This is a genomic window from Paenibacillus sp. MY03, from assembly GCF_002165585.1.
Lineage (GTDB): Bacteria > Bacillota > Bacilli > Paenibacillales > Paenibacillaceae > Pristimantibacillus > Pristimantibacillus agaridevorans.
On sequence record NZ_MXQD01000002.1, the window covers coordinates 1 to 213,248 of the forward strand.

165 protein-coding genes, 2 pseudogenes and 1 riboswitch are annotated in these 213,248 nt (G+C 51.9%); of the genes and pseudogenes, 129 read left to right on the top strand and 38 right to left on the bottom strand.

Annotation, left to right across the window (positions count from 1 at the left end; all coding sequences use genetic code 11):
* The 5 genes from B1748_RS36675 to B1748_RS01730 form a co-directional block, all read left to right on the top strand.
* Positions 1–265: hypothetical protein (locus B1748_RS36675; protein WP_179215318.1), on the top strand; the 265-nt coding region annotated here is incomplete at its 5' end.
* A gap of 289 nt (positions 266–554) precedes the next feature.
* Complete coding sequence (locus tag B1748_RS01720; RefSeq protein WP_179215319.1) at positions 555–1,568, top strand: M14 family zinc carboxypeptidase; 1,014 nt, start codon at positions 555–557, stop codon at positions 1,566–1,568.
* 140 nt (positions 1,569–1,708) lie between these two features.
* Positions 1,709–1,879 (top strand): hypothetical protein, encoded by a 171-nt coding sequence (locus B1748_RS36680; RefSeq protein WP_179215320.1) that lies wholly within the window; start codon positions 1,709–1,711, stop codon positions 1,877–1,879.
* On the top strand, positions 1,854–2,267 hold the full coding sequence (locus B1748_RS36685; RefSeq protein WP_087566151.1) for a hypothetical protein: 414 nt from the start codon (positions 1,854–1,856) through the stop codon (positions 2,265–2,267). The genes B1748_RS36680 and B1748_RS36685 overlap by 26 nt, the downstream gene beginning before the upstream one ends.
* Before the next feature lie 187 nt (positions 2,268–2,454).
* A complete protein-coding gene (locus tag B1748_RS01730) occupies positions 2,455–3,687 on the top strand; it encodes an IS110 family RNA-guided transposase (protein WP_087566152.1) in 1,233 nt (410 codons plus the stop codon).
* A gap of 790 nt (positions 3,688–4,477) precedes the next feature.
* Here B1748_RS01730 and B1748_RS01735 read toward each other — a convergent pair.
* Complete coding sequence (locus B1748_RS01735; protein WP_087566153.1) at positions 4,478–5,758, bottom strand: methyl-accepting chemotaxis protein; 1,281 nt, start codon at positions 5,756–5,758, stop codon at positions 4,478–4,480.
* A gap of 190 nt (positions 5,759–5,948) precedes the next feature.
* On the opposite strand from B1748_RS01735, the gene B1748_RS01740 reads away from it, so the two are divergent.
* The 9 genes from B1748_RS01740 (at position 5,949) to B1748_RS01780 (ending at position 11,644) form a co-directional block, all read left to right on the top strand.
* Positions 5,949–6,428: a PH domain-containing protein gene (locus tag B1748_RS01740; protein ID WP_087566154.1), complete on the top strand. Its 480-nt coding sequence runs from the start codon at positions 5,949–5,951 to the stop codon at positions 6,426–6,428.
* Positions 6,421–8,061: a PH domain-containing protein gene (locus B1748_RS01745; RefSeq protein ID WP_087566155.1), complete on the top strand. Its 1,641-nt coding sequence runs from the start codon at positions 6,421–6,423 to the stop codon at positions 8,059–8,061. Before B1748_RS01740 ends, B1748_RS01745 begins: the two co-directional genes overlap by 8 nt.
* Before the next feature lie 139 nt (positions 8,062–8,200).
* Complete coding sequence (gene sigY / locus B1748_RS01750) at positions 8,201–8,731, top strand: RNA polymerase sigma factor SigY (RefSeq protein ID WP_087566156.1); 531 nt, start codon at positions 8,201–8,203, stop codon at positions 8,729–8,731.
* Positions 8,721–9,065, top strand: coding sequence for a YxlC family protein (locus B1748_RS01755; RefSeq protein WP_087566157.1), 345 nt, complete (start codon positions 8,721–8,723; stop codon positions 9,063–9,065). The genes sigY and B1748_RS01755 overlap by 11 nt, the downstream gene beginning before the upstream one ends.
* Positions 9,050–9,292 (top strand): sigmaY antisigma factor component, encoded by a 243-nt coding sequence (locus B1748_RS01760; RefSeq protein WP_143810217.1) that lies wholly within the window; start codon positions 9,050–9,052, stop codon positions 9,290–9,292. Before B1748_RS01755 ends, B1748_RS01760 begins: the two co-directional genes overlap by 16 nt.
* Positions 9,285–9,494, top strand: a complete 210-nt coding sequence (locus tag B1748_RS01765) for a PLD nuclease N-terminal domain-containing protein (RefSeq protein ID WP_087566159.1) — start codon at positions 9,285–9,287, stop codon at positions 9,492–9,494. Before B1748_RS01760 ends, B1748_RS01765 begins: the two co-directional genes overlap by 8 nt.
* Positions 9,491–10,435: an ABC transporter ATP-binding protein gene (locus tag B1748_RS01770; protein WP_087566160.1), complete on the top strand. Its 945-nt coding sequence runs from the start codon at positions 9,491–9,493 to the stop codon at positions 10,433–10,435. The genes B1748_RS01765 and B1748_RS01770 overlap by 4 nt, the downstream gene beginning before the upstream one ends.
* The gene (locus B1748_RS01775) at positions 10,432–11,241 is read left to right on the top strand and encodes an ABC transporter permease subunit (RefSeq protein WP_087566161.1); all 810 of its coding nucleotides are present in this window, start codon (positions 10,432–10,434) and stop codon (positions 11,239–11,241) included. The genes B1748_RS01770 and B1748_RS01775 overlap by 4 nt, the downstream gene beginning before the upstream one ends.
* Before the next feature lie 115 nt (positions 11,242–11,356).
* Positions 11,357–11,644 carry a HesB/YadR/YfhF family protein gene (locus B1748_RS01780; RefSeq protein ID WP_087566162.1) on the top strand — a complete coding sequence of 96 codons (288 nt, stop codon included), beginning with the start codon at positions 11,357–11,359 and terminating at the stop codon, positions 11,642–11,644.
* A gap of 413 nt (positions 11,645–12,057) precedes the next feature.
* Here the strand turns inward: B1748_RS01780 and B1748_RS37315 are convergent, their stop codons facing one another.
* Together B1748_RS37315 and B1748_RS01785 are read right to left on the bottom strand one after the other, a co-directional pair.
* Complete coding sequence (locus tag B1748_RS37315; protein ID WP_222622747.1) at positions 12,058–12,183, bottom strand: DUF6254 family protein; 126 nt, start codon at positions 12,181–12,183, stop codon at positions 12,058–12,060.
* A gap of 125 nt (positions 12,184–12,308) precedes the next feature.
* Entirely contained in the window at positions 12,309–13,154 is an 846-nt protein-coding gene (locus tag B1748_RS01785; protein ID WP_087566163.1) for an AraC family transcriptional regulator, read from the bottom strand.
* 160 nt (positions 13,155–13,314) lie between these two features.
* Here B1748_RS01785 and B1748_RS01790 point away from each other — a divergent pair, with 160 nt between their 5' ends.
* From B1748_RS01790 to B1748_RS01810, 5 genes are all read left to right on the top strand, one after another.
* Positions 13,315–14,805 carry a tagaturonate epimerase family protein gene (locus tag B1748_RS01790; protein ID WP_087566164.1) on the top strand — a complete coding sequence of 497 codons (1,491 nt, stop codon included), beginning with the start codon at positions 13,315–13,317 and terminating at the stop codon, positions 14,803–14,805.
* Positions 14,806–14,879: 74 nt separating this feature from the next.
* Positions 14,880–15,344 (top strand): divergent PAP2 family protein, encoded by a 465-nt coding sequence (locus B1748_RS01795; RefSeq protein WP_087566165.1) that lies wholly within the window; start codon positions 14,880–14,882, stop codon positions 15,342–15,344.
* Positions 15,345–15,786: 442 nt separating this feature from the next.
* Complete coding sequence (locus tag B1748_RS01800) at positions 15,787–16,263, top strand: glutathione peroxidase (RefSeq protein ID WP_087566166.1); 477 nt, start codon at positions 15,787–15,789, stop codon at positions 16,261–16,263.
* A gap of 325 nt (positions 16,264–16,588) precedes the next feature.
* Positions 16,589–17,260, top strand: coding sequence for a response regulator transcription factor (locus tag B1748_RS01805; RefSeq protein ID WP_087566167.1), 672 nt, complete (start codon positions 16,589–16,591; stop codon positions 17,258–17,260).
* On the top strand, positions 17,257–18,273 hold the full coding sequence (locus tag B1748_RS01810) for a sensor histidine kinase (protein WP_087566168.1): 1,017 nt from the start codon (positions 17,257–17,259) through the stop codon (positions 18,271–18,273). The genes B1748_RS01805 and B1748_RS01810 overlap by 4 nt, the downstream gene beginning before the upstream one ends.
* Here B1748_RS01810 and B1748_RS01815 read toward each other — a convergent pair.
* Entirely contained in the window at positions 18,270–20,246 is a 1,977-nt protein-coding gene (locus B1748_RS01815) for an ABC transporter permease (RefSeq protein ID WP_087566169.1), read from the bottom strand. The two genes, B1748_RS01810 and B1748_RS01815, sit on opposite strands and share 4 nt — an antisense overlap.
* On the bottom strand, positions 20,243–20,992 hold the full coding sequence (locus tag B1748_RS01820; RefSeq protein ID WP_087566170.1) for an ABC transporter ATP-binding protein: 750 nt from the start codon (positions 20,990–20,992) through the stop codon (positions 20,243–20,245). Before B1748_RS01820 ends, B1748_RS01815 begins: the two co-directional genes overlap by 4 nt.
* Before the next feature lie 189 nt (positions 20,993–21,181).
* On the opposite strand from B1748_RS01820, the gene B1748_RS01825 reads away from it, so the two are divergent.
* From B1748_RS01825 to B1748_RS01835, 3 genes are all read left to right on the top strand, one after another.
* Positions 21,182–22,948, top strand: a complete 1,767-nt coding sequence (locus B1748_RS01825; RefSeq protein ID WP_087566292.1) for an ABC transporter ATP-binding protein — start codon at positions 21,182–21,184, stop codon at positions 22,946–22,948.
* Complete coding sequence (locus B1748_RS01830) at positions 22,935–24,740, top strand: ABC transporter ATP-binding protein (RefSeq protein ID WP_087566293.1); 1,806 nt, start codon at positions 22,935–22,937, stop codon at positions 24,738–24,740. Before B1748_RS01825 ends, B1748_RS01830 begins: the two co-directional genes overlap by 14 nt.
* Before the next feature lie 191 nt (positions 24,741–24,931).
* On the top strand, positions 24,932–25,801 hold the full coding sequence (locus tag B1748_RS01835; RefSeq protein ID WP_087566171.1) for a YitT family protein: 870 nt from the start codon (positions 24,932–24,934) through the stop codon (positions 25,799–25,801).
* A 69-nt stretch (positions 25,802–25,870) separates the two neighbouring features.
* Here B1748_RS01835 and B1748_RS01840 read toward each other — a convergent pair whose 3' ends face one another.
* A complete protein-coding gene (locus tag B1748_RS01840; protein ID WP_087566172.1) occupies positions 25,871–27,088 on the bottom strand; it encodes an MFS transporter in 1,218 nt (405 codons plus the stop codon).
* 2 nt (positions 27,089–27,090) lie between these two features.
* Positions 27,091–27,825, bottom strand: coding sequence for a glycerophosphodiester phosphodiesterase (locus B1748_RS01845; RefSeq protein ID WP_087566173.1), 735 nt, complete (start codon positions 27,823–27,825; stop codon positions 27,091–27,093).
* 278 nt (positions 27,826–28,103) lie between these two features.
* Between B1748_RS01845 and B1748_RS01850 the strand changes: the two genes are divergently transcribed.
* Both B1748_RS01850 and B1748_RS01855 read left to right on the top strand, forming a co-directional pair.
* Positions 28,104–28,304, top strand: coding sequence for a copper ion binding protein (locus B1748_RS01850; protein WP_087566174.1), 201 nt, complete (start codon positions 28,104–28,106; stop codon positions 28,302–28,304).
* Positions 28,305–28,805: 501 nt separating this feature from the next.
* Positions 28,806–29,657, top strand: a complete 852-nt coding sequence (locus tag B1748_RS01855; protein WP_087566175.1) for a DUF421 domain-containing protein — start codon at positions 28,806–28,808, stop codon at positions 29,655–29,657.
* A 75-nt stretch (positions 29,658–29,732) separates the two neighbouring features.
* Here B1748_RS01855 and B1748_RS01860 read toward each other — a convergent pair whose 3' ends face one another.
* Positions 29,733–30,479 carry a hypothetical protein gene (locus B1748_RS01860; protein ID WP_087566176.1) on the bottom strand — a complete coding sequence of 249 codons (747 nt, stop codon included), beginning with the start codon at positions 30,477–30,479 and terminating at the stop codon, positions 29,733–29,735.
* Between the two features lie 366 nt (positions 30,480–30,845).
* On the opposite strand from B1748_RS01860, the gene coxB reads away from it, so the two are divergent.
* The 13 genes from coxB to B1748_RS01925 all read left to right on the top strand — a co-directional run bounded on the left by coxB (position 30,846) and on the right by B1748_RS01925 (position 42,420).
* The gene (coxB, locus tag B1748_RS01865; RefSeq protein ID WP_087566177.1) at positions 30,846–31,901 is read left to right on the top strand and encodes a cytochrome c oxidase subunit II; all 1,056 of its coding nucleotides are present in this window, start codon (positions 30,846–30,848) and stop codon (positions 31,899–31,901) included.
* 11 nt (positions 31,902–31,912) lie between these two features.
* Entirely contained in the window at positions 31,913–33,814 is a 1,902-nt protein-coding gene (gene ctaD, locus B1748_RS01870; RefSeq protein ID WP_087566178.1) for a cytochrome c oxidase subunit I, read from the top strand.
* Complete coding sequence (locus B1748_RS01875; protein ID WP_087566179.1) at positions 33,811–34,428, top strand: cytochrome (ubi)quinol oxidase subunit III; 618 nt, start codon at positions 33,811–33,813, stop codon at positions 34,426–34,428. Before ctaD ends, B1748_RS01875 begins: the two co-directional genes overlap by 4 nt.
* A 4-nt stretch (positions 34,429–34,432) precedes the next feature.
* Positions 34,433–34,750 (top strand): cytochrome C oxidase subunit IV family protein, encoded by a 318-nt coding sequence (locus B1748_RS01880; protein ID WP_087566180.1) that lies wholly within the window; start codon positions 34,433–34,435, stop codon positions 34,748–34,750.
* A gap of 125 nt (positions 34,751–34,875) precedes the next feature.
* A complete protein-coding gene (gene ctaG, locus B1748_RS01885; protein ID WP_087566181.1) occupies positions 34,876–35,784 on the top strand; it encodes a cytochrome c oxidase assembly factor CtaG in 909 nt (302 codons plus the stop codon).
* Between the two features lie 62 nt (positions 35,785–35,846).
* A complete protein-coding gene (locus B1748_RS01890; RefSeq protein WP_179215321.1) occupies positions 35,847–36,308 on the top strand; it encodes a DUF420 domain-containing protein in 462 nt (153 codons plus the stop codon).
* A 6-nt stretch (positions 36,309–36,314) separates the two neighbouring features.
* On the top strand, positions 36,315–37,373 hold the full coding sequence (locus B1748_RS01895; RefSeq protein WP_087566182.1) for an acyltransferase: 1,059 nt from the start codon (positions 36,315–36,317) through the stop codon (positions 37,371–37,373).
* Positions 37,374–37,587: 214 nt separating this feature from the next.
* Positions 37,588–38,310: a hypothetical protein gene (locus tag B1748_RS01900; RefSeq protein WP_087566183.1), complete on the top strand. Its 723-nt coding sequence runs from the start codon at positions 37,588–37,590 to the stop codon at positions 38,308–38,310.
* Positions 38,311–38,333: 23 nt separating this feature from the next.
* A complete protein-coding gene (locus B1748_RS01905; protein ID WP_087566184.1) occupies positions 38,334–38,738 on the top strand; it encodes a GntR family transcriptional regulator in 405 nt (134 codons plus the stop codon).
* Entirely contained in the window at positions 38,735–39,679 is a 945-nt protein-coding gene (locus B1748_RS01910) for an ABC transporter ATP-binding protein (RefSeq protein WP_087566185.1), read from the top strand. The genes B1748_RS01905 and B1748_RS01910 overlap by 4 nt, the downstream gene beginning before the upstream one ends.
* Positions 39,676–40,578 (top strand): ABC transporter ATP-binding protein, encoded by a 903-nt coding sequence (locus B1748_RS01915; RefSeq protein WP_087566186.1) that lies wholly within the window; start codon positions 39,676–39,678, stop codon positions 40,576–40,578. Before B1748_RS01910 ends, B1748_RS01915 begins: the two co-directional genes overlap by 4 nt.
* On the top strand, positions 40,571–41,878 hold the full coding sequence (locus tag B1748_RS01920) for an ABC transporter permease (RefSeq protein WP_087566187.1): 1,308 nt from the start codon (positions 40,571–40,573) through the stop codon (positions 41,876–41,878). Before B1748_RS01915 ends, B1748_RS01920 begins: the two co-directional genes overlap by 8 nt.
* A gap of 59 nt (positions 41,879–41,937) precedes the next feature.
* Positions 41,938–42,420 (top strand): small multi-drug export protein, encoded by a 483-nt coding sequence (locus B1748_RS01925; RefSeq protein ID WP_087566188.1) that lies wholly within the window; start codon positions 41,938–41,940, stop codon positions 42,418–42,420.
* Between the two features lie 191 nt (positions 42,421–42,611).
* Here B1748_RS01925 and B1748_RS37895 read toward each other — a convergent pair whose 3' ends face one another.
* The 3 genes from B1748_RS37895 to B1748_RS01940 all read right to left on the bottom strand — a co-directional run bounded on the left by B1748_RS37895 (position 42,612) and on the right by B1748_RS01940 (position 44,970).
* A complete protein-coding gene (locus tag B1748_RS37895; RefSeq protein WP_373271245.1) occupies positions 42,612–42,854 on the bottom strand; it encodes an IS3 family transposase in 243 nt (80 codons plus the stop codon).
* A 709-nt stretch (positions 42,855–43,563) separates the two neighbouring features.
* Positions 43,564–43,743 (bottom strand): hypothetical protein, encoded by a 180-nt coding sequence (locus B1748_RS36270; protein WP_143810219.1) that lies wholly within the window; start codon positions 43,741–43,743, stop codon positions 43,564–43,566.
* Between the two features lie 270 nt (positions 43,744–44,013).
* Positions 44,014–44,970: a hypothetical protein gene (locus B1748_RS01940; RefSeq protein ID WP_087566190.1), complete on the bottom strand. Its 957-nt coding sequence runs from the start codon at positions 44,968–44,970 to the stop codon at positions 44,014–44,016.
* A 189-nt stretch (positions 44,971–45,159) separates the two neighbouring features.
* Between B1748_RS01940 and B1748_RS01945 the strand changes: the two genes are divergently transcribed.
* The 12 genes from B1748_RS01945 (at position 45,160) to B1748_RS02000 (ending at position 66,796) form a co-directional block, all read left to right on the top strand.
* Positions 45,160–48,420, top strand: coding sequence for a serine/threonine-protein kinase (locus B1748_RS01945; RefSeq protein ID WP_087566191.1), 3,261 nt, complete (start codon positions 45,160–45,162; stop codon positions 48,418–48,420).
* The gene (locus B1748_RS01950; protein ID WP_087566192.1) at positions 48,407–49,795 is read left to right on the top strand and encodes a hypothetical protein; all 1,389 of its coding nucleotides are present in this window, start codon (positions 48,407–48,409) and stop codon (positions 49,793–49,795) included. Before B1748_RS01945 ends, B1748_RS01950 begins: the two co-directional genes overlap by 14 nt.
* A gap of 697 nt (positions 49,796–50,492) precedes the next feature.
* Positions 50,493–50,738 (top strand): hypothetical protein, encoded by a 246-nt coding sequence (locus B1748_RS01955; RefSeq protein ID WP_087566193.1) that lies wholly within the window; start codon positions 50,493–50,495, stop codon positions 50,736–50,738.
* A gap of 184 nt (positions 50,739–50,922) precedes the next feature.
* A complete protein-coding gene (locus B1748_RS01960; RefSeq protein ID WP_179215323.1) occupies positions 50,923–51,936 on the top strand; it encodes a LacI family DNA-binding transcriptional regulator in 1,014 nt (337 codons plus the stop codon).
* Between the two features lie 120 nt (positions 51,937–52,056).
* Complete coding sequence (locus B1748_RS01965) at positions 52,057–53,415, top strand: FAD-dependent oxidoreductase (RefSeq protein ID WP_087566195.1); 1,359 nt, start codon at positions 52,057–52,059, stop codon at positions 53,413–53,415.
* Between the two features lie 130 nt (positions 53,416–53,545).
* Complete coding sequence (locus B1748_RS01970) at positions 53,546–58,531, top strand: S-layer homology domain-containing protein (protein ID WP_087566196.1); 4,986 nt, start codon at positions 53,546–53,548, stop codon at positions 58,529–58,531.
* Between the two features lie 178 nt (positions 58,532–58,709).
* Positions 58,710–60,416 carry a hypothetical protein gene (locus B1748_RS01975; RefSeq protein ID WP_087566197.1) on the top strand — a complete coding sequence of 569 codons (1,707 nt, stop codon included), beginning with the start codon at positions 58,710–58,712 and terminating at the stop codon, positions 60,414–60,416.
* A gap of 254 nt (positions 60,417–60,670) precedes the next feature.
* Positions 60,671–62,317, top strand: a complete 1,647-nt coding sequence (locus tag B1748_RS01980; protein WP_087566198.1) for an extracellular solute-binding protein — start codon at positions 60,671–60,673, stop codon at positions 62,315–62,317.
* Between the two features lie 91 nt (positions 62,318–62,408).
* The gene (locus B1748_RS01985) at positions 62,409–63,377 is read left to right on the top strand and encodes an ABC transporter permease (RefSeq protein WP_087566199.1); all 969 of its coding nucleotides are present in this window, start codon (positions 62,409–62,411) and stop codon (positions 63,375–63,377) included.
* A 12-nt stretch (positions 63,378–63,389) separates the two neighbouring features.
* Positions 63,390–64,271 (top strand): carbohydrate ABC transporter permease, encoded by an 882-nt coding sequence (locus B1748_RS01990; RefSeq protein ID WP_087566200.1) that lies wholly within the window; start codon positions 63,390–63,392, stop codon positions 64,269–64,271.
* Complete coding sequence (locus B1748_RS01995) at positions 64,271–65,320, top strand: zinc-dependent alcohol dehydrogenase (RefSeq protein WP_256975477.1); 1,050 nt, start codon at positions 64,271–64,273, stop codon at positions 65,318–65,320. The genes B1748_RS01990 and B1748_RS01995 overlap by 1 nt, the downstream gene beginning before the upstream one ends.
* 78 nt (positions 65,321–65,398) lie before the next feature.
* Positions 65,399–66,796: an extracellular solute-binding protein gene (locus B1748_RS02000; protein WP_179215324.1), complete on the top strand. Its 1,398-nt coding sequence runs from the start codon at positions 65,399–65,401 to the stop codon at positions 66,794–66,796.
* 138 nt (positions 66,797–66,934) lie between these two features.
* Here B1748_RS02000 and B1748_RS02005 read toward each other — a convergent pair whose 3' ends face one another.
* Positions 66,935–67,768: an MBL fold metallo-hydrolase gene (locus tag B1748_RS02005; RefSeq protein ID WP_087566296.1), complete on the bottom strand. Its 834-nt coding sequence runs from the start codon at positions 67,766–67,768 to the stop codon at positions 66,935–66,937.
* Between the two features lie 198 nt (positions 67,769–67,966).
* Between B1748_RS02005 and B1748_RS02010 the strand changes: the two genes are divergently transcribed.
* Positions 67,967–68,593, top strand: coding sequence for a LysE family translocator (locus tag B1748_RS02010; protein WP_087566202.1), 627 nt, complete (start codon positions 67,967–67,969; stop codon positions 68,591–68,593).
* Here B1748_RS02010 and B1748_RS02015 read toward each other — a convergent pair.
* Positions 68,582–69,934 (bottom strand): amino acid permease, encoded by a 1,353-nt coding sequence (locus B1748_RS02015; RefSeq protein ID WP_087566203.1) that lies wholly within the window; start codon positions 69,932–69,934, stop codon positions 68,582–68,584. The genes B1748_RS02010 and B1748_RS02015 overlap by 12 nt on opposite strands.
* 229 nt (positions 69,935–70,163) lie before the next feature.
* On the opposite strand from B1748_RS02015, the gene serA reads away from it, so the two are divergent.
* Together serA and B1748_RS02025 are read left to right on the top strand one after the other, a co-directional pair.
* Complete coding sequence (gene serA, locus B1748_RS02020) at positions 70,164–71,756, top strand: phosphoglycerate dehydrogenase (protein WP_087566204.1); 1,593 nt, start codon at positions 70,164–70,166, stop codon at positions 71,754–71,756.
* Positions 71,757–71,779: 23 nt separating this feature from the next.
* Entirely contained in the window at positions 71,780–72,523 is a 744-nt protein-coding gene (locus B1748_RS02025; protein ID WP_087566205.1) for a YggS family pyridoxal phosphate-dependent enzyme, read from the top strand.
* A gap of 19 nt (positions 72,524–72,542) precedes the next feature.
* On the opposite strand, the gene pdxR is transcribed toward B1748_RS02025, so the two are convergent.
* The 4 genes from pdxR to B1748_RS02045 all read right to left on the bottom strand — a co-directional run bounded on the left by pdxR (position 72,543) and on the right by B1748_RS02045 (position 76,282).
* Complete coding sequence (gene pdxR, locus B1748_RS02030; RefSeq protein ID WP_087566297.1) at positions 72,543–73,976, bottom strand: MocR-like pyridoxine biosynthesis transcription factor PdxR; 1,434 nt, start codon at positions 73,974–73,976, stop codon at positions 72,543–72,545.
* 168 nt (positions 73,977–74,144) lie between these two features.
* Entirely contained in the window at positions 74,145–74,792 is a 648-nt protein-coding gene (locus B1748_RS02035; protein ID WP_087566206.1) for a glycosyltransferase, read from the bottom strand.
* A gap of 81 nt (positions 74,793–74,873) precedes the next feature.
* Positions 74,874–75,113, bottom strand: coding sequence for a translation initiation factor 2 (locus tag B1748_RS02040; RefSeq protein WP_256975478.1), 240 nt, complete (start codon positions 75,111–75,113; stop codon positions 74,874–74,876).
* Between the two features lie 206 nt (positions 75,114–75,319).
* A complete protein-coding gene (locus tag B1748_RS02045) occupies positions 75,320–76,282 on the bottom strand; it encodes a metallophosphoesterase family protein (RefSeq protein WP_256975490.1) in 963 nt (320 codons plus the stop codon).
* A 148-nt stretch (positions 76,283–76,430) separates the two neighbouring features.
* Between B1748_RS02045 and B1748_RS02050 the strand changes: the two genes are divergently transcribed.
* Complete coding sequence (locus B1748_RS02050) at positions 76,431–77,534, top strand: hypothetical protein (protein ID WP_087566209.1); 1,104 nt, start codon at positions 76,431–76,433, stop codon at positions 77,532–77,534.
* Here the strand turns inward: B1748_RS02050 and B1748_RS02055 are convergent.
* Positions 77,523–78,386 (bottom strand): AraC family transcriptional regulator, encoded by an 864-nt coding sequence (locus tag B1748_RS02055; RefSeq protein WP_179215326.1) that lies wholly within the window; start codon positions 78,384–78,386, stop codon positions 77,523–77,525. The genes B1748_RS02050 and B1748_RS02055 overlap by 12 nt on opposite strands.
* Before the next feature lie 151 nt (positions 78,387–78,537).
* Between B1748_RS02055 and B1748_RS02060 the strand changes: the two genes are divergently transcribed.
* The gene (locus tag B1748_RS02060) at positions 78,538–81,015 is read left to right on the top strand and encodes a glycosylhydrolase-like jelly roll fold domain-containing protein (RefSeq protein ID WP_373271243.1); all 2,478 of its coding nucleotides are present in this window, start codon (positions 78,538–78,540) and stop codon (positions 81,013–81,015) included.
* A 129-nt stretch (positions 81,016–81,144) separates the two neighbouring features.
* Here B1748_RS02060 and B1748_RS02065 read toward each other — a convergent pair whose 3' ends face one another.
* Positions 81,145–82,014 carry an AraC family transcriptional regulator gene (locus B1748_RS02065; protein WP_087566212.1) on the bottom strand — a complete coding sequence of 290 codons (870 nt, stop codon included), beginning with the start codon at positions 82,012–82,014 and terminating at the stop codon, positions 81,145–81,147.
* Between the two features lie 200 nt (positions 82,015–82,214).
* Between B1748_RS02065 and B1748_RS02070 the strand changes: the two genes are divergently transcribed.
* From B1748_RS02070 to B1748_RS02120, 11 genes are all read left to right on the top strand, one after another.
* Complete coding sequence (locus B1748_RS02070) at positions 82,215–83,372, top strand: Gfo/Idh/MocA family protein (RefSeq protein WP_087566213.1); 1,158 nt, start codon at positions 82,215–82,217, stop codon at positions 83,370–83,372.
* Between the two features lie 816 nt (positions 83,373–84,188).
* A complete protein-coding gene (locus B1748_RS02075; RefSeq protein ID WP_256975491.1) occupies positions 84,189–85,379 on the top strand; it encodes a sensor histidine kinase in 1,191 nt (396 codons plus the stop codon).
* Between the two features lie 2 nt (positions 85,380–85,381).
* Positions 85,382–87,064 (top strand): response regulator transcription factor, encoded by a 1,683-nt coding sequence (locus B1748_RS02080; protein ID WP_087566215.1) that lies wholly within the window; start codon positions 85,382–85,384, stop codon positions 87,062–87,064.
* Positions 87,065–87,192: 128 nt separating this feature from the next.
* A complete protein-coding gene (locus B1748_RS02085) occupies positions 87,193–88,962 on the top strand; it encodes an extracellular solute-binding protein (RefSeq protein ID WP_087566216.1) in 1,770 nt (589 codons plus the stop codon).
* A 56-nt stretch (positions 88,963–89,018) separates the two neighbouring features.
* Positions 89,019–89,930 (top strand): ABC transporter permease, encoded by a 912-nt coding sequence (locus tag B1748_RS02090; protein ID WP_256975479.1) that lies wholly within the window; start codon positions 89,019–89,021, stop codon positions 89,928–89,930.
* A gap of 19 nt (positions 89,931–89,949) precedes the next feature.
* Positions 89,950–90,840: a carbohydrate ABC transporter permease gene (locus B1748_RS02095; RefSeq protein ID WP_087566217.1), complete on the top strand. Its 891-nt coding sequence runs from the start codon at positions 89,950–89,952 to the stop codon at positions 90,838–90,840.
* Positions 90,837–92,513 (top strand): right-handed parallel beta-helix repeat-containing protein, encoded by a 1,677-nt coding sequence (locus tag B1748_RS02100; protein ID WP_087566218.1) that lies wholly within the window; start codon positions 90,837–90,839, stop codon positions 92,511–92,513. Before B1748_RS02095 ends, B1748_RS02100 begins: the two co-directional genes overlap by 4 nt.
* Complete coding sequence (locus B1748_RS02105) at positions 92,510–93,688, top strand: SGNH/GDSL hydrolase family protein (RefSeq protein WP_087566219.1); 1,179 nt, start codon at positions 92,510–92,512, stop codon at positions 93,686–93,688. Before B1748_RS02100 ends, B1748_RS02105 begins: the two co-directional genes overlap by 4 nt.
* 8 nt (positions 93,689–93,696) lie before the next feature.
* Positions 93,697–96,117, top strand: coding sequence for a GH116 family glycosyl hydrolase (locus B1748_RS02110; RefSeq protein ID WP_087566220.1), 2,421 nt, complete (start codon positions 93,697–93,699; stop codon positions 96,115–96,117).
* Between the two features lie 23 nt (positions 96,118–96,140).
* A complete protein-coding gene (locus B1748_RS02115) occupies positions 96,141–99,521 on the top strand; it encodes an alpha-galactosidase (protein WP_087566221.1) in 3,381 nt (1,126 codons plus the stop codon).
* A gap of 66 nt (positions 99,522–99,587) precedes the next feature.
* Positions 99,588–101,468, top strand: coding sequence for a glycoside hydrolase family 15 protein (locus B1748_RS02120; RefSeq protein ID WP_087566222.1), 1,881 nt, complete (start codon positions 99,588–99,590; stop codon positions 101,466–101,468).
* Positions 101,469–101,570: 102 nt separating this feature from the next.
* On the opposite strand, the pseudogene catA reads toward B1748_RS02120, so the two are convergent.
* A pseudogene (catA, locus tag B1748_RS02125) lies at positions 101,571–102,222 on the bottom strand (type A chloramphenicol O-acetyltransferase); the annotation flags it as partial.
* A 236-nt stretch (positions 102,223–102,458) separates the two neighbouring features.
* Between catA and B1748_RS02130 the strand changes: the two are divergent.
* The 14 genes from B1748_RS02130 (at position 102,459) to B1748_RS02195 (ending at position 120,437) form a co-directional block, all read left to right on the top strand.
* On the top strand, positions 102,459–103,058 hold the full coding sequence (locus B1748_RS02130; RefSeq protein ID WP_087566224.1) for a TetR/AcrR family transcriptional regulator: 600 nt from the start codon (positions 102,459–102,461) through the stop codon (positions 103,056–103,058).
* 71 nt (positions 103,059–103,129) lie between these two features.
* Positions 103,130–104,344, top strand: a complete 1,215-nt coding sequence (locus tag B1748_RS02135; protein WP_087566225.1) for an MFS transporter — start codon at positions 103,130–103,132, stop codon at positions 104,342–104,344.
* 278 nt (positions 104,345–104,622) lie between these two features.
* Entirely contained in the window at positions 104,623–104,988 is a 366-nt protein-coding gene (locus B1748_RS02140; RefSeq protein ID WP_087566226.1) for a hypothetical protein, read from the top strand.
* Between the two features lie 504 nt (positions 104,989–105,492).
* Entirely contained in the window at positions 105,493–106,371 is an 879-nt protein-coding gene (locus B1748_RS02145) for an ABC transporter permease (protein WP_256975492.1), read from the top strand.
* The gene (locus tag B1748_RS02150; protein ID WP_087566228.1) at positions 106,371–107,240 is read left to right on the top strand and encodes a carbohydrate ABC transporter permease; all 870 of its coding nucleotides are present in this window, start codon (positions 106,371–106,373) and stop codon (positions 107,238–107,240) included. Before B1748_RS02145 ends, B1748_RS02150 begins: the two co-directional genes overlap by 1 nt.
* Before the next feature lie 45 nt (positions 107,241–107,285).
* The gene (locus B1748_RS02155) at positions 107,286–108,827 is read left to right on the top strand and encodes an extracellular solute-binding protein (protein ID WP_087566229.1); all 1,542 of its coding nucleotides are present in this window, start codon (positions 107,286–107,288) and stop codon (positions 108,825–108,827) included.
* A 103-nt stretch (positions 108,828–108,930) separates the two neighbouring features.
* Positions 108,931–110,262 carry a Gfo/Idh/MocA family protein gene (locus B1748_RS02160; protein ID WP_087566230.1) on the top strand — a complete coding sequence of 444 codons (1,332 nt, stop codon included), beginning with the start codon at positions 108,931–108,933 and terminating at the stop codon, positions 110,260–110,262.
* Complete coding sequence (locus tag B1748_RS02165) at positions 110,259–110,507, top strand: RNA-binding protein (protein ID WP_087566231.1); 249 nt, start codon at positions 110,259–110,261, stop codon at positions 110,505–110,507. Before B1748_RS02160 ends, B1748_RS02165 begins: the two co-directional genes overlap by 4 nt.
* Complete coding sequence (locus B1748_RS02170) at positions 110,494–110,964, top strand: glycoside hydrolase family 88 protein (RefSeq protein WP_256975481.1); 471 nt, start codon at positions 110,494–110,496, stop codon at positions 110,962–110,964. The genes B1748_RS02165 and B1748_RS02170 overlap by 14 nt, the downstream gene beginning before the upstream one ends.
* Positions 110,965–111,035: 71 nt before the next feature.
* Positions 111,036–113,321 (top strand): helix-turn-helix domain-containing protein, encoded by a 2,286-nt coding sequence (locus B1748_RS02175; RefSeq protein ID WP_087566233.1) that lies wholly within the window; start codon positions 111,036–111,038, stop codon positions 113,319–113,321.
* A 68-nt stretch (positions 113,322–113,389) separates the two neighbouring features.
* Positions 113,390–115,444: a glycoside hydrolase family 65 gene (locus tag B1748_RS02180; protein WP_087566299.1), complete on the top strand. Its 2,055-nt coding sequence runs from the start codon at positions 113,390–113,392 to the stop codon at positions 115,442–115,444.
* A 38-nt stretch (positions 115,445–115,482) separates the two neighbouring features.
* Positions 115,483–116,640, top strand: coding sequence for an oligogalacturonate lyase family protein (locus B1748_RS02185; RefSeq protein WP_087566234.1), 1,158 nt, complete (start codon positions 115,483–115,485; stop codon positions 116,638–116,640).
* 19 nt (positions 116,641–116,659) lie between these two features.
* A complete protein-coding gene (locus tag B1748_RS02190; protein WP_179215328.1) occupies positions 116,660–117,814 on the top strand; it encodes a glycoside hydrolase family 88/105 protein in 1,155 nt (384 codons plus the stop codon).
* Complete coding sequence (locus B1748_RS02195) at positions 117,807–120,437, top strand: glycosyl hydrolase family 95 catalytic domain-containing protein (protein ID WP_306299307.1); 2,631 nt, start codon at positions 117,807–117,809, stop codon at positions 120,435–120,437. Before B1748_RS02190 ends, B1748_RS02195 begins: the two co-directional genes overlap by 8 nt.
* A 472-nt stretch (positions 120,438–120,909) precedes the next feature.
* On the opposite strand, the pseudogene B1748_RS38160 reads toward B1748_RS02195, so the two are convergent.
* Positions 120,910–121,052: pseudogene (locus B1748_RS38160) on the bottom strand (IS4 family transposase); the annotation flags it as partial.
* Positions 121,053–121,270: 218 nt separating this feature from the next.
* Between B1748_RS38160 and B1748_RS37320 the strand changes: the two are divergent.
* The 8 genes from B1748_RS37320 to B1748_RS02230 all read left to right on the top strand — a co-directional run bounded on the left by B1748_RS37320 (position 121,271) and on the right by B1748_RS02230 (position 133,686).
* Positions 121,271–121,396 (top strand): hypothetical protein, encoded by a 126-nt coding sequence (locus B1748_RS37320; RefSeq protein WP_256975482.1) that lies wholly within the window; start codon positions 121,271–121,273, stop codon positions 121,394–121,396.
* 214 nt (positions 121,397–121,610) lie between these two features.
* Positions 121,611–122,567: an ABC transporter permease gene (locus tag B1748_RS02200; protein WP_087566235.1), complete on the top strand. Its 957-nt coding sequence runs from the start codon at positions 121,611–121,613 to the stop codon at positions 122,565–122,567.
* A 16-nt stretch (positions 122,568–122,583) separates the two neighbouring features.
* Positions 122,584–123,456 carry a carbohydrate ABC transporter permease gene (locus B1748_RS02205; RefSeq protein WP_256975483.1) on the top strand — a complete coding sequence of 291 codons (873 nt, stop codon included), beginning with the start codon at positions 122,584–122,586 and terminating at the stop codon, positions 123,454–123,456.
* Positions 123,457–123,497: 41 nt separating this feature from the next.
* Positions 123,498–125,135 carry an extracellular solute-binding protein gene (locus B1748_RS02210; RefSeq protein ID WP_087566236.1) on the top strand — a complete coding sequence of 546 codons (1,638 nt, stop codon included), beginning with the start codon at positions 123,498–123,500 and terminating at the stop codon, positions 125,133–125,135.
* A 103-nt stretch (positions 125,136–125,238) separates the two neighbouring features.
* Positions 125,239–126,357, top strand: coding sequence for a glycoside hydrolase family 88/105 protein (locus B1748_RS02215; protein ID WP_087566237.1), 1,119 nt, complete (start codon positions 125,239–125,241; stop codon positions 126,355–126,357).
* Positions 126,358–126,369: 12 nt separating this feature from the next.
* Positions 126,370–128,208 carry a cache domain-containing sensor histidine kinase gene (locus B1748_RS02220; protein WP_087566238.1) on the top strand — a complete coding sequence of 613 codons (1,839 nt, stop codon included), beginning with the start codon at positions 126,370–126,372 and terminating at the stop codon, positions 128,206–128,208.
* Positions 128,205–129,740, top strand: a complete 1,536-nt coding sequence (locus B1748_RS02225) for a response regulator transcription factor (RefSeq protein WP_087566239.1) — start codon at positions 128,205–128,207, stop codon at positions 129,738–129,740. Before B1748_RS02220 ends, B1748_RS02225 begins: the two co-directional genes overlap by 4 nt.
* Before the next feature lie 64 nt (positions 129,741–129,804).
* The gene (locus B1748_RS02230; protein WP_087566240.1) at positions 129,805–133,686 is read left to right on the top strand and encodes a family 43 glycosylhydrolase; all 3,882 of its coding nucleotides are present in this window, start codon (positions 129,805–129,807) and stop codon (positions 133,684–133,686) included.
* A 208-nt stretch (positions 133,687–133,894) separates the two neighbouring features.
* Here B1748_RS02230 and B1748_RS37325 read toward each other — a convergent pair whose 3' ends face one another.
* Both B1748_RS37325 and B1748_RS37330 read right to left on the bottom strand, forming a co-directional pair.
* Positions 133,895–134,305, bottom strand: coding sequence for a ketopantoate reductase family protein (locus B1748_RS37325; RefSeq protein ID WP_256975484.1), 411 nt, complete (start codon positions 134,303–134,305; stop codon positions 133,895–133,897).
* A 66-nt stretch (positions 134,306–134,371) separates the two neighbouring features.
* Positions 134,372–134,704 (bottom strand): DUF1995 family protein, encoded by a 333-nt coding sequence (locus tag B1748_RS37330; protein WP_256975485.1) that lies wholly within the window; start codon positions 134,702–134,704, stop codon positions 134,372–134,374.
* A 39-nt stretch (positions 134,705–134,743) separates the two neighbouring features.
* Here B1748_RS37330 and B1748_RS02240 point away from each other — a divergent pair, with 39 nt between their 5' ends.
* Positions 134,744–136,009, top strand: a complete 1,266-nt coding sequence (locus tag B1748_RS02240) for a type 2 periplasmic-binding domain-containing protein (RefSeq protein ID WP_143810222.1) — start codon at positions 134,744–134,746, stop codon at positions 136,007–136,009.
* A 121-nt stretch (positions 136,010–136,130) separates the two neighbouring features.
* Positions 136,131–136,838: an iron-sulfur cluster repair di-iron protein gene (gene ric, locus B1748_RS02245; protein WP_087566242.1), complete on the top strand. Its 708-nt coding sequence runs from the start codon at positions 136,131–136,133 to the stop codon at positions 136,836–136,838.
* A gap of 153 nt (positions 136,839–136,991) precedes the next feature.
* Here the strand turns inward: ric and B1748_RS02250 are convergent, their stop codons facing one another.
* Together B1748_RS02250 and B1748_RS02255 are read right to left on the bottom strand one after the other, a co-directional pair.
* Positions 136,992–138,050 carry a Gfo/Idh/MocA family protein gene (locus B1748_RS02250; RefSeq protein WP_087566243.1) on the bottom strand — a complete coding sequence of 353 codons (1,059 nt, stop codon included), beginning with the start codon at positions 138,048–138,050 and terminating at the stop codon, positions 136,992–136,994.
* A 184-nt stretch (positions 138,051–138,234) separates the two neighbouring features.
* Complete coding sequence (locus B1748_RS02255) at positions 138,235–139,095, bottom strand: AraC family transcriptional regulator (RefSeq protein ID WP_087566244.1); 861 nt, start codon at positions 139,093–139,095, stop codon at positions 138,235–138,237.
* A 129-nt stretch (positions 139,096–139,224) separates the two neighbouring features.
* Here B1748_RS02255 and B1748_RS02260 point away from each other — a divergent pair, with 129 nt between their 5' ends.
* The 5 genes from B1748_RS02260 (at position 139,225) to B1748_RS02280 (ending at position 148,137) form a co-directional block, all read left to right on the top strand.
* Positions 139,225–141,291 carry a beta-galactosidase gene (locus B1748_RS02260; RefSeq protein WP_087566245.1) on the top strand — a complete coding sequence of 689 codons (2,067 nt, stop codon included), beginning with the start codon at positions 139,225–139,227 and terminating at the stop codon, positions 141,289–141,291.
* A 1,252-nt stretch (positions 141,292–142,543) separates the two neighbouring features.
* Entirely contained in the window at positions 142,544–143,590 is a 1,047-nt protein-coding gene (locus B1748_RS02265) for an ABC transporter substrate-binding protein (RefSeq protein WP_087566246.1), read from the top strand.
* Positions 143,591–143,601: 11 nt separating this feature from the next.
* Entirely contained in the window at positions 143,602–144,651 is a 1,050-nt protein-coding gene (locus B1748_RS02270) for a FecCD family ABC transporter permease (RefSeq protein WP_087566247.1), read from the top strand.
* Positions 144,638–145,717 (top strand): FecCD family ABC transporter permease, encoded by a 1,080-nt coding sequence (locus tag B1748_RS02275; RefSeq protein ID WP_087566248.1) that lies wholly within the window; start codon positions 144,638–144,640, stop codon positions 145,715–145,717. Before B1748_RS02270 ends, B1748_RS02275 begins: the two co-directional genes overlap by 14 nt.
* A gap of 237 nt (positions 145,718–145,954) precedes the next feature.
* A riboswitch (cyclic di-AMP (ydaO/yuaA leader) is annotated at positions 145,955–146,123 on the top strand.
* Between the two features lie 187 nt (positions 146,124–146,310).
* Entirely contained in the window at positions 146,311–148,137 is a 1,827-nt protein-coding gene (locus B1748_RS02280) for an APC family permease (RefSeq protein ID WP_087566249.1), read from the top strand.
* A gap of 85 nt (positions 148,138–148,222) precedes the next feature.
* On the opposite strand, the gene B1748_RS02285 is transcribed toward B1748_RS02280, so the two are convergent.
* Positions 148,223–149,236, bottom strand: a complete 1,014-nt coding sequence (locus B1748_RS02285) for a LacI family DNA-binding transcriptional regulator (RefSeq protein ID WP_087566250.1) — start codon at positions 149,234–149,236, stop codon at positions 148,223–148,225.
* Between the two features lie 490 nt (positions 149,237–149,726).
* Here B1748_RS02285 and B1748_RS02290 point away from each other — a divergent pair, with 490 nt between their 5' ends.
* The 15 genes from B1748_RS02290 to B1748_RS02360 all read left to right on the top strand — a co-directional run bounded on the left by B1748_RS02290 (position 149,727) and on the right by B1748_RS02360 (position 172,058).
* On the top strand, positions 149,727–152,306 hold the full coding sequence (locus tag B1748_RS02290) for a beta-mannosidase (protein WP_087566251.1): 2,580 nt from the start codon (positions 149,727–149,729) through the stop codon (positions 152,304–152,306).
* Positions 152,307–152,910: 604 nt separating this feature from the next.
* Positions 152,911–154,692 (top strand): sensor histidine kinase, encoded by a 1,782-nt coding sequence (locus tag B1748_RS02295; RefSeq protein ID WP_087566252.1) that lies wholly within the window; start codon positions 152,911–152,913, stop codon positions 154,690–154,692.
* The gene (locus B1748_RS02300) at positions 154,667–156,019 is read left to right on the top strand and encodes a response regulator (protein ID WP_179215330.1); all 1,353 of its coding nucleotides are present in this window, start codon (positions 154,667–154,669) and stop codon (positions 156,017–156,019) included. The genes B1748_RS02295 and B1748_RS02300 overlap by 26 nt, the downstream gene beginning before the upstream one ends.
* 93 nt (positions 156,020–156,112) lie before the next feature.
* Positions 156,113–157,813, top strand: a complete 1,701-nt coding sequence (locus tag B1748_RS02305; protein WP_087566254.1) for an extracellular solute-binding protein — start codon at positions 156,113–156,115, stop codon at positions 157,811–157,813.
* A 19-nt stretch (positions 157,814–157,832) separates the two neighbouring features.
* A complete protein-coding gene (locus B1748_RS02310; protein ID WP_087566255.1) occupies positions 157,833–158,933 on the top strand; it encodes a phosphotriesterase family protein in 1,101 nt (366 codons plus the stop codon).
* On the top strand, positions 158,920–159,705 hold the full coding sequence (locus B1748_RS02315) for an amidohydrolase family protein (RefSeq protein WP_087566256.1): 786 nt from the start codon (positions 158,920–158,922) through the stop codon (positions 159,703–159,705). The genes B1748_RS02310 and B1748_RS02315 overlap by 14 nt, the downstream gene beginning before the upstream one ends.
* On the top strand, positions 159,702–160,550 hold the full coding sequence (locus B1748_RS02320) for an amidohydrolase family protein (RefSeq protein ID WP_087566257.1): 849 nt from the start codon (positions 159,702–159,704) through the stop codon (positions 160,548–160,550). Before B1748_RS02315 ends, B1748_RS02320 begins: the two co-directional genes overlap by 4 nt.
* Before the next feature lie 5 nt (positions 160,551–160,555).
* Positions 160,556–162,058: a hypothetical protein gene (locus tag B1748_RS02325; protein ID WP_179215331.1), complete on the top strand. Its 1,503-nt coding sequence runs from the start codon at positions 160,556–160,558 to the stop codon at positions 162,056–162,058.
* A complete protein-coding gene (locus tag B1748_RS02330; protein ID WP_087566259.1) occupies positions 162,055–163,278 on the top strand; it encodes a M24 family metallopeptidase in 1,224 nt (407 codons plus the stop codon). Before B1748_RS02325 ends, B1748_RS02330 begins: the two co-directional genes overlap by 4 nt.
* A 15-nt stretch (positions 163,279–163,293) precedes the next feature.
* Positions 163,294–163,671, top strand: coding sequence for a sensory rhodopsin transducer (locus B1748_RS02335; RefSeq protein ID WP_087566260.1), 378 nt, complete (start codon positions 163,294–163,296; stop codon positions 163,669–163,671).
* A complete protein-coding gene (locus B1748_RS02340; protein WP_087566261.1) occupies positions 163,668–164,570 on the top strand; it encodes an ABC transporter permease in 903 nt (300 codons plus the stop codon). The genes B1748_RS02335 and B1748_RS02340 overlap by 4 nt, the downstream gene beginning before the upstream one ends.
* 16 nt (positions 164,571–164,586) lie before the next feature.
* Complete coding sequence (locus B1748_RS02345) at positions 164,587–165,468, top strand: carbohydrate ABC transporter permease (RefSeq protein ID WP_087566262.1); 882 nt, start codon at positions 164,587–164,589, stop codon at positions 165,466–165,468.
* Between the two features lie 26 nt (positions 165,469–165,494).
* Positions 165,495–167,504: a hypothetical protein gene (locus B1748_RS02350; protein ID WP_087566263.1), complete on the top strand. Its 2,010-nt coding sequence runs from the start codon at positions 165,495–165,497 to the stop codon at positions 167,502–167,504.
* A gap of 12 nt (positions 167,505–167,516) precedes the next feature.
* Positions 167,517–169,307 carry a hypothetical protein gene (locus tag B1748_RS02355; RefSeq protein ID WP_087566264.1) on the top strand — a complete coding sequence of 597 codons (1,791 nt, stop codon included), beginning with the start codon at positions 167,517–167,519 and terminating at the stop codon, positions 169,305–169,307.
* A 30-nt stretch (positions 169,308–169,337) separates the two neighbouring features.
* On the top strand, positions 169,338–172,058 hold the full coding sequence (locus tag B1748_RS02360; protein WP_179215332.1) for an S-layer homology domain-containing protein: 2,721 nt from the start codon (positions 169,338–169,340) through the stop codon (positions 172,056–172,058).
* Between the two features lie 974 nt (positions 172,059–173,032).
* Here the strand turns inward: B1748_RS02360 and B1748_RS36275 are convergent.
* Positions 173,033–173,419, bottom strand: coding sequence for a hypothetical protein (locus B1748_RS36275; RefSeq protein WP_143810223.1), 387 nt, complete (start codon positions 173,417–173,419; stop codon positions 173,033–173,035).
* A 746-nt stretch (positions 173,420–174,165) separates the two neighbouring features.
* Here B1748_RS36275 and B1748_RS02370 point away from each other — a divergent pair.
* From B1748_RS02370 to prpB, 7 genes are all read left to right on the top strand, one after another.
* Positions 174,166–175,350 (top strand): acetyl-CoA C-acetyltransferase, encoded by a 1,185-nt coding sequence (locus tag B1748_RS02370; protein WP_087566266.1) that lies wholly within the window; start codon positions 174,166–174,168, stop codon positions 175,348–175,350.
* 52 nt (positions 175,351–175,402) lie between these two features.
* Entirely contained in the window at positions 175,403–176,263 is an 861-nt protein-coding gene (locus B1748_RS02375; RefSeq protein ID WP_087566267.1) for a 3-hydroxyacyl-CoA dehydrogenase family protein, read from the top strand.
* A gap of 72 nt (positions 176,264–176,335) precedes the next feature.
* Entirely contained in the window at positions 176,336–177,484 is a 1,149-nt protein-coding gene (locus tag B1748_RS02380; RefSeq protein WP_143810224.1) for an acyl-CoA dehydrogenase, read from the top strand.
* A gap of 15 nt (positions 177,485–177,499) precedes the next feature.
* Positions 177,500–181,114 (top strand): methylmalonyl-CoA mutase family protein, encoded by a 3,615-nt coding sequence (locus tag B1748_RS37335; RefSeq protein WP_256975486.1) that lies wholly within the window; start codon positions 177,500–177,502, stop codon positions 181,112–181,114.
* Between the two features lie 125 nt (positions 181,115–181,239).
* The gene (gene mmgD, locus B1748_RS02390; protein ID WP_087566268.1) at positions 181,240–182,355 is read left to right on the top strand and encodes a citrate synthase; all 1,116 of its coding nucleotides are present in this window, start codon (positions 181,240–181,242) and stop codon (positions 182,353–182,355) included.
* 1,070 nt (positions 182,356–183,425) lie between these two features.
* Entirely contained in the window at positions 183,426–184,841 is a 1,416-nt protein-coding gene (locus tag B1748_RS02395) for a bifunctional 2-methylcitrate dehydratase/aconitate hydratase (protein WP_087566269.1), read from the top strand.
* A gap of 56 nt (positions 184,842–184,897) precedes the next feature.
* Complete coding sequence (gene prpB / locus B1748_RS02400; protein ID WP_087566270.1) at positions 184,898–185,803, top strand: methylisocitrate lyase; 906 nt, start codon at positions 184,898–184,900, stop codon at positions 185,801–185,803.
* A gap of 28 nt (positions 185,804–185,831) precedes the next feature.
* Here prpB and B1748_RS02405 read toward each other — a convergent pair whose 3' ends face one another.
* Positions 185,832–186,608, bottom strand: coding sequence for a helix-turn-helix domain-containing protein (locus tag B1748_RS02405; protein WP_179215333.1), 777 nt, complete (start codon positions 186,606–186,608; stop codon positions 185,832–185,834).
* A 137-nt stretch (positions 186,609–186,745) separates the two neighbouring features.
* On the opposite strand from B1748_RS02405, the gene B1748_RS02410 reads away from it, so the two are divergent.
* The 3 genes from B1748_RS02410 to B1748_RS02420 all read left to right on the top strand — a co-directional run bounded on the left by B1748_RS02410 (position 186,746) and on the right by B1748_RS02420 (position 188,891).
* Positions 186,746–187,513 carry a phytanoyl-CoA dioxygenase family protein gene (locus tag B1748_RS02410; protein ID WP_179215334.1) on the top strand — a complete coding sequence of 256 codons (768 nt, stop codon included), beginning with the start codon at positions 186,746–186,748 and terminating at the stop codon, positions 187,511–187,513.
* A gap of 152 nt (positions 187,514–187,665) precedes the next feature.
* Entirely contained in the window at positions 187,666–188,067 is a 402-nt protein-coding gene (locus tag B1748_RS02415; protein ID WP_087566273.1) for a MerR family transcriptional regulator, read from the top strand.
* Positions 188,064–188,891: an NmrA family NAD(P)-binding protein gene (locus tag B1748_RS02420; RefSeq protein WP_087566274.1), complete on the top strand. Its 828-nt coding sequence runs from the start codon at positions 188,064–188,066 to the stop codon at positions 188,889–188,891. The genes B1748_RS02415 and B1748_RS02420 overlap by 4 nt, the downstream gene beginning before the upstream one ends.
* A gap of 514 nt (positions 188,892–189,405) precedes the next feature.
* On the opposite strand, the gene B1748_RS02425 is transcribed toward B1748_RS02420, so the two are convergent.
* Positions 189,406–190,395: a LacI family DNA-binding transcriptional regulator gene (locus B1748_RS02425; RefSeq protein WP_087566275.1), complete on the bottom strand. Its 990-nt coding sequence runs from the start codon at positions 190,393–190,395 to the stop codon at positions 189,406–189,408.
* A gap of 909 nt (positions 190,396–191,304) precedes the next feature.
* Between B1748_RS02425 and B1748_RS02430 the strand changes: the two genes are divergently transcribed.
* The 9 genes from B1748_RS02430 to B1748_RS02470 all read left to right on the top strand — a co-directional run bounded on the left by B1748_RS02430 (position 191,305) and on the right by B1748_RS02470 (position 201,059).
* Entirely contained in the window at positions 191,305–192,066 is a 762-nt protein-coding gene (locus B1748_RS02430) for an SDR family oxidoreductase (RefSeq protein ID WP_256975487.1), read from the top strand.
* Entirely contained in the window at positions 192,063–193,340 is a 1,278-nt protein-coding gene (locus B1748_RS02435; protein ID WP_087566277.1) for a nickel pincer cofactor-dependent isomerase, group 22, read from the top strand. Before B1748_RS02430 ends, B1748_RS02435 begins: the two co-directional genes overlap by 4 nt.
* Entirely contained in the window at positions 193,337–194,839 is a 1,503-nt protein-coding gene (locus B1748_RS02440; RefSeq protein ID WP_087566278.1) for a gluconokinase, read from the top strand. The genes B1748_RS02435 and B1748_RS02440 overlap by 4 nt, the downstream gene beginning before the upstream one ends.
* A gap of 165 nt (positions 194,840–195,004) precedes the next feature.
* Positions 195,005–195,820 carry an ATP-dependent sacrificial sulfur transferase LarE gene (gene larE / locus B1748_RS02445; protein WP_087566279.1) on the top strand — a complete coding sequence of 272 codons (816 nt, stop codon included), beginning with the start codon at positions 195,005–195,007 and terminating at the stop codon, positions 195,818–195,820.
* On the top strand, positions 195,820–196,500 hold the full coding sequence (gene larB, locus B1748_RS02450; protein ID WP_087566280.1) for a nickel pincer cofactor biosynthesis protein LarB: 681 nt from the start codon (positions 195,820–195,822) through the stop codon (positions 196,498–196,500). The genes larE and larB overlap by 1 nt, the downstream gene beginning before the upstream one ends.
* Entirely contained in the window at positions 196,497–198,032 is a 1,536-nt protein-coding gene (gene larC / locus B1748_RS02455; RefSeq protein ID WP_087566281.1) for a nickel pincer cofactor biosynthesis protein LarC, read from the top strand. The genes larB and larC overlap by 4 nt, the downstream gene beginning before the upstream one ends.
* 15 nt (positions 198,033–198,047) lie before the next feature.
* The gene (locus B1748_RS02460; protein ID WP_087566282.1) at positions 198,048–199,298 is read left to right on the top strand and encodes a glucuronate isomerase; all 1,251 of its coding nucleotides are present in this window, start codon (positions 198,048–198,050) and stop codon (positions 199,296–199,298) included.
* 190 nt (positions 199,299–199,488) lie between these two features.
* Positions 199,489–200,670, top strand: a complete 1,182-nt coding sequence (locus B1748_RS02465; RefSeq protein ID WP_087566283.1) for a MalY/PatB family protein — start codon at positions 199,489–199,491, stop codon at positions 200,668–200,670.
* 14 nt (positions 200,671–200,684) lie between these two features.
* The gene (locus B1748_RS02470; protein WP_256975488.1) at positions 200,685–201,059 is read left to right on the top strand and encodes an MmcQ/YjbR family DNA-binding protein; all 375 of its coding nucleotides are present in this window, start codon (positions 200,685–200,687) and stop codon (positions 201,057–201,059) included.
* A 107-nt stretch (positions 201,060–201,166) separates the two neighbouring features.
* Here the strand turns inward: B1748_RS02470 and B1748_RS02475 are convergent, their stop codons facing one another.
* From B1748_RS02475 to B1748_RS02495, 5 genes are all read right to left on the bottom strand, one after another.
* Positions 201,167–203,314: an ABC transporter transmembrane domain-containing protein gene (locus B1748_RS02475; protein ID WP_087566284.1), complete on the bottom strand. Its 2,148-nt coding sequence runs from the start codon at positions 203,312–203,314 to the stop codon at positions 201,167–201,169.
* A gap of 73 nt (positions 203,315–203,387) precedes the next feature.
* A complete protein-coding gene (locus tag B1748_RS02480; RefSeq protein WP_087566285.1) occupies positions 203,388–207,314 on the bottom strand; it encodes an endo-1,4-beta-xylanase in 3,927 nt (1,308 codons plus the stop codon).
* 190 nt (positions 207,315–207,504) lie between these two features.
* Entirely contained in the window at positions 207,505–208,320 is an 816-nt protein-coding gene (locus B1748_RS02485; RefSeq protein ID WP_087566286.1) for an SPL family radical SAM protein, read from the bottom strand.
* On the bottom strand, positions 208,317–208,898 hold the full coding sequence (locus tag B1748_RS02490; RefSeq protein ID WP_373271244.1) for a methylated-DNA--[protein]-cysteine S-methyltransferase: 582 nt from the start codon (positions 208,896–208,898) through the stop codon (positions 208,317–208,319). The genes B1748_RS02485 and B1748_RS02490 overlap by 4 nt, the downstream gene beginning before the upstream one ends.
* Positions 208,882–209,484, bottom strand: a complete 603-nt coding sequence (locus tag B1748_RS02495) for a bifunctional transcriptional activator/DNA repair enzyme AdaA (RefSeq protein WP_087566288.1) — start codon at positions 209,482–209,484, stop codon at positions 208,882–208,884. Before B1748_RS02495 ends, B1748_RS02490 begins: the two co-directional genes overlap by 17 nt.
* Before the next feature lie 294 nt (positions 209,485–209,778).
* On the opposite strand from B1748_RS02495, the gene B1748_RS02500 reads away from it, so the two are divergent.
* The gene (locus B1748_RS02500) at positions 209,779–210,564 is read left to right on the top strand and encodes an excinuclease ABC subunit UvrA (RefSeq protein WP_087566289.1); all 786 of its coding nucleotides are present in this window, start codon (positions 209,779–209,781) and stop codon (positions 210,562–210,564) included.
* An 89-nt stretch (positions 210,565–210,653) separates the two neighbouring features.
* Here the strand turns inward: B1748_RS02500 and B1748_RS36695 are convergent, their stop codons facing one another.
* From B1748_RS36695 to B1748_RS02520, 4 genes are all read right to left on the bottom strand, one after another.
* Entirely contained in the window at positions 210,654–210,959 is a 306-nt protein-coding gene (locus B1748_RS36695; protein WP_179215335.1) for a calponin homology domain-containing protein, read from the bottom strand.
* Positions 210,960–211,068: 109 nt separating this feature from the next.
* Positions 211,069–212,097, bottom strand: a complete 1,029-nt coding sequence (locus tag B1748_RS02510) for a hypothetical protein (RefSeq protein ID WP_087566290.1) — start codon at positions 212,095–212,097, stop codon at positions 211,069–211,071.
* Positions 212,090–212,593, bottom strand: coding sequence for an RNA polymerase sigma factor (locus B1748_RS02515; RefSeq protein WP_087566291.1), 504 nt, complete (start codon positions 212,591–212,593; stop codon positions 212,090–212,092). The genes B1748_RS02510 and B1748_RS02515 overlap by 8 nt, the downstream gene beginning before the upstream one ends.
* A gap of 144 nt (positions 212,594–212,737) precedes the next feature.
* A partial coding sequence (locus tag B1748_RS02520; RefSeq protein WP_143810225.1) for a lipid II flippase family protein occupies positions 212,738–213,248 on the bottom strand: 511 nt, incomplete at its 5' end.

The following is a 213,248-nucleotide window of genomic DNA, read 5'->3' on the forward strand; positions in this document are numbered from 1 at the left end:
TACTCAGGCTCAAGTCAATCAAGCCGTCACGACGCTGGATGAGGCAGTGTCTGTCTTCGCCGGCAAGATCGTAACTCTGGTGCCTGGCGCTACATCGGTTTCAATCAGGGATTTGACCATCGCCGCACGTTACTATGGCGTCACTCAAGGGGATGCGAGCTGGAGTGAAATTGAGAAAGCGGATGTGCTGGATCATGGTGAAATTACAATTGAAACGCTAGCCGCGCTTGCCCAGATGATTCTGGACGATTGGCTGCTGGAGTAGGAGTAGTTTAGAAGGCTGTGTAAACCAGTTTATTCGGGGAGAAGATGCGAAGTCTTCTTCCCTCTTGATTTTATAAGCTTCCTATGATCTCGGGAGGCGAAGGCTTCCATTGCAGCAGTCGGCCATGACGGTGGAGGAAATTGCGCTGCGGTGCGGTTTCACAAGCCGCGAGTCCGGTAGAGTTTATTAATTTTCGAGTATACATCATAACTATAAGCCATACCAGCTCGCATTTTTCTAGGAGTATGCTTAATCATAAATACATACTTTCCAGGAGGTGCCAATCTCATTGGCTGAACAAACAGGAAGGCCCGAATTTTGGAGAACGACCTTGGATGAGTTGGAGCAGCAAATCAACACGTTGAAGAAGGGGAAGGCCACGATTGCCGGAAGCTCTGCAGGTGGCCGGCCTATTTATCAGGTCACGTATGGAGAGAAAGAAAATTTCCATCGGCAAGCTAATTACAGTTCAGCCTGCGGTGCGCGCAATCCCAATTATTATGCGGATAAATCGAACGGCGCGAAGCCTGTCCTCTATATCATCGGCGGTGTACATGGCGGCGAGCTTGAGGGCATTGCAGGGGTCCTAAATTTGATCCGCGTATTGGAGACCGGCGAAGATTATCGCGGTCAACGTTGGGACGCTTTGTATACGAAACAGGAGCGATTCCGGATCATTCTTATTCCATGCGCCAACCCGGACGGCCGGGCTCGCGTCCCAGTCGACACCATGGTGGGACAAAGCTACGAGATGTTCAGGCGTTTTGTTCAAGGCACTTGGAAGGATGGTACATTATGTGATTGGCCTGGCTGCAAGAGCGTCCACCCGATTAAGGAGCATGTGGAACTGTTAGGAGGTTATTTCAATGACGATGGCGTTAATATCGTACACGATCGGTTCTATGATCCTATGGCCGAGGAGACCAAGCTGCTGCTTCGGATTGCTGAGCTTGAGGCGGCAGACTTCTGTCTGCATCTCCATGGCGGCGATAACTGCATCAATCATATTCTTAAAACCGCGTATGTCAATCGTGGGGTTCGAGAGGGTCAGAATCGATTTAACCGGATGGTTCAGGAGGCTTGCGAGTTAAGAGAACTGGAGTATTACGTTAATGATACGGAATCCCGTCCAGAAGACGGAGACCGCCCCGCTGCATTCTGCATCGATTCCGCCATGCATCATGTTTGCGGGGGGATCAGTTGCACATACGAGACGAATATGGGATTGGATTACAGTCGATTAAGATGCACGCATGACGAAATATTGGATCATCATTTTTCTATTATTCGAAACATTGTTTAGATTTTATGACGAATGATCCAAGGAGAAGCATGGAAAAAGGTAAGCGGTTACAGGGAAAGGGGAGGATGCTTAGAGGTCAGGTGGCCAGAATGGACTGAGATTTGTGCCGTATTTGAAAAGTCGAGGGGAGTGTTCATCTCATGTGGCTTAAGTGCAAGAAGCTATTCAAGCTGGTTAACATGTCGCTTTGTCTGATGGTAGCGTTTGTGTGTATAGTCGCAGGCGGCATTCCGAATTCGTCCTTTGCGGAGACAAGCTACGTGCTGTACTCAGAAGAATTGCAGCTTGCAGATATTCCTGGTACGGAATGAATTATTCCGGCGCTTGGTCAATGAATGCGCTAATCCAGATCCGGCGTGGATTTTCTGTGATGATTTCGAAGAGAATCGCAGTACTCAGTATTTCGAAGGCGCAGCGTTAGTCAGTAACAATCGGACAGCCGATGCAGGCTGGGACGGCTCGACTGCTGTGAAAGGAGCTTTCAAGAAAGGTGTTGTGGGGGCAGGAGGCACGAAAGTCGCATTCGGTAAGACGCCACCTCTACCCTCGGCCTTTCGAAGACGTGCGACCTCCAGCTTTGCAAAGCAAAGCCGCTTCGGAAGCATGAGGTGGGTTTTATCGCCAATAAGAAAAGGAGCTGTCTCAAACTACCATGGCCTTACGGCCACCACCATTAATGAAAATGAACTTGGCCTGTGACACTGTTTGTTCCATACTGGAACTGCAGGTCACAGGCCGTTACTTTATTGGTAGGCCACACTCTGGGTCTCAAACCGGCCGACTGTATCCCACGAGCACCGCCGATTGTGCCAAGAGCACGTGTATAAAAATTCTTTTTCTCTGAGGATACATGGCCTGCATAAATCCTACGGATGAGGTGATGGGGATGGAGGCGATTTTAGAACGCTGTGCAGGACTGGATGTTCATCAGGAGACCGTTGTCGCTTGTGTTCTTTACGGTGAATTAGAGCGCAAGCCAAAGCAAGAAATCCGTACCTTTTCTACAACCACAAAGGGATTACTTGCGCTTAATGACTGGTTGAATGAATGGGAATGTACGCATATCGCCATGGAAAGCACAGGAGTGTATTGGAAGCCGGTTTGGAACATTTTGGAGGGCGCGTTCACACTCATACTTGCAAATGCCAGAAGGATTAAGAATGTGCCTGGGCGTAAGACGGACGTTGCCGACGCTTTCTGGATTGCTCAACTCCTTCGCTCAGGACTCATTTCTCCTAGCTTTGTACCTCCCGTGGATATACGGAATCTCCGGGACCTGACGCGCTATCGCCGAAAATTACTTGGCCATGCAACAGCTGAGAAAAATCGAGTGCATAAGATTTTACAGGATGCAAATGTGAAGCTCACGACGTATATTAGCGATATATTTGGCGTATCAGGTCGTGCACTTTTAGAATCCATCATTAATGGAGAAGTTTTGGATGCTGATGAGGTCCGAGAAAAGGTAAAGACTTCCCTAAAACGCAAAGTCCCTGAGCTACTTGAGGCGTTAGATGGACGAATGAACAAACATCATCGTATGATGCTGGGAATGCACATTGACCACTTGTCCTACATCGAGAGGCAATTGGAGAAAGTGGAGTCGGAAATTGATCAGTTACTTAAGCCTTACTTGTCATCAATGGAGCTGTTGATCACGATTCCTGGTATTCAGAAGGATGCGGCGGCGGTCATCTTAGCTGAGATCGGGAACGATATGACTTGTTTTGGAGGCGATCCACAACTAGCAGCTTGGGCCGGGTTAAGTCCAGGCAATAACGAAAGTGCTGGAAAAAAGAAAAGCTCGCGAATTGCTAAAGGAAACAAAAGTCTGAAAGCTGTACTTTGCCAAGCAGCCTGGGCAGCAAGCAAATCCAAGGGCACGCGACTAGCATCTTTCTTTTACCGAATACAGAAACGACGAGGGCAGAGGAAGGCAACCATAGCGACAGCACATCTTATTCTAAGAATCATCTACCGAATGCTCAAAGACAGAGTAGCGTACCGTGAAATAGGCTGGGACTATCTAACCTCTTCAACACCATCTGTGGAATACTGGATAAAAAAAATCGAGGCCCAGGGATTCAATGTTAAAGTAGAATCCGCCGAAGCCTCTTAAAAAATTTTGACATTCTTGTTTCAGCGGAGAGTGTCTTTTTGCGCTTTTTTGAGGGGGCTATTTTCGTATAAAAAGTATGATCGCTCGCTTGATGAAATAGCTCACTTGTTGAATCAAACGTCAAAAACGAAGAAATGGCGGTGCTAGGGTAGGGCGTTACCCCTGCACCGCCATTTCTGGCTTTGGTCTATTGCGCCTCAGTGAGCAAATTGTGAGCGAGCGAAAGCCACCCGACCTCAAGGCTTACCTTCGGCAGCCTCGAAGCAGGAACGTCGTTATCGTTGCGGTTACGAGCTCCATAGTCGTTATTAACGCCTATGGAATGTAATTGTTGCTGTTACGAGCTCCGTAGTCGTTATTAACGCCTATGGAATGTAATTGTTGCTGTTGCGAGCTCCATAGTCGTTATTAACGCCTATGGAATGTAATTGTTGCTGTTACGAGCTCCATAGTCGTTAATAACGTCTATGGAATGTATTTGTTGCTGTTACGAGCTCCATAGTCGTTAACAACGCCTATGGGATGTATTTGTTGCGGTTACGAGCCCCATAGTCGTTAACAACGCCTATGGGATGTATTTGTTGCGGTTACGAGCCCCATAGTCGTTAATAACGCCTATGGGATGTATTTGTTGCGGTTACGAGCCCCATAGTCGTTAATAACGCCTATGGGATGTATTGTTGCGGTTACGAGCTCCATAGTCGTTAACAACACCTATGGGATGTATTTGTTGCAGTTTTAGCGTTCAGGGAACTAAGAGTTGCTCCAAACTACGGATAATGGCCAATTCTCATACACGGAACCGCTCCACCTGGCGCCTAAGATCGGCGGATTGCTCCCGCATCGTCTCGGTGGATGCGGCAATCTCTTGCATGGCGGCAATCTGTTCCTGAGTGGAAGCTGCCGCATCTTGGGCGTTTTGGCGGATAAGTTCCGCAATATCGGCGACCTGCCGGGCTTCTTGCAGCGTCGATCGTACGACTTCGCTTTGGCTTGAGACGTAAGAGGCTACATCCTCCACGATTCGGGAGACGGCGCCGGTATCTCCGACGATGGCTTGCAGCGCAGCTGCCGCCTCCTGGCTATTGCCGGCTTCCCGGTCGGCTAACGAAGACTGATCCGCGATGGCCGACGCCGTATGGCGGACTTCCTCCCGCATTTGACCGATCAGCCTGTTAATGTCATGAACCGCATTCGCGCTGTTGGCGGCAAGCTTCTTTACTTCGCCGGCAACGACCGCAAAGCCCTGTCCGTGTTCTCCCGCATGCGCGGCCTCGATGGAAGCGTTAAGCGCCAGCAGATGCGTCTGATCCGCCAGCTCTCCGACGAGACCGGAGATCGTATCGATCTCTTCTGCCCAGCGCTCCAGCTCGCGAACGGAGCGAAGCGAATCCCTGCTGGAAGCGGCAAGCTTGCGCATGCCTTCGACCGATAAACGGATAGACTCGGCGTTGCTGCCGATCGCTACTGCCATCCTCGCCGTTGTTTCAACGGCTTCGTCGGCCTGGCGGCTAATATCGTCCGTCGCTTGTACGACCCGTTCGACGGAGGTGAGCATGGCTTCCGCGCCCTGCGCCTGACGATCGACTCTCTTGGCGATATCGTCCATCGTGCCGGCGATCCGCTCGGCATGCTGCGCGGCTTCGCCCGCAGATGCCCGAAGCTGTTCGGAGTTGGCATCGGCCACCTTTGAGCCGTCGGAAATGCCGCTGATCATGCCCCGCAAGCTGTCGATCATGCGGGAGAAGGACAGTCCGAGCTCCCGCATCTCGTCGTCGGAGCGTACATGGTTGATCTGGACATGCAGATCGCCTGCCGCGGCTTCGTTGGCTGCGCGAGTTAACACGATCAGAGGCCGAACCAGCCATCTCGCCGCCAGCCATCCCAGCAAGCCTGTCCAGAATATGCCGAGCGCGAGCGTCAAGCCGACGAAGATCCAGCCGGAGACTTGATCCCTCAACGCGGGCTGAACGACCAGCAGGCAGAATGCGCTGGTTCCGTAAGTGACGATGGATACGGCTACAATACCCGTCACCATTTTGGCTACAATACCGAATTTTTTCCCGGTCATAGATGTCGTCTCCTTTGGGCAGTTTGTCTATATTGTATCAGTTTGGGAGATGCTGGTGTGTGACGATGATCACTATCGGCCCGGATTCGACATATTTCGGCAGGTACCCTAAATTGAAGAACAGGGTAGTTATTGACTCTGCCTTGGAAAATTGATGTAATAGGAGGGAATGACAGAGAGGAGCAGGTACATGAACAGGGAGCTGAAAAGAAGGCTTCATCGTGATTATTTAAAGGTTTATCGCATATCGGAGCTTATTTCCAACGGCGTATTTTTAGCCGTTATTTTGACTTACCTCGGGCTGGCGCTTGCGTTCGACTGGACGCTGCTGCCCGTTTGGATCTGTGCGGGGCTGCTGGTCCTGTCGGTGATCGTATTTACCTGGATCGTGCCCGGGGTGAAGTATAAGCGATTCCACTACGAGTTGTTCGAGGAGGAGCTGGAGATCGAGTCCGGCATCATTTTTATCAGCAACGTGCTGGTGCCCATGGTTCGCGTCCAGCATGTCGAGCTAGGCAGCGGTCCGCTCATGCGCAAATTCGAGCTGGCCTCCATCTCGGTTGTTACTGCCGCTACGACCCATAAAATCAGCGGATTGAAGCGGGACGACGCGGAGCAACTAAAGAGAAGCATAGGCAAGCTTGCCAAGGTGGACGAAGGCGATGAATGAACGTCGATCCCTTCATCCGTTGTATATTGCGTATGGGTTTCTCAGCGTTATTAAAGGTTTGCTGCCGCTAATAATAATCATGCTGCTTAGAGGCGTAAATTGGGATAAAGTGCTGCAATGGTATTGGATTGCAGGAGCCGCGGGACTGTTTGCGCTGATGCTGGTCTTAAGCTATTTGCAATGGAAGCGGTTCGGCTTTTGGCTGGAGAACGATCGGATCGTGATCCGATCAGGTCTTTTGTTTCGCGAAGAGAAGACGATCTACTATTCCCGAATTCATTCCGTCAACGTCGAGCAGCCGCTCATCCAACGATTACTCCGAACCGCGCAGCTTAAGATAGAGACGCCAGGCGGCGGCCAGAAGTCGGATGGCATCCTGCATGTGCTATCCGTTGCCGAAGCGAATCGGATCAAGGAGCAGCTTAGGGCGCATGCCGAAGGAACGGCTGCCACGACTGCGACGGCTTCCGCGGGAGCCAGGCGGGAGCTTGCGGATCCGAATGGCGATGCTGCAGAAACGCGTGAGGAGGCCCTTTTGCTTGATGATGCACTTTTGTCTGATGAAGCGGGAGAGAAAACTAGTGCGACTACATCTAGTGAAGGGCAAGTTCGACAGCTGCAAACTCCTGCTGGAAGCAATGGTGCCTTACGCCAAGCGGAAGACTCCGTCAGGCTGGATACGGGACAATTGTTTAAGGCGGCCGCTACGTCGCTGAACTTTGGACTTGCGATCGCGTTTATCGGCGGCTTGTATTCGTTCGCCGACGATTTTCTGGAGCTGCTGCTGCCCGATGGTTTTTTTGAGCATCTGATCGAGGATACCCAAAGCTTGATGTCTAGCGTCCTGTTTATTGTTGGTATAGCCGTATTCGTCATCTTGTTTGCATGGGTGTTGTCCATCGGGTTATTCATACTGAAGTTTAGCGGCTTTACCATGGGCAGAGCGGGTCAACAGGTGAGCATCTCCTACGGATTGCTGGAGAAGAAGTCGTACGTGTTCGATCCGAAGAACGTGCAGGCCGTCATTATTAACGAAAGTATTTTGCGTCAATGGATCGGATTCGCGGAGGTGAGGCTGCAGATCGTCTCGTCCGACAAGCAGGAGCAGCTGATGCTGCATCCATTCGTCGCTTTCCGGGATATTGACTCGCTGCTGGCGCGTTTCGTACCGGGCATGCGCGTATTCGATCCCAAGGAGCTGTCGGCCGCTCCTGCCAAAGCGCTGCTTTATTACCTCCGTGTGCCTTATATCATCGCCGTAATGATTAGCGCGGCTTGCATCGGATTTTTCGGCGTGGCCGGAATCTGGTCGGTGTTCCTGTTTCCTTTGGTCTATGCCTGGAGGAAAAGCTGTCATCGCGCAGCGGGAGGACTGCTCAAAGAGGGGCAGCTCACGCTGAGACATCGGCTACTGCACAGAACGACTTATCTCGTGCGCAGACCCCGTATCGTTGCCCTTAAGGCGAAAAGCACGGCAGCTCAGCGTCGTAAAGGATTGTCATCGGTAGCTGTCCATGCGCTTGGCAGCGGCACGGCTTTTGGCGTGACGTGTCTGGATCGCAACCAAGTCGAAGAAGTGTGGCAATGGTATAGTCGGCATCCTGCGGCAAAAGAAGAGAAACGGAATTCTTGATTTTTTTTCGGCCATTGGCATCGGTGTATGGGACCTTCCCGTTCGCCGATGTTTTTTTTGTCAACGAATGAACGAAATAGGCACTCTACTCGTCATAGAGTGGAATTGATTATTTGTCGAAGGGAGCAGCGCCAAAAACGTGGAAGACGAACCGAAGCTTGTGCAACTTGCCATTCGTGGCGATACGGGGGCTCTATCCGAGCTGCTGCGGCGAAATTACGTATTCCTTTATCAATACGCGCTCAAGCTGACAATGGACAGAAACAGAGCGGAAGATATCGTACAAGAGACGGCGCTCAAAGCAATCGAGCATATTGCCCTGTTCCAGGGCGGCTCGAAGTTCTCTACTTGGCTAATCACGATCGCTTCCCGACTTGTCATCGACAAGGCGAGACGAAGCAAAAGAGAGCGAAGATGGCTGACAGAGGAGCGCTACACGAGAGGATTCCGATTCGAAGTGACGAGCAGGCTCGATGAGTGGCCGGATGCCGTTGAGGCGCTTGCGGAGCTGCCGGAGCATCATCGCGTCCCCATTTTGTTGAAGTATTATTACGGTTATTCGCAGGAGGAAATTTCCGAGATGCTGAAGGTGCCGACAGGGACGATCAAATCCAGGCTGCATGCCGGCATCAGGCGTTTAAGAGAGGAGTTGAGAGGACATGAGCAATGAAGATAAGCGGAACCAGCAATGGTTCGATGAGCGGATCGGAACCACGCTGAGACGGTTGGACGAGGCGTTCGAGCCTCAGGCTCCTGAGTTGCAGACGATGGAAGTTTTCGTAGCGGAAGGGAAAAAAGCGCTAAGAGAAAAAATGCGGAGAGATATGCTGATCTTTGTATTGCTGGCCGCAATCGTAGTCGCAGTCATGGCTTGGACGATCAACCGCAACTTGGCATTGTTTGTTGCGCTTCAGGCGCTCACAGCGTTGTCTGTAGCCGGATGGATGGCGCTCCACCTCTTTCGTCTCGCCTGGAAAGGGAGAACGCAATGGAAGAGAAACTAATGCAATCCGTATGGTTCTGGCTTCTGATTGCGGCAATGCTGATTCCTCAGTCGACCTGGTTGTTCGTGGACGCGCGCAAGCGCGATAGCGGCCCCTGGTTCTGGGGGCTATGGGGATTAATTCAATTTCCGCTGCCGCTTGTCGCGTATTGGCTTCTCGTGCGCCGAGGATGGTGGAAGCATATCAAACATGAATTACAATCAAGAGGGAGGAATCAAGATGAATGAAGAGCTGGCAATCTCAAAGCTAATTCCCATAATAGCTCCGTTCCTGGTTATTCAATTGATTTTGATGGTTATTGCAATAACGTTATGCATCAAGGCAGAAGCTACGAGAGGACCTAAGCCGATGTGGATTCTGATCATTATATTCGTAAACATTGTTGGTCCTGTCGCCTTTCTTATCGCAGGAAGGAAGAATGAGCGATGAGCATACTGCTGGAGGTATCCGGACTATCAAGAAGCTTCGGCTCGGTTCAAGCCGTAAAAGGAATCGAGTTTTCCGTCGGAGAAGGTCGCTGCGTCGCGCTTCTGGGACCGAACGGCGCGGGCAAAACGACGACGATTCGCATGCTCGCAGGATTATTGAAGCCGACTAGCGGAGCCATTAAATACGCAGGACAATCCGAGCGCGCCGATGTCAGAGAAGGGATTGGCTATCTGCCGCAGTCCCCTGCATTCTATCCATGGATGACGGGGCTGGAGTTCGCGGTTTATGCAGGCAAGTTGTGCGGATTGAGCGGCAAGGAGGCTGGACGGAGCGCAGGCGAATGGCTGGAGCGAGTCGGACTGAAGGATGCGGCCAAACGAAGGATAGGGGGTTATTCCGGGGGAATGAAGCAGCGCCTGGGGCTCGCACAAGCCCTTATTCATCGTCCTAAGCTGCTCATCATGGATGAACCCGTATCGGCGCTGGATCCTGTCGGCAGACGCGAGGTGCTGGAGCTGATTCGCGAATTGAAGCGGGAGACGACGGTATTGTTCTCCACTCATGTGCTTCATGATGCGGAAGAGCTATGCGAAGATATCATCATTATTAACAAAGGCGATATTGCGCTGCAAGGATCGCTTGAGGGCATACGCAACTCTTATCGGAAGCCGATCATCGAGCTTACGTTGGAACCGGACGAAGGATCGAGCAGATGGGCAAAGGAACTGGTCGCATCCGTTGCCGCCGGGCAGGGAGGAAACAATCCCCTTTTGGCAGATGCCGTGTTGCAGGGAAACGAGTTGCGTTTGAGCGTACGGGAGATGGAGGAGGCAAGGTCGCATTTGCTGCGATCGATCGTAGACAACGAGGTCAAGCTTGTTCGTCTCCAAGCGGGATATTCGACGCTGGAAGATCTTTTTATGAAGGTGGTTAGAATATGAGCAAGGGAGGCAAAAAGGGAGGCACATCCCGCTATGGAGCGCTGCTGGGCAAGGAGATGCTGGAGCTTGCGAGAAGCATGAAGCTGGTATGGGTACCGATTGTGTTTGTCGCGTTAGGCATCATGCAGCCTGTCTCTATCTATTATATGCCGCTTATTCTGGAGCACGGAGGCAATCTTCCGGAAGGCACGGTGATCGAAATGCCGATGCCGGTCTCTTCGGAAGTAATGGCGGGCACATTGTCACAATTCGGCGTGATTGGCATACTTGTTCTAGTGCTGGTCTATATGGGCGTCGTATCGGGCGAGCGCAGCAGCGGCACGGCTTCCCTTATTTTGGTCAAGCCTGTATCAATCATGGCCTACTTGGGAGCCAAGCTGACGGCAATGCTGCTTCTTGCCCTGTTGTCACTGCTATGCGGGTATTTAGCCGCATGGTACTATACGGATCTGTTGATAGGAAAATTTGCTTTTGGTGAGTTTTTGGGCAGCTTTCTCTTATATGGATTGTGGCTTGCCTTCGCCATGGCTGCAACGCTGCTGTTTAGCACGATACTTCGCAGCTCCGCAGGAGCAGCGGCATGCGTGCTTGTGCTACTAGCTTTGTTATCCATTGCCGCCAACCTTGCACCCCATTATGCGGGCTGGTTGCCAGGCGCATTAAACAGCTATGCCGCGCAAGCGGCGAATTCGACGATAGAATACACGGACGTATTCGTCTGGGTCATCGTTTGCACCGTGCTGCTGATTGCAGGTGCGTATGCGCTCTCGTGCTCGCTGCTCCGCAATTCGGCGACAATTGACTAAGCTTATCGGACAAGCATTTCCAAATATATGAAGTCAAACGGTTAGGCCGGGGGTTGGAGCGTCGGCGATTGAGAGGTATAATGAAAGTAATTAGAACCTCAAGGAGCTGACAGCGATGAAGTTAGTGGTGGAGCAAGCGGCAGCGCGTTGGTATAAGGAGCAGATGGATTTGTCGAACGGCGATGCGTTAAGAATATTCATCCGGCTGGGAGGCGACGGGAGCGTTCACCCCGGGATGTCCTTGGGCATAACGAAGGATAGTCCGCGAAGCGAAGGGCTTCGGCACGAGATTGAGGGTATTTTGTTCTTTATGGAAGAAGACAATTTGTGGTATCTGGAAGAAAAAGAACTTCGCATTTCATTCGATGACCGGTACGAGGAAATTTTGATGAAGGTTGTTTGACGCAGAATAGAGCGGGAAGCTGCAGCCCGAGAATTGTAACCCGAGAAAATCGGGTTACAGGGCGCACCAGAGTAACTTAGGGGGATGATTCGCGAATTGGCTGGAATAATGGCGCCTAGTTCCCGCAAGCAAGGGCTTCAAAATCGTTGCTTTGGCGAAAATAGTGTTGCTCAGTTCCGCGCACACCTGTTTACATCAGTCAAGCCCGTTGTCCATACTCGAACTCAAAAAACCGTCAGGATGTTTTTATCCCTGACGGTTTTTCTTACCCAATAATCGTATAAACTTCCGAGCCTTATCAGAAATCTTAAATTCTTATTGCCGATAAAACCTGCCTCATGCTCCCAAAGCAGATTTGCTTTGCAAAGCTAGAGGAGCCTCATCATCGAGAGGCCGCGTCAGCGGTTTTCTTCTTAGCCCTTATTGTCTTGCGTTCCCTCGCTCAGTTCCTCAAACGACTTCACTTTGCCGTGCGTCGGCTTTTGATTGTGCTTGCGTTGATGCCAGGCGTTCTCCCGGCGGTTCTTGGATGATGACATAAATGAAGCACCTCCTTCCATGTCATTAGAATGGCATTCAGCTTCCTTCCGCATTCGTGGCAAAATGGACTAATCTCAGCTGACGTGGCCGACAATAATCGAGCTGCGGCGTTCCAAGCGGGGGCCTATTTTCTGGAAGATTGCCGGTATCGCAGAGGGGTATTATTGGCAATTTGGCGGAAGGCCCTGCCGAATTGCACGAGCGAGCCGAAGCCGACTTGCTCCGCGATCGTAATGACCTTGGCGTTTGTCTCCTGCAGAAGCCGCTGCGCCTCCTGGATACGAACAAGATGGACGTAGGTCACAAGCGGGAAGCCGGTCACTTCCTTGAACATTCGGCTCAGATAAGCCGGACTGATCTCGAATCGTCTTGCCAGCTCCTCGAGCGAGACTTCATCCGCATAATGGGCGTTGATGTGACGCACGATAGAGGAGATTTTGCGATGAAGCGGGCTGACATGGTCGGGCACCGTCACGGAATTTGTTTTAATAAACCGCGAAGCGAACAACAGCAGCTCGATCAAATAATGACGAATGGCGAAAGTTTGGCCAAGAACCGGCTCCCGGGCCTCGTCCGTCATGGAACCCAGGATACGCTGCACCATTCTGCGGCTTTGCAGATCAAGACGAAGCACGGGCGAGCCGATTGAAAGCGCATCGAGCAAGTAAGGGGCTTCCTCCAATGCGCTGCCCAGGAAGGAATCGCTAAAGTTGATAACGACGCGGGCATGGCCGAAGTCGCCGGAATCCGATGTCGCATGCAGCTCGCGCCGATTGATGAGCACCAGGTCGCCAGGCAAGATCAAGAAGGAGCGATCGCGAATAAAGTACATTCGCTCTCCTTCGTACAAGTAATAAAGCTCGTACATGTCATGCATATGCTGCGTACGTTCGAATGGCCCGGAACGGCGGATATATTGAAGGTAGATCGGACCCTTCTCTTCATTGCCGTAGGTGACTGTATCGGACATGCTGGTCAGGTCTCCTTGTTTGTCTCCAATTAGATAACAATCCTATTAATCGTATCACGAGGCGCAAAATATGAACAGTTTTAATCGGAAATAAGAATAAATGATAAGAAAATTTTCTATAATTGCGATACGATGGAGAAAAGCTAAAGGAGGCAATTCCATGAAACAATTGGCTGAAGTATTGCAATCGGGCAATATATCCGAGTTCGTATCTTCCGAATATACCGTATATCCAAAATCGATTGCCAAAGCAGGCGGCACTACGATCGCGATCGTCAAGACGGCTGAGGGCAAAAAGTTGTTCGCTGTTGGCGACGATGATCTGTACGATGCTTTGGTTGGCGAACCTGCTCAAGGCGGAGAAGGCAAGTTATGCGCGCTGTCGCATGCCAATCGTCTGACCATCAACAACTTCTTCCCTTATACAGCTCCTCGCGCATTCGGCACGAAGGTGGCAACGATGGGGCTCGGCGACCGACTTGGCATTGCCAGTCCTGGTCATATTGAGACGATTCGAGGCAAGGACATTCGTCCGGTACTGGCGCAACAAAGCATTCGCGAGCTTGCGTTGACGGGCCGCACTTACGAAGACGTGCTCGACGCAGCCGCTTACGCCGTCCTTCAGGAAGGTTATACAGACGGTTATGGTGCGGACGGCGACCATCTCAAGAAAATCGAAGACATCGAATATGGATTGCGTCTGGGCTTTACGATGCTGACGTTGGACTGCTCGGAGAATATAGACAACAGTATCGCCGGCGCCTCCGATGAGGAGCTCGCGGCGAAATACGAAGCGCTTCCTGCAAGCCTGCGCGAACAATACGAATCCCGTTACTTGGGCGAGGCTGCAGCCGTTCCGGGTGCAACGCTTGCTTTTACAAAGGAATCGCTTGTGAAAGACGTTCTTATTTACCATGAGGCGATTAACTTCATGGAAGAAATTTATAATCGTTACATTGCAAAACTGGATCGCGAGGTCGACTTCGAAATTTCGATCGACGAAACAGAGACGCCAACTTCGCCGGAGGCGCATTACCTGGTAGCCAACGAACTGCGTCATCGCGGCGTATCCATTTTCAGCATGGCTCCGCGGTTCTGCGGAGAATTCCAGAAGGGCATCGACTATATCGGCGACATCGCGCAATTTGAGCGAGAGCTGGCCAGCCATGCGGCAATCGCGGTACACTTTGGTTACAAGCTGAGCATTCATTCCGGCAGCGATAAGTTCAGTGTGTTCCCGCTCATCGGCCAGTATACGAAGGGGCTGTTCCACCTAAAGACGGCTGGCACGAACTGGCTGGAAGCCGTACGCGTAGTGGCAAGCGAGAATCCTTCCCTCTACCGTCGCATGCATCAATATGCGCTGGATCACTTCGAGGAGGCTACTGCTTACTATCATGTAACGACGGATTTGTCGGCGATAGCTCCGCTGGAAAGCGTGACGGACGAGCAGTTGCCAGACTACATGAATGAAAACAACGCTCGCCAGTTGCTGCATATTACGTATGGTTTGTTGCTGCAAGCGAAGAACGAGGATGGCAGCCTGACGTTTGCGGACGAGTTCTTCCAGACACTCTACGATCGTGAGGACGTATTTGTCGAAGGCTTGAAACGCCACATCGGAAAACATTTGGAGCTGCTGGGCAAATAAGTTAATCCTATTTTGGCATGCTGGGAGGAACCTGCGGGAACACTGACGAGGATAGAAGTCAGGAGGGGATCCGTATGGCCAACCGAGGATTGGGAACGGCGCTTGCCGCAGTGGGGGCCGCGCAGTTGCTGAAGATTCCAATGCATGCGTGGCGGACAGGGGAGTGGAGATTGGGCAAAGTTGTCGGCTCGGGCGGCATGCCCAGCTCTCACTCCAGCGGCGTAACGGCGCTTGCCGCCTACACGGCGGTCAAATACGGCGTGAAAACGCCGGAATTCGCTATCGCGGGCATGCTTGGCATCATCGTCATGTATGATGCGATGAACATTCGCAGGCATGCAGGAGAGATCGCGATCCAGGTAAACGATCTGGATGCGGACGTCGAGCGTCTGGCCGGCCATCATCCAGGCATCTACCACAAGCGGCGCGAGGAGAAGCTGAAGGAGTCGCTGGGCCATCAGCCGGGCGAGGTTTTAGCTGGTGCAATTCTTGGCGCAGCGGTAGGTGTTTTGGGCGCTATGACGGTTCGAGCTCGATAGTAACTTGCGACGGCGGAGCGCTGCTGTCACAGTTCGACTTTAAAGTAACAATGTATAAGACGTCTCGTGGATATCGATGCCATGAGACGTCTTTTTAGTGTTTTTGTAGGTAAGGGACAGCCTCTGTCCCCCCGCCAGCGTCACATTGTGCTCGGTTTTTCATACACATTAGCCCTCGTGCCCTCGCCAACGACGCATTGTGCGCGGTTTTTCATACACATATGCCCTCGTGCCCCGCCAGCGTCGCGTTGTACTCGGTATTTCATACACATTAGCCTTCGTGCCGCCGCCAACGTCGCATTGTACTCGGTTTTTCATACACATATGCCTCTGTCCCCCCGCCAGCGTCACATTGTACCCGGTTTTTCATAATCGCTTGACTCCCAAATATAAATTGTATAAAATTTAATTAATAAAAATATAAATGAAGGGCGTGGATGATATGTCCATTTACAATATTCCGGTAAAGAACATTAAAGGAGATCAAGGAACCCTTGCACCATATCAGGGCGACGTTATGCTTATCGTCAATACAGCGACTGGCTGCGGTTTCGCGCCTCAGTTCAAGGGGCTGCAGAAGCTGCATGACGATTATTCGGACCAGGGCTTTGCCGTGTTGGGTTTTCCGTGCGCGCAATTCGCGAATCAAGAAAAGGGCGATGACAAAGAGATTGAGCAAGCCTGCGAATTGAACTTCGGCGTAAACTTCCCCTTGTATTCCCGAATAGACGTAAAGGGGAAGGACGCACATCCGCTGTTCCGGCATCTGACGGACGAAGCAAGGGGCGTGCTTGGCACCAAGTCGATCAAGTGGAACTTCACGAAGTTTCTCATCGACCGTCAAGGCCGCGTTGTCAAGCGGTTCGCTCCGACAGATGAGCCAGCCAAGATCGAGTCTCATATCCGCGAGCTGCTGTAAAACGACCAAGATAGTCTGGAAGATACTCGCAAGAAGCTATACATCGCTGGTACGACCGACTAACAACGCCGCGAACAACGCAACAAGCAACGCGGCGAACAACACAAAACCTCCGAGGGAGCTAACCCACGGAGGTTTTATTGTGCGCGCATACCGACCAGGGACGGGGGTGTCCGGCAAGGCAGGTGTGATATACTGGCTCAATAAGCCTATTCATTCTAAATAAGTTGTATGTACGTACTACATAAGCTATGCACACTACATAAAGCTTTGCATTTTACATAAGCTGGGAACCGAAGCGGCAGCGCGGGAAGGAGCAATCGGCGTGTTTAAAATTATGGTTGTAGAGGACGACGAAAAAATACGGGCGATCGTGGCGGAGAGTTTGAGAAAGTGGCAGTACGAAGTGCTCGAAGTAACGGCATTCGACGGGATCGAAGAACAGTTCCGCAGGCACGAGCCCCATCTTGTGCTGCTCGACATTAACCTTCCCGTCTTCGACGGCTACTATTGGTGTCAGCGCATAAGGGCCATTTCGAAGGTGCCCATCCTATTCCTGTCGTCGAGAAGTCAAAATATGGACATTATCATGGCCATCAATATGGGGGGCGACGATTATGTGCAGAAGCCGTTCGACTTATCGGTACTCGTGGCAAAAGTAAGCGCTCTGCTAAGGCGCAACTATACCTACCAGGACGAGGCGCTGGAACTGCGTCATCGCGGTTTGTCCTTCCACCTATCCAACTCCTCCGTCGAAGCGGAAGGCCAAACAGCGGAGCTGTCGCGCAATGAATTTATTATTTTACAGGCGCTCATGCGAAATATTGGGAAGATCGTATCGCGGGACGAGTTGATGCATGCGTTATGGAAGGACGAACAATTCGTTGATGACAATACGCTCACCGTCAACGTCAATCGGCTGAGGCGCAGAATCGCGGAGCTCGGCCATGATGATTTCATCTCCACCCGCAAAGGAATGGGGTACATAGTGGAATGAAGCTGAAGCCGGTATGGAAGTTTATCCGCTACCAACGATCGTATATCATTATGTGTTTCGCTTGTTATTCTCTTGCGATGGCCGTCAGCTACGCCGATCCCGGGATCCATTACAAATGGGACACGTACTTGTACGGATTGGGGTTATTGGCGTTGTTAATTACGGCTTTTTTTGCCTATCGGTATGTCCGGGAGACCCGAAGCATAGCCCTTCTCCGCGAAGAAGAGGGCGAGCCGATGACGCTTGAGGGCGAGGCTTGCCAAGACGAGCTGCACAGAATGGAGACGGAGCATATCCGCAAGCTGAACGAGGTAAACGATAGAGGACTGGAGTCGTATCGGTTTATGGTGTCGTGGTTCCATGAGATCAAAACGCCGATCGCCGTGCTCAGGCTGATCCAACAGACCGATCCCCGCGCAGCCGATATGGACGAGGAGTTGTCCAGAATCGAGCATTACGTGGACCAGGCGCTCTATCACGCCAAGCTGGACAGCTTTCATCAGGATTACGACATCGTCTCCTGCGATTTGAAGCAGCTCGTCAAGAATATGGTGAAGCAGCATGCCAAGACGTTTATCGCGAAAAAAATCAAGCTCGCCCTGCAAATTGAATCCGCTGCCGTACAGAGCGATCCCAAATGGCTGTCGTTCGTTCTTCAGCAATTGATCACGAACAGCTTGAAATATACCGATACGGGAGGCGAAATGAGCGTCACGGCTTCCGAGACGGCTTCGGAGATCCGGCTAACGGTTCGCGATAACGGAGCGGGTATCGATCCGAAGGATCTGCCTCGCATCTTCAATCGAGGTTTCACGGGCGAGAACGGAAGAGTGTACGGGAAATCGACGGGGATGGGGCTGTATTTGGCACAGGAGCTGTGCGCGAAGCTGGGTCATTATTTGACATGTCAATCGGAGAAGGGGAGTTATACGGAAATGACGATTCATTTTCCGCGCAACCATGATCCTTATCTGGATGCCATGCGCATTCGTGGGAAAAGCCGGGAGCATTAGAGCTTCCGGCTGACGATGCGTTCGTACACGCTGGCGGAGGAAAAGTACAGCATAACGTAGATCACGAAGTACACGGCCATGGAGCCGATCACGATGGACGTGAGCTGCGGGTAATCCTGCAGCGTCGAGAGCATGTAGGAATCTATGATGAGCCAGCTGTTCAACAGGCCGAGCACCAGCGGCGGGGCGAAGACGAACAGCAGCTGCTTGCGAATGACTGCTTTCACTTGACCGCTGCGAATGCCGAGCTTGCGCAGCGTATCGAATTGCGTCATGGCGTCCGTCGCTTCCCGCAGCTGACGAAAGTAGATGACGCTCGCCAGCGCGAACAGCGCGATAACTGCCAGGAACGCCCCGGAGAACAACAGGAGCGAGGAGCTCTCGATCTGCTTGGAGTAGACGTCGGCGAAGGAGGAGTAGTACCCTTCCGGCGCCGCGGAATAGAATAGCAGTTGCACTTGCCGGGACAACTCTTCCGCATTCCCTGCATCTTCGATGGTATAGATTTGAAACGTCTGCTCCCCGGCGGATGGCCGCAACGAAGCATAGGCATCATCGGCGATGACGAGAACGGCTGCCTTGCTGCTCATGGAATCGTCGATCGTCGTTCTCCATCCCAGCAGCGAGTAGTCGAGCTGTTCCTTGATGGATAGAGTTAGAGGAGCTGAGCCAACCTGGATCTGGAAGACGGGCTGCGAGCCTGCCGGATGAACGAGCGGAATATCGATGCCGGCGGATAACGCGATAGTCTCATTGCCGCTTAGCTCGTTAGGCTCGGGATGTCCCCTTAGCTGCTCGAACTCCTTGAAGGTGCTCCAAGGCACCAGCAGCAGGCCTTCAAGAAACTGCTCCTCGCCTTGGAAGGCGATCTCCCTGTCGGAGACGGCATCGGCCTTTAAGGTGTGCAAGACGCGATAGTCGAGCACGGGATGCTCTTTTTCGAAGCCGCGAATCAGGGCGTCCAGCTTGGAGTCGGTTTCCCCATCCAACGTTTCGAAAGCAATGTCGTTGGGAAGATTTTTTTCCGTTGCGCTGAATTGAACGCTATAATTGATGGCGACGAAGCTGGTCAGCAGGATGAGGGCCGAGCTGAACAAGGTGATAAACGTGAGATTGAGCGCATTGCTTCTGGCCTGGAAACGAAGCGAGGAAGTCCATAGCACCGTGTTCCCCTCATGATAACGGGGCAGCTTGCCCAGCCTCGCCAGGATCCAGCCGGTGAACTGGCGGAAGAACAGCCATGTTCCCGCAATGATTCCCACAGAAACGGCGGTCATGGAAAACAGGCCGTACTCCTTCCAGACGATGGATTCACGCCCCAACACGATCAGCACGTAAGCTTGAATCAGCAGAATAATGGCAAGAAGGGCGGGAATCGCCGATGTTCGAATCGGTTTCTCCATGATCGACCGGGCGTGGAACAGCTCAACAAGCTGAACGCGGTGGACCGTGATGAGATTCTGCAACCAGATGATAAGGATGATGGCGGCAACTACGGCTGCCGTCGTACCGACAGCGCCAGCTTTGAACGACAAGGAAACGCTTTGGTCGTATTGCATCAGTTTCATGAGCAGCATGCCGAACCACTTCGACAGCAAGCCCCCGAGCAGAATGCCCGACACGAGAGAGAGGACGCTTAATATAACCGTCTCATAGAATAACATCCGCGTCACTTGCCTCTCGCTCATGCCAAGCAGCAAGTACATGCCAATCTCTTTTTTGCGTTGCCTCATGAAGAAGGAATTGGCGTACAGGATAAACAAGATAATGAATAGACTGATCGCGATGGAAGCAATGGTTACCCCTTGGCGAAACATATCGCTGTTCCGGAGTACGTTCAGAATATCTTCATTATACATAAGCGACGAAAAGGTGAAATGAATAACGACGCCTGCGATCATCGCGAACAGATAGATGGCATATAACCGAATATTGCGATTGGCGCCGCGAAGCGTCAGTTGGAGCAGGCTCATACCCGTCCACCCCCGAGCAGGCTTTGCGATTCCAGAATGCGATCGAAGAACGACTTGCGGGATTGGTCGCCCGCATACAGCTCGTTCACAATGGCGCCGTCGCGCAAAAAGATGACGCGATTGCAATAGCTCGCCGCATAAGGATCATGCGTCACCATCAGGATCGTCGTGCCGAATCGGCCATTCATGCCGGCCATCTCTTCCAGCAGCTCTGTCGCGGATCTGGAATCCAGAGCTCCGGTAGGCTCGTCCGCGAAGACGACGGCGGGATTGGTGATAAGCGCGCGGGCGGATGCGGTCCGCTGCTTTTGTCCGCCGGAGATGCCAGCCGGATACCTGTCGAGAATAGCCCCGAGCTGCAGCGCCTCGACAAGCGGATGGAGCCGCTTCTTCATCTCGTCGATCTTAAAGCCCCTCAGCGATAGAGGCAGCAAAATATTTTCCTGGACGGTGAGCGTGTCGAGCAGATTATAATCCTGAAAGATAAAGCCCATCCGCTCCTGACGGAAACGGCGAAGCTCCTTTTTGCCCAGAGATAGCAGCGACTGCTGTCCCAGCCATACTTCTCCGCCGGTTACCCGGTCAATCGTCGACAGTACGTTCATAAGCGTCGACTTGCCGGAGCCCGACGGCCCCATGATGGCTGTAAACTCTCCTTCGTTAACCGTAAGGTCGATATTGCGAAGCACGGGCGTCTTGCCATAACTTTTGGATACATTACGGGCACGAATAATAGGCGTTTGCATAAGGTTTCTCCTCTCTGTTTCTTGTCTCTGTCCTCACTATACCGTCCAGCCGCTTCCCGTTCCATCGATTCTACGGAATGCAAAGTGACACTTCTGTCACATACAGTTTTAATCGTTTTTTACTGTTGTAGGATGGCAAAATTACAGGTAATATTATACAATCGAATGCCGGAAAGCGAGGGAGTTCCTTTGACTTTTTTAAAGCGATTGGATTGGTTTTTTAAGCAAAGATGGCGCAGTTACGCGATCGCGATTACGTTAATGACGATTGTCAGTCTGCTCTCGTCCATACCTCCGAGATGGATTGGCAATGCGGTTGACGCCATTAGCACAGGCGAGTTGACTAGAGATGACTTGGGCAGGAAGGTTATGCTTCTGGTTGGCCTGGCTCTGCTCACTTATGGACTTGTCTACGTATGGATCACCACTTTATTCGGCAATTCGGTACTGGTAGAGAAGCTGCTCCGCGGCAGACTGCTGGCGCATTTGACGGTACTGAGGCCGTCCTTTTTCCACAAAAACAGCACGGGCGGATTAATGGCTCTTGCCACCAACGATGTGCTTGCCATCGGGAATACGGCGGGGTACGGCGTTATGACGCTGGTCAATACGCTCGTCGGGGCATCCGTCGTCATCGTCATGATGGTGACCTTCGTCTCTTTCAAGCTGATGCTTGCAGCCTTGCTGCCATTGCCGCTGCTCGCCTTTGTCATTATAAAGCTGGGCGGGAAGGTGCGCATCCGCTTTATGGCGGCGCAAGCTGCATTTGGCAATATGAACGATCATGCGCTGGAGTCCATCTCCGGCATTCGCGTCATCCGCTCCTATGTGCAAGAAAACGCCGATCTGGCCGCCTTTGGCCGCGTGACGGAAGATGTCATGAACAAAAATCGTCAGGTGTCGCTTCTTAATGCCATGTTCCATCCCCTGATCTCTATTATTGTCGGCATCAGTTATACGATCAGCATCGGCTTTGGCTCCTATCTGGTGATCGAGAACGAAATTATGATCGGACAATTGCTGACGTTTAATATTTATCTCGGCATGTTGATCTGGCCTATGATTTCCTTCGGCGAATTCATCAACGTGCTGCAGCGTGGAACCGCTTCAGCCGACCGGCTGGAAAAAGCGTTTGACGAGCGGCCAGATGTAACGGAGCCCGATAACCCTCTATCCGTGGACATTCCTGCAAGCGTCTCGTTCAATCGTCTCAGCTTCACCTATCCCGGCGCGGCTGCGCCAAGCTTGTCGGGGATTAGCTTCCGCTTGGAGAGAGGAGAAACGTTGGGGATCGTAGGCAAGACCGGCAGCGGAAAGAGCACGCTGCTGAAGCAGCTGCTGCGGCAATATCCCGTGCAGCCAAATGCAGCGTACATCTCGGATGCCCCGATTGAACGGATTCCGCTGGAGCGGATGCGAGAGTGGATCGCTTATGTACCGCAGGAGCATCTGCTGCTGTCGAAGTCGATCCGCGACAATATCGCGCTCGGCAAGCCGGATGCTACGGATGCGGAAATGGATAAGGCGGTTGCGATGGCCTCCTTCGACACGGATATCGCGGGCATGCCGGAAGGACTGGCGACGATCGTCGGAGAAAACGGCGTCATGTTGTCCGGAGGACAGAAGCAACGCCTTGCGATTGCACGCGCTCTTCTCGTCGATTCCGAGATGCTGCTGTTCGACGATTCGTTGTCCGCCGTGGATGCCCGTACGGAAAGCCGCATTCTGAAGGCGATCCGCAGGGAGCGGGCCGGCAAAACGACATTTATTACAACGCATCGTCTATCCGCTGTCAGTCACGCGGACTGGATTCTGGTGCTGGAAGGCGGCAAAGTGCTGGAAGAAGGCACGCATGAGCAATTGATGCTGCTGGGCGGCTGGTACAAGCAACAATGGGAGCGACAGCAGATGGAAGCCAGCCTGGAGGAGCAGGGGGATGAGCATGGAGATGCATAACGAAGGCAAAAAGGCTGGAGCAGCTACCATTAAAAAGCTTCTGGCCTATGCGCTGACCTACAAGTTCAGAATTATTGGCGCAATTTTGATCCTGTGCTGCGCGGTAGGGGCAGAGCTGGCCGGCCCATTCATCGTAAAAACCATAATTGACGATCATCTTAGCACAGGAGGAGATGGCGGAATGGCGCCGGTCCTTACGTTGCTGGCGATCTATGTCGGGCTGCTGGTTGCCGCGGGCGGACTACACTTTCTGCAATCCTACCTGCTGCAGGCGACAGCGCTGCGAATTATTCGCAATATGCGGGTGGATCTCATGCGCCAAATTCATCGGATTCCGCTCCGTTACTTCGACAACACGCCGATCGGGGCTATCGTGTCTCGTATTGCGAACGATACGGAGGCGATCCGCGAGCTGTTTATGAGCTTTATGGCGACGTTCGTAGTCAGCTTTGTGCAACTGGCCGGCATTTATACGGCTCTTTTCTTGCTCGACGTTAAGCTGGCTCTGCTTTGTTTGCTGCTGCTGCCTTTATTCTCCGTCATCATGGTTGTGCATCTCAAATTCTCGAAGCGGTACATAGCCATCATGCGCGCGCGTCTCAGCGATATGAACGCGATGATCAACGAATCTATTAACGTGATGCCTATTATTCAAGCCTTTCGCAGGGAGAAGCGCACCATCGAGGAATTCGAAGAACTGAATCATGACAGATACGTAAATCAGGTTAAGCAATTCCGCGTGTTCTCGTTATCATCCCGGAATATCGTCGGCACGATCGGGGCGCTTTTAACGGCGTTCGTTCTCTGGTATTTCGGCGGTCAGGCGTTGTCCGGCGTCATTCTGTTCGGCGTTCTGTACGCGTTCATCGATTACCTGGGCCGAATTTTTCAACCTATAATCGGCATATTCGACCAACTGACGAATGCCCAACGGGCATATGTAGCGGCGGAGAAGGTGTTTGCGATTATGGACATGGAAGGCAGAGATGTCGAGGAGACGCCTTCCCGCATTAGACAGGATACGCGAGGCGATATCGCATTCCGCGACGTAAGCTTCTCCTACAAGAAAGGAGAACAAGTGCTGCGCAATATTTCGTTCGAGGTCAAGCGGGGGCAAACACTGGCGCTGGTCGGCCACACGGGATCCGGCAAGAGCTCCATCATGAATCTGCTGCTTGGCTTCTATGAGCCGGATCAAGGAACCATAACGATCGACGGCAAAGACATCGGCACGATGTCCAAACAGGAGCTTCGCAAGCCGATGGGGATCGTCCTTCAGGATCCTTATCTCTTTGCGGGCGATATCTCCTTTAACGTCAGCATGTATCAGGAAGGCATTACGCAAGAACGTGTGGAGGCCGCGTTGCGGGAGGTAGGGGCTTCATCCTTTATCGATTCTCTGCCGGGCGGCGTTCATGAGCCTGTCGTTGAACGGGGAAGCACTTTCTCTGCTGGGCAGCGTCAACTGATCTCGTTCGCGCGTGCGCTAGCCTACGATCCCGCTATCCTTATTCTGGACGAAGCGACGGCCAGTGTCGACAGCGAAACGGAGCATGTCATTCAGCGCGCGCTAAAGGTCGTCAGCGAAGGCCGCACCACGCTGGTTATCGCCCATCGGCTGTCGACGATTCGGGAGGCGGATCAGATTCTGGTACTGCATCGGGGCGAGATCGTCGAGCGGGGGAATCATGATTCGTTAATGGCGATGGAGGGCAGATACTACCGGATGTACCGGCTGCAGATGGGGGAATCCTCCGGAGAAGCGCAGCCTGCCGCCGCTTCCAAACCATAAGCATGGCCTATCATATAGCTCTGCCGCTCTAAGAAAGCGGCGGAGCTTGTAATTTTTCAAGGAGTATTTGCATCATAGTTCCGATTTGGGGCATTAAACAAGTCTTCATTGATCTCAAATAGATATTGATGCATGTTTGAACAAAAAAGTTTATAATGAGAATCAGCAATCTTCAATGAGGGGGAACTTGTTTGCCGCATAGAGAACATAAAAAGCTTTCCAGTCTCGAAATCATCAAGCGTTTTGTATTCCTTACGATCGGTTCTGTCCTGATGGGCGTGGCCCTGGAGCTTTTTCTTGTACCGTTCCAGATTATCGACGGCGGTATTGCCGGTATATCCATAATGTTGTCCGAGCTTACTCCTCTTCCTCTTAGCGTCTACTTATTTCTTGCTAACGTTCCGTTCCTTATCCTCGGCTACAAGCAATTAGGCAAAACTTTCGCTTTGTCTACTCTCTACGGCATTACGATTATGTCCATTACGACGGCATTTCTGCATCATGTAGGCGCCTTTCCGGAGGATAAGCTTCTGGCTGTCCTGTTCGGCGGTATGATTTTGGGGGCCGGCGTAGGTCTTGTCATCCGTTATGGAGGCGCCCTCGACGGCATCGAAGTGGTATCTATCCTGATCTCCAAAAAGCTGCGCGTTGCGGTAGGACAAGTCATTATGGTCTTTAATCTCGTCATCTTCCTGATTGCGGGTTTCGTTTTCGAATGGACCTCCGCCATGTATTCCATACTGGCCTATTACATAGCGATCAAGGTAATCGATATTGTTGTCGAAGGATTGGAGGAATCCAAGTCGGTGACGATTATTTCGAAGGAACATGTCGACATTTCCCAGGCAATTATCGATCGGCTAGGCCGAAGCACGACGCTGCTGCAAGCCCGAGGGGGGTTCTCCGGCGATGATCTTCAAGTGGTCTATTGCGTAGTTTCGCGGCTCGAACTTGCGAAGCTGAAATCGATCGTGCACGAATACGATGAGAAGGCGTTTATCGCGATCGAACATGTCTCCGACGTGCTGGGCGGCAATTTCAGCAAAAACAGCATCCATTAAATATTTAAATGGCGATGCCATGGACGGAGGTCCTGACATCGCCATTGTTGTTTAACGCTGAATTAAACGCTACATAGTAACAGGCGGCTGTACGGGAAGAGACTTGCCCTGATCGCGAACGCCTAGCAGAAATAACAACGCAATGACCATCCCGGCGGCTGCGATATAGAACAGCATGGCGTATCCCATCCAATCGATAATGACGCCCATCAATGGCGGAGAGGAGATGGCGGCGATGGATGAGGCAATATAATAGATGCCGGTACGCGTGCCGATACTGCTCTCTTCGCCCAACTGGACGATGAACGGATAAGAGTTAATGTTGATGCACGCCCAGAAAACTCCTCCTATGAGCAGCATGATCCGCAAGAGCAGCACCGATTCGATCAGCGAGACCAACGAAAAGACGACGATAAGGCCGATTATGCCAAGCAGAATGATCTTTTTTTTGCCGAATCGATTGCCTAGCATTCCACAAGGGATGGCCGCGATGACAAAAGAGAGCGAAAAAAAGGCGAGCGAAAATGCCGCAGCGCTGTCCGTCATGCCCAGCCGATTCGTTCCATAGAGCGTAAACAAGGCTTCGACTCCTTGGTAGGAGAAAAACCAAAAGAAAATCGCCCCTAACAGAAACAGCGTAGGCTTATTCCATTCTTTTCGGTAGTCGCCAGGCTGCGCTTCCGCTTTGCGTTCCAAGACGAAGCTGGCGGCATGCGGTTCCCGAATGACGAAAAACAATACCGTCAAACAAAGCAGCGTAAGTACGGATGAGGTTAGAAAGGGCAGCGACGTATGCCAGTCGTTTAAATAAGCGCCTCCGGCAAAAGCAAGGATGGAGCCTACGCCTCCCATGAAATTAATGATGCCGTTAGCCTGCGTTCGCTTCCCCGGCGGTGTCAAATCCGGCATCAGAGCTACGGCAGGCGATCGGTATAGGCTCATGGAGAGATTCATAAGCACCATAAACAGAATCAACGTCACGATTCCGTTATGCCATGGAATTAACGCTCCGAACACGGCGGCCAGCGGCATGCCGATGAGCAGGAAGGGCATCCGTTTGCCGAACTTTGTGCGGGTCCGGTCACTCTTGCGTCCGATCCAGGGCTGGAGGAACATCGCAAAGTAATTGTCGATCGTCATCATGAAGCCGATAAGCCCCACGTTCTTAATAAAATGCTCCAAATAGAGCGGCACATAAGCGTTGTACAAAGCCCATGTAATGCTGATGCTAAAGAAGCCGAGACCAAGCAGCCAAATTTTTCGCGGGGCGTAGGCTATGGCAGTCATCGCTACCTCCTGCTCTGAATGAGCTTGTGCAGCCGGTCGGGATAATCCGTAATGATGCCGGCAACACCTGCTTCGATAAGACGGAGCATCTCTGCTTCTTCATTAACGGTGAAGGGGTGATAGACGATGCCGGCTTCTTCCGCTTCCTTCACCCATTCGGGGAGGACGGCAAAATGATACGCGTGCAAGGCATCCGCATTCAGCGTCGCGGCATATTCCCAAGGCCGATATAAGCCTTCCATATATAAAATGCCCGTGCGAATGTCCGGGGCCAGCGACTTGCAGAGCGCCAGCGAATAATGATTGAAGCTGGACAGGACGACGCGATCGGCCAAGCCTGCCTGGCGTACGGCCGAGATAACTTCGGCTTCCATTCCCGGATATTGGACGGCTCCGTTCTTCAGTTCCAGATTAAGAATAAGCTCTGATTCCGCGGCCAATGCCAGCAGCTGATCCAAGGTCGGAATACGTTCGCCGGCAAACGACGCGTCGAACCAACTGCCGGCATCGAGCTGGCAAATGGCTTCGTAATCGGTGTCAACGACGAGCCGCGCCGTGCCGGCCGTTCGTTGCAGCGACTCGTCGTGAATACAGACGAGCACGCCATCCTTCGTTCGTTGAATGTCTGTCTCAATGCCGGTTGCGCCTAGCTCCAGAGCACGGGCGAATGCGGCCATCGTATTCTCGGGACAATAAGCGCTGGCACCTCGATGGGCGAAGTTGATCATGGATTTCATGGGGACACATCCTTTTTCCTTTTTAATTAGAAGTATACCGCTGTTATGTTCGAACCATGTTAAACGCGGGAGTTGATTTTATTCAAAAAAACGCTTACAAGATGATCGTAGCATATACGAAGTAAGATGAATAGGGGAGACGAAAGAACGAAAGACTGGTCAATTACCGAGGAATAAAATGCGACTTTACATACCCTTGGGGGGTATGATAACATAAGGGTTAGAAAGGCATACCCCGGGGTGGTATTAACTAAAAACCAGAATGGAGGATGATAACAATGGCAAACGTTGTATTAAAAGTAGAAGGCATGAGCTGCGGTCATTGCGTGAGTTCGGTAGAGAAAGCGGTAAGCGAAGTTGGCGCGAGCGGTCAGGTCAGCCTGGCGGACAAGAAAGTAACGGTGGAGTATGATGAAGCTAAAGTAAGTCTGGATGCCATTAAAGCGGCAATCGAGGAACAAGGATACGATGTGGGGTAATCGGAAAGGGTAAATAAAATAATAGCCGAGAATTGGACAGGGCTGCCCTGTCGGCGACAATCGTCGCCGGCCAGGCAGCCCTTATTGCATATATTTAACCTGCCATGTCCTTAATCAGGACGGCATATTATCCCCGCAGCTTATCGTAAACAGCATGTGCATCACAGTTGTTTGTGCGTCTTATTTTTCCCAAAACAACGAAAGCCCTACCTCTCTTCCGTCCTTGCGGCTCCATTGACCGCGCCAGTGTGAATCAGAAAAACAGTTGAAACATGAGCCTAGATTCGTTAGTCAAGATGATCAAATACAGAGGGTATAGTTGATTCTTACTGGGGATCTATAGGGGTTAAATATTACATTCTTATTATCATATCATCATAAGTAGAATAATGCAAGTATAATTTGTCTCCCAATTCGTCAAAAATACGGCGAGAGAAGCTGCCCCGGGAATGACATTGGTTTTGTTGGACATCATAGGATGATAAGGGAGGGATTCTTGAAATGCCGGAGTGGATCGAGATTGTCATTCGAACGCTGGCTGCCATGGCAGTTCTGTTCATTCTGACGAAAGTGCTTGGCAAACGCCAAATATCGGAGTTGTCGCTTTTCGAATACATTACGGGCATCTCCATCGGTAACATTGCCGCTTACGTATCGTTGGATCTGGACAACTTATGGTACCTCGGAATCGTATCGCTGCTGGTGTGGGTTAGCGTATCGGTAGGCATCGAATATTGGACCGTTAAGAATAGAAAGGTCAGGGATCTTGTTGACGGAAAAGGCAGGGTGCTCATCAAGGACGGCAAATTGTTGAAGGAGCAACTGAAGAAGGAAAGGCTGACCCTGGACGAGCTTTTGGAGCAGCTTAGAAGCAAGGATGCCTATCGCGTGGCGGATGTCGAATTCGCCGTGATGGAGTCAAGCGGAGAGCTTAATGTATTAATGAAGAAACAGTATCAGCCCATCACCCCGGATATGCTGGGATGGAAGATGGCGGAGGAGAAGCCGCCGCATACGCTTGTCATGGATGGCATCGTATTAGAGAAGGAATTGGAGCTTTCGGGCGTAACGAGGGATTGGCTGCGTCATAAGCTGAGTCAGCAGAAGCTGAAGCTTGAGGATGTATTGCTGGCACAGTTGGACAGCGACGGCATAACGCTTCATATTCAAATGGCCGATGGACGAAGTTTTCCTCAAAAGAAAGCGGACAAACCTGCCGATCGAATACGCCAAATGACCGCTCAGCTTGAGGACGAACTGAAGCGGCTGGAGCAAGCAGCCCGCAACGAAGCGGACAGGCAAGCCTATCGCTCCGCTCTCGACCGTCTTCAAACGGGCTTGAAGGGGAAATAACTGCCGCAAAAAGCATGCGAGGAGCTCCCATGCCATGGTAAGCTCCTCGTGTTTCTTCTATAATAAATGTTACGATTAGCGTCTGTTGAACTTGCGCAGCTGCCAATCCTGCGGCGAGTAGTGACCGGGTTCCGTAATGGGGGCGGGACGTTCCGCAGCCCCGTCGAATTCGTATTGAACAACTTTGTTGAAGGTGTCGACCAAAGGCGTTAACGATCGGCCGGCCCAGGCTTCCGAAGCGAAACGAACAAAATAATTGTTGAACTCCATATTGGCGGAAATATGAACCTCCTGGATCATAGGGGATTCTTCGCGAATGCGCTTCGCAATCGTCTGTTTCAATTCATTGGACAAGTTCTGGTGGTCCATAACGGTAAAGAAGGAATTATACGGAGTCACGATAGTGTAAGGATTGCTGTAAGGCGAACCGGAATCGGCATTGAATACGCCGCCGTTGGAGCCGGTATTATTTTGCTCGTCCGTACCGCCCTTCGCTTTCGTACCCGCTGCAGACCAATCCAATAAAATCGCTACATAAGCGTTTTTGTCCGTCAGCATAACAATCCCATTCGCTACGCCATTGAGCGAGCCGATCTTGTTCGACAGCATGGAGCTGTATTCGAAAAAGGCATTGTCATGCTGCCCCGCGTCGGTATTCGTGGACCCATACGCCTTCAGTCCCTGCATCTTGGGATCTCCGGGCTTCCTGCTTCCATAGTCCGAGTCGGAATGCTGCATAGACTTCTTGTAGCCGCAAGCCGAAACGGCAATGACCAAGAGCAAGGACAACAGGATGATACCGGCCCGTCGCATCATCGTCATTGGCTTACCTCCAATCCTAATTGGGATGATGTTAGTGTCCGTTCCCGCGAGGTAAAACATACGCCTTAGGAAAGCATACATAAATGACCATGGGTTTGGTGCACAATGAAAGGTAAACGAAGCTTTAAAGCACGGCTGCAAATACCGCCGCAATAGCCCGAAAGAGCGCTAAAATATCCGTTTTTGACAGCTTTGAGAACAATTTGTGAACTCTCTGTGGAACATTGACAAAAGAGAGCGTCAACTTTATATTTAATAAAGTGTTTAAAGTTGCACGAGATGTAACAACAGCTGTGAAACACGCAGCAGGCCGCTTGCCACGTGAAAAAATGGCCGCTGCGAAAACGTCAAAAGTGGGGTTGATTAATGATGAATCGGTGGCAATTTGTAAGACGGCTGGCACCGCTGATGGCCATGATGGCATTGGTGCTTGCGGCATGCGGACGAGAAGACTTGTCTACGCTGAATCCTCAAGGGCCGGTAGCGGAAGAGCAATTCGGATTGATGAAGACGGCGATTATCATTATGGGCATCGTTGTTGTTGTCGTATTCGCCCTTGCTTTGTATGTCATTATCCGGTTCCGCAGACGTTCGGGAGACAAGACCATTCCTAAGCAGGTAGAGGGTAGCCACAAACTTGAGGTTATCTGGACCGTCATTCCGATCATCTTGCTCGTGATCCTGGCCGTTCCTACTTTGCAATCGGTGTTTAACTTGTCCAAGGATTACAGCAATGACCCTGATGCAGTTAAAGTCATCGTGACTTCTCATCAGTACTGGTGGGAGTTCGAGTATCCGGAGTTAGGCATCAAGACTGCGCAGGAGCTGGTCATTCCAACCGGCAAGACGATCGCGATCGAAGCGAAGACGGCTGACGTGATTCACTCCTTCTGGGTTCCGTCGCTGGCAGGCAAGATCGACACGAATCCAAGCGGCAATGAGAACCATATGTATTTCTCCGCGCCGAAAGAAGGCGTTTACTTGGGTAAATGCGCCGAATTGTGCGGACCGTCCCATGGCCTGATGGATTTTAAAGTAAAATCCGTCGATGGCGCAGCGTTCGACCGCTGGGCAGCAGCGATCAAAGAGCCCGTTGCTCTTCCATCCGACCCGGCAATAGCAGAAGTGTTCCAAAGCAAATGCCTGGTATGCCATGCAATTGGCGACTTGGGCGTACAAGCTTATCCGAACCTGTCTGGCATTGCAAGCCGCAATAGCGTCGGTGGTATTCTTGTCAACGTAGAAGCTGATGATAAGCAATACAAACACGAAGATACTGTATATAACAATCTCTATAATTGGATCAAGGATCCAGAGGCGGTTAAGCCCGGCAATCTGATGTCGAACCGATACGAATTGACCGAGGACGAGCTGGAAGGGATTGCACAATACTTGTCTGAGTTAACGTTAGATTACGAATAATATCATCAGCGATGAAGGAGGCGCCTACCTTGGCTCATGCACATGCAGTCAAACGTTACAGCGGTCTTATGGACTGGCTTACAACGGTTGACCATAAGAAAATCGGTATTTTGTATTTGATAGCAGGGGGATTCTTTTTTCTCGTCGGCGGACTTGAAGCGATCCTGATCCGGATTCAGCTATGGGCTCCGCAAAATGATTTCGTTGGAGCGGATACATACAACGAATTGATTACGATGCACGGCACAACCATGATCTTCCTTGCGGCAATGCCGCTCCTGTTCGCCTTTATGAACGCGGTCGTGCCGCTTCAGATCGGCGCGCGGGACGTCGCATTTCCGTTCGTGAATTCATTAGGTTTTTGGACATTTTTCTTCGGCGGCTTGCTGCTTAATGTCAGCTGGATCGTCGGCGATGTGCCAGACGCAGGTTGGACGGCGTATGCGCCGCTGGCAGGAACCACCTATAGTAATGATCATGGTATGGATTATTACGTATTGGGCCTGCAGATTGCCGGTATTGGTACTTTGATCGGCGGTATCAACTTTCTTGTAACGATTATCAACATGCGTGCACCTGGCATGACATTTATGCGGATGCCATTGTTCACTTGGACGGCATTTATCACGTCCGCATTGATCCTGTTCGCATTCCCAGCGCTTACTGTCGGGCTTGCGGCCTTGATGTTCGATCGGTTGTTCAGCGCGAATTTCTTCGATCCTACCGCAGGCGGCAACGCAGTATTGTGGGAGCATATTTTCTGGATTTTCGGGCATCCTGAGGTATACATCCTCATTCTGCCGGCCTTCGGTATTATCTCCGAGGTTATCAGTACGTTTTCGCGCAAGCGTCTGTTCGGCTACAGCTCCATGGTATTCGCGACGATTTTGATCGGATTCCTGGGCTTCATGGTATGGGCGCATCATATGTTTACAACAGGTCTTGGTCCCGTTGCGAACGCATTGTTCTCTATTGCAACAATGTTGATTGCCGTTCCAACAGGCATCAAAATCTTTAACTGGCTGTTTACCATGTGGGGCGGTTCGATCAAATTTACATCCGCCAACCTGTATGCGGTCGGATTCGTACCAACTTTCGTTATGGGCGGCGTTACAGGCGTCATGCTGGCATCGGCCCCCGCCGACTTCCAGTATCATGATACCTACTTCGTCGTAGCGCATTTCCACTACGTTATCGTAGGCGGTCTGGTATTGGGTATTTTTGCAGGCTTGCATTACTGGTGGCCTAAGATGTTCGGACGGGTGTTAAACGAGACGCTCGGCAAGATCACATTCTGGACATTCTTTATCGGCTTCCACTTGACATTCTTCATTCAGCACTTCTTGGGCTTGCTCGGGATGCCGCGTCGGATCTGGCAGTACCTGGATGGCATCGGCTTTAACGAGATGAACATGATTAGTACGGTCGGCGCTTTGCTGATGGGCGTAGGCACAATCTTGTTCCTGATGAACGTTGTAGTAACAATGGCTAAACCTAAAAATGCGCCAGCAGATCCTTGGGAAGACGGACGTACGCTGGAGTGGACGATTCCATCGCCTCCGCCAGAGTACAACTTCGCGCAAACTCCGCTTGTTCGCGGTTATGACGCGTATTGGAAAGAGAAGATGGAAGGCCACAAAGGCATGACGCCTGCGGAGCCGATCGGTCCGATTCATATGCCGTCTCCATCGATTCTGCCATTCTTTATGGGTGTTGGCTTGTTCGTTGCAGGCTTCGGGTTTATGTACGCTCCGGATTGGGGTCACATTGGAGCGCTTAAGACGGGACACTTCATCGGAATTATCGGCCTTGCCACTACATTGTTGTGTATGGTGCTCCGGTCCATGATCGATGACCACGGCTTCCATATCGAAGAAGACGAAATTCTGAAGGACTTGGGGGGGAAAGCATGAGTGCACATACGCATGTAGAAGGGCAATTGCCCCATGAGCCGGAGAAGGCTACCCTCGAGGGACGCAATAAAGTATTAGGTTTCTGGTTATTCCTCGGCGGCGAGACCGTTCTATTCGGTACTTTGTTCGCGGCGTACCTGTCGCTTCGGGATCAAGTGCTCGAAGGACCTACCGCCAATCATTTGTTCGATCTCATGCTGGTTGCTATCGCGACTGCGATCCTGCTTACATCCAGCTTGACAAGCGTGTTCGCGATTCAAGCGATGCATCAGAAAAATGTAAAAAGCCTGATTGGCTGGTTGATCGTTACGGTAGTCTTGGGAGCTTCATTCCTGGGGCTTGAGATTTACGAGTTCTACCACTATGTTCACGAAGGTCACGGCTTCACGACAAGCGCGTTCAGCTCTTCGTTCTACACGCTGGTCGGCTTCCACGGCGCGCACGTGTTGTTCGGTATTGTATGGATCACGCTTCTGATCATCCAATTGTCCCGCAAGGGACTAAATGTTGTAACGGCGCCTAAGGTATACGTAGCCGGGATGTACTGGCACTTTATCGACGTTGTGTGGGTATTCATCTTCACGGTTGTTTACCTGATGGGAAAGGTGGTTTAACGGTATGGCAAGCAATCACGGAGCCGCTGAGCAACGCACCAAACATCACAAGGTTGAAGGTCCCAAAAAACATGTCGTTGCGTTTATCTTCTCGATTCTGCTGACTTTCATCGCATTTGCGACTGTGATAAGCGGAGAAATTAATAAAGACTTTATCTATGTTATTTTAATGGGTACGGCTTTCCTTCAAGTTTTTGTACAGATGGCATTTTGGATGCACATGAAGGATCGCGGTCACACATTCGCGATTATCGGAATTCTGTTCGGTGTAGTCATCGTCTTTACAGCTGTGATCATGGCAGAATATTGGGTTTGGTGGTAATCGTAACTCCGGACCGATAAGAATTGAAGAGAGGAGGGTCCCAGTCAGCGGGTCCCTCTTCTTTCCGTAAGATTGGCATTTCTTGCCGTTCGGGTATGCTGTACAGGAGAAAGGAGCCTTCCAAGATGTTTGGCTTAAACGAATACTTCACTTTTGAGCAATTATGGTCGCCCATGTTTCTATTCGGAGTTATTGCGGTGGTCATTCTGTATTTCTATTTGATAGGACCATGGAGAGAGAAACATTTTCCGCAGGAGCCGACTGCGACGACGCTTCAGAAGATGCTGTTTATCGGAGCCGCGTTATTATTTTATTTGGCGCAGGGCGGTCCTCTTAGCCTAATGGGTCACTTGACGTTTACCTATCATATGGTGAATATGGCCATTTCGTATTTGATCGTTCCCCCGATGGTCCTGCTTGCGCTGCCGGCTTTTTTATGGAGGAGAATGTTTGGAGCCCCTTTCTGGAAGAAGCTCTCCTTCTTGATGCATCCGATCTCCACTCTCGTTTTGTTTAATATGTTATTCTCGCTGTACCATGTGCCGCTGATCCATGATTATGTGATGACGAACTTCACGGTTCATCGTCTATATTACGCAGCTCTGTTCATTACATCCTTTATGATGTGGTGGCAAGTCGCTTGTCCTGTTCCGGAGTGGTCGAAATTAACCGATCTCAAGCGAATGGCCTACGTATTCGCCAATGGCGTATTGCTTACGCCAGCATGCGCGCTTATTATCTTCTCGCCTGGTGACTTGTACGCAACGTACAACGATCCAGAAGTGTGGGTAAAGGCGATGGGGTATTGTATCTCCGGCGATACGAGTTACTTGTTGACTCAATATGGCGGTCCGGAATTTTTTAACCTGGTTGGTTCCGAAAATGACCAGCAATTGGGCGGGATTGTCATGAAGCTTGTTCAAGAGCTGATGTACGGCCTTATTTTGGCGTATATCTTTAAGCAATGGTTCAAGCGCGAGCATACGGAAGACGATGATTTGCCGAATCCTAATCCGAATCCAGGCGCGGTTTAAGGGCCTCCCCGGAGATCCCATTATCAAATCCTATTGACTATTGACGCATGGAGTGGATGACAGTGGACTTGAATATTTTAATGCCGACCGTCAGCACCTTTTTTATCGTCTTGAGTGCGACGCTCGTGGCATTTGGTTGGCGGCTTGCGGTTAAGCGCAAGCTTGAGCAGCATCAAAAGATGATGGTGAGTGCAGCGATCGCGGCCATTTTGTTTTTTATTATTTATGCCTCGAGAACCTTTATTATTGGCAGTACGCCATATAACGGACCCGATGGCCTCAAGCCTTATTATCTGGTATTTTTGTTGTTCCATATCACGCTGGCAACAGTGGCCGCCGTATTCGGCATAACGACGATCGTACTCGGCTACAAAAAGAAGTTTGCGAGACATCGTAAGCTGGGCCGATTTACTTCGATCATCTGGTTTATTACGGCCATTACAGGAACAGCTGTCTATTCGATTCTGTACGTGCTTTACCCGGCGGCCGATGCCAAGCCGTTGTTCGAAGCGATCTTCGGTTAAAGGGCTATGTCAAACAAAAAAGCCAATATTGTCGAGATTCATATCGTGCGCGCCATTGCTATCATTGCCGTTGTATTGATCCACGCGACAGCCACGCCCCGTACGGAGGTGCCATGGGGCAGCTTGTCGGCCCCTTTCTATTATGTTGCGAATAGTTTAAGCATGTTCGCCGTACCGCTGTTTCTCATGCTGAGCGGCCTGGTGCTCTTTTATCGATATCATGACGACTGGAGTATGGGGCAGGCGCTGGCCTTCTATAAGAAACGGCTAAAGTTTGTCGTGATTCCTTATTTGGTGTGGTCGGTGCTCTATTATTTCTTTAATCGGATTGCCTATCACCAGCCGCTCGAATTCGATCCCGAGCTGTTCCTCAAGATGTTGTTGTGGGGGGACGCGAGCTATCACTTGTATTTCATGTCGATTATCATCCAGTTGTACTTGATTTTCCCCTTGCTGATGGGGATCGTACATTGGCTAAAGCTAAAGGCATGGCATATGGCGGTGCTGGCGATCCTGATCCAAAGTGTGTTCCTGTACATCCATCATGAAGTGTATTTGTTCGAACATAAGGCGACATTGATTTGGAATTATTTCGCTGTATTCGGCATCGGAGCCGCAATTGGAATGCGCTACGGCAAGTTCGCCGAACGCTGGAGACATGTGGCATGGACTGGACCGCTGGCCATACTGGTCGGGTTCATGTATTTGTTATTCGTGTTCTCGTCGCAAGCCGGAGCGATCTACCCGACGTCTGTTTACGCGATTACGTACAGCCTTTATACTGTGTTAATCGGGATCAGTCTTATCTGGGGCGGCAAAATAATGGTGGAGCAAAAGGTCCGAATTCTCCCCTGGATGATGGCCTTGGGATCAGCCTCATTCGGTATCTACTTCATTCATCCGGCGATCCAGACGGTCATGGGCAAGCTGTTTAAACAGGAGCTTGGCAGTGCCTACTACCATGTATATGTCATCTCGCTTCTTGTCACGATGCTTGGACTATCGTTTGCCATTGTCCATCTCACAAAAAAAATCAAGCTGTCCTGGCTGCTTTGGGGCAAATAAAGATGCCGCTATAACCTTTATTTTGGTCGTTGCAAACGACTGGAGTAGAGGTTTTTTGCTGTGTACAAAGAATTTTATTTTTTCGTTCCAGCGCTTGACATCCACTATACCTGTGAATATACTGTGTATATAGATATATACAGTATATAAACACAGTCGCTTGAGCGGCATTGTAGCAGCGATAATGATGTTATGTTCGGGAGGCAAGAAAAACATGGGGAAATGGAAGGGCGCTTGGTTCTTGGTAAGAAGCGAGTTGATGTGGGCAAGATGGAAGTTCATCATGCCGGTGCTGTTCGTTGGAGTGATGCTATTGTTCATGGTACCGTTCTTCAGCGACGGGCTGAACGGGGAAGCAGAAGTTTTCTCCTACTTGGGAATCGACTTGTATGCGCTGCTGTTGTTTCCCTGTCTGGGAATGATGGGGACGCAGGCTAACTTTTACTGGAAGACGGATATGTATACGAAGAAGCTTGAAGTATGGAGGACATTGCCGATTTCGCTGGGGCAGATCGCGCTCGGCAAGTTCTTGCTTTACCTGACGGTGTCGCTGCCTTGCATGATCCTGTTTTTTACCGGCTTTTATTTCAGCGTTCATTTCATGAATCCCAGCTTCGAGTTTCAAGCGTTCCTGCAATTTGCGATCTTTTGGATATTCTACACATTGGTTGCGGGATTCCTGTACTTGTACGTAGAGATCGGCTACAAAGGGAACACGTACTTCTGGTATTGCATGCTCCTTGCTTTCGGAGCGCTCGGAGCGTTGATCGGCATTACGATATGGACGAAGGAAAGCTTGTTGGTCAACAGCTACAATACGGTGCTTAACGGCGGGTGGTGGCTGCCGATCGGGGCAATCGCGTTCTCGGCCGTCTGCATTCCGCTAGGACTCCGCCGCATCGAGAAGAGATTAAGAAAGCGCGACTTATCCAAGTGAAGGAAAAAGGCGGGTGAAATCAAGTGAGGCTGCCCATCCAAATTAACGAACAAAGCGCGGAACCGCTGTATCATCAAATAAAAGTCCAGCTTAGGGCGCTTATTGTTAGCGGCCAGCTTGAAGAAGACACCTTGCTGCCTTCCATCCGGGAACTGGCCCAGACCGTCAAGTGCAGCGTCATTACCGTCAAGCGGGTGTACAGCGATCTGGAGACGGAGGGACTGCTCCGAACGCGGCAAGGCACCGGCACTTATGTGGCAAAGGTCGGCGATCAGGAGCGCGACAAACATCGGTTATCCGTAGTAATCGAAGCGCTGGACCAAGCCGTCGGAGCCGGCAAGCGGGTGCAATGCACGGAAGAGGAGCTCGAAGGTCTGTTCCGCGAAGCGGTACGCAAACATTACGATCCGGGAGGAGAACAACCATGAGCGATTGGAAGGCGGAAACCGCGATTTCATTCGAGAACGTATCGGTGCGGAAATCGGATTTCGTGCTGGGTCCGACAACGCTGGACATTCCAGGCGGCTACATTACCGCCATCGTCGGACCGAATGGGAGCGGAAAAAGCACATTGTTCCGCATGGCGCTGGATCTGGCGAAGCCCGATTATGGCAAAGTGACGGTGCTTGGCCAAGAAATCGGCAGCGGCGATGATGACGAGCTCAAGCAGCATATCGGTTATGTCCCCGAGGAGCCCTACGCTCATGAGTCGAGGCTCAAGGGCAGCGACAAAGCGAAGATTAACGGGTTCTGGTACAAGGGATGGGATCTGTTCCGCTATCAAGAGCTGCTTCATATTCTTCAGGTTAATGATCATCAGCTGCTGGGCAAGATGTCCAAGGGCATGCGAAGAAAGACGGAGCTGGCGCTCGCGCTGGCTCATAACCCGGAGCTGCTGCTGCTCGACGAACCTTCTTCCGGACTTGATCCGCTGGCCTGGAAGATAATGATCGATCTGCTGCACCGCCATATGGATCAAGGCGACCGCACCATATTAATGACGAGCCATATCGTGGACGAAGTGAAACGGCTGGCGGATTTCATCGTATTTATGGCGCAAGGCAAGGTGCTGGGCTTCTACGAGAAAGACGAATTATTTAGCAGTTGGTTCACTTATTATGTCAGCGGCGAAGGGATCGAAGCCAGGGATCTGGCCGATATGCCTGGTCAAACCGGCATTGAGTTCGCAGGATTGAACACGTTTCGCGTAACGACAGGCAAAGCGCAGGATGCCGAAGCCTGGTGTGCGGATGCCGGACTTACTGTCGTTAGCAAATCCGCGATGGAACTGGATGAAATTATGGCGGCTCTGCTTCACGGCATTGGGCTGGAAACAAAAGCAAACGAAGCGAGGGGATTGAGAAGATGAAGCCATTGGTGGTCGAAAACGTAACGAAGCAATACGCGGACAAAACGGCGGTAAACAACAACTCATTCGAAGTGGGCGAAGGCGAAATCTACGGCTTGCTAGGCGCAAACGGCGCCGGCAAAACGACGACGATGCGGATGGTGCTGGGGCTGATCTTTCCCGACGAAGGAAAGATATTGTACAACGGCAAACCGTACAGCAATGAACAACTTAGCAAGCTCGGATATTTGCCCGAGGAGCGAGGTCTCTATCCCAAGGTTAAGGTAAGCGACCAGATCATTTATTTGTCACAGCTTCGCGGCATGTCGAAAGGAGATGCCGATCGCAATCTCAAGTACTGGCTTGAGAAGTTCGAGGTTCCCGAATACTACAACAAGAAGGTCGAGGAGCTGTCCAAAGGGAACCAGCAAAAAATCCAGTTCATCGCGGCGGTAAATCATAAGCCTCAGATCGTTATTATGGACGAGGCGTTCAGCGGACTTGACCCTGTTAACGTAGAGCTGTTGAAATCGACCGTCAAGGAGCTTCGCGATTCCGGTACGAGCATCTTGTTCTCGACGCACCGCATGGAGCATGTCGAGGAGCTGTGCCGCAATATTACGATTCTTCATCGCTCAAACACGGTGTTGAAGGGCAGTCTGAAGGAAATCAAAAAGCGGTTTCCGAGAGAACGGGTAATATTGGGCACGGATCATGCAATCGGCGGCATTGAAAGAATAGCCGGCGTTACCGGCGTCACGAGGACAGAGCAAGGCTACGATATCCAGATCTCGATGGAGTCGGCAGGAGCGGAAATTTTGAAGCTGGCGATGGAGCAAGCAAACGTGAACCATTTTGAAATCAAGGAACCGACGTTAAACGAAATCTTTATCCGAACGGTGGGTGATCGTCATGAATAGTTTCTGGACGGTAGTAGGGTTTACGATCCGCAATAAGGTCAAAGGCAAAGCATTTGTTATTACAACGCTTATTATCGCGCTAGTTATCAGTATCGGCATTAATCTTCCTTATATCATCGAACAGTTCGACAAAGGCGATAAAGCAACAAATGTGGGCTACGTCCAGATGGCGGGCGAGGATAACCAGTCCACGGGCGACAGCTTGAAGGCTTTCTACGAGGCTCAAGAGAATCCGAGCATTGTTATGGTGCCGTTCGAGGACAAAGGCGATGCCGCAGCTAACGAAACCATGCTGAAGAAAGCCATCGAGGATGGCGAAATCAAAGGATATCTGGAATTCGGCACCGAGCTGACGGAAAACGGATTCCCGGTTATGACTTACAAATCCGAGAAGCTGATGGAATTCAGCATGACGGAATCGCTTCAAGGCTCGTTGATCCTCATTCGCCAGGCGAACATTCTTAAGGATGCGGGACTGTCGGACGAACAGATGGCGCAGCTGTCTGCGCCGATCAAAATTGATACGGTCCAAATCTATACGGGCGAAGGCGGCTATGAAGGCTCCGGTCGAACGCCTCAGGAGCAAGGCGTAAATATGGGCGTCGTCTACGTGATGATCATCTTCCTGTTTATGGCCATTATGACCTCCGGCAACATGATCGCTTCGGAAATTACGGCGGAGAAGAGCTCCCGCGTTATGGAAATTCTGATTACGAGCGTCTCGCCGCTCAAGCAGATGTTCGGCAAAATCTTCGGCATGTTCGTCGTCGTCATCATCCAGGTCGCCTTCTACATCGCGGTTATCCTGGGCAACGCGTCCATGCCGCATAACAAAGGCGCGCTTGGCAATCTCGACATCGATCTGTCGCTTGTCGATCCGCTTCTGATCATCTATGCCGTACTGTTCTTCTTTACAGGTTTCTTCCTGTTCGCGACACTGTACGCAGCAGTAGGTTCCATCGTCAGCCGGACGGAGGATCTCGGCCAAGCGGTAATGCCAATGACCTTTATCTCGCTTGCCGGCTTCTACATTGCGATTTTCAGCATCAGCACGCCGGACAGCATGCTTGTCACCGTCACATCGTACATCCCGCTGTTCTCGCCGTTTACGATGCTGCTCCGTCTGGGATTGACGGAAGTCGCGATGTGGGAGACGCTGCTATCCTTCGGCATCCTGCTCGTCTCGATCTACGTGTCGGTATACGTCTCGGCTAAAATCTACCGCACGGGCGTGCTGATGTACGGCAAACGTCCTTCGTGGAAAGAGATTCGCAAAGCTATGAAGGCTTATAAGATTTAAACATCACACATTGTAATCGATGGCAGTAAGGTTATGACTTGGAAAAGGATGATGACAAGTTGGAACAGTTTTTGCAGCAGCTGCAAGATTCAAATCCGATATTACAGTTCTTTGGGGTTATGATTGTGGGAATGATCCCATTTATCGAAGGATACTTTGCAGTACCTGTGGGGATTGCGATCGGGTTCCCTGCAGTGTTGACGATAGTAGCAGCAATCGCCGGAAACTGGATTTCGGTTATGGTTGTTATCTTGGCTAGTGATCGCGTTAAGCAGTGGCTGCAAAGAAGAAAAACGTCCGAACGTAAACAAGAAAAGCAAAATAAACGTCTAGAACGCGGACAGAAACTATTCCATAAGTACGGTGTTCCCGGAGTCTCGCTTCTAGGTCCGTTGTTGATCGGAGACCATATCGCGGCTTTAGTTTGTATCGCCTCGGGTGCATCGAAACGCTATGTGATGATTTGGCAAACGATTGCCATAGTAGTATGGGCTGTCGGAATGGGGATTCTGGTGTTGTTAGGAATTAATGTTGTAAGGTAGTTCTGCTCCGGCGTCCTGCTGTATGCAAGCCGCCGACGTGGCAGGAGCTGAGCAAGGCGATGATGGCGTTCAATGTGTAGGCAGGGATCAAGAGATTTATTGTGAATAACGGTTATCATTGAGACAGAAGTAAGTAATAACTGAGAGAATACATCATGGTCAAGACCCCATTTCTCGGGCATTGAAAAAAACTAGGCTGCAAGCTGGCGTCGGTACTCTACCGGCGTCAGCTTGTTTAGCTTACGTTGTGGGCGGCGGAAGTTGTAAAATTCGATATAATCCTCAATTCGCCCTTTGTGCCTCTTCCAGACTTCGGATATCATAGGGTTAGAGTCCTTCAAATTTGAGATGAGAGAAGAAGCTCTCCATGGAAGCATTGTCATAACAGTTGCCTCTGTGCGACATGCTGATTTGGGTGCCAATTGTTGCAGCATGTCGTGGTAATCGTGAGACTGGAAGCCTTGATCGCTTATCCAGTCACGTCTTTTGTCTTCTTGATGGCTTTCCTGAACGCCTCTAGAACAAGTACCTTGTCGTTGTGTAAGCTCAGGTGGTAGGCAACCCGTCTCAATGTTGAAGAGATATTTGATGACGGAGAGGTACACCCACGTATCCAAGACGCGGTACTGGCTCACATCGGTAACCCATCTTTGGTGCGGCTCATCGTCTTCGAAATCGCGCTTCAATACGATTTTATGTGACACGATCGCCTACAGAGGCAGCGTAGTTACAGCGGTGTTTAAGGCGAGTCTTCGCTTCTATTTGCAGAGCATCTTAACCTCATATTCCACTGCTAATTTCCTGCTTGCTGCATATTTCTTTGCTACACCTCCTGCATCCAGATTTTCGAATACTTTTTTAAACGGCATTACGCTAATGCTCCTAAAATCAATGTTTCCGGGAGAAAAGGATCAATTATTTATATCGACTTTAGGAGTTTTTCAGTTTCTCCGATCCAGCAGTCCGATATATTCGAATTGTGGGACATGGAAATACGCAAAACAATTTTTCTAGTCTTGCGGATGTGAGCATATTCGGTAAAAACTTGATTGCGAATGCTGGTTATGAAACGAGATTGGAGTGCTTTCGGAGGTATGCAACCATTTTCAGCGGTACTCCGATTGTCAAAATCGATTTCTCAGTCTACAGAGAAGGAACCAAGTCTCTGGAAATCAGCGCCGGCTTCGCCAGCAAAACGTCAGTCAGCAGAAATTCCAGCAATATTACGGCCGGGAAAACATATCGGCTAATCCAGTGTATCAAACCGGATGGCATCACATCGAACGTTTTCGTCCGGTTGAAGGTTTTTGACAGCAGCGGCACGCAGCTTTCCGTCTTGGAGAACCCTATGTTATCGGGAACGAATAATTTGACGTTGGTTGAAAAGGAGCTTCAGGCTCCAGCCAGCGCAGTAAAGATGGAATGGATAGTTTTTTTGATACGGGCACCGGAACCGCTTGGTTTGAAGACGGAACTTTGTATAAATTAAGTTAGTATGGTCTATTACGAGCATCGCGTTAGATTGGTGTGATAATACTGGGAAGGGTCGGCAGAGTGTCCGACTCGTTCTGTCATAAGGCGTCAGAGTTTATTTTAGCTTGGTAATGATTTAGAATTGCTTCCAAAGAATTTATTTCTTATTAAATCGACTACTACAGCAAGAGCGATAAGTTCGTATATTTTGGCAATGACGATATGTCCAAATTGTATGAACTTCAAAGTGTGATTGTTGCTAATGAGTTTTAAAGCACTACTAGTATATGTTGTACCGTCTATAATCGGCATTGAATAGTGCAAACTAAACGCGAAGTAAAAGGATTGAAAAAACTCAAGAAGTTCTAAAAGGACGCCCTGTTTATCTGAATGCATTTGTATTTGATAATTATAGAAGGTTGAATAGAGTAAGTCCGGTAATATAACTAAGACCAGTACAGATACAGTAGGTGCAACAACTTTAACTGAAACAGAACTGTAGGTTGTACTATTCAGCCAGGCTCGTAATATCATAAAGACACGAAATAAAGCATAGGCAGTGAGCCCGTGGAGCATCATGACGACAAAAAAAGATCGCACTTCAGATAAGCTAATTATTTTTGAAAATGTACTATCAGGAAAGAACGTAGCAATAACCGCTGAAAAAATTGTGACAGCAAAATAAGTAGATAGCAGAACCCCTACTCCCCATGTAAAAACCTTAACAAACAACATATAAAGCTGGAAAGGGACTTCTTCGCTTCGCTTAAGAAAATAGTCTTCCAGAAGCCCACCTAATTTAAAAGCATAATAAGTCCAAAAGAAGCAAAATAGAAGAACACATATAGCGAAATTAATGTTAAGTATGATTTTTGGAAAGAATGGGGCCAGTCCCAAAAATAAATATACCAATATAGAAGGGAGCTTTGTAAGGCAAGAATAGACGATATCACCAACAATTTTAATGAATAGGAACAACATCAGAATGATATTAATCTCTATCTTGGTGGAAGCAACAGAAGCAATTACCGTGGCAAACATATAAGCAACTATTTGCAATGATCTTCTCATTTCCATTTTAAGTATCCCAACCCTAACGATTTCTTAATGAAAGTATTTTTCCGATTTCGAAAATATAGTATTTCGGGACTAGACTGGAGACCCAATGTACTATTAAGACTAACACGACTAGAACCTCTATGCCACTACATTTATGGTAAAATTATGATATAATATGAGGAAAATAAAAGAAAATGAGGTCGAGATATGTCGTCAAATACAAGGTTCATGGAGAAAATTGCTGAAACAGAAATTTCAATTGTCTCTAAGTATTTTGACACGGTTAGAGAGCGCTATTTTGTTATTAAGGAAGTAAAGAATTTAGATCATTATGCTAAGATTTTCTTCGAAAGAGAAGTAAGTGCTCTTAGAAGGTTGAATCATAAAAACATCGTTAAGATGGATGAGTATGAAATAACACCTCCCCTTGATGGTAAAGTTTCCGGAAAGATTTATTTGGAACATATCCCTGGTGAAGAGCTTTTAACTATAAACCGATCACTTATTGAACCCAGTGATAAAATAAAAATCATTATTCAATTAGTGGATGCAGTAGAGGCGGCTCATAGTCAATCTATTATACATAGAGATATTAAGCCTTCAAATATAATGATTATTGATTATAGACAGCTTAAACTAATCGATTTTGGGCTCTCAAAAATAAAAGGAATGATTACGGGTGATACCATCTATAAATATGGATCTAACTCCTATTCTGCTCCTGAAGTGGGATATCATCCTGAAAATGCCTCGTATCAAAGTGACATCTACTCTGTTGGTGCAACAATTTACTTTCTATTAACGGGGAAAGAACCTGATCTCCCAGAATACTTGATGAGTTCTATTGAACAAAACTCGGACGTCACTCCACGTCTTAAGCGATTGCTACTAAAGGCGGTAGAACCTGACTTAAAAAAACGATATGAAACAATTACTGACTTTAAAAGAGACTTAAATACGATAATGGTGGAGCTATTATCCGAATCAAGCTTTGCGATTGGATTTCCCTTAGAGTTACTTAACAAGGCGAAACTTCAAAAATATGTACCTTCTAACTTAAATATTCATGAATTTATAAGTAATTATCTAGATAAATGGTTCGGACAAGAAGTCTATGGTTTTATAGACTCAAAGCTGGAAAGTGCAACGCTACAAAATGGGGAGACCGTATCCTTTTATTGTCCTCACGGTTACCTCTTAGAATGTATTTATAAAGAAGAGGACGAACGCTTTATTATCAGTGCACTTAAGTACATTCAACCCAAATATAGAAACGTTATTCAGAAAAAGTATCTGCGAATAAACGGGAAACCGGTCTTCTTTCATTCCATGGGATATCAACAGAGGGAACAATTTAAAACCTATGAGATTGTGAATGAGTTAGTTGATCATAGGATGGATTATCAATCTGATGAAAGCAAGCAGACCGAATTTGAACGTTTTTTTGGACTCTGGTCCGATTATCTTGATAAAGAAAAGGAATTAATTATTTCGGCTGCTGAAAGCGTGGAGTACACAGACTTCAATTATAGTCACTCAGATAAAACTATGGAGTTCGAATTGATTGATTCTAATGTTGAAAATTTGGGTTTTACCAATGAAACGACTATTGTTTATGATCCAGACTTTATGGAGCCCGAAAGGGGCAAAAGGTCAAAACCCGTAGTTATCGGAAAATTTAAAGAAATTGTATTTTATGATGAAAAGATTTACTTGATCGTGAAAGTAACAAACCGAGTACAAAATATCCCTCAAAAAGGTATTCTTGTGGAAGATTATCGTGTTAAGTTCGGATTAATTGATAAACAAAAAAGAGCCATTCGTGCTTTAAGCAACGATGAAGCGTTATGTAATGAGAATTTAAAGGACATTATTCTTGGTTTTGAAACACCTAAGTCTCTGGATAGTTTTAATTCAATTGAGTTTTTTAATCAACGAATAGATTCTAACCAGAAAGAAGCTGTAAAAGTAGCTCTAAATACATCTTCAATTGCACTTATTCAAGGACCACCGGGAACCGGTAAGACAACAGTGATTAGAGAAGTTGTAAATCAAATATTGAACCGTAATGATTTAAATATCTCACAAGAAAAATATAAAACCTTAATTGTTTCTCAGTCACATACCGCAGTAGATAATGTGATAGAAGGACTTCATTTCCCACAAAATCTTAACACAAAAATCATCCGCATCGGTGCAGACGAAAACATCTTACCGGCAATTCGGGATAGATATAGCGTCAATAATGCCAGGAATGTTTGGGAAAGAGAAACCAAAGAAGCATCTTGTCAAAAAATGAAACAACTTGCAGTACATTATGGAATTGATTTCTTGGAATTAGTTAAGTATGTTGATTTGAAGTCAAAGTTGCAAAAAACTGATGAAGAACTATTGATTGTTCAACAAATTGAAGCGATGTATAATGATGACCTCGAAAAAGCACGTATTTTAAGAACTGCAATGATTCAGAATGATTGGATAACTAGATTGGGACTGGCAAAAGATTCAGAAGCACGATTAATAGAAAACGCAACTATTGTAGCAGGTACTTGCACAGGGTTTAATTCCAATCCATCTACAAAAAATATGAGATTTGACTATGTAATCGTGGATGAAGGTGCTAAAGCGAGTGTACCTGAACTATTAATACCACTATTAAAAGGAAGTCGGTTGATATTAGTAGGTGATCATAAACAGTTGCCCCCTGTTTTAAACATCGAAGCAATTAAGCGAAGTACATTAGGTAAAAGGGAAGACTTTGAGAACGGAATGTTTAAGCATTTGTACGATAATTTCCCTGATACGAATCGAATCCGCTTGACTACTCAATATAGAATGCATCGAATAATTGGTAATATGATAAGTAAGGTTTTTTATGGCAACGAAATTCAAACGGGAATTGATGATTCTGAACGTTTGCATTCGTTGAACTTATTCAAGGGAAAACAACTATTATGGGTTAGTACAAGCAAGCTTTACAATCGCAGAGAAACCTATAATTCCAAAAATAAAGCATTTAAAAACCACAAGGAGATTCAAATAATAAAAAAGATGCTATTGGATCTTGACAGAGAAGAGTGTACTCAAGGATATGAAATAGCAGTAATTACGGGATACAATTTGCAAAAAACAATTATCAAGGATTTTGTTAACAGAACAGGATTTAAAAATATCAGGAATATAGAAGTCAATACAGTAGATTCATATCAAGGGAAAGATAAAGATATTGTCATCTATAGTACCGTCCGGAGTAACACATTCAGAGATATTGGATTCCAGAAATCTGAGAATAGAATTAATGTAGCTTTATCAAGAGCAAGAAAACTGCTTGTTATTGTAGGTGACAAAGATCACTTTATGAATAATGCAGAACCCACCAATAGACTTCCCGATATTATTCGATATATCTCTCAAACAGAGGGATGTGAAATCATCGATTGTAAGGAGCAGGCACATGCGAGAAAATGATCATATATTAGACTTGAGAGCAAAAATGCCGCCTCAATTAGAGGGGAATCGTTTCATTAAGTCAATTACGATTGGTTTACCTTTTGTACGGATGAAGTTGAATATCACTACACGAAGGGAGTATCATGTGCCTCTGGCACATGAAGCCGTTCTACGTTTAATAGAAGAAAAATGGAATAGCTACGATCAGATCCGAGAGATTTTAGGTATAGATCAGGATTATTTTGACAATATTCTTTTAGAACTTGGCGAATCTGATTATATTACTCACCTAGGTAGAAAACTAGCGTTATCGGATATAGGAAGAAAGGTTCTCACGGAACTAAAGTCGATTCGGATTGAACCAGATTTTATGGAAAATGTGCATGTGAACATGCTTACAGGTGAAATTATTAAAGAAGAGAGTGAATATTTTTTTAAGTATAGAGAAAGGGCAAAGTGTGAGGTTTATCTTAATAACAAGATAGATCTTTCAGGTAATTTTCTTGTCAACCATGAGCAAGAGATCAGGGAACTTTATAATGTAAGAATCGGTGAGGATAGAAGTAAATCGATGAGTGATGACACTGTGGGAGAAGATGAATTGTATCGTGTCATTAATATTGAAGACTATATTGTTGTTTATGAAGAGCTCCTTGCACATGTATATTATTCACATGAAACACAGAGACTCAATTATTACTTGACAAATGAAGATGATGTGAACAATGAATTGCATTATAGCTGCCTAAAAGATCAATTACGGGATCATCCGAAATCTTTCGATGGAGTATACAGTACTCTAATGTACAAAAAGCATAAAGATTCCAACTTGTTTAACTGGTACTCTGGCGAAAAATATTCTTTACCAGCTTTACAGCATAATAGAGAAGGGTTAGCATTGCTTTTATCAAATACAGACATTCAACTTGAGCAAATTAGCAGCCGTTACTATACGGACAGATTGTTGATGTATCGTGAATATCAAGAAATACTCAAAGCGCTCACTACAAAAACACCTTATGAACTTGTAATTATTACCGATCAGTTTTATGATTTGCAAAATAGTGAATATAACTTACTGACACTTATAGAAACCTTATCACAAAAATCTAAAATATATTTTGGTTATAGTTCTTCGTCGAGAACTGTTATATCTAAGATCAAAAAAAAGAATGTAAAAGAAGTACACTTTAAAGAGTTTTCAGATATTCGGGGCACTAGAATAATAATTAATAACGAGTATATGATTGCAATTCATCTAGATCCTTTCCGGGTAGGAAGCGAGTATATTATTGAGGAGATTGGAATACTGACGTATGATCAGGAACAGATCTCGATTGTCAAAGATCTTTTTCAAGAACTTTTTCCGGCACCAGTGACCGAGAAAACCTAATTTAGTCGATCCTTGTACATTTAGAGGAGGATTTAATGAACTAACAAAGTATATCATTTTTTTTATCGATAATCTAATGCATTGGTGGCATTTTAAAGAGAGCCTATTAATAAGCAAATATTATTAGGAGGCTAATATGAAAATCGAACTAAAATAAACGTCTAGAATGTGGACAAAAGCTATTCCATATGTTCGGTGTTCCCAGAGTGTCCTTCTAGGTCCATTGTTGATCGGAAACCATATCACGGCTTAAGTTTGTATCGCCTCGGGTGCATTGAAACGATACGTGATGATTTGGCAAACTATTTTCATAGTAGTATGGGCTGTCGGAGTGGGGATTTTGGTGTAGTTAGGAATTAATGTTGTAAAGTAGTTCCGCTTTTTTTTGTTCCTGGCTGGCCGCCAGGCTGTACCGCGCCGACGTCCTGCTGTCTGGCAAACCGCCGACATGGTAGGAGCTGCGCAAGGCGATGATGGCGTTCGATTTTAACTGAGACGAATGGCAATACATGTTTGAGACATAAAAGACCCTTGATATATCAAAAAAAGTTGATGTATCAAGGTTTTTTTATTTCTTTACGGAACAGTTTGAACAAACGGTGGATCGAAAGTAGGGTTCTGCAGCGACAAACTTTCTGTGATTATAACTGAGATAAACCTTAAAATGAGGGCGTCTATCAAGAGGCGAAGTTGCTTTATGAAGCAGATTCAGTCTAATAGCAATAATAAAAACAAGAAGTCCAAAGTAAATTCTGGTTTTGTAATAGGAATTGGTGCTGGCGTTGCTATAGGGGGTGCATTGGATAATATTGCGATCAGTATCGAGATAGGTGTGGCTCTTGGCGTAAGGTTTGGAGCAGCAACTGCTAAAAGTAGTTATGAAGAAATAAGCCATGGTATTGGATTGTCTAGATTTTATATACTTTGTTTGAAAACTGCATAAGGAAGGGTGATTTCAGCTCGATTCCGTAGGAATTATAGTTGACAAACAAGACCGAGATAAAGGATACTAGGAATATAAATCAATTTGGAGCGCTCCCAATTTTGGGGCGCCACTATAGAACCTTCTTTACGAATGGCAATTGGGCAGCTTGTTAGCAAGAAGGATATGGTGTATGGAGGTTGCAGTGAAGCATACATTAGAATCCATCGCCGCTCTCGCGGGAGTTTCCAGAGGCACCGTATCTCGGGTCATTAATAATCAGCCGAGCGTAAAGCCGGAAGTGCGGCAGAAGGTGCTGGCTATTATCGCCGAGAAGGGATATACGCCGCATCCCCAGGCGCGCAGTCTGGCTGGCGGTAAAACCGGGAATATCGGCGTTATCGTATTTGGCGCCAAGCTGGACTTTTTGACGCATCATATTTTCTATGAAGTGCTTCAAGGCATTCAGCTTATAACGGCTATGAACAGCTATGATTTGCTGCTGTTTTCCAATCGAAGCGATTATGATCACGAGTATTGGAAAAAAATCGCGATCAGCCGCAAAATCGACGGGCTCATTATTATGGGCGAAAACATCCGCGAGGAGTATTTGCAATTTTACAGAGACCAGTGCATTCCGTTCGTGCTCATTGGAAAACGCATCTACGATGGGCTGCCGCTTGCCTGCGTAACCTCCGATTATCGCCAGGGGACGTACGATGCAACGAAATATTTGATCGGCCAGGGCAAACGCTCGATCGTATATATTCAAGGCTTGATCGGCACTCCGCATGAGGAGGAGCGTTATGCCGGCTACAGGCGGGCTTTGCATGACGCGGGCATTGCGTTCAGGCTGGAATTGGTGGCCGTCGGCAAAGCCGAGCAGGAGGAAGCGCGGAAGCAGATGGATCGGCTGATTGCGGAAGGGCTTGCATTCGATGCAGTGTTTGCCGCCAACGACCTGATGGCGCTGGGCGCCATTGAATCTTTAACGATGCATAACTATCGCGTTCCGCAGGATATCGCCGTTATTGGTTATGACGATATTCAAGCCGCAGCCTTTATGAACCCGCCGTTGACCACGGTCAGACAGCATAAGCAAAAGCTTGGGCAACATGCCGTGGAACTGCTGCTGGACATGCTGCGGGGCGAGTTGGACTGGCACGCGTCCAAGGATGTCGTTATTGAAAGCGATTTGATTATTAGAGGAACAGCCTGACGAGGAACATGACGGGGACACGGCTGACGGCCGATGTCCTATCTTTACAATAAAAAAATGGAGCGCTCCCAATGTCAAAATTGGGAGCGCTCCAAAAACAAGAGCTGGAGTTGATTTTCTATGCACGACTTGGAAAAATACGATGTGGCGGTTTTGGGAGGCGGCCCGGCAGGCATAACCGCAGCGATCAGCGCTGCCCGTTCCGGCGCCAAAACCATTGTGATAGAGCGTTACGGCTTTCTCGGCGGCATGTCCACGGCGGCGATGGTCTACCCGTGGATGACCTTTCACGCGGCTTCCGGAGAGCAAGTGATTAAAGGGCTGGCCCAGGAAATTGTGGACCGGCTGATGGCGCTCGGGGCTTCGCCGGGTCATCTGCGGGATACGATCGGCTTCACCCATACGTTAACTCCTTATAATCCCGAGGTATACAAGGTATTGGCTTGCGATATGCTCGCGGAAGCTGGCGCGGATATTTTGCTTCATACTTCCGTTATCGAGGTAGAGACCGAAGGAGATCGCATCGGCGCCATTAAGTTATATGGAAAAAACGGCATCAGAGACTTGAAAGCCAAGGTATACGTGGACGCGACAGGAGACGGCGATGTCGCCTATATGGCCGGCGCTCCATGGGAGAAAGGCAACGATAATGGGAAGCTACAGCCGATGACGATGAAGTTCCGCATGCGCGGCGTAGATTTGCAGGCAATCAAACAATATATGAAAAGTAACCCCTCGGAATTTTATGAGAAGTCGTTGATTTCCGAGCTGGACCGTTTGCCGCTAACCGGAATTATGGGGTTTTATAGCAAGTGGAGAGAGGCGCGGTTGCCTATCCTGCGGGACGGATTATTGTTTTTCAGCGGCCCCGGCGAGGATGAGGTGCTGATCAATACATCCCGCGTGTCGGGACTGGATCCTACCAATAGCGAGGATTTGACAAAGGCGGAGATTGAAGGGCGCAAACAGGTGCTGGAGCTGGAAGCTTTTTTGCAGCAAAACATTCCCGGCTTTGAGCGCGCTTCCGTGTCCGCCGTCGGCACCCAAATAGGCGTCAGGGAGACTCGGAGAATGATCGGGCAGTATGTGCTCAGCGGCCAGGATGTGCTGAGCGCTCGCAAATTTGCGGATGTTATTGCGCGCAGCGGCTATCCGATCGATATTCATAATCCGGAAGGAAAGGGAGTGACCGCCAACTTTATCCGGGAGGGCGGTGCCTACGATATTCCTTACCGAAGCATCGTTCCGCTCCAAACGGCTAATCTGCTGCTTGCGGGCCGCTGTATTTCCACCTCTCACGAGGCCCAGGCGACAACGCGTCTGACGCCTAGCTGCATGGCGATCGGGCAAGCGGCCGGTACGGCGGCGGCGTTGGCCGCGGAGCTTCGTTGCGCTACCGGTGACGTGCCTATAGATCTCCTGCAAAAGCTGCTGCTAGCAGGTAATGCGGAACTTGGCATAACCGGAGCCGCAGTATGACGGCGAAGGGCGCAAGCTGCCAATGATAGAGGGTTCTTACTAATCCGGGGAGGTGAATGCATGATTCATTTTTAAAGCTCTTTGCCTGGTACATGGGAATACCAAACTTCAATTAACGGGGTGCGTTCTAATGAAGAAAGGTTTAATGAAACGGTGGTTCTGCGTCATTCTTTCGTTCTCGCTGGTTTTCTCTATGTCATCCATGCAGGCGTTTGCCGAATCCGCAGAGGATGCGAATCCGGTCATCGTCAATCCCGGCTTCGAAACGGGGGATGGGTCCGGCAACATTACCGGCTGGCGGCTGATCACGACAAATACAATCAGCACTGTGGCCCCCAGCACCGACTTTGCGCATTCCGGTCACACAAGCATGCATTTCAATAATCCGACCAATCAGGAACAATTGCAGGTTGCAAGCGAGAAAATAGATGTCGTGCCCGGCGGCGAATATAACGCCAAGGCGTGGGCGTACGTGGTCAACCAATCGCATAGCGTTGGATACGAAATCCATTTCTTCACTGCCGACAATAAGCCGGTTACGCCGGCGACCTTCAAAAATTTTGCGAAGGGCACATTGACGCTTAACGACTGGAACGAGCTTGTTGTTCCGTTCACGGTGCCGGACAATGCGGCCAAGGTCGAGCTAAGGTTCAATTCCGGCAAAACGGCTACACATACAGAAGCTTATTTCGACGATGTGTCGATAGAGGCGGTCAGCTTGCCCGGCCAACCGGAGGAGCCGGAACAGCCGGAGGGACCCGGCGAACCTGTGCGGAATCTGGACTTTGAGATGGAGCCGGCGTCCGGCGTCATTCCCGGATGGAGCCTGAAGGCGCCGACGGTAGGGGTGCTGGAGCTTGCGACCAGTCCGGTTCGCGGCGGCAAATACAGTCTTTATTTCGCCGATCAGTCCAACGTCGCGCGCACTCAAGCCTATAGCGACCCTCTGGACGTGAACGAGGGGGACGAATATGTGGCAGGCGCTTATGCTTACGTCATAAGCCAAACCCACAGCATAGGCCTTGAAGTTCATTTCGAGAATGATCTGGGGACGGCGGTGGGCAGCCCGACTTTCCTTAACTTTACCGCAGCCCAGCTGCCGGTCAAGCAATGGTCCTTAATGGAGGTGCCATTCACCGTGCCTGCCGGCGCAACCAAAGCGCGGCTTCTCATCAATTCCGGCGTTCCAAGCTTGACGGAGGCATACTTTGACGACCTGTTCATGACGGAAGCGGGCGGCGGGACGCCGGTTGACTTGCCGAATGAAATTCAGAACCCTGGGTTGGAGCTTCCGTCCGATACCGGCGGGATTCCGCATTGGAGCGTCGGAGCCGGTACGGTGGGTGTCCTCGAACTTAGCACGGAACGCGTTAGAAGCGGCTCGAACAGCCTTTATTTTGCCGATCGCGATTCGGGGCAGGGCTTGCGGGCCATTAGCGATCCTTTCCGGATAGAAGGCGGGGAGACCTATATTGCGAGCGCTTATGTAAACGTCATCAGTCAATCCCATAATATTGTGTTGGAAGCGTATTATTTTGATGCCAACGATGTTCAAGTCGGCGTGAAGACGGAGCTGTTCAGCTCCAACTCGCTGGGAACGAATCAATGGTCGCGCATGAGCACGCAGACGGACGTCCCTCAGCATGCTGCTTATGCCAGAGTGGCGTTATACTCGGGAGGAGTGAGTATCACGGAGGCATACTTTGACGATATTTCATTTGAAATCCTGCCCAAAGAAGAGCCACTGGACCGCGTCTATCAGGAGTCGGTTCGTCTTGGCGACATGGTAAGCGTCAATCTGGGCCAGGCGGGGCAAATTCAGACGAACAGTCTGGGAGAGAATGAAGTTTATTTCCATTCCAACGGTTTGCCGGGTCCATTTTCGGTCCTGGATGCCGAGACGGGCGAATTGAAGTTTTCGCAGCTGATTCCGAATTCGGAAGCGATGTGGGCTATGACGATCGGTTCGGATAAAAACGTTTATTTTGCCGCAACCGGAGACGGACTGCTGTATCGTTATCTTCCCGCGGAGAAGCGGATTGAATCGCTAGGGGTCAATCCTGCCGACAGCTGGGTCTGGGATTTGGAAGCATCCTCCGACGGCAAAATTTATGGAGCGACCTTCCAGGATAAAGGGATAGGCAAAGTGTTCGAATATGACATTGCCTCCGGTACGTTCAGAAACTACGGAGGCGTCATGAGCGGCATGGACTACGTCCGGGGCATTGCGGTGCACGGCGATTATATTTATGCCGCGCTGGGCGCCAATGTCCATCTGTTCAAGATCCATCGCGTAACAGGGGAGAAAACCGAGATTCCGATTGCGGGGTACAGCGGCACCGTTGGCACGATGGCCGATGTTTTCGTGGTCGGAAATAAGCTGTTCGCGTCGGTCAGCACGATGAATATGGTCGTTATGGACTTGGACACCTATGAGGTTCTCGGAGGTTTCCAATACAGCAACATGCTGGCGGAACCGAATCCGCATAACGAAAACGGGATTTATTACAAGAACGGCAGCGAGCTGTTCAAATACGATTTGGCGCAAAATAAATCGGTCAAGATTGCGCTTCCGTTCCCTCTGCCGGACACGCTGCGCGTTAAGGATATGACATGGATTACGCTCAAGGAAGGCGCGGGAGCTGGAGAAACGGTGCTGGCCATGATCACGCAGTACGGCGAGTATTGGTACTATAATCCGAAGGACAACTCCATTAAATTCGTTGATTTGGATATTGCGTCTCAATATGTAAGGATTCAGGCTCTCGAAAGCGGTCCGATGGACGGGCGCATTTATATGGGAGGCTATCAGCGGGGGATGAGCGTCTACAACCCGTTCACCGACGAGATGGATGTCAATATAGCGGCGTTCGCTCAACCCGAAGGAATCGGGTTTTTGAACGATCATGTTTATTACGGCACGTATGTCGGAGCGGTTATGTACAAATACGATCCGCGGAAGCCGGCCGAAATTGGCAGCAATCCGGTGCTGTCTTATGACATCGGACATCATCAGGACCGACCTTTCGCGATTGCATCGGGCGGAGGCAAGCTGTATGTCGGCACGGTTGCCGACTACGGCATGCTCGGCGGCGTGCTTGCCGTCTACGACGAGCGGCAGGACAAATGGACGCAATACGACGATGTGGTCGAAGATCAGGCGATTATCGGGCTGGCTTACAAGGACGGCCTGTTGTACGGGGGCACTACCGTATGGGGCGGCCTCGGTATCTCGCCGACGCAACAGGCAGCCAAAATCTTTGTGTGGGATGTGGCCAAGGGCCGGAAAGTAGCCGAATTTACGCCTGACATTCCGGGCATCGACGAAACGCCGAAGATGATCGGCGATATTTCATTCGGGCCGGACGGCCTGTTATGGGGCGCGGTCGACGGCACGATCTTTGCGATGGATGTAGAAACGAAGGAAGTCGTGAAGAGCAAGATGATCCGTCCAAGCCTTTACAACTCCAGCAAATGGAAGCCATATCATTTGAGATGGAGCCCGGACGGCATGCTGTATACTACATTGTCCCGCCAACTGACCGTCATTGATCCGGAGACTTTGCAATACAAGGTGATCGACGGCACGTTTACGAACGATATGACGATCGGTCTTGACGGCACCATCTATTATGCGCCGGATGCTGGAACGGCATTAGTGAAAATCCCGGTGCCCGAGACGGATGCGACCTTGCGTTCCGTAACCATAGACGGCAAGCCGTTCGCGGAATTCTCGACCGGCGTCACCAGCTATGTGAAAGAACTGACGGCGGATTCGACGATTGAGGCCATCCCGTCGAAGCAAGGCGCGACAATTGCGGTTGAAGCGATGAACTCCAACGAAAAAACGCTGATCAAGGTAACGGGCGCTGACGGCAAATCCAGGCTGGATTATACGTTGTATTGGAATGAAGCCGCGCGCCAGAAGGACAGACCGGGCGCAGGGGATCCGAATCCTCCCCTTAACCCAGGTCCACCGGGGCCATCCGCGCCTGTTGAACCGGAGACAGAAGGAAGACAGATTGTATCCGAGAACGAGCTTGGTCCGAACGCAAAGGGCGAGGTTGCAGTCAAGCTGGACCCTAGCGCGGACCACGCGCTGCTGCCTATTAACGCGGGCGAATTGGCCGGCAATCGGTCGATCATGCTGGACGGCGGGAATTATGCCGTCGACGTTCCGGCGGAAGTGCTGGAGCAATTGAAGCAGATGGCGGAAGGCATGGCGAAAGCTCGGATCAAAGTGACCTTCGAACGGGCCAGCGGGCAAGACGGGGAGACGCTTGCTCAGGCCGCATCGGCAAGGTACTCGGCGGACGTTGCTGCGCGAAGCGATATTCGCAGCATCCTTCTGTCCGTTGTCGGACCAGAAGGCGACGAGAAGAAGCTCGGGCAATTTGCAGAGCCGATGACGCTCGTCTTTGATTGGAAAGGCGATATCGATCCGGATGCAACCGGCGTCTATCGCATAGACGATAACGGAACTCTGTTTTACATCGGCGGAGCGATCAAGAACGGCCGCATGGTTGCGGAAGCGACGACATCCGGTCGTTATGCAGTTATGCAATTCGACAAGACGTATTCGGATGTGCCTTCCGGCCACTGGGCCTCCCGAGCGATCAAAAAAATGACGGCTATGCTGATGGCCCAAGGCGTAAGCGAGGATCGCTTTGCGCCCGAGAAAGTGACGACAAGGGCGGAATTTGTGGCGTTCGTCGTTCGGGCCTTGGGAATGGAAACGGCGGAAGCGGGTTCGGGCAGCTTCGCCGACGTAGCGTCCGACAGCTGGTACGCGGCGGAGATAGAGGCGGCGTTCCGGGCGGGCATCGTGAACGGAACAAGCGGCAATACCTTTGCTCCGGGAGCTGCGGTTACAAGAGAGCAAATGGCTGTTATTCTCTACCGGGTCTACGAGTACAAGCGCGGCAACGGCGCGGTTTCCGGCGCGGGCGGCAGCTTCGCGGATCAGGATGCCGTCAGCCCGTGGGCTGCCGACGCCGTATCGGCCGCTCAAACCTTAGGCCTGGTGCGCGGACGCGGCAACGATAAATTTGCGCCGCAAGCGAATTTGACGAGGGCGGAAGCCGTGCAAGGGGTATTGAATTTGTTTGACAAATAAAAAATTGCGGGTGATGCGGGCATTGCCCCGCATTACCCTATTCTATGGAACTATGGAGCACCTTTTGGGATAGAAGGAGAGAAGCGGTCATGGCCGATATACTGGTTAAGGGAATGTTGAGATAGCGGGTCGATTTCATTCGACTCGTCTTTATCGTCGCGATAGGGAGGGATACAAGATGGGGAAACTTGCGATCAGACAGCTGAGAGCGCATCCGGTATTAAGCTTTGCAAGCGAAGAGCTGCAAGCGATCAGCGAGGTCTATGCGGGAGCAACGGCTGTCTGCGCCAAGCAGTGGATTATCGGAACCTGGAGCGATTGCGAGCGGCATTTGTCGGCTGCCCCGTTAGACCCGGTAGCGGCAAAGCCGGCATGGCCTTGGCAAAAGGAAGCGGAAGGCGGTCAGGAACGCGCGGGAGATGAGTACCCGGAGGACGCCTACGTCATTCTGTGCCGGGAGGACGTTGTTATTCTTGCCGGCCGCTGCGAAAGGGCGGCTTTGTATGCGGTGTACGCCTATTGCAAAGAGGAATTCCGGATCGAATGGGTTTATCCGGGAGAAGCGGCCGTTCGCGTCTCGCGGCAGGCAGACGGCCCGGAGCGGGAGCAGACTCGCGCGCATGACGCGGATAGGCCGGCCGTTCAAGTTCCGTCCATGCGGCGCAGAGGGTTTGTATACGAGAATTTGAGGGACGAGCCGTATTTGCTGGCGGTGATCGATTGGCTGGCCAAAAACCGCATCAACGAGCTGTTTATGACGTTCATGCTATGGGATGAGCTAGGTTCGGCGCTGGCCCCCGAGTTGGCAAAACGCGACATCGCATTGACGCTCGGCGGCCATAGCATGAAGTTTTTCATGCCGGAATTAATGGAGAAAAATCAGTTGGATTATTCCGACCTGAGCTGGCAGGACGGCGTTATTGCCGGTATCGTGCAATATTGCGGAAAGGTTCCGTCCTCATTGACCCGAATATCGCTATGGCCGGAGGATTCCGCGATCGCCGATAACGAGGCGGAGAAAAAACGGTTTTTATCCGGCTATATCCGGTTTACGGAACGAATAAAAGAGGCTTTGAGCGCAGCCGGCATAGAAATTGCAGTCGAGCATATCGCCTATAATGCGGGCTTGTCCTGGGATATGCTGGAGTTGCTTGACGGAGTGGAGGCGTTGGAGCGCAACGATGTCCTGTTTGCCTATTGGGGCAGGGACTATAGCCGGCCATGGTCTTTCTCGGATAGCCGTGCCGAGGACGCTAGAGCCGCAAGAGCTTTGGAACGATGGGCTGCAAAGGCGGCCGATAAAAACAGGAATATATGCGTGTTTGAATATTACAGCGACCACTTTATGTTAAGTTCGTTATTCCCCGCTCTTCCGGAGCGCGTCTATGACGACCTGGAGCTGTTTAAACAGCTCGGCATCGACTCCGTCACGAATCTGGTTGTTCCATGCACTCACGCCGGCACTGAATATTCCTGGAAGTGGGCGCAAGGCTATAACAGCTATTTGTTCGCGAGATGCGTTTGGGGCGATAGCGCCGAAGCGGCTTTAGCCGATTATTGGCAATATGCGCCGGCAAGCGAGCGCGCATTCCTCAGGGCGGCGGTAGACCGGGTGGGGAGCAAGCTGGCCCGCCTGACCCGCTACAACTTTCCATTGTTCCCCGCAAGAGTGGTGGATGTAAAGAAAATGACGGCGCCTGTTGCGGAAGCAGGCGATATTCGGGCTGAATTGAAGCAGCTTGAAGCGGAAGTCCAAACGACCTTGGCTCATTTGCTGGGCGGCGAGGGCGCTGGGCTGGAGCCGTTTAGAACGTATTTCAATCATCTTGGAGAGACGATAGGGGAATTGAGCCGAGACTGGGCCGAAAATGAAGTGCTCGGATAACCGGTTCTCCTTTATTTGCAACCACATGCGCAAACGGAAAGTCTAGGTCACGAGCTAGTGTACTTCTCGCATTTAAAAAAGGGTTGACACTTGGGGTTACGGGTTATATTATTTGAATATGCACTAGATATAAACTAAATTGATTTATGGAAACCGTTATCATATCAGGAAATGACATCAAAACAATGGTTTTCAATTCGTTAACTGGTCGTCTAGTGTATTTGTAGTACAAATCATGATTGGGGGAACGGAATATGACAAGCAATAAGCTAAAAGAAACAGCTTCCAAGATGGCGCTTGCACTGGCGCTTGTAATGGTGGTTACCGCCTGTTCGGGGAAATCGAATAGTCCGGCGGCGTCGCCTAGCGCGTCGCCATCGCCAACATCAAGCAACGAGGGGAATGAAGGCAAGCCCGAAGCCGGAGCGCTGCCGATCGTGGCGGATAAGCTGACATTGGATACATGGGTTGTATCGGACGGCAACTTCCGCGGCCAGAATTATAACGAAAAAAATTCTTTTATCAAGATGGAAGGGCTTACAAACATTAATATCAACTGGATTCAGGGCAGCGGCGCTGACGGCGTCGAGGCGTTCAATCTACTTATGGCAGGCGGCCAAATTCCCGATCTTGTCGCTTACAGCAACATGGTGACGGAAGGTCCAAAGTACGGACAGCAAGGGGCATTCGTCGAGCTTACCCCTTACATTGAGCAGCATGCCCCTAATTTCAAAAAAATTCTGGACAATAATCCAGAGCTGAGAAAGCTGCTGACGACGGCCGACGGCGAAATTTATCAGTTCCCCCAATTGAACTTGCATGAATACAATCTGGTTCAGATGTATCCGCAAATTCGCCAGGATTGGCTGGAAAAGCTGAAGCTTGAGGAGCCGAAAACAATCGACGACTGGTATACCGTTCTTAAGGCTATCAAGGAAGGGGACCCGAACGGAAACGGCATTGCGGACGAGATTCCTTATGTAGCTGTGAACTTGCAGCATATCATCCGCACTTTCGGACCTGCGTTCAATACCGATTGGGAGTTCTACGTGGATAACGGAAAAGTGAAATTCGCGCCGTACGAGGCGGAATACAAGGAATTGCTGCAATGGCTGAACAAGCTGTACAGCGAAGGGCTGCTTGATCAGAACTATCTTGTAGATACTGACTTTAAATTTTTGACCGAGAAGGTAACAACGGATCGCGCCGGGGCATGGGCAGGCTGGTCCGGATCGTATATGCGATCGTTCACTGATTTGATGACAGATCATCCAACGTTCAAGCTGGTTGGCACGGAGCCGCCGGTTGGACCGAAGGGCGAGCAAAGATTCGGCTTCCACGCATGGCCGCTTGGAACAGTAGGCGTAGCGATCTCCGCCAAGAGCAAACATATTGAAGAAGCGGTCAAATGGCTTGACTTCCAATATTCAGAGGAAGGCATTATGCTGAACAACTTTGGCGAAGAGGGCGTATCGTACGAGATGGTTGACGGTTATCCGAAGTTTACCGATGCCGTGTTCAACAACCCGGAGGGGCTCAATTCCACGGAATCATTGCTCAGCTACACCATTGGCGGCGGAATGTGGTCGACGGTTGCAGACGAGCGTTACCTGGAGCAATATGACATGGAAGAAGCGATTGAAGCTAAGCAAAAAGTAGGGAAATACATCAATTTTGACAAGGCGTTCCCGCCAATTACGCTGACTACACAGCAAAACGATAAAGTCGCATCGCTGCTGGCGGATATTCGCACCTACCGCGATGAATATGCCAACGGTTTCGTGATGGGCAACCGTTCGTTTGATGAATACGATCGCTTTGTACAGCAACTGAAGCAAATGAAAATCGAAGAAATCATTGCCGTCTATCAGGAAGCTTACGACAACTACCTCGGCAAGTAACGGCATGCAAGGCAGGCGCGCCCCTTAAGCTTTTGGGGCCGCCTTTTTAACCAAATGAGCATTAACGGGCTTCCCGGAAAGGAACGGGCATATGAACGCTAACGCGGCTAAATCGAATAACAAAGTTCCGGATCGTTTGAAAAAAGGCGTCCGGCGAGCGACATTCCGAGGAGTTATTAAAAACCGATCGCTTTATATCATGCTGATTCCCGTTGTTTTATATTTTATTGTCTTCCATTACAAGCCGATGTACGGGGCGATTATTGCTTTTAAAGACTTCAAGCCCTTCCTCGGCATTGGAGACAGTCCTTGGGTCGGCTTCAAGCATTTTCAGCAATTTTTCGAAAGCTATTTTTTCGTCCGCATATTGCGGAATACGATTGTGATCAGTCTGTATCAGCTTATATTCGGATTCCCGGCGGCCATTATATTGGCGTTGCTGCTTAATGAACTCAAAAATCAAATCTTTAAACGATTTGTGCAATCGATTTCGTATTTGCCGCATTTCATATCGCTAGTCGTCGTATGCGGCATGCTGATTGACTTCCTGCAGCCGGACGGCATCATTAACCGTTCCTTGCTGGCAATAGGCGTGATCGGCGAACCGATCAATTTTATGATTCTGCCGGAATGGTTCCGGATCATCTTTGTCGGGTCGGGCATATGGCAAAGCGTAGGCTGGAGCTCCATCATTTTCCTCGCTGCGCTATCGGGAATCAATCCTTCTCTTTATGAAGCGGCGGCAGTCGACGGGGCGGGACGGTGGAGACAGATGCTGAGCATCACATTGCCGGGCATCATGCCGACCATCATTATTCTGCTTATTATTAATATCGGAAATTTCATGGTTGTCGGTTTTGACAAAATCATTTTGTTATATAACTCTGCAACGTATGAGACGGCGGATGTGATCGGAAGCTTTGTTTTCCGCAGAGGCATTACCGAAGCCAACTACAGCTTTACCGCTGCCGTAGGCCTGTTCAACTCAGTGATTAACTTTACGCTGCTTGTACTGGTGAATCAATTGGCCAAGAAGAAGGCGGAAAGCAGCTTATGGTAGGGGGAAACGCAGATGACTTACAATAAGTCGATTGGGGAGCGCCTGTTTGACGCTTTCAATATAGTATTGCTCGTGGTTGGATCGTTTCTATTTCTGTATCCGCTTTGGTTTGTCATCGTGTCCTCGGTCAGCGATGCGGCATCCATTGCTTCCGGCGCCGTTTCATTATGGCCCAAAGGATTTAATCTGGAGGCTTATGAACGGGTATTCAACGACTCTCGCGTATGGCTCACGTACCGCAATACGATCTTCTATGTCCTTGCGGGCACGCTGATCAACCTCGTCCTGACGACCTTGGGCGCCTATCCGTTGTCGCGCAGAGATTTGTACGGCCGCAATGGCGTTATGCTTTTTATTGTATTTACGATGTTTTTCAGCGGCGGACTTATCCCGATGTATTTGAACGTGCGCGATCTTGGCTTGTTCGACACGCGTTGGGCTCTGCTGCTGCCGGGCGCAATCAGTGCCTATAATCTGATCGTGATGCGAACCTTCTTTCAATCCACCATACCCGACGGACTTATCGAATCGGCCAAAATGGAAGGAGCGAGCGAATACCGGATACTGTGGAGTATTGTGCTTCCGCTCTCCATGCCGGTTGTCGCCGTCATGACGTTATTTTACGCCGTCTATCATTGGAACAGCTGGTTTGACGCCATGATTTATTTGCAGGATCGTTCGTTGCATCCGCTTCAATTGCTGCTTAGGGAGATTCTCGTTTCCTCGCAGACCAACGATATGCTCGGCGGGGTCGGAAGCGGCGACGTAGTCGGCGTATCCGAGACGATCAAATATGCGACGACAGTCATAGCGACGTTGCCTATTCTCGTCATCTATCCGTTTCTGCAAAAATATTTTGCCAAAGGCGTTATGCTTGGAGGAGTAAAAGAATAATGATAAATCCATTGCAGATAAGCGAAACGAAAAAGCTCGACAGTCCTATGAAGACAATATTCAGCTACAAAGGCAAGGCGATTGTGCAACAGGTACCTGTCCCCGAGGTGAAGGCTCACTCCGTACTTGTTCGGACCGTATATTCCGGCGTAAGCAACGGTACAGAGCGGTTGATGCTGATGTCCAATCATCAGCAACCCGCTGCGCTGGGCTATAGCGCATGCGGCATTGTAAGCGCGGTGGGGGAGGGCGTCCATCACGTCAAACCGGGCGATCGCGTAGCCTGCTACGGCGCGCCTTATGTCCGTCATGCCGAATATATGCTGGTGCCCAAGCATCTTGCAACGCCTGTGCCGGATGATGTGGATATGAAGGAAGCCGCATTTGCCGGACTCGGCGCTATCGCCATACATGCGCTGCGGCAGGCCAGGCTGGAGTTTGGCCAATCGGTCGTTATTGTGGGGATGGGCATTATCGGCCAGATTACGGCCCAAATTGCCAGCGCGGCGGCTTATGATACGATTGTTTACGATTTGCAGGCGGAGCGCTGCGCCTTGTTCGAATCGCTCAGCAAAGGCAGAACCGCCCAATCGCTAGAAGAGCTTGAAGCCGTCATTCATCAGGCGACGGAGGGTTGCGGAGTGGATGCGGTGCTGCTCGCGGCCAATGGCAAAAACAACGGGTTGATTGACGGAAGCCTGGACTGGATACGGGACCGGGGCAACATCGTCATTGTCGGCGATCTCGAAATGAATTTTTCGAGAGAGAAAATGTTCCGGAAAGAGGCGGAAATTCGCATATCGCGAGCCGGCGGTCCCGGACGTTACGACAGCAACTACGAAGCCGACGGTCAGGACTATCCGCTGGGTTATGTACGCTGGACGGAAGGCAGAAATATGAGCGAATATATTCGGCTCTTGCGGGAGAAGCGCATCTCGATCAACCCTCTGGTGAATCAGAGCGTGCATATTGACGAGATTCCCAGCATGTACGAGGGTTTATTTATGTCGGTTTCGCCTGCTTTAGGCACATTGATAACATATGAATAGTGATATATACTACCAAGTATATAAGGTACCGAAATTTTGCAAGATATGTCCGGTATTATACGAAGGGTAGTGCATTGTATGGAAAAGCCAAGCAGAACCACGTTTCGAGTGCGGCTCGAGACGATGGTTCATCAGCTTAGAGAAGATATACTTAGCGGGACCCTGGCTCCGGGGAGTTATTTGCCGTCGGAGGACGTGCTGGGCGAACAGTTTCAATTGAGCAAAAAATCGGTTCGCAAAGGGTTGGAGGAGCTCGTAAACGAAGGGCTTATCGTCAAAAAACCGAAAATCGGCAATATGGTGCTGAAGCCGGGCGAAGGAAGCGGCAGGACGAGCATTCGGTTCTGCTATTACCCTGAAGTAGACCAGGAGATCGACATGGCGGCTTTGCTGGATATGTTCGAGCGGAAGCATCCGCGTATTCAGGTTAAGCGCATGACGATGCATACGGATCATTACGCCGATCAAGCCATTGAGTTTATGGAAGAGCAAATGCTGGATGTCGTTTTGTTGAACTTTTACGATTTTAAGCATTTTCATGAAACATCCCGCTTGCAAATGCTGATGGAGCAGCCGATTGACGAAGCCATCTATCCGTTTCTCAATCGCGCGTTCACGATTGAAGGCCGGAGTTATGTCAAGCCGTTTTCTTTTTCGCCGGTTATTCTTTGTTACAATAGAAGACACTTTCAAGAAGCCGGGCTGGCGGAGCCGGACAGCAGCTGGACCTGGAGCGACTTTTACAGAGCCGCTGAAGTATTGTCCAAGAACGGGGAAGAGCATAAGCGACTGGGTTTCTTTTTTTATCCTTATTCCAACAATCGATGGCCGCTTTGGCTGCTGCAGCATGATTTTCAGTTGCAAAGGGACGAGGCGGGCCAGTTTAATTTTCGAAGCGAGCCGTTCACCAAAAGCATTCACACGTTAAAAGAGCTGTTTACGAACGAATACACGGCGCCATCCCTTGTATTCGAGAACTCGCAGGATCCGGAGCGTTTATTTTCGGAAGAACGAACATCGATGATTGTCACCACTTATTTCAGATTGAATCAACTAAAGCAGGCGTCGTTCGAATACGATATCTCGCCTGTTCCTTATGTAGAGACGCCAAAAACGCTGCTTCTGAACGTAGGCATCGGCATCAGCAGTCAGTCGGCCCATAAGGAGGCGGCGAAATTGCTGGTTGATTTTTTGACATCGAGAGAAGCGCAGATGTTTATGAGAAATCAGACGTTGTCCATCCCTAGCGTTAAAGAAGCGGCCCAGTCGGAGCGGCAGAACAAACAGGGCGAGCCCAAACGATATCAAATGTTCCGTGAAATTATGCCAAGCTACCGATACTACTCCGACATGAATATGAAGCGCTCCCAGCTGACAGCTATGGTTCATCATCTCAAGTTGTATTGGGCGGGGCTTGAAACAGCCTCGAATGCAATTGCAAGCATAGAGCAGGCTCTTAATCAAGAGCTTGAATAGTATGCGTCTTGAAGCTTACCCACACTATGCTTTCCACGAAGCCCGCTGCCATTAGCGGGCTTTATTTGTTTGTGTTGCTAAAGCGACTGGGCAGAAAGGATTTGCTGCGTGTATATGGCGGTTGCACCTGCTTTGCGTTTAATGGTTTAGAGGCATGGCGATGCGGTCGAAATGATCGCATAAATGCCGAAGACCGGCCGTTAATATATCGCCTTCGACCGGTTTGCCGTGACCGGTAATCGCCAATGCGGGGTTCAGTTTGGCCAGCTTGCCTACCGAGGCTTTGGCCGCGTGCCAATCCGGGGTAAAGTATTTGGGCGGACCGTTGATTTCGAGTTCTTGCAGAATAACGTTATAGATCGACTCCTGCTTCACCGTCACGAAAGCATCCCCTGCGACAAGCGCCCTTGCGCTCTCCTGAAACAACGAGATATGCCCGGGGGAATGCCCGGCGGTGAGCAGCCATTGCCATTGAGGGAGGTGCGGCACCGTGCCGTCGGAAGGGAGCGCATGGACGCGGCTGCCGAGTTGAATGGGCTCGTTCGGGAACCAAGGCGACATTTTGGCGACTAGTCCGGAATCAGCGGTCGGATCGGGAGGCATGTAGGCTTGTTTGCCGGTCAAATATGGAAGTTCCGCTTTATGAGCCCAGACGTCTACGTTCCAATGCTCGATACATTCGATAATGGAGCCGACATGATCAAAGTGGCCATGTGTCAACACAATGGCTTGCGGCGGGTTGCCGCTTCCGAAACGCTCCTCCGCCGCTTCGATGATATCGTTCGCTCGATTCGGCATCCCGGCATCCACCAACACCCAGTCTCCGTGTTCCGGATTGCCGATAAAAGCAACGTTAACGATTTGGACCGTCAATTGGAACAAGTCCGGACTTACTTCTACGCCTTCGCCGCTTCGAACGGACGTAACAGGTAGAAAATGGTAATCGTTTCCGTACGACATTTCCATATTCATTGCACCTCCGTTTCTTGAAATCGCCATTTTCGCGCCTTCTGGATCCGCTTTACTAAAATGTGTTTCACCGTCGTTTATTATCCATGTCGCATGCATTATTTTCGCTTTGTCCTATCCCCTGCATTTCCAGGTTCTAGTGCAGACAAGTCCCCAATAGGATGTACAAGTACAGTTATCTCTGTAGAATGGGGTATGCGCATGAACATTTTTTTAAGTTACGTTTTGCTTGGTTTTTCTTTGGCGGCGCCTATCGGTCCGGTTAATGCGGCGCAGCTTGAGAAGGGCATCAAACATGGCTTCTGGCACGCTTGGCTGATCGGTCTTGGCGCGATGGCCGCGGACGCGGTATTTATGCTGCTCATTTATTTCGGATTGGCTCATTTCCTGGAAACGCCGTTTGCCAAAACATTTTTGTGGCTGTTCGGCGGGTTTATTCTTATTTATACAGGCGTAGAAAGCTTCAAAAAAAACGATAGGTTATCCTTATCGGAGCAGCGTTCCAATGAATCGCATACAAAATCCTTTTACGCCGGTTTTCTTATGACCTTTTCCAATCCGGTCAGCATTTTATTCTGGCTTGGCATTTACGGCTCGATTTTGGCTACGACCGCCCAGAGGTACGGCACGTTGGAATTGCTGCTATACAGCTCGGGCATATTTATCGGACTCATGCTGTGGGATGTCGCCATGGCTTCCATCTCCAGCGTATTCCAAAAGTTTCTGCATGAAGGCGTGCTTGTGTTTATTTCGCGAGCGGCGGGCGTTTGCTTGCTGGGCTTCGGCTTCTATTTTGAGTGGCAAGCGATCCAGGCCTTATTTTTCTGATTCGGCCCATCGTTTGCGCATAAAAAAGGTGACGATGCCGATGGCGCTAATGAATCCCAGACTAATAAAAAAACCGGGTCTGGTTGATCCGTCAAACCATGTACCGACTACCGCGGCAAGCAATAATGCAATTGCGACATAGCTTTGCGCGCGTCCCCACGCATTCGGCTTCAAAAGCTTGTACGAAGCGAACAATATATAGAGCCACGTGTATAACAACATAAGTCCGCCGGCTGTTGTAATAAATTCGTATACACGATTGGGAAGCAGCAAAGCAACCGTGATGGATACCGCCATTCCCCCTAACGTCAACAGGAGAGAGCCGTAGGGGAATTTTCGTTTGCGGGTTTTTTTGGAAAAAAACTTCGGCGCATCGCCTTCGTCCGCTATCATCGACATCACGAGAGTAACGGAATAGAGGGATGCGACGAGGCCCGAAAATCCGGCGATGATCAGGACACCGTTGAAAATATGGACGAGCACTTCATAATGCAGATCCTTTAATGCCGTTACGAAGGGGCTTTCTTGCGTAGTGATTTGATCAATGGGCGTTACAAAGAGCACCAGTCCGATGGAAACAACAAAAAGGAACGTAATGATGGCAATCATCAAACGCCCCGATTTCGGCGCCTCCTTGGGTTCTTTTAATTCCGCTGCCATAATACCCATCACTTCAATGCCCGAAAAGCAGAAGAAAACGTAAATCAAGCTTGTCCAAACGCCCATCGCACCGCCTTTGAAGATGCCTTGAAACGAATTTGGCGCATGCGTATGCGCATTCTCCGAACCCAGAAAACCGGGAATGACGAGGCAGGCCAATAGGATAAACATTACGATTGCCGCTACTTTGACAATAGCCAGCACATTGACGGTTTTCTCGAACCAAGCCGTACCGAGCAAGACAACTCCGACTCCTAATACGGCATAACCGCTGGTTAGCATCCACAGCGGGAGATTCGGAAACCAGAATCGCGTGAATAAACCGATGGCGGTCAATTGGCTTCCGAGAATAAGCATCTCGGAGGACCAGTATACCCAGCCGTGACTGAAGCCCGCCCAATGTCCGAATGCTTGCTTGGAATACGTTCGAAACGACCCTTTTTCGGAGTGCTGGGCAATCATTTTCGCCAGTGCCTGAAATACGATAAAGGTACCGACGGCTGCCAGCAAAAAGTTGAGAATGACGGAGAAACCGCCTTTTTCAATGGCCAGGCTGGAGCCCAGCAGAAATCCTGTTCCAGTGGTTGTCCCCAAACCGAACAAGGCCAATTGCCACCAGGACATATTGCCTTGTTTGTCGTCTGACTTCGATGCGTGACGCTTCGATGCGGAATCGCTCATGGACATGGGCTCCTCGATTGACTTAATGGGCGGGCTACATTATTTTAACAAACTGGACTCGTTGTTATTCCAAGTCGTTTCAAGTCGTCTCAAAACCATGATTTTTGAGACGATTTTTTTATGGGCTTTTTCATTTTTTATTTGGACTGCTCGTTTTTGATTTTATGGATATGTATATCCAATCCATCGGCTGATATACTGGCATGGTATTCTACGAGGAGGGGATCGTATGTTTAAAGTTCTGGTCACGGATCCTATTAGCGATTTTGGATTACAGCAATTGATAGGCGCTGAGGATGTAGCGCTGTCTCAAATTACAGGACTTTGCGAAGAGGAGCTTATATCCATTATTTCATCCTATGATGCGCTGTTGGTTCGTTCTCAAACCAAAGTTACCCGCCGCGTCATGGAGGCTGGAAGTCGTTTAAAAGTAATAGCCAGAGCAGGAGTAGGAGTAGACAATATTGATTTGGAAGCAGCCACAAGCAGGGGAATTATTGTGGTCAATGCGCCTGACGGCAATACGGTTACGACATGCGAGCATACTTTTGCGATGATGATGGCACTGGCAAGACATATTCCGCAAGCTTATGCCAAAACCATTGCCGGCCATTGGGATCGCAAATCATTTCTCGGCGTCGAATTACGAAATAAGGTGCTCGGCGTGCTGGGGCTTGGCCGCATTGGCATAGAATTGTCCAAACGCGCTGCGGCGTTTGGAATGGATATTGTTGGTTATGATCCCTATCTAACAAAAGAGAGAGCTGACAAATTGGGCATCAAACTTTTGACAATGGACGAAATCATCAGGACTGCAGATTTTTTGTCCGTACATACGCCATTAACAAAAGAGACGCATCATTTGATTGCCAGACCTCAATTCAATGTTATGAAGCGGGGGATGAGAATTGTTAACTGCGCTCGCGGAGGCATTATTGACGAAGTTTCGCTTATGGAGGCGCTGGACAAGGGAATTGTTGCCGGCGCTGCTTTCGATGTATTTGAAAATGAGCCTCCAATGGCAGAACACCCCTTCTTAAAACATCCCAAAATCATTGTTACTCCGCATTTAGGCGCGTCTACCTTGGAAGCTCAAGAGAATGTAGCTCTAGATGTGTCCGAGCAAGTTATTCATATATTGCGAAATGAACCGTTTAAAAATGCGGTCAATATGCCCGTTGTTCCAAAAGAACTTCTGAACAAATTGCAACCCTACTTCGCATTGTGCGAGCAACTTGGAAAATCACTGGCCCAGATGACCGACGGAGCGGTGCGTGAAGTTGCGGTAGAATGCGAAGGGAACCTTGCCGATCTGGATACATCGCTGCTGATTCCCTATGTGCTTAAGGGATTGCTTTCCCATCATCTCGGTTCGGAGCGGGTCAATGTCGTCAATGCCGTTCACTTGGCAAAATCGCGGGATATTCATTTGCTGATACGAAAATCAGTCTTGGCCCAAAGTTCTACAAGCGAAATTACGATTCGATTAAAGACAACGATTGAGGAGAGATGGGTATCGGGTTCTGCTTTACCTGGCGCTCAGGGAAGGATTACTCGAATCGGGCCATATCCGGTCGACATTACTCCCGAAGGGTATGTTTTGTTAATTTCACAAAATGATAAACCAGGCATCATTGGACGCGTTGGAAATTTGCTAGGCAATAACGGTATTAATATCGCAACGATGCAAGTGGGGCGCAATGAAATAGGCGGTTCCGCGGTCATGATCCTGAAAATGGATCATAAGGCATCCGCGAATGTCATAGAAGCATTGCTGGAAATTCCCGAAATCAAACGTGTAAGAGAGATCATCTTTGACTGACGCGATTAAGGAGGGGAGAAAACATGGATCAGTTTGTGGAGGAAAACTTAAAAACAATTAAGCAGGAGATGGAGTCGGCTTGCCGCGCTTCCGGTCGTCGCATAGAAGATGTGAAATTGTTACTGGCAACCAAAACCGTTCCGCTAGAAAAATTGAACAGAGCTATGCAGGCGGGAGAAACGTTATTTGGTGAAAATAAAGCGCAAGAACTGCGGGACAAGTTCCCGCTTATGCAGCAGCATCAACAGGTGGAATGGCATTTTATCGGACATTTGCAAACGAACAAAGTGAAGGATGTTGTGAAATATGTGACACTCATTCACTCTGTGGATCGTTTAAAGCTGGGGCTGGCCCTGCACCAACAGCTTACAAAAATGAACAAAACCATGGATATTCTAGTGCAAGTCAACACGTCTTATGAGGCTAGCAAATTCGGAGTCCCACCGGAAAAAGCGCAGGATTTGATCGAACAATTATCCCAATTCGAAACACTAAACATAAGGGGTTTGATGACAATTGGTAAATTAAATGCCACAAACGAAGAAACACGGCATTGTTTTCGATTGTTAAAAAACATTCAAGCGCAAATGGAAGAGAAAAAATATCCCGGCGTAAAATTGGACATTCTCTCGATGGGGATGTCCGGTGATTTCAAAGCGGCTATTGAAGAAGGAGCCACCATTATCCGGATAGGGACAAGTGTATTTGGCCAACGCTACTTGCCGGATCGATATTACTGGAACGAAAACAAACGCGGGAATGATTAGGAAAAACTGGCAAGGATACTTATTGTAACAGTATCCTTGCCAGACGCTCAATACCTTGCTCGATGGCGGCTTCATCTACTTTAGCAAATCCAAGCACCCATCCTTTACGGTCGCTTTCGATACAATATTTGCTTAGCGGGTAGATACGAATGCCCTCTTTATACGCCAATTTTGTCACTGCTTTTTCGTCAAACGAACGAGCAGCCTCAAGAAGCATATGTAAACCGGTCTCGACGCCGCTTAGCGTAAAGCGTTCGCTCAACCCAGCCGCGGCAATGGCCTTCGTCATGGCTTCATGCCTGCGTCTATACACATTTCGCACTCGCCTCATATGGCGCATAAAATGACCTTGTTCAATAAAATGTGCAAGCGTTAATTGTTCCATAATGGGAAGATGGCGATAAGTCAATTCATGGACCTGGGTAAGCCGATCAATGGCTTTATGTGGCCCGATAATGGCTGAGATCCGAATTCCCGGTGCGACCATCTTGGAAAAACTCATCATATACAATGTATTTTGAGGCCGCTGACTAAACAAGGTAGGAAGCGGGTCCCCGCGATAACGAAATTCGCTGTCGTAATCATCTTCTACAATCCAAAACTGAGATTGAGCAGCCATCTGCACTAATTGTTGTCGGCGTGGTTCTGACAAAATGACACCTACCGCACACTGATGGGATGGCGTAACAAACACAAGCTTGGTTTGCGGGTCAATCTCGTCAACGCAAAGGCCAAATTCATCAACTGGCGCGGGTGTAACATGCATTTTTCGATAACGCATCGCCATCCATGCAGCGGGGAATCCTGGATCTTCAACGGTGACGGCATCCCCTTCTTGCAAAAGGGCTTGGGCAATCAAATCGATGCTATGCTGAGCGCCAGATGTCAATAGAATTTGATCGACGTGAACATGAATGCCTCGTTCAAATGACAGGTATCGTTGAATCTGTTCCCGCAGGGGCAGATAACCTTTGGCATCGCCGTAAGCCCAAATATTCAAATCAGTTCTCGTTGAAGCTTGTAAATAGGACTGTCTCCAATTCCTTTGAAATTGTTCATCTAAATAAGGCTCATGGGGACTGAAATCAATTTCGGGATTAACCCTTTCTTTATTGCCAAACCAACTATGTAAATGGCCTATGGAAACATGAAGGAATGGCAAATCTGGTAGATCGGGTCCTTTGATTTCCCCATCCTCTAATGGAGATACGGCACGGATCCGCTGATTAACTCTTGTTCCTCCCCTACGGGAAGTTACTGTGTATCCACGGCTGAATAACTCTTCGTAGACAATCTGAACAGTAGAACGGGAAACGCCAAGCTGTAACGCGAACTCGCGAGAGGGGAGCAGCAATTCGCCTGGTTTCCATTTTCCGGTCGTTATATGATGGATCGCTTGATCCAGAAGCTGCTGCCAGATGGGACGGGCATCTTCACGGTCTACTTTTAGTATTGTTTTCACCACCAAAGTTTTGGTTGATATATTATCATAGCAATCCTTTGTTTTGCAACTCTATATATAAACAGACCCACTCAAAAAATCTCCCTCCTCTAAACTTCCGAACGGACGAAAGTGAGCGTAGAGGAGGGAGATGAATCGAGTAGTTCGCTACCCTATTCTTTAGAATTTTTCCGGAAACTGTTTGACAATTCCCTCTGTAAGCATATTGGCAAAGTGAATCATATGTATTTCATTCTGATCTGTTGCTGCAATTGCGGCTTTCCAATCCCCTTTGAGATAACTCAGTACGACTTCCGTTATAAATTGGAGATGTTTGTACAGCATGTCCTGTAGTTCTTTAAACGTCCAATTTGGATTTGCCGAGCTTAGAAACTTAGCTATTTCATCCGCATTTTTATGCCAAGCAGCCTCCAACTTCTTTACCTCTGCCTGATTGTTAGCTTTTGCTGCAGTAATTATTTTTCCTGCGATAAGAATATGTTCCCGGAGAAGCTCTGCCAATTTATTGCCAGCAGCGTTACCGTAATAAGGCTTAATAAGATCGCCTATGTCTTGTTGGTTCCGTAGGAGCCGTTCCAAAACATCCGCTTGATCTTTTAGACCGGATATTGCGCTGACAATATAACTTTTCGTCCAGATGGTATGATTGATCCATACTTTCTGCATATCGCTCTTCAGCTTCATGATCTCCGGGCTAATGCATTCCGTTTTCTTTTCCTCACTTGCAGAAACAGAATTAACTACCGGCGTTACAGTGAAAACAAGCGCAGTGCTCAGCGCTATAGCAACAATCCGTCTTAATATCATGATTATGGGCTCCTTTTGCGTTTTTACTATTATGTGACTGGAAACCCAATTTATACAGATGGATTTAGCGTTCTGATCCACTTATCCCACTGTATTCCTGATTTTAATCAGCTCGTTAATAAAGTGATCAAGCTGTCGTTGCGTTGATCCGCCATCCAGAAGATTACGACTACGATTTTGGCCTTGAAAATCTTGCTCTAATGCATCTAACGCCAATCCGGCTGCAAGAGCGGCAATCCCATCGCCTAATGTGGCTATGGAGGCCCCTAAAAATGCAAGCCGGGCGATTTCGATATCACGCAGTACCTTTTCGGTGTCCAAATTAATCCCCTCCCGGTTCACGCTTATTTAATGTATGTGCGCTAAGCCCGGAGTGACACTTTGATGAGGGGGATTTAGGTAACAGACACTCGTTAATGCTTACTTGTACAACTTACTTCGCTTATCCACTCTAACGATTGAGCAAACGTAGCATTTATGATTTTTTCCTTTAACCTGCTGCACATTTTCGCAATAGACGCATCTCATCACGGATTCACCTCCGAGGATATTGTATCCAGTGGAGGTACCTGGCTATTCCGCAAATCGATAATCGTATGCGGCAATATCCATCGTCTTTTTAGATGTTCCCTTTTTTTAATGATTATCCGATTACGGTACACCTCTACCGCCAAGCTTTCGCTTTTATCGACTTTGTTCTTATCCCGAAGAACATTTCTGACGGAACCGCTCTTAATCATGTGAATATGGCCGTTACTCACTGCTTCAGGCTGTTCGAGATCCTGATGAGTATGTCCCGAGAACAGGAATACTTGCCTCTTCACATTGTCCAGTATGTTAAATAATCCTTCATCGCTTGCAGATATCGTGTTCTCTATGGGCTGATGCAAAAAAACAAAAGTAGGAATCATCTCATTGTCTGGATGAGAGGGCTTGTCTCGAAGACGTTCCTCTAACCACCGTAATTGCTCCTTGCTCAAATAAGCAGACTCCCCAACGGATTTGTCTACATCCCTGTATCGCTCGCCGCTTAAAAATATAAAATGGCAGCCGTTTAGCCAAGTGTCATGGAACACTTGATTGTATTTAAAGTGCGATAAAAATAGTTTATTGGCTTTTTCGCTGGACCAACTTGGGTTAAGTTTTTTTCCAAAATGGCGACGGTCCCAAAGCTGATAATAATCATGATTGCCCATCGTAGCAAAAAGGTTTGGATGCGGGACTCTCCGCAACAGTTCCTTCAACTTCCGATAATCATGATCGAAACCATCCGTTAAGTCTCCATTAAGGATGAGCAGCGAACTTTGCGGGCTAATGGACTTGTGGTCCTCAAGTGAACGGAGAAACAGCTGATGCGATTGGCGATCAAAGGATTGGATATGAATATCGCTTAATACGGCAAAGGAAAATAAAAAATCCTGATTTGTTGCCGAAGTGGATTCCTCTGGAACAAGCACAAAGAAGAGGATAATTAAGCAAATCATTATCATTTTCAAGGAATCACACATCCGATCATTATTTCTTTAGCTGAATAGCCATATAATGTTGTCACCATACTAAACCCCAAGGTTCGATTTTCACTTGTAGCTTTACCAATTAGGCTCAATCCATCCCATTCTTCCAAAAGGAGAATAAAACATGTGCTATAACAATTTGTACAAAAAAATGCTCCCCTATTTTCTTATCATTGCTGTATCCGTATTGATTTTTACATATCAGCCCAGTACGGCGCATGCTGATAAACCGGAAATACAAATATCCGTTAAATCGTCGCCTGATGCCCAATATTCGTCTAGTCGCAAGCTGTCTTGCGTTTTGCTAAACGGTACAAAGGACTACGAAAAAAAATATGCTTTTCAGGCCACTGACGTTACTCTTCATGCGAGCTGCCATGGGGAAAATATGGATTTCATATTGGATACCTCGGGAAATCTCCATGAGAGCAACGGAAACATGGTCGAGCTTAAACCAAAAGCCCGTACTGAACTGCTTAATCAAGCCCGGTTGCTTCGAAGCCAACATTATGGCGAACCTCTTCGCTGGAGTGAAGTAAATGAGCTGCTGCCCCGCCTGGCCAAATTTACGGTTATCGATCTTGAAACAGGGCTGAGGTTCCAAGGTCAACGGAGAGCGGGAAGTAGTCATGCCGATGTCCAACCTCTGACGAAATCAGATTCGGAAACGATGAAAAAAATCTATGGAGGAAAATGGAGTTGGAGCCGGAGGGCGATCCTCGTACAATCGAATGGTCGATCATTTGCGGCGTCAATGAACGGGATGCCTCACGGAGGCGACGGTATTCCAGACAATGATTTCAAGGGCCATTTTTGCATTCATTTTATTGGAAGCACCACACATTCGAAAAACAATGTCGACTTAGGTCATCAAATAATGGCAAACAAGGCTTCAGGAACTTTAAGTGCATTGATGATGAGATTGACCCCTTATCAAATCATTGATGCGTATTTTCTTGCCGGCCATTATCGGGATCAAGGACTGATGTCTGCGCTCATGCTTGTCTCAAGCACTAATGTAACACCTATTTTTTCGGGAGATAAAATAGTTAAACATCGTATCTTAGAGCCGGCCCCCGATCACGTATCTGAGCTTGCAATAGATATTCCCGTCGAGAGTTGTGAAGTTCATTCGGGAACTTGCATAAATAAATCAACAAAAGTATTCCACCTTAGAAGACTCACCTTTGTGGATGCCTGGCAGATCGAAAACATCTCACAACTGTAGTTCTTTCCGATACTCCCTCGGTGAAATGCCCGTTTTTTTTCGGAACAGCTTATTGAAAAAAGTAATGTCCTGGTAGCCGACGGAAGAAGCGATGTCGGCTACTTTGCGATCGGTTGAACGGAGCAGGCGGCATGCTTCGTCGATCCGGACCGATTGGACATAATCGATAAACGTCATGCCGGTTCGACTCTTGAATTTTCGATGGAATTGTCGCTCTCCAAGTCCAGACAGCTCAGCCGCTTCTATTAATGTAAGGGGAGAATGGAAGCGGTTATGGATAAAATGGAGCGCCGCCTCCATATTTGGTAAACCGGCTTGCTGCGTAGTTGCAGATTGCCCGTCCTGGTAACTATGCAGAAACAGAAGCAGCTCGATGACGGCCAAGTGCAGTCCGGTGTTCCAGCCTGGACGCCTCGTTGTGTAGATATCGTACAGCTTCAGAAACAACCTTCGGAATTCACCGAACGCATCGCGGTATTGTATCCAATCGGGTTCATCGAGCAGTGTCGCAAGCGCAACTCCTCCCGGGAAGCTCAGCAGCAGCAGGCGAATCGATTCTTGCGCCATCACGCAGTTGTAGACGATGAGTGGACGGCTGATTGATGTGGTAGCAGGACGAAATACATGGGAGACCCCGACTGGTATCAGGAATATATCTCCTTGATGGACTTGCAACGTCTGATCGCCGATATAATGAGTGCCGGAACCTTCGGCGACATAGCTGATTTCAATAAAGTCATGTCGATGTTCGATTTTGTAAAAAGATTCAACCGCCCTGTTCACAAATATGGGAACTTCGGGTCGAAAATAGTTGTCGCCTTGAGATAAGTCGATTGTGCGTTGAATAGTCATCGTGATCACTCCATGTTTCGAATGTAAAATGTCCGAAATGTCCTGTATAAAAGTCGGTATAACCCGAAATTTCAAGTGCAACGTCATCTTATAATGAAAAAAACGGATAGGCAAGTGTCCATCAGTGTATATTTCGTAAATAAAGATCGGAGTGAGACGTTTGCATCAGCTACATGTTTTGAAAAAGCAATTTGATCACCCGCCGACAGAATTTAGCCCGCTTCCGTTCTGGTTCTGGAATGACGAGCTGTCGGCAGAGGGAATCATCGGACAAATTCACGACTTCCATGCGAAGGAAGTGGACGGTTTCGTTATTCATCCACGGATGGGGCTGCCAAGATCGATGCCTTATCTGTCGGAGCCTTATATGGAGCTTGTCGAATTGGCGGTGACCGAAGCGGATAAGCTGGGTATGAAGGTTATTCTTTATGACGAAGGCATGTATCCTTCCGGCTCTGCCTGCGGGATGGTCGTAAAAGAGAACCCGGATTACGCCAGCCGGGGTCTGCAAGTAACGGAATGCGCTTGCAAGGGGAGCGGAGAACCTGTTGTAATCCCGATTGAACTGCTGCCGGAGCAAAATCTGGTTTCTGCGCTTGCGGTTCGCAAACTTTCCGGAGCGGAGATTGATGCGAGCAGCACGATTGTCCTTCATGCCGAACAGGACAACATCCGGTTTACCCTTCCTGCCGCAGGGAACTGGTCGGTTTTATTATTTATCGAGACTCCTTCCAAGGGAACTATTCGGGGCGTTCATCCTGGCCAGGATGACGGCGAGTCCGACGCTCCTTTGGCCGCTGACTTATTAAATCCCGATGCGGTCCAGACCTTTATCAGGTTGACGCATGAAGCCTATTACAAGAGGCTGAGCCGCTTATTCGGAAACACGGTTATGGCCATGTTTACGGATGAGCCGAATTTGCTCGGGCGTTGCCATGCGAAGGGGTTAAAGCCCTGGACGCGGGGGTTCCTTTATGAATATCTGGAGAGCGGGAGCCGGGAACAGGATCTGGCGGTGCTTTGGTTCGATGCCGGAGAGACGACGACAGAGATCCGCGAAGCTTACGAGACGGTTATCCGCAATCGGCTGGGTCGGACGTATTATAAAGCGTTGGCCGATTGGTGTGAAGCCCATGGCATAGGGCTGACCGGTCACCCGGCGGCGAGCAACGATATCGGGCTGTTGGAACATTTCCATATTCCCGGACAAGATGTGGTCTGGCGCTATATTGCGCCGGAAGCAGGCAAAGCAGTGACAGGCACGCATAGTACCATGGGCAAATGTTCGTCGGATTCGGCGCGCCATCGTGGCAAACGAAGGAATTTAAATGAAACCTTCGGCGTCTGCGGCATCGAAGGCGGTTGGTCGCTCAGCGCCGATAATATGAAGTGGTATTTGGATTGGTTGTTCGTCAGAGGCGTCAATCTGATCGTTCCGCATGCGTTCTATTACTCCATTCGCGGGGAACGCAGGGATGAGCGGCCGCCGGATGTAGGACCAAATAATATTTGGTGGCAGGATTATGCCCAATTCGCGAGATATATCAAGCGGATGAGTTGGCTGATGACCGATGGGCGAAACGGAGCGGAAACGGCAGTAATCGCCGGTTCTGCCGAGCTGCCTTGGAGAATCGTCAAGCCGCTGTTCGAAGAACAAGTCGAGTTTAATTATTTGGAAGAAAGCTTGCTAGGCAGCGCGATCGAATGTAAGGATGGGGTATTATCGATTGCGGGTTACCGTTACAAGGCGGTTTTGGTGGAGGATGGCAAGCGGCTGACGCCGGAAAGTTGGCGGATTCTGCAAACCTTTGCCGAACAAGGCGGATTGGTCATTGAGCTTGCCGATGACGTTCAAACAACGAAGGGCATCGGTCAGGTTCGGGTAAAGCGCGAGGATGAAATACCGGCGCTTCTGATACGTACGCTCGGTCAAGATACCCGTCTTGAGCCTGCGTCTGCTTCTATTCGCATCAGTCGGATTACGAAAGAAGGCATCCTGTTCTATGTTATCGTTAATGAAGGCGAAGCTGGTTACGAAGGAACGCTTGAGATAAGTCACTCCGGATATACGGAATGTTGGTTGCCGTGGACAGGTGCAGTTCAACAGACAAAAGTCGAACAGGCCGCGGAAGGCCAGAAGCTGCATGTAATCATCGAGCGCCGGGAATGTCTGATTATAGCCGTAGATCCGAATATGGAGCAGGGCGAAATGAAGGATGAACCTGGAGAAGTTGATGTTACCGAGTTGTCAGCCGATTGGCGAGTGGTGGAAGGTCCGGTGAGCGGGGAAATTCCGGCTCTCTCTTCTTGGACGGAATGGGATGGCTTAAAACATTACTCCGGCACGATTACGTATGAGAGAAGCTTCGAGCTTGACGATCCATGCGCTTGGTCCGACGCTAACCTTGATCTGGGCGAAGCTCATGAACTGGCACGGCTATGGGTCAACGGTCGGGAAGCGGGAGTGCGCATGTGGAATCCTTATGTGTTCGACATTGGAGCCTACCTAAAGCCAGGGACGAACGTGTTAAAGGTGGCGGTAACGAACAGCTTGGCCAACCTTTACGATGGCAAGTCATATACATCCGGGCTAATCGGGCCGGTGCGGCTTAACGGCGAACGGAAGTAACGATATTTAACAAGGAGCATTCCATTCGGCGCGAACATCAAACAGTCCCCATCTTGAACAACAAGATGAGGGCTGTTTGCCGTCCTTAACAACAGGGCAATAAGGTTGTTCCTATGGCGCAGGGGGTTGTTAGTGTCGGGTCCATCTCTTGCGGTATTGATGCGGCGTAATCCCCATATGGGATTTGAACAATTTGCAGAAGTAAGAGCTGTTCGTAAGTCCGATCTCCTCGGCGATGAGAGAGACGGGCTTATTCGTCGTGATCAGCAGCAGCACGGACTGATGGACTCTCCGGGTCGCCATGTATTCCGAGATGTTGATGCCCGTAGCCTCTTTAAACAAGTGGGACAGATAAAACGGAGACAGGTGCAGCGCCCGAGCCATGCGGTCAAGGGAATACGGTTCCGAATAATGGGTTTCGACCCAGTTCAGGATATGCTCCACCTGATGGTTTTTGCGGCGCGTCCGGTAGGCCGGGGCATGCTCATTCAACTGCTCCCACTCTTGTTTAAGCCAGCGATATAAAGGGATCAGGAAAAGAGAGCTTTCTTCGTGCCTGTCCGTATCCCTCTGCGTGTGCAATTGATTATGCATGTTTCTGAACAGTCCGTCGAGCAGGTCGGCATCATGAAACTCGTATATGCACGGAGAAGGCAGCTTCTCCAGATGAATATATCGATAGAAGGAATGCAGCCGCGGCCATTTCTCGAAATAAGCTTCGAACATGGTCGGTTCGAAAATAGCCAACGACCGTTCGAAGCATTGGCCATCCGTATAATCGAGCGTTAAATGATGGAGCTGGTTCGGCTGAAAGATACAAAGCATGCCCGACTTGATGTCGTAGCTGTTATTGTCTACGATCATCGTTCCTCTTCCCTGATGGATATACAAGATCTCTACGCCCAGATGGGAATGGAAGGTTTCCAAATGCTCGTTATTCACGCTCTTGCGTCTGTAGGCAAAATATAACGGCTCCTCGCTAAAATTGCTTGTCGACATTGGCAAGAGACTCACCCTTTCCGTCCAGAAATAAACGATCAGCTCTACCTTCAATATAGCAAGTCGTCCAATTTGGTTCAAGCCGGACCATGAGAAAAAAACGCAATCTAGCGTTATTTTTCCAACTATGCCCTATCACAATTGGGCGTCCGGCTACGTTAAGATACTCGTAGGATATCAATTCCCAGGAGGACAGAGCCATGATCAAAGTAGCCATTATCGGCGCAGGAGCGATATCGTCCGCTCATATCGAAGGATATCTGCAATTCAAGGAGCGTTGTCGGATCGTCGCCTTGTGCGACCTGTATCCCGAGAAAGCGGAAGCGAAGCGGGAGCAATACGGCTTGGATGCCAAAATCGTAAAGGATTATAAGGAATTGCTAGGGGACGGGATCGACCTGGTATCCGTGTGCATGCCTCCGTTCGTGCACGCCCCCGTTACGATCGACTTCCTGAACGCGGGCAGCCATGTCATCGTGGAGAAACCGATGGCGGCTTCCCTTGAAGAATGCGACGCGATGATCGCGGCGGCCGAACGGAGCGGAAAAGTATTGTCCGTTATCGCTCAGAACCGGTTCAGAAATCCCGTCATGAAGCTCAAGAGCGTGCTGGACAGCGGCTTGGCCGGAAATATTCTACATGCCCAGGTCGACTCGTTCTGGTGGCGGGGTCACTGCTATTACGACTTATGGTGGCGCGGCACTTGGGAGAAGGAAGGCGGCGGACCTACGCTGAACCATGCGGTACATCATATGGACGCCATGTTGTGGATGCTGGGACAGCCAAGCGAGATCCAGGCCATTATGAGCAACGTCGCGCATGACAATGCGGAGGTGGAGGATCTCTCCATCGCGATGCTACGGTATCCGAACGGATCGCTCGGTCAGATTACGAGCTCCGTCGTGCATCATGGCGAAGAACAGCAATTTATATTCCAGGGGCAGAACGCGCGGATCTCGGCGCCATGGAAGGTAACGGCGTCGGTATCGAGGCCGAACGGCTTCCCCGAACGAAACGAGGAGCTGGAGGAGCAGATCCAGGATCTATATAACAAGCTGCCGGACCTCCCCTATGAGGGGCATACCGCGCAGATTGACAACGTGCTTGGCGCAATCGAGACCGGAACGCCGGTATTGATAGACGGAGCTAGCGGCCGCAGTACGCTCGAGCTCATCATGAGCATCTACAAATCGGCGAGCACGGGCATCAAGGTTCAGCTCCCCCTGCAGCCGGACGATCCCTTTTACACGCAGGAAGGCGTCAAGGCGAACGTGCCTTACTTCTACCAAAAGGGCGAGAGCGTCGAGAACTTCTCGGATCAGAGCATTACGACGGGCAGCTTTGCCGACAAAAAATAAAGCGGGGGGTCAAGCTCGGCAGCAAGCGATTCGAATTACGAGAAGTCTGCAAGCGAGTTGCCCATATAATTAAAGATTATCCATAAAAAGAGAGTCGCTCATTTTTGCGGCTCTTTTTATATTCCATGCAAGATATGAAACGTAAATCAATTATCATGGTGTCAATAAAATATAAGAGATTATCCAGGGTACTTTCGCTATAATGGAAAAAAAGTAAGCATACATCTGTGTGCAGCAAAGGGAGTCCCGAAAATGAAAAGCGCTTTCATTATTTGGAGGAAATCGATTTTTACCCGGCTTATCGTTACCTTCCTTTTAATTGTCTCGCCTATATATCTTGTTGCTTTTCTTATCTACAATTGGGGTATTAACAGCGTTAAGGAAGAACTGGAAGGCACGATGAAGTCTCAGCTAAGTTTTTACTCCAGCAATCTCGACACGGAAATACAGCGTGTCAACTCCCTCCTTTTTAATACTCTATATGACAGCAACCTTACAGACCTCGCAAATTTGATATCCAAATTGTCGGATTACGACACTTACCAATCGATCAACAATTTGCAACAACGGCTGCTTGTGCTGCAAAACAGCAATATATATGTGAGTAACGTCACCGCGCACATTCCGTCGGCGGATATGATCGTTACCTCCAATGACGGACGTGGCCCGCTTGAACAGGAACCGCTGCACTATTTTAATAGCTCAAAATCAGATTCTAAATCCCAACTCCTTCTTTACAAGGGAGACATTTATTTACGCGCATTGCTTCCCCTGGATATTAATTACAGGATTGAGAAAAAGGTTCATTTGTTGACAGTGAAGCTTTCAATAGAGCGAATCCGTGCTGCGCTTGGACAATTGGAAACCCGCAAGGATAGCGGCGCGGTTCTGCTGCTGCCTGACAATAATCTGGTCTTGAGCGATGCAGTAGATACTGAATTTGCAAGCAGTCTCAAAAATGTCTTGATCTCGCGGCTGAAAGAAGCTCCAAGCGGAACCATCGTACTAGAAAACGATAAGCGGCAATATTTTGCGGTTTATATGAAATCGGACTATCTTAATACGGCATTAGTCCAATATGTTCCGATGGAGGCGTTGACGGAGAAGGCGGAACAATTCAAAACCTTGTTTTTATTTTTCTCGTTGTCTGCCGTACTGGTTATCGCTTTGTACATGCTGTCCGCTTTTAAGTTTATCCAGCAACCGATGCTTAAGCTGATAAGGGTGCTCAGACAAATGGAAATGGGGAATTTGAACGTAGAGATCACTCACCGGCGTACAGATGAATTCGGGTTCCTGTTTCAGCGATTTAACGGGATGATGAAAAATCTTAATCAATTGATCGATCAAGTATACAAGCAGCAAATCTTAACTCAGCAGGCTGAGCTCAGACAGCTTCAATCGCAGATTAATCCGCATTTTCTCTACAACACCTACTTTGTACTGTATAACATGGCCATGAGCGAGGATTATGATAATGTCAAACTGTTTACACACCAGCTTGGTTCGTACCTTAAATACATTACTCGGAACGCCGCAGAAGATGTTCCGCTGCATATTGAAGTCGATCACGCTCGAACTTATTGCGATATTCAAAGCTTGCGATTCTACAATCGCATTGAAGTCGAATTTGGACATATCCCTCCAAGCTGCCGGGATAAGCTAGTGCCGCGGTTAATTTTGCAGCCGGTTATCGAGAATGCATTCGAGCATGGAATATCCGATATGAAGAGCGGAGGTTGGCTTGTTGTCCGATTCGAGAAGGAGAATGACGGATTCGTAATTATTGTAGAGGACAATGGGCCGTCCATATCGGAAGCAAGAGTGCATGAGCTGAACAGGCTGCTCACTCCTGGAAGGGACGATGTCAGTGAAATTACGGCGATTGTGAATATACATCGAAGATTAAGGCTCAAATTCGGAGAGGAAAGCGGTCTTAGTTTCGAGGTGGGCGATAAGGGTGGGCTCAGAGTTAACATTTTCGTACGAGAGCAGGGGGCAAATTGAAAATGAAAAGATTGCTGATCGTTGATGACGAGCCTTTTATCGTGAATGGAATGTATGAGTTTATGCTGCTCGGATCCGGTTTGGAGCTGGATGTTTACAAGGCGTTTTCGGGAGACGAAGCTTTGGAGTGGCTGCAGCGGACGAAGATGGATATCGTTATATCGGATATCCGCATGCCGTCGATGAGCGGACTGCAGCTGCTCGAAGTCATTCGGAAACGGTGGCCGTATTGTAAGGTTATTTTGCTGACCGGCTACAATGAATTCGATTATGTGTATCAAGCTATTAAACATGATGGCGTTCGCTATTTATTGAAAACGGAAGGCTACGATAAAATATTGGAGCTTGTTCGCGTTGCAATAGCAGAAATTGACGAAGCTCGTAAATCCGAGGACTTGATTGCTACAGCAAATCGCCAAATGAAGATGGCGCTCCCGATTTTGCAAAAGGATCTATTCACGGGGATATTGCGCGGAGAGCGTCATACAACGGAGCAGCGAAACTATTTATTTCGACAGCTGGCGCTTTTGCTGGATGCGGAAAGCGAAGTGTTTTTGATTATCGGCAGGCTGGAAAATACGAATCGAGCAGAAAGTACAATTCGGGTCAAGATGGCCTTTGAGCGGTATATCGGAAATGAATACAAGTCAGTTTTCCTTACGATGGAAGACAATTTGCTCGTTTGGTTTGTTCAGCCGATGAAGAACGTGAGAGTAGAAGGCGCGCAAGAAGATCGTTTGGAAATAAAAGGTTCGGAAATCGGTCAAGTAATCGTGCCGCAGCTTAAAGGCATGCTTGAGCTCGTTTTAGAGATGTGTGAGGCTACGTTCGGCTTTACGGTTCATTTTATAATCGATGGTCAATCCGCATCTTGGGAACAAGTGGCTGATCGTTTTGCGATCCTTAGAGCAGGAAGCGGCAGCTTGCCGGCAATCGGAGGCGGAGGAAGTATTGTGGAATATCCTTACCCGAAGCCGAACACCTCCATTGCCATTGAGAACGAAACGCTTGACTTAGCTATGCGGCAAATGAAAAGGATGGATTTGCTCGCGAATTTTCTTGAATCGGGTCGCAGGGAGGAATTTCTCGAGCTGCTGAAGGAGCTTCTGTACAGCGCAGAAATCGCTATAGACCGCAAGATGGTTCATGCAGCTCTCGGTATTTATTACCCGCTGTCTTTGCTGCTTCTTTCCCATATCCATACATGGCAAATGGAGCAGCGTTTTAATGAAGTGAATGGGTTCGTCCCGCAAGTCATACGAGATCCGTCTACATCTGTAAATCAGGCGGCTGAGGCGTTTCGCCATATTGCGCCGCTGCTTTTCGAATGGCGGCAGAACGCGCAGAACAGTCATGCCCATACTGCCATTTCCCACGTTCAAGATTATTTGCTGGCTAACCTTGACAAGGATTTGTCGCTCGTTCGCCTTGCGGAAGTTAGCCGATTGAATCCTTCTTATTTGTCGAGGCTGTTCAAGCAGGTGACTGGGGTCAATCTGAACGTCTTTATCCAAGAGGCGCGCTTGAATAAAGCGATGGAGCTGTTGCGCGATTCGGATTACAAGGTATATGAAATCGCCAGACTGGCAGGTTACGAGTACGCTCCTTATTTCACGAAAATTTTCAAAAAAAACGTTGGTGTGAGCCCCCAGGAATACCGCGATCATTTGAACAAAAGTCAATAAACTATAAGCGGGTAAAAAAGTTATGCGTTTTCAAACGGAAGCGCTTTCGTTTAAGATTCTGGGCAAGGAGCTAGTGCTTACGATCACGGTTTAACTAGCTTCAAACTAAAAGATTTGGGGGACTGAAGTTGAAAAATGTAAATTGGAAAAAGGCAGCAGGTATCGTACTAGCAGTAATAATGTTAACGATATCGGCATGCAGCAGCGGCAATAAGCCAAACGAAGGGGATTCCGGGACTGAGAGTCCGTCTGCAAGCTCTGGTGCAGATACGACGCAAGCGTCCGAGAAACCAGTAGAGAAAGCGGACCCGCTTGGCAAATTCGATCCGATGATCGAGGTAACCACGGTCAAGTCGCTAGATGATGGCTCCATGAATTTTCCGGAAGGCGAGTCTATTGACAATAACTTATGGACACAGGGCTTCGAGAAGGATCTTGGCATAAAGCTTAAGGTAGAATGGCTTGTACCGGACAATCAGTATGATCAAAAGCTGAATGTGATGATCGCGTCCGACGATCTTCCAGATATTATGATGGTGAACGCCGTACAGCTCAAGCAATTGGTCGATAATGATATGGTTGCGGACTTGACCGAAGTATACGCTCAATACAAATCCGAGCTTACGGATCAAATCATGACGTCAGATGGAGGAATCGGACTTAAGCAGGCCACGTTCGACGGCAAGCTGATGGCGCTTCCCCAGATGAACGGGGCAGCGGATTCCGCGCCGATTTTATGGATTCGCAAAGACTGGCTCGATCATTTGGGTTTAGCTGTCCCAACCACGATGGATGAGCTTCTCCATGTCGCCAAAGCTTTCACGGAGAACGACCCTGACCAGAACGGCCAGAAGGATACTTATGGACTAGCGCTGGAAAAAGGATTGTTCGGCGGCGAATTCGTACTCAACGGCTTTTTCAATGGCTATCATGCGGTTACTGGTTCTCCGGGCAATCTGCTATGGAATAAAGGCAGTGATGGCAACCTTATCATGGGATATGTTCAGCCAGAGGCAAAAACCGCCTTGGGCAAGCTGGCGGAAATGTATAAAGCAGGGTATATCGAAAAAGATTTTGCCGTTAAAGATGTCGGCAAAGTTGGTGAGTCTGTTGTTTCAGAGAAAATCGGGATGTTCTATGGACTGCACTGGAACGTCTTCACTCCTCTGCCGAGCGCTGTGCAAAAAAATCCGGCAGCAGATTGGCGGCCTTATCCGATTCCTACAGTGGACGGTACGATTACAGCGGAAAATCTGCTGGGTGTATCCAATTTCTTTGTCGTAAAGAAAGGGGCAGTTAATCCCGAAGCAGCGGTCAAAATACTGAATTACTTCTTATTGAAGCAAAATCCGCTCAGTTCAGAGTTTGATGCGAGATTCCATAATGGTCCGCAATATCCGGATGCATCGCATAGCGAATATAAATATTCACCTATTTTCGTGTTCCATCCGCAGCAAAATATTTTAATCCATAGAGGCTTCGTCGAATATGGCAAGGCTCGCGATACCAATGTACTAAGCGCCTGGAACCAAGGCAATCAAGCAGATATTGATTTATTGGAGAACGGGTATAACGGTACGGATGGGGAAGGCAAAGCAGCCGGCGTCAAAACGGAAGTATGGGCAGGCTGGATGTGGTCGGGGCCGATCGGTGCGTATAGCGTCGTAAATAGCTACTTGGAGAATAAGCAAATCGTAGAGCCTGTATTTTATGGAGCGCCTACTCCAACGATGACGGCGAAGCAGTCCACCTTAGAAAAGTTAATCTTAGAAAATTACACCAAATTCATAATGGGCGTACGTCCGATCGAAGAGTTCGATAAATTCGTGCAGGATTGGGATTCACTCGGCGGTGCGGATATTACGAAGGAAGTTAATGATTGGGCTAGGTCAAAATAAGCTAACGAAGCCGGGGCGGATGATCGTCCGCCCCGGCATGGAAAAGGATGTTGGTGATGAAAAAGCACATTTTCGGCAAAGGTTTGATGCGCGAGTGGCCCATGCATCTAATGATGCTTCCGGCTGTCCTTCTTATCATACTGTTCAGTTATATTCCTTACGCGGGACTCGCGATTGCATTCGAACGATTTAACCCGAGTAAAGGCTTTTTCGGATCGCCGTTCGTCGGCTGGGATAATTTCGAATACATGATCAAGATGCCGGGAATAAGTCAAGTGATTTGGAACACGGTTTATATCGCTTGCATGAAAATGGTTGGCGGTCTTATCGTTCCGATCGTATTCGCGCTCTTGCTGAACGAAGTCATTCACACGAAATTTAAACGAGCGGTACAGACGCTTATTTACCTGCCTCATTTTTTGTCTTGGGTTATTCTTGGCGGGGTGCTGACCGATATTTTATCTCCGTCAGGCGGGCTTGTGAACAGCTTAATCGGCTGGTTCGGAGCAGAGCCTGTCTTTTTCCTCGGCAATGAAAAGTTGTTTCCATACGTGCTAGCTGTTTCGGATATATGGAAAGAATTTGGATTTGGCACGATTATTTATTTAGCGGCAATTACGTCGATAAATCCGGTCCTGTACGAGGCGGCGATCTGCGATGGGGCTAATCGCTGGCGTCAGATTTGGCATATTACTCTTCCTGGAATGACACCGATTATTGTACTGATGATGACGCTTAGCCTAGGCAATGTGCTGAACGCAGGCTTCGATCAAGTATTTAATCTGTACAGTCCGGTTGTTTATCGGACAGGTGATATTTTGGATACTTTAGTGTACCGGCTAGGACTTATTGACGCCCAATACGGTGTCGCAACCGCAGTCGGCTTATTTAAATCCGTCGTATCAACCGTGTTTATCGTCATATCCTACATTTGCGCGTTTCGATTCGCGAATTACCGTATTTTCTAGAGAGAGGAAGTTGAACCGAATGGTTCGAGCGAGCACTGGAAGAACTGTGTTCCAGCTTATTAATTACTTGCTGCTTGCATTTTTTGCTTTCATTTGCGTGGCGCCATTAATAAATGTTTTGTCCGTATCCCTCAGTGAAAGCGCCTATGCAGCTGCCGGAAGCGTAAAGCTGTGGCCCGTTCATTTTACGATTGAATCTTATGTATTTGCATTCAAAGACAAACTGCTGCTCTCTTCCTACGGGGTATCAATCCAGCGTGTTATTATAGGCGTTGCAATCAATATGTTTCTTACCATTCTTGTAGCGTATCCGTTGTCGAAGGAAGTTCGAGAATTTCGTTTTCGTACCTTGTATGCATGGTTTTTGTTCATAACGATATTGTTTCATGGAGGTCTGATTCCTTGGTATGTAACGATTCGCCAATTGAATTTGATGGACTCGATATGGGCGCTTGTCCTACCGTCGGCAGTGCCGGTATTCAACTGTATACTGCTGCTGAATTTCTTCCGCCAGCTGCCGAAGGAGCTGCAGGAATCCGCTCATATGGACGGAGCGGGTCATTGGACGATTCTGTGGCGGATCATGGTTCCGTTGTCTAAGCCAGCACTGGCGACACTAGTCTTGTTTGCCTGTGTCAACCATTGGAATTCTTGGTTTGACGGACTAATTCTAATGAAGCGGCCGGAGCATTATCCACTGCAGACTTATTTGCAAACCAAGGTTATTAGTTTTGATGCAAGCGCACTCGCAGGAGCCACGAAGGAAGAGCTGGAATCGCTGATGGCGGTATCCGACCGTACCCTTAAGGCGGCACAGATTTTTCTGTCTGCGCTGCCGATCATGTGCCTGTATCCGTTTCTGCAAAAGTATTTCGTGAAAGGAATTGTGATGGGGAGCGTGAAGGAATGAGCAATGGGGAGTTTATAACGTATTTACCTGGTGATAAAGGAGATTCCGGTAACGCGAAGCAGTTCTTTTATGTTAAGGATTTCGGTGCGAAGGCAGACGGCGTCTCCGACGCGGGCCCTGCCATACGCGCCGCAATCGCAGCCGCGATCTCATCAGGAAAAGATGCGGAGGTTAGATTTGAACGTGGACGTTATCGCGTGGAAGGCGGTCAAAATAATGAAGCGGCAGTCCGTATCGTCGGCGCTCGCAAGCTCGTACTGAAAGGTGAAGGCAGTGATACAGTTATTGTCGCGGGGAATCCGCTGGCGAGCGGCATAGAGGTGGTGGACTGTGATGATGTATTAATCCAAGCGCTCGCCGTTGATTACGATCCGCTGCCTTATACACAGGGTACAGTAGCAGAAGCAAGACCAGCCGAAGGTTGGTTTACGTTTCGAATTGATGATTCTTATCGACAGTTGGACGAAAGCTATTTCAAAGAAGTGGAAGCGCGTTGGGGCTTGGTCGTTCGAGGAGCAGGCGGACCAGAGCCGCGTTACGGTCCGCATCCTTTATTGGATCTAACCTGGGAGAAATCAGGGGATTCCGAATGGCTCGTGAAGGTTTCCAATCCAGAGATGCTCCAAGCCTCAGGCATGCGGCCTGGGGATCGGTATGTCCATATGGCGAGAAGGCATTACGAAAGTGCAATCATTTTCTGGCGCACGAATCAGGCTGCTTTGCGTGACGTTACTGTATACGCTGGTCCGGCGCTCGCAACTATTTGGGGTCAGAACAATAATGTGGTAATCGACGGCTTGCGTGTCGAAGTGCTTCCGGGCTCGAATCGGCTGCTGTCCGCCAACGGTGATGGAATTCACAATTTGAATACACGGGGCAATCTGATCATCCAAAATTGTTCGTTCTCCGGCATGGCCGATGATGCGATAAATATTCACGTACGTGCAGGAATGATTTGCCGGGTATTGTCCCCGGATATTCTGCATGTGCGAGGTGGCTTGTTCGAAGCACTTGCAGGAGACACGCTGCAAATCTATAGTCCGCAATTAGGACAGATCCGAGCCGAGGCACAGGTGCTGCATGCCGCCAAACTGCCGGATGAAACCTTGGAGATTAAGCTGGATCGAGAGATTTCTAACGCTCTCGCGGGTAATGGTTTGCACGATTCCGATCATGTCTACAATTTGTCTGCATGCGGCAGAGGATTTGTCGTGAGGGGCAATCATTTCGGCAGACACCGGGGACGAGGTATTCTCGTCCGTAGTCTGGACGGGACAATAGAGGGTAATACATTCACGAACGCGGAAGGCTGGGGAGTTGCCGTTCAGCATGAACCTGATTGGGAGGAAGGGCCGCTTACGAGGAATCTTTCAATCGTGAATAATACGTTCAAAGGAGATGAAGTGAACGTCATGGCGTCCATTCATATTGCCGCTGGAACTCCAGCAGGAGTTCAGGCTGCGGATTGGGGTCAGCCGATAACGGGAATTTCCATCAAGGATAACCAATTCCTTAATCCGCATTACCCGCTTATTCATATACAATCCGCTGCGAATATCGTCATTTGCGATAATAATGTAAAGGATTTGCTGCCGGGAACAGGATTGGACATTAAAGCGATTGAGACCGAGAACGCTCAAGGAGTAGAGGCCGAGGAGGCGTGGATCGGATGAATGACCGCGTATGGAGGCATCGCAAACCGCTTGCGAAGCTTAAGCGGAAGCTGAGGCAGGGAGCGGCGACTATCGGTTTCCTCGGAGGCTCCATAACGGAAGCCGCCCCGGGACATAATTGGCCGGAGAAGGTGTTGTCCTGGCTGACAGAAAGCTACCCGGAGGTACGTTTCACAGTCGAAAATGCCGCAATCGGCGCGACGGGAAGTGACTTGGGCTGTTTCCATGCTCGCAGAGACATCCTCGACCGTGGCTGTGATATCGTATTTGTCGAATATGCTGTCAATGATTTTTACGGCGATAAGGAAATCCGCAAGCGCTCGCGTGAAGGATTAATTCGTCAATTGCTCGCAGGAGGCGCGACGGACGTCGTGCTTGTATACGCCTATTTGCAGGCAATGTATAAGGACATGTACGATGGCGGAATACCGGATTCGATAGATGAGCTTGAGACGTTGGCCGTTCATTACAGCATTGGTTCCGTCTGGGCGGGGCTGCATGCCTTTGAAGAAGTTCGTCTCGGCCGCATGGATTGGGACGAATGGCTGCCCGACGGCTTGCATCCGACTCATCGGGGCAGCCTCAGCTATGCCCAAGCGGTAATTGCCTTTCTTGAGAAAGAGCTTCGGGCGGTAGAAGGGGAGGCTGGCGATTCTCCGGGAGCTTCTGGAAAACAGGCAGCAGGCGAGGAAACTGCTGGCCACCAAGGAGCTACCGTTGAACACAAGGCAGCCAGCGTTCTGCCGGAGCCGTTGAACGTCTCTCATTGGGGCAGCGTTTCACGGCTTCCAATCACAGAGGTTACGACGGAAGGACCTTGGCTCATCCGGCGAAGCAGCCGCCTTGTTTGGATTGATCAGATGCTCACGACGTCCGCAATCGGAGCCAAACTTGCCTTTTCATTCGAAGGCGCTGGGCTGGCGCTCGCCTTCGACTTCGGAAAACGTTCGGCGAATTTCATTTATCGGATCGATGGGGGAGAGCAGGTCGTGCACGTCTTCGATCGTCAGGATTGGTGTCCGGAGGAAGGCATGTTCCAGCTTGCTCTTGTGGGACGCGACCTTCCACCCGGCCAACACCGGATGGAGCTGGAAGTCATACACGGTGACGGGCCGGGGTGTACAGGAACCCGGTTCAAACTGGCATTTATAGGTGTCATACATGAAACGAGGTGAGAGAAGGTTTGAAGTACGAAGGAAAGGTTTACGGTGAAGGTTTGAACGATAGAATTGCCTATCCGATTGGCGGGCTAGGTGCGGGAATGATTGCACTTGAAGGAACTGGGGGGCTTTCCCACTTCTCTCTTCGGCATAAGCCGGAGCTGCTTAACAAGCCGATGTGTTTCTCCGCAGTTACGGTCTGCGGTGAAAATGCTATTGCTAAAGTGCTTGAAGGTCCAATGCCATCACGATCGATCTACGATCTTCGGCACGGTCCTCATGGCGGTGCTGCTGGCGGCAACAACGGCAGAAATTACGGTCTGCCTCGGATGGAAGAGAGCTTCTTCACTGCGCGTTTCCCATTTGCGGAAGTAGCGATGAAGCACTCGCAATTGCCGGTGAATGTTGTATTGACAGGCTGGAATCCATTCGTGCCTGGTCATGCCGATGATTCCTCATTACCGGTGGCAGGACTTGAATACAGGTTTCATAATCATTCGAGCGATCCTGTCCAGCTTGTCTATTCCTTTCACAGTACAAATTTTATGTCGTGCGGGGATGGCGAAGCGTCAGCCAAGCCGATTGACGGGGGTTTTGTTCTTGAACAGGAAGGTACCCCTGATATGCCCTGGACTGCGGGACAATTTTGTGCGGCTACCGATTACCCAGGAGCTGTGACGGATACGTCGTGGTTCCGCGGAGACTACTGGTTTGATACTCTTACGATGCTATGGCGGAAGATCGAAGGAGCGAGTGCGGGCAGTCTGCCCCAAAATTATAATCCAGGAGGGAAGGGAGGCAGCTTGTACGTTCCAATGTCGCTGAAGCCGGGAGAAACCGCGACCGTGCGGCTCCGGTTAAGCTGGTTCGTTCCAGAATCCGATCAGCGTCATGGTTTTTTTGCCAATCCGGACGAACACGGCTATTACAAGCCATGGTATGCGGCAGCGTTCGAAAGCGGAGCAGAACTCGAAAGCTATTGGCGGAAGGAGTATTTCCGTTTGCGGGCTTTAACGGTGAAGTTCTCGGATCATCTGCATGCCAGCAATCTTCCTGCAGAAGTAATGGAAGCGGTTTCGTACAATCTTGCGATTCTGAAATCGCCGACGATTATGCGTCAGCACGACGGCAGGCTGTGGGCGTGGGAAGGCTGCTTCGACGAAGAGGGAAGCTGCTACGGAACCTGCACCCACGTCTGGAATTACGCACAAGCATTAGCTCATCTGTTTCCTGGACTGGAGCGGGAAATTCGACGTACTGAATTTACGGAGGGGCAGAACGAGGAAGGGCATCAAAGCTTTCGTGTCCCGCTGCCGATTGCGCCATCAGCTCATCTAGAACAAGCGGCGGCAGACGGGCAACTAGGCGGCATTATGAAGGTTTACCGGGAATGGAGAATTAGCGGCGATACCGGGTGGATGCTTTCCTTATGGCCCAAAGTGAAACAAAGCTTATCATTCGCAATTCGAACATGGGATCCCCGTCATACAGGGGTGCTGGAGGAGCCGCATCACAATACTTACGATATCGAGCTGTGGGGACCGAACGGGATGAGCGCAACGCTTTATTTGGGCGCGTTAAAAGCAGCGGCGATCATGGCGGAAGCGGCGGGAGAATCGTCAGAGCAATACGAAGCCTTGTATGCAAAAGGAAGAGCGTATGCGGAATCGGATTTGTTCAACGGGGAATATTTTGAGCAGCATGTACGGTGGAAGGATCTTGACGCACCGCTGCCTCAAAACGGACACAAAGCGAACAATGTCGATTATTCCGAGGATGCATACGCCTTGTTTCTGCAGGAAGGACCCAAATATCAATATGGCACTGGCTGCCTCGCGGATGGCGTGTTCGGCTGCTGGCTTGCCGCTGTGTGCGGGCTTGGCGACATTCTCGATCCGAGCAAGGTTGCTAGTCATTTGCTTAGCGTATACCGCTACAATTTCAAAACCGATTTGTCTGAGCACGTAAATCCACAGCGTTCGGGCTTTGCGATTGGCAAGGAAAGCGGTCTGCTGCTTTGTACTTGGCCAAGAGGCGGAGAACCGACATTGCCGCTTCAGTACAGTAGAGAAGTATGGCCGGGGCTCGAATACCAGGTTGCTTCTCATCTGATTTATATGGGATTCGAGCAAGAGGGGCTATCTATTGTAAGAGCATGCCGTGACCGGTTCGACGGACGAGTGCGCAACCCGTTCTCCGAATACGAATGCGGCGAATGGTACGGCCGTTCACTGTCCTCTTATGCGCTTTTATGGGCGTACGGGGGAATTCGCTACGACGCTCTCAATCAAACGTTATACGTGAAACGTACTGCAGCCAATCATGACTTTACTACTTTCATATCAGCAGCTACCGGTTATGGAATGGCTGGCGTGAAGGACGGAATACCGTTCGTTAAGTGTCAATCAGGGGAAATTCAGGTGAATCAGATCGAATGGTATTAACTCATATAGGGATGTGATAACGAATGATAACACGGAGTAGCATCTTAAAAAATAATAGGATAATCCTGCTGCTGTTTACTTTGCCATTCATGCTTTATCTGATTATGTATGAAGCCAAAACGGCCTATGCATCGACTTCGACTTCGGGAGATGCTTACGTAACCTATGATTCAGGTACGAGAACATGGACGCTCGGTACGGATGATGTGGAAAAAAAAGTTCGCCTGAATGATCTCGGTCAATTTATGCAAACCAGCTTCAAGAATAAGCTGACAAACCGCGAGTACGTGCAGGGAACGCAGCAATCAGACGAGTTTCAAATTAAGATCGGAAGCACGGTCTATAATGGTTCATCTACGGGCTGGATCTATGATACGCACGATGTAACGACGCTTTCTCAGGGGGAGCTGCAGCTTAAAATCACCTTTCATAATAGTGTGGTGAAGGTGCATCGCTATTATGTTGTTTTCCCTGATACCGGTGCCATTCGCGAATGGTCGGAATTTCAGAACGTGTCGGGCAGCCCGCAAAGCTTCTCATCGCCCTATATGTTCAAGCAGCGGCTGATGCAAAATGACAGAGCCGATATCGATCTTCAATATATGACCGGAGGAGGCAACTTTACCGGCTCGGGCGTGCTCAAGACGGTATCCATGACCGGAAGCTATAATCGCACCTTCGACTCTTATGATGCTCCCGAGGTTATGATGGTTGACGGACACTACCAGAATGCGATAGGCACGTATGAGCAGGGAACTTCTGTATATGACGCTTTTTTCGTGCTTCGCAACCGTTCCTTGTCCGAAGGCATCTGGCTGTCTTTTGATTTCAACGGGCATTGGCTGGCCCAAGTGAGTGAAACCGGTACCCCGATCAACTTAAGCGGCTATGTCAGCATGGCTGATTACCTGGTGGCAGACAACGCATCGATTACGGGCGCCAAGAGCATCATCGGCGTCTTCAGCGGTGATTTGGATGATATGGGTAATACGATTTTAGATTACTCATACCGCTATCTTTGGGATTATACCCGCGGCTCGGGTGGCGGCTCATGGCAAAACCGGATCAGTCCGCAAATGCCGAGTGCTTGGGAGTCTACGAATTATGCACGATACGCCGGAGGCACGGTCGTTCATGTTGATGATAATTGGTATGACCGAAAAGGCGACTGGAATGAAGCGCTTGCGGACGAAAGCTTTGCCGATTTGAATGAATACGTGCAGAAAAGCGGAATCAAGATGAGGGTGTGGTCCCCTTTCTGGCATGTAGACTATGGATCCGAGGTAGTGAAGAATCACCCTGAGTGGCTGGTAGAGGATGACGAAATGACTTTTTATGGTCTGCATCTGAATTTGGCGAATGAAGATGCTTATGACTGGATTGTGGACAAAGCTACTTCAAAACAGACGGAGTGGGGTGCTTATGATTGGCGCTATGACGGAGCGCCTGCGTGGAAATCGGGAGGAAGCGACAATGATATGCTTGCGCAGTCCCATAACTTCTTCCGGCTTTTGAAGGAGTTCAAGGATGCGAATCCGTATGCGACCATTCAAGGGTGTGCATCCGGCGGTGAGATTTTGTCGATGGAGGCATTGCGGTATGTTGACGCGCAGCAGTTGACAGATGGACTCGCCTATCATTACGCAGGCTACTATCAATCATTGAAAATTCCATTAGTGAAGCTTGGACACGGCTTTTACTCTGAACCGGACATCGATGCGGATTTCACTACACTGGAGCCTAAAAGCGCTGCAACTAAAGAGAAATATCGAGAATTTGTGGAGATGCAGCGATACATTGGCACTCAAGGAGTAAATGGCAGATGGAGTAAAGTATTTCGTCCAACAATGGCCTTCGGCGACGAGACATACATGCTGCAAACGACAAATGGGGATCAGACCAAAGCTATGATCATGTTCAATGGATCAGCTCCTTATTTTAACACGAATTTAACGGTTTATCCGAAGGGGTTGCTTGATGCGACCGATTATACATTAAGCTGTCCTAAAGGGAGCTGCACATCGCAAACGCGTACGGGAGCTTACTGGAAATCGAACGGAGTAGCGTTGACAAACCTGCAGGCTGGGGAAATGATCTTTTTTAACATGACCGATTACCCTGGTTCGGGAGTAGATACGATTGATCCGTCCGCTCCAAGCTATGCGACCGTCCAGAAAGCGGAATACATGGGGCATTACGGTGCGGAATTAAACTGGAGCCCGGCGAGTGACGACCGCTTCTTGTCTTATTACGAAATTGAACGTAACGGCACAGTCATCGACAAAGTATCGATCGGTACCTTTTACTTTTTGGAAAATGCTGATTCCGGTGATGTTTACCGAATTAGAAGCGTCGATGGCGACGGCAATGCTTCCACATTCGTGACGGCAGCGTTACTGTCTGGAGGCCCTACGCCGCCCGCCCCGCCAATTATTGCGAGCCGCTATGAATTTGCGGCGGATTTCAGCTCATCTCAAGGAGCTAATCAATGGGCATATCAGCAGCAATACAATCCATTTCCTGGTTATAATTATTTAACGAATCTATTCTGGGACGCTTCGAACAACCGTTGGAAAGGAAATGATGCTTATCCAATGGCAGCGCCTGGATGGGTCCACCCTGGCGATGAATACAACCCTGTTATTAAGTGGATCGCTCCTAAGGACGGTACCGTCCGAGTGAGCGGAACGGTGTCTTTAAGTCAGGCGGGACAAGGAGGAGACGGGATCGTAGCACGTATTCAAGGGCCGACTAACTCGCCGTACACGAACGGTGATATTTGGGGACCGCATACGCTAGGCGGTAATGATACCGTTGGTATTAGTCACGATCTTATTATAGAGGTGAAAAGAGGGCAGGTAATCTTCTTTATTGTCAATAAGAACGGCAACGAATACTTTGACGGTACGCATTGGAATCCGGTAGTAACCTATGGTTCCTTCCATTCTGCTTCGGCTGGTTTTTCCTCAACACAGGGAGATGGAGGCTGGTATTACCAGCAGTGGGATGGAAGCACCTATTATAATTTGCCTACTTACGATGCCGGATCGGCAGCTTGGCAGCAAAGCGGTACGGATTTAATAATTGGAGCTGCATTTCAGCATCCGGATACAAATGAGTCGGTGCGCAAATGGGTCGCTCCCTCAAGCGGCACAATCGATGTGACTGGAACCGTAAAGATGTATCAGAGTGGCGGAGATGGAGTCGTCGTCACGATCAAGAAGAATGGCACGACGCTATGGGGCCCGCATTTGATCGATGGAAACGATACGACGACAGGCGTTAGTCATCACGTAACTACAACAGTTACGGCGGGTGATGCGATCTTTTTCATCGTGAACAAGAACGGCAGCAAATATTTCGATTCAACATTATGGGATCCAATGATTAGTCTCTATCCGTAAAGGGATAAAGGAATTTAAAATTTATTAATTATTGAATCGGATCAGGTATGAGCAGGGGGATTCCCAATGAGGAAATGGAACAGCCACGCAGTAGATGATGGAACTTTGCACGCCTTAGGGAATGGAAGATTAGCCGTATATGAACAAGGGCCGAATATCAATCAAGTGTTTGGACCTCCTTACAGCTCGCCCTCATTTCTCAAACTCGTCATCAACGAGTCTGAGAATGTTGAGACGCATTCCTATAGAGAGACGGGAACAGCGATCTGGACACATCGGATTTACCGGAATCAAGAATACATTGGAGAAATAACTGATTTTGTTGATTGGCATTATCCCTGCTTGATTAGAAAAATTGTTTTGAAGCAATCTTTGAAGTTCAAGCTTGTCGTGGATGAGGATGTTGAGCTTTTGGATAATGGACATCGGTATGCTTCATTTAGCAGTACTGTCGGCCTATTGGCCGTTGCCAAAGCTGGCCGTTTTATTTACGGACGATATCCGACGACGAACGACAGTGTTCTTCAGGTGATCGGTACTGGCAGTCTTAATCATCATGGAAGCAGGGAAGGAAATATTCGAGAATGGTGGTGCGGGCCTGGCGAAAGCCTGATGTATCTCGCGGGAGGCCGCTCTTATCCGGAATGTGTGCTTACTGCAGAAGAGGTTCTAAGCAGTGATTATAATACGAGACTGTCCAGCAGCAGGGATTATTGGAAAAAGTACAGTTCGGGGAGGATTAGCCTGGAGAGCAAGCTTCGGAAAGATATTCCTTTACAATCCCTCATGGAGGCGATAGATGATTATTCAGTTCTTGTAAAAGCTCAGCAGGGGATCGAAGGTGGGATTATGGCCGGCCATAATTACCATCTCGGTTACATTAGGGACCAATACGGCGCGTTCCGATGTCTTTTAAAGCTCGGGCATTATGATGAAGCAAAAGAAGTTCTGCGTTTCTACTGGAACACCTGGCATAAATCCGGTTTCCTGAAAAATGCCCAAGGAATTGGAAGGGATGGATTATTCCATGTCCATGAAAACGATGATGTAGAAATCACGGGTTACCTGATTATTCAAGCTTTCGATTATCTTAAACAAACGAATGATGAAGCTCTGATCAAAGAAATCTGCCCAATGCTGGAATGGGCCTGGACAGTTCAAACCAAGCATCTTGCCTGCGAAATGCTTCCGTTTAATGGGGATGAAACATACATTGCTTGTGGGATCCTGCCACGAGATATCATCTATGATGGATCGGCGGAAGCGACCATGCTCTTTATTATTGCGGGAGAGGTTTTTCTGGAGTGGCTGAAGCAAAATCAGATTTGGGAACATGTGAAATGGAAGGAACAGCATAAGATATGGCATAAAACGATGAAAAGCTACCGAATTAACTTTTGGAATGACAATAAAGTTATGACAAACAACCCGAACCGCAAGAAGGGCTTGCAGCTTCCAAGATTCAGACATGGCGTGTGCGAGAGTTGTTCTTACTTTGGCTGGACTGAGAATGATGGAAATAACCGTTACGTCTGTGCTTCCTGCATGTCAGGCAGTGCTGTTCTCGAAGAGAAAAAGGATACGTTTTATTACTTGCCATCTGTAAGTCTAATGCATTTGTATATGGGCAGCACTTTATTTTCCAGAGAGGAGCTGGCGAGGGTTTTGGACGACATTATTATCCAATACGAAAGAGACGGAAGTTTGCCTTCCAAACCCAATAGCACAATTACGTTAGGCTACGATTATGGATTATTCCTTTATGGGTTGACGGTTCTGCAGCATCCTTTGTCGAATGAGATCTTCGAAAAGATACTATCAATCCGCGATTCTGTAGGGGCATGGACGGAATATTACATCAATGAGAAGCCGCAGGGTACTCGTTATCGGCCTTGGGAAGGCGGGATGAACCTCGAATCGGCTATCCATTATGCAATGAATAATTAAGAAACAGACTGGAAAGACGATTTTTTTGTGCTTTTTTTATCATTTAATAAAAAACGGGGCTGTTCATCAGTTTTCACTGACTGGACAGCCCCTTTGTCTGCTATTATATAAGCCAGCCATCTGGCTTATCTGCCAAATCTTGAACAGAGTTCATAAACAATCCGGCATGATAACCATCACAAACAGAGTGATGGACTTGAAGAGATAGAGGTAAATATATTGAATTACCTTTATTTATGATTTTCCCCGCAGTAATAATGGGCAGAAGATACTTGCTGTTATTATTAATATTTAGGTTAAATCCAGTAAACGAAGTCCATGGGATAATAGAAATAGAAAAAGTGTTTTCAGGTATAGGTGTCTTGGGAAACAATTTCCCTGAACCATTATAAATTCCGACATCCTCAAGGTAAGAGTCATAAAATTTTTTAAAGTCATTAGTTCCAGTAGTCCAAATACCAGAAAATGTCTCAGATGCACGATCAAAAATCGTATATAGCGGGTCTAACTTATCCCAAACACCTAAATCTCCATCACGAGTATAACCAGTCCTAAAAGCCGTATTTGAGTTTATCACACTTGTCACTAAAAAAATAAATGCAGGATAAAATTTATATTCTTTTTGTTTTAAATTTTGGTATAGGACACTAATGTCAATTTCCGTGGTAATGCTAAAAGTCGTATGTTGGTTCAAATAATGATTAAATATCTCTTTTCTCTTCCAATTGTTTAAATCAATTTTATTAAACTTCATTTGATTGGCCTCCTAAATTTTTGTCTAAAGCGGATTTAGGAGGCCGACTCGTCTGCTTTCTTCATTAGAATCAATCCTTTTTAAAGGGTAGAATATTATTGTATCATATAAAACAATTTTAAAAACAATCCACTGCTGACCATTAAAACAAAACACTTGGCAAATGCATTCGATTTCGTTATAATACTGAATATATTTTCAGTGTTATTTGTCAATCGGGGAAAGGCGGTTCGCCTATGAATAAGAAAAAGCAGCAAACCGAGCAGACCAAGAAAAGGATCGCCGATGCGTCCAAAGCGTTATTCGCGCAAAAGGGCTTTAAGGCGACGTCGATAGAGGATATCGTAAAAGCGACCGGATGCAGCGCGGGCAATATTTATTATCATTTTAAGAGCAAGGAAGGTCTTTTTTTTCATTTGCTGGATGATTGGAACAGGGAGTGGGAAGACAATTGGCTTGCTCGGGAATCGATGTATGCGTCCACGATCGACAAGCTGTATGGGATAGCTGAGCATTCGGCTCTTGATCATTTAAACCATCCGCTTAGCAAAGCGGTCGATGAATTTTTTTTCAACGCGGATAATGATCCGGTGATCGAGGAGCGCATTAATGAGATGGTGGGAGGTTATATTGAATTTAACCGGCAGCTGCTTCAGCAGGGAATCGACAACGGCGAGCTGGAGATGGCTGACGTAACGGGGATCGCCACGATTTTGGATATTCTCATGTACGGTTTAAATCAGCATACCCGAAAGATGGGACATGAGGAAGCGCTGGCGGCGTATCGACTGGCCATGGACGTCTTTTTGCATGGCATTGCCAAGCGGCCGCGCTAGGCTCTTTTTTTGAATTAATTTAGAATAAATATTCAGTAATATTAGCAAGATGACAACTGGAGGAAACTGCGATGGCATTACTGGTCAAAAAACGGGGAGCTATGCTCATCCTTATGCTTAATCTATTTCTAGCTTTCACGGGTATCGGTCTCGTCATACCGATTATGCCTAAATTTATGGAGAGCTTGGGCATTACCGGCGGAATCGTCGGTCTTCTCGTGGCTGCCTTTTCGCTGACCCAGCTGCTCTTCTCGCCGCTGGCCGGACGGTTTGCCGATAAATTCGGCAGGAAACGCATGATCGTTATTGGCATGGTAGTTTTTGCATTGTCGGAGGTGTTGTTCGGATTGGCGCATTCTCCCGTCCTGCTGTTTGTTTCCAGGCTGCTTGGGGGAATTAGCGCCGCCATGATCATGCCGGCCGTCATTGCATATGCGGCTGACATTACGACCAAGGAAGAACGCGCGACGGGGATGGGGTATATAAACGCGGCGATTACGACCGGATTTATTATTGGACCAGGTATAGGTGGTTATATTGCGGAGTTTGGTATTCGCGTTCCTTTCTATTCAGCGGGGGTGGCCGGAATTATTGCGGCGATTCTCACCTTTTTTGTTTTGCAGGAATCGGTGCCTGCCAAGTCAGCCGAAGACGAATCAGGCGTTCCGTCCGCCGACAAGGCGCATGGAAGTCTGCTGACTCAGCTAAGGTATTCCTACCGGGAGCCGTACTTTTTAAGCTTGATAATCGTATTTGTTATGTCTTTTGGTCTGGCCAATTTCGAGACGGTGTTCGGTTTGTTCGTCGACCATAAGTTTGGTTTCGAACCAAGCGACATCGCGTTTATCATTACGTTCGGCTCCATCGCCGGCGCCGTCGTGCAGGTAACGGCCTTCGGCTGGATTCTCAGAAGGTTCGGCGAACAAAACGTCATCTCGGTTTGTCTTCTTTTCGCCGGAATCTTTATTTTCCTGACGCTGTTCGTTCATCGCTTCTGGATGATATTTGCCGTGACGTTTATTATCTTCCTGGCAATCGATATTTTGCGTCCGGCCATCAGCACGCAGATGTCCATGGTGGCCAAGGATCAGCAAGGATACGTGGCCGGTCTTAATTCGGCCTTTACGAGTCTCGGCAACATTGTCGGACCCATCGTGGCGGGATTTTTGTTCGATCTGGACATCAACTTTCCGTACGCAATGGCTTGCTTGATCCTGTTGGTCTGTTTCGGAATGACGCTGAGCGCGAGAAAGCGCGGATTGCAAAAGGTTAAATCGGTTTCGTAGGGCAGATGCTGGGGGAGTAGAAGGGCAGGGGGCATGTCGATTGCGACAAGCCTCCTGCCCTTTTGTAGTTTTATCCTTATGCAGCGTCAACTCATGTTCAATTTCCCGACTCGCATTATAGAGAAACCTTAAAGCTCGCATTATAAGCTTTTTTCAAATGATACAGTATTGTCAAAGGATCAGAAGGGCTAACATTAGAACTTGCGCCAATGTTGTACAATGGTTATAGATGCGTTAAGGGAACCTATCTTTAAATATTGAAGGAGGATCGTGCCGGCATGGTAATCGTTACGAACGAAGAGAAATCGGAGTCCATAAAATCGTTGCAATCAACGATAAGAAAACTCGAGAGCGCCTTGTCCCAGATGACGCAAAGCGGGGCGAATACGACCTTGGTCCAAAAGCGACTCCGCGCAGTCGGCATCGGTCTCGCTGTGCTTGAAAACCTCTGGCATCAAAAATCTCATTCTTACACCCCCGATGAATTGAATGAAGCTCGCGAAGCGCTCGTCGGTCTAACTCCGTCAGTCGAAAACAGCTACGCAAAGTCTAAGGCAGGCAGTCCGCAGAAGACGCTGCTGGCAAGGAGATTAAAGGCGCTGGAACTCGCGGTTCAGGCGATGGACGACCTTTCCGCTAAGTAAATTCCGCTAAAAACGCGACATGGCAATGTACATAAGGCGTCGCGAATCGCCGATGCGAGTCTAACCGCGATACGCTATCGCTTTCTATGGGTTCTTGATCGTTCAGCATTGCTGAACGATCAAGAGCTTTTTTAGTTGGACGAGGAACGAAATATATAGTCTTATGGCAGCCGTTCAGGGAGCGGCTGCTTTTGTTTTGCCAATCACATCAGGGTACTGGGCGTTAAGTGATATACCCATCCTCCAAACGACTAACCAATGCGACAGGAAGCCTTGTCCCATATAGCAATTTCCCAGTATTGGCGCGGCGCGAGGAATTGTTCATGCGCTAGAGAAACCATCGATTGTGGAATCGCTGTCAGCGGGGGTACGATAGCCGTACTTAAGCAAAGGAGGGTCGCAAATATGGCAGAATGGGTTGGCCCCACGCAGTCAGGCTCCTCAGACGCAACCCCTCGTCATGCAGGGAAGCATGCAGCTCCGAAGAACCGAATTCTCGGTAATATGAGGAAGCACTGGATTCTGTATCTGATGATCCTGCCGGGCATCTTGTATTACGTCGTGTTCAAGTATGTGCCGCTTGCGGGAAGCGTCATCGCGTTTCAGGACTTTCAAATCTTTAAGGGCATCGGGGGCAGCGAGTGGGTCGGACTTAAGAACTTTAAGTATATCTTCTCGTATCAGGACTTCTACACCGTGCTCCGCAATACGGCGGTCATCGCGCTCTACCAGCTGCTCTTCGGCTTCCCGGCGCCTATCATTCTCGCCTTGTTGTTCAACGAAGTGAGGCTGATGATGGCCAAAAGGTTCGTGCAAAGCCTGTTTTATTTGCCCCATTTTCTGTCGTGGGTCGTTGTCGGCGGCATCGTGTTCGAGCTTCTGTCGAGCCAAGGCGTCATTAACGCGCTGAGGGAATGGCTCGGCCTTGAGCCCATTCTATTCATGCAGGAGCAGAAATACTTCCGTTCCATCGTCGTTCTATCCGCCATCTGGAAGGATGTCGGTTGGGGAACGATCGTGTATTTGGCTGCAATCGCGGGGATCAATCCGAATCTATATGAGGCGGCCGTTATGGACGGCGCGAATCGCTGGAAGCAGACGGTACACATTACATTGCCAACCATGTTCCCGACGATCCTGGTCTTGTTCCTGCTCAATATCGGCAATTTTCTTGAGCTTGGCTTCGACCAAATCTACAATTTGCTTACGCCGATGACGTATTCGGTCGGGGATATCATCGAAACGTACGTATACCGGGCCGGGGTCTTGCAAGGCCAATATAGCGTAACGACCACGATCGGTTTATTCCAGTCGATCATCGGCTTTATTTTGTTATGGATATTTAATCGGATGGCTCGAAAAACGGAACAGGGGTTGTGGTGATGAAGCTAACCAAAGGCGACAAAACATTTCAGTTGTTCAACTACTTATTTCTGTTTGCCGCTGCGGCCACCATGCTCATGCCGCTATTGCAGCTGCTGGCGGTTTCCTTCAGCTCTCCGATCGCTGCGGATTCCAAGCAAGTATTTCTGCTTCCAGTCGAATTTACGACGGCGTCCTGGAAGCATGTCCTGCAGAACGCGGGGTTATGGAAGTCCTTCGGCATCACCGTGTATATTACGATCGTGGGCACCGTACTTAGCATGTTATTCTCCGTGCTGACGGCCTATCCGCTGGCGCATAAGGATTTTCTGCTGAAAAGGCCGATTATGCTGGGCATTATCATTACGATGATCTTTAACGCGCCGATGATTCCGTTCTTTTTGACCGTGCGCGAGCTCGGCATGATGAATTCCTTGTGGGCGCTCATCTTGCCGGGCATTATCGGGACGTTCAACATGATCATTATTCGCACTTTTTTTATGGGGCTTCCCAAGGAGCTGGACGATTCGGCCCGAATTGACGGGTGCAGCGACGCAGGTATCTTATTCCGAATCTATCTGCCTCTGTCAAAGCCCGTGCTGGCTACGGTAAGCTTGTTTTATGCGGTAGGCTACTGGAATACGTTCTCGCGGGCCGTATTGTTCATACGGGATCCCGAGAAGTGGCCGCTTCAGATGAAGCTCAGAGCTTATCTGACTTCGCCGGAGGAGCTTGCCGCCGTCAATATGTTTTTGGGAGACTACGATTTCAACACGACGACGCTTAAAGCGGCTACCATTCTGTTCGCAACGATTCCGATCGTATTGGTCTACCCGTATTTGCAGAAGTATTTCGTCAAAGGCGCCATGTTAGGTTCATTGAAGGAATAAGAGCTGAATTTTTGTTTTTCACCAAAAAAGGGAGGTATGACAAAGATGAACAGAAGGTTTGGAAAGTCGACGAAAACGGCGGCTATGGCGGCCGTGCTCGCCGTATCGCTAGTGGCTGGCTGTTCGAACGCCGGCAATGCGCCGAAGAACGCGGGAACAAACGGCGATGGGGAAAAGGCGGTTACGGTTAAGGTGTTTAAAAGTCATATGGGAGTCGGGACGATCCCGGACGCGAACAACGAGCATGTGAAGTACGTGCAGGAAAAGACGGGCGTCATCTACGAGATGATGACGACTCCGCCGGGCTCCGAGCCGACCGAATACTTGAATCTGATGATCGCGTCCGACGAGCTGCCCGACATTCTGCGTCCGATCGGAGGCATCGAGCAGACGTTGATCAAGCAGGGCGGCGCGCTGCCGCTGGAGGAGTTATTGCCCGAATATGCGCCTAACGTATGGAAGAACATTCCGCAGGAAGCCTGGGACGTCGTACGTTCGGCATCGCCGGACGGACATATCTACTACGTGCCCAAAGTGTTTCTCGTCCCCGAGCGCGCGCCGATGATCCGTCAGGATTGGCTGGATAAGGTGGGGCTGTCGATGCCGGCCACGCTGGATGAATATAAGGATGTGCTGCGAGCCTTCCGCGATAATGATCCGAACGGCAACGGCAAGGCCGATGAATTGCCGACCTCCGGCCGGGAGTTCGGCAAGTGGATGGACCACCTGTTCGGCATGTTCGGCGTTGCCATGTGGGAGGGCGTGCCCGAATGGGACATCTACGAAGGGGAGATCGGCTACGCTGGCGTATCCGGCAACATGAAGGCGGCCATTGCTTTTATCCGCGAATTGTACGAAGAGAAGCTGCTGGACAACGAGACGTTCCTGAACAAAGGCGATGTATGGACGGCCAAAATCAACAATAACCTGGTCGGCAGCTGGTATCACTTGCCCGCTAACCTGAGAGACCGCTACACGGCGATGCTGCAAGGTGCGCCCGATGCGTATGTCAAGGGTATGCCGATGCCGGAAGTCGAAGGCTACGAAGGTTTCGTCACGATGAAGAGCATGGGAGAGCCGGAGTGGGTCATTCCCGCCGGCGCCGAAGCGAAGGCTCCCGATGCGCTCAAGCTGCTGGATTTCTTCTATGACAATAACAACGACGAGTTTGTTCGTTTCGGCATCGAAGGGATGCAGCATGAGGTCGTCGACGGCAAGAAGACGCTTCTGCCGCCGGAGGACAGCCGCCCGATCGCGCTTGGCATGCGCAACCTGACGACGGAAGAGGATATGGCGACACGAATAAAGGAAACGATCCCGGAGGATATGCAGCAGATGGTGACGGACGTCTTCGAGGTGAGCAAGGCCGACGCGCGCCGCATCGCCGGAGACGGATTGCCGAACACCGTATACGAGGGCTATCCGGATATTCAGTCGCACAAGCTGTTCCAGGAGTATCTGACCAAGATCGTGATCGGGGAGTGGCCGATCGATAAGTTCGACGAGTTCGTCGAACGCTGGAACAAGGCTGGCGGCGACAAGGTTACGGAGCGGGTAAGGGAATGGTACGCGAAGCTGACCGGGTAAAAGCATAAGCGACGGGGCCGGCGTCAAAGCCGGCCCTGCCTCGCTAATCGGACAATCCGACAGGCTGCGAGTCAGTCAATTACGGCAGGAGAGGATGGACCTCATGAAAAAAAGATACGCGATTTGCGGAGTAAGCGGCAGAGCGCTCGGCATGTTCGCCAAGCCGATTCTGACCTTGTTCTCGGGAACTTGCGAGCTGGTCGGACTGCTCGATCCGGATCCCGCCCGCTTCGAATTGTTCCGCGAGCGATATCCGGAGCAAGCCGATATCGCCACGTACGGCGAAGCGGAATTCGAACGGATGGTCGCCGAGACGAAACCGGATGTCATCATTACCGCGGGCAGAGATGATACGCATGCCCGCTATATCATCGCGGCGCTTCGGCATGACCTGGATGTCATTACGGAGAAACCGATGGTGACGACCGGCAAGGACAGCCGCGGCGTGCTGGACGCCGAACGCGCCAGCAAAGGCAAGGTAACGGTGACCTTTAATTATCGTTATGCCCCGATTCATACCAAGATCAAGGAGATGGTGATGGAGGGCAAGCTGGGGCGCATTACATCCATCGATTTGAACTGGTATTTGGACACCTATCACGGCTCCAGCTATTTCAAGCGTTGGAACAGGGAACGCGAGCTGTCCGGCGGGCTTTCCATCCATAAGTGCACCCATCACTTCGATCTCGTCAATTGGTGGATCGACCAGAAGCCGCTGGAGGTGTTCGCGTACGGAGCTTTGAATTATTACGGCTCCGAAGGGGAAGGCAATCCCAGCCGGATCGATGGACGCCACTGCACGACCTGCGACGAGAGAGAAGCATGCGACTATTATTCGCGGTGGAATGCCAGAAGCAAGCATATACGCGTACCGGATGATCACTTGGACTCGCTGGATGCGGGAAAGCAGGCTTCGTTTCCTTACTCCGGTTATCGGCCGGATCGCTGCATATTCGACTCGGATATCGAGATTGAGGATACGTATGCGGCTGCAGTGAAATACGACCGCGGCGCGCTGCTCAGTTATTCGGTCAATTTCTCGCTCCCTTACGAAGGTTATCGTCTGGCGATCAACGGAACGAAAGGGCGAATAGAGACGCTGGAGTACCATATGCCGGGACGGACGCCGTTCCCGACGCCCGTGCAGACGATCGATTATTTCCCGTTGTTCGGCTCCAAGGAGACGATACACGTCGTGCATCGCGAAGGCGGGCATGGAGGGGGAGATCCGCTGCTGCTGGAGGATCTGTTCATGGGCGAAAGCGCTCGGAGACCTTACCGGATCTTGTCGGGGGCGGAGGATGGCGCTTATTCGGTAGCGACGGGCGAGGCGGTATGGCGCTCGGTCAAGGAGCATCGCAAGGTCGAGATCGCGGAAGTATTGGGATATAAGCGGGCAGTCGGCGCGGGCCATTCGGAAGGAGGGAGTCGATGAGGAGCAGCTATTCGGGCGCTTACTTCGACCATCATGAGAGCATGGCGGCGGTTGCGGGATTCCACGACGTGCCGCATGTGCTGGATACGATTGCGCAGCGGTACGTGGGCCAGCATCCTGCGCATGGCCCCGTGTACAGAGTGACAAGAGAAAGCGCGATACGCAAGCTGCCCAATCATCTGTATGACATGTCGGCAAGCAGCCTGTTCTCCGGCATGCGGCAAGGGCAATTTGTTTACGCATGACGTTCTGCCGAAGGAGCACATCGATTATGCGCCAATTCTGGCGTTCTACCGCGAGCTCGCCGAAGGGTATAGCCGGCTGCAAGGGGAGCATGGCCTGTGGCATCAAGTGCTGACCGACCCCGAGTCGTACGAGGAGGCGTCGTGCACCTCGATGTTCATGTACGGCTTTGCCCTTGGCGTGCGGCATGGATGGCTGGAGCAGCCGGAGACTTATGCGGCGGCGGCGAGGGCTGGCTGGCGAGGGTTGTGCGAGAGGGCGATCGACAAGCAAGGCAACTTGTACGGCGTTTGCAAGGGGTCCAGCTGGTCCTATCGGCATGCTTATTACAAACACGAGCTTGGCTGGAATTTGAACGATACGCATGGCATCGGCATTGTCCTGCTGGCCGGCATCGAGACTTACCGTATGATGCAGGAGCTGCAATCCGGCCCTGCCCGCGGAGATGTCCGAGCTTAGAGCTACGTATGTGTCTGGCGGAACGGATCGCGTTATAATGAAAGGATATTCGGCATAAGGTGGGAAGTTCCGTGTTGAAATCCATCAAAAAGCGGCTCATGTTCAATTGGGCGCATACGCAAATCAGGCTGGTGCTGATCTTGACAGTATCCGTGTGCCTCATCATCCTGGCAGTCGGCCTCACGTCCTTCTATACTTCGAAGTCGGTGCTGCAGGAGGAGTTGGGAGAGCTTCAACAGCAAATGCTGCGGCTTAATATGGATGTCATAGACGAGGCGATCAGAGAAACCGACCAGGTCGCCATACAGGTGGCGCTCAGCGACCATATCTATTGGTTTCTGACCAGCGACAATCAGAATTCGTATCGGGATATTTCGCAATCCTATCAATTTTTGACCACGTTAATCAATAATTCGGCTTATATCAAAAGCATTTACGTCTACGACATCGAGAAGGACAGCTTTCTATCGATTCCGCAAGGTTTTGCTTCCAACAGCGCGACCTTTCTGGATTCGGCATGGACGGAGGTCTCCTCCGAGTTCGGCGACAAATCGATGCTGGTCAAGAAGCGGGAGCTGCCCCGGGGCGCTTCGGCCAACGGATCGGACATTACGTTGTTCCGCCAGGTTAAGATTCATGGCAAGGTCCAGGGGATCGTGGCGATCAACCTCATGGACGAGGCTTTGTTCGCGAAGCTCAATCCTCCGGTCATGAACGACTTGAACCGAATGCGGTATATCGTCGACGAGGAGGATCAAATCTTGTATTCGGTCGCAAACCACGAATTCGACGAGGAAGCGGTAGAATTGGCGATCGCGGAGATGCAGGTGGACGGGAAGGGAGATATGTCGTACCAGAACCGTCAGCTGCTCGTTAACCAGATGGAGTCCAAGGTCGCAGGCTGGCGCTTCATCTCGATCGTCGAACAAGACAGCTTGCTTGCCCAGTCGAAGCGCATCGCGCAGGTCGTATTCCTCGTATCGATTGCCGCGCTTGCGCTCGGCAGTGCCGTCATCTATTACATCAATACCCAAGCCTTGCGGCCGGTGCGCAGGCTGGGGCAGCTGTTCGGCGCCATCGACGGCAAGACCGGGGAAAACGGCGGCGGGATCGATCTGGAGAAGATCGCCGGAGAGCTGCTCGGCAAGCATGCGCATTTGTCGCATTTGGTAAGGGATACGTTGTCCGAGGCTTCCTCCAAGCTGATGCTCGACCTCTATAACGGCCATGTGAGCGGCAAACGCGACATGGAGGAAAAGTGGCAACGATATTTCTCCGAATGGACGTCGGCACCGATGACGGCGGCGATGTTGTCCATCGACCGTTACGGGGAGTGGTCGCGGGCTTTGTCGGGAAGCGATCATTCGCTGCTGAAATTCGCCATGGCCAATATCGCGACCGAGCTGCTCGGGACGCAGTGGCGCATTGCCTGCGCCGACTTCGGCAAAGACAAGATGGCCATTCTATTGCAGCCTCGATCCGAAGGACAGGAAGCCGAGCGCAAGCTGCTGGAGGTCGCCGAACAAATACCCCGATATTTGAAATTTTCCGTATCGGCCGGCGTCAGCCATCCGTTCGCCGACGTGACGCGGGTCAAGCAAGCGCTGCTGGAGGCGGACAACGCGCTGATGTATCGCTTATACCGGGGATATGGGCAAGTGATCTCCTTCCATGAGGTGTCGCAGCATGAAGTAGACGAGACGCAGGGGGAAGGCTTGACGATCGAGCGGGTCATTCAGGCGATCGAGGCCGGCAACGAGCAGGAAGCTCTGGAATCGATTACGGCAATGATGGAGCGGATTCGCGGCCGCAACGGGTATCCTTCGGAAGCGCTGACCGGATTGCAGGCCGCCGCCGGGCGGATCGACGAGCTTGCGACGGCGGAGGAACAAGGGAGCGAAGCTCTCCACGAGAGGTTCGGCACGCTTCATCTTGCCGATATTGAGCGGGAGTTCGCCGAACGAGTCAAACCCGTGGCCGAACGTTACGGCCGATTAGCCGAAAGCAAGGATTACGTCACCTGTCATCGCATGATCGAATACATGAAGCAGCATCTGGGCGAGCCGATCGGCATACCGGAAATTTCGGAGTCCGTGGGCATCAGCAGCAGCTTGGCCAGTCAGGTGTTTAAACAGGAGACGGGCGAGACGATCTACAACTATCTAACCAACCTGCGAATGGAGCGCGCGGCGGAGCTGCTCGCAAGAACGGACGACCGTCTGTCCGATATCGCGCAGATGGTCGGCTACCAGCACGAGAACAGCTTCATCCGCACGTTCCGCAAGTGCAAAGAGATAACGCCTGGCAAGTACCGGGATATGATGAGAACCCGGATGGATGCCACTTCGAAGGAATAACGTCGGTCTTGGCATCCTCCGAGGGCAACGCTGAGGAGGGACAAGCGGTGAACAGACAACAGATCGTAATGCGGCATCAACCCGAATTGACCAAGTGGGACCCGTTATCCCCGTTTGCGGTGGGGAATGGCGAATTCGCGTTCAGCGCCGACGTGACGGGACTGCAGAGCTTCCCCGAGCAATACGAGGTGCCGCTGGGCACGCAATCGAATTGGGGCTGGCATTTCACGCATGGACGCGAGAAGTTTACGGGGGCGGATGCGGCTCTCCAAACCTTCGACACGCACGGGCGGGAGGTAGGCTACCCGATGAAGCCGGGAGATCGCCCGGAGGCGTACCATTGGCTTAGGCAAAATCCGCATCGGCTGCAGCTGGGGCGACTCTCCTTCAGGCTGTACAAGGAAGACGGGCAGGAGGCCGAAGCGGGGGACATAACGGATATTCATCAAACGATGAATCTATGGACAGGTATTCTCTCGAGCGAATTCGCGCTGCAAGGAGAGAAGGTTCTAGTCGAGACGGCTTGCCATGCCGCCATGGACACGATTGGCGTACGCGTGCGGTCGAACTTGATTGCGCAGGGCAGGCTTCAGGTGTTCGTGCGGTTCCCTGCTCCGGACATGACGCATACCTCCTGGGATAAGACGGTATTCCCGGACTTCGGCCATGATGACAGGCATCGCACGGAGCTGCTGGAATCGACGGCGGATGGGGCGTTGATAAGCAGGAGCATGGATGAGGATGGTTATCGAGTGGCCTGGTCCTGGTCGGCCGGCAAGCTGCAACAGACCGGTGTCCACGAATGGACGCTGCAGCCGGAGAAGACGGCGGGAGAATTAACGTTTGCGGTAGGGTTCGCGCCCGAGCATGCCCAAACGGCCGATTACGGTTCCATCATCGAGTCCAGCGAGCGGCAATGGGCGTCGTTCTGGCAGAACGGCGCCGCGATCGACTTCGCCGGAAGCGCGGATCCGCGCGCGCACGAGCTGGAACGGCGAGTCGTCTTGTCCCAGTTCTTGTGCGCCATGCACAGCGGCGGGTCTATTCCCCCGCAGGAGACCGGGCTGATGTATAACAGCTGGTTCGGCAAAGCCCATCTGGAGATGCACTGGTGGCATGCGTCGCACTTCCCGCTGTGGGGCCGAGAGCGGCTGCTGCTTAACAGCATGGATTGGTACACGGACATTCTGCCGATTGCCGAAGAGCTGGCAAGATCTCAAGGCTATGAGGGCGCGCGTTGGCCCAAGATGGTCGGTTTCGACGGCAAGCCGTGCCCGTCCCCGGTCGCGCCCGGCTTGATCTGGCAGCAGCCGCATCCCATCGCGCTGGCGGAGATGCTGTATCTCGCCGACCCGACGCCGGATACGCTGGCGCGGTTCCGCTCCGTCGTGTTCGAAACGGCGACATTCATGACGTCGTTCGCCCATTGGAACGAGGAGACGAAGGCGTATGACTTAGGACCGCCGCTCATCCCGGCGCAGGAATGCCACCGTCTGCAGGACAGCAAGAATCCGCCGTATGAAGTGGAGTATTGGAAATACGGGCTGGAGACGGCCGTCCGCTGGGCGGAGCGGCTTAATGAAACGCCGGATCCTTCGTGGGCGAAGGTAGCCGGCGCGATGGCGCCATTGCCGGAGAAGGACGGCCTGTATTTGGCTCATGAGAATTGCCCGGACACCTTCGAGGCGAAAAATCATGATCACCCTTCGATGCTTGGCGCGATGGGGCTGCTTCCCGGCACGCTGGTCGACCGGGAGACGATGCTTGGCACGCTGCTGAAGGTCAAGGAGTGCTGGCAATGGGATACGGCCTGGGGCTGGGACTTCCCGATGTGCGCCATGACGGCCGCTCGCCTGGGCGAGCCTGAACTGGCGGTCGACTTCTTGCTGCTGGACGCGACCAAAAATACGTATTTGACGAACGGGCACAATTATCAACGTCCAGGCTTATCCGCCTACTTGCCGGGCAATGGCGGGCTGTTGACGGCTGTCGCGATGATGGCGGCAGGCTGGCAAGGGGAACACGGGAAAGGGAAACGCGCGGAAGCGCTGCCGGAGAACCCGGGGTTTCCGCAGGACGGAAGCTGGTCCGTGAAGTGGGAGGGGCTTAAGCCCTGGCTATAAAGAGTGGCGTGTCATTCAGAACGGGAGGAGATCGGTCGATGACAGGGATCGAAACAACCGGCAAAGGAAAACGGTGGCCTTCGGAGCGCAAGACGTCCGTGGATCGTCTGACGGGGCTTGAAGTGACGCAGCTGACGGATTATAAGGCGCATAGCCATCATTTATATTTTACGGAGAATGGCTGGTATGATCGGGAACGACGATTGCTCTTCGTATCCGACAGGGGGAATAGCACGAATCTGTACAGCATGGACGTAGAGAGCGGCGAGATCACGCAGTTGACCGATTATGAGAAGAATAACGCGCTGGATGCTTGTCTGCTGCCTGACGGAAGCGCCGCGTTCGTGAAGCTGGGTAGCAGGCTGATCCGCCTTGATCTGTCCACTCTGGAGGAACGGGTGGTGTACGAGGCGCCGGCAGGCTACCATCTGGGCAACGCGAGCTCGACCTCGGACAGCCGGCATGTGCTGACTTGCGTGCAGGAGGATTTGTCGCATCGGATTCGTCTTGATCTCGGCAATGGATACGTAGGCCACCGGGAGCTGATGGAAGCGGCGCCTCACAGCATGATCGTACGAATCGATGCCGACAGCGGCAAGGCCGGGAAGGTTTACGAGGCGAACAAGTTTATTACGCATATTAATGCTTCGACTACGGAGCCATGGCTCATGACGTTTTGTCATGAAGGGCCGTGGCATCTGGTGGACCACCGGATTTGGGGGCTGGATCTGCGGACTGGCGAAGCTTGGCGAATTCGAGAAAGACTCGAAGCCGGCGAGAAAGTAGGGCATGAATTTTTTTATCCCGACGGGACAACGATCGGCTATCATGGCTTTCGCGCCGACGGAACCAACTTCTTCGGCAGCATCCGTTATGACAATACCGGGTTGGAGGAGACAGAGTTCGGCTTCGACACCTGGCACGGGTATGCCGACGGGCTGGGGCAGGCCGTCGTGGACGGCAAAGGCGCGGTCAAGAGCCTCAGTCTGTGGCGCAAGCAGAATGGCAAGTACGAGGGGCCCCGCATGCTCTGCGAGCTCAGATGCAGTTTCCACTCGCAGAAGGTGCATGCCCATCCGCGCTTTGACGAGCGGGGGAAGAGATTGTTGTTCACAAGCGACAAGAACGGTTACGCCAATCTGTATTTAATCGATATTCCGGAACGTTTCGAGGAGCTTCCTATATTCCGGCCATAGAGACGAGGAGGATGTGAAGATGAAGGCTGCGACGCGGATTCATAGCGGGACGAACATGTCCGGCAAGATCGCCGAGACGATTCTTGCGCTCGCCGACGAGCATGGTTATCACCCGCAAATCGCGAACAAATGGGGATATGTGTCCGGCATGGCGCTGCTTGCGATCAGCCGGGCGGGCGACTGGACGGGCAAGGAAAGCTATCAGCCGTTCGTCAAGCGCCAGATGGACGCGTTCATTCGGGACGATGGCGCGATCGGCGGTTTCTTCCGGTTGGAGGATTACAACCTGGATCATATCAACAAAGGCAAAAACGTGCTGCGCTTGTGGCGGGAGACCGGCGAAGAGAAATACCAAAAGGCAGCCAGCCTGTTGATTACGCAGTTGATCGGTCAGCCGCGGACGGAAGAAGGCGGCTACTGGCATAAAAAAATATATCCGTTCCAAATGTGGCTGGACGGCCTGTATATGTCGTCGCCTTATATGGCGGAATATGCGGCGACGTTCCAGGAGAACGAATGGTTCGACGAAGCGGCGAAGCAATTGCTGCTCGTCGAGAAGCGGACTCGCAACCCGCTGAACGGGCTGCTGCATCATGCTTGGGACGAGAGCCGCGAGCAGCGGTGGTGCGACGGAACGACGGGACGTTCGCGCTACGTATGGGGAAGAGCGATGGGCTGGTACGCCATGGCGCTCGTGGATTCGCTGGAGCACTTCCCAGCGGATCATCCGAAGCGAGGCCAATTGATGGGCATCTTCGAACGCATGTGCAATGCGGTGCTTCGGGTGCAGGATCAGCAAAGCGGCGTCTGGTATCAGCTCATGGACTGCAATGGCCGCGAAGGCAACTATCTGGAGGCGTCCGGCTCCTGTATGCTGACGTATGCGATGGCTAAGGGGATCAGGCTTGGCTACCTTGCGGAGATCGATCGCGGGGCGGTGGAGCGCGCTTATGAGGGCATATTGGACCGATTCGTCACGGAGGACGAGAAGGGCGTGCATCTGCATGGCATCTGCCACGGCGCAGGGCTTGGCGGCCGCAAGTACCGCGATGGCTCCTACGAATATTACATGAGCGAAGCGGTCGTCAGCGATGCGCTTATGGGAGTAGCGCCGTTCTTGCTCGCCAGTATCGAAATCGAGTGGCTGCGAGAGGAAGCGGGCGAGCTTGAGTAGAGGGGAGCGCGGCGAGTCCTATCATGCGGGTGCCAATTATGTTGACGGCGGTCCTTGCGGCGGCCGGGCAAGCGATCACCCAACCTGTAATCCTGAGGACATGTTGATCCTGCGCTATCCGGCCTCCTGGTGGCGCAACATGTGGCGAGAGGCGCTGCCGTCCGGCAACGGCGTTATCGGGGCATCCGTATTCGGCGGCGTGAAGGAAGAGACCGTATTGCTGAACCATGCCCAGTTATGGCATTGGGGGCACAAGGACGAATTGCCGGATGTCAGTCATGTCTTGTCCCGGACGAGAACGATGATGGATGCGGGGCGGTATAACGAGGCGAGCTGGCTGCTCGCGAACGCCCTGAAGGAGAGCGGGTACGGAACGAAGCTGGCGTCGCGCTTCCCCCTTGCGGCCATTCGTCTCGACATGCCTTGCGGCAGCGCCTTCCGCTCCTATCGGCGTACGCTGGCTATGGATAGCGGGGAAGTCCATGTCGGATGGACGGATGGGTCGATCCGCTACCAACGCCGCTTGTTCGTTTCGCGCGCCGACAATGCCGTCGTTTACGAGATTGGATCGGACGGACAATCGTCGGTTTCCGGCGAGATCGGCCTTGTCTTGCATCCCAGCGACCGCTGGGCGGATACGCCGGAATTCAAGGAGCTGGAGAAGTCCGTGGAGACGGGGGCGTCCGCTTGGGAGGCTGCCTCTCTTGCAGGGGATAATGAGGGCAAACATGAGTCGGACTGGCCTTGCGGCTTGGAAGGCCGCGAGGCGACTGAAGGCGACGCTGGGTTCGCGTGGTTCGCCGCAACCAATGACGACGGGCTTGACTACGGCGCGGTGATGTTCATCAAGTCCCATGGCGGTATCGTACGGGCAAGAAACGGCATGCTTATTATCGAAGGCGCCTCGAGCATTCTGGCTGTCGTGCGCGTATTTGTCAAAGGCGAACGGGGACGCGACTGGGACAGACTCCGGAGAGAGCTGTCCGACCTTATGTCCGATGTTACCTATGAGCAACTGCTGGAACGTCATACCGCGCTGCATCGGCCTTTGTACCGCTCCGCCGCTCTGGAGCTTGGGGACGAGGGGCGGGCGGATTCTCTTAGCGGGCGTCGGATACAAGAGGATATGTCTAATGAAAGACTGCTCCTTGATGCGTACGAAGGAGAAGCCCCGTTATCCCTTGTTCGCCGAATGTGGGCATATGGCCGTTATCTGTTCATTAGCGGAACGGACGCTTCCCCGGAAGCCGAGCCGTTCGGACTTTACGGTCTGTGGGGGGGCGATTACCGGCTCGTGTGGAGTCATAACATGGCCAACGAGAATGTCCAGATGATGTATTGGCATGCTCAAGTAGGCGGGCTTGGCGAATTGACCCCCGCACTCTTCCGCTATTACGAAGAGCTGATGGACGACTTTAAGGGCAACGCCCAAAAACTGTACGGCTGCGAAGGGATTTACATTCCCGCAGGGACGACGCCGGGGATCGGGGTACCTAACCAGATCGTGCCCGTCATTCTGAATTGGACGGGAGCTGCCGGCTGGCTTGCCCGTCATTTCGTTGAGCATTACCGGTTCTCAGGCGATCAGGATTTCCTGCGGGGGCAGCTCATCCCGTTCCTGCGGGAAGCGGTTCGTTTCTATGAAGACTTCCTTGTGACCGGCGAAGACGGATTGTATCGCATCTATCCGTCCGTCTCTCCGGAGAATACGCCGCTTAACTTTATGCCGCGGGAAGGCGTGGCGCTTGCGCATCCCATGCCCACTACGATTAATGCAACGATGGATGTCGCCATCTTGAAGGAGCTGCTTGGCAATCTTCTTGCGGTTTCTCGTCAGTCTGGCACGGCGACAAGGGCTGAGCATGAGAAGTGGAAGGGCATGCTCGATAAGCTTCCCGCATATCTCGTCAATGAGGACGGCGCCGTTCGGGAGTGGATCCACCCCGACTTTGACGACCGGTACGCGCATCGGCATCTATCCCACCTGTATCCGGTGTTTCCGGGCCAGGAAGTGTCGGGGGAGAGCGACCCGGAGCTATTCGAAGCCTTCAAGGCAGCCGTGCGCAATCGTGAGCTGGGAGCGCAGAGCGGATGGTCGCTTGCGCATATGGCTTCGATTTATGCAAGGCTCGGCGATGGCGAGAGCGCAGTCGAGTGTCTGGATATTCTCGCACGTTCGAGCCTGCTGCCCAATTTGTTCACGCTTCACAATGACTGGAGGGGCATGGGCGTCTCCTTGAACATGGCTGCTGCCCCGGTGCAGCTTGATGCGAACATGGGGTGGGTGAACGCCGTGCAGGAGATGTTATTGCAGGTAGCGCCCGGCTTCGTTAAGCTGCTTCCCGCGCTGCCGGAGCGGTGGACGCGCGGCAAAATTTCGGGCTGGCGGTTCCATACGGGAGAGGTAGCCATGGAATGGGATCGTGAACGGGGACGTTTCCTTGCCGTGCTGTTGGCGGAGCGAGAAACGGAACTCGTCGTCAAAGTGCCTGAATGGGTCGGCGGGGTCCAGGTGACCGGAGGAGAATTCGGGTCGTCCGAGCTCGGAAGGTCGTACCTTGCTTTGCGGCTGGAACCGGGAATGTCGGCGAGGATCGAGATGGTGAATACAAAGAACGGATAAGCAGGCTAACAGACTTCGAGTACATCGCCAGTGTGGCGATGTACTTCTTTATATAAGAAAACACCTATATGATAAAATGATAGCCGCTCTGCCAACCGCATCATCAAATCAAGGAGGACAAGGGAATGGATAAGAGCAGTCTAGCACATACACGTTGGAACTTACTCTGCCGATGGACTGAGATACCGCAAAACTTCGGGGACAGAAGTAACACAATATCGATACAACCATAATGGTGAAGTCATCGTTGTAGTGCTCCGAAGAACCGACAAACTTTATCCTCATTACCCCAGTTCCTAAATATAACGTTTATAAAATTAAGACTGGGAATCAATTAGCGCTTCAAAAGAAACTTGATTCGGTGGGTCATGTATCTAAAGTGGATAAGATGATTGGAAACTATCAGGCCAGATTTTATTTCTCTGATAAGCCGGACTTAGTAACAATATGGTGGGTTGAACTGTAGAAAGACGCCAAACGAGCGAGCATCCGTACTCTGCCGATACTGCCAAGCGAGCACAACGGTGTTGTGGTGTGGTTTACAAGCAAATCGTACGTGCGGTTTTGGAACTCTTTTTGCAAACGCAATAGTGACTTTGCGCACTGATAAGCAATACTGTGGAGTAAAGTTCTTTTCTATTAAGGGACCTGGCCTGTGCCTTCCGGTACAGGCTATTTAGCGATGTCTTTAGCAGCCCTCAAGTCAGATGACTTTGACAATCATTTTCCCCAATGACCACGCTTCTCCTCAACATCAAGCAATCAAGATTTCCACAACATCGAATACAAGTTCATCCGGTACATTCCCCATGCAGCCTCAAAGGAAAGCCAGTATGCCAGCGCGCCATGAACTGTATTTTCCCTGTCCGTTCATCTTGCGGGACAAGGAAGGCCGGCAGGAGGCGGCGCGGGAAAAGGTGCTGGAGCTTCCGCTTGCGGAGATCAATGACCGAATATAATCAGTGGAGACACAATTGAATGCGCTTTCAAAATAGTGGCTATCAGCCATTCCCGGCATTGCTCATCCTCTCGATAAGCAGCAGACAGCCTCTGAGTAATCATTACATGCCCTAATGAGAAACAAAAATCGCACAGAAAGACCTCAAGATATTTAAGGCTCCTACTTGCGAACAAGCAGTATATTATAACTATCAACAAGAAAGAGGGGGAGCCATGAAAGTAACGTCTGCTGCCGTAGGAACGGATCAAGCGCCTGCAGTCAAAGAGGCTTTCTACCAGACCAAGCGGTTTCGGCAAAATATTCCGTTGTTTGCCATGCTTATACCGGGGGTGCTTTATTATCTGATCTTCCGTTATGCGCCTATGGGCGGTCTTGTGATTGCCTTCAAGGACTACAATTTTCACGATGGCATATGGTCAAGTCCGTGGGTGGGGTGGAAATATTTTGAGGTTTTATTTCAGTCTAACGTTACACTGCAGATTATCTGGAACACCCTTAACTTAAGTGTTCTGAATCTGGTGTTCGGGTTTCCTGCGCCGATTATTATCGCCATTGCCTTGAATGAGGTGCGGAAGACTTGGCTAAAGCGCTGGATTCAAACGGTTATTTATTTGCCTCATTTTTTGTCCTGGGTTATCGTTGCAGGCATTGTCCTGACCCTGTTCTCCATCGAAGGCGGTACCGTTAACAAGCTACTGGGTCAATGGGGATGGGAGCCGGTGCCTTTCCTGTACCGAGCGGACTCATGGATCGCCATCTTTATCGGCTCCGGCATGTGGAAGGAGATGGGCTTCAGCGCTATTATTTACCTCGCCGCTCTCTCCAGCATTGACCCTAGTCTGTACGAATCCGCGGGGATGGATGGAGCAGGGAAGCTGAGACAGATTTGGCATATCACCCTGCCGGGCATCCGCCCTACGATTATTCTTCTGCTGATTCTGGGAGTAGGTCGTCTGATGGAAGTAGGATTCGATCAAGTGTACAACTTACAAAATCCTACCGTATTGGAGAAGGCGGAGGTTATCAGCACCTATGTATATAAGGTGGGGCTGCAGCAGGCTCAATTTAGTCTGACCACGGCTATGGGGTTGTTTGAGTCTTTTGTTGGACTGGTGCTAGTGTTGTCGGCCAATGCATTGGCCCGTAAATTCGATCAGGGATTATTCTGAAGAAAGGAGGCTGCGCTTGAGGGAATCCATAGGCGGTAGATCATTTGTAACCTTTATTCACATCGTTTTGATTCTCATATCGCTCACCTGCATCTTGCCTTTTTTGCATCTGCTTGCGTTGTCCGTAAGCTCAGGGCATGCGGTTGATCTGGGACAGGTCTTGTTCTGGCCGGTGGGACTTGATTTCACCGTTTACAACTACTTTTTCGAGAATACGCCAGCCTTGCGCGCCTTTACCAACAGCGTGATCATTACCTTGGGAGGAACGGTCTTGAGCATGTTGGCCACGGTGTTGACGGCCTATCCTTTATCCCGACGGTACCTCTACGCCCGCAAGCCGATCACAATGGCTGCATTATTCACCATGCTCTTCGGCGGAGGCATGATCCCGACATACCTAGTCATGAATAGCCTGAACTTAATCAATACGTATTGGGCCCTTTGGTTTGCCGGCCTAGTCAGCACTTATAATATGTTAATTATGAAAAGCTATTTTGAGAGCGTTCCGGGAGAAGTGGCCGAATCCGCCCAGATTGATGGCTGCGGCGAGGTTCGACTGCTCCTGCGCATCATACTTCCCTTGTCTCTTCCTATGCTGGCTACGCTGACGTTATTTTACGGGGTTGGTTACTGGAATATGTTTATGAGCGTCATTCTTTACATTAATGAGACGAATTTGCAGAATCTGACCGTTGTCGTTCAGGGGATGCTTCAAATTCAGGGAAACTTCAACATGGCGGCCATGGATATGATGCAGCAGCAGGAAATGGTATCCGAAAAACTGAAGGCGGTAGGGGTTGTGGTGATGGTCGTGCCCATGCTGGCGGTATACCCCTTCCTGCAAAAATATTTTGTCAAAGGCATTATGCTTGGCTCTATTAAGGGTTAGCGGCAACAAGGAAATTCATTATATATTGAGGGGGATTCCACATGTTTGGACAATCATTCACACCAAGAATGAAGTTCGCGTTGGCACTGGGGATGTCCGCGGTTATGGCAGCAGGGGCAGTCGGTTGCAGCCAAGCGGAAACAGGATCAAAAGGGAAGAGCGAAAAAAAAGCTACAATTACCGTCTCCAACTATGACAGGGGAAATATTCCCGCAGCGGAGGGAACGGTTGAGGAGAACCGTTGGACCAAGTGGATTAATGAGCGTTCTCCTGTTACGGTCAAGTTTGTGCCGGTGGCACGGGCAGAGGCGGTTAGGAAGCTGAATGTGATGTTCGCATCGGGCAGTGCGCCGGATATTGTCAATGATTATGATACGGGGTTCCGGAATTCCCTGTATCAGCAGAAGCAATTGCTGCCTCTGGACGATTATTTGCAATATGCGCCTGAATACCAGAAGCTGTTGGAGAAGTACCCCCAGCTTCGCAAAGTAGGCACTAAGCCGGACGGCAAGCTGTACGAAATCGGTAAAATCAATGAGCCTCATCTGCAGAGTGTGGCCTTTATCCGAATGGATTGGCTGAAAAAGCTGGGTCTGGAGGTTCCGAGAACGACCGACGAATTGCTTGATGTTCTGAGAGCATTCGTGGAGCAGGATCCTGACGGCAATGGGAAGAAGGATACTTATGGAACCAATATGAGCTACACCTCGGGCGGAATGATAGATTCGATGTTCGGCTCGTATGGGTGGAAACTCTCCGATGATGATACAATTGTTAGAACTTGGGACAACACGCTGGAGTCCCTTAAATTTAAGAAGACATTATTTGAGGAAGGGCTTATCGATAAGGATTACCTCGCGGACAAGAATGGAGCTAAAGCCAAGCAGGATTATCTGAACGGTAAAATAGGCGTGTTCCTTCCCCCTGCTATCACTAACTGGTTTGAGAATACGGTAACGGACATTCAAACGCTCCGCAAGGTTGTTCCGGAGGCGGAGATAGCGCCGATGGAGCAGCCCAGGTCTTCCATGGGGCAATTCGTTCATCATGTGGTTAATCCGGTTCAAATGACCACGGTGATCAATGCTGCGGCCAAAGACCCCAAGGCCGCGATGGAATATATTAATTTCATCATCAAACCGGAGAACGCTCTGATTCTGAAGAAAGGAATTGAGGGAGAGCATTGGAGAGAAGGCGAGGACGGTTTTCCAAAGGTTATCGATCCTGAGAAGAACGCCAAGGAGCTGGACTGGGCTATGGACTATTCCATGTTCTATTCGATCCCTGAGAATCCGCTTCTGATATCCACCACTGCGTTCGACGTGAGCGATCCTGACCAGAAGGCCGGTCTGGAGATGTTGAACAAAGCAGACGAGTTTCTGCTTAATCCCGAAGCTCAATATCCTGCGTTAAGCCACTATGAGCATATGCCTTCTCTGCCGAGCGAGCTGGTAGTGATCAATACCAATATCGACAAAGAAATCCAGGACATCTATGCCAAAGGCATTATTGGCGGGGCTCAATATACAGCTGAGCAAGCGGTTGCAGATGCGAAAGCTGCTTGGGAGAAAGGCGGCGGCAAGCAGATTGAGGAATTTATGAACACTTGGTATAAGGAAAACAAGGAGATCGCTTTCCTTGGCAAAGATATCTTGGAGTTGGTTCGCTCCCAGCACTAGCAAAGGGTGCAGGATCTGGAATATAAGATGAATGCGAGCCTAGTTCGGACATGATCGAGCTAGGTTTGCTTTCGGCACGTTGTATATAAGAAGGAGTAGATGAATGGTGACCAATGAAATACTGCTTCAAAAAATCTCGCGGGTAGTGGACAGGCTTATGAATTTGGGCGGCAGCGATTATGAAAAGGATAAAATGGCGAATCAAGCCGATACAAGAAAAGGGATCGTCCAACGAGATTTCGGAATAGAAGAATGGGACTGGCCTCAGGGTGTCGGTCTTTATGGTTTATACAAGTTGCAAGAATATTATCGTGATCGCCGTTATATGGAGTTTTTTCAAGGATGGTATTCCCGCAATCTGGAGGTGGGTCTGCCGTCCAAAAATATTAATACGACAGCTCCCTATCTGGCTTTGGTTCATCTTCTGGATCGACTGGAGCCATCCAACCAACTGGAACAGTTATGCCAAGATCATGCGAACTGGCTTATTCATGAGCTGCCCAAAACGAAAGAAGGCGGCTTCCAGCATACAGTCACGGCCATTGGCAATCGGGATGGAGTTCACTTGCATAATGGGCAGTTATGGATTGATACGTTCTTTATGGCGGTTCTGTTCCTGAACCAAGCCGGGCGCAAGTTCAATCGACCGGAATGGGAACAGGAAGCCGTTCATCAGATTCTGCTTCATATCAAGTACTTGTACGACAAACATAGCGGACTGTTCTTCCACGGTTGGAGTTTCGAGCGTAATGATAATTTCGGCAGCATCTTCTGGTGTCGCGGCAATTCCTGGTTCACCTACGGCCTCGTCGATTACCTGGAAACTTGCCAGGATACGATTAATCCTGGTGTCCGGGACTTTCTGATTGATACGTACAAGGCGCAGGTCAATGCCCTGGTTCCGCTTCAAGCGGCTTCCGGTCTCTGGCACACCGTACTGCGCGATCCCGACAGCTATGAAGAGGTATCCGGGTCGGCTGCCATTGGCGCGGGTATCCTGAAAGGCATGAAAATCGGTATTCTGGATTCCTCCTATGAAGCTGTTGCGAACAAAGCTATCCAGGCGGTGTGTCAAAATATTAGCGAGGATGGAACCGTGCTGAATGTGTCGGCTGGAACCGGTATGGGAATGGATAGCGACCATTATAAGAACATCACGCTCATGCCGATGGCATACGGACAATCCCTTGCTCTTATTGCCTTGTATGAGGCTTTAAAATAATATAAATATAATATGAAACTGGGGGGAGGGAGCCGACTGCATCCGAAGAGCTGTCTGGGGTATATAGCCGGAAAAATAAAGGGCAGCTTCAAGATCAAGCTGATCGTCCTGCTCTCGTGTATGGTAACACTTTCCTTTGCCTTGGCAGGTTGGATGGTTTATCGATCGAATATCCAATTAATGGAGGACGAAATTAGCAAGCAGTTCTCCATCGCCACCGAACAGGCATTGAACAGACTGGAGATGTCCTTCCAGGAAATCAACCGGGTATCCCTATCTATTACCCTGAATCCGTCCATTGAACGGTTTCTTAAAGAGAACATTGTTTATGAAAGCGATTCCTACACTCAATTCAAGAACCGCAAATACGTGGAAGAACAGTTGAATATGCTGCTGGTGGATGCCCCGTCCATCCGTTCCGTGTTTCTGTACAATGAGAAGGGGGAACTGACGGTTCTCTCCAAAACCGGTGCGTCGGGAGAACCGGGAACGAATGACTTGACCAGACTGATGGAGAAGCTTGAGCCTCATAGAGGGAATATGGTTTGGAGCCGGGCCGAGGCGGTCAGCGCCATTGATCCGAACGGACGCAGAACCGTTCTGATTGCTGCCAGACGGATGCTCAATGAGAAGCTGATCCCGTACGGCACTATGGTGATGGTGATAGAGGAAAGTCTGGTATCCAAGGTGCTGCGGGAACTTATGCATAACGGCAGAGGCAAGTTATTGCTGCTGGAACCTATGGGCGGCATGCTCTACTCCAATACCGACCAGAGCGAGGCGGAGCAGCTCTTGCAACTGGCACAGGAAAGTTATCCCCAGCATGTCGAAATGGATGGCATCACCTATCTGTTCGTCCGACACGAGTTGATACCGGCAGGCTTTACCTTATACGGAGGAGCTTCCTTGCAGGAGATACAGAGGAGAAATAAAGACATTATCCGAATATTGGTATTCGCCGGAATCGGCATCATCCTGCTCAGTGCACTGCTGATTACGATTTCGACCCGGACGCTTCTGTCTCCTCTAGGCCATCTGATGCAGGGACTACGGATGTTGCGTTCCGGCGATTTCACGGTTCGTGTCAAGGTGAATTCCGGCGACGAGCTGGGATACATCGGAGATAGCTTCAACAACATGGCGGAGCAAGTGAGCGAACTGATCAACAAGGTATATCTGGCTCAGATCAGCCAGACGGAATCGGAGCTGAAGGCCATCCAGGCACAGCTGAACCCTCATTATCTGCACAACCTGTTCAATGAGCTGTATTGGAAGCTGTACAGCAACGATCAGGAGGAGACGGCGCTTCTGATCCACGCCATCTCGGAGATGCTGAAGTATTCCCTTAAACCTGTCCAGACGGATACGACTCTTGGAGAAGAGTTGAATCAGATCCGCAATTACATCAAGATCCAGACGGAACTATTCACCGGGGAGATTGAAACGATTATTCAAGCTGATGAGTCCTTGCTGAGTCTGAGGATGATGCGATCCCTTCTGCTGCCGGTGGTGGAGAATGTGTTTGTACACGCTTTTCGTGATATGGATCAAGACCGGGTGCTGCGGATCAAAGCGTTTCTATTAGATGAGGCGCTTCATATCGAGGTGGCTGATAACGGATGCGGTATGGATCAAGAAACCCTGAGAACCTTGACAGAGGCGGAGGATGTGCTGCAGGACGGCAATAAACTAGGGATCGGCTACAAAAGCGTGCTTCGGCGCATTCAGCTGGTATACGGCTCCGCATATGGAGTGAAGATTACCAGCAGTAAAGGGAACGGAACAGTTATTCACATGACGCTTCCTATTAAATCCGGGACACCGGGGAGTCATGAGGAGGGGGATAGATGAAGGGCAAGCTGTTTATTGCCGAGGATCAGCCCAACTTCCGCAAGGGACTGCTGAAGCTGGCGGGGAAGCGACCTGCCGACTGGGTAGTGACGGGAGAAGCGACTAATGGTCGGGACGCCTTGTACATGATGGAGCAAAGTGTCCCGGATCTCTTGCTGACCGATATTCGGATGCCCCATATAGATGGATTGCAGCTGACAGAAGAAATCAGAAGCCGCGGCTGGATGACCAAGATTGTAATTGTAACCGGATTCAAAGATTTCTCGTATGCCCAGTCCGCCGTCAAGTTCGGCGTTCAGGACTTTATCACCAAGCCTTGTGTAGAAACGGATATATTAAGCGTACTTGATCGGATTTATGTACAGCTGATTCAGGAAAGCCAGACCCAGCTCTCGGTGGAAGGCTGGAGAAGTCAGCATGAAGACAGCGAGCTGCGCTCGGCTATTATGGGCTTGCCCTGCAACGGCGAAGAGGTGGAGGCTTTGCTGAAGCGGATGAAGCAATGTGAACTGCACATTCTCCGTATTCCTACCTTTTTCCCCACGGAGAAGCATTATTCCGACCAAGATGTACCGCTGTTGCAGTTCGCTTTCGCCAATATTGCCGGTGAGCACTTGATGAGATGGTTTCCCGGCAGTTTTCGCCTGTTTCCCTTGAACGCATCGGAGTGGGCCTTATTGGTGGACCAGAGTTCTTCCCGATCGGATATGCTCCCCTCATGGCAGCAGATACTCGCCGATTCGGTTCATCATTATTTGGGACTGACTCTTGAATGCAGCGAACAAGGGCTATGCGCTACCACGAAGGAATTGTACCAGGGCTATAGACGATATTGCAACGAGGGGAGGCGTGAACACAGTTCCGCTGGCGAATCATTGCTCAACCAGACGGCGCTTTACGAGAAGGAGAGGGAAATTATAACCTGGCTGATGTCGGAGGATAACAGCCGCCTGGGTCAGGAACTGCAGGAACAAGCCTTTCGGATCAGCCGGTTGCCTCCGCAAGCCGCCAAGATCGAAGCGCTGCTGCTGGTTGCCGCAATTCTCCGGCTGGTGCAGGTTCAGTTCCCCGAATGGCAAATGACCGTGCGCTCCATAGAGTGGGATGTTGTCTATCAATGTGTGACGTCGGAGGATATAGCGGCATGGCTGCAGGGATATATCGATGAATTTCTGCAGTCTCACAATACCTGGCTTGCCAGCAAGAACGATAATCCGGTCAAGCAGGCCATCCGGTTTATTGAAGAATCATACATGGGGGTATGCGGCTTGGCCGAGGTGGCGGCTCATGTCCATCTCAACCCCAGCTACTTCAGCAAACTGTTTAAAAAGGAAACCGGGGAAGGTGTAATCGGCTATATTCAGAAGCTGCGCGTACAGAAGGCGAAGCTTCTATTGAAAAGCACAGATATGAAAATATTCGAAATTGCCGAGGCTACCGGCTTCAACGACTCCAATTACTTCACGCATATGTTCAACAGGATAGCGGGAGTCCCCCCAAAAGAATACCGCAGGCAAATGGTTGACCCGTGACTCTTATATGGACTCCAAATCTATTATAGTGTCCAAATCTATTATAGTGCGAGGAGGATTATAAATGTTCAAAAACAGTTTCAGGCATCTTTTGCTTTGCCTTGCAGTGTTATTGATGTTGCCGCAAGGAATTGGAGCGGTTGCGGCTGAGGCATCCATGCCGGATTCGCCAGTGTCGATGCCGGCATCGACCGAAGGGGGATTGGAAGTGTCTAATTTCTACAATGTTATTATGCAGGTAGGCGCCGACCCTTGGGTGTACAAGCACACGGACGGCTATTACTACAACTCCTTTGCCAACGCCAGTGGTGTCATGATCCGCAGAGCGAAGACCATCAGCGGCCTTGAAGCGGGCGAGAGGAGACTGACCTGGTCGCCGGTCAAGGATACCATGTACAGCTCTAATATCTGGGCGCCGGAGATGCATTATCTCAAAGATACCGATGGCGCTTACAAATGGTATATTTACTTCGCGGCCGATAACGGAACCAATGCTAACCACCGCATGTACGTGCTGGAGAACGCCAATGAGAACCCGATGACCGGAACTTGGGAGTTCAAAGGTAAAATTACCGATTCCAGCGACCGCTGGGCTATTGACGGAACTGTGCTGACTGTAAATGATGAACACTATTTCATCTGGTCAGGTTGGGAGAATATGGACGGAAGCTTTCAAAATTTATATATTTCGAAGATGAGCAATCCATGGACGATCAGCTCGGAACGGGTATTGCTCTCGACGCCTGAATATGATTGGGAATCGTCCCCGGGCAGGATCAATGAAGGACCGCAAGTGACGATAAAGGGCGACATCATCAATCTGGTCTATTCCGCCAACGGAAGCTGGACAGACAGTTATTGCCTCGGGTTGATTACGGCCCATATTGGCGCCGATCTGATGGATCCCGCGTCTTGGGTTAAGCATGACGAGCCAATCTTCTCTAGCGCTAACGGCGTTTATGGTCCGGGTCACCACAGTCTGGTGACCTCGCCCGACGGCAGCGAGGACTGGATTATCTACCATGCCGCCCGCTGGCCGGGATCAGGGTGGACCCGCAATGTTCGCGCACAGAAATTTACCTGGAACGCAGATGGAACACCAAACTTAGGTGAACCCATCGACCCGAACATACCGATTGCGATACCTTCGGGAGAGCCAGTACGTCAACGCTATGAGGCGGAGACTGCCGTGCTGGGGAAAGATCCCGCCAGCGCAATCGGCCCTGCCGTACGGCGGGAAGGCAGCGCATCGGGCGGGATGAAGATCGCTAATATCCAAAATGCCGGCGATCATATCCAGTATACGGTCAACGTGCCGGATGCAGGATTTTATATGATGTCCGTTCGCAGTGCCAATGGTTCATCGAGCGGGGGGGATGCTTCCCAAATCATGTCGGTCAACGGCAGTCCCGGAGCTAGACTAAACACCGTCTATTCCGGCTGGAATCGTTGGGGAGTCTCTACCGCGAAAATCTATCTTGAACAAGGTGACAATACGTTCCGCTTCTCGGGCGGCGGCGGTCTTGTCGAGATGGACAGTCTGGATCTGTTCAAGCTTGAAGCAGGCTCCGAACTATTATTCGATTCTCCGGGGTACACGTTGGGATTGGGGGAGAGCCGCAGCTTGCCCGTGTATACGGTCTCAGGTACGACCCATTCTCTTGCAGGCAGCGGAGTTTCCTTCAGTTCCTCCAATACAGAGGTCGCCATTGTTGAAGAAACGATTGAGGGAACGGTGATCAAGGGGATTAAGGCGGGCAGTGCCACGATAACCGCAACCTATAACGGGCTAATGGCTACGGCCGCCGTTTATGTTGCCGCTGAACCAAGGTCCGTGCAGTCCGTTGCGATTAGCGGATTGAACAACGTCCTGACCAGCGGACTGACAGGACAACTGCAGATCACGGCACGTTACAACACCTATGAGGAACAGGATGTGACGGCTGGCATTGAGTACTTCAGCAGCAACCCCGACGTGGCTAAAGTTACGACCACCGGTCAGGTATATGACACCAACCCGGGGGATACGGTGATTAAAGCTGTATACGGAGGCAAGGAAGCCGCATTCAACTTGACGGTAACGCCTGAACCATCCCAGGTTCCGCAAGTCGTTTCTCAAGTCAAGACCCCTTCGGGAGTGACGCCTAGACTGCCCGACGTTGTTAACGTCGTCTACAATGCGGAGGAGTACACAGCCGGGATCAGCTGGAAGCTGGAAGGTATTCATTTCAACTCGCTTGGCTTCGTACAGATACCAGTCGTATTGACTCTGAATGGCGAGGATTTGCCTGCGAGCGCTTCCGTAGAAGTTGTTCCGGACTGGGGTCTTGATGGTATAGTGAAAGAAATTCGCAGCAGGCTGGACAGTTTCTCATACCCTCTGGGCGAAAGCCTCGGAACTTATAGCCTTGCCGCATACAATACGCTCTTGGCCGCGCTGCTTCAGGCAGAGGCGTTGTCTGCAGACGGCAATCTGACGGAAGAGCAATTTAATCAGATGCGAACTTCGCTTGCCGAAGCGGAAGCCGCTTTGTTAGGTTCGCTCAACAGTACGCAGGATGGCGTGTTCTACAACGCTTACCGGGATTTCTCCGGCGATGAGACGGGCAAGTTTCCTTTCGGGATTATGGTCCGAGAGCTGACCAACGGCGCTACCGCCACTGTGTTAGAGGAAGACGGAAACAAATTCCTTCGATTGACCACCGCTGCTACTTCGGGCAAAGCCAACTTGTTCCTACCTTATCTGGACGAGGTGACGGCTACAGGAGATCAGCGCATCATTATCGAATATCGCGCCAGATTGAACAGCAGCTTCCAGTACGCGAACGGCGCAATGGTGAGAAACGACAGCGGAACGGATAATTATTCTATGGTCACGGCCTTTGATCTGGGGAAAATTATCGTGCAATCCGGACCTACCAAGCATAAAGTCAAAGACTTTAGTTACAATGGCACATGGTATAAGTTCAGGATGGAAGCCAACTGGGATGCCAAGACGTATACCGTCTACTTAAACGATGATCCTGTTCCGATAGCCGAGAACTACGTCTTCCGTCATACAGGCGGCAATAAGCTGACCGGACAGCTCTTTGGCGTCGACGGTTACGCCAACGCCTCCATTGATTTCGACGATTTCAAAGTCATGGTTATCGGAGGAGCGAAGATTGCGCCTGAAGGGCTTGAGACTGTCGCTGAAACAGCCGAAGGGGCCAATGACGGTCGGATCACCGGCGTGAACGCCGCCATGGAATGGTCTTCCGATAATGGGGGCGTATGGTCTCGCGTAGAGGGCGATACCATTGCGAATTTGGCGCCTGGCACGTATTGGGTCCGATACTCCGCGACGGATACGCATAAGGCGAGTCCTCATGTGGAGCTGACAGTTGCGGGCCACCAACCGCAGCGTCAAGTCACCGGCGTGAGTCTGGACAAGACCAGTGTGCAGTTGTATACCGATTCCGAAAGCTCTACCGTCCAGCTTATCGCAACCGTGGAACCTACCGATGCGACTGACAAGAGCGTGACGTGGAGCAGTTCCAATCCTGATGTAGCTGCGGTGGATGAGAATGGGATTGTTACGGCGATTGCTCAAGGTACAGCTATAATTACAGTAACAACAGTCGATAGCGGTTACCAGGCGACTAGCATCATTACAGTATCCGACTCGCCGATTCCAACACCCACTGTAGATACGTTGAGCAATCAGTTACAAGCGTACGTCATCTCAGGCGATGTGAGCGGACCGCTAGTTAAGCAATTGACGAACCGGCTGAATCAGGTGGAACATCACTTGTCAGGTGGACGGCACTCACAGGCAGCTAAACATCTGGAAGACTTCCTTAAGCACTTGAATAATCGGTCGATGCAGAGGCATGTGACGGAGGAAGCGAAGCAGAAGCTGGAATCCTTGGCAAACCAGTTGCTGGAATCTTGGTCATCAAAGTGAATGCCAAGTTGCTAGTGCAGTAAATAGTTAATGACCGCTCGCATGAACGACATATGGAACGAGAAGCGCCGTACCCCAAGGTATCGGCGCTCTTCTTCATGAGTGATCCTTCAAGTAGAGAGCAGCTTCATCAATAAGAGTAGTCAAGCAACGCCTGCCGTTGTCAGGCGTTGCTTGGAAAAAGAAAAATAGAGAATCTTGCAGACTCCTATGATAAGGAATTTTCAATAGCTTTGTAATATTCAGTTTTTTCAAATGCCATAGTAAGACGCGGCAAAGGTATGCCTAACTTTTTTGCTTCTCTCACCACTTCAGCTACCGCAAAACCCGCTTTACTATTGTTGTATTCGATGAAAAGTCGTGCTAATCCGCCCTTTGCGAAAATAAACTTGTGAAAAAGCGTGCCGAGAATCGCCGGCGGAATCTTAGTCAACAGCAGCAAAATCATATCACTCTTTGCGCCTCTTGCTTTAAGTACAGGGACCATTTCTCTCATATGTTTACCAACATTTGCGAATGAGTCGCTATGGTTCATGATCGCTGGAAAACTTCCACGTTTTAACACCTCGGTCTCCATTGCTGCATTCATGGCAAAGTGTTTCCATAGCCAGCTTTGCATATCCTTTATCCAACTAATTTTAAAATGGGCGCTTTCAAAGCATTCCTTGACCAATTGGTTAATAGGTTAGGTGCCTGCCCGTGGTTTTTCAAGAAATACCATTTTCAAAAAACCGCCTCTAAGCCTGTTGTCCGCGATGCCGCTTCCTGCTCCGGGGAAGCCAAAGACAACATTGTTCATAGACAATGGTGCGATCGATGATTTCAAATCTTGCCAAATGTTATTGAATAGGAGGATAGGGGTATTTCCTGCAGCAGTTGATAGGAATTTTACAACTTCCGGAAGCTGTTCGGTGTTGACGCTCACAATAATGAGATCATAATTTGGAAGCATCTCCTCATGTAGTTTGACGTTCCAGCTTTCTTCTATCAGCTTTCTCCCTCTTCGTGCATCCCACATTTCAAGCTCTATACGGCTTCCGACAACCAGAAACAGATCATGCCGATAGACGAATTGATCGAGACCTACAGTACCGAATATAAGCAAGTGCTCGAGAAATTTCCGATCCTGAAGAAGCTGTCCACGCAACCCGATGGGCATATGTATGCCGTGGGAAGGGTGCAGGGGTATTTCCCGTTCACGTATTTGTTCATTCGGGAAGATTGGCTGGATAAGCTGGAGCTTGACGCGCCGCGCACGACGGAAGAGCTGCTTCGGATCGCGATCGCGTTCGCGAAGCAGGATCCGGACGGCAACGGGGTGGACGATACGCAGGGCATCAACATGAGCGGATTCGCGCCCGATGTGATCAACAGCATGTTCCAGAATACGAACTGGGTACTGGAGGACGGAGAGATCGTACGCGATTGGGAACGGGCGCAAGCGGCGCTGCAGTTCAAAAAAGCATTGTTCGATGCGGATGCGATCGACAGGGATTATTTGACGGACAAAAATGGAAGAAAGGCGGAGCAGGATTTCTTAAAGGGCAAAATCGGACTTTATGCGTTCGCTGGTAACGCCAAGGAGATCTACGATGCATATGCGCGGCTTCGCAGCAACGTCCCGGAAGCCGTTATTGCGCCGATCGCGCTGCCCGCAAGTCCCTTTGGACAATTCAGCGCGCAATTTAATCCCCCCTTCCAGCTTAGCGGCGTTATCAATGCGAAGGCGAACGATCCGGCCAGCGTCATACGATATATCGACTTCATGAGCAAGGAAGCGACGGAAGCAACGTTTAAGTACGGACTCGAAGGCGTGCATTACCGGATGGACAATGGCGTTCCGGTGACGATCGACAAGGACAAGTACGACAAAGAGGTGTCTTGGCTCGGCGACTTCCGCACAATCGGGCCGCAATACCATACGACTGAATTCGAGAAGTACAAGCAGGATCTGGATCTGAACAAGCCGTTCGACCGGGAAGTGGATGACCTGCTGAACGAAGCGCTCGGGCTGTATATCAGTCCCGAACGTCCCTACGCTGGATTTACGCTTGATCGGTATATGCCCGCATTGCCGAATGAGATCGAATTTATTGATTCCAATGCCGAACGCGCCATTCTCGATATATGGAATCGGGCGATTCTAGGCGGCGAAGCCTATTCGGCCGAACAAGCCGTGCAAGATGCCCGCAAGGCCTGGGAGGACGGGGACGGGGCTCAGGTGGAGCAATGGTACAGGGACTGGTACAAGGAGAATAAAGACAAGTGGGTATTCACGGAAGACCTGTACGATGTCCGAATTCGCTCCGAGTTCGGAAAATAGGAGAATTATCGCAACTTCTGTTCAACGAATCGCCGCAAGTCATGTGATTGGTATCACAACCTTTCAATGCAATGGTTCATTATAATTAAGACGAACCTAATGAATGAAGGGGATGAATCGTATGATAACCGTAATTCAAAGCGAACAGCGGCTTGGCGATATCGTCGCGCAATATACTCAAGCAAGTAACGTTTTTAAGGAGCTCGGCATCGATTTCTGTTGCGGAGGCAAACAAACCTTATACGATGCGGTTCGAAAGAGGAGACTCGATGAGGAAGAGGTTTTGTTTCGACTTAACAAGGTTTGCACCGAATCGCGGCCGGCATGGCCTTTGGATTGGAAGCAGGATGATCGGAAATTGACGAAATTAACCGAGCATATTATTCTTCAACATCATGATTTTCTGCGCAAAGAGCTTCCTGTTTTACGTGATTTCGTCAATAAGGTTGCTCGGGTGCACGGCGAGGGCCATCCGGAGCTTAAGGAGCTGCAAGTCCTATATCATCAATTGAGCGCGGAATTGCTGGAGCATCTGAACAAGGAGGAGCAGCAATTGTTTCCGGCGATCCGCAAGGCCGAAGAAGAGGGATCTGCAAGCATGCTGCAAGCTGCGCTCCAAGTACTGGATACTCTTGAGGCTGAGCACGACGAGGCGGGTGACCTCCTTAGCCGCATGCGCGAGACAACAAATGGCTATGCGCTTCCCGAGGATGCGTGTATGACTTATACGATCACGTTCCGTAAATTGGAGGAGCTGGAGAGCGATATGTTTACCCATGTACATCTGGAGAACAATTTGTTATTCCCTGCTCTTGCCGAATTAAGATAGACTTGAATGAACAGAACCCCTTACGCTGCTTCTTGAACAAGGAACAAGCCTCTTCTCGCGGGAAGAGGCTTGTTCGATTGGGCGATAAATCCTCCCTCTAAACGCGGTCGCGCATCTCTGAAGGCCCTCGATAGAGGATTTCGCATAATGCATTCATTCTACAATGACCGGCTTGACTTCCGTAAAGGAGCGTTCCATCGCCAAAGCGAGGCGAACATCGGCTAATGCTTCGGTCAAGGAGTAGAAGGAGACGCCTTGCCTCAGGTAGGTATCCATCTTGACCAGTGCCTCTGCTATGCCGATCTCCTCGTCGGAGAGCGGATAAGGGCTGAACGGGTTTCGATACAGGACATTCGCGCCGGCTCTGATCTCAAGCAGCGACAGCGGCGACAAGCTGCCCTCCTGTCCGTTCTGCTCGCGTTCGAGGCTTAAGGATTCGAACAGGCCGGGCCCCGTCTTACGCACGAGGGCATTGTCCCGGATTTCGCCCAGCGTACCGCGAATCAAGATTCGATTGGCACGAATCTGCGAGAAATATTGCGAACGCGAGAAGTCCAGTACGGCGCTTTTGCCCGAGCTGAAGCGAAAGATAGCGATCTCTTGCACCTCTTCGCCTTCCCGGTCATCCGGAACGGTCTGGTCCCGATAGGGGACATCGCCGATGGGCATGCTGAATCGACTGCCAATGATCTCGCAAGACTGTGCCGGTTCGATGGCCAACCACTTCCGAATCAGGCTGACGCCGTGGTAACCATGACCAGCGGATACTTGCACGTGATGCACGTCGCCGATGGCGCCGGACTGCAAGCATGCGGTACGGGCTTGATGATGAGGCTGCAGCGGGTATTGCTCGGCGACCTGAATGCGGGCGTCCGACGCTGCGATCGCCGTCAGTTGATCGAATTCGGTCATGTTCGTTGCGGGCGGCGTTTCGGCCAGCACGGGAATTCCCGCTTGAGAAAGCTCCGAGAGCCAGGCGGGGACGCCGTTTTTGGACACGGCGAGTACGAGAAAGTCGCTGTCCCTCGCCAATTCATCGGCAGAGCGGTAGACGGCGACATTCCACTTGGCTAACAGCTCTTCGTATTTCTCGGGATGACGCAGCAGGATGCCGCTCACGCGGAACCGATGGGGCAGCATGGCTGCAATGCGGAGGTAAAAGGTTGCCCGCCATCCGCCTCCAATTAAGCCGAACGTAATTACAGGTCGCATAATGATTCCTCTTATTCGTTGTATTTGTTCCTCTATTCAATACATGCAATCCTCATCCCACAAATCAACGGCCTATCTGCCACCACTTCTCACAAATTAATACCTGTTTTCCTCCGCTTCCCACATTTCCACCACCTGTTTGCCTCCACTTCCCACTATTCGACCGCTTATTTGTCTCCGCGTCTCAGCAGTCGTCGGCAACGAGTTGCCCCTTTGCGTATTGTTTGGGAGTGACGCCATAAGTTCGCTTGAACATACGGATAAAATAGCTGGCGTCCATCCCCAGCTTGTCGGCGACGCGATCCACCGTTATCCCCGGATAATCCTGAAACAACTGCACCGAGCGCCGCATGCGCAACTGCAACACATACTGTTGCGGAGTCATGCCAAAGTTGGCCACGAACAGCCGATGAAAATGCTGAACAGAGTAGCCGGCGGCTCTGGCCACGTTGGACAGCAGCAATCGTTCGCCATAATGATCGTGGATAAGCTTGACGGCGGCTTGCAGGGAGGGATTGGGCTGATCTGTCGGGTAGATCTTTTTGGTCGATTGCGCAGCGGGATGATGCCCCTCCATAAAGATGAGCAGCAGGTCGTACAGACGACGTGAAGCCTCGTAGGCATGCTCGCCGCCTTTGTTGATCGTATGCCAGATGCCCTCGAGCTGCAGCCAAAGCTCGTTGAAGTTAGGCGCTTCTCCCGCAAACAATACGAGATCGTCCATTTGCGACATCAATGCGTCCGCCATGCCGCCTCCGAAGGCGACGAAGCCCAGATGCCATACTTCCTCCGATTCGTCGTCGGAGCGGTAGCGGTGGCCGGTATGAGCGGGCAGCAGCAGAGCCATGCCCTTGGACACTGTAAATGTTTTGCCGCCGAGCATACGGAATGTTCCTTGTCCACTCCGAGTCAGGAACAGCTGGTGGGCAGGATAACCGTTCTCGCGGCGATCGATTTCCTTCTGCTCATGGCTGCCGACGCAGATGACGCTAAACGGCAGACGATGCTCCAAATTGGCGTTGTCGGCAAGGAGGAAAGGCATCATTGTCCGAAATTCACCTCATGTTAAGATTAGACGATTTATTGGCAGATCCGTTCTATGATTATAACGTGCCTTTGAACTAAGATCAAAGAAGGATAAGAGAATAATACGATTATGAGGTGAATATACGACATGATGATTAACAATAAGCCAATAAGTCCCAAGCTGCCCGTATTCATGCATGGAGCGGACTATAATCCCGATCAATGGCTCCATGATCCTTTCGTTTTGGAGGAGGATATCCGGCTGATGAAGCTTGCAGGCTGCAACGTAATGGCCATCGGCATTTTCTCCTGGGCATCGCTGGAGCCGAACGAAGGCGAATTCCGATTCGACTGGATGGACGGCGTCCTGGAGCGTTTCAAGAATAACGGCATCTATGCCTGGATCGCCACACCGAGCGGCGCACGTCCGGCTTGGCTGTCCGCGAAGTATCCCGAGGTGCTCCGCGTGGGCGCCAATCGCGTCCGCAATCTCCACGGGATGAGACATAACCATTGTTATACGTCGCCGGTGTACCGCGAGAAAACCGCCATTATCAACCGCAAGCTGGCGGAGCGTTACGGAGATCATCCCGCCGTAATCGGCTGGCATATCTCCAATGAGTTCGGCGGCGACTGTCATTGCGATTTGTGCCAAGAGGCGTTTAGAGCGTGGCTGCAAGAGAAATATGGCACGCTGGAATCGCTCAATATGGCCTGGTGGACGACATTCTGGGCACACACGTATACGGATTGGAGCCAAGTGGAGTCGCCGTCGCCGCACGGGGAGAACATGGTGCATGGCCAGAATCTGGATTGGCGCAGATTCGTAACGGCTCAGACCATTGCCTTCTGCAAGCATGAGATCGATTCGGTCAAATGGGCGAACCCCGATCTGCCCGCCACGACCAACATGCATATGATCGAAGGGCTGGATTATCGCCAATTCGCGGATGTGCTGGACGTTGTATCGTGGGATGCTTACCCGACTTGGCATCAAGGGAAGGACGGCGTCAAGCTGGGGGCATCCATCGGCTTTTATCACGATCTGTACCGCTCCATCCTGCGGAAGCCTTTCTTGTTGATGGAGAGCACGCCGAGCCAGACAAATTGGCAAGCCGTGAGCAAGCTGAAGCAACCGGGCATGCATCGACTCTCGTCTTTGCAAGCAATCGCGCATGGCTCGGATTCCGTGCAGTACTTCCAGTGGCGGAAAAGCCGCGGCTCCAGCGAGAAGTTTCACGGCGCGGTCGTGGATCACGTTGGGCATGAGCATACGCGCGTATTCCGAGACGTGGCCGAACTGGGCGGCACACTGGCAGATATTTCTGCGGTGGCGGGCTCGTCGACGCCTGCAGAGACGGCTATTTTGTTCGATTGGGACAATCGCTGGGCGGTCAAGGATGCGCAAGGTCCGCGGAATTCGGGCCTGCATTACGAGGACACTGTGCTAGCCCATCACCGCGCGTTGTGGGAGCAGGGCGTTATGACGGACGTCATCGGCAGCGGCGACGATTTCTCGCCGTATAAGCTTATCGTAGCTCCGATGCTGTACCTGTGCATTGAAGAGACAGGGCGCAAGCTGGAGGCATTTGTGGATAATGGCGGTACGCTTGTGACGACGTATTGGTCGGGCATTGTAAACGAGCATGACCTGTGTCATCTCGGAGGTTTCCCCGGTCCGCTCCGCAAGACGCTTGGCATCTGGGCGGAAGAGATCGAAGGGCTTTATGACGAGGATCGCAACGGTCTGTCCTTGCTTGCCGGCAATACACTGGGCTTGTCAGGCAACTACGAGGCGCGCGAGATCTGCGAGCTGGTGCATGCGGAGAGCGCAGAGGTGCTGGGACATTACACGGACAGCTTCTATGCGGGACGTCCGGCGCTGACCGTTAACAAACTAGGCGAGGGCAAAGCCTATTACATGGCGACGCGGCTGGGCGATGACTTCCTGCTCGACTTCTATAGGTCGGTTGCGGCCGAATCCGGCGCGGCTCGCGCGCTGCAGTCGGAGCTGCCAGCCGGTGTAACCGCACAACTGAGAACGGATGGGATATGGGATTATGTGTTCCTTATGAACTTCGGAGCTGAGGCGGCGGAAGTCAAGTTAGACGGCCGGCTCTATACGGACCTCGAGAGCGGCGAAGCGGAGGAATCGGTCGTATCGCTGCCGGTAAACGGCATTCGTATGCTGAAACGGGCGGCGGTACGAGGATAGCAGCAACAGGAGTGTTCGTGGTTGCAGCCGAGTGCGCCAGAGGAGTTAGCAGCGTGAAGCAAGGAGGTTTTAGGCATTCAGAAGCAACCTTTGATTTGGCTCGTTCCCGGGCTACCGACGGATCAGGTTTGCTTTTGACCGATTGAGAATCTAACGGACTCCTGCGACACTAATAGCCCATTTTACACAAGGATCAAATTCTAACGGACAAGAGCGTCGTTATATGGCCAAAACAAAGCAAAAAGCTACTCAGATGGGGTAAATAGTGGCGTGTGTGTCCGTTAGATTTTAGAAACATCGTTTAATCGAAGAATAGCGACGCTCCTGTCCGTTGCTAGAAGGACAAACTTGCACAACGGAGCGATCGAAATTGCCAGTAAGGGTGATTTTGTTCACGTATAGGAATGTTGACTTATAGGAAAACATCATTTTCCCATACTTTCTCTATCAGTACGTGATCGGCGAGGAGTGCTCTACAACAAACTATTCGTGGTGATGCCGGCCGCCGGTTGTGCGCCCCGAGGGCGTACCTATTTGTCGAAGGTTCGTGCTGTAGGTCGCCGATCAGCTTTGACCATCCAAACGCATCCCTTTGAACGATATCCCATCTACTCAGGAAAATCTCTTTTAGCATTGCTGGTACTCGATATGAAGCGATCGTCCTCACTCCCCTCTGAACGATATCCCGTCTGTTCAGGCAAGAATACGTAGTAACCTGTCCTGAATAGACGGGATATTCATCAAAGGAGGATCGCTGATAGTTAGCTCTATAACGAATCTTCTGAGTAGCGGGGATATTCATCATAGGAGGATCGCCGATAGTTAGCTCTAGGACGAATCTTCTGAGTAGCGGGGATATTCATCATAGGAGGATCGCTGATAGTTAGCTCTAGGACGAATCTTCTGAGTAGTGGGGATATTCATCAAAGTTGGATCGTCGATAGTTAGTTTTGAAACGAATCTCTGAGTATTGGGAAAGTTGATCCAGGCATGTGATGCGAATGTTTGTCGGAGGGGCAACTGGGCAGTATAAGTGTTTTGTTTGCCTGAAGGCAGACGAAAAAAGCCGAGAAAAGCCGAGAAAAAGCAATTGACAACATTTCCGTCTCTTGTTAACATTCATAAATAGTAATTATTACGAATTAATAACTGGCTAAAATAGTCGTTTTTTCCGAACTAAGATCGTAATGATTACGCTTATATGAAGCGCAACCGGCTACCGGTCATTAAGCGCAAAAGGAGATCAAGAATCATGAAGAGGAAACACGGTTGGTTGATGATGTTGCTCGTCCTTGCCCTGCTGGCAACGGCATGCGGAGGGAATAACGATGGAAAGGAGGGCGCCGCCGCGCCTTCAGGGGAACCGGCCCAATCGTCTCAGCATGACGATGCAGAGTCGAATCAAAGGGAAGAAGCCCCAGCAGAGGCCGGGCCAATCGAAGTCACGGACGATACAGAAACCAAGCTCACGTTCGACGGGCTGGTGGAAAAAGTCGCTTGCATCGTATCCCTCTGTATTGACGTGCTGGCCGAGCTGGGCATGGAGCCGGCCGCTATCGCGGAGAGCGGTGTTCGGGTCATCGCGAGCTCGCCGGAGTTTTACGGAAGCAAGGGAGAGTCCTTCCCGTCGATCGGCGGAAGCTTTTTCGAGCCTAGCCTGGAGGATCTCGTGACGGCGGCGCCGGAGCTCGTAATCGGCCTGAAAGGCGTCCACGACACGCTGAGGGAAGGGCTGGACGGTATAGCTCCGCTCTATCTCGCCAATCCCAAAAGCTATAAAGATTCACTGGAATTCCTGGAAAAGATCGGCGAGCTGACGGGCAGAACCAATGAAGCGGCGGCCGCGAAGGCGCGTTTCATGGAGAAGCTGGAAACGGCCAAGGAGAAAAGCCCGATGGACAAAAAGGCACTCATTATTTTCGGCTCGGACGTCAACTTCTCGGTTATAACGGCAACCGGGCTTGGAGGAACCGTCATGAAGGAGTTCTCGAACTATCCGTGGCAGGTGGAGAAGGCGGAGGACGATCCTTACGGAGAGGGCAGCGTGCCATATTCGCTGGAACGATTGCTTGTCGAGGATCCCGATGTCATCTTCGTCGAAAGTTATTCTTACAGCCCGGGCACGCTGCCCGTATCGGAGCAGCTCGCGGCTTCCCCGCTCTGGAGCAAACTAAAGGCGGTGCAGAATGGGCAAGTGCATGAAGTGCGTTCGCCGATCTGGGGCGACGGGCGGGGAACCCGCTCGCTTGGCATTCTAATGGACGAGGCGCTGGCCATCCTGTATCCGGATTTATTCTAGGAGGATTGAATATGCCAAGCGAGACTGTTGCGATCCCGAAGCCTATAGAGAGGCGTCCCCAAAGAAGACTGCTGCCAGCAGCGCTGCTTGGCTTCTTCGCGATAGCTGCGGTCATCGCCGTCGGCTTAAAGGGAGGCAGCCCATCGCCGTCATGGGGAGAGCTGGCGGGGCTGATTTCCGGAGAAGGAGATGCTTTGGTCCGGACGATCGTAGCGGAAATTCGGCTGCCCCGTATCGTGCTGGGGCTCATGGTAGGCGCCATGCTGGCTGTATCCGGTACGCTGATGCAAGGAGCGATGAACAATCGGCTTGCAGGCCCGGAATTGCTGGGCTTGTCCGCCGGGGCGTCGCTTGCTGCGGCCGCGATTCTTGTGCTGAGGCTGCCCGTGCCCTACCATCTGCAGCCGCTGTGTGTCTTGGCGGGAGGGCTGGCTGGTGGCGCCGTCGTTATCATAGCCGCAAGGATCGCCCGTGGAGCGGCGGGCATGCTGTTGATCGGGATGTCGGTCACGGCGATGCTGAACGGCCTGCTTATCGTGCTGATCGCCATGGGTACCAGCAATGACGTGAATCTGTTTTATGCGTATTTGCTGGGTTCGCTCGCCAACCGCGGCTGGGAGCAAGTACTTCGCGTGCTGCCTTGGTTCGCCGCCATGCTTCCCGTTGCGTTCGTTATTGCGAAGCGGGTTAATCTCTTGCAGCTTGGCGACGATTCGGCTTCGGGGCTCGGCATCAACGCTGGTCAATCACGAATTGTGATCCTGCTTGCCAGCGCGATGCTAGTGGCGTCGACGGTCGCCGAGTGCGGTCCAATCGGCTATGTTTCCTTGCTGGCTCCGCATCTGGCGCGAGCCGTCATACTTTCGCAGGACGCGCGTCTCGTATTGCCGGTCTCGGCGTTGATAGGGGCCGTAATGCTCGCCTTGGCGGATCAACTGGGGCGGCTGCTGTTCGCTCCGTTGGAGCTGCCCGTCGGCGTTTGGACGACGTTGATCGGCGGGACGGTCTTGCTGTTGATTCTGTCGAGAAAGAATGGAGGAGCATTCCATGGCGGACAATAAGGCTATTCCCGGAATTGGTGAACGGTCAGCCCGACATTCCCGCAGATTTTGGATCGTAACCGGTGTCCTGCTTGCCGTGCTGACGACGCTCGTGCTGCTCCATCTTGCCTTCGGCCGAACGCCGCTGTCCTTGGAAGAGATAATGGCTGCCCTGTCAGGAAACGGGCCGGATGGACACCGGCATATCGTCTGGAATCTGCGTCTGCCGCGGGCTCTTGTCGCCATGACGGCGGGAGGTCTTCTTGGACTTGCCGGAGCCATTCTTCAAGTCGTCATGCGGAATCCGCTCATGGAGCCAGGCTTGATCGGCGTGTCGGCAGGCGCGGTGTTGGCCGTCATATTGACGATGCAGTTCTCGACGGCCGCGATTCCCATAAACGGACGGATGCCGATTGTCGCATTGGGAGGCGCATTGCTCTCGATTGGCATGCTTTACATGATCAATGGGAGAACCGGCGGCAGCGGCCCGCGATTGGCGTTGATCGGCGTCGTGGCAGCTTCCGTGCTGCAGGCGGCGAACTCATTGCTTATGCTGAGACAGCAGGAGGGCTTGGCGTCCATCCTGCTGTGGTCGTTCGGTTCGCTTAACGGACGGGTATGGGCGCACTGGAACATGATATGGCCATGGGCGCTGGCGCTTGTTCCCTGCGCGCTGCTGATGGCAAGAAGGGCGGCGGTGCTGCAACTGGGCGACGAGACGGCGGTCGGGCTCGGTTTGCCCCTTTTTCGTACCCGGCTGCTCCTCTTGCTTCTTGCCGCGGCGCTGACGGCGGTATCCGTGTCCGCGGTAGGAGCCATCGGCTTCGCAGGTTTGATCGGTCCCCATATTGCGGCGAAGCTGGTCGGCCGGCATCCCGTCTATCTGTTTCCCGCAAGCGTATTGTTGGCGGGAACGCTGCTGATTGCCGCGGATTGGATCGCGGGGAGCGCGACGCTCTCCTTCTCGTTGCCGGGCATGGAGCATCGTGTGACGAGCCTGCCTGCAGGCGCGGTCACGACACTGCTGGGAGCACCGTTTTTTCTTTATCTGCTTCGTGGAAGCCTGGCGGGAAAGCGGGGGATCTGAGATATTTGCCAAACCTGGGATATACTAAGCGGGCATGGGATAAAGAACACCGGCATTAGGAAAGCGGGCATTTTTCAAGGATATCTCGGATAAAGGCGAGAAAAAACGATATCCACGGATCAAATGAATAAGAAGCAACTGCTGCGAGCGTTTTATTGGCTATCTTTGAATGGAAACAACCGTTTTTGAGCCGAAATGTCGTTTTACACCCTTCAATAAACGAGTTATGATCACTACATCATAAATTCGCTGAGTCTTCTTGAGGACAATGAAGAAGAGCGGGGGAACCAAACGGCGCTTATCGTTAAAGACAAGCGTCAGGGGTGAATCGGCATAACAACCGCCGTAGGGCTATCTAATGGCCCGAATCCGTCAGCTAACCTCGTAAGCGTTATTGGAATGGGTATGACTTCGGCTCGTTAAGCCGCAAGGTGCTGCCTTGCGGCTTTTTGCTGCGCAAAAAACGGCATGGGCCCGCCGGAATGCCGCAGCAGACGAAGTAGAAACCTTCCCTTCCAGCCAACCATGCACAGGGGAGATGAACGAATTGAAAAAATCAACGATAAAAAGGCTCCAGTCGGGCGGTGTCTCTAATGTTATCCGCGCTTAAACGAGTGTTGATCGGAAGACCGCTGAAGTCGACGGAGCTTGGCGAGCAGAAGTTGAACAAAACAAAAGCGCTGGCGATTCTCTCGTCGGACGCGTTGTCGTCCGTCGCATACGGCCCCGAACAAATTCTGCTTGTGTTAATGACCGTCGGCATGGCAGCGTTCTGGTATTCCATTCCGATCGGAATCGGCGTCCTGCTGCTGCTGACGGCGCTTATTCTGTCATATCGGCAAATTATATACGCCTATCCGCAAGGGGGCGGCGCTTACGTCGTCTCCAAAGAAAATCTGGGCAAGTACCCCGGCCTTATCGCCGGCGCATCTTTGTTGGTCGACTATATTTTAACGGTAGCGGTTAGCGTCTCGGCCGGAACCGATGCCATCACCTCCGCATTCCCGAGCTTGCATGCGTATACGGTGCCCATTGCCGTCGTATTCGTCATTCTGCTTACGCTGCTTAACCTGCGGGGCGTAACGGAGTCGGCGTCCGTCCTGGCTTATCCCGTATATTTGTTCGTTCTTGCATTGTTCGTTCTGATTGGAAAAGGATTGTACGACATGGCAACGGGAGCGATTCCGCAGGAATTGCATACGCCCATAGGGACGCCGGTGGCAGGCATCGGACTTTTCCTGCTGCTGAAGGCATTCGCTTCCGGCAGCTCCGCGCTGACAGGCGTTGAAGCGATCTCCAACGCGATCCCGAACTTCAGGAAACCCGCGCCGGTCAATGCCTCCAGAACGCTTGCCGCGATGGGGATTTTGCTCGCGGTGCTATTCTCGGGCATCGTTTTGATGGCCTACGAGTACGGAATCGCGCCGATTGCGGAGGCGACGGTCGTCTCGCAGATCGCGGAGGATGCGTTCGGGCGAAACTTCATGTATTATGCCATTCAGGGAACGACGGCGCTTATCCTCATCCTGGCGGCCAATACGGGTTATTCCGCTTTTCCGATGCTCGCGGTCAATCTGGCCAAAGATAAGTTTATCCCCAGAATGTTTACGGCGAGGGGCGATCGGCTTGGTTATTCCAACGGCATCATCATGCTTGGCATTTGTTCCATCCTGCTCATCGTGCTTTTTGGCGGACATACGGAACAGTTGATTCCGCTCTACGCGGTCGGCGTATTCATCCCGTTTACGCTGTCGCAATCCGGCATGATGCGCAAGTGGCTTCGCGAGAAGCCGGCCGGCTGGGGGATCAAGCTCGCGATTAACACGGTCGGCGCGGCGATCAGCCTAGTGGTGACGATGATGTTTTTCCTGACGAAGTTTCCGCAGGTATGGCCCGTGCTTGTATTTCTGCCCGTCCTGATCTGGGTGTTGCTCGGCATTAACAGGCATTACGGAGCGGTGGGCGAGCAGCTTGGCCTATCCACGGGCGAGCCGGTGGAGGTTATCGAAGGCAACGTTCTGATTCTGCCAGTGGCAGGGATCACTCATGTCGTGGAGCAATCGCTGAGCTACGCGAGATCGCTTGCCGCCAGCCAGATCATCGCGGTATACGTGCCGTTCGAGCGGGAGGAGGAAGCCGCGTTCCGGGACAAGTGGAGCAAGCTGCACCCGGACGTCAGGCTCGTCACCTTGCATTCGCCGTACCGGAGCATCATACAGCCGCTCATGAAGTTTATCGACGTCGTGGACCGCAAGGCCAAGGAAAATCATTACCAGGTGACGGTCATCATTCCCCAATTCATACCGAAGAAGGGCTGGCATAACTTTCTGCATAACCAGACCAGCTTCTACATCCGGACCCGTCTTTTGTATCAGAAGGACGTGATCGTCACGACCGTTCCTTACCATCTGAAAAAATAACTTTGCCGTCCCGCAAAAAGAACCCCCGGAATCGAGCAAGCCGAGCTTGCCGTTTCCGGGGGTATTTCTGTTGGCTGACATGCGCCTATTCGTTGATGACGAGTCGGCCCCGAATCAGCTTCCGCTCGTAGCTTGCCGTTGGATGGAGGATACGCCAAAGCAATTGGTCCACGGCTCTTACGCCCAGGATCTCTTCCTCGACGTTGACCGTTGCGACCGTCACGCCGGCATGAGAGTTGTCGAAGCCGGTAAAGACGACGCCTTCGCTGGATGGATCAAGTTCCTTCACCGCTTTGGCTAACAGGCTTGCGTAATAATCGTTGGCGCAGACGAAAACCTGAGGGAGCGGTCTTGTCGCAAATGCTTCTCGCAGCGCCTCGTCGCAGCCCTCGTATTCATACTGGAGCAGAGCCGGAATCTGATGCTGGGGAAGCCCGGCATCCATCAGTGCGGCATTAAAACCAAGCCAGCGCTCATAGAAGCTATAGGCATCGGCGATTTTGCCAACGAATTGGTACTCCCGATATCCCTTGCCGAGCATCGTCGACATGATTTCGGTTATGCCGGCCAGATTGTCGGAGAAGATACTGTCGCATGGGAAGCCCTTGTCCCAATGGTCGACCATGACAACGGGCTTGCCGAGGCGACGGCATTCGTGGAGGATGGGCGATGCGATGCTTCCGACGGCAAGCACCCCGATGATGGCTTCCGGGTTCAACAGCGAGAATAACGAGTGGATGTCGGGTTTGACCAGCGTAACAAAATGAATGCCCTTCTGGTTCAACGCGGCTGATATCCCTTCGAACAGCGGCCCCCAGTAAGCGGATTCCGGATTCTGCGACCTTACGTCCGGGAAGAGGACAAGCAACGTTCCCGTCCATTGACGTCGTTCCTCCTCCGCTTGCGTTTGCTCGTCGCGTCGCCAGGGCGTTACAGGGGGGGATATTTCCTTTCGGTAGCCAAGCTCCGCCGCTTTCTGGAGAATCAGCTCTCTGGATTGCGCGCTTACGCCGGACTTGCCTGCTAGCGCGCGCGATACGGCATATTTGGACAAGCCGACGCTGTCGGCGATTTCTTGCATCGTTATTTTGGCTCGCATTAGACTTCTCCTCGATGTTTAATGGGAATCCGGGATTGTTTATTTAAACGTAAAATCTAACAGACACACGCGACGCTATTTGTCCAATTTTTAACCTCAAACAAATCTAACAGACAGGAGGGACACTATTGGGTCGTAACGGAGCCAATATGCGCGATGATGATGCCAATAAGGTCGAGTATGACCGTTAGATTTTCGAAAACCTAAAAAATCGAAGAATAGCGTCATTTATGTCCGTTAGGCTGCGATAAAACTTGAGGTCATTCAGCAACAAATAGTCTGCGCTAAGTGTAGCATTGAACGCCGGAAAATCGCAACCATGGGGGAATAGATGGACCTAACAAATCCTAACAAAATAAAAATTGACCATAAAATTAGGATTTGTTATCATTTGTTATGAACATGTTGATAGGTAAATGATGCAAGGAACAGAAAAAGCGATGACAGCAATCAGCACTCAGTACTCAACATATAGCGAGGAGAGGATATTATGAATAGATCTGTAACAACTAGCCAAGTAGGGCAAGAGACCGTGCAAACAGCGCTGAAGGATTGGAAGTTCAAGGCTTGCCGGGAATCGGAGTGGCTGCAGGCCGTTGTGCCGGGCTGCGTGCATACCGACCTTCGCCGCAACGGCATTATCGAAGATCCTTTTTATGCGACCAATGAACATGATCTGCAATGGATCGACAAGCTGGACTGGGAATACGAGACGGTTTTCGATCTGACGGAAGATCTGCTGGCGATGTCCGTGCTGGAGCTTGTTTTCGACGGATTGGATACGTATGCGGACGTAACGTTTAACGGCAAGTTGATCTTGTCCGTCAACAATATGTTCCGCTCCTGGCGAGCGGATGTAAAGGGATTGGCGAAGCCGAGCGGCAATCAGCTTCATATCCGCTTCCGCTCGCCGGTGACGGAGGATCTGCCGAAGATCGAGCGTCTGGGCTATAATTTGCCGGCAAGCAATGATCAGTCCGAGCTGGGCGGTCTCGGCGAAGACAAGATTAGCGTATTCGCAAGGAAAGCGCCTTATCATTACGGTTGGGACTGGGGTCCCCGCTTTGTCACCAGCGGCATCTGGCGCGAGGTTCGCGTCGTGGGCTGGAACGACGTCCGTGTGAACGACGTGTTCGTAAACCAGGAGCAAATATCGGCGGAAGCCGCCAAGCTGACCGTGGAAGTGGAGCTGGAGAGCGTCCGCGGCGCCGAAGGCAGCGTAAAGATTACCGCAGGAGGTTCGGAATGGAGTCTCGCGGTCAACCTTCAGCCTGGCGTTACTGTCGTGAAGGTTCCCGTGGAGATCGCGGAGCCGAAGCTGTGGTGGAGCAGGGGGCTGGGCGAGGCTCATTTGTACCATTTCCGCGCCACGTTTACGGAAGCGGGATCGGCGAAGCCGATTGCCGAGAAGGCGGTTCGCACGGGCCTGCGATCCGTTCGTTTGGTTCGCGAGAAGGACGAGGCGGGAGGCACGTTTTATTTTGAGCTGAACGGGGTTCCGGTGTTCGCCAAGGGCGCCAATCATATTCCGAACGACAGCTTCCTGACGGAAATCACGGAGGAGCGCTACAGACACGAGATTGCCTCGGCGGCTGAGTCGAACATGAATATGCTCCGCATATGGGGCGGCGGGATCTACGAGCAGCCCGCCTTCTATGAGCTATGCGACGAATACGGCATTATGGTATGGCAGGACTTTATGTTCGCATGCAGCATGTATCCCTGGGACGAACCGTTTCTCGAGAGCGTAAAGCTGGAGGCGCGGGAGAATGTGAAGAAGCTGCGCAACCATCCTTCCATCGTTCTCTGGTGCGGCAACAACGAGATCGATTCCGCATGGGCGGAGTATGACGAGACGGGAGGCTGGGGCTGGAAGAAGAATTATACTTCGGAGCAGCGCGCGAACATCTGGGCGGGCTACGAGAGCATCTTCCACCGCATTTTGCCGGAAGCCGTTAACGAGCTGGCTCCAGGGTCCGATTATTGGCCGTCCTCGCCGATGATCGATTTGACTGGAGATATTGGCCAACATGCTCATCCGCTGTCTACGGAAGGCGATATCCACTATTGGGGCGTTTGGCATTCCGTCGAGCCGTTCGAGAATTATAATGTCAAGGTCGGCCGCTTCATGAGCGAATACGGCTTCCAGTCATTCCCGGAATACGACAGCGTGCGGACGTTTGCAGAAGAGGTCGACATGGAGCTGGAATCCAAAGTCATGCTGGCGCATCAGAAAAATGGCAACGGGAACAGGCTCATCAAGGAATATATGGATATCTACATGAACGAGCCCAAGGATTTCCCTTCGTTTCTGTATATGAGCCAGGTGCTTCAAGCCGAGGCGATGAAGACGGCGATCGAGGCCCATCGCAAGCGGATGCCTTATTGCATGGGGACGCTCTACTGGCAGATGAACGATTGCTGGCCGGTCGCCTCATGGGCGGGCATGGACTATTACGGCAAATGGAAGGCGCTGCAGTATTATGCTAAAACAAGCTTCGCCAACACGATTCTGTCGTTCGACCGCTCCGAGGGGGGCGAGCTTCGCGTCTATGCGATCTCGGATTCATTGACTCCGGCGGAAGGCGAGCTGCGATTAACGTTGCATGCTTTCGACGGCGAGATTCTTGCGCAAGAGACGCTGGAGGCGACGGTCGGAGCCAACACGTCGACGCTTGTCTATGCGGCAGACGAAGCGAAGTGGCTTGACGGCCGCGACGCGGGCAGCATCGTTCTTGTCGCGGAGCTTGTCCAAGGCGATGTGACGATCAGCCGGAAGGAGCATTATTTCGCTTACGCCAAAGGGCTGAAGCTGGGATCGGCCGCCGTCGTTGTGACGGAGGTGGAAGGCAGCGGAGGGACGCGCTTCCTCGTCTCCTCGAACGTGCTGGCGAAGCAGGTATGGCTGCGCGCCGAGCGGGAGGGCCGCTTCTCCGACAACTTCTTCGACGTCGTGCCGGGCAAGCCGATCGAGGTGGAATTCCAGCATCGCGCGCCGGGTCAGGCATTCGGCGTCCCGGCTGCGGCCGGACTCGTAACCGCGACTTCGATGATCGACTACTTGGCTTAGTCCAACGTGGATATAGCGGGCGTCATCGATTTTTAGAGGTAGAGAGGTAGAGAGAGATAGATAAAGATAGATAGAGAGAGAGTATAGGGGTAGAAATGGAGCAGTGCTTGGCAGGCACTGTTCCATCTCTTTTTTTTTTTTGGAAATTATGCAATCCTTGAAAAATCTAACAGATCCCAGTGGCATTTTTTGCCTTTGATGAAGCCTAAAACTAAGCATTATTCGTCCTCGCTACTAGCCTGTTCTGCCCCCCGGCTCAGCACAATAAAGCGGATAATTCCGCTATAAAAGTCCAATCGCCCCCGGCTCAGCACAATAAAGCGGATAATTCCGCTATAAAAGCCCAATCGCCCCCGGCTCAGCATAATAAAGCGGATAATTCCGCTATAAGGTCGGATGATGAGGATGTGGCTGGTTTTGTCGATTGTATTCTTGTTGACTAGGAGCTTGAGAAGCTATGCGTAACCTCAAACTACAGATAATGACGATGTAGCTGCCTTTTGAACGTAGGTTTTAGATGGCATGCTCCAATCTTTTTCTCTTGGCAACGAAAAATAGAGAAGCTAGTATATAAACAAATGAAGGGGGAGGAAGGGGCCGTTGGATGATCAAGAGCAGACTTAAGAAAATATCCAATATGTCATTATTTTACAAAATATTGGTTACTTTTCTTTGTATTATGACACCATTGTTTGCGCTAAGCCTGCTTGTCAATGAATTGGGTAAATCGGAAGTCAAACGTCAAATCTCAAATTCAATCTCCATGAACACCCACTATTATTTCAAATCGCTGGAGGAAGAGCTGGAGCGGATCATACTTGCCCAGCAGCAATTTATCAATGACGAGGATCTAATCCAGCTTAGCTTCGAAACGCCCGTTCTGACGGAATATCAACGGACGCGAGCGATTAACCAATTGGTTAAAAGGCTGCATGTCCTCAAGGATTCAAGCGGCTACATCCAGGATGTCAGCCTGTATATTAAAGCGATTGACAGCACCCTTATGACCTCCAATCGCTCAACCGGCGATTTGTCCCCAGCCCAGGAAGCAGAGGAAATCGTAGAGGCGACGCGTCTGAGCGGTTCCCCGATGACGTGGTGGAAAGACCGCCTGTATTTGAATTTGCATTTGTCGCCGCTGAGAGCGCTTGCAGCAACCGGACAACAGGCGCATTTCGTGCAAAATATCGAGTTATCCACCGATGCGCTGCGCAAAGCATTGGCTGCCTTTCCGCAGGAAGGCGCTGCCATATTGGTCAACGCGCATTGGCAAATTCATAACGACCGGTACACCGCGCAGCTCCAGCCGATGCTGGAACAATTAGCCCCGTATATTGCCCAAGAGGATCATTTTACCCGCCCGGTCAAAATCGGCAGCGACACGTATCTCGCGGTCTATGAAAAATCGTATTTCCTGGATACCGCGCTGCTGTTCTATTTTCCGGAAAATATCATTGTCGGACAGCTTAAAAACTACGGCTTATGGTCCTGGCTGCTCATTGGCTGCTCGCTTGTCATCGTCATCCTGTTCTCGTACGGCATCTACTTGCTGATCCACCGCCCGATGCAGCTATTGGTCAAACGGTTCCGAAGCGTGGAGGAAGGGAATTTGCAGATTGCAGCGCCGCTTCAGCGGGGCGACGAGTTCGGGTACCTGTTTAACCGGTTTGATCGGACGGTTCAACGGCTGAGCCAATTGATCGACGAACTGTACGTCCAGAAAATCCGCCTGCAGCAGTCCGAGCTAAAGCAACTGCAAATGCAGATCGCTCCTCATTTTTTGTACAACAGCTTTTTTACGCTGCAGCATCTGATTCGGAATGATGAAAATGAGGCGGCCCAGCGGGTCGCGCGGAATTTGGGCGATTACTTTCGGTATATTACACGCAACGGCCAGGAGGAGGTCAGTCTGGGTGAAGAGTTCAAGCATGTTTGCGCCTACGTGGAAATCCAGAAGATGAGATTTGCCAACCGGATCGAGGTGGAGGCGGACGTGTTGCCCCTCTCCTTGCAGGCGCTGCCCGTTCCAAGACTCATTTTGCAGCCCGTAGTAGAAAACGCTTTTGAGCATGGTTTGGATCATGTGGTGGCAGAGGGCAAGCTCAGCCTGCGTTTTGAGCTTCGCAAGGACCAACTGGCTTTTATCGTCGAAGAAAACGGTACAGGAATGGATCAAATCGAATTAGCCGGGCTTGTCCGCAAGCTGACGCTTGGCGAAGAGATGGAGACGACCGGACTGATCAATATCCACCGCAGGCTGAAGTTGAGGTACGGAGAGCGGGGAGGCATTGAAGTGAGTCGCAGCGTGCTGGGAGGATTGCGCGTAGAGCTCTTTATTCCAATCGAAGGGGAGAATGACGATGTATCGAGTGCTGATCATAGATGACGAGCCGATGATTGTCGAAAGTCTGGAGCAGACGCTGCGGGAGGAGAAGCAGTGGGAGCTAACGATTTATCAGGCGTTTAATGTGTACGATGCGCTGGATTGCATGGGGCAGAACCGGGTGGATATCGTCTTGTCCGATATCCGAATGCCGGGCATGAGCGGCATCGAGCTGCATCAGCGCATCAAGTCGAGCTGGCCGCGCTGCCGGTTTATCTTTGTGACGGGATACAACGAATTCCACTATGCCCGAGATGCTATTCGTACAGGCGGGGTGGTCGATTATGTGCTTAAGAACGAAGACAGCGGCGTTATCATAGAGGCCGTCCGGAAGGCGATAGCCGAACTGGATGAGCTGGAGGACCGGAGCAGCTACTTGCATCACGTGCAGGGCAAGCTTCATGTAGCGCTCGCCGCACTGCGCAAAGATACGATGTTCGAGCTGATGCGAAGCTTGCCCGCCGATCCGGTCGTCGTCAAGGGCAAGCTCGAAGCGGCGGAAATCGGCTTGACGCCATCGGAACCGCTGCTTGTGGCCATCGGGAGGCTGGATCCCCTCGATGCCGACTGGAGCGAGGCGGACTGGGAATTGCTCATGTTTGCGTGCCAAAATATCGCGGAGGAATATTTGGATCCCACGATCGTTCATGCAACCGTGCAATACAGTCGCCATCAATTTATTTGGTTTATGCAGTCCAAAGGGGAGGCGGATTCGCATGCGTGGAAGCATCTTGCCTCGCGGGCGTACGACATCATGGAGGCCGTGCAGGAGACATGCAGGAGACTGCTCAAGCTGCCGTTGTCTGCAGCGTTGGGACGGGAGCCGGTAGCATGGGAGCGGCTCGGCAGCCAGTTCGAGCATCTGGCCGCGCTGTTGGATGGGCATTCGCATGGCGAGCAGGAGTGGCTGATTCAGGATTCCGAGCAACTGGCCAGTCGAAGATCGATTTCAGTGGATGTCGGCGCAGAGACAAACGGGCAGGAGGACCGACTGATCCTGGTTCTGCACCGATATATCCAGAGCAATCTGGGCGGCGACCTGTCTCTCGTCAGGCTTGCGGAGCAGGTTCACCATAGCCCCAGCTATTTGTCCAGACAATATAAACGGATTACCGGCACGATGCTGTCGGATTACATTACGGAGGAGCGCATGAGGCTGGCCCAAAGGCTGCTGGCTTCATCGACGATGAAAATTCAGGAAATTGCCTCTCAAGCCGGTTATGAAGCCGCGCCGCAATTCAACCGGTCGTTTAAGAAATGGTGCCAGATGACGCCCCAGGGGTACCGCGATCGACACTTCGCATTGAGCAATGATCAAACTACGCAATAGATGCTAAGAAAAACAACAATGGCAAATAGCGGGCGGAAACCCGATCCCTTAAGCTAGATATGAAAGCAAATACGACTTTTGGGGGAATGCACGATGAAAGCCAAAAAAGCCAAGCTGGTAGCAATCTGCGTGTTGTCGCTGCTGCTCGTGATCGTCTCGGCTTGCTCGAACTCCGGCAGCCCGAGCAACGGCAGCCCGAACAACGGCAATAACGGTGCCGTAAATAACGGCGATACCGGCACAGACACTGGCAACAAAGATGACGGGGAAGTCATCGACCCGATGGGCAAAATCGATCCGCCGGTCGAAATAACGGCGATTCGCCCGCTGGACTCCACGACCAAATTCGCCGAAGGCGAATCCATTGAAAACAACGCCTGGAACCGGCTGTACGAGCAGGAATTCGGCATCAAGCTTAAATATTTGTGGGTCGCGGATACGAGCCAATACGATCAGAAATTTAATGTGGCCATGGTATCCGGCAAGCTGGCGGACATTATGCCGGTCAACGCCATTCAGTTCCAGCAGTTGGTCGATGCGGATCAGCTCGAGGATTTGAGCGAAGCGTTGGAAAAGTACGGAACGGAGAAATCGAAGCTGCTGCTGGAGAAAGACGGCGGCGTGGGACTCGACTCCGCAACCTTTGGTGGCAAGCTGCTTGGCCTGCCGCTGGCAAGCAGTTATACGGACAACGCCCCGCTGCTGTGGGTGCGCACCGACTGGCTGGAGAAGCTGGGATTGCCCGAGCCGAAGACGATGGACGACGTGCTCGCGATTGCCGACGCTTTTGTCAATCAGGATCCCGACAACAACGGACAGAAGGATACGTACGGACTGGGCGTCGAGAAACTGTTTTACGGCTCGGTGCCGGGGCTGCAAGGATTTTTTAACAGCTACCACGCTTATCCGGAAATTTGGGTCAAGGACGACGAAGGCAAGCTCGTCTACGGAAGCATCCAGCCGGAGATGAAAGAAGCGCTCGCCAAGCTGCAGCAGATGTATAAAGACGGTTTGATCGACCGCGAGTTCGGGGTCAAGGATGCGGAGAAAATTTTCCAGGCCGTCAACTCGGGCAAGATGGGCATGTTCTACGGCTTGATGTATGCGCCGTTGTTGTTCCAGGATGGCAAAACCAATGATCCGAACATGGATTGGAAGGCATTCCCGCTGCCGTCTATTGACGGAGAGGTTGCCAAGCCGCAAACGCCATTTACCGTAGGGCGTTATTACGTGGTCCGCAAAGGCGTCAAAAACCCGGAAGCGGCCGTGAAGATGCTGAATGCTTTCCATCATGGCTGGGAGGACAAATATCCGCCGACCGAAATTACGCAAGACGGGGATATCGAGAAATGGCATTATGCGCTTGTCACCGGCTCCAATCCGACGCAAAACCTGGATATGTACGTCAAAGTAACCGAAGGTCTGGAGAAAAACGATACGTCTGGCTTCGATGCGCCCGGGCAGAACGTATTCTACGACAGCATAGTCAAGTTCAGGGAAGGCGATATGAGCGGCTGGGGCTACACCCGCGTGTACGACGCGCAGAAGCTGCTTTATGAATACAACCAGAACAACGGCTACCAAATGACCGAATATATTGCCGGTCCAACGCCAACGATGGTCGAGAAGGATTCGACCTTGAAGAAGATGGAGCTGGAGACGTTTACCAAAATCGTCATGGGCGAAGCTTCAATTGACGAATTCGACGACTTTGTAAGCGATTGGAAAAAGCTGGGCGGCGACGTCATTACCGAAGAAGTAGCGGCATGGCATAAGAGCAAAAACGGAAATTGACGGAGGGGGGGCGGCCGGCATGGCGGTCAGGACAGTGACTGGAGAAATATCGGCAGACCGCCTCGGCATTGTATTGCCGCATGAGCATGCCTTTATCGATTTGCGCAAGCTGGTTCCCGAGCCGCAGTCCATCTCCGGCAAGGTGCTGGCGCAAGAGAAGGTTCATATGGGCAACCTGGGCGTGCTGCAGCGGAATCCTTATGCCGTACTGGACAATGCGTTGATCGAGGACGAGAACGTCATCAAGCAAGAATTGCTTGCCTTCAAACGGGCGGGCGGCAGCACGATCGTGGATCTGACGCTGCGCGATATCGGGCGCGATCCCAATCTGCTGGCGGGGCTGTCCCGGGAGCTTGGCCTGAACATCGTCGCCGGCTGCGGCTACTATATCCAGGCTTCGCATCCGCCGGACATGGAGGAACGGACGGTGGAAGGCATTGCCGAAGAATTGGTAGCGGAAATACGCTTCGGCATGGACGGCACGTCGGTAAAAGCAGGCGTTATCGGGGAGATCGGAACCAGCGCCGTTATCCATCCCCATGAACGAAAAGCGCTGCTGGCGGCGGCCCTTGCCCAGCAAGAGACCGGACTCGGCGTCCACGTTCATACCGATCTGTGGGCGAGGCAAGGGCAGGAGGTTATGCGGATCTTGACGGGCGAGGGCGTGCCTCCCCACAAAATCTGCATCAACCATGTCGATGTCGATATCCATTTGGATTATTTGAGGGCGCTGCTCCATGCCGGAGCCATTATCGAATTCGACAACTTCGGCAAGGAATTTTATGCGGACCGGCGCCATCGGAGCGTGCTGAAGGGGCTGTTCGCCCGCGACATCGACCGGGTGCGGAGTATCAAGCTGTTGATCGATGAGGGATTTGAGCATCAGATCATGATTTCCACCGACGTTTGTCTAAAGACGGCGCTGCGGCATTACGGAGGCTGGGGCTTCGACCATATGCTGACGAACATTGTGCCGATGCTGGAGGATGAAGGCGTTACGGCGGACGAAATCGAGATTCTGATGCGCGTCAATCCGGCGCGTTTCCTGGACGACGGGCGTCCGCCGCAGTCGTCGGCGGCATCGGAGCCCGCAGAGGAGGCTCGCGATGCGATTCATTGATGCCAGCTGCGCAATCGGTTATCGGACAGTCAATTACGAGATCGTCAACCATGAGCGTTTCTACGTGCAGGAGCGGGTAAAGCAGGCCCGGGATGGCCGGGAGTTGATCGAGGAGCTTGATTTTTGCGGCATTGACCAGGCGGTCATCAGCCATAATGCCATGATCGATGTGGATCCCGGCTACGGCAACAAGCTGGCGGCGGCGGAAGCGGCCGGCTCGGGCGATCGGCTGCTGCCCTCGTGGGCGATCGCTCCGCCGGTGACCGAGCCGGAATATGCGCCGTCGGTGCTATTTCCAGCGATGCAGGCGGCCGGCGTGAAGCTGCTGCGGGCCTACCCGGCCCGCAATCGCTACATGCTCGGGCGCGTGGCGATGGATCCGCTGCTCGGCGAAATCTCGTCGCTGCGCATCCCGCTTTATTTGTCGCCGAGCGAAGGGTGGGAACCGATCTATCAGGTCTTGCAGGAATATCCCGATCTCACGGTCATCTTGACCAATTACGGATTGTGGAGCCACGCGCGATTGACCTTCCCGCTGCTCCGGGCGTACCCGAACTTCTACATCGAAACCGGAGACATGCAGACCGCGGGCGAAATACGGGAGATTTGCCGGCTGTTCGGCCCGGAGCGGCTGCTCTTCGGCTCGGGGTTTCCGAGCAACGCCATCGGCGGGCCCTTGGCGACATTGCGCGGCAGCGGGATTCCGGAGGAGTCGATGGCTGCGATCGCTAGCGGCAATCTGCTGCGCATATTGGAGGAGGTGGCAATATGAGCGTGTCAGGCAAATCCGTGATGGCGAATCGTTCCCGGCTTGCGCAGGAATTTATGGAGCTTGGCCGGCTGGAAAGCTTGCCGATTATCGACATTCATACGCATATGGGGCCGTTCTACGGCACTTATTTGCCGGAGGCCCCGCTGCCGCGCATGCTGGCCGAGATGGAGCGGGAAAATATCGCCTGGATCGTATCGGCGCCGCATAGCGCGTTGTTCGATCCCATCGCGGGCAATCGCGAGATTGTCGCTGCCATGGCGGACTATCCCAAACAAATTTATGGTTACTATACCGTAAATCCTCACTATTCGGATCGTATTCATGAGGATTTGGCGGTATATGACGCAATCGACAACTACGTCGGATTCAAGCTGCTGCCGGACTATCATAAGTATCCGCTTACAGGCGACAGATTCACGCCCGTCTATGAATTTGCCAATGAGCGCGGGCTGCTGCTGCTCTCCCATACGTGGGGGCACAGCCGTTACAATCCGCCGGGGATGATCGCGGAGCTGGCCGTCAAATATCCCAATATTCGTTTCCTGATGGGGCATTCCGCTCCGGGCGAAACGGATTACGCGATCGAAGCGGCGGCCTCTCTGCCCAATGTATATCTGGAGCTGTGCGATACCGGGCGATTGAACGGACTGATCGCCAAGATGGTTCGGGAAGCGTCGTCCGAGAAGGTCGTTTTCGGGACGGACTTCCCCTGGTATGATCCGCATTACATGCTGGGCAGCGTGCTGTTCTCCGGCATCGACGATCGCGAGATAAGCAATATCGTACATGACAACGCGGCGGCTCTGGTCGGCGGAGTGCTGCAGCGAAAAGCAAAGCGAGGATGAATGGAATGGCTGAATTAATCGAATCGTTCGAAACGGCAAAAGGGAATATGTTTGGCGACTTGCTGTCCAAGCGGGAGCAAGGCGGCAAGCTGAAAATCGGATTGGTTACCGTCGCTTTCTTTGAGTATTGGCGGATGTTCTCCCCGGAAATGAAAGGCAACGTCACCGGAGACATGGCGCATCTGCATGACCAATTGCAGCAGCGTCTCCCGTTCTGCGAGATACTCTGGCCGGGGCTGATCGACACGCTGGACGCGGCCGAGCAAGCCGGCCTGGAGCTGGCGGAGCGGCAGGTCGACCTGATCATTTACGCGGCGGGCACGTATTGTCCGGATTACATGGCGATCCAATTGCTGGAGCATGTGCGGCAGGCGCCGGTGCTGATGTTTAATACGCAACGCGACAGCCGCATCAATCTCAAGACGAATTATGAAAACATTATTCGCAACAGCGCCTTGATTGCCAATATGCAGCTCGCGGCTTCCTTTCGCAAGATGGGCTGGTACAAGGACTTGCACGTCGTGGTCGGTTCGCTGGACGATGAAGCCTCGTATGACGAAATCGCCTGTTATGCCCGCGCCCTCAAGGCCTACAAGGAGCTGAAGCGCGTGAACCTGGGCGTCATCGGCCATGTATTCCGCGGCATGTACGACTTCGAATATGACAAGACGATGGTGAAAGGCACGCTCGGTCCCAATCTGATCGCCGTCCAATTAAGCCATTTGCTGGAGCAATACGAGCAGGCGGGAGACAAGGAAACGGAAGAAGCGGTCGCCGCCGCCCGGCAGCAATTTCATATCGTCGGCGTGGGACAAGACGATATGGACAAGTCGGCGCGGATGTATGTAGCGCTTCGCCATACGCTGGAGCGTTTCCGGCTCGACGGTTTGACGCTGCTCGGCCAGCATTACGTGGAGCAGAAGACGGGAACGACCTCTTATTTGGCCCATACCTTGCTTCACGAGGAAGCGCAGTACGTGACGAACACGGAAGGCGACGTGCACGGGCTGATCATCATGAAGCTGATGCATCTGCTGACGGGCAAAGTGCCCGCTTACGCGGAATGGGGCGAATTCGACGAGGAGCTGAACGCGCTGCTTATGGTCCATCATGGCTTCGCCGATCCCTCTTACGCCGCCGACCGCGGCAGCGTGCAGGTAAACCGGTCGCCGGAGCAATGGGGGCTGGAAGGAGCGGGATTCGGCTTCGAATATACGCTGAAGCCGGGCGTCGTGACGGTCAGCCATCTGATCAACGATGCGGAAGGCTACAAGATGCTGATTGTGAGGGGAGAGGCGCTGCACATTCCCGAGAATATCCCGTGCGAGGAAATTACGGCCGTCGTCAAGTTCGAACAGCCCATCAAACTTTTGTTGCGGCGGCTCATCAAGGAAGGTTTCGCGCATCACTGCATTATCGGATACGGCGACCTGACCGCCGAGTTGGCGCATGTAGCCGACTTTATGGGCATTCGCAAAATGGTGTACGAAGGGAGCGGGGAAGCATGAGCAACGAAGCACGGACAGGCGGCAGCGCATCCATCCCGGCGTCGGAGTTCCGCGAACGGGCGGAACGGCTGCAGGCGTTGATGCAAGCGCGGGGGATGCAAGCATGTCTTGTTTATGGAGACGAATACCGCAAGGAAAACCTGCGTTATATAAGCAACTATTGGCCGCTGTTCGAACGCGGGGCGGCGGTGGTGCCGTCGACGGGCGAACCGATTATTATCGCGGCTCCGGAAGGGGAGCAGCTGTGCAGGGAAATGGCGGCCTGGAGCGATATCAGGCTGCTGCAGGAGTTTACATGCGTCACGGTGCCCGACACGATCGAATATCCCAGGGCCGATTATGCCAGTCTTGGCGCCATATTCGCGGAGCTTCGCGCGGCGGGGCCGCTTGCGCGCATCGGCATTGCCGGGCTGCAGGACATCCCGGAGCCGCTTATGGCGATCATTCGGGCGGCCGCGGGAGACGCGGAGCTGGCGGATGCCGGCGGACTGCTGTATGAGCTGCGGATGACCAAATCCGCGCACGAGATCGTTTGCCTGCAGGAAGCGGCGCGCATCGCGGATGCGGGCTACCGGCGGATGATCCGGGAGGTGCGGCCGGGCATGACGGAGCTGGAGCTGGCGGCGCTGGCCTATGGTGAATGCACGAAGGAAGGCGCGGAGTTTATGCCGTTTATCGTGCTTGCATCCGGGGCGCGCGTGGATACCATCATCGGCCGTCCAACCCGCAAGGTCATTGCGGACGGGGATATGGTAATGGCGGCAATCGCCGTGCAGTACGAAGGTTATGTCGCCACCGTGGGATTCCCGTTTGTGGCCGGGACGATGTCGGAAGGCCAGCGACGGTTTATCGACATCCTGGTGGAGGCGGAAGAAGGGGCGCTGAACGAGTTAAAGCCGGGTGTTCCAATGGGACAGTTGGTTCGTGCGGTGAAGGAACGGTTTGCCCGGCATGGGGTAACCGAATACGACCTGTATCCCCCGATGCATGGCTGCGGACTGGCCGAAGCGGAGTCGCCGTATCCCGACGAGCACAGCGAAGCGCGGTTTGCCGCGGGCATGACGGTCAATACGGATGTCAGCTTGTTCGGGCACCCGCATGGCTCGAACCGGATCGAAGAGAGCTTGCTCGTTACGGACGAGGGTTATCGCTCGATGTCCGGGCTGGTGCGCCAGCTGAGCAAAACCTGGCGTGAAGAAGGCGTTATTGAAGCGAGATAGAAAGGAGATCACAACATGGAGAAGCAAGGGAAGCGCAACTGGTATGTAATCGACGGCTATCTCCCCTATAAAGGCAAAGTGATGGACGAACCTTTCGAAGGCCATGAAGCCATTATGATTCTGAATTGTCACGACGAAGACGCCGATATCGCCATGGATATTTATTACGAGGATCGCGAGCCCGATCTGAACATCCCGCTCACTGTAGCGGCGCGGCGGGTCAAGTGCTTCCGCATGGACCGTCCGGAGGATATCGGAGGCATCGCGCTGGAGCGGCAGTGCCAATATTCCTTGCGTTTCCGCAGCAATATCGAAGTCGTGCTGCAATACGGCCGCATGGATATTGCCCAGCCCAATCTGGCGTATATCGGACTGATGGGTTACGGCGAATGAACAAAAAAGCCAAAACCAAACGGGAATTGCCCCTGCATTTTATGCTGCTGCCGGGCGCGCTGCTGCTGATCGTATACAGTTATATCCCGATGACGGGCGTCGTCATCGCATTCCAGAAATTCGTGCCGATTAACGGATTGTTCGGCTCCAAGTGGATCGGCCTGGACAATTTCCGCTACGTGCTGCAGATGCCGGACATCTGGCAAGTGCTGTGGAACACCATTTTTATTGCCAGCATGAAAATAATCGTGGGCCAAATCGTGCCCATTGCCATTGCTTTGTTGTTAAACGAAATGAGGAACGCCCTGATCAAGCGCGGGGTACAAACGTTGATTTATTTGCCCCACTTTCTGTCTTGGGTCATTTTGGGTGCCATTCTCGTCGATATTTTGTCGCCTTCCCAAGGAATCGTCAATCAGGTGCTGGGAGCTATCGGGCTGGAACCGGTCTATTTTCTGGGCAGCAACAGCTGGTTTCCGGGCGTGCTGATTGCTTCCGAGGTGTGGAAGGAGTTTGGCTTCAGCACCATCGTCTACCTGGCGGCCATCACCGGCATCAATCCGGCTTTGTACGAAGCGGCGATCGTCGACGGGGCCAGCCATACGCGGCAAGTGTGGCATATTACGCTGCCGGGGATGGTCCCCATCATCATCCTGCTGGCGACATTAAGTCTCGGCAATGTGCTTAACGCGGGTTTCGATCAGGTGTTTAACCTGTACAGCCCAAGCGTCTACCAAAGCGGCGATATTCTCGATACGTTGATTTATCGCATCGGCCTGGTGGATGCCCAGTTCGGCGTGGCGACCGCAATCGGTTTTTTCAAATCCTGCGTATCGCTTGTGCTGATTTCGATTTCGTATTATTTGGCTTACCGGCTGGCTAATTACCGCATTTTCTGAGGAAGGGGAAAAGGTTATGCATGTTCAATCTCTAGGCAGAAAAATATTCGTTTTTGGCAACTATACGTTTCTTATTCTACTGTCGCTGTTATGCCTGTTTCCCCTGATTCAGGTATTGGCCATTTCGTTCAGTTCCAGCCCGGCGGCATCCGCCGGACTGGTCAAATTCTGGCCGGTGGACTTCACGATGGCCTCCTACAAGTACATTCTTGGGAAACGGGAGTTCATCCAATCCTTCGGCATTACCATGCAGCGCATTGCCATCGGCTATACGATCAACATGTTGATCTCGTTATTATGCGCTTACCCGCTGGCCAAGGAACGTCAAGATTTTCGCCTGCGCACGGTATACGCCTGGTTTTTTATTTTCACCATCCTGTTCAGCGGCGGCCTCATTCCGGTTTATCTGATCGTCACGAATACCGGACTGCTGGATTCGATCTGGGCGCTCGTGCTGCCGGGAGCCGTGCCGGTATTCAATGTCATCCTGCTTCTTAATTTTTTCCGCGGTTTGCCGAGGGAGATCGAGGAATCGGCGTTTATGGACGGGGCGGGTCACTGGACGGTGCTGTGGCGGATGTTTGTCCCCATGTCGATGCCGGTACTCGCGACCATCACCTTGTTTACGCTGGTGGGGCACTGGAACTCTTGGTTTGACGGGTTGATCTATATGAATTTCCCGGATCGTTATCCGCTGTCCACCTATTTGCAATTAATGGTCATCAACAGCAATCCCATGAAGATGGATCCCACCAATTTAAGCGGCATTATCCAAATCTCCGAACGCACGACCCGTGCGGCCCAAATCTTCTTGGGCGCGCTGCCGATCTTGCTCGTGTACCCGTTTCTGCAACGTTTTTTCGTAAAGGGAATCGTACTCGGCAGCGTCAAAGGATAAGGATGAGCCAGTGACGGAGGAGAGCTATGAAAACGCAGCCTTACGAGAGATGGATCTGGATCGAGCTGATCGGATTCGACCATCAGGCGCCCGACTTCGGGGTGGCCGATTATTTGGAAAACGCGGGTTTTGTGCCCGAAGCCGTATCGCTATTGCTGTTTACCCCCGATTTCCTGCACGGTCATGGGGGCATGGAGCGGGAGTGGGAGCTGCCTATGGAGGCATGCTCCTACGCCGCCAGACCTTACGGCAAGGAGCGCAATCGCCAGCCGTGGACGAACTGGCAGCTGCGCGGCTTGGTAGAGCAGCTGCGGAGCCATGGCATTGCCGTCTATTGCAGCTTCTTTAACCTGTTCCTGTACCGGGACAATGGCAAGCAGGCGGCGAGCCGCTGGTGCTCGGCCCACCCGGAGCTGTATGAAATGCGCGGCTCGGGCGAGCCGTTCCCGGTCATTAATCCGCTCAAACGGCTTGAGGACGGAACGTTATACGAAGATTTGTTTGTCGCCGATCTGGCGCGCGTCATGGCCGATTACGGCTTTGACGGCTTGCACGGCGGGGATGGCTATACAAGTCCGCGACTCAGTCTCGCGGACGCCGATTATAGCGATGATATGGTGGGGCAATTCCTCGCCGAAAGCGGCGTGGCGCTTGATCCTGGGCTCGAGCCGAACTGCGATGGCGATGCGGCCGCGATGCAGCGGCGCGCGGACTGGATCTGGAAGCGGCAGCGAATGGCTTGGATCGGGTTTTATGCCCGCCGCTGGGCCGGATTCTGGCGCAAGACGATGGCGGAGCTGCGCCGGATGGGCAAAACCGGCTATCTGAATACGGCTTGGACTCGCGAGCCGTTCGAGGCTTTGTATCGCTACGGGGTCGATTACAGGCTGCTGGCGGAAGCCGGGATAGACGGCTTTATCGTGGAATCCGGAGCTGCGGGACTGTCGGCCGGCGCGGATGGCATCGAATATGAGCCAAGCACGGAGTTTATGGCTACCTTGCTCGCGCTGAAGGCGTATGTTCCCGATACGAAGCTGATTTGTCTGAACGGCATTCAAGATACGACGGAGCAATGGGACGTGCTTAGCCATGCCCCGACCTTGATCGAACGGGATATCTATACATTGGCCAACGTCTATCTGCACGAGCCGGATGGGCTGCGCCGCTGCGCGGACGGCTTCCTGGCCTGCCTGGGCGACGGCATCGAGGCGCGCAACTGGGTCTGGATCAACGGACGTTGGCAATCTGCTTTCGCCGGCGTGCCGCGGCAGGTTGCGGGAGCTACCTTTGTTTGGAGCGATGCGGCCTTGTATCCGTCATTGGCGCAATATTCGGATAATAGGCAATGGCCGGCGCACAAGTTTCTGCAAAGCCTGATTGAGCAAGGGGCGTCGATGGGCGCCATTGCGCGAGCCGAACAATTGGAGGGGATCACGGGGAATATCTGCATTGCCGATTTGCATCTGTGGCCCGATGAACAGCTTGATCAGGCATTGTCTTATACGGCGGGCGGGGCTTTGCTCATTGCCAAGCTGGATGATCGGATGCAGTCCGCCTTGAGCCGGTATGGCATGGAAATGGAGAGCGGACGGAACGAGTGGTTCGCGATTGTCCGGGAAACCGGGGGACGCATCGTCAAAGCGATATCCGGCGGACAGGCCGCGGAGCTGGCCGACGATGAGACGGATGACAAGCTGAGCTGGATCCAGCCGTTGTCTTATGCGCCGCTTCCCGCTGATTTCGTCGGCGATTGCGTACAAGCGCTGGTCAAGCTGGCCAATGCGCCGGCGGTGACCCGTTTCGCGGAGATGTCACCGATGGCGGGATTTCAGCTGGACAACGGGCATTACCGTCTATTCATCCGCAATTTGAATACCAAATATCGGGCGGTGCAAGTCGAGGCGGCGCAGCCGATCGGCAAGCTCGAGGTTATAACCGATTTTCCCGGCTTGCCGCTGTTTCCCGAAGGCAACCGGTTTACGACGCAGGTGCCGGGCAGGGGCATTACGGTCGTCGATCTGTTTACCAATCCATAACGAGGTGAAGAAATGAACGCTAACAATAGGCGCGGCGGCACCGTGCCGGAGGGCAAAAAGTGGGACGTAGACGGCCAATTTCCGATCGGCGTCTTCCACATTCCGAGGCCTGCGGATACGTCTTATGATGCCTATGCAGCCATTCGCGAGCTGAATGCCAATTTTGTCGTCGCGACCAATGAAATTACGACGCCGGCCCGTACCGACTGGGCGTTGGAGCAGGCGGAGGCCAACGGGCTTAAAATGCTGGTGACCGACACCGGCATCAGATGGGTGCAATGCGAGTGGATCGCGCAAGATGCCGAAGACGGCTCCGCCCTGTTCGTGCGGAAGGGCAAACCGATTGGGCAGACCTTTACGACACCGGCGGCGGAAGGGCTCAACCTCGCCTTCGTATCCTTCAAGCTGGGCGAGCCGCCGGAAGATGAATCGCTGACGCTGCGTCTCACGGTTTATGATAGCCCGGGCAAGAATGAATTGGTTGCCTCTTCCAGTTGGCATGCGGCGGCAGGTACCCGCTATCCGGAATTCGTATTTGCCAACTTCCCGCAGTCGAGGGAAGCCAACCGTTATGAACTGGCGTCCGATGCTTCTTATTATATGGAGCTGTCGACGGAGAGCGATAAGCCGATCGGACCGCTGCTGACCAGCCGGGAGGATGCGTATAGCGGAGGCGCGGCCTACAGGGGAAGCGAGGAGCTCAGCTGCGATCTCTATTTTCAACTGACGTTGGCCACCCCGCGAGGGGGCACGATTTCCGCGTTTGCGCCGGATAGCCGCCCGTCCGATGATTTTGTGCGTACCTTCGTGCGCCATTACAAGGACAATTCGGCCCTTCTGGGATACAACTTGATCGACGAACCGTTCGGCGAAATCTACCCCAGCATGCATGGAACGACGCAAGCCATTAAGGCGCTGGATCCGGATCGGCTGGTCTATGTCAATCATTACGCGCTCAACGATGAGGGGGAACATTATTTCTCGCTAGAGGGCACGCCGCCGATGCGTTACGAAGCTTACGTGACGGACTGGCTGGATACGAACCCGGATTTAATGTCTTACGATTATTACCCCTTCCTGACGAGCGGCATGGACGAGAAGGTGCATTATCAGACGCTGGAATTTCTGCGCGAGCAGTGCGCGGTTTATGGCAAGGACCTGTGGGTATATATCCAATCGGTCGCGTACGATACCTTCCATATCGCCAAGCCGACCGAACATGAAATGCGGTTCCATGTCTACTCATCGCTTGCTTACGGGGCCAAAGGCTATATTTATTTTACGTACGAAACGCCGCATACCAATGGCGAAACCGGCTTTCATAACGGTCTCCTGCTGCCGGACGGCACTCGCAACGATACGTTTGAATACGCAGCTGCGATCAATCGCGAGGTGCTGAAGCTTGGACCGGCCTTGTTGAGCTTGACGCTGGACCAAGTCTATCATACCGGAAGCTTGCCCCCGGCCACGCGGGAACTGACGCCGCAGTCCGGCATCGAGCTGGCGGAGGGAGGCGGAAATGGGGAGCAGTCGCCGTCATTGATTATCTCGCTCTTTACGGCGGAGAACGGCGACAAATTCGTTATGATCGTAAGCAAACAACTGCTTGAGCAGCAGGATGCCCGCTTGCGCTTCCTCGCCAAACCCGGTTTTATCCGCGAGTGGAGCAACGAGGACGGCAAAGAGTGGCATCAACAAAAGGAGGTGGGAGTTCTGTCGGAAGCCGATTACGACAAAGAGACGGGGGTGCTGAGCGTTAGCCTTCGCCCGGGCGAAGGAAAGCTCTATCGCATGGAAGGTTAGTCCAAACCAATGGAAGAGGTGAAGCTTGTTATGAGACGCATTCGCTTGCCCATCATTGCCGCATTAGCCTTTGTATTGACCTTATTTTCCGGCTTGACGGCCGGAGCCAGCTCGAACCCGACGCCAACCGTCGACGGCGAATTCCCGATCGGCATTTTCCACAATCCGCCGCCCAGTGATACCACAGATAGTGCCTATGCCGATATTCGGGCGATGAATGCCAATTTCATCGTGTCCACCAATCTGATGACGACGCCCGCGACTACGGATTGGGCGCTGAAGATGGCCCAAAACAACGATTTGAAAATTTTGGTGACGGATACCGGCATCCGCTGGTACCAATCGGAGTGGATCTCCCAAAACGACGATACGGATGCAAGTCTGTATCTGCGCAATGATCGGGCGCTGGGCCAGACGTTTACGACCCCGGACGCTACCGGGATGGCGGTCTGGAAGCTCAGCTTCAAAAAGGCGGGTGCTTGGCCTGCAGGGACGTCCGTTACGCTCAACATCTACGATAGCCCTGCCAAAACAACGCATATCGCGACATCCACGTTGTCCGGTCCCGTGGTGACGGACTTCCCGGAATTTACGATTAACGGGGCCGTCGTGGCGGCCGAGACGGACTATTATTTTGAGCTGACGACGGATTCTGTCACGGACTTGGGCCCGTTCCTCGCAAGTACGGGAGACCAGTACGGTGACGGCGATCTCTATGTGAACGGCGTGGCTGCTGGCAACGATCTCTATTTTCAGATGACGCTTCCGAAAGACGGGGGAGGCAATTGGTCCGCATTTTCGCCAACGAGCCGTTCATCGGATAATTTCTTCACCACTTATGTCAATCATTATAAAGACCATCCCGCCTTGCTCGGCTATAATCTCGTGGATGAGCCGTTCGGCGACCAGTTCCCGCATCTGCAATCCGCCACGGAGCTGATTCGCACGCTCGACCCGGATCATATGGTGTACACCAATCTGTATGGTTTATGTCCGACCTGCATGCACTATTACAGCGGCACGGACGATCCGCTGCGCGGCAGCTACCAGGATTACGTCAACGGCTGGCTGGATACCGATCCGGACATCATCTCGTTCGACCATTATCCGTTCTATAGCACCGGCTTCGATGAGGCTTGGTACTTGCAGCTGGAATATTATCGCGAGCGTTCCTTGCTGTACGATACCGACTTATGGGTGTATATCCAGGCGATGCAATACGACTATTACAATATGATCGAGCCGTCGGAAGAGCAGATGCGCTTCCAGATTTATTCTTCCCTGGCCTATGGGGCCAAAGGTTATGTCTACTTTACTTACTATACGCCGGACGGAATGGACAACGGATTGATTTTGCCGGACGGTTCCAAAAACGATACGTATTATTATGCCCAGGATGTTAACGCGGAAGTGTTGAATCTGGGTTCTACCTTGCTTGGCCTTACCTCCAAGGAGGTGTACCAAACCGGCGGAACGCCCCCATACACGACGGCATTGCCAAGCGGGTTTTTCTGGCAGCCGACAACCGGCGCACCGGAAATGCCGATGATCGTTTCGCTGCTGGAGGATGAAGACGGACGGGAGTACGTGATGATCGTCAACAAGGATATGGAGGACGCTCATTTGGCATCATTTACGTTATCCGGCTCGCCGGCGTCCGTTACCGAAATTTCCAAGACGACCGGTCTCGAAGTCGGAACTTCCTACAATGCGACGACGGGCGTGTTGACGGCCAACTTTGAACCTGGCGAAGGCAGACTGTACGCGCTGCCCGCGCCGCCTGCTCCAAGCGCGGCTCCGGCATGGGAGGAAGGCAGCGAGCTGGCGGCCAGCCAGGCCACTACGTCAAGCATTAGGCTGACTTGGCCTGCCGCTGCTGCCGGCGGCGAAGCGGCAGGGTATCGGATTTATGCAAACGGCGGCTTGCAAGGGAGCGTCGCGGGCGATGTGCTGACGTATACGGTGAGCGGCCTCGCATCGGGGACATCCTATGGGTTCAAGGTGGTCGCCGTCGACGCCAACGATGAGGAACATGGGCTGCTGGAACGGACGGCGTCGACGGCCAATGCCTCGAATGGATACGTGCCGCCGGCAGATCCGCCTTCGTCGGGCGGCAAAACCGAAGAGGAGAACGGTGGCGACAACGGCGAAAACGAAGAGGACAACGATTTCGACAGCGAGCGGGCGCCGTTGTTCGGCGATATTGCGGGGGACCATCCCGCATGGGAGGCGATAGCGGAAGCCTTAGAGCGCGGCATCGTTACCGGTTATGCGGACAAAACCTTTAAGCCGCAAGCGCCCGTCACCCGGGCGGCATTCGTAACGATGCTTGTCCGTGCGCTGGAGCTGCCGGCTGCAGGCCAAGCGCCGCCGTTCCGCGATGTCGCTGCCGGCGCATGGCACGCCGGGGCGGTAGGGGCGGCATACGAGGCCGGCCTTATAAACGGAGTAGACGGCGAGCGGTTCGCCCCCGATCGGACGATCAGCAGAGAACAGATGGCGACTTTGCTGGTCCGTGCTTATGCGTACTTGGCAGGGGCGGACGCACCGCCGTTTGTGCCGGATGAGTCCGTCGCCTATCAGGACGAAGCGGCTGTCGCGGAATGGGCACGAACGTCCGTCGATCAAGTCTTGGGAGGCGGCATTATGGAGCTGAGCCAAGGCGACTTGTTCCAGCCTCGGACCGCCGCCACTCGCGTGGAGGCCGTGGAGGCCATTCTGAAGCTGCTTGGTATGATGCGGGAGTCATAAAGAGGATGAAGATATAGCCGCAAGTACAGGGCGAGAAAAGCTGAGCGTGGGATTTCCTTGCTCGGCTTTTTTCGTTGTAAGGAAGTAGGCGAACGAGCAGTTGTAGGCGTTAAAAACGTCGATGGATCTTAAAGTAACTCCGATTAGCAGCCATAGACGTTAGTAACGCTTATGGATTCAAAAAGTAGGCAAACGAGCCGCTGTAGGCGTTAAAAACGCCGATGGACCGGAAAGTAACTCTGATTAGCAGCATAGGCGATAATAACGCATATGGCTCCAAAAAGGAGGCGAACGAGCATCTGTAGGCGTTAAAAACGCCGATGGACTGGAAAGTAACTCTGATTAGCGTCCATAGGCGTTAGTAACGCTTATGGCTCCAAAAAGTAGGCGAACGAGCAGCTGTAGTCGTTAAAAACGCCGATGGACCGTAAAGTAACTATGATTAGTGTCCATAGGCGTTAGTAACGCTTATGGCTCCAAAAAGTAGGCCGACGAGCAGCTGTAGTCGTTAAAAACGCCGATGGATCTTAAAGTAACTCTGATTAGCGTCCATAGGCGTTAGTAACGCTTATGGCTCCAAAAAGTAGGCGAACGAGCAGCTGTAGTCGTTAAAAACGCCGATGGACCGTAAAGTAACTATGATTAGTGTCCATAGGCGTTAGTAACGCTTATGGCTCCAAAAAGTAGGCGAACGAGCAGCTGTAGTCGTTAAAAACGCCGATGGACCGGATAGTAACTCTGATTAGCAGCCATAGGCGTTAGTAACGCTTATGGCTCCAGCTCCAAACATGCTGTTCTGCCAAAGAACGTCGACGGATTTTTCACTTCGAGACGGGTGCTTGTCGGAACCGATCTGAGGTAGCTGCGTGAAGTGACTGCAGCCTGCTTATCTCGCAGGATAAGCAGGCTGCAGGCTAAACCCAACTTTCTAAGTGCTTCCAGTAACTATAGATGTCCGCTGAGATGTCTATCGGTTAATAAAAGCCGCCGCCGCAACCTCCGCCACATCCGCCGCCGCAACCGCATCCTCCACCGAAGCCGCCGCCGAAACCCCCGCCGAAACCGCCTCCCCAGCCGAAGCCGAACGGAACGATGAACAACGCCGCGATGAACGCGAGCGCGATGGCCGCGCCGAAGAAGAAAAACGATATGTGCGCTTTTGTTTTGGCTCGTTTGGCATGACGTTTTTTGAGACGATTGTAGGTCGGTCCTTTACCCTTGTCGATAGAGGAGAAGTAGAGTCGGCCATTTTTGTACGCCTTGATCGTTCCGCGAATCATAGAGCCGTCCTTCAGTCTTGCTTGAACCACTCTGCCGATATACGGGCGCAAAGCCGCTTCATTTAGTGCAATTCGTTGCATTTGGTACACCTCTCTTTCCATTAAGCATCTAATATTCTATTCCGAACTCGTCTTAATAGATTGTATGAATAGCGGGGTAGGGGCTTAATGCGGCTTATGTCACGGGGGGCTCAACAGCGCCGCTTTTGCGGTGATTAAGTCGACGCGGCCGATCTAAACCGTCAGCAGCACCGCTTTTATGGAGGTTTAGTCGGCGCGATCGATCTAAAACGCCAGCGCGCCGCCTGTGTGGAGTTTAAGTCGGCGCGATCGGTCTAAAACGTCGTCGGCGCGACATTTATGGAGTTTAAGTCGACGCGGCCGATCTAAACCATCGGCAGCACCGCTTTTACGGTGATTAGATCGGTACTATCGATCTAAAACGCCAGCAGCGCCGCCTGTATGGAGTTTAAGTCGGCACGACCGATCTAAACCGTCGTCAGCACCGCTTTTATGGAAGTTATGTCGGCGCAGCTGACGTAAAATCCCATGGCGAGCGTTGATATCTGCATATGAATGGTGCGAGTCCAGGGCACGTACGTGAACAACAAATATCATGTTGCCGGCATTGCAAACATAAGTATGGATAAACAGATAGATTGGAGCATAGATAGCTTGTACATCACAAGTGCTGGACCACTAGACAGACTATGATCCGAAACGGCACAAATGCCGGATCACTAGGCAGCCTATGATCCGAAGCGTCACATGAATGAGCGGGGACCATAAGTTTCGCAGCAATCGGCAAGGCGAGAGGGGATGGGAGCATGGCTTCGACAACCGTTATCGTCAGCGGAGCAAGGACGCCCTTTGGCAAGCTCGGCGGTGTGTTCAAGGAAATCACGGCCGTTCAACTGGGGGGTGAAGCCATCAGAGAGGCTGTATGCCGTGCGGGACTGCGTCCGGAGCAGGTAGAGCACGTCATCATGGGCATGGCCTTGCAGGGCGGGGCTGGACAGAATCCCGCGAGACAAGCGGCGAGATATGCAGAATTGCCGTGGAGCACGCCTGCCGAGACGATTAACAAGGTTTGCGCGTCAGGGCTTCGGGCGATTACGATGGCGGACGGAATGATTCGAGCGGGAGATGCCGACATAGTCGTTGCAGGCGGTATGGAAAGCATGAGCCAGGCAGCGCATGCTATACCCAGTATGCGCTGGGGCAGTCGGCTTGGCAATGCGACGATCGTCGACCTGATGCTTCACGACGGGCTGCAATGCCCGTTCGATAAAGTGCATATGGCTGTGCACGGCAGCAAGGTGGCACGGGAATATAACATAACTCGGCAGGAGCAGGATGAGTGGGCGCTCCTCAGTCATCAGAGAGCGATACTTGCTATGCAGGACGGTAAGCTGCGAGAAGAAATTGTGGCCATTCGTTCGTCAGGCAGGCATGGGGCGGAGAACGTTATCGACAGCGACGAAGCTCCTCGAGCCGATACGAGTGCGGAAGCGCTGTCGCGCCTGGCGCCCGTCTTTGCTGCTGACGGCACGATCACGGCGGGAAATGCGCCAGGGGTGAACGACGGCGCAGCCGCGCTGCTCCTGATGTCGCAAGATAAGGCGAATGAGCTTGGCTTTAAGCCAATAGCCCGCATTGTAGGTCACGCCGCGTCGGCGCTGGAGGCGCCTTACATTGCGACGGCCCCGGCTGCCGCCATCAGTAAGCTGCTCGACCGTAGCGGCCATTCTGTCCAGAACATTGATTTGTTCGAGATAAACGAGGCATTTGCGGCTGTCACTCTAACAAGCGCGCGTATGCTGGGATGCGATCCATCCAAGGTGAATGTAAACGGAGGAGCGGTTGCGCTCGGACATCCCGTCGGAGCAAGCGGGGCGCGCATCGTATTGACGCTCGTGACGGAGCTCCGCCGTAGGGGCGGCGGTCTGGGAGTCGCGGCCATATGCAGCGGAACAGCCCAAGGGGATGCCGTTTTGCTAGAGGTGATGTAGCGTGAAGCATTAATCCATATACGATAACCGAACCGCGGAAAGGAGGCCATCCATGAGCAATCGTATCCGGACGCTGATGGTTGTCGGCGCGGGGCAGATGGGAGGCGGCATTGCCCAGTCGGCGGCGGAGGCGGGGCTGCAGGTGCTTCTGCATGATGTGTCGCCGGAACGCGCGGAGCACGGGCTGGAGTCCTTGCGTCGCCAAGCGGCACGAGATGTCGCCAAGGGACGGAAGAGCGAGGCCGAAACGTCGGAGATGCTCGGGCGGATTATGATTGCCGACGATATTGAAGCGGCGGCACGCGCGGAGCTAGTCATCGAAGCCATCGTCGAGAGTTTGCCGGCCAAGCGTGAGCTGTTTCGCCGCCTTGACGATCGTTGTCCGGCGGCGACCATCCTGGCGAGCAATACGTCGGCGCTGCCGATTACCGAGCTGGCAGCCGCGACGGGGCGGGCTGATCGGGTCGTGGGCATTCATTTTATGAACCCGGTGCCCGTCATGCCGCTTGTGGAGCTTATTCGCGGCCTTGCTACCTCGGATGCAACTTTCCGGGAGGCCCATCTTTTCGTGCAAAGGTTAGGCAAGACGCCGGTCGAAGCGGGAGACAGCCCGGGCTTCGTTTCCAACCGCGTGCTGATGCCGATGATTAACGAAGCGATCTGCTGCGTGCATGAAGGCGTAGCTTCGCCGGAGGCGGTGGACGCCATCATGAAGCTGGGCATGCGGCATCCCATGGGACCGCTGGCGCTGGCAGACCTGATCGGTCTCGATACATGCCTGGCCATCATGGAGGTGCTTCTTCAGGGATTCGGCGATTCGAAGTACCGCCCGTGCCCTTTGTTGCGCAAGTACGTGCAGGCCGGTTGGCTGGGCAAGAAGACGGGGCGGGGGTTCTACTTGTACGACACATGATGTTGTCTGCGACAAAGCGGTTACAACGTAAATCCCAATCAGCACGATTATACAGCGGGGGAAGTGGATGCCATGATGCCGCCACTGACAAGCGAGCAGGAAGCGATGCGCGAAATGATACGGGATTTCGCGAGGAGAGAGGTAACGCCGTGCGTCGCCGATATGGAAGAAAGGGATGCCTTCCCTGAGGCGCTGATTGCCGCAATGGGAGGGCTGGGGCTCATGGGCATCGCCGTGCCGGAGAAGTATGGGGGCGTCGGCGCGGATTACGTCTCGAACGTGATCGCCATCCATGAAATATCGAAGGCAAGTGCCGCGGTTGGCGTTATTCTGTCCGTGCACAGCTCGGTCGGTACTTGCCCCATTCTTTACGACGGCAACGAAAACCAGCGAAAACGGTTCATCCCGCGGCTTGCCTCGGGCGAGGCGCTGGGGGCCTTCGCCCTGACGGAGCCAAGCGCAGGCTCGGATTCCGCAAGCATGCGGATGAAGGCGGAGAAACGCGGCGACCGCTACATTTTAAACGGCACGAAATCGTTTATTACGAACGGAGGTTACGCGGACACTTACATTACGTTTGCGGTAACGGACCCGGGCAAAGGGATGAAGGGCATATCCGCTTTTATTGTAGAGCGCGGCACGCAGGGCCTGACGGTCGGAAAACGCGAAAAAAAGCTGGGTCTTCACGGCTCCAGCACGACCGAGCTTGTGTTCGACAATGCGGAGGTGCCTGAACATTGCTTGCTTGGCAAAGAGGGAGAGGGTTTGCGAATCGCGCTTTCGCATCTGGATGCCGGCCGAATCGGCATCGCGGCGCAGGCGCTCGGCATCGCGGAGGCCGCCCTGGACTGCTCGATGCAATACGCAGGCAGCCGCCATCAATTCGGCAAGCCGATATCGGGCCATCAGGCGATCGCTTTTAAGCTCGCCGACATGGCGACCGCCATCGAAGCGGGAAGGCTGCTTGTCTATCAGGCGGCAGCGCTGCGCGCTCGCGGACTGCCTTGCGGCAAGGAGGCGGCGATGGCGAAACGCTTCTGCTCCGACGCGGCCTTGTCGTGCGCGACGGAGGCGGTGCAGATTTACGGCGGGTACGGCTATATGCGCGAATATCCAGCGGAGAGGCTGTTCCGGGATGCGAAGGTGACGCAAATTTACGAGGGGACGAACGAGATCCAGCGGTTGGTTATTTTTAAGCATATGGTCAAGGAAGGGCGATAGGAGGCGGCAGACGGGATGACGAAGCCAGCGGGAATGCAAGCGGACGGCAGCGAAACCAGGCGGCCTATTCGGTTCGTAACCGCCTCGGCCTTGTTCGACGGACACGATGCGTCCATCAATCTGATCAGAAGGCTACTTCAAGCGGCGGGAGCGGAGGTCATCCATCTCGGACACAACCGCTCGGCGGAGGAGATCGTATCGGCAGCGATACAGGAGGATGCGGCGGCGATCGCGGTCAGCTCTTACCAGGGCGGGCATGTGGAGTTTTTGCGCTATATGGCGGATTTGCTTCGGGAGCGGGAAGCCGCGCATATTCGAATTTTTGCAGGGGGAGGGGGCGCCATTACGCCCGAGGAAGCAGAGCAGTCGGCAACGTACGGCGTATCCAAAATATTTACGCCGGAAGATGGCCGGACGCTAGGGCTGGAAGGGATGATCGCGTGGATGCTCCGCGAATCGGACTACGAGATGGCGATCGATGCGGCGAGGGAGCTGGAGCGTCTGCGAGAGTGCCAACCCTCCGCGCTTGGACGACTCATCACGGCAGCCGAGGCGGATGGGGCGGCAGCTTGGCTTGCCGACATTCGGGAGCAGCTCCCCCTCGGCGTACCGGTAATCGGCATAACAGGTACGGGCGGCGCGGGCAAAAGCTCCCTGACCGACGAGCTCGTCAGGCGGTTTCTGCGAGAGAAGGCGGCAGGGACGATCGCCGTCATCTCCGTCGACCCGACAAGGCAGAAGACAGGAGGCGCGCTGCTCGGCGATCGTATTCGCATGAACGCGATAGGCGGCGGACGCACGTACATGAGGAGCATGGCGACCCGCGCCTCGGGCAAGGAGCTGAGCGCGGCAACATCTGATGCCGTAGCGCTTGCGAAGCATGCGGGCTTCGACTGGATCATCGTGGAGACGAGCGGCATCGGTCAAGGGGACTCGGCAATAACGCGGCTCTGCGATATTGCGATGTACGTTATGACGAGCGAATACGGAGCCCCATCCCAGCTGGAGAAAATCGATATGCTCGATTACGCCGACATGATCGTCGTTAACAAATTCGACCGTGCCGGCTCCGAGGATGCGCTGCGCGACGTCCGCAAGCAATACCGTCGCAGCCGCGGCATGGGTACGGACATTGCCGACGAAGAGCTGCCGGTTTATGGCACGATCGCAAGCCGGTTTGGCGACTCGGCGACCGATGCGTTGTTCCGCGACATTGCGGAAGCGGCGGAGCGTTATGTCCGTAACGCTTTGAAGCCGGCGTCGCGATCGCCGCTGATTCCAGAACCTCAGTCGCCGGCCGACGATGCCCGGATCGCTCCCAAATGGCCGAAGGTATCGCTTCCCGGCTCCATCATTCCGCGGGAGCGGAGCGGATACCTGGGGGAGATCGTCGAGACGCTGCGGGAACGCAGAACATTTGTAGAGGAGCAGGCCGAGCTGGCGAGGCGGATCGGCAAGCTGCGAGGCGCGCGGATGCTGGTGAAAGCGAATGGCGGAAGTTCTTTATTGCGGGAGGCAGAGTCCGGGCAGTCGGCGCAAGGTACAGGATCTCAGGCGCGTGACTCCTCGCAAGCGCCGCCCATTGCTGCTCAGTTGCCAGATACGGCGATATCGCGACCGGCGGCGGAGCAAGGTGGAGCCATGCCGGCGTTGGCTGCGCAGTCACCCGATACGGTTGAGTCGCAATCGGCGGAGCACGAAGCGTATGGATCGCCTGCCGGGCAGTCGAACCTGGCTCAAGCCGACACCGAGCAAATGGCTGTGCTTCTGGAAGCGATGGCGGCCGAGCTGGAGCTTCAGCTTCATCCCTCTTGCAAGAAGCTGCTAGACGAGTGGCCGGCCGTGAGGGAAGCTTACGGAGTTGGAGCTACGCCTGCTGCTGCCAGAAAGCCCCCGGATGCGGGACCAGCAACCGCTAATCCCTCATCGTTAGGGGCAACTGCTGCTAAGCCCCCTCTAGCGAGCCTGCAATGGACTACGCTCTCCGGCCTGACGCTGCCTCGCATCGCATTGCCACGGTATTCCTGTCCGGGCGATCTGCTGCGTTGGCTGCTGACGGAGAACGTGCCCGGCCAGCCGCCCTACACGGCCGGCGTATTCCCGCTCAAGCGAAGCGACGAGGAGCCGAAGCGGCAATTCGCGGGCGAAGGAACGCCGGAGCGAACGAACAGGCGATTCCATTATTTGAGCAGGCATGATAACGCGAAGCGGTTGTCCGTGGCATTCGACAGCGTCACCTTGTACGGGCATGATCCCGGCGAACGTCCCGATATTTATGGCAAAATCGGCAACAGCGGCGTCAACGTCCCGACGCTCGACGACATGGAACGGCTCTTCCGGGGCTTTGATCTGTGTCATCCCGCCACGAGCGTCTCCATGACGATTAACGGCCCCGCGCCGATCTTGCTTGCGATGTATATGAATACGGCGATCCGCCAACAGCTTGCGAAGTTCGCGGCTCAACATGGCCGGAAGCCGGACGCCGCGGAGGAGGAGACCATACGGACGCGGACCCTGCAAATAGTTCGAGGCACGGTGCAGGCCGATATTTTAAAGGAGGATCAGGGACAAAACACCTGCATTTTCTCGACCGGGTTCGCGCTGAAAATGATGGGCGATATTCAGCAATATTTTATTGACCATGGCGTGCGCCATTATTATTCGGTAAGCATCAGCGGCTACCATATCGCGGAGGCCGGAGCCAATCCGATCTCCCAGCTGGCGTTTACGCTGGCCAACGGCTTTACGTACGTCGAATATTATCGGAGCCGGGGGATGGCCGTCGACGACTTCGCGCCGAATCTTTCCTTCTTCTTCAGCAATGGTCTTGATCCCGAATACGCGGTGCTGGGCCGCGTCGCCAGACGGATCTGGTCCACGGTTATCCGGCATAAGTATGGAGGCAATGAACGGAGCCAGAAGCTGAAATACCACATTCAGACCTCGGGTCGTTCGCTGCATGCCCAAGAGATGGATTTTAACGATATTCGGACGACGCTGCAGGCGCTGCTTGCCATCTACGACAACTGCAATTCCCTGCATACCAACGCTTATGACGAAGCGATTACAACGCCTACGGAGCATTCCGTTCGCAGAGCGATGGCGATTCAGCTCATCATCAACAAGGAATTCGGGCTCGCGAGAAACGATAATCCGTTGCAGGGCTCCTTCCTGGTCGAAGAGCTGACCGACCTAGTAGAGGAGGCGGTGCTCGCAGAGCTTGGGCGGATTCATCACCGGGGAGGCGTGCTCGGGGCGATGGATACCGGCTACCAGCGGGGCCGGATTCAGGAGGAGTCCATGCTGTACGAGAGCCTCAAGCATTCCGGGGAGCTGCCGATCGTCGGGGTCAATACCTTCCTTAATACGAATCCCGCAGCAGCGCTGGCGTCGGATCCGGAGCTGGCTCGTTCGACGACAGAGGAGAAGGAGACGCAGCTCGCGAATCTCCGGACTTTCCGGGAGAAACATGAAGCGGCTGCCAAGGAAGCTCTGGAGCGTCTAAAGCAAGCGGCGCTGGGCGGCGGGAACGTGTTCGAGGAGCTGATGGAGACGGTTCAGGTCGCGACGCTGGGTCAAATAACGACCGCCTTGTTCGAGGTTGGCGGACAATACAGGAGAAACATGTAGATGGAACGCTGGATCGCCGGAACGCCGGAACGCCAGTTGGCCGGAAATCTAAATCGAAGGAACGATGGATTGCGAGGGTAGTTGACCAAGACGGGAACGCGAAAAGACGGGAGCGTGAAGCCATTATGACGGATGATCGTTATGTGCCTGGTCTTGAAAATGTGATCGCAAGCGAAACGAACATCTCCTACCTGGATGTAGAAGCGGAACAAATTGTGCTGCGGGGTTATGATCTTATAGAGCTTGCGCGGAGCGTCTCCTATGTAGAGGTGGCCGGCTTGCTGCTGAACGGCAGTCTGCCCGATGGCAAAGGAAGAGATTTGCTGGAGGAGGAATTATCGGCGGCTAGCGCCATTCCTGACGCGATCTACGATATGCTGGCTCATGTTCCGGCAGGGACGCACCGAATGGACGCGCTGCGTACGGCCATATCCGCGTTGGCCGGCTTCGACGACGAGCTGGAGGATCATTCCGCTGAGGCGAACGGCCGCAAGGCCATCCGGCTGCTGGCAAAGGTACCGGGCTTGGTGGCGAACGGCCATCGCATTCTGTCCGGGCAGCCCGTCATAGAGATGCGCGGCGATCTCAGCTTTGCCGGCAACTTCTTGTTTATGCTGACCGCCAAGGTGCCGGAGCCGCTGGAAGAGAGAATCTTCGATCAGTCGCTCATCGCCTACAGCGAGCATGAGCTGCCGAACTCGACCTTTGCGGCAAGGGTCATCGCCTCCACGATGTCCGACATGTACGGCGCGGTGGCAGGAGCGGTGTCGTCGCTCAAAGGTTATTTGCACGGTGGAGCGAATGAGGCGGTCATGGCCATGCTGGGCGAGGCGGCGACACCAGGGGAGCTGGAGAGCGTCATGCTCGGCAAGCTGGCGCGCAAAGAGCGGATTATGGGTTTCGGCCATCGCGTCTATATGCGGAAGCCGGATCCCAGAGCGCTGCTGATGAAGCAAGCGCTCGCGAGGCTTGCCGAGGCCAAGGGACGGCAGGACTTGTACGAAATGTGCGACGCCGGAGAAGCGGTCATGAAGCGGGAAAAAGGGCTCTATCCCAATCTGGATTATTACGCCGCGCCGGTCTATGCGCTGCTCGGCATACCCGTCCCGTTGTTTACGCCCGTCTTTCTGGCCGCCCGTACGGCGGGACTGTGCGCGCATGTCAGCGAGCAGCATGCCGGCAACCGGCTTTTTCGGCCTCGCGTGAGCTACACGGGCCCAAGGGGGCTGCGGCTTTCTTGATCCGTACCGAGGCCTTCTTGATCCGAGCTGAGGCCTTCTTGGTCCGAGCTGAGGCCTTCTTGATCCGTGCCGATGCCTCCTTGATCCGTGTGCCGTGGCCTCCTTGATCCGTGCCGATGCTTCCTTGAGCTGGACCTCCACAAACCTTTGGGCAGATCGTGGGTGTTGCAGTCAGTTATGATTTGGATAAAGGGAAAAACGCCATCTAATCTCGCTGTTATACCGGTTTTTGCGGCTTTAAGTGGAAAACTGCCCTCTAATTTCAATCTAATGGGCGTCTGTCCTCCATTCTACTTGAATTAGAGGGAGAATTTCCCTCAATTACGCCGAAAAAACGAAAGGCAATCCAACTAAAGGGAGTTTTTCCCCTTATTCAAACTATAGGAAAGCCATAAGTTTTCTCAAAACTTGCCCTACAATTCTCGGAATAAAACGCTGCGCCGCCAAAGGACGGCGACAGCCGTTTCGCTTTGATGACACGCCAGACTTTATAAGTTGTCAATTTAAAGTGGCTTAAATTTCACCGGTACCCTGCAGCAGGATGGCGAAGCCGCTTATCCTTGTCCGCGCTGAAGTACGCGTATGACTAGGCCTAGTCCGCGAGTCGCAAACATCGGTTACCCGCACATCTGCCTTAGTCACCGCAAACCCATCTACCTTAGTCACCGCCCGCTCATTTAGTCACCGCACAATCTGCCTTAGTCACCGCCCGCTCATTTAGTCACCGCTCAATCTGCCTTAGTCACCGCCCGCTCATTTAGTCACCGCAAACCCATCTACCTTAGTCACCGCCCGCTCATTTAGTCACCGCACACCCCTCAGCCTTAGTCATCGCACGCTCATTTAGTCACCGCACACCAATCAGCCTTAGTCACCGTCAACTCATTTAGTCAGCGCGCACACCCATCTGCCCTAATCACCGCCCGCTCATCTGCCTAAGTCACCGAATGCTCATTTAGTAAACACCCGCTCATCTGCCTTAGTCAACGTACGCTTATCAGCTACTCCAGGCTAGAGGCCGGTTCATTTTGCCTACTCCAATCTTGCAGAAGCGAAGGGAGGGTCTACGCATGGTACGAGATTCATTGCTGACCGAGCTGGCGGTATATGCGGCCCATTACAGGGTTGAAAGCGAAGAGGCGTTGCGGATCGCCCAATATATGCTTATGGATTCCATCGGCACGGCGGTGCTAGCGCTGCGGTTTCCGGAATGCGCGAAACATATCGCGCCGATTGTCCCTGGCGCCGTATTGCCCGGCGGAGCTCGCGTGCCCGGCACGCAGCTCGAGCTGGAGCCCGTGCACGCCGCGTTCAACATCGGCACCATGATTCGCTGGCTCGATTATAACGATACTTGGCTGGCCGCAGAATGGGGCCATCCGTCGGATAATCTCGGCAGCATTCTTGCCGTCGCCGATTATGTCAGCCGAAAAAGGCTGGCCGAAGGCGGAGAATCGTTGACGATGAGGGATGTGCTCGAAGCCGCCGTAAAAGCCCACGAAATCCAGGGTATTTTGGCGCTTAACCATTCTTTTAACGGGGTGGGGCTCGACCATGTGCTGCTTGTGCGTATTGCTTCTACGGCGATGGCGACGGCGCTGCTCGGCGGCACTGTTAAGGAGATCGAGGCTGCGTTATCGAACGCCTGGCTTGACGGCGGCGCGCTCCGAACCTATCGGCATGCGCCTAACACGGGCTCGCGCAAAAGCTGGGCGGCGGGGGATGCGGCTAGCAGGGCGGTGCGTCACGCGCTTATGGCGATAAACGGGGAGATGGGGTATGATACGCCGCTCACGGCCGCGAAGTGGGGGTTTCAGGATGTGTTGTTTCAAGGCCGGGAGCTTGCTCTTGCCCGTCCGCTTGGCGCCTATGTCATGGAGAACATCCTCTTCAAAATATCGTTCCCGGCCGAATTCCACGCCCAGACCGCCGTAGAGTGCGCGTTCGCCTTGCATGACATCGTGGTCAACCGTCTGGAAGATATCGCTGAAATTACTTTGACGACACATGAGTCGGCCATTCGGATCATCGACAAAAAGGGGCCGCTCGCCAATCCCGCGGACAGGGACCATTGCTTGCAATTTATGGTCGCGGTGGCGCTTCTTTACGGTTCGCTCACTGCGGAGCATTACGAAGACGAGGCGGCGGCCGATCCCCGAATCGATTCGCTTCGCGCGAAAATGACAGTCGTACACGATCCGCAATTCAGCCGCGACTACCTGGATCCGGATAAACGTTCCATTGCGAACGCCATACAGGTGCGGTTTACTGACGGAACAGAGTCGGAGAAGATCGTCTGCGAATATCCCATCGGACATCGAAGACGGCGCGAAGAGGGACTGCCGAAGGTGATCGAGAAATGCGAAGCCAATCTGTTGACCCGGTTCCCGAGAGTTCGCACTGCCGAGATTTTGCGCTCCGGCTTTGATTTTCAAAACTTGTCCGGCATGCCGGTAACGCAATTTATGGGAATGTTGGTTATCTAAAAAGATTTGCGGACGTTTGCAGTCAGAGCAGATGAAGAGGAAGGGAGAATGGGGCGATGTCATGGCTAGTGGAAGAAGAGCCTAGTCAATATGAGCTGTCTCAGAAGTTTCGCGCGCTTGTCGCAAGCGGACCGATCGTTCAAATACCGGGAACGCATGACGGCATGTCGGCCAGGGTGGCGAAAGCCTGCGGATTTCAAGCTTTGTATTTGTCCGGAGCGGGTTATACGGCGAGCCGGGGGCTGCCTGATCTGGGGCTTATCTATAGCAACGAAGTGGCGGAGCGAACGCGGGAGCTGGTTCGGGCATCGGGGCTGCCTGTGCTTGTCGACATCGACACCGGTTACGGTGGCGTATTAAACGTTGCCCGCGCAGCCAAGGAGCTGGTGGAGGCCAAGGCGGCGGCCGTCCAGCTTGAGGATCAAGACATGCCGAAAAAGTGCGGTCATCTCAACGGCAAGCGGCTTGTGACGGCGGAGGAGATGGCGCAAAAAATCCGGATGATCAAGGATGTGAGCCCGAGCTTGTACGTCGTCGCGCGGACGGATGCGAGGGACGGGGAAGGGCTGGAGCCGGCGATCTCGAGAGCAAAAAAATATGCGGCCGCCGGCGCGGACGCGATTTTTCCCGAGGCGTTGGAGGGGGAGGCGGAATTTCGGACATTTAGCGAAGCCGTCCGCATTCCTCTGCTCGCCAATATGACGGAGTTCGGCCGAACGCCTTATTATACCGCCGATCAATTCGCGGACTGGGGCTTCCGAATGGTCATCTATCCCGTCACCTCGCTGCGCGCCGCGGCCAAGGCGTACGAACGGGTTTTCACGGAAATTGCCCGCAGCGGCACGCAAGTCGCATCGCTGCCGGATCTGCAGACGCGCAAGGAGCTGTACGAGACGATCCGTTACTCGGATTACGAGGCGCTCGACGGCCGAATCGCGAGGACGGTGCTTCCGGAAAAATAGGATGGGGAATTATTTCGCCGGACGATCGTCAGAAGCTATGTTTTTTACGATAATCGGACGGATTGATTTTACACTTGCTCTTGAACATTCGGCTGAAATAAAAGGCGTTTTGGTACCCGCATTGCTCGGCGATATGTTCGAGCGTATCGTCGGTTTCGACAAGCAGCGACCGCGCCTTCTGAAGCCTGATGGAAGTCAGATATTCAACTGGGGATTGGCCGTACGCTTGTCGGAAACGTCTGGTCAACTGAGAGGCTCCGATGCCCAGCTCGTTCGATAACTGGCCAAGATTCCAGCCATATTCCAGAGCATGCCGCTCCAAATAAGCCAGAACCCTGCCCATGACAGGGTCCTGCTTTGTTTTGCGGGCTCTGTCCGCGGAAGATGCCTGCTCCAGCGACAGGACGGCGAGCAGGTCGCCGACGAAGTGGCGAATGTAGACCGTTCCTTCGCCTTCTTCCGATTGCGCGCACGCGATGCGCAAATAACGATAGGTAGACTCCAGTCGTTGCAAATCCCGAATCGCAAGCTTGCCAGACGGCCACTCTTGTTCGGAGGCGAATTCGATAAAGAGGAAGGAGAGGGGCTCCACTACACGGCGTTTCAGCCTCATGCCGGGGGGACAGAGGACAAGCTCGCCGTAGGCGGCCTCTTCGAAGCCGGCTTCCTCCCGGTCGTCCATCGCGAAGGCGAACCGTCCGGAGAACGCGGCAAGCATCACCCAGTCCTCATATTGATCCTCCTCCAGCTTAAATTCCGAGCGGACTCCGCTTACGTAGCTTCTTTTGATTTCCAACGCCTGCAAGTCGCTTTCCCCTTTCACTTGATATTTGCAAAAAAGTATATGAAATAGAATAAAGCAGTGCATGTAAAAAGTAAATCTCGGCGTTTATTATAGGTATCAAGAAGATAATCACAAAAAAAAGTGAAGGGGAAATAATGATGAGCAACATTATGCTGTTGTCCGACGAGCAAGTGAAAAGCTATAACGAGCAAGGGTATTTGGTGCTTCGCAATGTATTTAGCGAGGAGGAAGCCCGCGTCCTGCAAGCGGAATGCGACAAACTTCTGACGACGGAGCGTTTTCTGGATAGCGGCAACGTTCGCGCCGGCTACAAGAGCTACGCCAATGGAGACGTGAAGATCGAAAGAATGGATCCGGTGCACGATATATCGCCGTTGTTCTCCGAACTCGTGAAGGATGAGCGCATTCTGTCTCCGCTGCGCGACATCTATATGGATGAGCCGCTGCTGTTCAAGGATAAGCTGATCTTTAAGCTGCCGGGAGCGAACGGGTACAGCATGCATCAGGACGCATCCTGGTGGCAGGGCTTCCCGATCGAAGGGCTGATCAGCGTCATGGTAGCTATCGACGGAGCGACGGTGGAAAATGGCGGGCTGGAGCTGTTCCCCGGTTATCATGACCGTTTCCGCTCGACTCCGGGCGAGCTGCGCAATATGAACACGGCGGAAATCGCCGAGATTGATCCTCGGAAAGGGGAGATTGTCGAAACCAATCCCGGGGATGTCATCATCTTCCATTCCTTTACGCCGCATCAGAGCGGAGCCAACAATTCGGACAATAGCCGGAAGCAGCTTTATTTGACCTATTCCCCGTCGAAAAACGGCCAGCTGTACAACGCGCATTACCAGCACTACAAGCGGTATGCGCTCGCGGGCAAAGATTTGAGCAAATATTATTTCTTGTAATCGCATGGCACGAATCGCCGAAACCTTCTCCTGATCGTCAGGAGAAGGTTTTCTGTTTGGGCATTTACGCATGATGTGAAAAAAACTTGACATTGACACTAGTGTAAAACTTTAAAATGAAATTAATACATACAACGAAGTGAGGTGCAACTTTGAAAATAAGTCAAATAGCCAAAAGGACAGGGATTAGTTCTCGATCATTACGGCACTATGAGAAAAAAGGATTGATCTCTTCTTCTCGTCTTGACAATAATTATCGCGAGTTCGATGAATCAATTATTGATGCTATTAATACGATCCAACTTTATCTTCATTTGGGGCTAACGACCGATCAGATTAGAGATATTATGTATTGCCCTGACGAAAAAGGATACGACAAGAAAGAAGACGAGTATTGCGAAGAATTGCTGCAAATCTATGAAACAAATCTGAATGAAGTGAACCGGCAAAAAAGGGCATTAGATGAGGCCCAAGTCCGGTTGGAAAAGCAAATCAAACGAATGAAAGATAACCGGGAAAAGTGGGTAATTGTAAAGGGGGATGAACAACAATGACGATATTAGTAACAGGAGCGGCTGGAAATGTGGGACGTTATGTAGTTGATTACCTAGTTCAAGCAGGTCAGCGAGTACGTGCTCTGACACGTGATCCGGAAAATACTAATTTTCCGGAGGGAGTAGAAGTCGTGTACGGTGACCTTACTGTACCAGCGTCATTAGGGCCGGCACTGAACGGCGTTACAAGCATGCACTTGATTACTTTTACCAGTGAAGGTTACGGGCCTCTGCAGACTGGACGAGAAATTGTAAAACTGGCAAAAGAGGCTGGTGTGCAAAAAACAACGGTTTTATGGAGCGGTACGAATGGACCGGTTGAGCAGGCCGTGGAAGACAGTGGCCTTGAGTGGACGTTTCTCCAGCCTACCCCAGAGTTTATGTCCAATGCACTTTTGTGGGCAGAGTCCATTCGCTCAGAAGGTGTTGTGAGGGAACCTTTCGGTGACTCTTTGGATGCAATGATTCACCCAGCTGATGTCGGCAGTGTTGCTGCAACCGCGTTAACCACCTCTGGTCACGCTGGTAAAATCTATACATTGACCGGACCTGAAGTGCTGACTATATCAGGGAAGGTTCGCACGATCAGTGCAGCGATTGGACGTCACATAGATTTCGTGGAGCTTACCGAAGAGCAAGCGCGCGAACGCATGCGGAAGAAAGGCGCCGATGAGGAAACGATCGACTTTGTAATAGGTTGGCATGCCAATCCTCCAAAATCTGCGTATACAGTAGTTCCGACCGTCGAGCAGGTCACTGGCCATCCAGCAAGAACCTTTGCTAGGTGGGTCTCTGAACATGTACAACATTTTAATAACCCATAAGAAGCGTTTCAAAGCAGCAACTAATGATTTGCTAACGGGAGAAGGTTAGTTCAATGGAACAGCGACAGTCTAGGACTTTATTTTCTTGTCCTTAGCTGTCGCTGTTTCGCTGGATGGAATCGATGAAGAGACGCCAATAGAGCAGTCATTATCGGTTAAGTTAGGAGTGGACGGGATATTCACGGCCAACTGCTAGGCAAGCCGGGAGTCGATACAGGATACTTAATCACAAAATCCTTCCCCTCGCCTTCTGCCATCTGCTCCCAGGATTCATACGCTGTACTGCCATATCATTTCGAAGTCGATGTGGACGCAAAAGTCAAGTATCTACGGATTGCTTAAGCAAGAATTAGTAGATGGACTGTTCCGCCCCTTGTGCTGAAGACACATGGGGGGATTTAGACCGATCGCTTACGATGACCCCATACACACGGCTAGCAAGAAACACCAGCTTCAGCCTGTTGAGCTGTAAGTAGAGGGGTTACCTTAGTGAAAGCTCTGTGTCGGAGGGGCTCTATTGTAATCGGGTGGAGGAGCTCCTGACGACGATTTCCGGTTCGAGAGCAATCGTCAGCTGTTCGTCCGACATCTCAATCAACTTGTGAAGCGCTTCGGCGATGACGGAAGCGATCGCGTGAACGGAGACGCCGACTGCCGTCGTCGACACGTCGAGATCCTCCATCAGCGGAATATTGTCGTAGCTGACGACGGACAAGTCCTCCGGTACGCGAAGTCCCCGCTCGCGCGCAGCGCGGTAAATACCCCGCGTCAGATCTACGCCGCCGCTGATGACCGCCGTTGGCGGCGAGGGCCAGCCGAACATAGCTTCCGCCGCGATGTAGCCGTCGTGAGTCTCGAGCCCTTCCATTCGCAAAATGGATTCGTCGGAAACGCAAAGACCGAGCTTCCGTGCTTCGTCCAGAAACGCTTCGATCTTGACGGTCTGCATCGGGTCGTCGCCGTCGGGTCTGCCAAGGTAGGCGATTCTAGAATGGCCAAGCTCCGCCAGATGACGGACGGCGAGGCGAATCGCCTGGCCTCTGTTGACGTCGACGGTGGAGAACGGATGCGAGCCGGCGGCGCCGTAGACAAGCAGCGGCGACTGCATGCTCCCGATCCCGCTTAGTTCGTCGCGGTTGCCGCTGTGGTCGCCGAACAGCAGGACGGCATCCATCCGGTAGCGGTTAAAGGATTCGATTGCGGCGTCCGTCCGGCTGATGGAGAGCAGCGTCGTATAACCCCGCCGCTCCAATTCGTCATTCAGCTTTGTGATCAAGGAGGATAAGGCCCCGCGTTCGACGGTGGGCCAGATGATGCCGATGGCGCCTGACTTCCGGGACACCAGGCTGCGGGCCGCGATGTTGGGCTGGTAGCCCATCTCGCGCGCGATCTCCCAGATCCGTTCTTTGGTAACCGCTTTAATATTCGGATTGCCGAGAAGCGCTTTGGAAACGGTGGAGAAACTGACTCCCGCGCGTTTGGCGATGTCCTTAATCGTTACCATATATTCTCTCCTTATGGGGGATAATGTTGGAGTAACAATAGGTGTGGAAAGTAATTGTAGCGTATCCAGCGTAGATGGAGGGATTGAAGTTGATGTATCGTCTTCGTGTCTCGTATCTGCGGCTGCATGTCGTGATGTAGTCGATTATTTAGCTATAAATGCCGCTCCGGCTTCTCAAGGCGAGAATTATAGCTGATTTTTCAGCTATAATAGCCGTTGCAGCCGCCAAGGCGAGAATTATAGCTGATTTTTCAGCTATAATAGCCGTTCCAGCCGCTCGAGGCGAAAATTATAGCTGGTTTTTCAGCTATAATAGCCTGCCCAGCCGCCCGAGGCGAGAATTATAGCTGATTTTTCAGCTATAATAGCCGTTGCAGCCGCCTGAGAGGAGAATTATAGCTGGTTTTTCAGCTATAAATGCCGCTCCAGCCGCTCGAGGCGAGAATTATAGCTGGTTTTTCAGCTATAATAGCCGTTGCAGCCGCCCGAGGCGAGGATTATAGCTGATTTTTCAGCTATAATAGCCGTTGCAGCCGCCCGAGGCGAGGATTATAGCTGATTTTTCAGCTATAAAAGCCTGTCCAGTCGCCCAAGGCGAGAATTATAGCTGGTATATCAGCTACATTTAGAAGCTCCAATGGCAATATTCTGTAATAAAGTCACTTTGTCGACTCTCCCCTACTAAAGTAGTCGGGAACGCGCCCCGTTTGAGAGATGCGCCTATAAAGTTGTCAGCAATTGTGCAAACTTTTAACAACGCTGCACCTGCCAAGCGTATAGCACATAGTAATCAACAATGGAGAGCGCCAGGTGTCCGGAATACTTCGTTTTTTGTGGTGGACAGTACTAGCTTAATCTATTATGATTGAAATTACAACGTTGTAAATTATGAGCGAAGGGGTTGCTCTCATGTTTAATTTGGAGAATACCGTGTCCGTCGTCATCGGCGGCAACGGCGTGTTGGGAAGCGCGATGTCGGAGGCGCTGGCGGAAGCAGGATCTAAGGTGGCCATCATCGGCCGCGATATGGAGAAGGCGGAACGCGTATGCGAAGCGATTCGCGAGAAGGGCGGCGAAGCGATCGCTTTGAAAGCGGATGCTGCGAACAAAGGCGATCTGGAAAATGTACTGGCGAAGGTGTTGGAGTGGGGCGGCAGCGTAGACACGCTGATCAACGCGTCGGGCACAAATAGCGCAACGCCTTTCTTCGAGCTGGAGATGGATGAGTGGGACCGCATCTTGGACGTGAATCTTAAAAGCGTCGTGCTGGCCTGCCAAGTGTTCGGCAAGCAGATGATCGAGCAGGGCAGAGGCGGCTCTATCATTAACATTTCGTCTGTATCTTCGGGTCCTCCGCTGTCCCGCGTGTTCACGTATTCCGTGTCCAAGTCGGGCGTAAACTCGGTTACCCAGTTCCTTGCACGCGAATTCGCGAAGGACAACGTGCGCGTCAACGCCATTATCCCAGGTTTCTTCCCGGCCGAGCAGAATCGCAAAATTTTGTCGCCGGAGCGGATAGAATCCATTATGGGCCATACGCCGATGGACCGGTTCGGTACGCCGGAGGAATTAAAGGGCGCCGTCGTCTACCTGGCCTCTTCCAAAGCATCTTCCTTTGTGACGGGTTCGTTCCTGCGTGTTGACGGCGGCTTCGGAGCGATGACGATATGAGCGATCTGCTGACACGCCTTGTCGAGCAAACGCCGCTTCCGAGCCTGTACCGCATCCGTCAGCGATTCGATGGCACTAAGCTGGAGGATCCTGTAGGAGATCTCCGTCGTGGGCTGAAGGAAAGTCCGCAGCTGCAAGCTCTCAAGCCGGGGGCGAAGGTGGCGCTGGCTGTCGGAAGCCGCGGCATATCGCGGATCGACGAGCTGACCAAAGCCGTCGTGGACGAGCTTAAGCTTCAGGGCTGCGAGCCGTTTATCGTACCTTGCATGGGCAGTCACGGAAGCGCTACGGCGGAAGGTCAGACGGCCGTCCTCGCTCATCTCGGCATCGATGAATCGACGATGGGCTGTCCCGTTCGTTCCTCCATGGAAGTGATCGAGCTTGATCAGCTGCCGAACGGCTTGCCCGTTTATTGCGACAAGATCGCGGCAGAGGAAGCCGACGCCATCGTGGTCGTAAACCGGATTAAGCCGCACACGGCGTTCCGCGGCCCTATCGAGAGCGGCCTCTTCAAAATGATCGCGATCGGCCTAGGCAAGCAAAAGGGCGCCGAAGCCTGCCACCAGCTTGGTTTCAAATACATGGCCGAGAACGTTCCCGCGATGGCTCGCATTATGATCGACAAGCTGCCGATTTCCTTCGGCGTCGCGGTCGTGGAGAACGCGTACGATCAGATTTGCCGCGTAGAAGTGGTCGGGACGGACGTCATGGAAGCAAGAGAGCGCGAGCTTCTTGCGGAAGCGAAAGCGCGCCTGCCGAAGTTTCTGTTCGACAGCTTCGACGTGCTCGTCGTCGACTATATCGGCAAGAACATAAGCGGCGACGGAATGGATCCCAACATAACCGGACGGTATCCGACTCCTTACGCGTCGGGCGGTCCCGAAGTGAACAAGATCGTCGTACTCGACTTGACGAAGGAGTCCAAGGGCAACGCCAACGGCGTTGGCACGGCGGATTTCACCACGAGCCGGCTTGTGGGCAAGACGGATTGGCCAGGCACCTACGCCAACGGTCTGACATCGACCGTATGCGCGCCGACGAAGCAGGCGACGACGCTCGCGAACGACATGGACGCCATTAAGGCGGGCATTAAAACGAGCAATATTTTGGACTATACGACGGTTCGTCTGGCTCGCATCAAGGATACGCTGCATCTTGGCGAGATCGAAATTTCGGAGAGCCTTTTGGAGGAGGCCAAGGGTCATCCCGATATCGAAATTCTGGAAGGCCCGTATCAATGGCAATTCGACGAGGAAGGATTTCTGCCGAAATGAATCGTGAATCCAAGCTGATTATCAGCATCGATATCGGAACGACAAGCACGAAGACGTTGGCCGTCGATTATAACGGCGGGATTCTCGGCTCCCACTCGATCGGCTATCGGCTGCATACGCCGCAGCCTGGTTATGCGGAGCAGGACCCGGAGGAGATGTCCGAGGCTGTCATCGAATGTGTCTCGCAACTGATGGCGAAGGGAGGCTGGAGCGCGGATGACGTGCTGTGCGTAAGCTTCAGCTCCGCAAATCATAGCGTGATACTGATGGACGAAAGCGGCAAGGCGCTGACCCCGGTCATCACCTGGGCTGACTTGCGCAGCGCGGAGCAAGCGAATGAGCTGAACGTCATAGGCGAAGGGCTGGGCGCTTACTTGCGTTCCGGTACGCCAATCCACCCCATGTCTCCGCTGCCCAAGCTGATCTGGATGAGAGAGAACCGCCCGGACCTGCTGGCCAAGACCAGCCATGTTATCGGGATTAAAGAATATTTGCTGCATAAGCTGTTCGGAAGATACGTCACGGACTATTCCATGGCGAGCGCGACGGGACTCTTCAATGTAGAGACGCTGGATTGGGATCCGCAAAATATGGAGCTTGCCGGCGTCAAACGCGAGCAGCTTCCAGAGCTGATGCCGTCCACGGGCCGGATCCAGGGACTGAAAGCGGAGTTCGCGGAGCGGATGAAGTTGTCGACAGCTACGCCGTTCGTGCTTGGAGGACAGGATGGCGTACTGGCGAATCTCGGCATCGGAGCGATTGAGCCTGGCGTTGCCGCTGTCACGATCGGCACGAGCAGTGCCGTACGCACCGCAGTTCGCGGTCCGCTGTTGGAGCCGGAAGGGCGCCTGTTCTGCTACGCGCTTGCGGATGATTATTGGATGATCGGCGGAGCTTCCAACAACGGCGCGATCGTCGCTCAATGGACCGCGGAGCGGCTGTTCCCCGGCAAGGCGATGGAGGACGTAATGCCGCTAGCCGCGGAAGTGCCGCCGGGTGCGAACGGCCTGTTCTTTCTGCCGCTGCTGTCGGGAGAGCGCGCGCCGTTCTGGGATGGCAAGGCCAAGGGCGTTATGTTCGGTCTGACGCTTGCTCACACGGAGAAACACATGCTCCGCGCCGCGATGGAAGGCGTCATGTACCAGATCGCCGCCATCGTATCGCTGATGAAGGAATGCGGCAACGAAGTGAAGGAGATCCGCGCCTCGGGCGGCTTCGCCCGTTCGGAGATATGGTGCCAAATGTTGGCCGATATTCTCGGCGTGCCGGTGTCGATACCGGAATCGGTGGAGAGCTCCGGTCTCGGAGCGGCTCAGTTGGGACTGTTCGCCATGGAGGAGGGCCGCGGCCCGCTGCTTCGTTGGAACGCGGCGAACGGCGTATCCTACGAGCCCAACATGGACACGCATGCGATCTACAGCGAGCTGCTTCCGTTTTATTTGAATCTGTATCACGCGTTGAAGCCGTCCATGCATGAAATGGATCGTTTGCCGATCTAATCGAGCGGGCGGGCTTCGGCGCGGATCCGGTCGAGCTCGCTCCATTGTACGACTCTGTAAGCCGAGAAAATCGGGTTACAGCATGGCGCGGAGTAACTTTCGACTCTGTAAGCCGAAAAAAATCGGCTTGCGGCACAACAAGCAGCACAATGAAGGAGGGGCGTTATGGCTCAGGAAAAGGTTGAGAGACTTCAAGAGATTTTGCGCGAAATGGGCTCTGTTGTCGTCGCCTTCTCGGGAGGCGTGGACAGCACGTACCTCCTTTATGCGGCGCTGGAGACGTTGGGTAAGGATAAGGTGTTGGCGGTAACCGCGGATTCCGAGACGTATCCGGCCGAAGAGCTGGAGGCTGCGAAGACGCTGGCGCTTCAGATGGGCGCCCATCATGCCGTCATCGAGACCTCGGAGCTTAACATTCCCGGCTACAAGGAAAACAACGGCAATCGCTGCTACTTCTGCAAAAGAAGCCTGTTCGAGCATTTGGAGCCGTTTGTTCAGGATGGCCGCTATCGCCATATCGTCTACGGTTTGATCGCCGACGATATGAGCGAGCATCGCCCGGGCGTACAGGCGGCGAAGGAGAAAGGCGTGCGGGGACCGTTGCAAGAGGCTGGATTAGGCAAGGAAGAAATTCGCGAGCTGTCCATGCGCGCGGAGCTGTCGACTTGGGATAAGCCGTCTTTCGCCTGCTTGTCCTCCCGTATCGCTTATGGCGAAGAGATCACGATCGAAAAGTTGAACAAGGTCGGCTCTGCGGAGCGTTTCATCCGATCGCTTGGCATCCGCCAGGTGAGGGTAAGAGTGCACGGCGATCTTGCGCGCATCGAGGTTGAGCCCTCAGCTATGGTCGAGCTGGTCGGTCACGCGTCCGTTATTTCCGACGAGCTTAAGAAGCTCGGCTTTCTGTACGTATCGATGGACATGGGCGGTTACAAGAGCGGCAGCATGAACAAAGCGCTGAAGCTGGAAGGAGCCGTCTAATGTCCGGATACGAGGAGATGGATTTTTGTAAGCTGGACGTGGACAGGGAGGAGCGTACGGGCTTCCCTGAGGTCATCTTCGGACTTGGCAAAACGCCGGAGCAAGCAGAAGCGATCTTCGGCCGTATCGCCGAGGTTCATGGCCGGGCTCTCGTAACGAGGGCTTCGGCGGAAATGGCGGAGCGAATTCAGGCCGCGTACCCGGGAGCCGTCTACGATCCGGTGTCGCGGCTTATTCGTTTGGACGGCGAACCGAAGCGGCTGCCCGGAACCGTGGCGGTTCTGACCGGGGGAACATCCGATATTCCCGTAGCAGAGGAAGCGGCCTGCACGGCGGAATGGATGGGCTGCCAAGTGGACCGCATCTATGACGTAGGCGTCGCAGGAATCCATCGTCTGCTGGCTCAGATGGATCGCATTCGCGCCGCATCCGTCGTCATCGCTGTTGCGGGGATGGAAGGTGCGCTCGCCAGCGTTGCGGGCGGACTCGTGCGGCGTCCCGTCATCGCGGTGCCGACCTCGGTGGGATACGGGGCGAATCTGCAGGGCGTAACGACGATGCTGGCGATGTTGACCTCCTGCGCGTCAGGCGTCACGGTGGTCAACATTGACAACGGGTTTGGCGCCGCTTACCAGGCGGCTGTTATTTTGCAATTGGTTGCGGAGGCGAGCGAAAAATGAAGACGTTATACCTGGACTGCGTCTCCGGCATCGCCGGCGACATGACGTTGTCTGCGCTAGTCGATCTGGGGGCGGACGCGGCCTATATTAGCGAGCAATTGCGTACGCTGCCCATCGACGAATTTACCATGGCGTTCGTGCCGGTTATTCGCAAAGGCATCTCAGCCAAGTGGCTCGACCTTCGTTTTGAAGAGAGCCAGGATGGCCACGGCCATTCGCATTCACACGAGCACGGCCATGACCACGGCCATTCACATTCTCACGGTCACAGCCACGCCCATGACCACGGCCACTCGCACTCACACGAGCATAGTCACTCTCATGACCACGGTCACTTGCACTCTCACGAGCACGCCCATGACCACGGCCATTCGCACTCCCATGATCACGGCCATGACCATGATCACGGCCACTCGCATTCACACGAGCACGGCCACCACCATGGTCACAACCATTCGCACTCACACGATCATAGTCACAGCCATGACCACGGCCATTCGCACTCACACGAGCACGGCCATGACCATAGCCATACTCATGATCATCATCACGACCACGAGCATCGCAAAGCCTCGGACATCTTGGCGATGATCCGGAATTCCGCGCTGCCGGCGCGGGTCAAGGCGCGATGCCTTGCCATCTTCGAAGTTATCGCGGAAGCAGAAGCGAAGATCCACGGGATGAGTCCGGCGGATGTGCATTTCCATGAGGTCGGCGCGATGGATTCCATCGTGGACATCATTGGCGTATGTCTGGCGCTGGAGAATCTAGGCATCGACCGGATCGTGGTATCGCCGGTGCCTGTAGGTCATGGCCGTATTCGAATCGCGCACGGCGTTTATCCAATTCCAGCCCCGGCGACGGCGGAGATAATGACCGGCGTGCCGATCTCGGCGTTTACGGCGCAAGGCGAGTTGACTACGCCAACTGGGGCCGGCATCGTCAAAGCGCTGGCGTCTTCGTTCGGACCGACTCCTGCCGGCGTGGTCGAACGGATCGGGTACGGCGCGGGAACAAAGGACATGGATCATCCCAACGTCGTGCGTGCCGTTCTTTACCGCGAAGAGAACGCTGCCCAGTCGGAGCGGATCCTCGTCCTGGAGACGCAGGTCGACGACATGACGGGAGAACGGCTCGGTTATACGATGGAGAGGCTGTTCGGCGCCGGAGCGCTTGATGTTTATTACACGCCGGTATTTATGAAGAAGAATAGGCCCGGCGTTCTGCTGACCGTCCTATGCCATACGCGGGACAAAGCTGCCTGCGAAGATATTCTGCTTCTGGAAACGTCGACGTTCGGCGTGCGGAGCTACGAAGCGGACAGACGTATCCTGGACAGAAGCTGGGTAGAGGCGGAGACCCGTTACGGCATGATCAAAGTAAAGCAAGCGCATGACGGCGAGCGGCTAGTCAAGTCTTCGCCGGAGTACGAGGACGCGGCCAAGGCCGCGCGGAAATACGGCGTCTCGCTGGAGGAAGTGTACCAGGAAGTGTTCCAATCGCTTCTGTTCCGCGACAAGCAAGGAGAATAGGGGAGGATCCAACCGATGAACGAAGAGATTCGGCAATTAAGAGAGAGAACGGTACATCTGGCCAACACGCTGCCCGTCACCGACATGCACACCCATCTGTACGCGCCCGAGTACGGGGAACTGCTGCTATGGGGCGTGGACGAGCTGCTTGTATACCATTATTTGGTGTCGGAATCGTTCCGCAGAACGGACCAGCCTTACGACGAATTCTGGTCCTTATCCAAGAAGGAGCAGGCCGATCTGATCTGGCAGCGGCTGTTCGTCGATCATTCGCCGGTGAGCGAGGCGGCAAGCGGATTTATTACGATGCTTAATCGCCTTGGCATCGACGTATCGTCGAGGAATCTGGACGATTACCGCGAGGCTTTCGCGAAGCGCAGCGTGAACGAGCAGGTAGACGCCGTGATGGAGATCGCCAAAGTTGAGCGAATCGTCATGACCAACGATCCGTTCGATCCGCTGGAACGTCCCGTTTGGGAAGCCGGCAACGGCAAAAAGGATCCTCGTTTCTACGCCGCCCTGCGCGTCGATTCCTTGCTCAATAATTGGCCGTTCGCGGTCCAAGAGCTGAACAAACAAGGCTACCTGGTGGAAGAGGCATGGACCGAAGGGACCAAAAACGAGGTGCGCCGCTTTCTCAAAGAATGGATTATCCGCATGGACGCGTTGTATCTGGCCGTTTCCATGCCTGGCGACTTCGCGTATCCGGCCGAACATCATCGCACGTCCATGATCGACGAAGTGATGATTCCGGTCTGTCAGGAGCAAGGCATTCCGTTCGCGCTTATGATCGGCGTGCGCCGGGCGTCCAATCCAGGACTTAAGCTTGCCGGCGACATGAGCATGAAGTCCGATGTGTCCGCGATGGAGGCGCTGTGCCGGAAATATCCGGAGCAGAAGTTCATCGTGACCATGCTGGCCCGCGAGAATCAGCATGAGCTTGCGGTGCTTGCCCGCAAATTCCGCAATCTGATGATTTTCGGCTGCTGGTGGTTCCTGAATACGGACTCCATCGTGGAAGAGATGACGCGCTTCCGGATCGAATTGCTGGGAACGACGATGATCCCGATTCACTCCGACTGTCGCGTGTTCGAGCAGCTTATCTACAAGTGGGAATATTCCCGCAAGATCGTGGGCGAAGTGCTTGCGGACAAGTATGTCAAGCTGCTGGAAAGCGGCTGGCGCGTGGCCGACGAGGAGATCAAACGCGATCTGGAAGATATGTATCATCGCAACTTTTGGCGTTTCCTCGGTCGCGAAGCTTAACATCGATCCAAGCTCCCATTCCGCCGCAACGGCGGAGCGGGAGCTTTTCTGCTGGATGGAGTTATACGGATCCAAGGAGCCGAAATTACATATTGCTGTTGCTTAGCAAGGACGGAATCGGTAAAATGATGACAAACAATAGGCGGCGCGAGGAGACTCGCGCCCGTACGCTGCAGAAGAGGTGAAACGCGTGACTGTAAATTTTGACGAATTGCTGGACCGCCGGAATACAAGATCCTACAAGTGGGACCAATCCGAAAATATGTTTGGCGACAAAGATATACTTCCTCTATGGGTAGCGGACATGGACTTTCCGAGTCCTCCCGCCGTGCAAGCGGTGCTTAAGCGCCGTGCGGAGTTAGCCGCTTACGGCTATGCGATCCGGACGGACGATTATGCGGAGTCCATCGTGGGCTGGTTCAAACGCCGCCATGGCTGGGATATCGATCCGGCCTGGCTCGGGGATGCGCCAAGCGTCGTTACTTCTCTAAGCCTTTGCGTCGAACAATTCTCAGAGCCCGGAGGTCAGGTAGTGCTGCAATCGCCGGTCTATTATCCGTTCTACGACGTCATCGAGAGCAATGGCCGCAAGGTCGCCAAGAACCCGCTGATTCTCAAAGACGGTCGATATGAGATGGATTACGAGCATCTGGAATCGTTGTTCCAGGGCGGAGCCAAGCTGCTGCTGCTGTGCAGTCCGCATAATCCCGGCGGACGGGTATGGGAGCGGAGCGAGCTGCTGCGGCTGGGAGAGCTGTGCTTGCGTTACGGCGTCATCGTCGTATCGGACGAAATCCATTGCGACTTGACGTTCCCGGGGCATGTCCATACGCCGTTCGCGACGTTGTCTCCGGAGATTGCCGACATTACGATTACGACGTTGTCCGTCACGAAGACGTTTAATTTGCCCGGCCTTGTAACTTCCTTTATGGTGGTTTCCAATAAGGCGCTCAAAGCCAAGCTTGACAAGCGGATCCATACGCTGTCTCTCCATATGGCCAGCCATTTCGCGCAGGATGCGGTCGTAGCTGCCTATAATGAGAGCGAGCAATGGCTGGACGACATGTTCGCTTATGTGGAAGGCAATCTCGCTTACGCGCTTCAATACTTGCAGCAACATCTGCCTTCGGTAAAGCCGATGAAGCCGGACGGCACCTACCTGATATGGGTGGATTGCAGGGAATTGGGACTCGATAAAGCGGGTCTCAAGGATTTGATGTATAAGCGCGCCAAGGTCGTCTTCAACGAAGGTTCTGTATTCGGCAGCGAAGGCGAAGGCTGGCTGAGGATCAACCTGGCTTGCCCGAGGTTTATTCTCGAGAAGGCTCTCCGTCAATTCGCGGAGGCGGCAAACGGTCTGGAATCCCGGTAAAGGCGGCGATAAACGTGGAGCAGCAGGCAGGAGGCATGAAGACGGAGGAAGGTCGGGTTATGCTGGAACGGGTTCGGACGGTATGCGCGGAATTTCCCGAATCGGCCGAGCTTGTCGACGGCCATGGACACACGGTCTATAAGGTGAAGAGCAAGTCGTTCATTATGATGCGGGATGGCATTATGCATATCAAGTCTACGCCGGAGAACGCAGAGATCTTGCTTCAAGACGCGAGATTCTTTCGGACTCCTTACATCGGCCAGCATGGCTGGATCAGTATCAATCATCCCGAGGAATGGGAAATGATCGCCGATCTCTTGGAAGAGGCTTACCTGCTGGCCGCGCCTAAGGGACTCGCGAAGGCGTGGCTTCAATCCAAACGAGGCTAGTTAGTGCTAGTGCTAGTGCTAGTGCTAGTGCTAGTGCTAGTGCTAGTGCATCCATTTGCAACCATAAAAGCCTCCCAAGTCGCGTCATAGCGGCTTGGGAGGCTTTTTCACGATCGCTCCAACAGCGATTGCTCCAGTACGGAACGGATCTGCGGGTACCTGGCGGTAATGCCCAGGAACGATTCCCGGTTCATCGACAGCACGGTTCCGGATGCCGAAGCCCTGACGGTCGCCGTGCGCGGAATGTCCCGCAGCAGCGCGATCTCGCCGAAATGGTCGCCGTCTTGCAGCACGGCAACGGTGATCTCGCCTTGCCCTTCGATCTCCTTGCGTACCTCGAACCGGCCACGCACGATAATGTAGAATTTGTCGCCTTCCTCGCCTTCGGTGACGACATCGTCTCCTGCCTTGAAGGTTTCGGTCGCGAAATGGGCGGCGATCTCCTCCAGCGCGTCCGATTCCAGACCTGAGAAGAAAGCAAGCTTGGACAAACGCTCTCCCTGCACGGCGGCATGTCTGCCGTCTTCGGAGAGGCGGAAGCCATGCTGCTTGTCCCATAATCCCCGATAGACGCCGCCGCGCTCCATCAGCTCGGGATGCGAACCGGATTCGACGACGACACCTTGGTCGAAGACGAAGATCAGATCCGCTTGTGCGGCGGAATCCAGCCTATGCGTTACGGATACGAGAGTATGAGCGCCGCGAAGCTCAAGCAGCAGCTTGTTAATATCCGCCTCCGTCGCGGGATCAAGCGCGGACGTCACCTCATCGAGCAGGAGCAGCCTCGGTTTGCGGAGGAGCGCCCGCGCGATGGCAAGCCGTTGGCGTTCGCCGCCCGACAAAGTGCCTCCCTCGTGATGCACCTTCGTATCGTAGCCATCCGGCCAACGTTCGATAACGGCGTGAATTTTTGCTTTCTCCGCCGCTACGCGCAGTTCTTCATCGGTCAGGCCGCTCTGGTCGAGCACGAGATTGTCGCGAATGGTGGTGTTGAACAAGAAGGTTTCCTGCGTAACCAGTGTGACGTACCGTCTTAAGGAAACTTCGCTGATGGTACGGAGGTCGTGGTTATCGGCCATCACGGCGCCCTCGCGAGGATCGTAGAAGCGGGCCAGGAGCTGCAGCGCCGTGCTTTTGCCGGAGCCGCTGGAGCCCACGAAGGCAACGTAGCTGCCGGAAGGAATGGCCAGGCTTACATTCCGCAGCTGCGTCGTCGTATCGGAATAACCAAACGTCACCTGGGTTAACCGGAACGTTCCGACTTCCTGCTGAAGCGTTTTGGCGTTGCCGGCCTCCGGCACGGTCGGCTCTACCTCCAGCACCTCTCCCACTCGCCGGAAGCTGACGCCGGAATCGATAAAATCAGGAATGAGATACGACAGATTGGCTCCTCCTTGCGCAACGGTCAGCGAAAGGGTGAAGAAAGCCATAAAGTCTCCGATGCTCATCATTTCCCGGAAAATAAGATACCCTCCAAGGCCAATCAAACCGCCGTTTGTCAGCAGCATGATGGCGAGTGGAATCCTCTCCATCAGCGAACTTGTCATATGCAGTCGGAATCCTAGAGTAAACAGTCCTTTAATGTCGCTGCCGCCGCGAGTCGTAAATCGTTCCTGCTGATGCAAGCCCTTGATCGTCCGATGACCCTTGATCATCTCGTCAACCGTATTGGAGAAACCGGCTTGCGCATCGCGGTAGGCGATCGTTGCGGCTTCCGCCCGCTTCTGCAACAGCTTGGGAGCGAGCATCATAAGCAGGGAGGCGGCGAGAAGCGCGAGCGCCAGTCTCCACTCCAGCAGGAAAAGAGCCGTCAAGCCGAGAACGACCGAGAACGACTCCTTCAGCAGCGAAGGACTTGTCAATCGGACGAGGCCTTCAATCGAGGACATGTCCGACGAAAAACGTGTCGTCAGGTCGCCGATTCGATATTGCTGAAAGAAGGGCAACGATTGCTTTTGCAGATGCGAGAACAGCTTCGCTCGAAGGGTCCGGATCGTATTGCCGCTAAGAATGCCGAGCGAATAGTCGCCCAGCAAATTCGCGAGCACGCTGATTGTGCCTCCGATCAGCAAAATGCCCAGGATAAGGAGGAATACCTCCATATTTCGCGGAATCAACGCTTCGTCCATAATAAATTTCAAGCTGTACGGTGCTGCTACCGCATAGGCCACTTCCAGTACAAGGGCCAACAGGAACAGCACCGTCCAAAGCTTATGCTTCCATAATTGCGATAGAATCATTGTGGTCAACTGCAACGGGACACCGCCTCTCAAGTAACTCTAGCGTACTTCACAAGAGGGCGGTCTGTAAATATGCCAAGTGCCGATCTTACAACTGCCAGAGTCGATAGAGAATGACGGCGGCTTCGGCTCGAGTGAGCAGGTCTCTTGGCGCCAGGCTGCCGTTTTTGCCTACAATGATACCGAGGTCTGCGAGCGACTCTACGCTCTCTCTCGCATACCCGGCAATTTCTCCCGCATCGCCAAACGTCTCTAATGTAGATTCCGCTGAAGCCGCTGCCTCGATGCCGACTGCTTTCAGTGCGCGCATCGTCATCACCATTACGTCTTGGCGAGTGATTGGGCCGTCCGGGTTGAACCGGCGGTCTCCAACGCCTGCTGCAATCCCTTGTTGCTTCGCGATTAGCAGCTCCTCGTAATAATAAGCGTCCGAAGGGACATCTTCGAACATTTCCGCCTCGTAGTCCGCTTGTTGCAGCTCCAGCGCTCGCACCAGCAGAGCGACGAAGTCGGCTCTCGAGATAGAGGCTTTAGGCGAGAAGAAGTTATCGCCAACCCCTCTCACGATATCGCGTGCAGCCATTGCATGTATTGCGGTTTCGGCCCATTTCACGCCCGACAAATCCCGGAAAGCAGGGCTGGCATAAGCAACCGCGTAGGTGCTGAAATGTGTCGTCCGGAACACGACGGCGCCTGCGCTTTGGTCGTAAATGCTGTTTTTGACCGGAGTCGGCGTACCCGATCCATCTATATGCCAGACCACGATTCCTTCCGGGTGCAGAATCTCCTCTGCCGCTGGGGTATAAGGAACAACTACTGTAACAGGTGCATCCGGGTTATTCCATGAGATGATACGGTCGCCGTCCAGCACTTGCAGCTCGATGACGGGACGGTCTCCGATCAGCGTCTGAACAGCAGAGTCCAGCTCTGTCGCAGCCGTGTCCGATATTCGAATGGATATTTCGGCGGATAAGCCGTCCGTGCCGGACAACATGTCGCTCGGAACATAGATCATGTTGCTGCCCATCTTCACTGCGAGCACGAAGGATTCTTTGCCCCGCAGACTTTCCGTCGGCAATACAATTTCGTAAGACGACGCGTTCGCCTGCGCCGGCAGCTCAATCCAAATCTGTTTGGCTCCTCCGTCGCCGGAGTCCGCCAGCTTCAGTGCATCCTTTAAGTTGTCGCCAGTTACCAAGGCGGTCGAACGGCCGTTCCTGAAAGTTGTTCGAGGCTGGATGGTGACGACGCCCTCCTTGCTGATCACAGCACCGGAATTGGGGAGAACAATTACGCCGTTCCCGTTGCCGTTGCCGTTCCCGGAGCCTGGGCCGAGAAGGGCAAGCACCCCGTAGACAGAGGTGTCCTGATAACCTTGGCCTGTCATATCGTTCCATGTCGCGACGCTTTGACGGGAGCCGTTTTTGCCGTCGTTGATTTGCACGTCGAAACCAAGCTTCGAACCGATGTCCGGGGTGACCGACGTCAGCGGTATCCGCAATTCCACCGTATAGTTCGTTCCGTTAATCGCGGTTGTGGAATGGAAACCTTCAGCGATGGAGGGCGGATTAAATGACGTTTCATTGTCATAATTGACCCGGTATTGTCCGTCATCGTTCTGATAGGAGGGAGTTTTCCCGTTGTTCTGATCCAGGAATATTTCGACGGAGTCTTGTTCGTAGGCGTTCGGACTGCTCTTGTCGAGTTCGGCATTGTTGACCTGGAACAGCACGTACAGATATTCGTTGTCCCATAGCGCCTTGACCGTGCCATGGGCGCCTTGCCACGCCATCTGATATTGATTGACGGGAATGTCGGCCGTCGTGCTCCAGATCCCGTCGATAACGCCGTCTACGACAGGCGTTCCGTAACGGGCCGTCGTTTCCTTGGCCGTGACTTCTACGGGAGGATTTTGTTCGATAAACTGATCAGGATCGATAACTCCGTAATAAGCGGGCTTGGCTTGCAGCTCCCTGTCAAAGAGGAGCGGGTTATTGTCCGATCTCCAGCTGGAAGCGTCGTTAAGCCCCCAGAACGTCACGCGGGCGATGTGATCGGCATATTTCTTGTAGATGTTCATGAGCTGCGCGTACAAATAGCCTTGCGCCTTCGCCTGCGCATCGGACAAAGTGGCATTATCGCCGGCCGTAATGTCGATCTCCGTAATGCTGACCTCTACGCCAAGCGCGATAAAACGCTCCAGAGAAGCTTCCACGTTGTCAGGCTTCGTATTGAGATTGTAATGGGCCTGCATGCCGATTCCGTCGATGAGCAGCTCGCCGTCATGCGTCTCCGCGTATTTATCGTTAAGCTCTTTCACCATATTGGCGATGGCGGTAGACTTGTTCGCGTTGTCGTCGTTGTAGTCGTTGTAATAGAGCTTGATATCCCAACCATTGTCCAGAATGACTTCCTTGGCGATCAGAAAAGCCTGCTCGACATAGTCGTCGCCGATGGCCGCTTTCCACGGGGAGTTGCGCAGCGAAGCCCGCCAGTCGGACGGATTGGGGGGATTATCGCTCATGGCTTCGTTGACAACATCCCAGGAGATGACCTTGTCCCCGAAGTGCTCCACGACCGTCTCGATATGCGTCCGCAGATTGGCCAGCGCAGACTCCCGGCTGAGCGGCGTATTATCCTCCGCGGTGCTTAACCATAACGGCATCTGCTGATGCCAGACAAGGACGTGGCCATGCAGCAGGAACCCGTTTGCTTCGATCTTCGCGATCAGGGCATCTTCCGCGGCGAAGTCGAACTGCCTGCTCTCATTGTAGGCGTAGTCCGGCTTCATCGCATTTTCCGCCGTTACGACGTTATGATGCCGCTTTAGCAGATCCAGGCGGTTGCCTTCGAACTCGGCGTCTCCAATCGCGTTGCCGATCAGGAAGTAGTCCTCATAGGTTTCCTTGATCGGAGTCAAATTCTGAATCGGCTTCGGCGCCGCCACGGGACCGATATAGGAGAGGACGAAGTCATCCATATAGAAAGCAACGGGTGCCGCGGGCTTTTGAGCCGTCTCCACATAGGCCTTTAATACGCTCGGAGTAGTGGCGACTGTAAAGGAACCGGACAGTTGAACCCAGGCTCCGTCCGTTGCGGCCACGTTGGGGGAGACGTTTGTATACGTGCTGTCGCCGCTCTGTACGCTAAGCCGAAGCGAGGTCGGCGGCTCTCCGGGAGCCATCTTGACCCACGCCGAGAGCTGGTACTGATGTCCTTTGTGCATCTTGCCCATCACATCCAGAATAGGGCCGTTGTATTGAGACGACACGTTTACCAGCAGACTGCCTTCTCCGCCGGTGGTATGATTGTCTGCATCGGAGACTGCGATACTTTCGCCAGGACTGCCGCTTCTGATGGCCCAGTTGCCGGAACCGTTCTCGAAGTCGGCCGTCAAGCCGGTTTGATCGAGGTCGCCGCCGCCTGGCGCGGTATCCGGCGTCACGTCTTTGATCAACACCTCGTCGATGTAGATATCCGCCGTAGAGACGGAATCACTGGCGGATTCTACCCAAATACGGAATTCCGCAGTGTTTGCCGGAACCTCGTAGTTTCGGATCGAAAAGGTCGTCCATTCCGCGGAAGATACCGTTTGATTGCCGATGATCCAGGGGTATTTGTTTTCCAGAAGCGGTGAATCGACTTTGGAGGCGACATGGAACGTATCGCTGCCGGAGCCGGATCGTACTTTGAGGGAGAGGTCGTAGGTTTTGCCGGAGATCATAAGAGCCGTTAGATTAAGACTGGGACTGTTGTCGCGCGTTTCACGGCCGCTAAAGAGCAGGGAATGAGTGCCTTCCGAAGCTTGTTCCGTGGAGATGGAGACAGAGCCGGGACCGCCCCAGACGGATGCCCAGCCGCCGGTCTGTCCATCTTCGAAGCTTTGGGACAATACGATGTTGTCCGGTGCCGAATCTGCGCCCTCGGCCATCGCATTGCCGGCAGACCAGCTTGCCGGCAGCAGCAACAGCATGGCCAGCGCGACCGCAATGACCTTAGTAAGCGATTTTCTCATTGCTTGTTTTCCCCCTTGCGCATTGTGGTAGAAGCTTCGGCGAAATGCCGCAAGGCAAGGCAGCCCCTGCCAAGCTTCCCGACTTTCATTATATCGCGGGGGTTGTAAGCGTTTGCTTAAGAAACTATAGAACATACTGAACATATTAAACATCTGTCAGCCCGTTCCCCGATTCGCCGCGGCGGGCGAATTAGGGGAGAAAGCCGGCCTGGCTTACAAGGACGGCATCCGGCGGAAATACTCGCCGCAATTGCTCCAGCAAGGCGCGATAGGCGGAAGGCGTATACCATTCCTGCAATTGAAGCTCATCGTACAGTTTATCGATGCCGAGTCGCTTCGTTCGTTTGCCGCCGCTGCCATCGCCCATAAAGTAATCGTCGACGCATACACGGTCCACGATCGCGCGCAGAGTCTCGGCGAATCCTTCGCTGCACGGCAGCAGGGGAGCTATAGCCGCCTGCGTGGGAACTCCTGCTTCGGCTAACTCGCGCAGCGCCCGCAGCCTGGCAGCGATCGGAGGAGCGGAAGGAGTAAACGCCTTGCGAATGTCTTCGCGATCCGTCTCTATCGTCATGCTGACCCGAACACCTTTGCCAAGTTTAAGCAGCAGATCGATATCGCGCGTTACGAGCGGGCTGCGGGTTTGCACCAGCAGGAAGTCGGGAGGAAGCTGAGTCATCGCCTCCAGCAGCGAACGCGTCACGGTCTCCCGCGCTTCCGCCGGCTGATAAGGATCCGTGCTTGAAGACATAAAGATCGTAACAGGTCCTTTGGTTTTGGCCCTCGCGAGCTCTTTGCGAAGCACATTTGCCGCGCCTTGCTTGACATCCACCCACGAGCCCCACTCCTCTCCCCGGAACAAGGAGACGGGCATGCCGCGCACATAACAGTAGGAGCAGGCGAACGAACAGCCGGAATAGGGATTCAAGGAGTGGCTGTAGCCCTCCAGAAATCCCGTTCCTTTGTTCAGCAGCGTCTTTGGTTCCTTGCGGACGATTTTCGTCATCGGGATGAGCCCGTCGCAAGATGAACGCCTGTACGGGAAGGAACTTCCCTGTCTTCAAGCTCCAGGTCCAGCAGCAGCTTCTTCATCGGCAATCCGCCGCGATAGCCCGCAAGCGACCCGTTTTTGCCAATGACGCGATGGCAGGGCACAAAGACGAGTACCGGATTGGCGCCGATCGCGCTTCCTGCCGCACGAACGGCGGAAGGGCTGTCGATCGCCTTCGCGATATCGGCGTAGCTTCGGGTCTCGCCGAACGGGATGTCCAGAAGCGCCTTCCATACCCGAAGCTGGAACGGAGTGCCGCGCAGGTCCAGCTTCCCATCGAACAGCGATCTGCTCCCGCCCGCGTATTCCGCAAGCTCGCTGCCATAGCGCTTCATTCGCTCGTCATCCCGAATCCATTCTATGCGGCCGAATCGACGCGTACACCGCTCCGCCATCTCGTCGAACGTTTCGCCTAGCGCCCCCGCGTAACAAAGCCCCCGTTCGGTCTCCGCGATATGCATATGGCTGTCTCCGAATGCAATGACAGACCAATAAAGACGGCTTCCTCCAGCTTGCTTATTCATGATTAGCATCCTCCTTGCGCTGTAATAACCGAAATTGGGCGGGCGTGCACCCTGTAATCTTCTTGAACAACGTAATAAAATAAGGGGCGTTCGGCAATCCGACCCGCGCGCCGATCTCGGCGACGGCGACGCCGCTCTCCGCAAGCATCTCCTTTGCCCGCCGTATGCGGAATTCCTGAATGTAAGAGACGGGCGTAACGCCCGTCACTCGCTTGAAAATCCGGTGCAGGTGATACGGACTGCCATGGCCGATCTCGGCCAGCTTCTCCAGCGTTAATGGCTCCATGTACCGCTCACGGATATAGTCCGTTATCGTCAATATCCATTCCTCGTCGGGGAGACGCACGCCTGTTGGCTTGCATCGTTTGCACGGTCTGTACCCTGCGCTTCGGGCGGCATCCGGCGAACGGAAAACGGAGACGTTTTCCCGAAGGGGCGGCTTGGATTTGCAGGAGGGGCGGCAGAAGATGCCCGTCGTCCGTACCGCGTACCAGAACGCTCCGTCGCTTGCGCCATCGTTGCCGACGATGGCTCCCCATTCCGCCTCCGAAGGGCGATCTCCCTTTTTGCGGGGAGTGATTTCGTCTCTGTTCATTTGCCATCACCTCTGCTATAAGTATAACCGCCGAGGACGAAGCGCGCGCGTACATTCTATTGGAAAAGCAAGATTTCGAATAGTCGTTTAACTATTGAGAGCTGCCAGTACAAATCAAAATAAGTGTGGTCACATTATCGTCGAACTGCGCAACAAACACCATGACTCTCGATAAAAAGATTCATTAAGCTAAAGGGCAGCATCAGCTCTCTTTTGTTCATGATAAAAAAGGGAAAATGGACGTCGGTGTGGAATCAGAACTTAACATCGGAATAATTAATGGAGCGTGAGCCTATGTATCGCACACAGATTCCAGATAAACCATTCAACTCCAAACGACCGGGCACCCTCGTTGGTATCTTGTTGGCCGTATCGGAGTATCTAGGTGCATTATACGGAAAAATTGCGGAGACAAGGAGTGCATGCTCTTATGGTCGTTGCTCCGAGTGTGGAGGAAACGTTGGATCAGCCGAGATCGACCCCAGTCGCATGATCGCTCCCGAGCTGTCACTCAAGAATGGCGCCGTCCTCTTGTGGGCTGGAACGGATTGCGCGCCAGTTCCAAGGATCAGGCAGTTGGCGGCAATGCTTGGAATCGATTATCTGAAACCACTGGACGAGCAAGATCCGGGGTTTATCCCCATCCTTCTATATGGGTACGACAAAGAACCCGTTTCGTTTGTCCATAACAAGAAACCGCATACGGACTATTACCGCGGCTGCGTACACGATCTTCAATACATGATCGATGCGCGCACGACGAGTAAAGGCAATCTGAGGATGATTTCTTACTTCTCCAAAAGATCGGATTGTCCGGCGTGCCAAGGAACAGGCATGAGCAACACCGTCACTGATATCCGTCTCGCTGGTCAGAGGCTGTCAGAGGCTGAAAAGCTGCCGATACCGGAAATGCGTTCCTTTATCCTGGGTCTGTCGCAATTGATAGACGCGAACGAGCACGACATTGTAAGCCCTATAATAAGCCAACTTGAACCAATGCTTATTTACTTGAACAAAATTGGAATCAGGACGCTCAATCCAACCACCGCACAAGAAATAGTTCAGACCGTCATTTCCTAAGTCGCCTAGCGATGATCGTTCGCGTCTTCGATAGCCCCTTGAAGACAAATTTTTGAAGGTGCCTAGTTACGCTAACGAAAAACGATAGTTCAATTGACCGCCTTATGAGAGAGGCGGTTTTTTTCCTCTCTGTCGCAATATGGATCCTCTGGGTCCTTTAGCTTAATGAAATAAAGAGCAGCTGCCGCTCCGGCAAACTGCTCCTGGATCATGAAATGACGATTACAATTTCTTTTTAAGAAAAATTGTTTAATATTTTCTGGATATTCATCATTGACCGCAAAAACTTCGTAGCCTCTACGTTTATAAAAATCCGGCGATTGATACGAAAATGTGCAAGTATGAGCCAATATACAACCTAGTTCTTTTCCGAGCCTTTCAGCTTCGGCTATCATGACTTTTGTCTAATATTATCAATCCGAAAGCCGGTATTCATGGAACCCTCCCTTTATTTCATCTTTTTAAGATTACTGTAACAGTTAAGAAGACTCTAATCGATGTAATTTATCTTTTAAACTGTATTTCCTTATCAAAAAAGACGATGGATACGATTTCCTTGTCATTGATCACATTTTCAAATGTTTTAACCGTAAATAATTGAGTGCCATTCTCCGTCAAATGCAATCCGTTAAACAGGTTTGTCGTTTCCAACGTACCGTCCTGGTACTTTATCGTGATCGGATAATTATCCAAGTGTTGGTTAACGCCAATTTCCTTTAATGAACCAGCAGCTTCGTTAATCTCATTCATTGAACTGCTTTCAATCTTTAATGAAATCGAAATCGGTGAGACGGAGATCGTTTTTAGCACCGCTCCATAACCAAACATGGCAATGTTTTTGTTGACTTCATAAGGAGTAGAGTACTCCTTGAAATCCAGCTTAAAATCTGTTTCCCAAACGTCTGGTATGACCGTTGTAAAAATGCCAGGAAACGGACCTGCCGCTTGTAGATCTTTGAGTTGGAAATGAACGTTTTGACCAGCTATGGAGTTTTTCGTTAGGATGCTCATAGCCAAACTAATTTTATTGTCACTGCGGTTGCCATCGTCAAGCACTTTAAAGCCTACGCTCTTATAGTCCTGGTTTGTTGTAATGTCGTAATTTAAAAAGCGGTACCGTGCCGCGTCTAATACCGTACCTTCAGGTGCAGTAAAGTCCATTAAGATATAGGTCAGATTACTATCGCCAATCACTTGTTTAATATTAATCGTCCCATTCTTATTTTTTACGTGTTTATCAACCACATAAGCGCCATATGACAAGTATTCTGCTTGCTCTTGATTTACCGGATTTAGAAATTTCATAAACACATCATCTAATTTCATATATGCCGCTGCAAAGGCGGTTGTGGCTAAACAAACCATCAATACAGCAACCAATAAAGCGGGTCTTAAACGTTTCGAAAGAGTATATCCCCTATTTCTTTTATTTCCAACCCTACTTTGCACTAAAAGGTTATGGAACATCTCTTCTTTTTTTTCGGTATTTGGCGTAAGAGCTTCGAAAAGTCGATTAATATTATTGTTACTCAAGGCACTTCCCTCCCAAGTCAATTTTGAGGCGTCTACGACCTCTGAATAGTTGTGTTTGAATCGTGCTTTCTTTGTATCCCAACATCTCAGAGATCTCTTTTACGGTGTATTCCTCGAAATAGTACAGATATAAAACGGTTTTGTATTTTTCGGGAAGTGAAAGTAGTCTTGCAAGCACGTTTCCCGATGGTTCATCCCCATCCCAAGAAGAAACCTCAGGTAAAACGTCTAAAGCAACTCGACGGGTTTTCCACCAATTTTTTAGAACATCTTTACAGTAATTTCTGGTGGTTACGGTCAACCACGCTTTTTCATGCTCGCGGTCATTGAAAACCATTTGATATTTGATAAGCTTTAGAAATACAGATTGAACAGCATCTTCTGCATCAACGGGATTCTTCAAATAGATATAGCATAGCCTGTAGACTCGATCTACATGCCGTTGATATAGTTCAGCCAATTCCTTATCCGTACGCAATAAAGAATTGTTCTCCATTTTTTCGCCTCCTGCATATAACACGATCGGGGACTCGAAATAATCCCATTATCGTTAACTATTTTACAGTACGCAGAGAAGCGGAGTAATCATAAAGAAAAGCCCAAACAATATGCTCGATTGGGCTTTGTAATGCAATCCTAATCAAAGAACAGATACAATCCATTTTATCCAGTAAGCAGCCGGTACCAGTAATACCTGTGCAAAAACAGTTCCTAATAATCGGGAAATCATTAATAAACCAAAAACCTTATTAAGTGTAGCGACCTTTTTTTCTCCTTTAAGGACTTTATCTGTCATTAAACCAACTTGCGGATCAATAAGTATGGTAAGTAAAATGGTCGCCATTCCATTGATTAGACCAGATGCTTGTGAGGCGGTAATCGAGTATTCTGTCGTTAAAGTCGAAGCCAGTAGAGCAGCTAACACACCGATTGTGTAAATGGCTGTCACCAGACAATTAAGAACCACTAGCCTTTTGGGAATACCTCCAACCCTCAATCGCGACAGCATCGATAACTTTGGGGATCGCAAATGATATCGTGCATGATTTATCTTTTGAAAGGAAACAGAAGAACGGACCATTTGAGGTATGGATCCTGCAACTTCTAAATGAGAGATTACCCTCGAAGATAGAAAAACCGCGGATGGAAAC

Bases quoted from the DNA above. Each gene is read 5' to 3' on its own strand.
- B1748_RS36680 (WP_179215320.1), top strand. From the start codon at position 1,709: ATGTGGCTTAAGTGCAAGAAGCTATTCAAGCTGGTTAACATGTCGCTT.
- B1748_RS01730 (WP_087566152.1), top strand. From the start codon at position 2,455: ATGGAGGCGATTTTAGAACGCTGTGCAGGACTGGATGTTCATCAGGAG.
- B1748_RS01735 (WP_087566153.1), bottom strand. From the start codon at position 5,758: ATGACCGGGAAAAAATTCGGTATTGTAGCCAAAATGGTGACGGGTATT.
- B1748_RS01740 (WP_087566154.1), top strand. From the start codon at position 5,949: ATGAACAGGGAGCTGAAAAGAAGGCTTCATCGTGATTATTTAAAGGTT.
- B1748_RS01745 (WP_087566155.1), top strand. From the start codon at position 6,421: ATGAATGAACGTCGATCCCTTCATCCGTTGTATATTGCGTATGGGTTT.
- B1748_RS01755 (WP_087566157.1), top strand. From the start codon at position 8,721: ATGAGCAATGAAGATAAGCGGAACCAGCAATGGTTCGATGAGCGGATC.
- B1748_RS01760 (WP_143810217.1), top strand. From the start codon at position 9,050: ATGGAAGAGAAACTAATGCAATCCGTATGGTTCTGGCTTCTGATTGCG.
- B1748_RS01765 (WP_087566159.1), top strand. From the start codon at position 9,285: ATGAATGAAGAGCTGGCAATCTCAAAGCTAATTCCCATAATAGCTCCG.
- B1748_RS01770 (WP_087566160.1), top strand. From the start codon at position 9,491: ATGAGCATACTGCTGGAGGTATCCGGACTATCAAGAAGCTTCGGCTCG.
- B1748_RS01775 (WP_087566161.1), top strand. From the start codon at position 10,432: ATGAGCAAGGGAGGCAAAAAGGGAGGCACATCCCGCTATGGAGCGCTG.
- B1748_RS01780 (WP_087566162.1), top strand. From the start codon at position 11,357: ATGAAGTTAGTGGTGGAGCAAGCGGCAGCGCGTTGGTATAAGGAGCAG.
- B1748_RS37315 (WP_222622747.1), bottom strand. From the start codon at position 12,183: ATGTCATCATCCAAGAACCGCCGGGAGAACGCCTGGCATCAACGCAAG.
- B1748_RS01785 (WP_087566163.1), bottom strand. From the start codon at position 13,154: ATGTCCGATACAGTCACCTACGGCAATGAAGAGAAGGGTCCGATCTAC.
- B1748_RS01790 (WP_087566164.1), top strand. From the start codon at position 13,315: ATGAAACAATTGGCTGAAGTATTGCAATCGGGCAATATATCCGAGTTC.
- B1748_RS01795 (WP_087566165.1), top strand. From the start codon at position 14,880: ATGGCCAACCGAGGATTGGGAACGGCGCTTGCCGCAGTGGGGGCCGCG.
- B1748_RS01800 (WP_087566166.1), top strand. From the start codon at position 15,787: ATGTCCATTTACAATATTCCGGTAAAGAACATTAAAGGAGATCAAGGA.
- B1748_RS01810 (WP_087566168.1), top strand. From the start codon at position 17,257: ATGAAGCTGAAGCCGGTATGGAAGTTTATCCGCTACCAACGATCGTAT.
- B1748_RS01815 (WP_087566169.1), bottom strand. From the start codon at position 20,246: ATGAGCCTGCTCCAACTGACGCTTCGCGGCGCCAATCGCAATATTCGG.
- B1748_RS01820 (WP_087566170.1), bottom strand. From the start codon at position 20,992: ATGCAAACGCCTATTATTCGTGCCCGTAATGTATCCAAAAGTTATGGC.
- B1748_RS01830 (WP_087566293.1), top strand. From the start codon at position 22,935: ATGGAGATGCATAACGAAGGCAAAAAGGCTGGAGCAGCTACCATTAAA.
- B1748_RS01840 (WP_087566172.1), bottom strand. From the start codon at position 27,088: ATGACTGCCATAGCCTACGCCCCGCGAAAAATTTGGCTGCTTGGTCTC.
- B1748_RS01845 (WP_087566173.1), bottom strand. From the start codon at position 27,825: ATGAAATCCATGATCAACTTCGCCCATCGAGGTGCCAGCGCTTATTGT.
- B1748_RS01850 (WP_087566174.1), top strand. From the start codon at position 28,104: ATGGCAAACGTTGTATTAAAAGTAGAAGGCATGAGCTGCGGTCATTGC.
- B1748_RS01855 (WP_087566175.1), top strand. From the start codon at position 28,806: ATGCCGGAGTGGATCGAGATTGTCATTCGAACGCTGGCTGCCATGGCA.
- B1748_RS01860 (WP_087566176.1), bottom strand. From the start codon at position 30,479: ATGACGATGATGCGACGGGCCGGTATCATCCTGTTGTCCTTGCTCTTG.
- coxB (WP_087566177.1), top strand. From the start codon at position 30,846: ATGATGAATCGGTGGCAATTTGTAAGACGGCTGGCACCGCTGATGGCC.
- ctaD (WP_087566178.1), top strand. From the start codon at position 31,913: ATGAAGGAGGCGCCTACCTTGGCTCATGCACATGCAGTCAAACGTTAC.
- B1748_RS01875 (WP_087566179.1), top strand. From the start codon at position 33,811: ATGAGTGCACATACGCATGTAGAAGGGCAATTGCCCCATGAGCCGGAG.
- B1748_RS01880 (WP_087566180.1), top strand. From the start codon at position 34,433: ATGGCAAGCAATCACGGAGCCGCTGAGCAACGCACCAAACATCACAAG.
- ctaG (WP_087566181.1), top strand. From the start codon at position 34,876: ATGTTTGGCTTAAACGAATACTTCACTTTTGAGCAATTATGGTCGCCC.
- B1748_RS01895 (WP_087566182.1), top strand. From the start codon at position 36,315: ATGTCAAACAAAAAAGCCAATATTGTCGAGATTCATATCGTGCGCGCC.
- B1748_RS01900 (WP_087566183.1), top strand. From the start codon at position 37,588: ATGGGGAAATGGAAGGGCGCTTGGTTCTTGGTAAGAAGCGAGTTGATG.
- B1748_RS01910 (WP_087566185.1), top strand. From the start codon at position 38,735: ATGAGCGATTGGAAGGCGGAAACCGCGATTTCATTCGAGAACGTATCG.
- B1748_RS01915 (WP_087566186.1), top strand. From the start codon at position 39,676: ATGAAGCCATTGGTGGTCGAAAACGTAACGAAGCAATACGCGGACAAA.
- B1748_RS01920 (WP_087566187.1), top strand. From the start codon at position 40,571: ATGAATAGTTTCTGGACGGTAGTAGGGTTTACGATCCGCAATAAGGTC.
- B1748_RS37895 (WP_373271245.1), bottom strand. From the start codon at position 42,854: ATGCTGCAACAATTGGCACCCAAATCAGCATGTCGCACAGAGGCAACT.
- B1748_RS01940 (WP_087566190.1), bottom strand. From the start codon at position 44,970: ATGGAAATGAGAAGATCATTGCAAATAGTTGCTTATATGTTTGCCACG.
- B1748_RS01945 (WP_087566191.1), top strand. From the start codon at position 45,160: ATGTCGTCAAATACAAGGTTCATGGAGAAAATTGCTGAAACAGAAATT.
- B1748_RS01950 (WP_087566192.1), top strand. From the start codon at position 48,407: ATGCGAGAAAATGATCATATATTAGACTTGAGAGCAAAAATGCCGCCT.
- B1748_RS01955 (WP_087566193.1), top strand. From the start codon at position 50,493: ATGAAGCAGATTCAGTCTAATAGCAATAATAAAAACAAGAAGTCCAAA.
- B1748_RS01965 (WP_087566195.1), top strand. From the start codon at position 52,057: ATGCACGACTTGGAAAAATACGATGTGGCGGTTTTGGGAGGCGGCCCG.
- B1748_RS01970 (WP_087566196.1), top strand. From the start codon at position 53,546: ATGAAGAAAGGTTTAATGAAACGGTGGTTCTGCGTCATTCTTTCGTTC.
- B1748_RS01975 (WP_087566197.1), top strand. From the start codon at position 58,710: ATGGGGAAACTTGCGATCAGACAGCTGAGAGCGCATCCGGTATTAAGC.
- B1748_RS01980 (WP_087566198.1), top strand. From the start codon at position 60,671: ATGACAAGCAATAAGCTAAAAGAAACAGCTTCCAAGATGGCGCTTGCA.
- B1748_RS01985 (WP_087566199.1), top strand. From the start codon at position 62,409: ATGAACGCTAACGCGGCTAAATCGAATAACAAAGTTCCGGATCGTTTG.
- B1748_RS01990 (WP_087566200.1), top strand. From the start codon at position 63,390: ATGACTTACAATAAGTCGATTGGGGAGCGCCTGTTTGACGCTTTCAAT.
- B1748_RS01995 (WP_256975477.1), top strand. From the start codon at position 64,271: ATGATAAATCCATTGCAGATAAGCGAAACGAAAAAGCTCGACAGTCCT.
- B1748_RS02000 (WP_179215324.1), top strand. From the start codon at position 65,399: ATGGAAAAGCCAAGCAGAACCACGTTTCGAGTGCGGCTCGAGACGATG.
- B1748_RS02005 (WP_087566296.1), bottom strand. From the start codon at position 67,768: ATGAATATGGAAATGTCGTACGGAAACGATTACCATTTTCTACCTGTT.
- B1748_RS02010 (WP_087566202.1), top strand. From the start codon at position 67,967: ATGAACATTTTTTTAAGTTACGTTTTGCTTGGTTTTTCTTTGGCGGCG.
- B1748_RS02015 (WP_087566203.1), bottom strand. From the start codon at position 69,934: ATGAGCGATTCCGCATCGAAGCGTCACGCATCGAAGTCAGACGACAAA.
- serA (WP_087566204.1), top strand. From the start codon at position 70,164: ATGTTTAAAGTTCTGGTCACGGATCCTATTAGCGATTTTGGATTACAG.
- B1748_RS02025 (WP_087566205.1), top strand. From the start codon at position 71,780: ATGGATCAGTTTGTGGAGGAAAACTTAAAAACAATTAAGCAGGAGATG.
- B1748_RS02035 (WP_087566206.1), bottom strand. From the start codon at position 74,792: ATGATATTAAGACGGATTGTTGCTATAGCGCTGAGCACTGCGCTTGTT.
- B1748_RS02045 (WP_256975490.1), bottom strand. From the start codon at position 76,282: ATGATAATGATTTGCTTAATTATCCTCTTCTTTGTGCTTGTTCCAGAG.
- B1748_RS02050 (WP_087566209.1), top strand. From the start codon at position 76,431: ATGTGCTATAACAATTTGTACAAAAAAATGCTCCCCTATTTTCTTATC.
- B1748_RS02055 (WP_179215326.1), bottom strand. From the start codon at position 78,386: ATGACTATTCAACGCACAATCGACTTATCTCAAGGCGACAACTATTTT.
- B1748_RS02065 (WP_087566212.1), bottom strand. From the start codon at position 82,014: ATGTCGACAAGCAATTTTAGCGAGGAGCCGTTATATTTTGCCTACAGA.
- B1748_RS02070 (WP_087566213.1), top strand. From the start codon at position 82,215: ATGATCAAAGTAGCCATTATCGGCGCAGGAGCGATATCGTCCGCTCAT.
- B1748_RS02080 (WP_087566215.1), top strand. From the start codon at position 85,382: ATGAAAAGATTGCTGATCGTTGATGACGAGCCTTTTATCGTGAATGGA.
- B1748_RS02090 (WP_256975479.1), top strand. From the start codon at position 89,019: ATGAAAAAGCACATTTTCGGCAAAGGTTTGATGCGCGAGTGGCCCATG.
- B1748_RS02095 (WP_087566217.1), top strand. From the start codon at position 89,950: ATGGTTCGAGCGAGCACTGGAAGAACTGTGTTCCAGCTTATTAATTAC.
- B1748_RS02100 (WP_087566218.1), top strand. From the start codon at position 90,837: ATGAGCAATGGGGAGTTTATAACGTATTTACCTGGTGATAAAGGAGAT.
- B1748_RS02105 (WP_087566219.1), top strand. From the start codon at position 92,510: ATGAATGACCGCGTATGGAGGCATCGCAAACCGCTTGCGAAGCTTAAG.
- B1748_RS02115 (WP_087566221.1), top strand. From the start codon at position 96,141: ATGATAACACGGAGTAGCATCTTAAAAAATAATAGGATAATCCTGCTG.
- B1748_RS02120 (WP_087566222.1), top strand. From the start codon at position 99,588: ATGAGGAAATGGAACAGCCACGCAGTAGATGATGGAACTTTGCACGCC.
- B1748_RS02130 (WP_087566224.1), top strand. From the start codon at position 102,459: ATGAATAAGAAAAAGCAGCAAACCGAGCAGACCAAGAAAAGGATCGCC.
- B1748_RS02135 (WP_087566225.1), top strand. From the start codon at position 103,130: ATGGCATTACTGGTCAAAAAACGGGGAGCTATGCTCATCCTTATGCTT.
- B1748_RS02140 (WP_087566226.1), top strand. From the start codon at position 104,623: ATGGTAATCGTTACGAACGAAGAGAAATCGGAGTCCATAAAATCGTTG.
- B1748_RS02145 (WP_256975492.1), top strand. From the start codon at position 105,493: ATGAGGAAGCACTGGATTCTGTATCTGATGATCCTGCCGGGCATCTTG.
- B1748_RS02150 (WP_087566228.1), top strand. From the start codon at position 106,371: ATGAAGCTAACCAAAGGCGACAAAACATTTCAGTTGTTCAACTACTTA.
- B1748_RS02155 (WP_087566229.1), top strand. From the start codon at position 107,286: ATGAACAGAAGGTTTGGAAAGTCGACGAAAACGGCGGCTATGGCGGCC.
- B1748_RS02160 (WP_087566230.1), top strand. From the start codon at position 108,931: ATGAAAAAAAGATACGCGATTTGCGGAGTAAGCGGCAGAGCGCTCGGC.
- B1748_RS02165 (WP_087566231.1), top strand. From the start codon at position 110,259: ATGAGGAGCAGCTATTCGGGCGCTTACTTCGACCATCATGAGAGCATG.
- B1748_RS02180 (WP_087566299.1), top strand. From the start codon at position 113,390: ATGCGGCATCAACCCGAATTGACCAAGTGGGACCCGTTATCCCCGTTT.
- B1748_RS02185 (WP_087566234.1), top strand. From the start codon at position 115,483: ATGACAGGGATCGAAACAACCGGCAAAGGAAAACGGTGGCCTTCGGAG.
- B1748_RS02190 (WP_179215328.1), top strand. From the start codon at position 116,660: ATGAAGGCTGCGACGCGGATTCATAGCGGGACGAACATGTCCGGCAAG.
- B1748_RS37320 (WP_256975482.1), top strand. From the start codon at position 121,271: ATGCCAGCGCGCCATGAACTGTATTTTCCCTGTCCGTTCATCTTGCGG.
- B1748_RS02200 (WP_087566235.1), top strand. From the start codon at position 121,611: ATGAAAGTAACGTCTGCTGCCGTAGGAACGGATCAAGCGCCTGCAGTC.
- B1748_RS02210 (WP_087566236.1), top strand. From the start codon at position 123,498: ATGTTTGGACAATCATTCACACCAAGAATGAAGTTCGCGTTGGCACTG.
- B1748_RS02215 (WP_087566237.1), top strand. From the start codon at position 125,239: ATGGTGACCAATGAAATACTGCTTCAAAAAATCTCGCGGGTAGTGGAC.
- B1748_RS02220 (WP_087566238.1), top strand. From the start codon at position 126,370: ATGAAACTGGGGGGAGGGAGCCGACTGCATCCGAAGAGCTGTCTGGGG.
- B1748_RS02225 (WP_087566239.1), top strand. From the start codon at position 128,205: ATGAAGGGCAAGCTGTTTATTGCCGAGGATCAGCCCAACTTCCGCAAG.
- B1748_RS02230 (WP_087566240.1), top strand. From the start codon at position 129,805: ATGTTCAAAAACAGTTTCAGGCATCTTTTGCTTTGCCTTGCAGTGTTA.
- B1748_RS37325 (WP_256975484.1), bottom strand. From the start codon at position 134,305: ATGCAAAGCTGGCTATGGAAACACTTTGCCATGAATGCAGCAATGGAG.
- B1748_RS37330 (WP_256975485.1), bottom strand. From the start codon at position 134,704: ATGTGGGATGCACGAAGAGGGAGAAAGCTGATAGAAGAAAGCTGGAAC.
- B1748_RS02240 (WP_143810222.1), top strand. From the start codon at position 134,744: ATGCCGATAGACGAATTGATCGAGACCTACAGTACCGAATATAAGCAA.
- ric (WP_087566242.1), top strand. From the start codon at position 136,131: ATGATAACCGTAATTCAAAGCGAACAGCGGCTTGGCGATATCGTCGCG.
- B1748_RS02250 (WP_087566243.1), bottom strand. From the start codon at position 138,050: ATGCGACCTGTAATTACGTTCGGCTTAATTGGAGGCGGATGGCGGGCA.
- B1748_RS02255 (WP_087566244.1), bottom strand. From the start codon at position 139,095: ATGATGCCTTTCCTCCTTGCCGACAACGCCAATTTGGAGCATCGTCTG.
- B1748_RS02260 (WP_087566245.1), top strand. From the start codon at position 139,225: ATGATGATTAACAATAAGCCAATAAGTCCCAAGCTGCCCGTATTCATG.
- B1748_RS02265 (WP_087566246.1), top strand. From the start codon at position 142,544: ATGAAGAGGAAACACGGTTGGTTGATGATGTTGCTCGTCCTTGCCCTG.
- B1748_RS02270 (WP_087566247.1), top strand. From the start codon at position 143,602: ATGCCAAGCGAGACTGTTGCGATCCCGAAGCCTATAGAGAGGCGTCCC.
- B1748_RS02275 (WP_087566248.1), top strand. From the start codon at position 144,638: ATGGCGGACAATAAGGCTATTCCCGGAATTGGTGAACGGTCAGCCCGA.
- B1748_RS02280 (WP_087566249.1), top strand. From the start codon at position 146,311: ATGTTATCCGCGCTTAAACGAGTGTTGATCGGAAGACCGCTGAAGTCG.
- B1748_RS02285 (WP_087566250.1), bottom strand. From the start codon at position 149,236: ATGCGAGCCAAAATAACGATGCAAGAAATCGCCGACAGCGTCGGCTTG.
- B1748_RS02290 (WP_087566251.1), top strand. From the start codon at position 149,727: ATGAATAGATCTGTAACAACTAGCCAAGTAGGGCAAGAGACCGTGCAA.
- B1748_RS02295 (WP_087566252.1), top strand. From the start codon at position 152,911: ATGATCAAGAGCAGACTTAAGAAAATATCCAATATGTCATTATTTTAC.
- B1748_RS02300 (WP_179215330.1), top strand. From the start codon at position 154,667: ATGTATCGAGTGCTGATCATAGATGACGAGCCGATGATTGTCGAAAGT.
- B1748_RS02305 (WP_087566254.1), top strand. From the start codon at position 156,113: ATGAAAGCCAAAAAAGCCAAGCTGGTAGCAATCTGCGTGTTGTCGCTG.
- B1748_RS02310 (WP_087566255.1), top strand. From the start codon at position 157,833: ATGGCGGTCAGGACAGTGACTGGAGAAATATCGGCAGACCGCCTCGGC.
- B1748_RS02315 (WP_087566256.1), top strand. From the start codon at position 158,920: ATGCGATTCATTGATGCCAGCTGCGCAATCGGTTATCGGACAGTCAAT.
- B1748_RS02320 (WP_087566257.1), top strand. From the start codon at position 159,702: ATGAGCGTGTCAGGCAAATCCGTGATGGCGAATCGTTCCCGGCTTGCG.
- B1748_RS02325 (WP_179215331.1), top strand. From the start codon at position 160,556: ATGGCTGAATTAATCGAATCGTTCGAAACGGCAAAAGGGAATATGTTT.
- B1748_RS02330 (WP_087566259.1), top strand. From the start codon at position 162,055: ATGAGCAACGAAGCACGGACAGGCGGCAGCGCATCCATCCCGGCGTCG.
- B1748_RS02335 (WP_087566260.1), top strand. From the start codon at position 163,294: ATGGAGAAGCAAGGGAAGCGCAACTGGTATGTAATCGACGGCTATCTC.
- B1748_RS02340 (WP_087566261.1), top strand. From the start codon at position 163,668: ATGAACAAAAAAGCCAAAACCAAACGGGAATTGCCCCTGCATTTTATG.
- B1748_RS02345 (WP_087566262.1), top strand. From the start codon at position 164,587: ATGCATGTTCAATCTCTAGGCAGAAAAATATTCGTTTTTGGCAACTAT.
- B1748_RS02350 (WP_087566263.1), top strand. From the start codon at position 165,495: ATGAAAACGCAGCCTTACGAGAGATGGATCTGGATCGAGCTGATCGGA.
- B1748_RS02355 (WP_087566264.1), top strand. From the start codon at position 167,517: ATGAACGCTAACAATAGGCGCGGCGGCACCGTGCCGGAGGGCAAAAAG.
- B1748_RS02360 (WP_179215332.1), top strand. From the start codon at position 169,338: ATGAGACGCATTCGCTTGCCCATCATTGCCGCATTAGCCTTTGTATTG.
- B1748_RS36275 (WP_143810223.1), bottom strand. From the start codon at position 173,419: ATGCAACGAATTGCACTAAATGAAGCGGCTTTGCGCCCGTATATCGGC.
- B1748_RS02370 (WP_087566266.1), top strand. From the start codon at position 174,166: ATGGCTTCGACAACCGTTATCGTCAGCGGAGCAAGGACGCCCTTTGGC.
- B1748_RS02375 (WP_087566267.1), top strand. From the start codon at position 175,403: ATGAGCAATCGTATCCGGACGCTGATGGTTGTCGGCGCGGGGCAGATG.
- B1748_RS02380 (WP_143810224.1), top strand. From the start codon at position 176,336: ATGATGCCGCCACTGACAAGCGAGCAGGAAGCGATGCGCGAAATGATA.
- B1748_RS37335 (WP_256975486.1), top strand. From the start codon at position 177,500: ATGACGAAGCCAGCGGGAATGCAAGCGGACGGCAGCGAAACCAGGCGG.
- mmgD (WP_087566268.1), top strand. From the start codon at position 181,240: ATGACGGATGATCGTTATGTGCCTGGTCTTGAAAATGTGATCGCAAGC.
- B1748_RS02395 (WP_087566269.1), top strand. From the start codon at position 183,426: ATGGTACGAGATTCATTGCTGACCGAGCTGGCGGTATATGCGGCCCAT.
- prpB (WP_087566270.1), top strand. From the start codon at position 184,898: ATGTCATGGCTAGTGGAAGAAGAGCCTAGTCAATATGAGCTGTCTCAG.
- B1748_RS02410 (WP_179215334.1), top strand. From the start codon at position 186,746: ATGAGCAACATTATGCTGTTGTCCGACGAGCAAGTGAAAAGCTATAAC.
- B1748_RS02420 (WP_087566274.1), top strand. From the start codon at position 188,064: ATGACGATATTAGTAACAGGAGCGGCTGGAAATGTGGGACGTTATGTA.
- B1748_RS02425 (WP_087566275.1), bottom strand. From the start codon at position 190,395: ATGGTAACGATTAAGGACATCGCCAAACGCGCGGGAGTCAGTTTCTCC.
- B1748_RS02430 (WP_256975487.1), top strand. From the start codon at position 191,305: ATGTTTAATTTGGAGAATACCGTGTCCGTCGTCATCGGCGGCAACGGC.
- B1748_RS02435 (WP_087566277.1), top strand. From the start codon at position 192,063: ATGAGCGATCTGCTGACACGCCTTGTCGAGCAAACGCCGCTTCCGAGC.
- B1748_RS02440 (WP_087566278.1), top strand. From the start codon at position 193,337: ATGAATCGTGAATCCAAGCTGATTATCAGCATCGATATCGGAACGACA.
- larE (WP_087566279.1), top strand. From the start codon at position 195,005: ATGGCTCAGGAAAAGGTTGAGAGACTTCAAGAGATTTTGCGCGAAATG.
- larB (WP_087566280.1), top strand. From the start codon at position 195,820: ATGTCCGGATACGAGGAGATGGATTTTTGTAAGCTGGACGTGGACAGG.
- larC (WP_087566281.1), top strand. From the start codon at position 196,497: ATGAAGACGTTATACCTGGACTGCGTCTCCGGCATCGCCGGCGACATG.
- B1748_RS02460 (WP_087566282.1), top strand. From the start codon at position 198,048: ATGAACGAAGAGATTCGGCAATTAAGAGAGAGAACGGTACATCTGGCC.
- B1748_RS02480 (WP_087566285.1), bottom strand. From the start codon at position 207,314: ATGAGAAAATCGCTTACTAAGGTCATTGCGGTCGCGCTGGCCATGCTG.
- B1748_RS02485 (WP_087566286.1), bottom strand. From the start codon at position 208,320: ATGACGAAAATCGTCCGCAAGGAACCAAAGACGCTGCTGAACAAAGGA.
- B1748_RS02490 (WP_373271244.1), bottom strand. From the start codon at position 208,898: ATGCTAATCATGAATAAGCAAGCTGGAGGAAGCCGTCTTTATTGGTCT.
- B1748_RS02495 (WP_087566288.1), bottom strand. From the start codon at position 209,484: ATGAACAGAGACGAAATCACTCCCCGCAAAAAGGGAGATCGCCCTTCG.
- B1748_RS02500 (WP_087566289.1), top strand. From the start codon at position 209,779: ATGTATCGCACACAGATTCCAGATAAACCATTCAACTCCAAACGACCG.
- B1748_RS36695 (WP_179215335.1), bottom strand. From the start codon at position 210,959: ATGATAGCCGAAGCTGAAAGGCTCGGAAAAGAACTAGGTTGTATATTG.
- B1748_RS02515 (WP_087566291.1), bottom strand. From the start codon at position 212,593: ATGGAGAACAATTCTTTATTGCGTACGGATAAGGAATTGGCTGAACTA.